219 protein-coding genes, 5 tRNA genes and 3 pseudogenes (1 of these 227 running past the window's edge) are annotated in these 210,685 nt (G+C 48.9%); 164 read left to right on the forward strand and 63 right to left on the reverse strand.

Annotated features, from left to right (window positions below):
* Positions 1 to 216: the 5' portion of an ATP-dependent chaperone ClpB gene (gene clpB, locus RDU59_03745; GenBank protein MDQ7837588.1), read on the reverse strand. It extends 2,379 nt beyond the left edge of the window; the window shows 216 of its 2,595 coding nt (coding positions 1-216); its start codon is at positions 214 to 216; the stop codon falls past the left edge of the window.
* A gap of 198 nt (positions 217 to 414) precedes the next feature.
* Entirely contained in the window at positions 415 to 1,188 is a 774-nt protein-coding gene (gene surE / locus RDU59_03750; protein ID MDQ7837589.1) for a 5'/3'-nucleotidase SurE, read from the reverse strand.
* A gap of 384 nt (positions 1,189 to 1,572) precedes the next feature.
* Here surE and RDU59_03755 point away from each other — a divergent pair, with 384 nt between their 5' ends.
* The 6 genes from RDU59_03755 (at position 1,573) to RDU59_03780 (ending at position 8,067) form a co-directional block, all read left to right on the forward strand.
* The gene (locus RDU59_03755; GenBank protein ID MDQ7837590.1) at positions 1,573 to 2,628 is read left to right on the forward strand and encodes a hypothetical protein; all 1,056 of its coding nucleotides are present in this window, start codon (positions 1,573 to 1,575) and stop codon (positions 2,626 to 2,628) included.
* A complete protein-coding gene (cysS, locus tag RDU59_03760; protein ID MDQ7837591.1) occupies positions 2,615 to 4,966 on the forward strand; it encodes a cysteine--tRNA ligase in 2,352 nt (783 codons plus the stop codon). The genes RDU59_03755 and cysS overlap by 14 nt, the downstream gene beginning before the upstream one ends.
* 184 nt (positions 4,967 to 5,150) lie before the next feature.
* Positions 5,151 to 5,522 carry a GxxExxY protein gene (locus RDU59_03765; protein MDQ7837592.1) on the forward strand — a complete coding sequence of 124 codons (372 nt, stop codon included), beginning with the start codon at positions 5,151 to 5,153 and terminating at the stop codon, positions 5,520 to 5,522.
* 143 nt (positions 5,523 to 5,665) lie between these two features.
* Positions 5,666 to 6,331: a nitroreductase gene (locus RDU59_03770; protein MDQ7837593.1), complete on the forward strand. Its 666-nt coding sequence runs from the start codon at positions 5,666 to 5,668 to the stop codon at positions 6,329 to 6,331.
* Between the two features lie 30 nt (positions 6,332 to 6,361).
* Positions 6,362 to 7,162: a DUF169 domain-containing protein gene (locus RDU59_03775; protein MDQ7837594.1), complete on the forward strand. Its 801-nt coding sequence runs from the start codon at positions 6,362 to 6,364 to the stop codon at positions 7,160 to 7,162.
* A gap of 5 nt (positions 7,163 to 7,167) precedes the next feature.
* Positions 7,168 to 8,067 carry a PfkB family carbohydrate kinase gene (locus tag RDU59_03780; GenBank protein MDQ7837595.1) on the forward strand — a complete coding sequence of 300 codons (900 nt, stop codon included), beginning with the start codon at positions 7,168 to 7,170 and terminating at the stop codon, positions 8,065 to 8,067.
* 507 nt (positions 8,068 to 8,574) lie between these two features.
* Here RDU59_03780 and RDU59_03785 read toward each other — a convergent pair.
* Together RDU59_03785 and RDU59_03790 are read right to left on the reverse strand one after the other, a co-directional pair.
* Entirely contained in the window at positions 8,575 to 9,198 is a 624-nt protein-coding gene (locus tag RDU59_03785; protein ID MDQ7837596.1) for a class I SAM-dependent methyltransferase, read from the reverse strand.
* Between the two features lie 508 nt (positions 9,199 to 9,706).
* On the reverse strand, positions 9,707 to 9,970 hold the full coding sequence (locus RDU59_03790) for a hypothetical protein (GenBank protein MDQ7837597.1): 264 nt from the start codon (positions 9,968 to 9,970) through the stop codon (positions 9,707 to 9,709).
* 81 nt (positions 9,971 to 10,051) lie between these two features.
* Here RDU59_03790 and RDU59_03795 point away from each other — a divergent pair, with 81 nt between their 5' ends.
* The 15 genes from RDU59_03795 (at position 10,052) to RDU59_03865 (ending at position 25,268) form a co-directional block, all read left to right on the forward strand.
* On the forward strand, positions 10,052 to 10,636 hold the full coding sequence (locus RDU59_03795) for a YkgJ family cysteine cluster protein (GenBank protein ID MDQ7837598.1): 585 nt from the start codon (positions 10,052 to 10,054) through the stop codon (positions 10,634 to 10,636).
* Positions 10,637 to 10,907: 271 nt separating this feature from the next.
* Positions 10,908 to 11,705: a 2-amino-3,7-dideoxy-D-threo-hept-6-ulosonate synthase gene (locus RDU59_03800; protein ID MDQ7837599.1), complete on the forward strand. Its 798-nt coding sequence runs from the start codon at positions 10,908 to 10,910 to the stop codon at positions 11,703 to 11,705.
* Between the two features lie 162 nt (positions 11,706 to 11,867).
* Positions 11,868 to 12,860: a 3-dehydroquinate synthase II gene (locus RDU59_03805; GenBank protein ID MDQ7837600.1), complete on the forward strand. Its 993-nt coding sequence runs from the start codon at positions 11,868 to 11,870 to the stop codon at positions 12,858 to 12,860.
* Positions 12,857 to 13,531, forward strand: a complete 675-nt coding sequence (aroD, locus tag RDU59_03810) for a type I 3-dehydroquinate dehydratase (protein ID MDQ7837601.1) — start codon at positions 12,857 to 12,859, stop codon at positions 13,529 to 13,531. The genes RDU59_03805 and aroD overlap by 4 nt, the downstream gene beginning before the upstream one ends.
* Positions 13,531 to 14,364 carry a shikimate dehydrogenase gene (locus tag RDU59_03815; GenBank protein MDQ7837602.1) on the forward strand — a complete coding sequence of 278 codons (834 nt, stop codon included), beginning with the start codon at positions 13,531 to 13,533 and terminating at the stop codon, positions 14,362 to 14,364. Before aroD ends, RDU59_03815 begins: the two co-directional genes overlap by 1 nt.
* Entirely contained in the window at positions 14,361 to 15,626 is a 1,266-nt protein-coding gene (aroA, locus tag RDU59_03820) for a 3-phosphoshikimate 1-carboxyvinyltransferase (GenBank protein MDQ7837603.1), read from the forward strand. The genes RDU59_03815 and aroA overlap by 4 nt, the downstream gene beginning before the upstream one ends.
* Positions 15,619 to 16,158 carry a shikimate kinase gene (locus RDU59_03825; protein ID MDQ7837604.1) on the forward strand — a complete coding sequence of 180 codons (540 nt, stop codon included), beginning with the start codon at positions 15,619 to 15,621 and terminating at the stop codon, positions 16,156 to 16,158. Before aroA ends, RDU59_03825 begins: the two co-directional genes overlap by 8 nt.
* Before the next feature lie 18 nt (positions 16,159 to 16,176).
* On the forward strand, positions 16,177 to 17,244 hold the full coding sequence (aroC, locus tag RDU59_03830) for a chorismate synthase (GenBank protein ID MDQ7837605.1): 1,068 nt from the start codon (positions 16,177 to 16,179) through the stop codon (positions 17,242 to 17,244).
* Positions 17,237 to 18,025 carry a prephenate dehydrogenase/arogenate dehydrogenase family protein gene (locus RDU59_03835; protein ID MDQ7837606.1) on the forward strand — a complete coding sequence of 263 codons (789 nt, stop codon included), beginning with the start codon at positions 17,237 to 17,239 and terminating at the stop codon, positions 18,023 to 18,025. The genes aroC and RDU59_03835 overlap by 8 nt, the downstream gene beginning before the upstream one ends.
* Positions 18,026 to 18,398: 373 nt before the next feature.
* Positions 18,399 to 19,742, forward strand: coding sequence for a (Fe-S)-binding protein (locus tag RDU59_03840; protein MDQ7837607.1), 1,344 nt, complete (start codon positions 18,399 to 18,401; stop codon positions 19,740 to 19,742).
* Positions 19,743 to 20,067: 325 nt separating this feature from the next.
* Positions 20,068 to 21,333, forward strand: coding sequence for a WD40 repeat domain-containing protein (locus tag RDU59_03845; GenBank protein ID MDQ7837608.1), 1,266 nt, complete (start codon positions 20,068 to 20,070; stop codon positions 21,331 to 21,333).
* Positions 21,334 to 21,350: 17 nt separating this feature from the next.
* Positions 21,351 to 22,010 (forward strand): nitrate reductase, encoded by a 660-nt coding sequence (locus RDU59_03850; protein MDQ7837609.1) that lies wholly within the window; start codon positions 21,351 to 21,353, stop codon positions 22,008 to 22,010.
* A 44-nt stretch (positions 22,011 to 22,054) separates the two neighbouring features.
* On the forward strand, positions 22,055 to 23,395 hold the full coding sequence (locus RDU59_03855) for a (Fe-S)-binding protein (protein ID MDQ7837610.1): 1,341 nt from the start codon (positions 22,055 to 22,057) through the stop codon (positions 23,393 to 23,395).
* Positions 23,396 to 23,511: 116 nt separating this feature from the next.
* Positions 23,512 to 24,927, forward strand: coding sequence for a sigma 54-interacting transcriptional regulator (locus RDU59_03860; protein ID MDQ7837611.1), 1,416 nt, complete (start codon positions 23,512 to 23,514; stop codon positions 24,925 to 24,927).
* A 5-nt stretch (positions 24,928 to 24,932) separates the two neighbouring features.
* A complete protein-coding gene (locus RDU59_03865; GenBank protein ID MDQ7837612.1) occupies positions 24,933 to 25,268 on the forward strand; it encodes a hypothetical protein in 336 nt (111 codons plus the stop codon).
* Here the strand turns inward: RDU59_03865 and RDU59_03870 are convergent.
* On the reverse strand, positions 25,255 to 25,746 hold the full coding sequence (locus tag RDU59_03870; GenBank protein MDQ7837613.1) for a C-GCAxxG-C-C family protein: 492 nt from the start codon (positions 25,744 to 25,746) through the stop codon (positions 25,255 to 25,257). The two genes, RDU59_03865 and RDU59_03870, sit on opposite strands and share 14 nt — an antisense overlap.
* Before the next feature lie 549 nt (positions 25,747 to 26,295).
* Here RDU59_03870 and RDU59_03875 point away from each other — a divergent pair.
* The 3 genes from RDU59_03875 (at position 26,296) to RDU59_03885 (ending at position 31,422) form a co-directional block, all read left to right on the forward strand.
* Positions 26,296 to 28,758, forward strand: a complete 2,463-nt coding sequence (locus RDU59_03875; protein ID MDQ7837614.1) for a hydrogenase iron-sulfur subunit — start codon at positions 26,296 to 26,298, stop codon at positions 28,756 to 28,758.
* Positions 28,748 to 29,761 carry an oxidoreductase gene (locus RDU59_03880; GenBank protein ID MDQ7837615.1) on the forward strand — a complete coding sequence of 338 codons (1,014 nt, stop codon included), beginning with the start codon at positions 28,748 to 28,750 and terminating at the stop codon, positions 29,759 to 29,761. The genes RDU59_03875 and RDU59_03880 overlap by 11 nt, the downstream gene beginning before the upstream one ends.
* 191 nt (positions 29,762 to 29,952) lie before the next feature.
* Positions 29,953 to 31,422, forward strand: a complete 1,470-nt coding sequence (locus tag RDU59_03885) for a Ni/Fe hydrogenase subunit alpha (protein ID MDQ7837616.1) — start codon at positions 29,953 to 29,955, stop codon at positions 31,420 to 31,422.
* Positions 31,423 to 31,577: 155 nt separating this feature from the next.
* Here RDU59_03885 and RDU59_03890 read toward each other — a convergent pair whose 3' ends face one another.
* Positions 31,578 to 32,075, reverse strand: a complete 498-nt coding sequence (locus tag RDU59_03890; GenBank protein ID MDQ7837617.1) for a PocR ligand-binding domain-containing protein — start codon at positions 32,073 to 32,075, stop codon at positions 31,578 to 31,580.
* A gap of 332 nt (positions 32,076 to 32,407) precedes the next feature.
* Entirely contained in the window at positions 32,408 to 32,839 is a 432-nt protein-coding gene (locus RDU59_03895; GenBank protein MDQ7837618.1) for a secondary thiamine-phosphate synthase enzyme YjbQ, read from the reverse strand.
* A 650-nt stretch (positions 32,840 to 33,489) separates the two neighbouring features.
* Here RDU59_03895 and rho point away from each other — a divergent pair.
* The 61 genes from rho (at position 33,490) to RDU59_04200 (ending at position 91,626) form a co-directional block, all read left to right on the forward strand.
* The gene (rho, locus tag RDU59_03900) at positions 33,490 to 34,743 is read left to right on the forward strand and encodes a transcription termination factor Rho (GenBank protein MDQ7837619.1); all 1,254 of its coding nucleotides are present in this window, start codon (positions 33,490 to 33,492) and stop codon (positions 34,741 to 34,743) included.
* Between the two features lie 293 nt (positions 34,744 to 35,036).
* Positions 35,037 to 35,243 (forward strand): 50S ribosomal protein L31, encoded by a 207-nt coding sequence (gene rpmE, locus RDU59_03905; GenBank protein MDQ7837620.1) that lies wholly within the window; start codon positions 35,037 to 35,039, stop codon positions 35,241 to 35,243.
* Between the two features lie 2 nt (positions 35,244 to 35,245).
* On the forward strand, positions 35,246 to 36,217 hold the full coding sequence (locus RDU59_03910; protein ID MDQ7837621.1) for a DUF1385 domain-containing protein: 972 nt from the start codon (positions 35,246 to 35,248) through the stop codon (positions 36,215 to 36,217).
* Between the two features lie 84 nt (positions 36,218 to 36,301).
* Positions 36,302 to 37,360 carry a peptide chain release factor 1 gene (gene prfA, locus RDU59_03915; GenBank protein MDQ7837622.1) on the forward strand — a complete coding sequence of 353 codons (1,059 nt, stop codon included), beginning with the start codon at positions 36,302 to 36,304 and terminating at the stop codon, positions 37,358 to 37,360.
* A gap of 20 nt (positions 37,361 to 37,380) precedes the next feature.
* Positions 37,381 to 38,331, forward strand: a complete 951-nt coding sequence (prmC, locus tag RDU59_03920) for a peptide chain release factor N(5)-glutamine methyltransferase (GenBank protein MDQ7837623.1) — start codon at positions 37,381 to 37,383, stop codon at positions 38,329 to 38,331.
* Positions 38,332 to 38,439: 108 nt separating this feature from the next.
* The gene (gene murA, locus RDU59_03925; protein MDQ7837624.1) at positions 38,440 to 39,699 is read left to right on the forward strand and encodes a UDP-N-acetylglucosamine 1-carboxyvinyltransferase; all 1,260 of its coding nucleotides are present in this window, start codon (positions 38,440 to 38,442) and stop codon (positions 39,697 to 39,699) included.
* Between the two features lie 411 nt (positions 39,700 to 40,110).
* Positions 40,111 to 41,274, forward strand: a complete 1,164-nt coding sequence (gene sucC / locus RDU59_03930; protein MDQ7837625.1) for an ADP-forming succinate--CoA ligase subunit beta — start codon at positions 40,111 to 40,113, stop codon at positions 41,272 to 41,274.
* 73 nt (positions 41,275 to 41,347) lie between these two features.
* Positions 41,348 to 42,235: a succinate--CoA ligase subunit alpha gene (sucD, locus tag RDU59_03935; GenBank protein ID MDQ7837626.1), complete on the forward strand. Its 888-nt coding sequence runs from the start codon at positions 41,348 to 41,350 to the stop codon at positions 42,233 to 42,235.
* Positions 42,236 to 42,669: 434 nt separating this feature from the next.
* Complete coding sequence (locus RDU59_03940; protein MDQ7837627.1) at positions 42,670 to 43,395, forward strand: PEP-CTERM sorting domain-containing protein; 726 nt, start codon at positions 42,670 to 42,672, stop codon at positions 43,393 to 43,395.
* Between the two features lie 97 nt (positions 43,396 to 43,492).
* A complete protein-coding gene (locus RDU59_03945; GenBank protein MDQ7837628.1) occupies positions 43,493 to 44,245 on the forward strand; it encodes a polysaccharide biosynthesis/export family protein in 753 nt (250 codons plus the stop codon).
* A gap of 69 nt (positions 44,246 to 44,314) precedes the next feature.
* Positions 44,315 to 45,682 carry an outer membrane beta-barrel protein gene (locus RDU59_03950; GenBank protein MDQ7837629.1) on the forward strand — a complete coding sequence of 456 codons (1,368 nt, stop codon included), beginning with the start codon at positions 44,315 to 44,317 and terminating at the stop codon, positions 45,680 to 45,682.
* A gap of 99 nt (positions 45,683 to 45,781) precedes the next feature.
* On the forward strand, positions 45,782 to 47,344 hold the full coding sequence (locus RDU59_03955) for a Wzz/FepE/Etk N-terminal domain-containing protein (protein ID MDQ7837630.1): 1,563 nt from the start codon (positions 45,782 to 45,784) through the stop codon (positions 47,342 to 47,344).
* Positions 47,345 to 47,346: 2 nt separating this feature from the next.
* On the forward strand, positions 47,347 to 48,255 hold the full coding sequence (locus RDU59_03960) for an AAA family ATPase (GenBank protein ID MDQ7837631.1): 909 nt from the start codon (positions 47,347 to 47,349) through the stop codon (positions 48,253 to 48,255).
* Positions 48,256 to 48,426: 171 nt separating this feature from the next.
* Complete coding sequence (locus RDU59_03965; GenBank protein MDQ7837632.1) at positions 48,427 to 49,323, forward strand: polysaccharide biosynthesis tyrosine autokinase; 897 nt, start codon at positions 48,427 to 48,429, stop codon at positions 49,321 to 49,323.
* Positions 49,320 to 50,300: a DUF3473 domain-containing protein gene (locus RDU59_03970; GenBank protein MDQ7837633.1), complete on the forward strand. Its 981-nt coding sequence runs from the start codon at positions 49,320 to 49,322 to the stop codon at positions 50,298 to 50,300. Before RDU59_03965 ends, RDU59_03970 begins: the two co-directional genes overlap by 4 nt.
* 10 nt (positions 50,301 to 50,310) lie before the next feature.
* Positions 50,311 to 50,967 carry an EpsI family protein gene (locus RDU59_03975; protein ID MDQ7837634.1) on the forward strand — a complete coding sequence of 219 codons (657 nt, stop codon included), beginning with the start codon at positions 50,311 to 50,313 and terminating at the stop codon, positions 50,965 to 50,967.
* Between the two features lie 114 nt (positions 50,968 to 51,081).
* Complete coding sequence (locus RDU59_03980) at positions 51,082 to 51,960, forward strand: exosortase/archaeosortase family protein (GenBank protein ID MDQ7837635.1); 879 nt, start codon at positions 51,082 to 51,084, stop codon at positions 51,958 to 51,960.
* Positions 51,961 to 52,497: 537 nt separating this feature from the next.
* Positions 52,498 to 52,992 (forward strand): transcription termination/antitermination NusG family protein, encoded by a 495-nt coding sequence (locus tag RDU59_03985; protein MDQ7837636.1) that lies wholly within the window; start codon positions 52,498 to 52,500, stop codon positions 52,990 to 52,992.
* Positions 52,993 to 53,139: 147 nt separating this feature from the next.
* A complete protein-coding gene (locus tag RDU59_03990; GenBank protein MDQ7837637.1) occupies positions 53,140 to 54,165 on the forward strand; it encodes a FemAB family PEP-CTERM system-associated protein in 1,026 nt (341 codons plus the stop codon).
* 94 nt (positions 54,166 to 54,259) lie between these two features.
* The gene (locus RDU59_03995) at positions 54,260 to 54,622 is read left to right on the forward strand and encodes a four helix bundle protein (GenBank protein ID MDQ7837638.1); all 363 of its coding nucleotides are present in this window, start codon (positions 54,260 to 54,262) and stop codon (positions 54,620 to 54,622) included.
* A gap of 89 nt (positions 54,623 to 54,711) precedes the next feature.
* Positions 54,712 to 55,857 (forward strand): DegT/DnrJ/EryC1/StrS family aminotransferase, encoded by a 1,146-nt coding sequence (locus RDU59_04000; protein ID MDQ7837639.1) that lies wholly within the window; start codon positions 54,712 to 54,714, stop codon positions 55,855 to 55,857.
* Positions 55,858 to 55,870: 13 nt separating this feature from the next.
* Positions 55,871 to 56,695 carry a phosphoadenosine phosphosulfate reductase family protein gene (locus tag RDU59_04005; GenBank protein ID MDQ7837640.1) on the forward strand — a complete coding sequence of 275 codons (825 nt, stop codon included), beginning with the start codon at positions 55,871 to 55,873 and terminating at the stop codon, positions 56,693 to 56,695.
* Between the two features lie 65 nt (positions 56,696 to 56,760).
* Positions 56,761 to 57,126 (forward strand): four helix bundle protein, encoded by a 366-nt coding sequence (locus tag RDU59_04010; GenBank protein MDQ7837641.1) that lies wholly within the window; start codon positions 56,761 to 56,763, stop codon positions 57,124 to 57,126.
* Positions 57,127 to 57,178: 52 nt separating this feature from the next.
* Entirely contained in the window at positions 57,179 to 58,627 is a 1,449-nt protein-coding gene (locus tag RDU59_04015; protein ID MDQ7837642.1) for an alkaline phosphatase family protein, read from the forward strand.
* Between the two features lie 193 nt (positions 58,628 to 58,820).
* Positions 58,821 to 59,099 carry a type II toxin-antitoxin system Phd/YefM family antitoxin gene (locus RDU59_04020; protein ID MDQ7837643.1) on the forward strand — a complete coding sequence of 93 codons (279 nt, stop codon included), beginning with the start codon at positions 58,821 to 58,823 and terminating at the stop codon, positions 59,097 to 59,099.
* Positions 59,096 to 59,500, forward strand: a complete 405-nt coding sequence (locus RDU59_04025) for a type II toxin-antitoxin system VapC family toxin (GenBank protein ID MDQ7837644.1) — start codon at positions 59,096 to 59,098, stop codon at positions 59,498 to 59,500. Before RDU59_04020 ends, RDU59_04025 begins: the two co-directional genes overlap by 4 nt.
* Positions 59,501 to 59,702: 202 nt before the next feature.
* Complete coding sequence (locus RDU59_04030; protein ID MDQ7837645.1) at positions 59,703 to 59,942, forward strand: DUF433 domain-containing protein; 240 nt, start codon at positions 59,703 to 59,705, stop codon at positions 59,940 to 59,942.
* A 5-nt stretch (positions 59,943 to 59,947) separates the two neighbouring features.
* On the forward strand, positions 59,948 to 60,298 hold the full coding sequence (locus RDU59_04035; protein MDQ7837646.1) for a DUF5615 family PIN-like protein: 351 nt from the start codon (positions 59,948 to 59,950) through the stop codon (positions 60,296 to 60,298).
* Positions 60,299 to 60,526: 228 nt separating this feature from the next.
* A complete protein-coding gene (locus RDU59_04040; GenBank protein MDQ7837647.1) occupies positions 60,527 to 60,850 on the forward strand; it encodes a DUF1778 domain-containing protein in 324 nt (107 codons plus the stop codon).
* Positions 60,843 to 61,370, forward strand: coding sequence for a GNAT family N-acetyltransferase (locus tag RDU59_04045; protein MDQ7837648.1), 528 nt, complete (start codon positions 60,843 to 60,845; stop codon positions 61,368 to 61,370). The genes RDU59_04040 and RDU59_04045 overlap by 8 nt, the downstream gene beginning before the upstream one ends.
* Before the next feature lie 158 nt (positions 61,371 to 61,528).
* Positions 61,529 to 61,810, forward strand: a complete 282-nt coding sequence (locus RDU59_04050; protein ID MDQ7837649.1) for a DUF433 domain-containing protein — start codon at positions 61,529 to 61,531, stop codon at positions 61,808 to 61,810.
* 2 nt (positions 61,811 to 61,812) lie between these two features.
* Positions 61,813 to 62,163, forward strand: coding sequence for a DUF5615 family PIN-like protein (locus tag RDU59_04055; GenBank protein MDQ7837650.1), 351 nt, complete (start codon positions 61,813 to 61,815; stop codon positions 62,161 to 62,163).
* Positions 62,164 to 62,345: 182 nt separating this feature from the next.
* A complete protein-coding gene (locus tag RDU59_04060) occupies positions 62,346 to 62,708 on the forward strand; it encodes a VanZ family protein (GenBank protein MDQ7837651.1) in 363 nt (120 codons plus the stop codon).
* A 13-nt stretch (positions 62,709 to 62,721) separates the two neighbouring features.
* Positions 62,722 to 63,849 (forward strand): glycosyltransferase family 2 protein, encoded by a 1,128-nt coding sequence (locus RDU59_04065; protein ID MDQ7837652.1) that lies wholly within the window; start codon positions 62,722 to 62,724, stop codon positions 63,847 to 63,849.
* Between the two features lie 262 nt (positions 63,850 to 64,111).
* A complete protein-coding gene (wecB, locus tag RDU59_04070; GenBank protein ID MDQ7837653.1) occupies positions 64,112 to 65,200 on the forward strand; it encodes a UDP-N-acetylglucosamine 2-epimerase (non-hydrolyzing) in 1,089 nt (362 codons plus the stop codon).
* Positions 65,131 to 66,720, forward strand: a complete 1,590-nt coding sequence (locus tag RDU59_04075) for a lipopolysaccharide biosynthesis protein (GenBank protein ID MDQ7837654.1) — start codon at positions 65,131 to 65,133, stop codon at positions 66,718 to 66,720. The genes wecB and RDU59_04075 overlap by 70 nt, the downstream gene beginning before the upstream one ends.
* A gap of 10 nt (positions 66,721 to 66,730) precedes the next feature.
* On the forward strand, positions 66,731 to 67,813 hold the full coding sequence (locus RDU59_04080) for an alkaline phosphatase family protein (GenBank protein MDQ7837655.1): 1,083 nt from the start codon (positions 66,731 to 66,733) through the stop codon (positions 67,811 to 67,813).
* 112 nt (positions 67,814 to 67,925) lie between these two features.
* The gene (locus RDU59_04085) at positions 67,926 to 68,528 is read left to right on the forward strand and encodes an acyltransferase (GenBank protein ID MDQ7837656.1); all 603 of its coding nucleotides are present in this window, start codon (positions 67,926 to 67,928) and stop codon (positions 68,526 to 68,528) included.
* A gap of 34 nt (positions 68,529 to 68,562) precedes the next feature.
* Entirely contained in the window at positions 68,563 to 69,009 is a 447-nt protein-coding gene (locus RDU59_04090) for a hypothetical protein (protein MDQ7837657.1), read from the forward strand.
* 313 nt (positions 69,010 to 69,322) lie between these two features.
* Positions 69,323 to 69,484, forward strand: coding sequence for a hypothetical protein (locus RDU59_04095; protein ID MDQ7837658.1), 162 nt, complete (start codon positions 69,323 to 69,325; stop codon positions 69,482 to 69,484).
* Between the two features lie 419 nt (positions 69,485 to 69,903).
* Positions 69,904 to 70,701 carry a glycosyltransferase gene (locus RDU59_04100; protein MDQ7837659.1) on the forward strand — a complete coding sequence of 266 codons (798 nt, stop codon included), beginning with the start codon at positions 69,904 to 69,906 and terminating at the stop codon, positions 70,699 to 70,701.
* A 1-nt stretch (position 70,702) separates the two neighbouring features.
* Positions 70,703 to 71,902: a glycosyltransferase gene (locus RDU59_04105; GenBank protein MDQ7837660.1), complete on the forward strand. Its 1,200-nt coding sequence runs from the start codon at positions 70,703 to 70,705 to the stop codon at positions 71,900 to 71,902.
* A 112-nt stretch (positions 71,903 to 72,014) separates the two neighbouring features.
* The gene (locus RDU59_04110; protein ID MDQ7837661.1) at positions 72,015 to 72,209 is read left to right on the forward strand and encodes a hypothetical protein; all 195 of its coding nucleotides are present in this window, start codon (positions 72,015 to 72,017) and stop codon (positions 72,207 to 72,209) included.
* Between the two features lie 26 nt (positions 72,210 to 72,235).
* Complete coding sequence (locus tag RDU59_04115) at positions 72,236 to 73,603, forward strand: glycosyltransferase family 4 protein (GenBank protein MDQ7837662.1); 1,368 nt, start codon at positions 72,236 to 72,238, stop codon at positions 73,601 to 73,603.
* Positions 73,604 to 73,616: 13 nt separating this feature from the next.
* Positions 73,617 to 74,915 carry an O-antigen ligase family protein gene (locus tag RDU59_04120; protein MDQ7837663.1) on the forward strand — a complete coding sequence of 433 codons (1,299 nt, stop codon included), beginning with the start codon at positions 73,617 to 73,619 and terminating at the stop codon, positions 74,913 to 74,915.
* A 52-nt stretch (positions 74,916 to 74,967) separates the two neighbouring features.
* Positions 74,968 to 75,660: a class I SAM-dependent methyltransferase gene (locus RDU59_04125; GenBank protein ID MDQ7837664.1), complete on the forward strand. Its 693-nt coding sequence runs from the start codon at positions 74,968 to 74,970 to the stop codon at positions 75,658 to 75,660.
* 33 nt (positions 75,661 to 75,693) lie between these two features.
* On the forward strand, positions 75,694 to 77,208 hold the full coding sequence (locus tag RDU59_04130; protein MDQ7837665.1) for an alkaline phosphatase family protein: 1,515 nt from the start codon (positions 75,694 to 75,696) through the stop codon (positions 77,206 to 77,208).
* An 18-nt stretch (positions 77,209 to 77,226) separates the two neighbouring features.
* Positions 77,227 to 78,390: a glycosyltransferase gene (locus tag RDU59_04135; protein MDQ7837666.1), complete on the forward strand. Its 1,164-nt coding sequence runs from the start codon at positions 77,227 to 77,229 to the stop codon at positions 78,388 to 78,390.
* A complete protein-coding gene (locus RDU59_04140; protein ID MDQ7837667.1) occupies positions 78,387 to 79,517 on the forward strand; it encodes a glycosyltransferase family 4 protein in 1,131 nt (376 codons plus the stop codon). The genes RDU59_04135 and RDU59_04140 overlap by 4 nt, the downstream gene beginning before the upstream one ends.
* A gap of 9 nt (positions 79,518 to 79,526) precedes the next feature.
* Positions 79,527 to 80,240: an acyltransferase gene (locus RDU59_04145; GenBank protein MDQ7837668.1), complete on the forward strand. Its 714-nt coding sequence runs from the start codon at positions 79,527 to 79,529 to the stop codon at positions 80,238 to 80,240.
* Between the two features lie 181 nt (positions 80,241 to 80,421).
* Positions 80,422 to 81,510, forward strand: coding sequence for a hypothetical protein (locus RDU59_04150; GenBank protein ID MDQ7837669.1), 1,089 nt, complete (start codon positions 80,422 to 80,424; stop codon positions 81,508 to 81,510).
* A gap of 41 nt (positions 81,511 to 81,551) precedes the next feature.
* Positions 81,552 to 81,824 (forward strand): hypothetical protein, encoded by a 273-nt coding sequence (locus tag RDU59_04155; GenBank protein MDQ7837670.1) that lies wholly within the window; start codon positions 81,552 to 81,554, stop codon positions 81,822 to 81,824.
* Between the two features lie 27 nt (positions 81,825 to 81,851).
* Positions 81,852 to 82,433, forward strand: a complete 582-nt coding sequence (locus RDU59_04160; GenBank protein MDQ7837671.1) for an acyltransferase — start codon at positions 81,852 to 81,854, stop codon at positions 82,431 to 82,433.
* Positions 82,430 to 83,542 carry a glycosyltransferase gene (locus tag RDU59_04165; GenBank protein MDQ7837672.1) on the forward strand — a complete coding sequence of 371 codons (1,113 nt, stop codon included), beginning with the start codon at positions 82,430 to 82,432 and terminating at the stop codon, positions 83,540 to 83,542. Before RDU59_04160 ends, RDU59_04165 begins: the two co-directional genes overlap by 4 nt.
* A gap of 4 nt (positions 83,543 to 83,546) precedes the next feature.
* Complete coding sequence (locus RDU59_04170; protein ID MDQ7837673.1) at positions 83,547 to 84,881, forward strand: hypothetical protein; 1,335 nt, start codon at positions 83,547 to 83,549, stop codon at positions 84,879 to 84,881.
* Positions 84,878 to 86,065 (forward strand): polysaccharide deacetylase family protein, encoded by a 1,188-nt coding sequence (locus RDU59_04175; protein MDQ7837674.1) that lies wholly within the window; start codon positions 84,878 to 84,880, stop codon positions 86,063 to 86,065. The genes RDU59_04170 and RDU59_04175 overlap by 4 nt, the downstream gene beginning before the upstream one ends.
* Positions 86,052 to 88,289, forward strand: a complete 2,238-nt coding sequence (locus tag RDU59_04180) for a hypothetical protein (GenBank protein ID MDQ7837675.1) — start codon at positions 86,052 to 86,054, stop codon at positions 88,287 to 88,289. Before RDU59_04175 ends, RDU59_04180 begins: the two co-directional genes overlap by 14 nt.
* 249 nt (positions 88,290 to 88,538) lie before the next feature.
* Complete coding sequence (locus tag RDU59_04185; GenBank protein MDQ7837676.1) at positions 88,539 to 88,895, forward strand: hypothetical protein; 357 nt, start codon at positions 88,539 to 88,541, stop codon at positions 88,893 to 88,895.
* Between the two features lie 190 nt (positions 88,896 to 89,085).
* Positions 89,086 to 89,376, forward strand: a complete 291-nt coding sequence (locus RDU59_04190) for a hypothetical protein (GenBank protein MDQ7837677.1) — start codon at positions 89,086 to 89,088, stop codon at positions 89,374 to 89,376.
* Positions 89,377 to 89,996: 620 nt separating this feature from the next.
* Positions 89,997 to 91,217: a TIGR03790 family protein gene (locus RDU59_04195; protein ID MDQ7837678.1), complete on the forward strand. Its 1,221-nt coding sequence runs from the start codon at positions 89,997 to 89,999 to the stop codon at positions 91,215 to 91,217.
* Positions 91,218 to 91,383: 166 nt separating this feature from the next.
* Positions 91,384 to 91,626: a DUF104 domain-containing protein gene (locus RDU59_04200; protein ID MDQ7837679.1), complete on the forward strand. Its 243-nt coding sequence runs from the start codon at positions 91,384 to 91,386 to the stop codon at positions 91,624 to 91,626.
* Between the two features lie 24 nt (positions 91,627 to 91,650).
* On the opposite strand, the gene RDU59_04205 is transcribed toward RDU59_04200, so the two are convergent.
* Both RDU59_04205 and RDU59_04210 read right to left on the reverse strand, forming a co-directional pair.
* A complete protein-coding gene (locus RDU59_04205) occupies positions 91,651 to 91,911 on the reverse strand; it encodes a CopG family transcriptional regulator (protein MDQ7837680.1) in 261 nt (86 codons plus the stop codon).
* Positions 91,889 to 92,023 carry a BrnT family toxin gene (locus RDU59_04210; protein ID MDQ7837681.1) on the reverse strand — a complete coding sequence of 45 codons (135 nt, stop codon included), beginning with the start codon at positions 92,021 to 92,023 and terminating at the stop codon, positions 91,889 to 91,891. Before RDU59_04210 ends, RDU59_04205 begins: the two co-directional genes overlap by 23 nt.
* Positions 92,024 to 92,286: 263 nt before the next feature.
* On the opposite strand from RDU59_04210, the gene RDU59_04215 reads away from it, so the two are divergent.
* From RDU59_04215 to RDU59_04235, 5 genes are all read left to right on the forward strand, one after another.
* Positions 92,287 to 92,520, forward strand: coding sequence for a hypothetical protein (locus RDU59_04215; protein ID MDQ7837682.1), 234 nt, complete (start codon positions 92,287 to 92,289; stop codon positions 92,518 to 92,520).
* Positions 92,520 to 92,933: a PIN domain-containing protein gene (locus RDU59_04220; protein MDQ7837683.1), complete on the forward strand. Its 414-nt coding sequence runs from the start codon at positions 92,520 to 92,522 to the stop codon at positions 92,931 to 92,933. Before RDU59_04215 ends, RDU59_04220 begins: the two co-directional genes overlap by 1 nt.
* 69 nt (positions 92,934 to 93,002) lie before the next feature.
* On the forward strand, positions 93,003 to 93,251 hold the full coding sequence (locus RDU59_04225) for a DUF4258 domain-containing protein (protein MDQ7837684.1): 249 nt from the start codon (positions 93,003 to 93,005) through the stop codon (positions 93,249 to 93,251).
* Positions 93,252 to 93,272: 21 nt separating this feature from the next.
* Complete coding sequence (locus tag RDU59_04230; protein ID MDQ7837685.1) at positions 93,273 to 93,515, forward strand: DUF2283 domain-containing protein; 243 nt, start codon at positions 93,273 to 93,275, stop codon at positions 93,513 to 93,515.
* A 68-nt stretch (positions 93,516 to 93,583) separates the two neighbouring features.
* On the forward strand, positions 93,584 to 93,781 hold the full coding sequence (locus tag RDU59_04235) for a sulfatase-like hydrolase/transferase (GenBank protein MDQ7837686.1): 198 nt from the start codon (positions 93,584 to 93,586) through the stop codon (positions 93,779 to 93,781).
* Positions 93,782 to 93,889: 108 nt separating this feature from the next.
* Here the strand turns inward: RDU59_04235 and RDU59_04240 are convergent, their stop codons facing one another.
* On the reverse strand, positions 93,890 to 94,300 hold the full coding sequence (locus RDU59_04240; protein ID MDQ7837687.1) for a type II toxin-antitoxin system VapC family toxin: 411 nt from the start codon (positions 94,298 to 94,300) through the stop codon (positions 93,890 to 93,892).
* Positions 94,300 to 94,572 carry a hypothetical protein gene (locus RDU59_04245; GenBank protein MDQ7837688.1) on the reverse strand — a complete coding sequence of 91 codons (273 nt, stop codon included), beginning with the start codon at positions 94,570 to 94,572 and terminating at the stop codon, positions 94,300 to 94,302. The genes RDU59_04240 and RDU59_04245 overlap by 1 nt, the downstream gene beginning before the upstream one ends.
* 269 nt (positions 94,573 to 94,841) lie before the next feature.
* Between RDU59_04245 and RDU59_04250 the strand changes: the two genes are divergently transcribed.
* The 8 genes from RDU59_04250 (at position 94,842) to cysC (ending at position 100,008) form a co-directional block, all read left to right on the forward strand.
* Positions 94,842 to 95,111: a CopG family ribbon-helix-helix protein gene (locus tag RDU59_04250; protein MDQ7837689.1), complete on the forward strand. Its 270-nt coding sequence runs from the start codon at positions 94,842 to 94,844 to the stop codon at positions 95,109 to 95,111.
* Positions 95,102 to 95,386 (forward strand): type II toxin-antitoxin system RelE/ParE family toxin, encoded by a 285-nt coding sequence (locus RDU59_04255; GenBank protein MDQ7837690.1) that lies wholly within the window; start codon positions 95,102 to 95,104, stop codon positions 95,384 to 95,386. The genes RDU59_04250 and RDU59_04255 overlap by 10 nt, the downstream gene beginning before the upstream one ends.
* Positions 95,387 to 95,807: 421 nt before the next feature.
* Positions 95,808 to 96,131 carry a hypothetical protein gene (locus RDU59_04260; protein ID MDQ7837691.1) on the forward strand — a complete coding sequence of 108 codons (324 nt, stop codon included), beginning with the start codon at positions 95,808 to 95,810 and terminating at the stop codon, positions 96,129 to 96,131.
* Positions 96,132 to 96,281: 150 nt separating this feature from the next.
* Entirely contained in the window at positions 96,282 to 96,512 is a 231-nt protein-coding gene (locus RDU59_04265) for a DUF433 domain-containing protein (GenBank protein MDQ7837692.1), read from the forward strand.
* Complete coding sequence (locus RDU59_04270; GenBank protein ID MDQ7837693.1) at positions 96,505 to 96,876, forward strand: DUF5615 family PIN-like protein; 372 nt, start codon at positions 96,505 to 96,507, stop codon at positions 96,874 to 96,876. Before RDU59_04265 ends, RDU59_04270 begins: the two co-directional genes overlap by 8 nt.
* Positions 96,877 to 97,100: 224 nt before the next feature.
* A complete protein-coding gene (locus RDU59_04275) occupies positions 97,101 to 98,156 on the forward strand; it encodes a GDP-L-fucose synthase (protein MDQ7837694.1) in 1,056 nt (351 codons plus the stop codon).
* Positions 98,157 to 98,344: 188 nt separating this feature from the next.
* Positions 98,345 to 99,391: a GDP-mannose 4,6-dehydratase gene (gene gmd / locus RDU59_04280; protein MDQ7837695.1), complete on the forward strand. Its 1,047-nt coding sequence runs from the start codon at positions 98,345 to 98,347 to the stop codon at positions 99,389 to 99,391.
* 17 nt (positions 99,392 to 99,408) lie between these two features.
* Positions 99,409 to 100,008: an adenylyl-sulfate kinase gene (gene cysC, locus RDU59_04285; GenBank protein ID MDQ7837696.1), complete on the forward strand. Its 600-nt coding sequence runs from the start codon at positions 99,409 to 99,411 to the stop codon at positions 100,006 to 100,008.
* A 112-nt stretch (positions 100,009 to 100,120) separates the two neighbouring features.
* Here cysC and RDU59_04290 read toward each other — a convergent pair whose 3' ends face one another.
* Both RDU59_04290 and RDU59_04295 read right to left on the reverse strand, forming a co-directional pair.
* Positions 100,121 to 100,276, reverse strand: a complete 156-nt coding sequence (locus tag RDU59_04290) for a hypothetical protein (GenBank protein ID MDQ7837697.1) — start codon at positions 100,274 to 100,276, stop codon at positions 100,121 to 100,123.
* A gap of 6 nt (positions 100,277 to 100,282) precedes the next feature.
* Positions 100,283 to 100,591, reverse strand: coding sequence for an Ada metal-binding domain-containing protein (locus RDU59_04295; protein ID MDQ7837698.1), 309 nt, complete (start codon positions 100,589 to 100,591; stop codon positions 100,283 to 100,285).
* A gap of 511 nt (positions 100,592 to 101,102) precedes the next feature.
* Between RDU59_04295 and RDU59_04300 the strand changes: the two genes are divergently transcribed.
* A complete protein-coding gene (locus RDU59_04300) occupies positions 101,103 to 102,485 on the forward strand; it encodes a phosphomannomutase/phosphoglucomutase (GenBank protein MDQ7837699.1) in 1,383 nt (460 codons plus the stop codon).
* 56 nt (positions 102,486 to 102,541) lie between these two features.
* Positions 102,542 to 102,889 (forward strand): DUF721 domain-containing protein, encoded by a 348-nt coding sequence (locus tag RDU59_04305; protein ID MDQ7837700.1) that lies wholly within the window; start codon positions 102,542 to 102,544, stop codon positions 102,887 to 102,889.
* On the opposite strand, the gene RDU59_04310 is transcribed toward RDU59_04305, so the two are convergent.
* Complete coding sequence (locus tag RDU59_04310; GenBank protein MDQ7837701.1) at positions 102,816 to 103,610, reverse strand: tRNA1(Val) (adenine(37)-N6)-methyltransferase; 795 nt, start codon at positions 103,608 to 103,610, stop codon at positions 102,816 to 102,818. The genes RDU59_04305 and RDU59_04310 overlap by 74 nt on opposite strands.
* A gap of 5 nt (positions 103,611 to 103,615) precedes the next feature.
* The gene (locus RDU59_04315; protein MDQ7837702.1) at positions 103,616 to 104,971 is read right to left on the reverse strand and encodes a DUF1015 domain-containing protein; all 1,356 of its coding nucleotides are present in this window, start codon (positions 104,969 to 104,971) and stop codon (positions 103,616 to 103,618) included.
* 245 nt (positions 104,972 to 105,216) lie between these two features.
* Between RDU59_04315 and RDU59_04320 the strand changes: the two genes are divergently transcribed.
* From RDU59_04320 to RDU59_04420, 21 genes are all read left to right on the forward strand, one after another.
* Complete coding sequence (locus RDU59_04320) at positions 105,217 to 105,663, forward strand: Hsp20/alpha crystallin family protein (GenBank protein MDQ7837703.1); 447 nt, start codon at positions 105,217 to 105,219, stop codon at positions 105,661 to 105,663.
* A 283-nt stretch (positions 105,664 to 105,946) separates the two neighbouring features.
* Entirely contained in the window at positions 105,947 to 106,555 is a 609-nt protein-coding gene (locus RDU59_04325; protein ID MDQ7837704.1) for a CDP-alcohol phosphatidyltransferase family protein, read from the forward strand.
* 262 nt (positions 106,556 to 106,817) lie between these two features.
* Entirely contained in the window at positions 106,818 to 107,429 is a 612-nt protein-coding gene (locus tag RDU59_04330) for a CBS and ACT domain-containing protein (GenBank protein MDQ7837705.1), read from the forward strand.
* 26 nt (positions 107,430 to 107,455) lie between these two features.
* Positions 107,456 to 109,396, forward strand: a complete 1,941-nt coding sequence (acs, locus tag RDU59_04335) for an acetate--CoA ligase (protein ID MDQ7837706.1) — start codon at positions 107,456 to 107,458, stop codon at positions 109,394 to 109,396.
* A gap of 24 nt (positions 109,397 to 109,420) precedes the next feature.
* On the forward strand, positions 109,421 to 110,599 hold the full coding sequence (locus RDU59_04340) for a homocysteine biosynthesis protein (protein ID MDQ7837707.1): 1,179 nt from the start codon (positions 109,421 to 109,423) through the stop codon (positions 110,597 to 110,599).
* Entirely contained in the window at positions 110,589 to 111,383 is a 795-nt protein-coding gene (larE, locus tag RDU59_04345; GenBank protein ID MDQ7837708.1) for an ATP-dependent sacrificial sulfur transferase LarE, read from the forward strand. Before RDU59_04340 ends, larE begins: the two co-directional genes overlap by 11 nt.
* A gap of 26 nt (positions 111,384 to 111,409) precedes the next feature.
* Positions 111,410 to 111,486, forward strand: a tRNA-Pro gene (locus RDU59_04350).
* A 296-nt stretch (positions 111,487 to 111,782) separates the two neighbouring features.
* Complete coding sequence (locus tag RDU59_04355; GenBank protein ID MDQ7837709.1) at positions 111,783 to 112,601, forward strand: hypothetical protein; 819 nt, start codon at positions 111,783 to 111,785, stop codon at positions 112,599 to 112,601.
* A 105-nt stretch (positions 112,602 to 112,706) separates the two neighbouring features.
* On the forward strand, positions 112,707 to 113,684 hold the full coding sequence (locus tag RDU59_04360) for a hypothetical protein (GenBank protein ID MDQ7837710.1): 978 nt from the start codon (positions 112,707 to 112,709) through the stop codon (positions 113,682 to 113,684).
* A 281-nt stretch (positions 113,685 to 113,965) separates the two neighbouring features.
* The gene (locus RDU59_04365; protein MDQ7837711.1) at positions 113,966 to 114,244 is read left to right on the forward strand and encodes a type II toxin-antitoxin system RelE/ParE family toxin; all 279 of its coding nucleotides are present in this window, start codon (positions 113,966 to 113,968) and stop codon (positions 114,242 to 114,244) included.
* Between the two features lie 9 nt (positions 114,245 to 114,253).
* Entirely contained in the window at positions 114,254 to 114,583 is a 330-nt protein-coding gene (locus tag RDU59_04370; GenBank protein ID MDQ7837712.1) for a HigA family addiction module antitoxin, read from the forward strand.
* A 170-nt stretch (positions 114,584 to 114,753) separates the two neighbouring features.
* Positions 114,754 to 115,575 carry a zinc dependent phospholipase C family protein gene (locus RDU59_04375; protein MDQ7837713.1) on the forward strand — a complete coding sequence of 274 codons (822 nt, stop codon included), beginning with the start codon at positions 114,754 to 114,756 and terminating at the stop codon, positions 115,573 to 115,575.
* Positions 115,559 to 116,614, forward strand: a complete 1,056-nt coding sequence (gene queA / locus RDU59_04380) for a tRNA preQ1(34) S-adenosylmethionine ribosyltransferase-isomerase QueA (GenBank protein MDQ7837714.1) — start codon at positions 115,559 to 115,561, stop codon at positions 116,612 to 116,614. The genes RDU59_04375 and queA overlap by 17 nt, the downstream gene beginning before the upstream one ends.
* A 92-nt stretch (positions 116,615 to 116,706) precedes the next feature.
* Positions 116,707 to 117,825, forward strand: coding sequence for a tRNA guanosine(34) transglycosylase Tgt (gene tgt, locus RDU59_04385; protein ID MDQ7837715.1), 1,119 nt, complete (start codon positions 116,707 to 116,709; stop codon positions 117,823 to 117,825).
* Positions 117,822 to 118,166 (forward strand): preprotein translocase subunit YajC, encoded by a 345-nt coding sequence (yajC, locus tag RDU59_04390; GenBank protein MDQ7837716.1) that lies wholly within the window; start codon positions 117,822 to 117,824, stop codon positions 118,164 to 118,166. Before tgt ends, yajC begins: the two co-directional genes overlap by 4 nt.
* 176 nt (positions 118,167 to 118,342) lie before the next feature.
* On the forward strand, positions 118,343 to 119,332 hold the full coding sequence (locus tag RDU59_04395) for a LysM peptidoglycan-binding domain-containing protein (protein MDQ7837717.1): 990 nt from the start codon (positions 118,343 to 118,345) through the stop codon (positions 119,330 to 119,332).
* 123 nt (positions 119,333 to 119,455) lie between these two features.
* Positions 119,456 to 119,884, forward strand: coding sequence for a 50S ribosomal protein L13 (rplM, locus tag RDU59_04400; protein MDQ7837718.1), 429 nt, complete (start codon positions 119,456 to 119,458; stop codon positions 119,882 to 119,884).
* A gap of 13 nt (positions 119,885 to 119,897) precedes the next feature.
* Complete coding sequence (gene rpsI / locus RDU59_04405; GenBank protein ID MDQ7837719.1) at positions 119,898 to 120,290, forward strand: 30S ribosomal protein S9; 393 nt, start codon at positions 119,898 to 119,900, stop codon at positions 120,288 to 120,290.
* A 375-nt stretch (positions 120,291 to 120,665) separates the two neighbouring features.
* The gene (gene argC, locus RDU59_04410) at positions 120,666 to 121,703 is read left to right on the forward strand and encodes an N-acetyl-gamma-glutamyl-phosphate reductase (GenBank protein MDQ7837720.1); all 1,038 of its coding nucleotides are present in this window, start codon (positions 120,666 to 120,668) and stop codon (positions 121,701 to 121,703) included.
* A gap of 10 nt (positions 121,704 to 121,713) precedes the next feature.
* Entirely contained in the window at positions 121,714 to 122,448 is a 735-nt protein-coding gene (truA, locus tag RDU59_04415) for a tRNA pseudouridine(38-40) synthase TruA (GenBank protein ID MDQ7837721.1), read from the forward strand.
* 252 nt (positions 122,449 to 122,700) lie between these two features.
* Positions 122,701 to 123,903: a pyridoxal phosphate-dependent aminotransferase gene (locus tag RDU59_04420; GenBank protein MDQ7837722.1), complete on the forward strand. Its 1,203-nt coding sequence runs from the start codon at positions 122,701 to 122,703 to the stop codon at positions 123,901 to 123,903.
* Between the two features lie 347 nt (positions 123,904 to 124,250).
* Here RDU59_04420 and RDU59_04425 read toward each other — a convergent pair whose 3' ends face one another.
* On the reverse strand, positions 124,251 to 124,535 hold the full coding sequence (locus RDU59_04425) for a PxxKW family cysteine-rich protein (protein MDQ7837723.1): 285 nt from the start codon (positions 124,533 to 124,535) through the stop codon (positions 124,251 to 124,253).
* A gap of 371 nt (positions 124,536 to 124,906) precedes the next feature.
* Between RDU59_04425 and dtd the strand changes: the two genes are divergently transcribed.
* The 3 genes from dtd (at position 124,907) to RDU59_04440 (ending at position 128,610) form a co-directional block, all read left to right on the forward strand.
* Positions 124,907 to 125,362: a D-aminoacyl-tRNA deacylase gene (gene dtd, locus RDU59_04430; GenBank protein ID MDQ7837724.1), complete on the forward strand. Its 456-nt coding sequence runs from the start codon at positions 124,907 to 124,909 to the stop codon at positions 125,360 to 125,362.
* A 366-nt stretch (positions 125,363 to 125,728) separates the two neighbouring features.
* Entirely contained in the window at positions 125,729 to 127,168 is a 1,440-nt protein-coding gene (locus tag RDU59_04435) for a glucose-6-phosphate isomerase (protein ID MDQ7837725.1), read from the forward strand.
* Positions 127,169 to 127,176: 8 nt separating this feature from the next.
* Positions 127,177 to 128,610, forward strand: a complete 1,434-nt coding sequence (locus RDU59_04440; protein MDQ7837726.1) for an ATP-binding protein — start codon at positions 127,177 to 127,179, stop codon at positions 128,608 to 128,610.
* 32 nt (positions 128,611 to 128,642) lie between these two features.
* Here the strand turns inward: RDU59_04440 and RDU59_04445 are convergent, their stop codons facing one another.
* On the reverse strand, positions 128,643 to 128,993 hold the full coding sequence (locus RDU59_04445; GenBank protein ID MDQ7837727.1) for a flagellar basal body rod C-terminal domain-containing protein: 351 nt from the start codon (positions 128,991 to 128,993) through the stop codon (positions 128,643 to 128,645).
* Positions 128,994 to 129,193: 200 nt separating this feature from the next.
* Here RDU59_04445 and RDU59_04450 point away from each other — a divergent pair, with 200 nt between their 5' ends.
* Positions 129,194 to 130,441, forward strand: a complete 1,248-nt coding sequence (locus RDU59_04450; GenBank protein ID MDQ7837728.1) for a glycosyl transferase — start codon at positions 129,194 to 129,196, stop codon at positions 130,439 to 130,441.
* 652 nt (positions 130,442 to 131,093) lie between these two features.
* Positions 131,094 to 131,861 (forward strand): hypothetical protein, encoded by a 768-nt coding sequence (locus RDU59_04455; protein ID MDQ7837729.1) that lies wholly within the window; start codon positions 131,094 to 131,096, stop codon positions 131,859 to 131,861.
* Between the two features lie 95 nt (positions 131,862 to 131,956).
* On the opposite strand, the gene RDU59_04460 is transcribed toward RDU59_04455, so the two are convergent.
* The 19 genes and pseudogenes from RDU59_04460 to RDU59_04550 all read right to left on the reverse strand — a co-directional run bounded on the left by RDU59_04460 (position 131,957) and on the right by RDU59_04550 (position 147,058).
* Positions 131,957 to 132,277 carry a TusE/DsrC/DsvC family sulfur relay protein gene (locus RDU59_04460; protein ID MDQ7837730.1) on the reverse strand — a complete coding sequence of 107 codons (321 nt, stop codon included), beginning with the start codon at positions 132,275 to 132,277 and terminating at the stop codon, positions 131,957 to 131,959.
* A gap of 204 nt (positions 132,278 to 132,481) precedes the next feature.
* Complete coding sequence (locus tag RDU59_04465; GenBank protein ID MDQ7837731.1) at positions 132,482 to 133,777, reverse strand: replication-associated recombination protein A; 1,296 nt, start codon at positions 133,775 to 133,777, stop codon at positions 132,482 to 132,484.
* Between the two features lie 62 nt (positions 133,778 to 133,839).
* A complete protein-coding gene (locus tag RDU59_04470; protein MDQ7837732.1) occupies positions 133,840 to 134,556 on the reverse strand; it encodes an ABC transporter ATP-binding protein in 717 nt (238 codons plus the stop codon).
* On the reverse strand, positions 134,549 to 135,319 hold the full coding sequence (locus RDU59_04475) for an ABC transporter ATP-binding protein (protein MDQ7837733.1): 771 nt from the start codon (positions 135,317 to 135,319) through the stop codon (positions 134,549 to 134,551). The genes RDU59_04470 and RDU59_04475 overlap by 8 nt, the downstream gene beginning before the upstream one ends.
* Positions 135,320 to 135,325: 6 nt before the next feature.
* Complete coding sequence (locus RDU59_04480; GenBank protein MDQ7837734.1) at positions 135,326 to 136,384, reverse strand: branched-chain amino acid ABC transporter permease; 1,059 nt, start codon at positions 136,382 to 136,384, stop codon at positions 135,326 to 135,328.
* 5 nt (positions 136,385 to 136,389) lie between these two features.
* Complete coding sequence (locus RDU59_04485) at positions 136,390 to 137,277, reverse strand: branched-chain amino acid ABC transporter permease (protein ID MDQ7837735.1); 888 nt, start codon at positions 137,275 to 137,277, stop codon at positions 136,390 to 136,392.
* A gap of 17 nt (positions 137,278 to 137,294) precedes the next feature.
* Positions 137,295 to 138,437 carry an ABC transporter substrate-binding protein gene (locus RDU59_04490; protein ID MDQ7837736.1) on the reverse strand — a complete coding sequence of 381 codons (1,143 nt, stop codon included), beginning with the start codon at positions 138,435 to 138,437 and terminating at the stop codon, positions 137,295 to 137,297.
* A 141-nt stretch (positions 138,438 to 138,578) separates the two neighbouring features.
* Positions 138,579 to 138,713, reverse strand: a complete 135-nt coding sequence (locus RDU59_04495) for a hypothetical protein (GenBank protein ID MDQ7837737.1) — start codon at positions 138,711 to 138,713, stop codon at positions 138,579 to 138,581.
* 273 nt (positions 138,714 to 138,986) lie between these two features.
* Complete coding sequence (locus RDU59_04500; GenBank protein MDQ7837738.1) at positions 138,987 to 139,343, reverse strand: MerR family transcriptional regulator; 357 nt, start codon at positions 139,341 to 139,343, stop codon at positions 138,987 to 138,989.
* A 30-nt stretch (positions 139,344 to 139,373) separates the two neighbouring features.
* The gene (locus RDU59_04505) at positions 139,374 to 139,661 is read right to left on the reverse strand and encodes an integration host factor subunit alpha (protein MDQ7837739.1); all 288 of its coding nucleotides are present in this window, start codon (positions 139,659 to 139,661) and stop codon (positions 139,374 to 139,376) included.
* Positions 139,658 to 142,102 carry a phenylalanine--tRNA ligase subunit beta gene (gene pheT / locus RDU59_04510; protein ID MDQ7837740.1) on the reverse strand — a complete coding sequence of 815 codons (2,445 nt, stop codon included), beginning with the start codon at positions 142,100 to 142,102 and terminating at the stop codon, positions 139,658 to 139,660. The genes RDU59_04505 and pheT overlap by 4 nt, the downstream gene beginning before the upstream one ends.
* Positions 142,103 to 142,125: 23 nt before the next feature.
* On the reverse strand, positions 142,126 to 143,139 hold the full coding sequence (pheS, locus tag RDU59_04515; protein MDQ7837741.1) for a phenylalanine--tRNA ligase subunit alpha: 1,014 nt from the start codon (positions 143,137 to 143,139) through the stop codon (positions 142,126 to 142,128).
* Positions 143,140 to 143,185: 46 nt separating this feature from the next.
* On the reverse strand, positions 143,186 to 143,530 hold the full coding sequence (gene rplT / locus RDU59_04520) for a 50S ribosomal protein L20 (protein MDQ7837742.1): 345 nt from the start codon (positions 143,528 to 143,530) through the stop codon (positions 143,186 to 143,188).
* 300 nt (positions 143,531 to 143,830) lie between these two features.
* On the reverse strand, positions 143,831 to 144,028 hold the full coding sequence (rpmI, locus tag RDU59_04525) for a 50S ribosomal protein L35 (GenBank protein ID MDQ7837743.1): 198 nt from the start codon (positions 144,026 to 144,028) through the stop codon (positions 143,831 to 143,833).
* A 44-nt stretch (positions 144,029 to 144,072) separates the two neighbouring features.
* Positions 144,073 to 144,582, reverse strand: coding sequence for a translation initiation factor IF-3 (gene infC / locus RDU59_04530; protein MDQ7837744.1), 510 nt, complete (start codon positions 144,580 to 144,582; stop codon positions 144,073 to 144,075).
* A 53-nt stretch (positions 144,583 to 144,635) separates the two neighbouring features.
* Positions 144,636 to 146,423 (reverse strand): annotated as a pseudogene (gene thrS, locus RDU59_04535) (threonine--tRNA ligase).
* A gap of 124 nt (positions 146,424 to 146,547) precedes the next feature.
* A tRNA-Val gene (locus RDU59_04540) sits at positions 146,548 to 146,622 on the reverse strand.
* Positions 146,623 to 146,863: 241 nt separating this feature from the next.
* Positions 146,864 to 146,939, reverse strand: a tRNA-Lys gene (locus RDU59_04545).
* Positions 146,940 to 146,981: 42 nt separating this feature from the next.
* Positions 146,982 to 147,058 (reverse strand) — tRNA-Arg (locus RDU59_04550).
* A gap of 373 nt (positions 147,059 to 147,431) precedes the next feature.
* Here RDU59_04550 and RDU59_04555 point away from each other — a divergent pair.
* Entirely contained in the window at positions 147,432 to 147,749 is a 318-nt protein-coding gene (locus tag RDU59_04555; protein ID MDQ7837745.1) for a TusE/DsrC/DsvC family sulfur relay protein, read from the forward strand.
* Positions 147,750 to 147,829: 80 nt separating this feature from the next.
* On the opposite strand, the gene RDU59_04560 is transcribed toward RDU59_04555, so the two are convergent.
* Both RDU59_04560 and RDU59_04565 read right to left on the reverse strand, forming a co-directional pair.
* Positions 147,830 to 150,205, reverse strand: a complete 2,376-nt coding sequence (locus tag RDU59_04560; GenBank protein ID MDQ7837746.1) for a radical SAM protein — start codon at positions 150,203 to 150,205, stop codon at positions 147,830 to 147,832.
* 194 nt (positions 150,206 to 150,399) lie between these two features.
* Positions 150,400 to 152,136: a YcaO-like family protein gene (locus tag RDU59_04565; protein ID MDQ7837747.1), complete on the reverse strand. Its 1,737-nt coding sequence runs from the start codon at positions 152,134 to 152,136 to the stop codon at positions 150,400 to 150,402.
* Between the two features lie 628 nt (positions 152,137 to 152,764).
* Here RDU59_04565 and RDU59_04570 point away from each other — a divergent pair.
* Positions 152,765 to 153,250, forward strand: a complete 486-nt coding sequence (locus RDU59_04570; GenBank protein MDQ7837748.1) for a metallophosphoesterase family protein — start codon at positions 152,765 to 152,767, stop codon at positions 153,248 to 153,250.
* Positions 153,251 to 153,417: 167 nt separating this feature from the next.
* On the opposite strand, the gene RDU59_04575 is transcribed toward RDU59_04570, so the two are convergent.
* Positions 153,418 to 153,654 carry an addiction module protein gene (locus RDU59_04575; protein MDQ7837749.1) on the reverse strand — a complete coding sequence of 79 codons (237 nt, stop codon included), beginning with the start codon at positions 153,652 to 153,654 and terminating at the stop codon, positions 153,418 to 153,420.
* Here RDU59_04575 and RDU59_04580 point away from each other — a divergent pair.
* Together RDU59_04580 and RDU59_04585 are read left to right on the forward strand one after the other, a co-directional pair.
* Positions 153,553 to 153,969: pseudogene (locus tag RDU59_04580) on the forward strand (integrase core domain-containing protein). The gene RDU59_04575 and the pseudogene RDU59_04580 sit on opposite strands and share 102 nt — an antisense overlap.
* 129 nt (positions 153,970 to 154,098) lie before the next feature.
* Positions 154,099 to 154,668, forward strand: coding sequence for a hypothetical protein (locus RDU59_04585; protein MDQ7837750.1), 570 nt, complete (start codon positions 154,099 to 154,101; stop codon positions 154,666 to 154,668).
* Positions 154,669 to 154,989: 321 nt separating this feature from the next.
* Here the strand turns inward: RDU59_04585 and RDU59_04590 are convergent, their stop codons facing one another.
* The 5 genes from RDU59_04590 to RDU59_04610 form a co-directional block, all read right to left on the reverse strand.
* Positions 154,990 to 156,399, reverse strand: coding sequence for an efflux transporter outer membrane subunit (locus RDU59_04590; GenBank protein MDQ7837751.1), 1,410 nt, complete (start codon positions 156,397 to 156,399; stop codon positions 154,990 to 154,992).
* 1 nt (position 156,400) lies between these two features.
* Positions 156,401 to 159,580, reverse strand: a complete 3,180-nt coding sequence (locus tag RDU59_04595; GenBank protein MDQ7837752.1) for an efflux RND transporter permease subunit — start codon at positions 159,578 to 159,580, stop codon at positions 156,401 to 156,403.
* A gap of 12 nt (positions 159,581 to 159,592) precedes the next feature.
* On the reverse strand, positions 159,593 to 160,804 hold the full coding sequence (locus tag RDU59_04600; GenBank protein ID MDQ7837753.1) for an efflux RND transporter periplasmic adaptor subunit: 1,212 nt from the start codon (positions 160,802 to 160,804) through the stop codon (positions 159,593 to 159,595).
* A 178-nt stretch (positions 160,805 to 160,982) separates the two neighbouring features.
* Complete coding sequence (locus RDU59_04605; protein ID MDQ7837754.1) at positions 160,983 to 162,323, reverse strand: TolC family protein; 1,341 nt, start codon at positions 162,321 to 162,323, stop codon at positions 160,983 to 160,985.
* Positions 162,320 to 162,898, reverse strand: a complete 579-nt coding sequence (locus tag RDU59_04610; protein ID MDQ7837755.1) for a TetR/AcrR family transcriptional regulator — start codon at positions 162,896 to 162,898, stop codon at positions 162,320 to 162,322. Before RDU59_04610 ends, RDU59_04605 begins: the two co-directional genes overlap by 4 nt.
* A 244-nt stretch (positions 162,899 to 163,142) precedes the next feature.
* On the opposite strand from RDU59_04610, the gene RDU59_04615 reads away from it, so the two are divergent.
* Positions 163,143 to 164,321 (forward strand): cytochrome c3 family protein, encoded by a 1,179-nt coding sequence (locus RDU59_04615; protein ID MDQ7837756.1) that lies wholly within the window; start codon positions 163,143 to 163,145, stop codon positions 164,319 to 164,321.
* 15 nt (positions 164,322 to 164,336) lie between these two features.
* Here RDU59_04615 and RDU59_04620 read toward each other — a convergent pair whose 3' ends face one another.
* The gene (locus tag RDU59_04620) at positions 164,337 to 164,576 is read right to left on the reverse strand and encodes a hypothetical protein (GenBank protein MDQ7837757.1); all 240 of its coding nucleotides are present in this window, start codon (positions 164,574 to 164,576) and stop codon (positions 164,337 to 164,339) included.
* A gap of 64 nt (positions 164,577 to 164,640) precedes the next feature.
* Positions 164,641 to 165,240 carry a VOC family protein gene (locus RDU59_04625; GenBank protein ID MDQ7837758.1) on the reverse strand — a complete coding sequence of 200 codons (600 nt, stop codon included), beginning with the start codon at positions 165,238 to 165,240 and terminating at the stop codon, positions 164,641 to 164,643.
* Positions 165,241 to 165,489: 249 nt separating this feature from the next.
* Here RDU59_04625 and RDU59_04630 point away from each other — a divergent pair, with 249 nt between their 5' ends.
* The 4 genes from RDU59_04630 to thiD all read left to right on the forward strand — a co-directional run bounded on the left by RDU59_04630 (position 165,490) and on the right by thiD (position 169,148).
* Positions 165,490 to 165,711 carry a cytoplasmic protein gene (locus RDU59_04630; GenBank protein ID MDQ7837759.1) on the forward strand — a complete coding sequence of 74 codons (222 nt, stop codon included), beginning with the start codon at positions 165,490 to 165,492 and terminating at the stop codon, positions 165,709 to 165,711.
* A gap of 44 nt (positions 165,712 to 165,755) precedes the next feature.
* Entirely contained in the window at positions 165,756 to 166,328 is a 573-nt protein-coding gene (locus tag RDU59_04635) for a class I SAM-dependent methyltransferase (GenBank protein ID MDQ7837760.1), read from the forward strand.
* A gap of 115 nt (positions 166,329 to 166,443) precedes the next feature.
* On the forward strand, positions 166,444 to 167,742 hold the full coding sequence (thiC, locus tag RDU59_04640; GenBank protein MDQ7837761.1) for a phosphomethylpyrimidine synthase ThiC: 1,299 nt from the start codon (positions 166,444 to 166,446) through the stop codon (positions 167,740 to 167,742).
* On the forward strand, positions 167,739 to 169,148 hold the full coding sequence (gene thiD / locus RDU59_04645) for a bifunctional hydroxymethylpyrimidine kinase/phosphomethylpyrimidine kinase (protein MDQ7837762.1): 1,410 nt from the start codon (positions 167,739 to 167,741) through the stop codon (positions 169,146 to 169,148). Before thiC ends, thiD begins: the two co-directional genes overlap by 4 nt.
* On the opposite strand, the gene RDU59_04650 is transcribed toward thiD, so the two are convergent.
* From RDU59_04650 to ftsE, 6 genes are all read right to left on the reverse strand, one after another.
* Positions 169,140 to 170,168, reverse strand: a complete 1,029-nt coding sequence (locus RDU59_04650) for a GHMP kinase (protein MDQ7837763.1) — start codon at positions 170,166 to 170,168, stop codon at positions 169,140 to 169,142. The genes thiD and RDU59_04650 overlap by 9 nt on opposite strands.
* Positions 170,169 to 170,180: 12 nt before the next feature.
* On the reverse strand, positions 170,181 to 171,107 hold the full coding sequence (locus RDU59_04655; protein ID MDQ7837764.1) for a divergent polysaccharide deacetylase family protein: 927 nt from the start codon (positions 171,105 to 171,107) through the stop codon (positions 170,181 to 170,183).
* Positions 171,108 to 171,122: 15 nt separating this feature from the next.
* Entirely contained in the window at positions 171,123 to 172,487 is a 1,365-nt protein-coding gene (locus RDU59_04660; GenBank protein MDQ7837765.1) for a S41 family peptidase, read from the reverse strand.
* 141 nt (positions 172,488 to 172,628) lie between these two features.
* Positions 172,629 to 173,825: a peptidoglycan DD-metalloendopeptidase family protein gene (locus RDU59_04665; GenBank protein ID MDQ7837766.1), complete on the reverse strand. Its 1,197-nt coding sequence runs from the start codon at positions 173,823 to 173,825 to the stop codon at positions 172,629 to 172,631.
* Positions 173,822 to 174,709 carry a permease-like cell division protein FtsX gene (locus RDU59_04670; protein ID MDQ7837767.1) on the reverse strand — a complete coding sequence of 296 codons (888 nt, stop codon included), beginning with the start codon at positions 174,707 to 174,709 and terminating at the stop codon, positions 173,822 to 173,824. The genes RDU59_04665 and RDU59_04670 overlap by 4 nt, the downstream gene beginning before the upstream one ends.
* The gene (ftsE, locus tag RDU59_04675; protein MDQ7837768.1) at positions 174,706 to 175,371 is read right to left on the reverse strand and encodes a cell division ATP-binding protein FtsE; all 666 of its coding nucleotides are present in this window, start codon (positions 175,369 to 175,371) and stop codon (positions 174,706 to 174,708) included. Before ftsE ends, RDU59_04670 begins: the two co-directional genes overlap by 4 nt.
* Positions 175,372 to 175,775: 404 nt before the next feature.
* On the opposite strand from ftsE, the gene RDU59_04680 reads away from it, so the two are divergent.
* From RDU59_04680 to RDU59_04690, 3 genes are all read left to right on the forward strand, one after another.
* Complete coding sequence (locus RDU59_04680; protein MDQ7837769.1) at positions 175,776 to 176,744, forward strand: PfkB family carbohydrate kinase; 969 nt, start codon at positions 175,776 to 175,778, stop codon at positions 176,742 to 176,744.
* A 217-nt stretch (positions 176,745 to 176,961) separates the two neighbouring features.
* Positions 176,962 to 177,756, forward strand: a complete 795-nt coding sequence (locus RDU59_04685; protein MDQ7837770.1) for a formyltransferase family protein — start codon at positions 176,962 to 176,964, stop codon at positions 177,754 to 177,756.
* Positions 177,757 to 178,179: 423 nt separating this feature from the next.
* On the forward strand, positions 178,180 to 179,262 hold the full coding sequence (locus tag RDU59_04690) for a hypothetical protein (GenBank protein MDQ7837771.1): 1,083 nt from the start codon (positions 178,180 to 178,182) through the stop codon (positions 179,260 to 179,262).
* Positions 179,263 to 179,295: 33 nt separating this feature from the next.
* Here the strand turns inward: RDU59_04690 and trxB are convergent, their stop codons facing one another.
* The 5 genes and pseudogenes from trxB to RDU59_04715 all read right to left on the reverse strand — a co-directional run bounded on the left by trxB (position 179,296) and on the right by RDU59_04715 (position 182,871).
* On the reverse strand, positions 179,296 to 180,315 hold the full coding sequence (trxB, locus tag RDU59_04695; protein ID MDQ7837772.1) for a thioredoxin-disulfide reductase: 1,020 nt from the start codon (positions 180,313 to 180,315) through the stop codon (positions 179,296 to 179,298).
* A pseudogene (locus tag RDU59_04700) lies at positions 180,292 to 180,471 on the reverse strand (thioredoxin family protein). Before RDU59_04700 ends, trxB begins: the two are co-directional and overlap by 24 nt.
* 12 nt (positions 180,472 to 180,483) lie before the next feature.
* Positions 180,484 to 180,924, reverse strand: a complete 441-nt coding sequence (locus tag RDU59_04705) for a hypothetical protein (GenBank protein ID MDQ7837773.1) — start codon at positions 180,922 to 180,924, stop codon at positions 180,484 to 180,486.
* A gap of 98 nt (positions 180,925 to 181,022) precedes the next feature.
* Positions 181,023 to 181,370: a cytoplasmic protein gene (locus tag RDU59_04710; protein MDQ7837774.1), complete on the reverse strand. Its 348-nt coding sequence runs from the start codon at positions 181,368 to 181,370 to the stop codon at positions 181,023 to 181,025.
* Positions 181,371 to 181,815: 445 nt separating this feature from the next.
* A complete protein-coding gene (locus RDU59_04715) occupies positions 181,816 to 182,871 on the reverse strand; it encodes a histone deacetylase (protein MDQ7837775.1) in 1,056 nt (351 codons plus the stop codon).
* Between the two features lie 190 nt (positions 182,872 to 183,061).
* Here RDU59_04715 and RDU59_04720 point away from each other — a divergent pair, with 190 nt between their 5' ends.
* Both RDU59_04720 and RDU59_04725 read left to right on the forward strand, forming a co-directional pair.
* Positions 183,062 to 183,556 (forward strand): NUDIX hydrolase, encoded by a 495-nt coding sequence (locus RDU59_04720; GenBank protein ID MDQ7837776.1) that lies wholly within the window; start codon positions 183,062 to 183,064, stop codon positions 183,554 to 183,556.
* 141 nt (positions 183,557 to 183,697) lie between these two features.
* The gene (locus RDU59_04725) at positions 183,698 to 184,219 is read left to right on the forward strand and encodes an RHS repeat-associated core domain-containing protein (protein MDQ7837777.1); all 522 of its coding nucleotides are present in this window, start codon (positions 183,698 to 183,700) and stop codon (positions 184,217 to 184,219) included.
* A 600-nt stretch (positions 184,220 to 184,819) separates the two neighbouring features.
* Here the strand turns inward: RDU59_04725 and RDU59_04730 are convergent.
* Both RDU59_04730 and RDU59_04735 read right to left on the reverse strand, forming a co-directional pair.
* Complete coding sequence (locus tag RDU59_04730) at positions 184,820 to 185,098, reverse strand: hypothetical protein (protein MDQ7837778.1); 279 nt, start codon at positions 185,096 to 185,098, stop codon at positions 184,820 to 184,822.
* On the reverse strand, positions 185,079 to 185,321 hold the full coding sequence (locus RDU59_04735) for a DUF2281 domain-containing protein (protein MDQ7837779.1): 243 nt from the start codon (positions 185,319 to 185,321) through the stop codon (positions 185,079 to 185,081). The genes RDU59_04730 and RDU59_04735 overlap by 20 nt, the downstream gene beginning before the upstream one ends.
* Positions 185,322 to 185,383: 62 nt before the next feature.
* Between RDU59_04735 and RDU59_04740 the strand changes: the two genes are divergently transcribed.
* From RDU59_04740 to RDU59_04755, 4 genes are all read left to right on the forward strand, one after another.
* Positions 185,384 to 186,202: an RHS repeat-associated core domain-containing protein gene (locus RDU59_04740; GenBank protein MDQ7837780.1), complete on the forward strand. Its 819-nt coding sequence runs from the start codon at positions 185,384 to 185,386 to the stop codon at positions 186,200 to 186,202.
* Between the two features lie 72 nt (positions 186,203 to 186,274).
* A complete protein-coding gene (locus RDU59_04745) occupies positions 186,275 to 186,499 on the forward strand; it encodes a hypothetical protein (protein ID MDQ7837781.1) in 225 nt (74 codons plus the stop codon).
* A 93-nt stretch (positions 186,500 to 186,592) separates the two neighbouring features.
* Positions 186,593 to 186,946 carry an RHS repeat domain-containing protein gene (locus RDU59_04750; GenBank protein MDQ7837782.1) on the forward strand — a complete coding sequence of 118 codons (354 nt, stop codon included), beginning with the start codon at positions 186,593 to 186,595 and terminating at the stop codon, positions 186,944 to 186,946.
* A 255-nt stretch (positions 186,947 to 187,201) separates the two neighbouring features.
* A complete protein-coding gene (locus RDU59_04755; protein MDQ7837783.1) occupies positions 187,202 to 188,521 on the forward strand; it encodes an ATP-binding protein in 1,320 nt (439 codons plus the stop codon).
* A 132-nt stretch (positions 188,522 to 188,653) separates the two neighbouring features.
* On the opposite strand, the gene RDU59_04760 is transcribed toward RDU59_04755, so the two are convergent.
* The 4 genes from RDU59_04760 to RDU59_04775 all read right to left on the reverse strand — a co-directional run bounded on the left by RDU59_04760 (position 188,654) and on the right by RDU59_04775 (position 190,131).
* Complete coding sequence (locus tag RDU59_04760) at positions 188,654 to 188,875, reverse strand: type II toxin-antitoxin system HicA family toxin (GenBank protein MDQ7837784.1); 222 nt, start codon at positions 188,873 to 188,875, stop codon at positions 188,654 to 188,656.
* Positions 188,875 to 189,075 carry a type II toxin-antitoxin system HicB family antitoxin gene (locus RDU59_04765; GenBank protein ID MDQ7837785.1) on the reverse strand — a complete coding sequence of 67 codons (201 nt, stop codon included), beginning with the start codon at positions 189,073 to 189,075 and terminating at the stop codon, positions 188,875 to 188,877. Before RDU59_04765 ends, RDU59_04760 begins: the two co-directional genes overlap by 1 nt.
* Before the next feature lie 508 nt (positions 189,076 to 189,583).
* Entirely contained in the window at positions 189,584 to 189,919 is a 336-nt protein-coding gene (locus RDU59_04770) for a type II toxin-antitoxin system PemK/MazF family toxin (protein MDQ7837786.1), read from the reverse strand.
* A complete protein-coding gene (locus RDU59_04775) occupies positions 189,907 to 190,131 on the reverse strand; it encodes an antitoxin MazE family protein (GenBank protein MDQ7837787.1) in 225 nt (74 codons plus the stop codon). The genes RDU59_04770 and RDU59_04775 overlap by 13 nt, the downstream gene beginning before the upstream one ends.
* A 457-nt stretch (positions 190,132 to 190,588) precedes the next feature.
* Here RDU59_04775 and RDU59_04780 point away from each other — a divergent pair, with 457 nt between their 5' ends.
* From RDU59_04780 to RDU59_04875, 20 genes are all read left to right on the forward strand, one after another.
* Positions 190,589 to 190,852: a type II toxin-antitoxin system Phd/YefM family antitoxin gene (locus RDU59_04780; GenBank protein ID MDQ7837788.1), complete on the forward strand. Its 264-nt coding sequence runs from the start codon at positions 190,589 to 190,591 to the stop codon at positions 190,850 to 190,852.
* A 43-nt stretch (positions 190,853 to 190,895) separates the two neighbouring features.
* Complete coding sequence (locus RDU59_04785) at positions 190,896 to 191,141, forward strand: type II toxin-antitoxin system RelE/ParE family toxin (GenBank protein ID MDQ7837789.1); 246 nt, start codon at positions 190,896 to 190,898, stop codon at positions 191,139 to 191,141.
* A gap of 91 nt (positions 191,142 to 191,232) precedes the next feature.
* Positions 191,233 to 191,308, forward strand: a tRNA-Gly gene (locus tag RDU59_04790).
* Between the two features lie 170 nt (positions 191,309 to 191,478).
* A complete protein-coding gene (gene rimP, locus RDU59_04795; protein MDQ7837790.1) occupies positions 191,479 to 191,955 on the forward strand; it encodes a ribosome maturation factor RimP in 477 nt (158 codons plus the stop codon).
* Positions 191,956 to 191,971: 16 nt separating this feature from the next.
* Positions 191,972 to 193,252 carry a transcription termination factor NusA gene (nusA, locus tag RDU59_04800; GenBank protein ID MDQ7837791.1) on the forward strand — a complete coding sequence of 427 codons (1,281 nt, stop codon included), beginning with the start codon at positions 191,972 to 191,974 and terminating at the stop codon, positions 193,250 to 193,252.
* A gap of 269 nt (positions 193,253 to 193,521) precedes the next feature.
* Positions 193,522 to 196,080, forward strand: a complete 2,559-nt coding sequence (infB, locus tag RDU59_04805; protein ID MDQ7837792.1) for a translation initiation factor IF-2 — start codon at positions 193,522 to 193,524, stop codon at positions 196,078 to 196,080.
* Positions 196,077 to 196,394: a DUF503 domain-containing protein gene (locus RDU59_04810; GenBank protein ID MDQ7837793.1), complete on the forward strand. Its 318-nt coding sequence runs from the start codon at positions 196,077 to 196,079 to the stop codon at positions 196,392 to 196,394. Before infB ends, RDU59_04810 begins: the two co-directional genes overlap by 4 nt.
* Positions 196,395 to 196,446: 52 nt before the next feature.
* Positions 196,447 to 196,809 (forward strand): 30S ribosome-binding factor RbfA, encoded by a 363-nt coding sequence (gene rbfA, locus RDU59_04815; GenBank protein ID MDQ7837794.1) that lies wholly within the window; start codon positions 196,447 to 196,449, stop codon positions 196,807 to 196,809.
* Positions 196,796 to 197,776 carry a bifunctional oligoribonuclease/PAP phosphatase NrnA gene (locus tag RDU59_04820; protein ID MDQ7837795.1) on the forward strand — a complete coding sequence of 327 codons (981 nt, stop codon included), beginning with the start codon at positions 196,796 to 196,798 and terminating at the stop codon, positions 197,774 to 197,776. The genes rbfA and RDU59_04820 overlap by 14 nt, the downstream gene beginning before the upstream one ends.
* A complete protein-coding gene (gene truB, locus RDU59_04825; protein ID MDQ7837796.1) occupies positions 197,776 to 198,666 on the forward strand; it encodes a tRNA pseudouridine(55) synthase TruB in 891 nt (296 codons plus the stop codon). The genes RDU59_04820 and truB overlap by 1 nt, the downstream gene beginning before the upstream one ends.
* 46 nt (positions 198,667 to 198,712) lie before the next feature.
* Positions 198,713 to 198,979 (forward strand): 30S ribosomal protein S15, encoded by a 267-nt coding sequence (rpsO, locus tag RDU59_04830; GenBank protein MDQ7837797.1) that lies wholly within the window; start codon positions 198,713 to 198,715, stop codon positions 198,977 to 198,979.
* A 32-nt stretch (positions 198,980 to 199,011) separates the two neighbouring features.
* Positions 199,012 to 201,111 carry a polyribonucleotide nucleotidyltransferase gene (pnp, locus tag RDU59_04835; protein ID MDQ7837798.1) on the forward strand — a complete coding sequence of 700 codons (2,100 nt, stop codon included), beginning with the start codon at positions 199,012 to 199,014 and terminating at the stop codon, positions 201,109 to 201,111.
* A gap of 25 nt (positions 201,112 to 201,136) precedes the next feature.
* Positions 201,137 to 202,393, forward strand: a complete 1,257-nt coding sequence (locus RDU59_04840) for a pitrilysin family protein (GenBank protein ID MDQ7837799.1) — start codon at positions 201,137 to 201,139, stop codon at positions 202,391 to 202,393.
* A gap of 253 nt (positions 202,394 to 202,646) precedes the next feature.
* On the forward strand, positions 202,647 to 203,105 hold the full coding sequence (dut, locus tag RDU59_04845) for a dUTP diphosphatase (GenBank protein ID MDQ7837800.1): 459 nt from the start codon (positions 202,647 to 202,649) through the stop codon (positions 203,103 to 203,105).
* A 1,029-nt stretch (positions 203,106 to 204,134) separates the two neighbouring features.
* On the forward strand, positions 204,135 to 204,644 hold the full coding sequence (locus tag RDU59_04850) for an ORF6N domain-containing protein (GenBank protein MDQ7837801.1): 510 nt from the start codon (positions 204,135 to 204,137) through the stop codon (positions 204,642 to 204,644).
* A 77-nt stretch (positions 204,645 to 204,721) separates the two neighbouring features.
* Positions 204,722 to 206,863, forward strand: coding sequence for a class I SAM-dependent DNA methyltransferase (locus RDU59_04855; GenBank protein ID MDQ7837802.1), 2,142 nt, complete (start codon positions 204,722 to 204,724; stop codon positions 206,861 to 206,863).
* Positions 206,860 to 208,272 carry a restriction endonuclease subunit S gene (locus RDU59_04860; protein ID MDQ7837803.1) on the forward strand — a complete coding sequence of 471 codons (1,413 nt, stop codon included), beginning with the start codon at positions 206,860 to 206,862 and terminating at the stop codon, positions 208,270 to 208,272. Before RDU59_04855 ends, RDU59_04860 begins: the two co-directional genes overlap by 4 nt.
* Positions 208,269 to 208,919, forward strand: coding sequence for a DUF4433 domain-containing protein (locus tag RDU59_04865; protein MDQ7837804.1), 651 nt, complete (start codon positions 208,269 to 208,271; stop codon positions 208,917 to 208,919). The genes RDU59_04860 and RDU59_04865 overlap by 4 nt, the downstream gene beginning before the upstream one ends.
* Before the next feature lie 18 nt (positions 208,920 to 208,937).
* Positions 208,938 to 209,996 (forward strand): macro domain-containing protein, encoded by a 1,059-nt coding sequence (locus RDU59_04870; protein ID MDQ7837805.1) that lies wholly within the window; start codon positions 208,938 to 208,940, stop codon positions 209,994 to 209,996.
* Positions 209,997 to 210,207: 211 nt separating this feature from the next.
* The gene (locus RDU59_04875; protein MDQ7837806.1) at positions 210,208 to 210,666 is read left to right on the forward strand and encodes a hypothetical protein; all 459 of its coding nucleotides are present in this window, start codon (positions 210,208 to 210,210) and stop codon (positions 210,664 to 210,666) included.
* The last annotated feature ends 19 nt before the right edge of the window (positions 210,667 to 210,685 follow it).

Genomic DNA, 210,685 nt, shown 5'->3' on the forward strand with positions numbered 1-210,685 from the left:
GGAGAGACTTTCCAACCGTTGCTCCACCCCGGCCATAACCGCTTTCGGATCGACGCCTGTTTTTTTCAAGATAGCGGGGACAAGACCTTCCGGTTGTTCCAGAAGCGCGGCCATCAGATGTTCCGGCTCTATCTGCTGATGCCCCTTGCTTTCCGCAAGTTGCTGGGCGCTTTGTATGGCTTCCTGGGATTTTATGGTTAATTTTTCGAATCGCATAATTCCTCCACGTAACCGTTCACTATGTTTATACTCACCGCTGAGAACGCGGAGATCGCAGAGTATAAAACACAATATTCTTAAAACTTATACTATCCCTGCGTTCTCTGCGCCCTCTGCGGTAAATTATTATACGTCCCAAAAGGAATTTTCTATGCCACCAAGTTAAGCATCCGGTAAGGGCCTGTCAAGCTAGGGTCAGGACTTCAATATATCCTTTAGAATCTTTGCCTGGCGCATGCGGTTCAGTTCAGCATGGTTGGTGAGGTCGAAGTGCAGGGGCGTAATGGATATCAGGTTGCGGGAGAGGGCCCAGGTATCTATGTCTTTTCCCTCCCGGATGAAATGGGTTTCTCCTGCCTGCCAGTAATAAACATTATCTCTGGGATCCATACGTTTGTCAAAACGTTCCACGAAGCGGGAAATTCCCTGACGGGTTAATGCGATGCCGCGGATATCCTCCGCCGGGACGGCCGGTATGTTGACGTTAAGTAAGGTGGCCGAGTTCAACTCCAGTTCAGTTACGCGCCTGATGAGCTTGCGGATAAAATGAGCGGCAAAGGAAAAGTCGGGGTCTTTAAAGGTATTTAAAGATACGGCTATAGAGGGGATGCCTAATATGGCCCCTTCGGTGGCCGCAGAGACCGTACCGGAATAAAGGACATTTATCCCCACGTTAGCCCCGAGGTTAATGCCGGAAAGCACGATATCCGGAGGCGTATCCAGGATTTCATTGATGGCGATCTTTACGCAATCGGCCGGTGTTCCTGAAACAGCCAGGCCGAGGAAATTTTTATTAAGACGTATTTCACGGACGCGGAGGGGATTTAGGAGTGTGATAGCGTGTCCAACCGCACTTTGCTCACTTTCCGGGGCGACCACGGAGACCTTGTAGTGCGGAGCCAGGACGTCATAAAGGGCATGGAGTCCCTTAGCGTGTATCCCGTCATCATTGGTCAAAAGAATGTGCAAGGTAATATCCTCCAGGATTTGTGTATAATTTTAAATTCCAAAATTCAAAGTTCAAATAAAATCCAAATGACTAAATATCGTAACACGTTAGGTGTTTGAAACAGTCCTGCACTTAGAAAAGGCTGATAATCTGGAACTCAGGAACTCATAAAAAGAAAATACGAAAATCTCACCTTAATCAGGGACTCACGAATTCATGAAAGAACAGAGCAGCCAGAAGCCGAACTGCTGAAAATCAATTTCTCAATAATACTTTCCTGATTTCCTGAGTTCCAGCTTCGAACTTGGCTAAATAATAGGTGTTGAAAAAGAATCTTGTCAATGGTTATCTTTCTTGCTAAGAACTATAAGACAATTTCTTTATAGCAGGTGGTTTCTAAAAGTATGGAGAAGCAGAAAGTTAAAGGAGAACCTCTTTCCGCACTCTACTTTCCGTTTACGTATATCCGGGAAGGACTGCTTAAGAGCGTCCTCTTCTTTTTTGATAGCCTGGTCCTTTATCAGCCATCCGAATGGCAGTCATCGCCGCTTTATCCGGAGCTGGTAAGGTCCGGCCTTCTCCGTCTGGAAGTCCCCCTTCCGGCCGGTTCTGAGCTGCCGGCCCTGAAGCGAAGAGTGCGGGAGATCCTGTCCTGGGGCGATTTTGTCTTCAACTCCGGCCAGCTTGGCTATTTGAAGCATATCAAGGAGTCAGGGACTGGTGTGGAGGGGTATGGAGAGATAATGGCCGCACTCAGGGGTGAAGAGTCTATGCCGCCGGCCTTTGACGAACTTTCCGCAATCCAGCTCTTCCTGCACCTGGCGCAGGAACACGACCAGCGGGAAGACGAGACGGCGCGATTAGACTTCAAGGTCAGCATGCAGGAGAGTAAGCTGTGGTCGGAGCTTTTGATAGATGAAGAAAGGCCTTCTCGGGCCGCGCCCGCCTCCATACCCGATAGGGAGGATACCATCTCCATTGCCACCCGGCTTAAGGCCTGGTCACGTCTCTTTGAGAAAGGCTTTCATGGGGCCGGGATACCGTTCACAGACAGGTACACGGCGCTGGAGTTGTTACCGCCCAATAAACTCATTTTGACGATTCCACTCCCTGATCTGAGCGGCCGGGACTTTCCTGAGGCCTTAGAAGTCCGTGAGCAAGGCAGGGCGTTAGAGGCTGTAACTTTGATTAAGGCTTATGTAAGGCAGGCAGTTAAACGCCTTGCTACGTCTTCCCGGGCAGGGGGGGATATTAAAGACCTGGATGATGCCCATTTAAAGGGCGCGCTCCAGACACTGGGCGAAGAGAGTTCCCGCCTGAGCAACTTACCCCCGTATAACCTTTCTCTTTATATTTTCCCCGGTACCCCTACAGCAGGTCTGTTTTCAAAAGGTGTCTCTGACGAACGGAATGGGTTCATTTTCCTGCTGACGAAAGGCAGCGCTCATGAAGCCATCTAACAGGCTGGAGATCGGAAAATACGGGAATATCCTCGACCGTATCGGGCGCACCCCTCTTGCACCCATCATACGCATAAATCCTTACCGGAACGTTACCATCCTGGCCAAACTGGAGATGTTCAATCCGGGCGGGTCGATCAAGGACCGTGTGGCCCTGGCCATGATCGAGGCTGCGGAAGAGACCGGGGGGCTGAAAAAGGGGATGACCGTGCTCGAGGCCACGAGCGGCAATACCGGTATCGGCCTGGCCCTGGTAAGCGCGGTCAAGGGCTACCGTTGTATGCTGGTCATGTCTGAATCCGCCAGTATAGAAAGACGCAGGATTTTGGAGGCCTTTGGGACGGAGATAATCCTCACCCCGGCCAACCTGGGCACGGATGGGGCCATTGAGGAGGCCTATGCCCTGGCCCGCGAATATCCGGAGCGTTATTTTATGACCGACCAGTTTAATAATGAAAATAACTGGAAGGCCCATTATACAGGCACCGGGCCGGAGATCTGGGAACAGACCGGGGGGCAGGTCAGCGCCATTGTCATGGGTCTCGGGACGACCGGGACGGCTATGGGTGTTTCCCGTTATATCAAAGAGCAAAATCCGGCCGTGAAAATTATAGGCGTCGAGCCTTACTTAAAGCACAAGATTCAGGGCCTGAAGAACATGAAGGAGTCTTACAGGCCCGGCATCTTCGATAAAAACAGGCTGGATGAGATCATAAACATCCATGACGAAGAGGCCTTTGCCATGGCCCGCCGCCTGGCCAAAGAAGAGGGGCTTTTTGTCGGGATGAGTTCCGGAGCGGCTATGGCCGCGGCCCTGGAAGTCGCCCGGCGCATGGAAAAGGGGATTATTGTCACGATCTTCCCCGATGGCGGTGACCGGTATCTGAGCACCGATCTCTTTGCCAAAGAGATCAAAGTACCCTCTAAGGAGACCGCCTCCCAACTGAAGTTTTACAATACCCTGACCCGGAAAAAAGAGGTCTTTGAATCGATCATGCCGGGTAAGACAGGCATGTACTCGTGCGGCCCGACCGCGCATGAGCTCGCGCACCTGGGGATTTGCCGGCGCTTTATAGCCGCAGATTTAATCAGACGCTATCTGGAGTTCAAGGGTTACGCGGTTACCCATATCATGAACATCACGGATATAGATGACAAGACCATCCAGGGTTCCGAGCAGGCCGGACAGTCCTTAAAAGAGTTTACGGAAAGGTATATCCGGGAATTCATGCAGGATATAGACACGCTCGGCGTCTTGCGGGCCACGGTCTATCCGCGTGCTACCGAGCACGTGGAGGACATGCTGGCCATGACCAGGACCCTTCTCGAAAAGGGTTATGCCTACGAAAAACACCACTCCATTTATTACGACCTTTCCAAGTTTCCGCACTATGGACGCCTGTCGCGCATAAAGCTGGATAAGATAAGGGTCGGGACTACGGTTGACCTTGATGAGTATGAGAAAGACAACCCCATGGATTTTACCCTCCTGAAACGTTCCAGCCTGTCTGAATTGAAAAAGGGTGTTTTTTACAAGACTGAATGGGGAAATCTCAGGCCGGGCTGGCATATTGAATGCGCCGCCATGTCCCTCAAGTATCTCGGGCCGACCTTTGATGTCCATACCAGCGGGAGTGACCTGATCTTCCCGCATCATGAAAATGAGATCGCCATAGCCGAGGCCTTTACCGGCAAGGCTATGGCCAGATACTGGCTGCACAGCGCCCTGGTCATGGTAAACGGCAAGAAGATGTCCCGTTCAGCCGGTAATTTTATTACCTTGCGGGACCTGCTGGAAAAAGGATGTACCGGCCGGGAAGTTCGTTTCCTTCTTATTTCTACGCACTATCGGAAACCCCTGCGTTTTTCCTACCGGACCCTGGATGCCGCGCAGAGTTCCCTTAGGCGGCTGGATGATCTTATCCACCATCTGAATGTGCTTGTCCCCGGAGAACCGCATCCGGAGGCAGCCACGTATGTATCGACCATGGAGCAGGAATTCATCGTGGCCATGGATGACGACCTGAACGTGGCCGGGGCCCTGGCCGCTCTTTTCAACTTCATCAAAAAGATAAACCCGATTATAGATGCCCGTAACCTGGATCGTGACCAGATCGCCTACACCCTGGCTGTCCTGAAAAAGCTGGATACTGTGCTCGGAATCATGGATTTCAAGGAAGAGACACTCGATCCGGAGATTGCGGCCTTGATTGAGAAAAGAGAAGAGGCCCGCGAGAGAAAAGATTGGGTCCTGGCCGATCAGATGCGCGAACAACTCTCCGCTCATGGTATAATGGTTATCGACACGCCGCGCGGCCCCATCTGGCGGAAGAAATAGGGGGAAAGAGTTGTTCACCACAGAGGCACAGAGGGCACCGAGAGTAAGAGCATTTTAATTTGCCTGGAGATATCCGCAGATCAAATTCCGTAATAAAGGCAGATTGAAGCTCCCCGCAGCAAGCTGCGGGGAATCTCCGTATGCAAGGTAAAATGCATCGTATTCGCTCGCTATGCATGTTCAAATGGATATAAACGATCTTACCGGTGAAGTCATCAGCGCAGCTATTGAGGTTCATAAGATCCTTGGACCTGGCCTATTGGAATCTGCTTATGAGGAATGCTTGTGTCGTGAGCTTGAATTAAGACAAATTCTTTACGACAGGCAAAAGGAGCTTCCTATAGAGTACAAGGGCATCAAATTAGATTGCGGCTATCGCTTGGATGTGCTCGTGGAAAACAGGTTAGTTCTTGAATTAAAAGCCTGTGATGCTCTGCAGCCGATACACAAGGCCCAGCTTCTGACCTATCTAAAATTGACCGGTATCAAAGTAGGTCTCCTAATTAACTTTAATGTGCCTATCTTAAAGCAAGGGATAAAGCGGATGGTCAAGTGAGAGAGGAATGAAGATTTATTCACCACTGAGGCATTGAGGTCACAGTGGTTTTTTCTTTCTCCCCATGGGCAAAAACAATATCTCTGTGTTCTCTGTGACTCTGTGGTAAGAAAAAACTCTTTGCGGTAGAAAAGGAGGGACTCATGGATATAGCAGAAGCCATTCATAACCGCAGGAGCACCCGGGCTTTCCTGCCCAAACCGGTTCCAAAGACCGTGATTGAAAATATCTTGGATGCCGCCCGGTGGGCCCCCTCCTGGGGCAACACCCAGCCCTGGGAATTTCTGGTCGTGGGCGGAGAGGCCTTAGGGAAGATCGGTAAGGATTTTTGCTGCCGCCTGGCAGAGGGCGCAAAGGACAATCCCGATATTTCCATGCCGGCGGAGTGGGATGAGCCTTATAAGGGCCGCTATCAGCAGGTGGGTAGAGGGCTTTTTGATACGCTGGGTGTAGCCCGTGACGATAAGGCGGCCCGAAATGCGCACTATCAGAAGATGTATGCCTTTTTCGGCGCTCCCGCAGTCATCTTTATCCTCATGGGAGAAAATCTTGGCCACTATTCACTCTTTGACTGCGGGAGCGTCACCCAGACTATCTGCCTCCTGGCCAAGAGGGAAGGGCTGGGCACCTGCATCCTGGCCGCTGCCGTCCGCCACCCGGATATCATCCGGGCACACCTATCCGTGCCCCCCGGCAAGAAGTTCGTTATCGGCATAGCCATCGGCTATCCAGACCCGGATTTGCCGTACGACAAATTCCGGAGCAGCCGCGTGCTGCTGGGGGAGATTGTAAGTTGGGTGGACCTATAAAAGACGACGGAGTTTTTTGAGGATTGCGTTATGGCGAGAACAGATGACCTTTTTGCCCTGGCTGAAAAAGACAAACTCTCATATCAGGAAATATCAGATATATTTGAGAGACTCCTTAAGCTCGATTTCCCGCCGGTCGCGGTGAAGTTTTTCTTTGATGAAGAGGAGATGGGGCAATACAAACCGGACAGGATTCCGCTGCACCCCATAACCTTCTGTGCCTTCATCGCCGCGTCAAGGGCTTCCGGGTACGTACTGGTGGGCGGGGAAGAAAAACTCCTGTGTGCCAGCGCAAAATATGTTTTTGGCTGGAGACCGTGCGATGATAAGGAAATAGCAAGGCATATGAAGTATGCCAAAGATCGCGGGCAGGCGGAAAAATTTGCCAAGGCTAGGCCCAGGCTCCCCGAAGGGAAATTAAAAGGCTTCTTGACCTCTCCACTGGAAAAGACCCCGGTTGCCCCGGATGTTGTTCACGTTACCTGCACCCCCTTTCAGGCCTATCATATTCTAAACGATTACATGGCGGCGATGGATGTGCATCTTTTGCCTGTTACCCAGATGGTAGGCTCTGCAGTCTGCGGCGGCGATGTGATAGCCTATCAAACCGGCAGGGCCAACATGACTACCATGTGCAGCGGGAGTTACACATCGGGGAAGACGGAACGGGGAGAGGTGAATGTGGCTGTTCCCGGGGATCAGATAGAGGCGGTAGCGAAGAGGATGCTGGAAAGGACCGTTCGCAACAGGGGAGTCTCGTTCCTGCGCAAAAGGGAACCCTATCCCGGATTTGATGTCTGCGGAGGGTGTCCGATGTTGGTGTTCAAGTAACCCGAATGCGCTCCTTTCAGGTTTTTGGTCTGGGGCAGTGCTGCCTGGATTATATCGGGAAAGTGGACGCCTATCCTCCGCCGGATGTGAAGTGCGAGTTCTCCGATATGGTCGTGCAGGGCGGCGGGCCGGTGGCTACGGCCCTGGTCGCCCTGGCCCGCTGGGGCGTTTCGTGTACCTTTGCCGGTGTGGTGGGGGATGATGTATTCGGCGGCAGCATCAAGGCCTCACTGGATGCTGAAGGCGTAGATACCGGTGGTATCCTGGTCAGGAAGGGGTTTGCCTCTCAGTTCGCCTTTATTGTAGCTGAACCCGGAGTAGGGAGGCGCACGATCTTCTGGCGAAGGCCCACCGGCCCTCCTCCAAACCCTGAAGAGATCGACTACAGTCTTATCCGCAAGGCCAAAGTACTCCACACCGACGGCCTTTTTATCGAGGCCTCCCTTGCCGCTTGTAAGGCCGCCAGGGAGGCGGGAGTCCAGGTCGTCGTGGACGCCGGCTCCCTCCGCGAGGGCATGCTGGATCTCGCCCGGTTGAGCGATTATTTTCTGGCCTCTGAAACCTTTGCGAGGGCTTTGGTGGGCGCGGACAAACCGCTGGAGGCCTGCTACAGGCTGGCCGGGCTTGGCCCCCGCGTTGCCGGCGTAACCCTGGGGCCGAGAGGCTATGTGGCCCTGGCCGAGGGCGCGATCATTGAGCGGCCTGCCTATCCGGTGGAGGCCGTGGATACCACGGGCTGCGGCGATGTCTTTCACGCAGGCTTTATTTACGGCCTGATACAGGGATGGGATGTCCACAAAAGTCTTGATTTTGCCGCATGGGCCGCGGCCATGGTCAGCCTCAAACCAGGGGGAAGAGCCGGCATCCCGTCTCGAGAACAACTCAGGGAAAAAGGTTACACCTAACCCAGTAGGGTGGGCTTTGCCCACCGTCTTTGCCACACCGTACCTTCTCTATGCTTCTTTCGAGACGGGGTTGGATTCGGGGTGTCCAGCCAACATCGGGCCTTCTTGGTAAATTCAGTCTTTATCAGCGCCCAACGCAACGAATAATCAATTTCTCCATCCGGTAAACGCCAAATGCAGTGCATATGATCCGGCAGCAAGACCCAGGCTTCAATGATGAAAGGATGCGAATTGCGCACCCTTGCGGTGATTTCACGTAACAGTGCTCTCGATTCCTCCAGACAAAGAGTCGGCTGCCGTTGGTACGTAACCACCGTGAAAAAATATGTATTTCCCTTCCGTGCCCTTCGATAATTCGGCATTTAAAATATGACCCGTATCCACAACATATTGTCAGCGGTTTTGGTGGGCAAAGCCCACCCTACATGGCTGTCCCCCCCGTCCCCCTAGGTGGTGTGGGGACCGGGGGAGAGAAGCCCCCGGTTACCCGATTGTGTGATTCATTCTCTATTTTATCGCAGATACTATGATTGTACGTCCCAAAAGAATAGGCAATGAATTTAATTTCCTGACTATTTCTCTGTTGGAATCATCGATGGTTTTATATTTTTTCACCTCTCGCCGCCAAATTTTTGAACCGACTAACCTTATGGGGAGCCAAAGAATTATTGCCTTGCCAATTCCTGAGCGTTGGTATTTATCAACTACGAAATCAATTTGTTTGAAATTTAATTCGTGCAAAGCATGCATTAGATAAAAAATGGATATAGGGTTAATATGACCCGCACATGATTCTATCTTCCTGTTCTGGATGGGAAGAGGTCCCATTAGCTCGGCGAAGCCAAACCATAAATTTCGTAGCCGTGAATTTAAGTTGAGAATATTAGGTGTACTCAACACGCAAATCCCGCCTGGTTTTAGCACACGATATATTTCACGCAGAATTGCACGAAAATCCTCTAAATGCTCAATAACTTCTGTCGCTGTCACAATGTCGAACGTACTGTCTTGATATTGAAGTTCTTTTTTAGTATTTAAATCAACAAGATCTACCTTCTGACCAGGTAATTGCATGAGTTTATCAGTGTAGTCACAACATGATGCTTTTGTATTCTTCAAATGTTTTTTCAACAATTTTACCAAGTCACCAGAGCCAGAACCAATATCTAGATGCAGAAGTTCTCTCTCTCTCTCTCTCTCTCTCTCTCTCTAAAATGATTCATTATTTGATTTATTGTTGCATTGTAAATTTTTTCGGTACTCATAGTTTCCTCAATTTTTCGTTTTATTTGGTCACACAACAAATTGAACTCAGCCGCGCCGCCTGGGCGTTGCGGGAAAATCGACATCATTGCCCGGCGTTGGCTGTAGTGACGGGTGTACGCCCGGCATGGGCGTGAACTTATGGGGTGCAAATCCCCTGTACGTGAACCCTGTCCACGTGGTGATACGTTAGCAGAAGTACTAGCCGAAGGCAAGGGTGGAATCGTAAGAGACCGGCTGAAGGAAGCTGAACATCCATTATCCGGCTACGGCCCAATAGGCTTTATGAACCGCCTAGTGCGGACCCGCAGGCCAGGTGGTGTGGGGGCTGGGGGAGAGAAGCCACCGGTTACCCAATTATATGTCAGAGCAATTATTATTTTGTATGAGCAGGTGTTCGCTTCTTAGAAGGAATAATCGCAATCAATGACCGGAGCGCTTTGTTGACTGATTCCGAGTCTGAAAAATACTTTCTAACATCCGGCTCCAACATAACTGCTCCGTCTTCAAGCTTAAAATATTGGACTGAGGTAGTACCGTCCTCGTTATGAATGACTACCTTATGACCAGCACGATATGCTTTATAATATTTCCCCCGCACCGCACCTTTCATGCTTAAAAAATCGTATTCCGATTTCATATAAGTCCCTCTAACATATTTATATTCTATTTAAAATATCCTTGACAAGCTTTTTCTAGGCGTTTACTTCTTTTTGGTGAAATGATGGACATAGAGGAAAAGAAAAAGCAACTCCGGGCGTTATACGACGAGTATGAGGAAGGTGTGGCTGAGTTTAAGAAAGCAGCGGCGTGTGAGGCGGGGTGTGCGGACTGCTGCATAGGTGTGGGCGATATCGACATTACTACCTTGGAAGGGGTCATCATCCGGGAGCGGATGGATACGTTTGACAAGACGCTCCAGGCCGAAATAAAGGCCGGGCTGGCGCAGAACAAGGCGGAAAGGGAACAGAAAAAACTCTCCCGTTGCGCCTTTCTCAGGGCGGACAATACCTGTGTGATCTATGATATTCGTCCTTTCAGTTGCCGTCAGCTTTATTCGGTCAAAAGGTGCAACGGTGCACCGCCCACCATTCACCGTCAGGCGGTGAATCTGGCCAGGCAGACTGTAGATAAAATACAGCGGCTTGACTTTGGCGGGTATTCCGGGCATATCAGTTACATCCTCTATTTACTGGCTAAAGAAGACTTCAGAAAGAGGTATCTGCACGGTAAATCTGATCCCCGGAAGATAGTGGATTTTGGGCGAAGCCACGGAATAGTCATTAATCGTTTTGTCTCCGGCTGAGGCCATTTTTTTCTTGACAAAGAACGGCCCCTTAGCTATGGTCGGCTTTGTATATAAAGGGGAACCGGACGATGGGAGAAAAGGGCTGCTGTGGTGGGAGATTTTATTACTTTTGCTACTATTATACCATGGTCTGCCCATCGTCTTTGGGATAACCCTTGCAAAATCTCAAGGTCGTGGGCAGGCAAAAAGCTCACGGCCTTTTTATTTAAAGGAAAAGGCCGTGACAGAGGAATTCTTCACGGCCTTTTCTATTAAAGGAGGATAAGAGATGACTGGAAAACAGATTCGTATGGAGCGCATCTTCAACCGTAATACTAAAAAGACGGTTATTGTCCCCATGGACCATGGAGTGACGGTGGGTCCTATCGAAGGGCTTATTGACATGAAGAAGACCGTTAATGCGGTAGCCTCGGGCGGCGCCAATGCCATAGTCGTGCATAAAGGCATCGTAAGGGCCGGCCACCGTGGGGGGGGAAAAGATGTGGGTTTGATTATCCACCTCTCGGGCAGCACCACTATATCGCCGTATCCCAATGCCAAGACCATGATCTGCACTGTGGAAGAGGCCATAAAGATAGGCGCGGATGCGGTCTCCATCCAGGTCAATGTGGGGAACGGCAATGATAGTGAGATGTTGAGGGACCTCGGGCAGACGGCCCGGATCGCCAGCGAGTGGGGGATACCGCTCCTGGCCATGATGTACCCGCGGGGCGAGAAGATTAAAAATGAATATGATCCGGAGATAATCAGGCATGTGGCCAGGCTGGGAGCAGAACTGGGAGCGGATATCGTCAAATGTTCTTATACGGGCGACCCGGAGTCCTTCCGGCGGGTGGTAGAGGGGTGTCCGGTTCCCGTGGTTATTGCCGGAGGTCCAAAGATGTCTTCGGATCGGGATTTACTGACGATGGTCAGGGATGCTATAGACGCCGGGGCATCCGGTCTATCCATCGGACGCAATATCTTCCAGCATAAGAATCCGCAACACATGACGGCTACGTTGAGCCGTATGGTGCATCGCCGGTATTCAGTAGAAGAGGCCCTGGAATATTTGAGCAAGGAATAGGATTAATATTCAAGCCACAGAATCCACCGGGAAAAGACGGTTTCAACGTTTGAACGGTTTAAGCTGCTTGAACTGTTATTAGCGGGCAATTTCTCAGGCATTTCGAGGCAAACGAGGCGGTTAACTTTTGATAATACTGTCTTCGTAGGAAGGAAATCATATATGAAACAGATATGGGTGAAGGTTATCCCCTGGAAGAAGAAGCTGGTAACCACTGCCCTGGAAAATGGGGCAGATGCCCTGGTACTGGCAGAGGGTGATTCAGAGAAGGCCAAAAAACTCGGTCGTATTCCTACGGTGGCGCCGGATGGGGATCTCAAGTGGGGGGAAGATGTGGTGGAGGTGACTATCCGGGGATCGGAGGATGAAAAAGAGGTTGTCCGATTGGCCCAGACCAGGAAGGTCGTGGCCACGACCACGGACTGGACGGTTATTCCGCTTGAAAATATCGTCGCTCAAACCAATAATGTCCTCGTGGAGACGTCAAACCTGGAAGACGCCAGGACGGCCCTGGGGGTCCTGGAAAAAGGGGTAGATGGGGTGGTAATCAACGTCTCGGAACCGGCGGAGCTTAAGAAGATACTGACCTCTTTGCGGGAAACAGGCGGAGAGGCCCCGCTTACTATAGGCGAGGTGGTTTCCATAAAGACCCTGGGCATGGGAGACCGTGTGTGCATCGATACCTGCACGCAGATGGGGAAGGGTGAGGGCATGCTTATCGGCAATACCAGCCAGGCCCTCTTTCTGGTACATGCGGAGAGCGTAGAAAATCCGTATGTAGCTACCCGGCCCTTCCGAGTCAACGCCGGGCCGGTTCACGCCTACGTGCGCGTGCCCGGCGGCAAGACGCGCTACCTTTCCGAACTCAAGAGCGGCGATGAGGTGCTCATGGTCAACAGCCAGGGCAAGAGCGGACCGGTGGTGGTCGGCCGGGTTAAGATCGAGAAACGTCCCCTGGTTCTCATTGAAGCCCGGGCCGAAGGCAAGGTATTTTCCACTATCTTGCAAAATGCCGAGACTATACGGCTCACCAGACCGGATGGGGAGCCGGTATCCATCGTTTCCCTTAAGGAGGGAGACCAGGTCTTGATGTCTGTTGAGGCCGGCGGCCGCCATTTCGGCTATCATATAGAGGAGACGATTACCGAGAAGTGATCTGCGTTGCTGTTTCCGCACCCACCATGTCCGGTATGCTGGCCGCAATCAAAAAGGGACAGAAGGCGGCTGATGCCATAGAGCTGCGGCTGGACGGGCTTAAAGATCCAGACTTGGCTTCTCTTATTAAGGCAGCCCGGCCCAGGAAGGTCGTGGTAACCAACCGTTCGTCCAGGGAAGGCGGGATGTTTACCGGAAAAGAGGCGGATAGAATTAGTTCTCTTGCTGAGGCCATGGCCCTGGGGGCCGACTACATTGACCTTGAGTGGCGGACGGCGGCGCCGATAAAGGAAAGGCTGCTGGCAAATAAAAGGAAGACAAAGGTCATCTTTTCTTATCATGACTTCACCCATACGCCTTCCAGAAGGTCCCTGCTTAATGTATTGAAATCCATGCGTGCGGCCGGGGCCGATGTCGGTAAGATTGTGACCATGGCTACCTCGCCGGATGACAATATTACGCTTCTCTCTCTCCTTAGTTGGGCCCGTCAGCAGAAATTTCCTTTGATTGCCTTCTGTATGGGCGAGATGGGGAAGATCAGTCGTCTGGCCACCCTGCCCCTGGGAGGCTATATGACCTATGCCTCTCCCGGCCGCGGCCGGGAGACAGCGCCGGGACAGATCAGCGCCTTTACGCTCAGGCAGATCATGGACCAGATGGACCTTTCCTGATGTACCTGATTGATAGCGAAACACGCCTTTATTGTCTGATAGGTAATCCTGTAGCCAAGAGTCTCAGCCCGATCCTGCACAATGCGGCGTTCCGGGCCTTGGGCATTAATGCGGTATATCTCGCCTTTTGCGTGAGCGATCCGGCGGCGGCAGTGCAGGGTATAAGGTCTTTACCCATACACGGGGTGAGCGTCACCATCCCTCACAAAACGGCCATCTTGCCGTATGTGGATGACCTGGAGCCGCTGGCCCAGGCGATGGGGGCGGTAAATACCCTTTATTGGCAGGAAGAAAGGCTTATCGGGGCAAATACCGACGGCCTGGGGGCTGTTCTGGCCCTCAAGGAGAAGACGGAACTCTATGGCCGGAGATGTCTGATCCTTGGAGCAGGCGGCGCGGCCCGGTCTATCGCCTTTGCCCTTAAGACAGAGGGATGTCATGTAGTCCTTACCAATCGAACCGGAGAGAAGGGGAGGAGTCTGGCCGAAGAGATCGGTGTGGATTGGGTTCCTTTCGGAGAGTTTACACGGGATAAGGCAGATATGCTTATCCAGGCCACAAGCGTGGGCATGTACCCTAAAGCGGAAGAAAGTCTTGTGCCCCGCCAGTCCCTCGCGTCTTTCCCGGTGGTTATGGACATTGTCTATAAACCCCTTGAGACCAGATTGCTGAGAGAGGCCAGGCAAGAGGGCTGTCTTGCCATTGATGGACTCAATATGCTCATTTATCAGGCCGCGGCCCAATTCAGGTTGTGGACGGGGAAAGAGGCCCCGATTTCCGTGATGCGGCGTGAGGCCGATGACTACCTATCAGGGAAAGGAGTTTCTCGTTGATTACTGTAAGGCCGCAACGTTCTATAAAAGCAACCATTACTGTCCCCGGCTCAAAGAGTCTGACCCAACGGGCCCTGGTGACCTCCGCCCTGGCGGACGGCGAGAGCATTATCCGCGGGGCCTTGATCAGTGAAGATACGAACCTCCTGATAGAGGCGTTAAGGAGTCTCGGCGCTGAGATCGCGGTGGAAGCGGAAGATGTGGTAATAAACGGTACCGGCGGCCTTATAAAGATACCCAAAAAACCGCTTTACATGGGAAATAACGGGACCGGCATACGTTTTTTGACTGCGCTCAGCGCACTGGGAGGGGGCCGCATAGTGCTTACCGGCAGTCAGCGCATGGAAGAGCGCCCTATTCAGGACCTTCTGGATGTCCTGAACAAACTTGGCGCCGAGGCCATAAGTATAAACGGCACGGGTTGTCCGCCGGTAAAGGTGATGTCTCCATCCGGCACACTCCCGGGCGGTCCGGTTGGTATAGCAGGTCGTTCCAGCAGCCAGTTTATATCCGCCATTCTCCTGGTGGCCCCGTATGCCCGGAGAAAGGTCATTCTGGAGATTGAGGGAGAGATGGTCTCCACTCCCTATGTCTTCATGACCTTAAAGGTGATGAATGATTTTGGCATTTCTGTGCCCTGCAATGACTATCGTATTTTCGATATTCCCCAGGGGAGATACATCTCGCGGGTTTATACGGTAGAAGGAGATGCCTCCAATGCCTCCTATTTCTGGGCGGCGGCCGCGGTGACCGGCGGCCGGGTATGTGTGGAGAATGTATTTGCCGATACGATACAGGGCGATGCCGCCTTTTTAAATATTTTGGAGAAAATGGGTTGCCGGGTGGAAAAAGGCGACGACGGCATTACGGTCTTTGGCCCGGAGAGACTGCAAGGCGTAACGGTGGATATGAACAAATGGCCGGATATCGTGCCCACCCTGGCCGTCGTAGCGGCTCAGGCCGAAACCGAGACCGTTATCAGGAACGTAGCCCATCTGCGCATAAAGGAGACAGACCGCCTCCGTGCCGTGGCTACCGAATTGAGAAAGATCGGCGCTCAGGTGGAGGAATTGCCGGATGGCCTGGTTATCCGCAAGGGGGGGCCATGCGGCGGAGTTATCGAAACTTATAACGATCACCGTATAGCCATGAGCTTCGCCGTGGCCGGCCTGGTAACGCCGGATATTTCCATTGCAGGAGAAGAGTGCGTGGCTAAATCATTCCCGAATTTTTGGGAGACATTTGATCAACTCTATGCCTAAAAAACCTCTGGCAAAGATCGTTCTTATTGGTTATCGTGGTTCCGGGAAGACCACGGTAGGCCGGAGGTTAGCGGAGAGATTGTCGGTGCTATTTACTGACACCGATATCCTGATCGAAGAGAAGGCCGGTATAACCATCAAAGAAATGGTGGAGAAAAAGGGATGGGCTTATTTCCGGGTAGTGGAAAAAGACGTCATTCGCGGTCTGGCCGGGGATAAAGCCATGGTAGTAGCGGCCGGCGGAGGCGCTGTCCTTGACCCGGAAAACCAGGCGCGCCTGAGAGAAGACAGTTTGGTTTTTTATCTGGCGGCGGATGAGGCCACGCTGGCCGGGCGTATTGCTAAAGATACCAGGACAGGTGACCAGCGGCCGTCTCTTACCGGGGAGACGGTAACGGCGGAAATCAGGGCGGTTTTGGAAGAGCGGGAGCCTGTTTATCGTAAGGCGGCCGACTATGTGATAAATACAGAAGGCCGGACGGCGGATGATATTGTTGAGAAAATAATAGGTATTATTGAGAATAGAAACTAAGACATAAAAGAGAGAGATATGGCTGGGAATACATTCGGTAAGGTATTTCGGGTTACCACGTGGGGGGAGTCCCATGGCCGGGCCCTGGGGGTAGTCATAGACGGCTGTCCTCCACTCATCCCTCTGAGCGAGGCGGATATACAGATTGATCTGGAGCAGCGTCGGCCGGGAAAGGCCGGGGTGGTTGCGACTACCAGGCGTAAGGAACCGGACGTGGTAGAGATTCTATCCGGTGTCTTTGCCGGGAAGACCACCGGCACGCCGATCTCGCTTATTATCTTTAACCGTGATGTGGACACCTCGGCCTATGAGCCTATCAAAGACCTCTTTCGTCCGGGGCATGGAGATTATACATACCTTAAGAAATATGGTATTCGCGATAACCGGGGGGGAGGCCGGGCCTCCGGACGGGAGACCGTGAGCAGAGTGGCGGCCGGCGCCGTAGCGCGTAAGCTTCTGGAGCGGGAGGGGGTACGGGTCATAGCCTATACCCTGGAACTGGGCGGCGTGCGTGCGGAAAAGATCGATTTGGCCGCGGCCGGGGAGAACTCCCTCTTTTGTCCGGATCCGGAGGCGGCGCTGCGGATGGAGGAAAGGATTAATGAGGTGCGTGCGCAGGGAGATAGCCTGGGCGGCATAGTGGAGACAGTGGCCAGGGGTTGCCCGGTTGGTCTTGGCGAACCGGTCTTTGACAAACTGGACGGTGATCTGGCCAGGGCTATGATGAGTATCGGGGCTGTCAAGGGCGTGGAGATCGGCTCTGGTTTTGAGGCCGCACGCCGTCCCGGCTCACAGAATAACGACTCTATTCTGCCGCACGGTTTTGCTACCAATAATGCCGGGGGCATATTGGCCGGTATCTCAAATGGGGATGACATAGTCGTGCGGGTGGCGGTAAAACCCATCCCATCCATTGCCAGGCCCCAGCAGACCGTAAATATTAACATGGAACCACGGGAAATAACGGTCGGCGGCCGGCATGATATCTCGGCCATCCCAAGGATCGTTCCGGTTTGTGCGGCCATGATGCGGCTCACCCTGGCGGATCATCTCCTGCGGCAGAGGGCTATCAAATTTCATGGATAAGAAGTCCATTACCATCGGCCTTGTCGGCGGCAGCGGAAGGATGGGGCAATGGTTTAGGCGTTTTTTTACGGCGGCCGGCTACAGTGTGGAGATAGCCGGTCGAAAGACCGCTATGACCCCGGTTGAACTGGCCAGGAAGAGCCGGGTTCTTATTGTTACTGTGCCTATTGATGTGACCTGCGCTACTATCAAAGAATTGGGGCCATATCTGGCGAAAGACGCCCTGTTCATGGATCTTACCTCCCTCAAGAAGGAACCGGTGGAGGCCATGCTTAAGTATTCTAAGGCCGAGGTTATCGGCGCCCACCCTTTATTCGGGCCGCGGGAAAGGTCGCTGAAAGGCAAAAATATTGTACTCTGTCCGGCACGGGGCAAGAAATGGCTGCCCTGGTTAAAAGACCTCTTTGGGTCTTACGGCGGACATTTAGAAATAATGTCCCCGGATGAGCATGACCGGGCCATGGCCATTGTGCAAGGACTTGTTCATGCGGCGCACATGGCTGTGGGTATGACCGTTGCCGGGAGCAAATTCCCTCTTTCTACCTTTGATAGTATATCTACACCCAACTTCAAAAAAAAGTTGCAACAAGTACGACGTCTGTTTAGCCAGGATCCTACCCTCTATGCCCAGATGCTTTTTTGCAATCCCTACGTCCTGCCGATCCTTGAGTCCTATATGGACAATCTGCACTATTTGGTTTCGGCTGTCCGAGGGAAAGAATCCGCGGCTATCGAGAAGGTCTTTGCCGGGGTTCGTCTCTATATCAAAAGCGGAAATTAGCAAACCATCCTTTAATTGATGGTTTCGTAAAAAAGGCTTTTCACCGCAGAGCACGCAGAGTCCGCAGAGAGAAACTGCAGACCATTCACTATGTTATCTCAGCGTTCTCGGCGACCTCTGCGGTGATTTTTAGTTTTTTGCGAAATCATCTTAATTGCCGTTACCTATCTGGTGCAAAAAAGCAACTCAACGTCGTCCAAAATTGCACTATTGCAACCCTATCATATCCCCGGCCCATCCTATAAATCCAGCAATTAAGGGATGTTAGGTAATTTTTTGTGCGAAAATATATTGGCACGTTTTATGCTTTACAGATATGTTTAACTTGCTAATTAGTCATCTCTTAGACGGTCTTTATGAGGAGGATATACTTATGGCAGTACCTGCAACTAAATTAAAAAAATGGGGAGAGATTATTGATGAGGGATTGGAACAAGGGGCAGCCAGGCTTACCTATGAGAAGATAGAGCAGGTCATCAACCAAGTATTAAGGGGGGAGACCGGGGCGCGGATGAAGGTCTATGTGGATACCTGCATCCACTGTGGGTTATGTTCCACCGCCTGTCATCAGTATCTTTCTAATAATGGCGATCCCGAATTTTCTCCGGTAGCAAAGGTCAAACGGACCATGTGGGAGATGCTCGATAAAAAAGGAAAGGTCAGCCCGGCGTTTATAAAAAAGGCTTCCGAGATTGCCTCTACAGAATGCAACATGTGCCGCCGCTGCAGTATGTTTTGTCCGTATGGGATTGATATAGCTTATATTATGTCTGTAGTTCGGAGAATTTGTCACTTGCTGGGGGTTACGCCCCTCTATATTCAGGATACAGCTCATAGCCACGCCGTTACCATGAATCAGATGTGGGTGAAAGAGGATGAGTGGGCAGATACCTTGCAGTGGCAGGAGGGGGAGGCCCAGGGGGAAGTGCCGAGTGTCCGTATTCCCCTTGATAAAGAGGGGGCAGATATCATGTATTCGGTCATCGGTCCGGAACCGAAGTTTTTGGCCCACCTTCTCTACAACGCGGCCGTTATTATGACCGTAGCCGGCGAAAATTGGACCATGTCTTCTTTGCCTGGCTGGGACAACAGCGATATGGCCATGTACACCGGTGATAACGAGGTGATGGGACGGGTTAAAAGGGCCCATTTTGAAAAAGCCGCCGAGTTGAGAGTAAAGAAGATTGTTATGGGCGAATGTGGTCATGCCTTTCGTTCCGTCTATGACGTGGGCAACCGGTGGCTGGGCTGGAAGATGCCGCCTATCCCGATTGTTCATGCTATCGAGTGGTATTATAACCTGATTAAAGACGGCCGGCTAAAGATAGCCAGAAAATTCGAGGAGCCGGTTACCCTGCACGATCCCTGTAACGTCATACGAGGGCGGGGATTACACGAGAAGGCAAGGTATGTTATCAAGGCCATCTGTAAAAATTTCATAGAGATGTATCCCAACCGGGAACACAACTATTGTTGCAATGCCGGGGGTGGAGTTATCAACTGTGGCCCCCCCTGGAAAACGAAACGGGTAGTGTCCAATAAAATAAAGGCCGAACAACTTGCTGCCACCGGCGCAAAGGTTTTAATTTCTCCCTGCCACAACTGTCACTCCGGACTGGAAGATATCGTTAGTTATTATAAATTAGGGATGCACGTCGTTTTTATCAGCGAGATTTTGATGAAAACCATAGAAATCCCGGATTCATTGCGAGCCTAAGGCGTTTTTGGCTCAAGTAAATATGAATTAGACAACGGCTCATTAGAGATAATGGGCCGTTGTTGTTTGAACCCAAAGCCAGGATACCGTTTTATTGGCCTGCCATAAAAAAAGAACTTGACCACAGCAATTAAGACATGCTAGATAGATATGAATCCTTATTCATCTTGTTATGTTTTTTGATGAAGGGTCGACCTTTGTCATGGATGGGTGAGTGATTACTTTTTAGCATTAAGACCGGCAGTCTGAGTGAATATGAATAACATGAGACCAGCCGTCTCATGCAATAAGGTTAGCTCTAGATGTTTGAAAAGGAGGCGGTACAATGTCCGAATCAAAAAAGTGGGATTGGGATACGAGCGAAGAATTAATCGCGACTACCAGTGAATGGAAGACTAAATTTACCCGGGTGCAAGAGCCGTATGTCAGCCCTGACGGTAAAAAAGTCGCAGCCATAGTAAGAAATGAGGATGGAACTTATACGGCCTGCGTAAATGGAGAGGCCTGGGAGAACACCTATGAAAACATGTGGAACCTGAGATTTGGTCCTGATGGCCGGTTGACGGCTATAGTTTCAGAGGCAGGTGAGTGGACGTTAGCTGTAGATGGTGTGCCCTGGGAGAATAAATTTGCCTATGTATGGGACACCAAGTTCAACGAAGATGGTCAGACCATAGCGGTTAAGATTCAGCAGGACACGCGGTATGGATTGGCGGTTAATGACCAGCCGTGGGAGAATTTATTTGAGCATATCGGCAAGTACGTCATGACGCCGGACGGGCAGCATATGGCCGCGGCAGTACAGGCAGTGCCGCTGGGCCAGGCCGAGGTTTTTAAGTTCAAGGATGAAGGTACCTGGACGGTAGCCGTGAACGGCAATGCCTGGGAGAAGATTTTTACCAATGTCTGGGGACTGGATATAACACCTGATGGGAAGCACGTGGCCGCCGAGGTCAGGATGGGTCTTTACGATTACACCATCGCCATGGACGGAGAGACTTGGGCCGAGAAATTCAGTTGCGCCTGGGAGCCTATATTCCGGCCTAAAATAAGCGATGCCTTGGCCATTGCGCCGGTGCGGGCGGCCGGCAAATGGACGTTGGCATCCAATGGCAAGCCGGTCTGGGACAGTAAATTCGTGCAGTGCTGGCATCAGACGTACAGCCCGGACGGCAGAAAACTGGCGGCCATTGTAGCCCCGTCTTTTGGACAATGGACGGTAGCTATTGACGGCAAACCGTGGGCAACCACATTTAATGAATTGGTTACGGATCTCACCTTCAGCCCGGACGGCAATCGTTTGGCAGCCATTGCCAAGGACGACGGTCACTGGAAGATAGTGGTGGATGGTACGCCCTGGCCGGCGATGTACGATATGGTATGGCCGCCGGTATTCAGTCCCGATGGTAGTAAGGTGGCGTCCAAGGTAGAGAAAGGCGGCAAATATACGATTGCGTTGAATGGAAAGCCCTGGCGTGAATGCGAGGCCCTCTGGAGTCCGGTCTTCAGCCCGGACGGAAAGAAGGTCTTGGTTCGATGCATAGAGGATGGCAAATACTATCGCCGTATCGTGCCGATATCAGAATTTTAGGTAAGGGGGGAAATATAATGCAGGGTATTTATGAGTTTGTGCGGGGTCCGCTACTGTGGTTAACCTTTATCGTTTTCATCGGAGGCAGCCTGTATAAGCTGATTCCAATGTATTATTTACTCAAAAAGAAAGAGGCCTTTGTCCTGAGCTATATGAGTCTCAAATATAGCCTGCGCTCCATCCTGCACTGGATCATACCTTTTGCCAGCGCAAATATGAGGCAGCGACCGATAATGACCGTTATGTCTTTTGTCTTTCATATCTGTCTCCTGGTGACACCTATTTTACTCCTTTCACATATTGTCCTCTGGGACGAATCGTGGAACCTAAGCTGGTGGGCGCTGCCGGATTGGATTGCCGACATCATGACCCTTGTGGTCATTGGCGCCTGCGTTTTCTTTGCTTTCCGGAGACAGATACTTCCCGAGGTGAAATATGTAACTTCTGCCGCGGATTACGTGATACTGGCCGTTACCGCCGCTCCGTTTATCACCGGCTTCCTGGCTTACCATCAGTGGATCGAGTACAGGACTATGCTTATTCTGCATATTCTGTCCGGGGAGATTATGTTGATGGCCATCCCCTTCACCCGGTTGGTCCATATGTTCTACTTCTGGTTTACCAGGGCCTATACGGGTTCTGAGTTTGGCGGCGTACGGCACGCCAGAGATTGGTAATTCGCGCTTCTACTTTGCGGAGGTCTTAAAAGGAGGATATACTCATGGCAGTACCTGCAACCAAGTTAAAGGAACAAAAAGAGATAATAGATGTAGGCCTGGAGGAAGGGGCGGCCAGGCTTACGTATGAAAGGATAGAACAGGTCATAAACCGCGTGATTACGGGTGAGATGGCGGCGCGTATGAAGGTCTATGTGGATACCTGTATCCACTGTGGTATGTGCTCCACGGCCTGTCATTATTACCTTTCCCATGGGACTCCCGAATGGGCGCCGGTAGGTAAGGTCAAACAGACCATGTGGGAGATACTGGAGAAGAAGGGCAGGGTAAGCCCGGAATTTATAAAGAGGGCCTCGATAATCGCCTCTACAGAATGTAATGTATGCCGGCGCTGCAGTATGTATTGTCCCTATGGTATTGATATAGCCTATATCATGGCCACCGTTCGGCGCATCTGTCATCTCTTGGGGGTAACTCCCCAATATATTCAGGATACGGCCCACAGCCACTCCGCGACCATGAACCAGATGTGGGTGAAAGAGGATGAGTGGATAGACACCCTCCAGTGGCAGGAAGGAGAGGCCCAGGCCGAGATACCCAGTCTACGTATCCCGCTCGACAAAGAGGGGGCGGACATTATGTATTCGGTCATCGGCCCTGAACCCAAATTCCGTGCCCAGCTCATATATCAGGCCGCGATCCTTATGACAGCAGCAGGAGTAAACTGGACTATGCCGTCTGGTCCCGGCTGGGATAACAGTGATATGGCCATGTTTACCGGCGACTTTGAGACGATGGGGCGCGTGAAGAGGACCCATTTTGAGACCGCTGCGAATCTCAGGGTGAAAAAAATCGTCATGGGTGAATGCGGTCATGCCTTTCGTTCTGTCTATGACGTGGGCAACCGGTGGCTGGGTTGGAAGATGCCGCCCATTCCGGTCATCCATGCCACGCAGTTCTATTATGAACTGCTCAAGGAGGGTAAGATCAAGATAGCGAGAAAGTTCAAGGAACCGGTTACCCTGCATGACCCGTGTAATATCGTCCGGGGACGCGGGCTCCATGAGATGATGCGTTATTTAGTCAATGCTACCTGTGAGAATTTTGTAGAGATGTATCCCAACCGGGAACACAACCATTGTTGTTGCGCCGGTGGAGGCGTAATTAACTGTGGACCGCCCTGGAAGACCAAACGTGTAGAGTCCAACAGTACCAAGGCAGAGCAGTTGGCGGCTACCGGGGTGCACATTTGCATTGCGCCCTGCCACAACTGCCACGGAGGGCTCGAAGACATTATTAATTACTATAAACTAAATATGCACGTCATGTTCTTTATCGATATATTGATGAAGACTATGGAGATTCCAGATTCGTTGAAGGCGTAGCGGCCTATTTGCTAAAGTGCAAGCACGAAAATGGCCCATCTTTGGATGGGCCATTTTTTTCTGTAAAATAACAAGCAGGATTTGCAAATCAAGAAAATAAGAGCTAATTTAATATCATGCCGTTCCAAAAACAACCGGATTGCAAACACGAGATTATCTTAGACAGCATAGCGGATGGTGTATTTACCGTAGATCTGGAATGGAAGATTACTTCCTTCAATTGTGCGGCTGAGAAGATTACCGGCATACCAAGAGAAGAGGCCATGGGCCGCTTATGCAGCGATGTCTTTCGGGCCAATATATGCGAGACGGATTGCGCCTTAAAAAAAACTATGCTGACCAAGAGGCAAATCATCAATAAGCCTGTCTATATAATAAACAACCGCGGTAAAAAGATTCCAATAAGCGTCAGCACGGCTGTATTTAAAGATGAACGCGGGAAAATCATAGGCGGTGTGGAGACCTTCCGGGACCTTTCTATGGTTGAGGAACTGCGAAAGGAATTGACCAAACGTCACCGTCTGGACGACATTATCAGCAAAAATCACGAGATGCAGAAGATTTTTGCCATCCTGCCGGAAATAGCCGCCAGTGAAAGCACCGTCCTTATCGAAGGCCCCAGCGGCTCCGGCAAGGAACTCTTTGCCAAGGCCATTCATAATCTAAGTCAGCGCCGCAAAAGGCCGTTTGTTGCGGTAAACTGTGCTGCTATGCCGGATACACTTTTGGAATCGGAGCTTTTTGGTTACGTGGCCGGGGCCTTTACCGATGCCAAGAAGAATAAGCCGGGCAGATTTGCCCTGGCCCAGGGGGGGACCGTCTTCCTGGATGAAATCAGCGACATTTCTCCGGCCCTTCAGATTCGGCTCTTGCGGGTCCTGCAGGAAAAGGAATTTGAACCCCTGGGGGGTACAAGACCAATTAAGGCCGATGTGCGTGTACTGGTCTCCACCAACAAAAGCCTGGAAGTCCTGGTGAAAGAAGGAAGATTTCGGGAGGACCTCTACTACCGCATCAACGTGATGAAGATCATCCTGCCGCCACTTTTGGAACGGAAAGAGGATATACCCCTCTTGATTGACCACATAATCGATCGTTTTAACCGGTTACGAGGAAAGGATATCTCCGGGGTGTCGGAAGAGACACTAGTCATCCTTATGCATCATGATTACCCCGGAAATGTTCGCGAACTGGAAAACATAATTGAACATGCCTTTATACTTTGCAAGTCTGGACTTATTAACCCAAGCCACTTGCCCTCCTGTCTCATACCAAAAGAGTCGGGCCAAATGTTCGCCCAGGTCGAAGATACGCCTGGGCGTGCGAATCTGTCCGCCCCAGCGGATCTGCCTATGGCACGACCGGTAAGGGCCAGTTTAACTGCCATGGAACGCCGGTTTATTTATGAGATCCTTATGAGTAACAATTGGAACCGGTTGGCCACAGCCCGGGAGCTTGGTATCAATAAAACCACATTATGGCGTAAAATGAAGAAGCTGAATATCAGTGCGCCGAAGCTAGGTCAGGGGTGATCGTTATGGAGAGATTCCGTAATTATGTGGGCAAAACTGTTGTTCTGGAGAAGGTTAAAGAAGCAGTGGCGCAAAATGCCTACGGGTTGGCCGGCCGGTACCTGCCCGATCCACCGGAAGATTTTGATGAATTTGAGTTTATCACTGACTGGGATGGAGAAAATAAACTGGCGTTGATGGTGACCGTGGAGATGATGAAGGTTAAAAGAATATTTTTTGGGATATCGTCCCCTGAGAATCCCGATGTGGTTAGAGGCTTATCCGATACAGAGCTGAAAGAACTCCTGGAGAAAAAAGGGGGCGTATTCGTAAGCTTTTTTGATCATATTACTCGAGGCTAGCCCGGCTGCCTGCCAGGATCAGGCTGGATTCCAATTCCTGTTCGTCTCTTATTTGTCTTGTTAGCCCTACGGTTTCCAGTAACTCCAGGGTGATATGAATCGCACCGACAATAAGTGGGTAGCAGACCTCAGTTGGTATTTTTGAGGTATCATGATCCAGGATATCGGCGCACGTATTCCCCGGATATTTGCAGATTAATTCATTAAATCGGGCCTCCATCTCTTCGATCAACAGATAAACGCCTCTATCTATCTTATCCACGGCAGCAAAGGTTAAGAGACAGCCCGCTCCGGTCAGGGCGCCGCAGGTTACCCCTTGAAAGCCCATGGCCCCAACCAGTCCGCCGGCGGCCTTGACCACATCATGGCTGTAGATGCCCAGTTCGCCGAGGCCGATATCAATAACGATCTGGCTACACAGAAGACCCCGTGCTGCCGCCTTTTTTACCTCTTCGTTAATGTATGCACGTGATGGCATAACCGTTTTTCTATCCACTTTTTGTGACGCTCCATTTTGCCGGGATGAATCAACGAGATTAGATGGTCACATATAATGGATGACATTGTTCCGGTCAAGCTTTTTGTTGCACCCTGATCCACCATCAAGGCATCATCTGCGGCGTTGCCTTCGATCGCTCCTCCTTGCGGCGTATTGCTCCATACGCCTCAGTCGTCGCTCCTCGGCGCCTTGCATCTAATATCTTGCTGGTGATCAGGGATACTCCATAACCTGCTGATTTTAATCTTGATAGCCAAATTAGACGGTGGATTTGGGTAAATCTCTTAAGGCTGAACATGCATAGCGAGCGCATACGATGCATTTTACCTTGCATACGGAGATTCCCCGTCCGCCGTAGGCGGACTGCGGGGAGCTTCAATTTATCTAATAGGGGGTTTACTTTTTTTACTAATATGTGATAAAAAAAGACATTCTGCTTTTGAGCAGCGGGGCAATACAGGTGAGGGCGGCTGGCAGGAAGACCTGATGGGTCGCCGGCAAGAGGCCGATTAACCGGAGGCGAAGGGAATGACAGTAGAAAGCACTTCCTCAGCAGTAAATAAACCGCGCATAGGCGTGTGGATATGTGATTGTCAGGGGCGCGTTTCCACGAACGTAGATACCGTGTCCCTTGTTGAGAGGGCGCGAGAGATGGACGCCGTGGTCACGGTGAGGCGCGTGGATGCGCTGTGCAACACAGAGGAACTGGCCCGGCTCCGGGCCGAACTTAAGGAGAACAACATCGATCGGTTCCTTTTTGCCGGGTGCTCCGCGCGCTCGTCGCTCCGTTTCCCCGAACAACAGATCAGCGCCGTGCTGGAAAGCACACAGATAGACAAGGCCATGTTTGAGGTGGCGAACATCCGGGAACAGTGCGCCTGGGTTCATGACGACCGGAAGGCAGCGACGGCCAAGGCCCTTGACGTGCTCCGCATGGCCTATGTCCGGTTGAAATTGGACACTCCGCGGGCGCCGGCGACTAAAATCGTACCCAGGTCCCTGGTTATAGGCGGCGGGCCGGCCGGTTTACAGACCGCCCAGGATCTTGCAGCCCTTGGTCAGCAGGTAACACTGGTAGAACAGGCTTCATACCTGGGGGGACGCATGTGTCAGATTCCCTTTCTCTTCCAGACCGAAAACTGGCCCGGGCGTTGCGTGAGTACGTGCGTAGGTCCGGTTCAGGCCGCAGGCAGCATGTTCCACCCGAATGTGGAATGCCTTACATCTTCGGAGGTTGCTGATATCGAAAGAGTTGATGGGAATTTTCGGGCGCGCCTTCGATTAGGTGCCCGTTTTGTGGATACGGAAAAATGTATTTCCTGTGGGAAGTGTGCCGAAGTATGTCCGGAGGAGATAGCGAGTGAGTTCGATGAAGGGCTGTTTAGCAGAAAGGCCATAGATAAAGATTTTCCGCGCGCAGTGCCGGATGCCTATAATATCCTGGAGCGAGCGTGCACCAGGTGCGGGAAATGCGTCGAGGTATGTCCGGCCGGGGCTATTAATCTTGCGGCGCAGGCGGAAGAAAAAGAAGAGGATTTCGGCGCTGTCTTTCTCTCTACAGGATTTGACACCTACGACCTTAGCCGGAACCGTGAGTTCAACTATGGCCTCCCCGATGTAATGTCGGGCATGGAATTTGAGCGGCTCCTCGACCGCGGAGTTCTACGCCCTTCGAACGGTCAGACTCCCCGACATATTGTCTTTGTGCTCTGCGCCGGATCAAGGGCGACCAGAGAAAAGAGAGGAGAGGGCGTTTCTTACTGCTCGAAGACCTGTTGCGGAATTACCATGAAACAGGTTGAGCGGCTGGGTCTCACCATGAATGAGACGGATATTACCGTGATCTACTACTATGATATAAGGGCCTACGAGAGGACCTTCGAGGCCATGTATGATCACGTGAAAAGGATGGGTATCGAGTTTTTGCAGGGGGAGATTGAAGGGATCACCGCGAGTGACGATGGGGTAAAGATTCGTGTCGCGCGACTGGAAGACGGATCTACTTCCGCCGGCGCTGCGCACACTTTTGATGCCGAAGGTTTTGTCATCCTGGATGCCGATCTGGTTGTCCTGGCCTCTGCCCAGACGCCCCGGAGAGAGGCACAGCCGCTGGTTCGTAAACTCGGCCTCCAGACCGACCAGTTTGGGTTTCCCATGGAAAACCAGCCGCGTATTTTCCGGCCCACAGAGTCCTTCGTGGACCGGGTGTATGTGGTCGGCGCTGCCGCCGGTCCGAAGGTCGTGCAGCAGAGTGTGGAGCAGGGCAGCGCCGCAGCGATGAAGGCCGCTCCCCACCTCATCAAAGGGGAAAAGGATCTCCTGAAGTTTGTGAGCCGCATTGATCCGGCCGCCTGTGTTCGTTGCCGGATCTGTGAGACGGTTTGCCCGCACGGGGCTATTAAGATTACGGAAAAGGGGGCGCTGAGTGATCCGGCATTTTGCCAGGGCTGCGGTTTTTGTATCGCGGCCTGTCCCACGCATGCTGCAGAGCTGATCAACTTCACGGAACAGCAGATTCTCGATCAGATCGATGTTGCCTTTCAGGGCGTACCCCCCGGCGCGCCTAAGATTCTGGCCCTGCTCTGTTACTGGTGTTCTTACTGTGGGGCGGATCTTGCCGGAGCGAGCGGTTTGAAGCTCCCGGTTAATTACCGCAGCATCCGTATTCGGTGTTCTTCGTCGGTGAATTCTGCGCTTGTTATGGAGATGTTCCGGCGCGGGGTGGACGGCATCCTCGTAGGTGGATGTCCGCCCGGGAGTTGTCATCACGTGAACGGAAACTACCTGGCGGACAAGAGGACGTCCCTGATGCAGAAACTGATGGCCCAACTGGGACTGAGTGAGAAGCGGCTGAAGTTTGATTACATAGGGGTGCCGCACTCGCAGAAGTTTGCCGATACCATAACTGCAATGGACCGCGACCTGCGTGAACTTGGTCCCAATCCGGTGGCCGTAAACACCAGGGAGAGGAGTGAGACTCATGGCAGATAAAAAAAAGATTGTGATGAACTGGGCGAGCGCTTGCGGGGGCTGTGACGTCTCCCTCCTTGATATTGAGGAGAAGATATTCAGTGTCCTGGATATCGCGGATATTCTTTACTGGCCGGTTGCTATGGACTTTAAGCGGCAGGATGTGCTGGCCCTGGGCCCGGAAAGTATCGACATCGGCCTTTTCAATGGGGCGGTGCGCACCTCAGAACAATTGGAAGACGCCCTGATGTTGCGTGAGCGCTGTAAGGTTTTGATTGCTTACGGCGCCTGTGCCTGCTTTGGCGGGATTCCGGGCTTGGCGAACCTCTCTGACCGGGCGGGCATTTTTGAGGTAGCCTACCACGAGACGCCATCTACGGTCAATCCAGAGGGCGTGAACCCGCAAACGGTGTGCCGGGTGCCTGAAGGAGAGGTCACTCTCCCCGAGTTTTTTGACACGGTGTACGCCTTAAACCAGGTGGTAAGGGTCGATTACTATCTGCCCGGATGTCCTCCTACCGAAGAGCGCATTCTTGATGCCGTAAACATAATCGCCGCCTATGCCCGTTCCGGAGAGCTTCCGCCTCCCGGGACGGTGGTTGCTTCGCAAAAGGCGCTCTGTGATGAGTGCCCGCGGGTCAGTACGCGAACCGGCGCGAGGATAGCCAGGATTAACCGGCCGCACGAGATAATCGCCGACCCCGGTCTTTGCTTCCTGGAGCAGGGAGTCCTCTGTATGGGGCCGTTTACCCGGGGGGGCTGCGGCGGGAAATGTATTAACGCGAATATGCCCTGTCGCGGCTGTTTCGGACCGACGGAAAGGATGCTGGACCCCGGCGCGGAGGCCCTGTCTGCCTTTGGATCAATCGTTGGCGCGGGAGGCGAGGATGCCCTGACCATACCGGAGATGAAGGCGGCGGTAAACAGCATTAAGGATCCGGTGGGGACTTTTTACCGGTTTACCTTGCCCACCGCCATTATCAACCGGACCCTCAAGGACGGTCGCAATAAGGTAAAAAAGTAGGGTAACAATTTAGCGCTTTTAAAAATGCGCTAAATCTCATTGCAAAATGGAAAATGCAACATGGAAAATGTAAAATTTCGGACAAAAACCATCAACATTTTGAATTTTGCACTTTGAATCTTGCATTTTGAATTGAAGTTTAGCCAGTTTTTCAAAAGGCTAAACTGATACAAAATAGGGAGATTATCAGCATGGCACAGAAGATTACCATCTCTCCGATAACCAGACTGGAAGGACATGGAAAGATCGATATCTTCCTTGATGACCAGGGAAATGTGAGCGATACCTACTTCCAGGTAGTAGAGCTGCGGGGTTTTGAAAAGTTCTGTCAGGGTCGCCCGGTGGAGGAGTTGCCGCGCATCATGCCCAAGATCTGCGGCGTCTGTCCCGGCGCTCACCATATGGCCTCTTCCAAGGCGGCGGATGCGGTTTATAATGTGAAGATTCCAACGGCGGCGCGTAAGTTGCGGGAACTCTTCTATAATGCGCATATCGCCCATAGTCATATCCTTCATTTCTTTGCCTTGGCCGCCCCGGATTTTATCCCCGGGGCTGAGGCCGATCCGGCGAGAAGAAACGTCATCGGCCTGATTGATGTTGTGGGCAAGGATGTCGGAGTCGAGGTGTTGAAGAACCGGGGGTATGCCCAGAAGATACAGGGCATTATTGCCGGCCATCCGATCCATCCTGTGGCCTCCATCCCCGGCGGGATGTCAAAGCCGTTGACCGGGGACGAGAGAAAAGAGATCGAACAAATGGGGAGATCTCTGGTTGCCTTTGCGCAGAAGAGCCTCAAAATCTTTGAAGACCTCGTGCTTGCTAATAAGAAATATGCCGACTTGATCCTGAGCGATATCTATCATCATGAGACGTATTATGCCGGCCTTGTTGATACTAAGGGGCACGTAAACTTTTATGACGGCCGGATACGGGTTGTGGATCCCAGGGGCGAGGAATTTGTCACATTTGATGCGGCAGATTACCTCCAGCACATCGGAGAACGTGTGGAGCCGTGGTCTTACCTGAAATTTCCCTATCTGAAGGCGGTAGGCTGGAAAGGGCTCGTAGATGGACCGGAGAGCGGGGTTTACCGGGTCAATTCCCTGGCCCGTCTGAATGTGGCGGAGGGCATGGCAACGCCCCTTGCACAGGAGGCCTATGAAAAGTTTTTCGCCTTTTTCGGTCGAAAACCCGTTCACAATACCCTGGCCTTCCACTGGGCACGGTTGATAGAAAACCTCTTTGCTTGTGAAGAGGTCCTCCGGCTGTCCCAGGACCCGGAGATTACCGATCCAAAGGTGCGGACCTTGCCCACGGAAAAGCCTACAGAAGGTGTAGGGGTGGTAGAAGCGGCGCGGGGTACGCTTTATCACCACTACATCACCGATGACCAGGGGATCGTCAAAAAGGTGAACCTGATTGTGGCTACCGTACAAAACAATGCCGCTATGGGTATGTCGGTCAAGAAGGCGGCCGGGAAGCTAATCAAAAACGGTGAGGTGGATAGCCGGCTGCTGGATATGGTGGAGATGGCTTTTCGGGCCTATGATCCATGCCTAGCCTGTGCCACCCATTGTCTGCCGGGGCAGATGCCTTTGGAGGTCAGGCTGATCCAACAGGGGAAACCAATCAAAACCCTGGCCAGAAATATGAGTAAATAGCAGGGCAGCGCCAAAGTCGCCAAGGACGCAAAAAGAATAAAATTTGGAACTCAGGAACTCATAAAGAAAAATACCGTTCTATTCCTGATTTCTTGATTTCCAGATTTTCATTTTCCATTCGCGGTCTTTGCGCCCTTGCGTGAGGAATTGACTTTTTACAAAGCTGTCAAGATTTCTTGCAGTCGCCCCTCGACATATTCCATGGCTGCCTGTAAGTCCGATCGCGAAAGTTTCTTGATGCCGGCAGTCCAGGTGTTCACTTCTTCCTCGCTGAGATTAAGTAATTTCGCGACATAAAACGCATCTACCAGGCCATTATCTGCGAGAAAACCACACCCTCCAGCCGTACCCAAAAATTCATCTTTATAAAAAATTGGCGCCACAAATTTGGTAAACCCGGCATCACATTCCCCAACCGCAGGCTTTTTGGTCTCCTGGGCCAGCCCCGCCAAATGCCTGTGGGCAGTCGCACAGACCGCCCGGCTTTGTTCGCCTGCTTTAATGCTTGGACAGATTTTGTTTGCCGGGGCAGGACTGGCAGCAACAAGCAGACCCTGTTTGTCGTTTACACTGCCGTTCATCCCGAATCTTTTATTAATCTCCTCAGCCAATTCTTTCCAGCCTTGCACTGATAAAATATCCGTTAACTCCATTTACGCACCTCGCATAACTTATTAATAACTGATAGGCAACGTTTTAGAATAAAAACCTGCGATAGCAACGTCTGCTTTATCCGTACCCATGTTAATTATGAATAACTCGTAACAATTTAGATTTTTGAAAGCCTGTCGTAAATGCGACGCCCCTTCGAGGCGGGTCTTAGAGTTGTAAAACCTAAAATGTTACCACTTATATGAATGAATCTGGAAATCAAGAAATCAGGAATAGAACAGTATTTTTCTTTATGAGTTCCTGAGTTCCAAATTTAAGAATCTGCATCCATTCAGTTTTCCTGCAGCTTAGGTTTATTACCGGGGGATAGGGTTTATTCACCGATAATTTTTACGAGAACTCTTTTTTTTCGCCTGCCGTCGAATTCTCCGTAAAATATCCTTTCCCAGGTACCTAAGTCCAACCGGCCTTCGGTTATGGCTACTACAACCTCACGCCCCATAATCTGGCGTTTGAGGTGGGCGTCAGCATTGTCTTCACCTGTACGATTATGCTTATATTGGCTGACAGGCTCGTGCGGGGCCAGATGTTCCAGCCATCTTTCATAATCCTGATGCAGGCCGCTTTCATCATCGTTAATAAATACTGAGGCCGTGATATGCATGGCATTTACCAGGCATAGACCCTCTTTAATGCCGCTTTCTCTGACGCAGGCATTAACCTCCTGCGTGATGTTAATAAAGGCCCGGCGTGTTGGCACTTCAAACCAGAGTTCTTTGCGATAGCTTTTCGTGGTTGCCTCCATTTATAGAGCCGCACGCTTATAGGCTATTTACACAGGTTAACTGAGGCTAAGGCTATAACAAGATTAAAAAGGAGTCAATTACTTTGATCGGAAAATCCAGCCCGTATGTTGTAGAAGCCCTTCAGTCCCAGGTGGAATTCTGCAGTTCGTTTGCATTGGTTACAAGATTAGGATTAATTTTAAACCCTGTTGACCCTGATAAATCAGGGTGATAGATAGGTTTGAGCTAACCAGGCATGTAACCGCACCAGTCGCGGCTGGCCTCCAGGTCGGCCGAGGACGGAAGCCGCTCCTACGGGTAGGGGATCGTTCTTTCTGTAAGAGTCCGCCGCTGGCGGACTGCGACACAGAGCGGGTTATTAGGCGGCGGATTTGGGTTTTTATTTTGGCTTGACAAGCAAGAAAAAAATCTTGACTTTTATTTTTTTATTCATTACTGTTACAACAAACGTTATTCCTTCCTGGAAACGGGCAAAAAATCCAAAGACATACTACCATTTGAATTTCTAAAATATTCATCAGAAAACACCCGTGTTGTTTTAAGATATCCATTTGGCCGGTCGATATAATATCGAGGCTTAGCTTTTTTGTATTTTTGCCCTGAATGTGCGCAGTTAGATTCAGGATAGGTAAAGATTAAGGAGTGGTTTATGAATTTGATTGACCTTAAAGAGAAAAAAGTCGGTGAACTTGCCCACATGGCCAAGCAATTCAATATCGAGGGCGTGGCCAATATGCGCAGGCAGGAGCTCATATTTGCCATCTTGCAGGCCCAATCCGACAAGAACGGCGTTATTTATGGCGGCGGCGTATTAGAGATACTGCCTGATGGGTTTGGATTTTTGAGGGCGCCCGACTATAATTATCTGCCCGGGCCGGACGATATATATGTCTCGCCTTCCCAGATACGCCGGTTTAGTCTGCGTACGGGAGATACGGTTACCGGCCAGATTCGTCCTCCCAAAGAAGGCGAACGCTACTTCGCGCTGCTTAAGGTCGAGGCTATCAATTATGAGAATTCCGATCTCGGCAGGGAAAAGATACTCTTTGATAATTTAACGCCGCTCTACCCGATGGAGAGGATCAGACTGGAGTCAGAGACCGAACCAACCAACTATTCTGCGAGAATTATGGATCTTCTGACGCCTATCGGCAAAGGCCAGCGGGGACTTATTGTGGCCTCGCCGCGTACCGGCAAGACTATGCTTCTGCAAAATATAGCCAATAGCATCACCATGAATCACCCGGAGATAATTCTGATTGTGCTGTTGATTGATGAACGGCCTGAAGAAGTCACCGACATGCAACGTTCGGTCAAGGGCGAGGTTATCAGTTCAACTTTTGACGAGCCGGCTCAAAGGCATATTCAGGTGGCAGAGATGGTTATCGAGAAGGCCAAACGGCTTGTGGAACACAAGCGGGATGTGGTAATACTGTTAGACAGCATTACCCGTCTGGCGCGGGCTTATAACACGGTGGTCCCTCCCAGCGGCAAGGTGCTCTCCGGGGGTGTAGATTCTAATGCCCTGCACCGGCCTAAACGCTTTTTTGGGGCGGCCCGCAACATTGAAGAAGGAGGCAGCCTGACTATTATGGCCACTGCGCTTATTGAAACCGGCAGCCGCATGGATGAGGTTATCTTTGAAGAGTTCAAGGGAACCGGCAACATGGAGATACATCTGGATAGAAAACTGAGCGATAAGCGGACATTCCCGGCGATAGACATAAATCGTTCCGGCACCAGAAAAGAAGAGCTTTTAGTGCCGCCGGCCGATCTTAACCGTGTCTGGATCTTGCGCAAGCTTCTTTCTCCGCTTAATCCTGTAGATACCATGGAATTCCTTTTGGAAAAGATGGAGGGCACAAAGAATAACGCCGAGTTTCTGAATTCGATGAATCGATAAATATCTGGGTTTTAATAATCTAACTTGTTTCCATCCGAAAACCCCGGTTTTCTGGATGGAGCGGTCAGCAGTCAGCTATCAGCGTTCAGCTTAAGATGTTGTTTGTCTTATTTTTTTGCTGACGGCTGAAAGCTGATCGCTGAGAGCTTTCGTTCGGAAACGGCAGTTTCCGGATGAAAACTAACTTGCAAAAAAATTATACGATTATTATATAAGAGGATATAAATTCAACTACAGAGAACGCTGGTTTTTCGACTCTCTGTGATCTCTGTGGTTAAGAAAGGGAGATAAAGATGAAAGAGAATATCCACCCCAAGTATCATAAAACTACGGTACGCTGTGCCTGCGGCAATGAAATGGAAACAGGCTCCACTAAAAAGGATATACGTGTGGAAATCTGTTCCAAATGCCATCCCTTTTTCACCGGCAAGCAAAGGCTGGTTGACACAACAGGCCGCGTGGAGCGTTTCTTAAAGAAATACGAAAAGGTACAAAAATAGCGTTGCATATTCTCAACCAGAAAGGTGTCAGAGTCGGTGGGCAGGCAGTCATTGAGGGGGTCATGATGCGCGCCCCCAGGGCTATCGCCATAGCCGTGCGCAAGGCCAATGGCGAAGTGGTGATTAAGGGAGATGTCTGGCGGTCTCTGGCGGAACGATTTTCATTTCTCAACTGGCCAATTTTACGGGGTGTACTGGTGCTGGGCGAGGCCCTGGTCAACGGGATACAGGCCTTAAGTTTTTCGGCGAATCAGGCCATGGAGGAAGAGGAGAGCGGGCGTGCTACCGGGACCGGCTCATGGGCTATTTTCTTCACTATGGTAGTGGCTATGGCCCTGGGTATATTTCTGTTTGTGGTGCTGCCCCATGTAATAAGTCTCTGGATTGCCGAGATTGCCCCGGAGGCCCTGGGCATAGATTCCGTTTACTTTCACCTGATTGACGGACTTTTAAAAATTGCCTTTTTCCTCCTGTATATTTTGGGAATTTCGCAACTAAAAGATATACAGAGGATATTCCAATATCACGGCGCCGAACACAAGTCAATTTATGCCTATGAAGCAGGTGAAGCCCTGACGGTGGAAAATGCCCGGAAATACTCGACGCTCCATCCCCGGTGTGGGACGGCGTTTATCCTGATGGTTTTAATTATCAGCATAGTTATATTTTCCATAGTCTTTGCCTTCATACCGAAACCCGCTGCGTGGCCATTTTGGGTATCCAATGCGGCTTATATCTTTTTAAAGATAGGCCTTATGTTACCGATAGCCGGCTTATCTTATGAACTTACGAGGTGGACGAGCGCCCGACCGGATCATGCCTGGGTGCGTCCGTTCGTTGCGCCCGGTCTCTACCTACAGAGGCTTACCACCCGTGAGCCATCCGATGATCAGATAGAAGTGGCCTTACGCGCCCTGAGCCGTGCCTTATCTTTAAATAGCCAATACAAAATCCCTTCTCAGGCCCCTTCCTAGCTACAAAAAATTCGAAATTCGAGATTCGAAACAAATTCAAATGACCAAGATCCAGAATTCCGGACCATATGTGTTGATAATTTTATGTTCGAAAGATTAGAAGAAGTAGAAGAAAAATACCTCGATTTAGAAAAAATGCTTGGCGATCCGCAGGTGGCAAGCAACCCGGCGCAATATCAGAGGTATGCCAAAGAACATTCGGCCATGGGAAAATTGGTTGAAACCTACCGCCGGTACAGGGAAGTTAAAGAGCAGATCGCCAATAACACGGAATTAATGCACGATGAAGACGAAGAAATACGGGAGATGGCTAAAGAAGAGGTCCAGAAGTTAAGGAAGGAACAGGAAAATCTGGAAGATGAGTTAAAGGTACTTCTGCTTCCTAAAGACCCTAATGATGAAAAAAATACCATTCTGGAGATCCGGGCCGGTACCGGCGGCGAAGAGGCGGCCCTGTTTGTAGCCGACCTGTTTCGCATGTACAGCCGGTTTGCCGAGCGCCGTGCCTGGAAGGTTGAGACCATGAGTTCCAATCCGACCGGCATCGGCGGCTTCAAAGAGATTATCGCCCTTATATCCGGTGAGAATGTTTATAGCCAGCTTAAATATGAAAGCGGCGTCCACCGGGTGCAGAGGGTGCCTGTGACCGAGGCCCAGGGGAGGATTCATACCTCGGCGGTGACCGTCGCCATCCTTCCGGAGGCGGAAGAAGTTGACGTATATATTGACCCGGCCGATATTCGCGTGGATGTCTATCGTTCTTCCGGTCCGGGGGGGCAGAGCGTCAACACTACTGATTCCGCGGTGCGCGTCACGCATATCCCGACCGGCATGGTAGTGACCTGCCAGGACGAAAAGTCACAGCATAAAAACAAGGCCAAGGCCCTGAAGATACTAAGGGCCCGGCTACTTGACAAGACGCAGAATGAGCAGCACGAAAAGATAGCCCGGGAGCGCAAGAGCCAGATTGGCACCGGTGACCGGAGCGAACGTATCCGTACCTATAATTTCCCCCAGGGGAGAATGACCGACCACCGCATTGGTCTCACTCTCTATCGGCTGGATGCGGTTCTGGGGGGTGAATTGGAAGATGTCATCTCTCCGCTTATTACTTACTACCAGGCCGAGGCCCTGAAACATTAAAAAGTGATGAGTGATGCCCAATGACTGGTGAACAGCTTCAAGACATTCCTACATCAATGTCGGGGGCAGAGATAAGCGGATTCTGTAATCTCCCTCAGAATACCGTAAGGGGCGTCCTGAAGCGCGCCCAAGAGACCCTGATTGCTGCCGGCGTCCCGGAGCCTGAGGCCGATGCCCAGGTACTCGTGGCCCATGTCCTCGGGGTAGATCGCCTGAACCTCTTCTTGAATATGGATCGGGTCTTGTCTTCTGCGGAAGAAAAGACGCTGGCCGGTCTTATCCTGGAGAGGACAAAAAGAATGCCTCTCCAACATATCCTGGGCGAGCAGGAATTCTGGTCACTTTCCTTTAAAGTAACCCCTGAGGTCTTGATCCCCAGGCCGGAGACAGAAATCCTGGTTGAGGCGGTTCTGAATACCGTCAAAAAACAGGGCATCCCTCCGGATGATGGCCTTACCATACTTGACCTTTGTACGGGAAGCGGTATCCTGGCCGTTGTATTGGCCAGAGAGCTTCCTGGCGTTGACATATATGCCGTGGATATTTCAAAAGAGGCCCTTTCTGTAGCCATGGAAAATGCCCGGCGGCATAACGTCCTGGATTCCATAACCTTTTTACAGGGCGACCTTTTTGCCCCTCTAGCCGACCAAGGGGTATCTTTTGACCTTATTGTTTCAAATCCCCCTTATATATCGGGAGAGATGTTCCCGGGACTGTTGCCGGAGGTGCGGGATTATGAACCGCGGCTGGCCTTGGATGGCGGTCCGGATGGTCTGGACGTGATCCGAAAGATAATTGGCCAGAGCGTTGCGCACCTCAAGATTGGAGGCTGGCTTTTCCTGGAGATAGGCGATGGACAAGGTAGGGAGGTCTTAAAGGAATTTGAAAGACGCAAGGCCTTTGAGAATGTCTCCATAATACGTGACTATTGTGGTATTGATCGGGTGATTCGGGCACAGAGGATCAACTAATTTCTATTTTGGACGCGGATGAACGCAGATTTTACTTTTTAAAATTAGAATTTCGAATTTTTTGCGCTGCGTATATCAGCGAAAATCTGCGTCCTAACTTAATTTAATATGGATAAAATTGTAATCGAAGGCGGCTATCCCCTTGAGGGCGAAGTGGTAATCAGCGGTGCAAAAAATGCCGCTTTGCCGCTTATCGCCTCTGCTCTACTCGCCGGTGGCGGGCATGTATTTGATAATGTGCCGGACCTGGTGGATATAAGGACCCTTTTAAGATTATTTGATTACATGGGAATTCGGTCTTCCCGGGAAGGTAAGCGATTAGAGATCGATACCCGGGATGTGGATAAGTGCGAAGCCCCTTATGATCTGGTAAGGACGATGCGGGCCTCAGTCCTGGTTTTGGGTCCTCTTTTGGCCCGGTTTGGGCAGGCGCGGGTTTCTCTTCCCGGAGGATGTGCTATAGGGGCCCGTCCGATTAATCTGCACCTTAAGGCCTTTGAAAAGATGGGAGTCAAGATCGACCTGGAGCAGGGATATGTTATAGCCAAGGTGGACGGATTAAAAGGGGCGCCCGTCTATTTTGACGTGGTCAGTGTAACCGGCACAGAGAACGTGATGATGGCGGCGACTCTGGCCCGGGGAACAACGGTGATAAAGAATGCGGCCAGTGAGCCTGAGGTTGTAGCGCTGGCTGACTATCTGGTCAAGATGGGGGCGCGGATAAAAGGGGCGGGCACAGATACCATAGTAATTGAGGGCGTTTCTGAGCTTAGGCCCGGCCGTTGCCATATCATCCCTGACCGCATTGAGGCCGGGACTTATATGATTGCTGCGGGGTTGACCGGTGGAGACCTGTTTTTGCGAAATTGTCAGGCCGGTTATCTTCAGGCGGCTATAGCCAAACTGCGCGAGGCCGGTCTCGTTATTGATGTAGATTCCGACGGCATGCGGGTGCGACGAAACGGGCCGATCCGCAGCGTAGATGTCAAGACGCAGCCTTATCCGGGGTTTCCCACCGATTTACAGGCCCAGATGGTAGTGTTAATGACCATGGGAAACGGCCTGTCGGTGATAACCGAGACTATTTTTGAAAACCGGTTCATGCATGTAAGCGAACTGCAACGTATGGGCGCCGATATTATCATCGAAGGGCGGAGCGCTATTATTAAAGGGGGCGGCAGTCTGCTGGCTGCTCCGGTTATGGCTACCGATCTCAGGGCCAGCGCCTCGCTTATTCTGGCCGGACTCGCAGCCGAAGGCAAGACAGAGGTATCCCGCGTCTATCATCTCGACCGGGGCTACGAGCGGCTTGAGGAAAAACTCTCTTCAGTCGGCGCCCGGATATGGCGGGTTAAAAATAGCGGATAGCGTGTAGCAAATGTAACTGTTCACCGTTGTCTGTTCGCCGTTCACCGAAAAAGACGTTCTCGTACTTTTCACGGACATCGGTGGCCGAATAACGGAAAATACTTTCGCCGTTCACCATGCGGAGTTTTCCACATTTTTTAAGGGGCGACGGTTGCCGGAAAATACGATCACCATTGACTGCCTGCCTGTCGGCAGACAGGCTCACCGAAAAAAAACTTCTCAGGTTCTTACGGACAACGGTGAACTGATAACGGTGAACGGATACTAGCGTATAGGGGTTAGCTGTCAGCAAAAACCCAAGATAAACAACACATTAAGCTGAACGCTGATAGCTGAGTGCTGACTGCTAGTTATCAAAATTCCTTGCCTTTTGCCACAGCTTGGGCTATAAAATTCCACTCGGATATTGCCATGAAATTACATGAATATCAGGCCAAAATCCTTCTAGCGCGAGAAGGCGTTCCTGTGCCACCCGGAGAGATGGCGGCTTCCCCGGAGGAGGCCGGGGCGGTAGCCGATAAGCTGGGGCAGGGGCCGTTTGCGGTTAAGGCCCAGATCCACGCCGGCGGCCGGGGAAAGGGCGGAGGTATAAAGGTCGCTGAGGATAGAAGAGCGGTCGTGGAGACCGCCCAAAAAATCATCGGCATGAATCTGGTTACGTCCCAGACTAGTCCCGAAGGTAAGCTGGTGCGCAAGGTCCTGGTGGAACGCGCCTTTCCCGTCGAAAAAGAGTATTATCTGGCCGTTACTATAGACCGTAGCACGGCGCACCCGGTGATACTGGCCAGCGCGGCCGGCGGTATGGAGATCGAGGAGATTGCCCGGTCCAAACCACACCTTCTGATAAAGGAGGCCATCGACCCGGTGGTCGGTCTGATGCCTTATCAGTCCCGTAATCTTTTCTTCGGGCTGGAGATGGAGCCGGCCCTGGGATCAGCGTTCACTGCACTGTTAGGCAACCTTTATCGCGCCTTTGCCGCTTATGATTGTTCGCTTGCGGAAATAAATCCTCTGGTTGTCACACAGGATAAAGAGATATTCGCCCTCGATGCCAAGCTGGATATTGACGACAATGCCCTGTTCCGGCATAAGGATCTTCTCGAGTGGCGGGAATATGAGAACACCTGGGAGGAAGAAGCGGCTCGATACCGGCTGAATTACATCCGGCTGGACGGCACGGTAGGGATGATGGTCAATGGCGCAGGCATGGCCATGGCCACTATGGACGCTATAGCCTTAGCCGGGGCAAGGCCGGCCAACTTTCTGGATGTCGGCGGCGGGGCTAACGCCGAGGCCGTGGCTAATGGTTTCCGGCTTATACTTTCCGACGAACGGGTTAAATTGGTGCTGATCAATATCTTTGGAGGCATATTGCGCTGCGACGTGCTGGCTGAGGGCGTCATAAATGCGGTCTCCAATCTTGAGGTAAAAGTCCCTATAGTAGTCCGCCTGGAGGGTACAAACAAGGATAGGGGGGCCGAACTTCTGGCTCAATCCGGTTTGAACTTTACCGTGGCCAGGGATATGAATGAGGTGATATCGATAATCAGCTGTCAGCAATCAGCCATCAGCTGACAGCTTTCAGAAAGACTGTTTTTATTATCTTACTGACTGCTGACGGCTGATAGCTGATCGCTAATAACTAAAAATGAGCATCCTTATAGATGAAAATACACAAGTAGTTGTCCAGGGGTTGACCGGTAAGGAAGGGAGTTTCCATGCCCGGCAGTGTACGGCCTATGGGACTAAGGTTGTAGCCGGGGTTACGCCGGGCAAGAAGGGACAGGAGGTTGATGGCGTTCCGGTCTATAATACCGTACGCGAGGCCTGCCGTGCCCATGCCATTAATGCCTCTTTGATATTTGTTCCGGCCTCCTTTGCGGCTGACGCCATCGTTGAGGCGGCTGATGCCGGACTTAAGGTCGTTGTCTGCATTACCGAAGGGATTCCTGTTTTGGATATGGTGCGTGTCCTTCGTTACCTGGACGGCAAGGACTGCCGGCTCATCGGTCCCAACTGCCCGGGACTGATCTCGCCGGGTAAGTGCAAGGTAGGCATCATGCCCGGCCCTATCCACAGGCCGGGCCCTATCGGGGTTGTCTCCCGCAGCGGCACCTTGACCTATGAAGTGGTGGATCAATTGACCAAGGCCGGTCTGGGCCAGTCCACCTGTGTGGGTATCGGCGGCGACCCGCTTATCGGTTCTACTTTTGTTGATATCTTAAAACTATTTGCCGCTGACGATGACACCGGGGCCGTGGTCATGATCGGTGAGATCGGCGGCACGGCAGAGGAAGAGGCCGCGAGGTACATAAAAGAATCCTTCCCCAAGCCGGTTATCAGCTACATTGCCGGCCGCACCGCACCCCCGGGCAAGCGCATGGGCCATGCCGGGGCCATTATATCCGGCGGCCAGGGCACAGCCGCCCAGAAAATGGAAACCCTGCGGCAACACGGCATCCATGTGGTAGAGAACATCGGCGAGATCGGCACGGAGGCCAGAGCCGTTCTTCACCGCAAAGGCGCAAAGAAATAATTTTTAACGGATTTAGGCTTCCTGTAGGAGCAGAGCATCCGTCCTCGGCTGACCTGGGGTTTGTTGCGACGGGTTGGTGGAATTTACTTTCCATTTCTTGAGGAATAATTTTTCTCTCACCTGGTGCATAACAATGTGAAAAACTTTTCCATTCTGTGAATTTTCCTTTTCCATTTTCTATTTTCCGGTAAATTTATATGCTTTTCTTGAGATACACTATCCGCTATCTAGTGGCATATTAATTGCTTATCTAATGGCGATTAGCGATCAGGGATTAGCGCATAGTGAACAAGACCAATTCAAAATGTGCTATAATTGCAATACCCTGAATGCTACCCGCTAGCCGCTAATTTGCTATACGCTGTGACAAGAACATGATATAGTAATGATTAATTTGCTGGTTCGACTAAGCTAATTAAAAAAGAGGAGGGGTTATGATAAGTACCGCTTCATTTAATCGAATTGCCGTAATTCTGCTAATGATAGTTACATTGTCCGGATATGCGAATGCCGAATTGATCGATCGAGGAGGAGGATTGATTTATGATACCTTGTTCGATGTTACCTGGCTACAGGACGCTAACCACGTTAGCACAACCGGTTACGACACTTCACTTTACGGGTCGAATTACTGGGGCCAATTGACTTGGCAGGATGCACAGGACTGGGCAACTTCTTTATCCTATTATGATTCAGTGCGCAATGTAACATGGAACGATTGGCGCTTGCCTAAAATGTTGCCGATTAACTCGCTCACGTATGACCTGGCGTGGAACTATGATGGTACAAGCGATCGCGGATTTAATATCCTTAGTCCCAACAGTGAACTTTCCCATTTGTATTATGTAACTCTTGGAAATCTTGGCGCAATAAGCACAGAGGGAGTTCAACCCCAGCCGGGTTGGGGTCTTCAGAAGACAGGACCTTTTCAGAATATCAAAACATCTTATTGGTCTGGATCTGAGTTCGTAGCAAGCGAAGACATCGGGTATTTCAGTATGTCCAACGGAGAACAGCTCACAGAAAACATTACACTATATGCGGCGTATAAGTACGCATGGGCCGTTCGCGATGGCGATGTTGCAGCGGTTCCTGAACCAAGTACTATATTCATGCTATTACCAGGATTGTTATATGTATTTAGTAGACGAAAAGTATGACCAATAGGTGACCGTCGCCACCGCGTGCACCTGATCACCTAAAAAACGGGCTCCAGGTGACTCAGGCGATATAAAAATGAAAAAAAGAGGGTAGAAGATGAAGAACTTCAGGATTAAGGCCTCAATCAGAATCTTTTTTTTGATTTTAATATTAGCGCTCTTCCCTGCTTACGTCGGCCAGGCACAGGAAGGTGTTTCTGGAAACGCCCCGGTTGAGACGGGAAAGGGGGGGGATACTTTCAGCTCCCCTTCGGAAAAAGGAGAACATCCGTTAAGTACCCCTTTGGAAAAAGACGGCGGCCCATCAACTCCCCCTTTGAAAAAGGGGGATACAGGGGGATTTTCAGGTGAAAAATCAGTAGTTGATGATACATATATTATAGGGCCAAGCGACGTCCTGGAAATCCAGGTCTGGAAGGAACCCGACTTTTCGCGGGTTGTACCGGTAAGGGCTGACGGGATGATAACCTTACCTTTACTTAACGATGTAAAGGCGGCTGGACTAACACCCCTTCAATTAAAAAAAGACTTAGAGGAAAAGATTAAGGATTTTGTAGAACTCCCTGAAGTTTCGGTTATAGTTAAGGAAAGTCTGGGTCGCAGGTTATACATTATAGGCAAGGTGGCAAGGCCGGGAGAATATTTGTTGAGCAAGGATATGACGGTGTTGCAGGCCCTCTCCGTGGCCGGTGGTCTTGCGGAATGGGCGGATTCCGATGACATAATTATAATTCGACGGGTTGGAGATGAAGTTAAGCGCATCTTTTTTGACTACAAGAAGGTGATCTCAGGGCGTAACCCGGAGCAGAACATCTACCTGCAGCCAAATGATACGATTATTATTCCATAACAAGCTATCAGCGGTCGGCACTCAGCTATCAGCCTTAGATTGAACAGATTATTCAGGGGAAATACGGTTATGAGATATCTTAGAGTAATGGTTGTCGTGTGGTTGTTTCTGTCCTGTTTTGCGTGGGTGGTTCCTTCAGTACGGGCCGAATGTCGGTATAAGTTTACTCCGAGCCTCTCTGTTGATGAAAAATATGATGATAACATCTTCCTTAGATCTACGGATGAGACGTCGGACTGGACAAGCACTATCTCGCCGGCGCTTTCCTTGGATGCCCAGTGTCCCACCAGGGGTATCACCCTGAATTACAGCCCGGGATTTGTCTTTTACAAGCGATATACCGAATATAATACCGTGCGCCACAACGGCAACTTAAGCGCCTTTTTGCAGGCCGGTCCCCATACCCGCATCGATTTCAGGGACAGTTTCTACCGGACGGAGGAGCCGAGGGAGCAGATGGAGGCTATGCTCGTTGGGTGGCGTGGCCTTGTCCATAGAGACGAATTCGGTCAGCCCATAGTACTACGCTATGAGTACGATTTGCCCGTATTCGATGTCGACATAGTGCCTGAGATTAGCTACGCTATACGCCGGACCAGAAATACCTATTACCGGAATACCGGTGATATCAAGGTTTCTCATCAATTCGGCCCCAAGGACAATTTTTTTGTGGGTTACAATGACAACCATCTGGAAAACAGCGATCCGGAGATAGAAGACACCAGAATCCAGACCCCTTTTGCGGGGGTCTCTTACTGGTTTGACGTGAAAAACGGTCTGGACTTAAACGTCCGGCACTCCATAAGCGATTATGAGACAAACCCTGATTTTAAGCAATATACGGGCGGCGCACGCCTCGTTCATCTGTTTAGCCAGGACAGCAGTATTTCTCTCGCCTATAACTATACCGACATGAATTATGACCCGGGCGGCACGGATTATGTAATACATGATGGGATGGTTTCATATAGCATAAGCCCGGGACCGCATACTACGCTGAGCGCCGGCGTAGGGTATTTTTTGCGCAATCCCGAAAGGGGCGGGACAAACGATGGATTGAGTTATCAGGCCAGTATCGGACAAAAATTCGAGCGGGGCAGCGTTTTCGTGGGGGGACAGGGCGGCTACCGTCAGGAACTCTCGGATGCGGAAAATCTTGGCTTTGCCAAGTTCTGGTCTGCTAACGGAGGGATTAATTACTTATTATTGCCCGAGTTAACGGCGAGCGGCGGGCTAAGTTATGTGGAAGAAAAGTTTATTGAGCAGGCCGATAGGCGGGATAAACTTTGGTCAGCCACTGCCGGCCTTGCCTATAGTTACAGACGCTGGCTGTCCCTCTCGCTCAGCGGACAGCACACGGAGCGCGATTCGAACGTGGGTCTCAACGACTATGACGATAATCAGATTATGCTAAGGATCACAGCCAGCTATAATTAGCATTCAGCCATCAGCTATCAGCTATCAGCTATCAGCTTCTGATGTCTTTGTTTAAAATCTGAAGGCTGACTGCTGATGGCTGAAAGCTAAGAGGTAATCATGACAGAAAAGGAAAGCAAAATAGACTTCACTTATTACCTGGACATGCTCCGGCGCAGGAAGTGGTATATAATTCCCACTTTTTTTCTCGTCCTCGTCGCAGGGCTGATATATTGCCTCGCTGCCCCGAAGACCTATAAGGCCTCTACTACCATAAGTATCATCAGGCAGAGGGTCCCGGAGGCCTTTGTCCATTCCACGGTCACCGCGGATATAGATGAGCGGCTCCACTCCATCGGCGAGGAGATATTAAGCCGCACCAGACTGGAGGGGGTTATAACCCAGCTTAATCTCTATCCTGAGGAGCGTAAAAAACTCCCTATGGAGAAAATAATAGAAAATATACGGGGGAGGATCAGTCTCGAAATTTCTTCCGCCCAGCGGGCCATGGCAAAACAAGGGGCTACCGCCTTTACCCTTAGTTATGAGGATGAATCACCCCAGACTGCGGCCCTGGTGGCAAGTACACTGGCTTCCATGTTTATGGAAGAACATCTGAAATTGCGGGAAGAGCAGGCCGTGGGCACAAGTGAATTCCTGGCCGAGCAACTACAGCAATTGGAAACACAGCTGAAGGAACGTGAGGCAGCCATTGGCGCTTATAAAATGTCCCATATGGGTGAATTGCCGGAGCAGAGAGAGTCCACCCTGGCTGTGCTGGCCCGGCTTCAGCAGCAACTGGACGCCATCCAGGAGAGTATAAGGCGCGGCCAGGACAGAAAGATACTCCTCCAGCAACAGATCGCTGTTGAAAAGGAGTTTTCACGCACCAGATCAGGATCCGGATCCCCGGGAGAGGCAGGGGTTGACTCTCTTGAACAATTAAAAGAAAACCTTGCCGTCCTGGAGTCGAGGTACAAGCCCAACCACCCGGATGTCCTTAAAACCAAGAAGATGATTGAAAAGTGGGGGAAAACAGAGGGGAAAACCGGTGAGAAGGGAGAAGGCCAGGTGGCGGTTGAAGGCAACCGGGTCATTGCGAATCTCCAGCAGCAGATATATGCCGTTGACATGGAGGTAAAGAACCTTCAAATAGAGTCAGACAAGGTAAAACAAAAGATATATGCCTACCAGGGTAGAGTTGAGAATACGCCACGCCGCGAGCAGGAGCTTCTTGATCTCCAGAGAAATTATGACAACTTGAGCGCGAGCTATCAAGATCTGGATGCCAAAAAGCTGGAGGCGGAACGGGCCGAGAACCTGGAAAGAAGGCAGAAGGGCGAGCAGTTCCGGATACTTGACCCGGCCCGGGTGCCCCAGATGCCGTCCAAACCCGACATTCCCAGGATACTGGCGATGGTCATAATTGCTGCCCTGGGTGGATCTGTCGGGCTGGCCTTTGGCCGTGAATATATTGATAAGTCTTTTTACCGTCTTGACGACATAGAATCATTTCTGAATTTGCCGGTCCTGGCCGGCATCCCTGTGCTGGTCACGGCCGATGATATGAAAGTAAATAAAAAACAAAGGGTTATTGCGATTTCTGTAATAAGCTTTGGAATTGTAGTTACGTCTGTTCTTTTATTCGCCGTAATAAAAAAGTACCCGGGGGCGTTGCTATAGCTATGTACGAGCGTTTTTATTACCTGAATGAAAAGCCTTTTAAGATAACGCCCGATCCCCGTTTTCTTTTTTGGAGCGAAGGCCATAAAGAGGCCCTGGCCCATCTGAGGTATGGGGTGGAGGAGAAGAAAGGGTTTGTAGTTATCACCGGCGATGTAGGCACCGGCAAGACCACATTGTTGCAGGCATTGCTGGCGGGTCTGAAGGATAATATACATTATGCCGCGGTCTCTAACCCCGGCATGAGCATCGATGATTTTTTATATTATATAGGCAATGCCTTCGGGTTTTCGATGGGGACCTTTTCCAAGGCCCAATTCTTGCTGAGATTTTCTGAGTTTCTGCAAGAATCGGCCCGTCAGGGGAAATATGTACTCCTTATTGTTGACGAGGCCCATAAGCTGTCTGTTGAACTTTTAGAGGAAATAAGACTCCTTTCTAACCTGGAAACGGCCGAGGAAAAACTATTAAACATCTTTTTGGTCGGTCAACCGGAATTGAACCCGAAGCTTACGGATCCATCCCTTTTACCCCTAAGACAGCGGATAAGCGCTTCTTACCACCTCCTGCCCCTGAGCAGGGAGGATGTCGGGGAATACCTGAAAAAGCGCCTGCTTGTCGCCGGGGCCAAGTTTAACAATCTTTTTAAACCTGGAGCTATAAAGGCAATCTATAAATATACAAAGGGATACCCCCGGGCCATTAATATCCTGGCCGACCAGGCCCTGTTAACCGGCTATGTAAAAGGAAAGAAGGTGATCGATGCCAAAATCGTCAGAGAGGCGTCAAGAGACCTGACACTTCCCGGTGAAAAGAAAATCAGATTCTTCCCGGTATGGTTGAAGTGGGGAATGGGGGCCGTAGCCGGGGTTATCGCCATTGTATTGTGGGGGATGTATTATTTTTCGTAACTAGTGTTCATCCGGAAACTACCGTTTCCGAATGAAAGCTCTCAGCGATCAGCTTTCAGCCGTCAGCAAAAAATAAGACAAACAGCATCTTAAGCTGATAGCTGAGAGCTGACTGCTGACCGCTCCATCCGGAACTCCTGAATTCCGGATGGAAACTAACGAGGAGAATTTATGGGCAAGATATATGACGCCTTGGAGAAATTTAACCGTGAGAAGGTGAAAAGACCATCTGTACCGGAGGCTTCGCCTGAGGTAAAAACGGCCGGGGAGACGCCTGTCTTGGATGCGCCGGGATGCGATATCAAGATAGAGAGTTTGCCCCTCGCAGATGCTCCGGGGCGCAATATTGAGATCGAAGGGTTTCCGCAGGATCAACATGCGGCTTATGGCCTTGACGAGCGGTTGGTAACCGTGACCGATCCACAGTCCCTGGCCGCCGAACAATTCAAGATGCTGCGTTCCCGCATCCTGTACCCCCGCAATGGCTCCATCCCCAGGACCATAATGGTCGCGAGCGCCATGGAGGAGGAGGGTAAATCACTTATTTCCGCCAATCTGGCTATCAGCATCGCACAGGGAATTCAGGAACATGTATTGCTGGTTGATTGCGATATCCGCAGGCCGGCGCAACACCTTTTATTTAATGTATCCGGTGAGCATGGCCTGAGCGATTATCTTACTTCCGATGTCCCCTTGGAAGATCTTTTTATCAAGACAGACATTGATAAATTGACTCTTCTGCCCGGCGGTATGCCTCCTCCCAATCCGTCCGAGCTCCTTTCCTCAGAGAAAATGGGCCGTTTTATTGAGGAAGTCAAAAATCGTTACCATGACCGGTTTATAGTCTTTGATTGTACTCCGGCCCAGATAACGTCAGAGGTATCTGTCCTGGCCAAAAGTGTAGACGGCATTCTCATGGTTGTGAGGAGAGGAAAGACAGATCGTGATATAATTAAAAGATCGGTCTCAGCGCTGGGCAGAGATAAAATTATAGGTGTGGTATTCAACGGGTTCACTCATTTTTCTCGTGAGTATGAGTATTACCGGAGCTACAAGTATCGTGGATGATGAGTTCAATCGCTAACGCCCTCACCATAGACGTGGAAGACTATTTCCAGGTACACGCCTTCTCAAGTGTGATAAATCCTCCAGACTGGGATAACTACGAGTCACGGGTGGAAGGTAATACCTACAGGATATTAGAGATGTTGAGCAACCCATGCGGTGCTGTTATCCCGGCTCATCACTCGTCACTCATCACTCATCACTCAATAAAGGCCACTTTCTTTATTTTGGGCTGGATAGCTGAAAAATATCCAAAATTAATCCGGGAGATAGCCGGACAAGGGCATGAGATTGCATCACACGGTTATCGCCATGAACTGGTAACCAATCAGTGTCCGGATGAATTTCGAGCGGATGTTGCAAAGACGAAAAAGATACTTGAGGACATCACCGGTGAAGAGGTTGTCGGTTATCGTGCCTCTACCTATTCCATCACCAGAAAGACCTTATGGGCGCTTAAGATTCTGGCGGAAGAAGGATATAAATACGATTCCAGTATCTTTCCCGTGCATCATGATGTCTATGGCTTTCCTGATGCCCCGCGATTCCCGTTCAAGGTTTGTCTGAACGGTAACGTTCAGACAGTTCAATCGTTCGCTGTTAAGAACTCGTTTAAACGCGCGAACGACTCAAACATTTCGAACGCTATTTGGGAATTTCCCATCTCCACTATCCGGCTTCTTAGACAAAATATTCCTATCGCCGGAGGAGGCTATTTTCGCCTATTTCCCTACTGGCTGGTGAAGCGGTTGCTTGGGCACATCAACAGGACTGAACAAAGATCGTTCATATTCTATTTACACCCCTGGGAATTTGATCCGGGACAGCCAAAAATTGACAATGCCCCGTTGAAATCAAGGGTCCGGCATTATTTGAATCTCGATAAGGTTGAAGGACGATTTAAAACGTTGCTAAGTGATTTTAATTTTGTCCCGATCAGGGGTTTGATGGACAAAAAACCCTTTGCGTCTCTGCGGTGAGTATGAGGATATGTTATCAAACACCCGTATAACTATTGTATCTATTCTCCTGGTCGTTGCGGCCATTATTTCCTATTGCTATGTGGGTAACATAATTGAAGTGCCCATAAAAAAACCGCTCAGCACATTTCCCACACAGATCGGCACATGGAGATGGGTTGATCATACACCCATGGGCGACGAGGTGAGAAAGATGTTGGGGGTTGACGACTACATCCAGTATGATTACGTATCCGCAGACGGCATGCCGGTAAATCTCTACGTAAGCTATTTTTCGCGCGTAGGGAGCGGCGGGAAGGGCTATCACTCTCCGAAAAACTGCATGCCCGGAGGCGGCTGGAATATCATACACTCAGAGCCTTTTAAATTGACGGTTAGTCATTCCAGGCCGGTTACCGTTGAGATTAACAAGATGGTAATGCAGAAGGGCGCCGAAAAAGAGGTCGTATTCTATTGGTATCAATGCCGGGGCCGGATAATACACTCTGAATACATGGAAAAGATTTATTTGGTGCTGGACTCCATGTTCAAACGCCGGGCTGACGGCGCCTTCATCCGCATTATGGCGCCGGTACAGGATGGCCAGGAGACGAAGGCAGTCGAATATTTGAAGGATTTTACGAAGCAGGTAATCCCGGCGCTGGAGGAACATCTGCCAGGAGCATGACGGCGATACACCCCTAAATCCCCCCTTACTAGAGGGGACTTCTAATCATCTTCTCTAGCAAAAGGGATGCCTGCGCAGCAGGCGGGGTGTGTAAGAAACTGCGGTGAAAATATAATGGAAGCCATCCTTACTAAACACCGAAACATGACCTACTTGCAGCTTGGCCTGATCCTTGGACTCTTTTTCCTTCTCTATTATCCTGTCATTACAAAAATGGTGTCGGACTGGGGGATCGATGACAATTATTCGCACGGCTACCTGATTCCGGCCATAGCAGGCTATATGATCTGGATTATAAGAAAAGACCTGAAAAAGATTGAGCCCACACCCGGCAACCTTGGCCTTATCCTGTTAATCCCCGGACTATGCCAACTCCTTGTGGCGCGGGTCGGTTCTGAGTATTTTCTCCAGCGGACCTCGATGATATTGGTTTTATTTGGTCTATCATTGTTTTTAATGGGTAAGAAGTTTACTAAGAAAGCTTCCTTTCCTATGGCCTACTTATTTTTCATGATCCCTGTCCCGGCCATTATCTGGGACAAGATTGCCTTTCCCATGAAGCTTTTTGCCTCATATCTGGCGGTTAAAGTAATCGGCTTAATCGGCATACCAATTTTTAGGGAAGGTAATATCCTCCACCTGGCTAACACTACCCTGGAAGTGGCGGATGCCTGTTCCGGACTCCGGTCATTGACTTCACTTCTGGCCCTAAGCGCCGCGCTTGTATTTTTTACCGAACACTCAAGATTTAAGAAGTGGCTTTTATTTCTTTCAGCCGTTCCCATAGCCATCCTGACCAATATTATCAGGCTAACGGTGACCGCCGGTCTGGCCAGCAGGTACGGAGAGAAGGTTGCCCAGGGATTTTTGCATGAGTTTTCGGGTTGGCTGATATTTCTGCTGGGTCTGGCCATGTTGATGGGCGTTAACGCATTGTTATCTCAAAAAATTAAATTCGCAATGCGCAATCCGAAATCCGAAATTGAAAAATAGCGTGGCAAATTCGCAATCCGAAATTCGAAATTCGAACGGAATCCCCTTTCCACTTTTAATAGAAAAATCCTTCCCTGCCGATATCCGCAATATGTGAAAAACTTTTCCACTTTCTCGTTTTCCGTTTTCTATTTTCTAATTAAATGTTAATTTTCATACACTAAATGCTGACTGATATATGCTGATTAATGGCATAAGAGTTGCATTCTCACAGGTAACACATCTGAAAATCCAGGGTAATGTCAAAAATTATATGAAAAATAAGCCACAGAGGACACAGAGCGCACAGAGCAACGTAAAGAAATCAAAAGAAAAAGACAGAGCAGCTAAGAGAAAAGCAGATTTATGGGCACTTCCGTGACCTGTGTACCCTCAAGGGCTGTGATTGAGCCATTTTCTGGGGGACAACAAGAGCATTGGAGAAGCTGGGGAGGGGAGGAACCAAATTGTGCTTTAACCTACTGATACCTCTGTGTTCTCTGTGCTCTCTGTGGCAAAAGTTTTGACAGTACGAATCCAGGTAGAGGCTCTTTTTGCATGAAAAAATGGTATGTGATCCAGACCAAAGTCCGGGAGGAAGGCAGGGCGACCTTTTTCCTCCGCCAACTGGGCATTGAAATCTATTTCCCCAGAATGGAAATCTGTGCTATGACCAGGGCTAAGGCAACCATGACCCGGAAACCTCTATTCCCAAACTATATTTTCGCCCATTTTGATGCCCAAAAAGACCTGTCCAAGGTGAGTTGGACAAAGGGTGTCCAAAAAGTATTGCCTGAGAGTCCTACCCCGGTTCCTCTGGATGAGGAGATAATGGAATCCATAAAAAATCTGGCCAATAACGATGACGTTGTGCGAAAACGAAGATTCAAGAAAAATGAACGGATCCGGGTCATCCGGGGGCCAATGCGAGATATTATGGGTATTTTTGAAGACTGGGTTTCAGACCAGGGCCGGGTCAGGATCTTGCTGGACCTCTTTAGTTATCAGGCCCGGCTGGAATTGCACCATTCGCTGATCGAGAGAACCGGTTGAGTGATTACTAAACCGCTCCTCTGCCCGACCAATTGACCGCATAGCGAAGTTGATTTTATGTAGCAAAATTATACAGTTATCGCAGTGGCCCTGGCGGCCGGACGGGCGGAGCCTGCCCTGAGCCGCCTGCTGAGTGTGTAGGTGCGAATGGAAGTAAAGATATTAAAGAGTGAAAATGACTTGTGGGAGGACTATGTCCAACGGAGTCCTGTAGCCACAAATTACCACCAATCAGGCTGGCGAGGGGTTATAGAAAAAAGCTTCGGGCATGAGACGTATTATCTGATGGCTATAGCCGGGGGGACAGCCAGGGGTATATTACCACTCGCTCATATGCGCAGCCGTTTGTTTGGTAATTTTTTGGTATCCCTTCCATTTTTTAATTACGGGGGGATTATTGCAGATGATTCCGAGACCGTAGAGAAGCTCATATCCAGTGCAGTAGAGATTGCCAAGGAGTTAGGGGCGGATCATATCGAATTCAGACACCTATATAACAAATTGCCCGTCGGCCAGACAAGAGAGCACAAGGTCACTATGATTCTCGATCTCAAGGGCGATATAGATTCTCAATGGAAGGCCTTTAACGCCAAGCTCCGGAATCAGATTAGAAAGGCAGAGAAAAGCGGCCTTCAGATAAAGATCGGCGGATTAGAAGATATCCCTGGATTTTACGAGGTATTTGCCGAAAACATGCGCGACCTGGGGACTCCGGTCTATGGAAGGGCCTTCTTCCAAAACGTGTTTACCTCTTTCCCGGAAAGCGCCAGGGTTTTTAGCGTAATTTTTCAGGACAAAGTTATAGCCTCCGGGATAGCCTCCTGGTTTAAGGATACGTTCGAGGTCCCGTGGGCATCATCAATTCGGGAATACAGGGCCCTTTGTCCCAACAACCTTCTTTACTGGGAAGCGATAAAATTTGCCATTGAAAATGGATTTAAAAAGTTTGATTTTGGCCGCTCGACACCGGGCGAAGGGACGTACAAGTTCAAAGAACAGTGGGGCGCCGGGCCTGTCCAGCTTTACTGGCAGTATTGGATGAAAGACGGTCGGTCATTACCCGAACTGAATCCCAAAAATCCGAGATATCAACTGGCAATTAAGGTATGGCAAAGATTACCGGTGGCGCTGACTAAAATCCTGGGGCCGCGGATTGTAAGGAATATACCGTAGGAGACCACAGACATCAGACACGAGACATGAGACCAGAGACAACAGGCGGGGAGACCTGAAGTCTAAAGTCTCAGGTCTGAAGTCTGATACAACGATGAGTAGAGACTATAGAAAGATAAAAGCATGGCAACTGGCCGATGATATTACAGTTGAGGTTTATAATATTACTCGGTCGTTTCCAAAAGAAGAAATTTATGGACTTACATCCCAGTTACGCAGGGCTATATCCTCTGTTCCTGCTAATATTGTCGAAGGCGCTACACGCAGTCATAAAAAAGAATATGTTCATTTTCTTAACATTGCGCGAGTTTCTTTGGCCGAGGCAGACGATTTCCTTCACCTTGCAAAGAGACTAAATTATTTTGATGAGAAACGATACAACGAAATTTCAAAAAAGATAAACGAACTTGGTGCTACATTATATGGGCTTATGCAAGCAGTTAAAAAAGAGGTCTGAAGCTCTGATGTCTCAGGTCTCATGTCTAAAGTCTGAGGTCTGAGGTCTGATACATGTTTAAATCCCTTCCTCCTTCCGGGGTGCCGATAATGCCCTCTGATATTCTGGCGGGCTTGAAAGAGACCCTTTACGGTAATAAGTGTCTCGAGGGGTTTAAAGAAGATATCCGCCGCTATTTTGGTGTAAGGCACTGTTTCCTCGTCTCTTCAGGACGTGCTGCCCTGACTATGCTTCTAAAGGCCATGAGGCAACTCAGCCCGGATAAAGATGAGGTGGTTCTGCCTGCCTATACATCATTTTCTGTCCCCTCCGCAGTGGTCAAGGCCGGGCTTAAGGTATCGCTTTGTGACATAGACCCCGAGACAATGAGTCCGGATATAGATAGTCTGAAAGAGTCGCTATCTGATAAGACCCTTTGCTTTGTGGTATGTCATTTATATGGCTATCCATGCGATATGGATGCTATTCTAAAGATGGCCGGAGAGTCAGGTGTATTTGTGATAGATGACGCCGCCCAGGCTATGGGCGCTACATATAAAGGCAAGGCCTTGGGCACGTTTGGTGACGCAGGGATTTTCAGTCTGAGTAGGGGCAAGAATATCACTACAATTGACGGCGGCATAATAATTACCGACTCGGAAAAAATAGCCGCGGAACTTTCGAAATTAGAACTTAAGAAGGCAGGTTTCTTAGACCGGCTGAATCTGATTTTTAAAGCGATGATCATGTCTCTGCTGTTAAGGCCACATTTCTATTGGATACCACAGAGACTCCCGTTTTTAAAACTGGGCCTTTCGGTATTCTCTACCGAGTTTGGGCTTAAGGAGTTTACAGGAGTTCAGGCGGGAATCGGCCGGAGGATGTTGAGGAGACTTAAACAGATAAATGAAGGCAGAAAGAAGAAGGCCGGAGGGCTGATGGCTGGTCTCAGCGGCTGTAGTGGCGTTAAATTTCCCCGGCAGATTGCGGGCGCAGAACCCGTATTCTTAAGGCTCCCCGTGAGGCTTAACAGGATAGACGACTGTGGAAAAGCGGGTCTGGGAATCGTCCGGTCATATCCTTATCCGTTGAATGAGATCGATGCGTTACGCCCTCACCTGGTTTCGGATGGAAGAAATTTCCCGGGGGCAAAGGAGTTTTCCAGGCGGGTATGGACGTTGCCCACGCATGGATATGTACAACAAGAAGACATGAAAAATATTTTAGAACATTACAGTCTCAGGTCTCAAGTCTGAAACGGAGGAACTTATGGCACGTGCTGATCAGGATACACTTATGGCATTACCTTTAGACGAGAAAATTGCCTACGCCAAAGGCATTATCAGAGAAGCCCTGGAAAAATTTGGAACGGATAAGCTGCTTATAGCCTGGACGGGCGGTAAGGACAGCACTACTATGCTCTGGCTGTACCGGGAAGTCTGTAAGGAACTGGACATAGAGAAACCACGCTGCATGTTTATCGATGAGGGGCATGTGTTTGAGGAGATACTGGAACTGGTTGGTCAGGTCAAAAAGGCCTGGGATGTAAATGTGATCACCGTCAAGAATATTGATGTAAGCGATAAGGCCGCCAAGGTCGGCGATATGATCAGGGTTGCAGATCTCAATGCGCGCAACCGGCAGGAAGTGGCCAGGCTCGGATATACGGAAGAGACTTTTTCTTTCGACCCTGAGTCTTATGTGGGAAATCACCTTATGAAGACCGTGGCCATGAATATGTTCCTGGAGAGTGACAAGGTAGCGGCCCTTTCCACGGGCATCCGTTGGGACGAACAAGAGGCCAGGCTGGACGAAGACTTCTTCAGCCCTCGCAGCAATCCGGACCATGTTCGGATACATCCCATCCTTCATTTCAAGGAGCGCGATATCTGGGACACCATCCACAAGTATAAGATTCCCTTCTGTTCCCTCTATTATCAGGGCTATCGATCTTTAGGCGCCAAGGGTTCAACGGTAAAGGTTTCCGACATCCCGGCCTGGGAGCAGGACCTGGAGAATACGACCGAACGGGGCGGGAGAAAGCAAGGTAAGGAAGACATCATGGCTAAACTCAGGGACCTGGGGTATATGTAGGCAGGGACGAAAAAAATCGAATTGCGAATTTCGAAATTCGAATTTAAAAGATAATAGAGAGATTGATGGAAAAACAAGAATTAGAAGGACGTACAAAAGAATTTGCTTTGAGCGTTATCAAGTTTGTAAGCAGCCTTCCAAAGAATAAAGTAACCGACGTCGTCGGTCATCAGTTACTTAAAGCTGGGACGTCTATCGGTGCGAACTACAGAGAGGCTAATCGTGCCGTATCACGAGCCGATTTTATTAACAAGGTTGGTATTGTCGAAAAAGAGACTAGCGAATCTCAATACTGGCTGGAACTATGCCAAGAAGCTGCGATCGGTGATCCTGAAGATTTGGAGGGCTTGCTCAGGGAATCCGGGGAATTGCTGGCCATTTTCACCCGCATAGGGAAAACGGCTAAAAGCAACTCGCGAAATCTGAAATAGTAATATGGTAAATTCGCAATTCGCAATCCGAAATTCGAAATTGGAGTAGTATATGTCTGACATCGCATCAAGATTCTCCGGCGTCTGGAATAAATTTAAACGTGGCGAGAAACACGACTCTCTTCGATCTCGTCCCTCGTCTCTTGCCTCTCGTCCCTCCTCCCTCGTCCCTTCGATCTCGTCCCTCGTCTCTCGTCCCTCGAAAGTCTTCGTCCTGGGTATAGACGGGGTGCCGTGCAGTCTGCTCAGGGAATTTATGGGGCAGGGGATAATGCCGAATCTGGCAGAGGTAGTTAAACAGGGGACGCTTAAGCCCATGGATGCCTCGATTCCGGAGGTTTCCTCCACCTCCTGGTCCACTTTCATGACCGGGGTCAATCCCGGCCGGCATAATATATACGGGTTTACGGAGCTGGATCAAAGTTCCTATAAATGGCGCTTCCCGAATTTTAACGACATCAAAAGCCCTACACTCTGGGATATTGCCGGCCGGCAGGGCAAGGCCAGCATAGTGATTAATCTTCCCTCGACCTATCCGGCCCGGCCGTTAAAAGGGATTCTTACGGCCGGATTTGTGGCCCTGGATTTACAGAAGGCGACTTATCCGGAGTCTGCCTATCAGTACCTGAAGGGTATCGACTATAAGATGGATGTGGATACGCAAAAGGCGCAGGTCTCTCCGGCTGCCTTGGCTGAAGATATTATGGCTACCTTCAGAAAGAGGAAGGAGGCCATCCTTGGCCTGATGGAGAAGGAGACCTGGGACCTCTTTATCGGGACTATTACCGAGACTGACCGCCTGCACCACTATCTCTGGTCTGCCCTGGTTGACAAGGCACATCCCCAGCATGGTTTCTTCATAGACTTCTATAGGGAACTGGATGCCGTTATCGGCGAGATTTACGGGCGCCTGGATGACAATATCTCCCTGATTATGCTTTCCGACCATGGATTTACCGAAATAAAAAAAGAGATCTATTTAAATACCTGGCTGAGAGAGAAGGGCTATCTGAAATTTAAAAAAGAACCGCCGGGCTCATTTGAAGACATCCACGGCGAGACCAAGGTCTTTGTCCTTGATCCTTCGCGGTTCTATGTGCATCTCAAAGGTAAATATCCCCTGGGAAGTGTTTCCGGCGGGACTGAATACGAAGACCTGAGGAATAGGTTAAGGGAAGACCTGCTTTCTTTGACCATAGACGGACAGAGGGTGGTCAAGGCGGTCTTCTTTAAGGAGGAGCTGTACAAGGGGCCCTGTTATGATGATGCCCCGGATGTAGTAGCCCTTCCTGTGGATGGATTTGATCTCAAAGGGGCCATAAACAAGGATACCCTGACCGGCCGGAGCCTCCTGACCGGCGGGCATACAAGAAGCGATGCCACATTTTATATCAACCGGCCTATTGAAATGGACGGCATAAATATCATTGATGCCGGGGTAACGGCGCTGAAACAGCTTGGGATTGAAGAGAAAGGACTTGAGGGCAGGGCGCTGGGGTAGGGCTTTCAGCTCAATAATGAAATTGACATACCAACTATTATAGTTCATATTATATCTTAATATTGAAGCTCCCCGCAGCAAGCTGCGGGGGATCTCCGTATGTAAGGTAAAAAGCATAGTATTCGCTCGCTAACCCCGCCGCAAGCAGCGGGGAATGCGCTCGCTATGCATGTTCAACCGGGAGGTTAAGGCAATGAAGACCGTAACGGCTCTTGACTTGAGGAAAAAACTGGGCGGCATCCTGAACGATGTATCAAGGAAAAAAGAACAGGTGATTATATCACGAGCGAATAAACCCCTGGCGGCGCTGATTTCCATCGACGAATACGAAGAAAAAATCCTGAAAAAAGGCAGAGAACAAAAATTGAAGCAGATATTGGCCAGGATGGATGAGTGGAAAAAAAAGCACAGAAAAGAGATCGCCCATGTTGATGCAGTAAAGGCCATAAGGGAGAGCAGGGAAGGCAGATGATAGTTCTCGATGCCTCTGTGATACTTAAATGGATTTTCGGGGATGAGGCGGGAGGAGACAGCGCAATATATTACAGGGACAGGCACGTTTCAGGAGAAGAAACAATCGCTGTTCCCGAATTGTTTTTTTATGAGGCTGCCAACGTCCTGACAACAAAAACAAAATTGAGTGCGGATGCCGCATCCGAGGCCTTTTCCGCGCTATGGAATCTTGATTTTGAGATATTTACCCTTGGGATAGAAGAGTTCTTGGAAGGGATTACCCTGTCCAAACGGTTTAAGATATCTTTATATGACGCCGCATACATCGAGCTGGCCAGAAAACTCAGGTGCGATTTTATAACCGGCGACCGGAAGCTTTATGAAAAGGCTAAAGAAATGAAAGGGATAACGTTGCTGTAGGGTCGGCAGGATCACATCTTCAGAGTATCTTGAGGGCATCAAAGCGGCGAGGGCCGTGAGAATAAAGACTCATGAAGAGGTCTTTGGCCATTGAAATACAGGCTTGTTTATACTGACAGGGCAATCAGAGGCGCCTTTTGCAAAAGTTATTTATCAGTAAAGTTAGTAAGGTTCTTTTTTGTTGAGTTACGGGAGGACAATTATGCAGGATCTATTAAACCGAATCACCTTTGACAAGGATGTTCTTTGTGGAAAACCTATTATCCGCGGCCTGCGAATATCTGTTGAGATGATTTTGGAGTTATTGGCCAAAGGGGCTACAGAAGAAGAAATTCTGGAAGACTATCCCCAACTTGAACCGGATGATCTCCGTGCTGCATTGTTATATGCCCATCACATGGTGGCCAGAGAAACAGTTTTTGATAGGGTCGAATCCAGATAGGCGCTATGAAGTTCTTATTGGATGTCAACGCGAGTGGATCTGTGGCTCATTGGTTGATTCAGTTGGGGCATGACGTGGCCGAAGTCAGCCGGAAAAACCCAAGAATGAGCGACGACGAGATCTTGAGCTGGGCTGTACAGGAACGCCGGATTCTCGTTACGACAGACAACGATTTTGAAGAAATGATCTGGAGACAGGGAAAGCCCCATTGCGGCGTCTTACGCTTGGAAAACCTGCCACGGTCCGAGAGAAAGGCGCTTCTATACGATGTGTTGGGTCGCCATAGCCGGGACTTGGAATCCGGCGCCATCGTTATTGCGTTAAGCACGAAATTCCGTGTCCGCAAGCCTCGGTAAAAAAGGAACCATGAGCCATCTTGGTTAGTGAAATCGGCATGTTTCATCAATGTCCCAAGGGATCGCTTCGGCGCTGAAACAGCTTGGGATTGAAGAGAAAGGACTTGAGGGCAGGGCGCTGGGGTAGATCTTTCCGCTTTTCCTATTGGCGCCTTGCATTTCCCTTGACGCCGGAATAAGATGTGTGTACAATGGCTGTACGTAAAAATGGATTAGAAGGAGTTTTTCATGTCCACATCCGCGACCACCCCGAAAGCATCCTCTCCCCGCAGGAAAACATCTGCCGCACGCTCCGGTAGATTGGGGCTGCGGACGACGCCGATTCAGGCCGCCCTTATTCAACGCGCCGCCGAGGTGACGCAAAAGAGCATTACGGAATTTGTTCTGACCAGCGCCTGTGAGAAGGCGGAGCAAACCCTGTTGGATCAGCGACTATTTCTAATCGACGAGCAGGCCTGGAAGGAATTTCAGGAGGTTCTTGAAAGACCCGCACAGGTCAAAGCGGGTCTGCAGACGCTTATTGAAGAACCGGCGATCTGGGAACATGAGTGAAACTATCCCTTATTTGCCGCCCGTTCTTCTTTCAGGAGATCATGTCTGCGACGGTTTCGATTGCGGAAACATCGTGCTCAATGAGTGGTTGCGGCGGCATGCGTTGCAGAATCAACGGGCTAATGCGGCAAGAACCTTTGTCGTTTGTCAGGGAAGCAAGGTCGTCGGCTATTACAGTTTGGCCGTAGGGGCAGTGGATTACGCCGGCGCATCCGGGCGCGTCCGAAAGGGATTGGCGCGCCGTCCCATTCCAGTGATGGTTCTGGCCCGACTGGCTGTGGACATCCGCCATCAGGGCAAGAAGATCGGCCGGGGATTGCTGAAGGATGCAAGCCTCCGTACGCTTCAGGCGGCTGACATTGCAGGTATCCGGGCGATTTTTGTCCAGGCAAAAGACGAGCGGGCGCGCGCTTTCTATGAGCGTTTTGGATTCGAACCTTCTCCCATCCATCCTCTGCAATTGATGCTGCTGGTCAAGGATATCAAAATAAGCGCCAGGAGCCTGTCGGACTTAGGATGATCTACTTTCACCCTTGCGCTTTGAGCTTTCAGCTCAATATGAACGCCATGCAAACCGTCCACGAACATTAGGATTTCTGGACGAGATTGGGGTTTTATGATAAAGTTCATTTGTGGTATAAATTCAGAATGGGAGCGAGGTATTGCGGGGAGGCGCTTATGGGATTTGCAGCTACAGAATCAGAGAAGCCTACACATATTTTAAAACAACCTGGAATATGTGGAGGCAGGAGCGTGATACTGGGTACCAGGACGCCTGTATGGTCTATTATCAAATGGTATAAACTCGGCATGTCGGTTGAGGACATAATAAGAGAGTTCCCTCATCTGACGCCCTCCCAGGTCCACGCAGCGTTCTTGTATTATTATGATAATCAGGGGGAAGTGGAAAAAGACATAATAGAAAACGAAGATGAGACACGTCTGCGAGACATGGTTTGAACATGCTGAAACTCTTCATCGATGAAGATGTCCCAGAAGCAGTGGCTCTTGCGCTGAGATTAAGAGGATATGATGTAATGACTGCCGGAGAAGCAGGCAGAAAAGGCCTGACCGATTTGGAACAAATTGAATATGCCACTTCTCAAGAGCGGATTTTTCTAACTCACAATATAGTCGACTTTTGCACAATTCATGCCGATTTTTGCCGGAAAGGTCTTCAACATGGCGGGATTATCCTGTCTAAGCAACTTCCCGTAGGAACAATCACAAAGGCGCTGCTGATATTTCTTTCAAATTCAGGCAATCAACCGGTCACCAATAGATTAGTCTGGCTAAGTGACTGGATTGGATAGCTATCTGTCAGAACAAACCGCGAAAATCGTGGTCAATGGCCGGTTGTCATTACGAGAAACTTAAACAAACACGCAACCCGCAACTCGCAACATAACGCCTCCCTTGGTCTTGATGCCGGTTGACAATGAGAAACGGGAGCTTGAGGGCAGGGCGCTGACGTAAGGCGAAAGACGACACTGAGATGCAAAAAAGTATACTACTACCTCTGTTATATATGGCATTCATATTTGCGGCCTCATCAATCCCTGGCGGAAGAGAGACCGGGGGCGTGTTTTTCTTCCTGAGGCCTAAGATTTCTAATCTATTGCACATACCGGCCTATGGCCTGCTTTTCATTTTATGGCACAGATACTTTTCTGCGAAGACGCCAAGGGCTGTTATCTATTCATTTGGAGTGGCTACAGTCTGTGGTATGCTTAATGAATTCTGGCAATTATTTGTACCAAACCGGTATCCATCTATGCTCGATATAATGCTCAATACCCTCGGAGCGAGTTTAGGGTTCATAATGGTCAGAGCCGGTATCCTAAGACCCGCTGAATAATAACGGTCGTCCTATGATAGAAGCCGTATTCTGGTTGTCGATATCCGTTTTGGCATATACGTTTATCGGATATCCTATTATTTTAAAGTGCGTTGCCTTATTGCGAAAGCCGGCGGTTAATACCGCTGAAAATTTTGTGCCTTCGGTGAGTATCCTCCTATCTGTTTACAATGAAGAAAATGTGATCAAAGAAAAAATCCGGAACTTTTTGTCCCTTGATTACCCGCGGGAGCTATTGGAAATGGTAATTGTTTCCGATAAATGTACTGACAAGACAGAAGAGATTATACGTTCCTTTAATTGTGATAGAATAAGATTGCTTGTCCAGGAAAAACGCAGCGGGAAAACTACGGCCTTAAATCGCGCGGTAGTAGAGGCCAAGGGCGACGTTTTAATCTTTACGGATGCCAACTCCATGTTCGATAAAGATGCGGTGAGAAAGTTGGCAAAACATTTTGCTAATCCTGTAATCGGTCTTGTCAGTGGCAGATCCGTTTATTTAAACTCGCTTAATCAGAATGAAGAACTCGGCGGCGCTTATCGCAAATACGAGGAAATGATAAAGGAAGATGAGAGCAGAGTGGCTTCCATAGTAGGGGCGGATGGGGCCATCTATGCGCTGCGGAAGGGGTTATACGATCCTTTGAAACCTGAATATATCAACGACCTTATCCACCCTATTCAAGTCGTGCTTAAGGGTTATAGAGCTATCAGCGGACCACGGGCGGTCTGTAGAGAGGTGGTTGATGAGACACACAGCGGTGAACTGCGGCGGCAGACACGGATCATGGCCCAGTCGTGGCTGATATTTTGTACACAGATCGGGAGACTTCTTCGAAAAATGAAGCTTGTATATGCCTGGGAGCTTGCTTCGCACAAGTTCCTGAGGTGGCTGACCATTCCCGTGATGATAGCACTATTCGTTACGACGGCCTTCATGTTTGAAGAAGGGAAATTTTATCAAATGATGTTCATCAGCCAGCTTATTTTTTTGTCTCTTGCCTTGTTTGGCGGAAGGCTTAAAAGCGGCTTTATGCGAATGCCATATATGTTTACGCTACTGCATGTAGCTTCGGTGTTCGGTTTTTTTAAGTATATGACTGGTAGCATTTATACAACTTGGAATCCGAGAAACAATTGATTATTCCAGTTGTGGTGAAGTCTCAGGTCTCAGGTCTCAGGTCTGAGATCTATTTCAATACCACCTGGAGCCCGAGGGATAATTGACATTGAAGTCTGCGGTCTAAGGTCTAACATCTATACAACATGGAATCGGAGGAATAATTAACTGAATCAACTTAGGGCGAGAGTCTTTATTACGACCTTTCTAACAGGTTATTGTGTGAACCATAAGGAATAACTTCGTGAAAATTCTCAGCGTTGTCGGCGCCAGACCGAACTTTATGAAAATTGCTCCTATTGCAGACGCTATAACTGCACATAATGGAACCAGCTCTCTTAAAATTGAACATCGCATTGTTCATACCGGCCAACATTATGACAAGGAGATGTCTGAACTGTTCTTCAAGGAGTTAGAAATACCTGAGCCAGATATCAATCTTGAGGTAGGCTCAGGTTCTCATGCTTTCCAGACCGCCGAGATCATGAAAAGGTTTGAACCTGTCCTTTTGGAAGAGAAGCCTGATTATGTGCTGGTTGTTGGAGATGTGAACTCCACAATCGCGTGCGCTTTGGTAGCCGCCAAATTTGGAGTTAAGGTTATTCATGTGGAAGCGGGATTGCGAAGCTTTGACCGGTCCATGCCCGAAGAGATTAACCGTGTGCTTACGGATGCCATCTCTGACCTGCTGTTTACCACAGAACGAAGCGCAGAAGAGAACCTGCTACGCGAAGGCATTTCCGGAGAAAAGATACATTTTGTGGGCAATGTCATGATTGACACCTTACTTAGCCATAAGGAAAAGGCCCGGCAATCAAGGATATTGCAGAAATTGGGTTTTCTAAAGGACCCGACTGACCTGGCTAAGCCCTATGCCGTGCTGACGCTCCACAGACCTTCAAACGTTGACGATGGCCATGTTCTGGGCCGGATATTTGATGCACTCAATGAAATATCCCGGTCTTTGCCCATAGTGTTCCCGATACATCCCAGGACCAGAAACAAGCTGGAAGCAGAGGGGATTTCTTTATCGGGCGATATAAAATCAATAGAACCCCTTGGGTACCTTGATTTCCTGAAACTTATGGCACATGCCAAACTCGTGCTGACAGACTCCGGCGGTATCCAGGAAGAGACGACGGTACTCGGGGTCCCCTGTTTAACCTTGCGTGAAAATACCGAGCGTCCCGTCACCATAACCGAAGGGACTAATGTATTGGTCGGCACAGACCGGGACACAATAGTCCATGAATCTCTGGCCGCCCTGAAGAACGGCCGAAAAGAATCCAGGATACCGGAATTGTGGGATGGTTCGGCTGCGAAAAGGATAGTGACGATTTTGGCAGACTATTCAAATCCGGCCTTAATATGACAATGGCATTTTTAACTGACAAGGCAAAGAAGGCAATCCACTTTCTAAACGGCACTGACGGCACTCTACGGAAGAAGACCATCCGTTCCGGCTTCTGGGTGGGAGTTTCCAGTCTTGTTACCAATACGTTGGCATTTGTACGTTCTATTGTGCTGGCCCGCCTCTTGATGCCCGAAATCTTCGGGCTCATGACTATCGCCTCGATAGCCATACGAAGCTTGGAAACATTTACCCAGGCAGGTTTAGAGTCTGCCCTGATCCATCGTCAGAAAAGTTTTGAAGAAGCGAGAGACACTACTTTTACCCTATTGGTCGTCAGGGGCTTTATGCTGGCTCTCATAACTTTTATCGTATCACCACTGGTCGCTATCTATTATGAAAGGCCGGTCTTAGAGACTATAATCAAGATTATCGCCATAACCTTCATCTTAAAGGGCTTTAGAAACATCAACACCATAGCCTGCCGGAAAGAGCTTGACTTCAAGCGTCTGGCCTATTTTGAACAGGCTGCGGCTGTAATAAGTTTTGTGATTGTGGTCACCCTGGCGTATTTTTTGAGGAGTATCTGGGCCCTGGTAATCGCTCAGGTCGCGGGCTCTTTTATGGAAGCAGTCATGTCTTTTGTGATTATTCCCGGCAGGCCTCGCTTCCGGTTTGACAAAAAAATCGCCAAGGAGCTGTTTGGTTATGGAAAATTTGTAACCGGACTGGCTATCGTCGTTTTTATTAGCTCGGAGATAGACAATGCGCTGGTGGGGAAGGTCCTGGGTATGAACGCCCTTGGATACTACGTAATGGCCTATACCCTGGCCAACCTTCCGGCCAGCCATATAACGAACCTGGTATCCAAAATCATGCTCCCTGCGTACAGTAAACTCCAGAGCGATCTTCCGGCACTCAGAAATGCATACCTAAAAGTATTAAGGACCGTGGCGACCCTTGCATTACCGGTTGCCGCGGGGATGTTAATTCTCTCCCACGATGTTGTCCTTGTGGTGTATGGAGAGAAGTGGCTACCGGCCGTGGCCGCCTTGCAGGTACTGGTGATTTACGGTCTGCTTCGCTCTATACAGGCCAACGCCGGGCCGGTATTTTTTGCTCTGGGGAAACCCAATATTCCGTTTTATATTAATATGGTCAGGCTGAGTTTGATAGCGGTCTCGATTTATCCGCTGACAAAGGCATACGGTATCGTTGGCACGGCGATTTCGGTTACGGCAACTATTATACTACTGCAATTCTTGGCCTGGCACTATCTGACTGCCCAATTAAGGTGTTCATTCGCGACAATTTTTAAGGAACTGGCCACGCCCGTTATATCCACGTTAGGCATGTGCGCTACGTTGCTGCTCATAGACACTTATGCATTGTGGAGTGGTTTCCACATTCTGAAATCGGTCGAACTCTTTTTAAACATTTTTGTGGGTTTTATTGCCTATACACTAATATATATAATTGTCAGCTTACATAACGGCGAGGTAGAGTTTTTTAAAAGCTTGTCGAAAATCCCGAAAAGTTGAGGAACCCAATATGAGTGTGAAGTTATTAATAGTCGGTGCGGATGGAATGTCCTCCCGGATTGTATCAAGGGGACGCGATAGATTGCCTTTTCTCCACAAGCTCAAAAGCCGGTCCCAATATGGGACTCTCATGTCGGTCACGGGTAACCAGCCCATACCACTGACAGGACCAGCCTGGTCAAGTATTTACACGGGATGTCAACCTCAGGAACATGGAATTATGGAGGGCGGTTGGCTCATTGAACACAAGAATTTTTCTGACTTAAAGAAAGTAACCTTTTGGGAAATTATACAGGAATACCAAAGTGTGGGCATGCTTACGATGCCCATGACCTTTCCTCCGGCACAAATTAATGGATGGATAGTAAGCGGTTTTCCAGCACCACCGAACCTAACAAAGTGCGTTCATCCGTCGTATATACTGAAACATTTAAACGGTAACTTTAAGATAGATCTTGCCGACGGTGTGACGCCGGGACAGTGGCGTGTAAATTTTGACGCTTCAGGCGCCATCAAATTAGAAAGAGACAAGTTGAGACATTTTAAATCAATATTTGATGCCTATCCTACGGAGGTGGTTGCTTTTGGGACCACATTACTGGATAGGTTCGGGCATATATACTCGCAGTATTCTTCAAAAATTATGTCACTGATTTATCTTGAGTTTTTAGGTAAAAAGCGGCCGAGGGTAAGAAAGATTATAAATCGCTTTTCAGATTTTTTTCTCGATCAAACTTTGGCTTTGAATACCGATCTGTTTCAGGCTTACATTGCATTAGACCAAATTTTGGAAGAACTTTTCAACTATTGCAAGCCTGAATCCATGATCTTGTGCGCGGATCATGGGTTTGATAGGTACGGGACCTTTGGAAATTGTGTCCATGACCTATTTGGTTTCTATTGCTATTACGGCCCCAATGCGATAGCCGGGAAAAAGGAAGATTCTGTTTTAAATATTTCCAGAATGGTTTTGAATGCCTTGCGCATATCGCCTGAAGAGTTAGGTAAGGATATTAAAAGGGAAAAGTATTCTCCAGATGAAGCGGAACGAGCGGAGATTGAAAACCAGTTAAGAACATTAGGATATATATAATGACCCACTCTCCTTGTGACACATAGAATCGAAAAAATTTATTAAAGGTAGTCTGAGGAAGAGACAGAAAACGAGCCGCGTAGATACCGTCATCTCGACGGTGTTTATTCGGGTGGAAAGGCATGTGAATCCGTTGTTACGTTGGTGTATATCAAAATTTTACAAAATATTTTCTCGTTTGCTAGATGAAATAGCAGAGGAACAAAAGGAAGGTCTTAAAAGCAGGTTCAAACGGTGTGGCAAACATGTCCGGTTAAATGGACGTATATGTATATCAGGGCCTGAAGATGTTGAAATCGGGGATAATGTACATATAGGAGACAATGCTTTTATAAGGGCAGAAGGTGGGCTGGTGATTGGTGATAACACCCATATCAGCCGTAATTTAGTGTGTTATACTATTAACCATGATTATACAGGGCAGTGCTTACCGTATGACAATAACATGATTAAGAAGCGAGTCGTCATCGGGAGAAATGTCTGGATTGGCATGAATGTTACAATTATCCCCGGCGTTACGATAGGTGATGGTGCTGTCATAGGCTTGGGAACGAATGTTTCTTCGGATGTTCCACCACTTGCGATCGTTGGTTCAGCAAAACACCGAATCATAAAATACCGTGACAAGGATCACTACGATCGCTTGAATAACGCGCGTAAGTATGGTGGAATCAATGGAAGGCCATTGGATAATGATGATTATGTCGGAGAATGAATAAGTAGTACAAAAATTGTCAAAGGTAATAATTATGTCCGGAGTGCGTGGAACTTCCCTTCGGTTTTCTCTATTGATGCTCAAATCCATAATGAACGTTGTCGGCTTTTGGGCACTCATGTTCGTTCATGCCGCCTGGGGAGAGGTGCTTTTGCATTGTACCTTTGACAACGGGTCTGCCATCAAGGAGCCGGACAGGGTACCCGCAGAGACAGCCGGGAAACCCATGCGCCTGAAGACCTCCGGTTCCGGTGTCATCCTGTTTGAGGCTGGCAAGTTCGGCAAGGCAGTGCGTCTGCACGGGGATTTGAAGAACCATGAGCTTATAGTGATAAATCCCTGTTGCATAGATTTTTCCGGATCAGGCCGGATGGATTTCTGGATTAAATTTAATCTCTATCGGGTTAAATTCCCCGCCGCTTGCGGCGAATCGGCCTTATGTGGTTGGGTGTTTGATACCCCGCTGCTTGCGGCGGGGTAGTTCATCAGGGATCCACACCAGATCAACCGGGAATTTTACATTTTTTGTGATACGAACTGGCCGATAAATTTTCAAATGGAAGTAATTCCTTATGGTGGTGGGCAGTCGAACTTTGCCGTCTGGCTCGGCGCTCTGCAGAGGGGTATTTCGAAGCAACTGTTTGTCTCCTCCGGGGATCGTTATCAGCCCGACGGCCTCTGGTCAAAAATAAGAGACAATGAATGGCGCCGTGTGACGCTGAAGTGGTGGAAGCCATGAGGGAAAAGATGATGAACTGCGCCTCTATATCGACGGGATTGCCGGCGAGGGCTCAATGCGGGATGTGACCGGAAAGCTGCCCGTGAAGGGGAAGTGGCGCGAATTACATATAGGTGGAAACAAATACGGTTCGTTTACCAATGATTTTTCCATGGATGAACTCTGGATATTTAACAGCCCGGACGATTCACCCGAACAGTATGGACTCAGGCCATGACCCATTCTGCCTGTGCCCGTAATACCCTTAAAGACGGTACTAAATATAACCTCATCTGCTTCGGGTTTATGCCGTGGAGCAATATGTGGAAGCGGAATCAGAGCATGATGGCGGAATCGGCGGGATTGGATTTTATAGACAAGGTGATTTTTGTTAATCCCGAGGCCTGGATCAGACAGATAATCAAAGGGAGAAACAAAAATTCCATTGTAACGTCCGGTCTGTTCGGTAAGCTTATTCCGGTAAAAAAGACGTCCCAAATATGGGTATATACACCCCTGCATCTAATCCCTTTTAAAAAGTACTTCCCGGGCCTGCAAAAAGTTGAATCGTTGATAATGCTGACAGTCATAAGGTGCCTCAGCTCCGGCCGGCCCCACATACTTTTTATGAACTGCCCTAATATCCTGTCGCAATATGTGCTCGATAAGTTATTGCCAGATGCCGTGCTTTCTATTTTTGATTTCTCAGATGATTTTGTAGAGCTGGTGCGCAGACAAGAAGATAAAAAGTTTTATTTTCACAACATGACAAAATATGCTCGAGCAGCAGATATTGTTTTGACTGTGAATGAGCACTTAAAAAATAAATATGGCTTTCTGAACAAGAATATCCATGTTCTAAAAAACGCTACAAACTACTCGAATTTTGACCGCACCAAGTTCGCACCGATTACTTTTTTTGAAAACATTAAAGGTAAAGGGCAACCAATTATTGGGTATACCGGCTGGATCAACCGGACCAGGATAGATTTCGGTCTCCTTGATTTTCTTGTCGAAAGGCGGCCGGAATGGCAATTTGTCTTTATCGGGCCTGCCGATGATTTTTTCATCGAAAGGTACTCCCAATATGAAAACATTCATATCATCCCTCCTGTAGATTATAAGGAACTCCCTGATTACATAAATTATTTTGATGTAGCTATAGTTCCTTTTCAAATAAATGAGCACACTAAGGGGAACGACTTATTAAAATTTCATGATTACTTGGCAATGGGAAAACCCATTGTCAGTACGAAAATTGGAGGGGCAGAGGATTTAAAACATGTCATTGGAATTGCTCAAAGACCATCTGAGTTCTTAGAAGAGATAGAGAAGTCTCTGACTAATAAAACATATGCAGATATTTCAAAGCGCAAGAATGTTGCTTTGAAAAATTCATGGCACAATCGTATCAAAGAACTCGAGATATTGATTGAAAATGCCATCGGAAGATAAAATGATCATAGTCTGCGAACCTGTCTGCTACGGTCACGAGCATGTACCTTTTAATGCTGCCCTGCTGGAGACGATATGTAGTGCTTATCCTCATGAAAGAGTAGCCTTTTATGGAGAAGAGTCACATTTGCAGCAGGTTCGTGTCCAGATCGGACAGAGCCTCTCAGCATCTATTTTTTGGACCCCTATAGTCTTGCCTCCAAGACATGCAGAGTTTTTCTCTCGCTTGGGGAGAGATTTCAAATTAGTAGCTCATTTAATAAATGCTACTGATAGGAATAATGGCGGTCTTCTTGTTTTTACGTGCGTGACACCATCAACGATTTTTGTTCTTAATTTCCTGCTGAAATTTGTATACAGACAAGCTAAAGTACAGGCTGTATTGCATGGTATTTTGGGTTCTTTGACTGGTTGGCGATCCCGTAATCCATTTATCCGATTCACTGATTTGCGGAGTGCTTTGTCCTTGGGGAGTTGCGACAGAATTCAGTATATAATTTTAGAAGAGTCTATCAAGAGAAAGCTCCTTTGCGTTATTTCTTTTCTACAAGGAAGCGTTGCTGTGTTGGAGCATCCCATTGCACCCAATGAGCGGTTTGAAAATTCAATAGCGCTTATGCCGCCGATTAAGTTTGGTTTCTTAGGGGCCTCCACGGAGGCCAAGGGGTTTGACAGGTATTTAAAAGTTGCTTCGGAAATCAAAAGCAGGTTTCCTGGTCGAGCAGAGTTCCATGCATATGGCTCCATTTCAGATGGATTATCAAAATTACAAATGTCTGTATTGGATGTCCAGCCCCAACAAACTAAACTTGGCAGGAACCAATATGTTTGCGGTCTTAAGAATCTTCATTTTGTATGCTTTCCGTATAAAAAAGGCCATTATGAACTATCTCCAAGTGGGGCCCTCCTCGACGCGGTTGCCTTTGGAAAACCTATAGTTGCTTCCAGGTTGCCGATTTTCGAGGCACTCTTCGATCGGTATGGCGATATTGGCTATCTGTTCGATACTGAGGGCGAATTTTGTCAGATCATTCAACAGATCGCGCAAGAAGCCGATGATAGGCGTTATGCTAACCAAGTAATAAATATCAAAAGACTGCGAGATGATCGATCATCCAGATTTTTGGCTATCAAGTACCGAAACATTACCTCTGGACTTATTAAATCAGCTCAAATTAGTACTGCACTACCCAGAGGTTAAGGAATAAATTTGCAGCGTGGTCGGCGCCCTCGATTTCCTTAAGCTTATTAGTAACGTGCAACTGGTATTGACAGATTCAGGTGGCATTTAGGAAGAGACAACCGTTCTGGGAATTCCCTGCTTAACGCTACGTGAAAATACCGAAAGGTCTGTTACAATAACCGAAGGAACTAATAAACTGGTTGGTACTGATAAAGGCAAGATTATTGACGAAGCGTTAAAGTCTCAAAAAATGGGGTCAAAAAAACTGTGTGCCGGAACTGTGGGATGGGATGGCGGCTGTCAGAATAATAAACATACTAACTAACAAGGAAGCACGAACAAAGATAAAAAATGGGAAATAAAAAGATATTGATGATAGCCTATCACTTTCCGCCTGACATTGCTGTTGGTGCAATAAGGCCATCCCGTTTCGTAAAATATCTGCCTGATTTTGGATATGAACCATATGTGATTACCGTAAAAGGGAAATATTATGGGAAGAAGAGTACTAATTACGGCAATCCGGATAACGTTTTCAGGACAGCGATGTTTCCGAGTCTCAATAGTATCTATCTGAGAATAAAGAGTCTATGTTATAAAGCTAATAAATCTGAACAGCTTATTGAAACAAAAATAGCACAAGATTTTCTTGAGAAGAAGAATCAAAAGGATGTTGGTTTTGCAAAAATAAAAAGGCTTATAAATTCGTTGTGTTGGCTACCTGATGATAGATTGGGGTGGCTTCCTTTCGGTTTTCTCAAGGCCCTAACTCTTATTGAGAGAGAAAACATTCGCTATGTGATGACTACAAGTCCTCCTCACTCCGTACATCTCATGGGGCTATTATTAAAAAAATATTCAAACATAAAATGGGTTGCTGATTTTAGAGATCCATGGTGTCTGACTTTTCATAAGAAGATGATGTCAGCCAGAAGCCGATTTTCCGAGCGTATGGAAAGAAAAATGGAGAAAATGGTGATTGAGTCTGCGGATAAGGTTGTCTTTGTTACAGAGAGGTTGAGGAGGGGATACGAAGAACTTTATCCCTATGTAGATCGTCAAAAGCTTGAAACGCTGACGAATGGATATGATCCGGAAGATTTCAAAGATATTGTAATTAAAGAAAAATACAAAAAGCTTACGTTTACCTATACTGGAAACCTTTATTACGGGAGGAGTCCCGATAATTTTTTTAAGGCCATGTCAGGGCTAATAAAGGACTCAAAAATCAATAAAGAAGTACTCGAAATCAAACTTGTGGGCAACTGTAAATATGCAGAGGGCATATCGGTAAAGGAAATGGCTAAAAAATATAATATAGACTCTATCGTACGAATACTGGACCCAATCCCATACAAAGAGGCGTTAGAGTTAATGGTATGTTCACATGTCCTCCTGTTGTTTGCTCCAGATCAATATTATCAGATTCCAGCAAAGGCATATGAGTATACAGCTTCTGGCTCTGACATTATCGCATTTACGCCTGATGGTGCAACAAGGGATTTAATAACAAATTACAGCCGAGGAATTATTGTTGCGCCTGATAATATTTTACAGATAAAAGAGGCTATTCTTGGTTGTTACAACAGGTATATCTCTATGAATAATATAACGCCGACAGATCTCGATGAGAATACGTATAACAAAGACGCCTATCTTAAAAAGTTTAGTAGTAAGGAATTGACTGGCAGACTTGTTTCTATACTATCAAACAGTTAACGGTGGGTGAGTCGTGAGCCAGATAGAATCGTCGACAATTTCTGAAATAAACCTATCCGACAATACAGAAATCCCTCCTCTTCCCAATATGTTTCCGCTCACAACAGCCTTTCTTATGGCTTATCTTATCATTACAGGTGGACGTCTTCACGAGCTATTCCCCATACTTCTGCACTCCCCCATCCCTCTTGGCGATCTTACGGGCGGGGGTATGATTATTTGTTTTTTTATCGAGAGCCGTTCCAGGGGATTAGGGAAGATCGCGCTTCTGAAGGAAGAGAAATATGTGCTTGGTCTTTTAATGTTAGGGATCATTACAATACCTACATCTGTATGGCCCGGGCACAGTCTTGATTTTCTTATCGGGTCATATCTCAAGACCTTGGTTTTTTTCTTTCTTATGACGCGTGTATTGAGACAAGTTAAGGATTTGAGGAAGATGGTATGGGCTTTCATGGTTAGTATTTTTCTTATAGGTTTGATGTCAATAAATGCGGAAATTACACACTATCACGCGGTTACGGGCATGTATGATCCCAACGATATAGCGCTTGTAATGGTATGCTCCCTACCATTTGTCATCTATTTTTTTAAGAATACCCATGGATTAGGAAAAATATTTTTGGCGATATGCTTTGTCCTGATAGTGATGACCATTATTATGTCTGCTTCCAGAGGAGGTTTTGTCGGGCTCGTTGCGACAGGAGGGTACTTTTTTCTAAAGTCAAGAAAGAACATGAAGGCACAGTTACTTGTTGTTGCCATTCTAGTATTAATTATGTTTATTCATTTTGCCCCCGACACATACTGGGACCGCATATCAACTATATGGAACCCCCAAACTGAATGTGACGAAACAGGTGGGGGTAGGACAGAGATTTGGAAAAAGGGCCTAAAGATATTCTTGACTCATCCTATCTTAGGGGTGGGCATAGACAATTTTACGACAGCATACGGCATCTCCCTGGGTACCCCGGGCAAGTGGTCAGCAGTCCATAACTCTTTTCTTCAGATTGTGGTTGAGCTTGGCATAGTGGGGCTCATCCTATTTGTATTTCTTACCTTTGGAACTGTATTGAAGATGAGAAGGTTGCAAAAAATATGGAAAGATGAGAAAGGGTTCAAAGATTTCATCTGGTTAAGCCATGCAATTGAGGTAGGTATGTCGGGGTATATCGTCTCGGGATTTTTTCTCTCTCAGGCATATTTTGATTACTTGTACTTTATGTTGGGATTATCAGTTGCTATGCAGAAGGTGGCCATGCATAATATCCTAACCTTAGAAAGAACCCCAGTTCTCACGCACCCATAAAATGGAAGTGATTACAAAAGCCTTGCTCAGATTTTATTGGGCGGCTAAGAGATTGATAGTTCCAACTCTAAAATATTCCCAGACTATCTACGAGGACATGCTGAAGAAATATGTCAATGATAAAACAAAATGGCTCGATTTAGGTTGTGGTCATCAAGTTCTCCCACCTTGGCGACTAGAAGAAGAAAAAAGACTGGTAGCGACTTGTAAACAAGCCGTTGGCATAGACTACGATATGAGGTCCCTAATGCAACATGCAACGTTAAAGAATAGATTGAGAGGAGATATAAGCAATCTCCCGCTTAAGAATGATTGCTTCACCCTGGTGAGCGCCAATATGGTAATGGAACACATCGAAAGTCCTGAAAAACAGTTTAAGGAAATATATAGAGTGTTGAATCCTGGGGGTGTGGTTATCTTCCATACGCCCAGATACTCATGCTCTATTTCCTTGGTACGGATTGTGCCCGATTTTGCGAAGATTAAGCTTATTAAACTTCTACAGGGCAGAGAAGAAGCCGATGTTTTTCCAACCCATTACAGAATAAATACGTTGGACAGAATCGCAGAAGTGGCGAAAAGAACCGGCTTTGAGATAGTAAAGCTAAGAATGATCGAGACAGAATCCACATTTGCGCTTATCCCTCCGCTGGCGATAATTCATCTGCTTTTTATCCGGATGAAATTGCTGAGACCATTTAAGTCATTCAGGAGTAATATTATAACCATACTTCAAAAGCCTTAGTTAAGGCGGATAAAGTCTGTTAAGGATATATAAGTGGCGAAAAATGCTAAAAAAATAGTGATTATTGGTCTCGATGGAGCTACATGGAAAATTATCGAACCGTTGGAGAAGGATGGGAAGCTTCCCAACATCTCTTATCTGATGAAAAACGGTGTATACGGGACGCTGAGATCCTACGAACCGATGTTTTCGCCAAGCGTATGGACGAGCATAGCCTCCGGCGTGACACCGGAAAAACACGGGATTACCAATTTTTTCAATACCGCGCATGACATAAAAACAAAACGCTTATGGAATATCCTTAGTGACCACGGAGAAACAGTAGGCATCGTTGGCTGGCTGATAACTTGGCCGCCTGATGATGTGCACGGATTCCTTATCCCTGATTGGTTGGCCAGAGATACCGAGACCATCCCTAAGGAGTATGCCTTCTTAAAGGAATTGGAACAGGCTGAGCAAGCGAGGCAGGAAAGAACGTGGCAATATTTTTACAAACTGGGGCTGCGGTGTTTGGCCAATGGTATTTCTTTTAAAACGGTTATCCAGTCAGCTTTAGTGGCTGGATATGAAAAAATATGTAAGCCTACCGATAAAGATATTTATTATATAAAAAAAATAATCAGACATCGGCTCTACAGAGATGCATTTATACACCTATATCAGCAGTATCGGCCTGAATTTACTGCTTACGTAATTGTCGAGACAGACGCCCTTTCCCATAATTACTGGAAATATATGGAGCCGGAACATTTTGAGGGAATTCGTAAGCGGGACATTGTGAAGTACCGGAACATAATTAAAGACATGTATATTGAAGCTGATAAGGCTATTGGAAAGATATTAAAATGCCTAGACAGAGATTCTACTGTGGTTATTGTGTCGGATCACGGATTCAAAGCAGATACTAAATGCACACCCGATGCCCACGGCTTGAAGATAGAGGAATTTCTAGGTTTGCTTAAGACCCCTGAAATCGAAAGGGCTAGTTATCTTTCTTATGAGGTTTTTCTACATCTTAAACAAGGCTTATCACCGGATGCCACAGAGGAGATTACACAAGGGCTGCGTGAGATCTGTTTGAAAAAAAACGGGGAGAGATTGTTTACAGTAATTAAGTTTAACGATCAGACACTCAGGTTGATTATTAATAACCTCGGGAATGTGTCACCACAAAGCGAAGTAATCCTCCATGGTTCCCATTGCCACTATTCCGATCTCATTGAGATTAGGAATACCGATGTAAGCGGCACTCATGATCTGGAAGGTGTTATTATTATAAAAGGGCCTGATATAAAAAGGGGGCATGTAATAAATGGCGCCACCGTTCTCGATGTTACGCCAACATTGCTTGCACTGAAGGGTCTTCCTGTGGGAATGGATATGGACGGGAGGGTCCTGGAAGACGTTTTCACAGAGAAATATCTTGCCCATAACTCTATACACTTTATTGAGACATATAATGAAAAATTGGCCAAAGAAGAACGGGCAGATACCGGGCAAGGTGAGGCACTAATCAAAAGTAAGCTAAAAGAGTTGGGATACTTTTAGTCTTTGGTTTATTCTGAGATGATTAAGGATAGAGACTTTATAGTTTTTTCTGATGATTGGGGCAGACATCCATTTAGTTGTCAGCACATTATGAAGCATTTCTTGCCAGATAACAGAATAATCTGGGTAAATACCATCGGCATGAGGAGGCCCCGGTTTACCTTCTACGATGTCAAAAGGGGCGTGGAAAAGATATTGTCATGGATATCTCCAAGGCAAGAGGAACGAAAAGAGGGAAATTTGACCGTGCTCAATCCTTTTATGATTCCCTACAATACCATTTCGCTTATCCGTTCATTCAACAGGTCTTCTGTTATCGGAGCGGTCCGCACGGCAATGAAAAGATTTGAATTCAAAGACCCCATCCTCATCGCAACATTGCCTAACGCGGCTGATTACCTTGGAGCTTTCAGGGAATCCCTGGATGTTTACTACTGCGTTGATGAGTTTTCAGAGTGGCCTGGTGTAGATAAAAATCTGGTCAGAGAAATGGAGAGCATTTTAGTAAAGAACGTCCATTTTATTGTAGCTGTCTCGGATGAACTTCAAAGAAACAAAAAATCACCTCGTGGCCCTACCTATCTTCTTACACACGGGGTTGATCTTGAACATTTCTCAAGTGTCTCTCTCCCTCATAATATCTCCAAAGAAGTAGGCGTAATGGAGGGAATCCCTAAGCCCATAATTGGCTTTTGGGGGTTATTTGATGAACGGTCTGATCAAGAGATACTCGAAAATATTTTAATTAGGCATTCTGAATGGTCACTAGTGATAATCGGTAAGAGTATGGTGAGCATAGAAAGGCTTAAGAAATATAAAAACTTTTATTATATTAATGCCGTTTCTTACTCTGAATTACCAAGATATGCTTCTTATTTTGATACGTGTATTGTCCCATATGTACGCAATACACTGACTGATAACATAAGCCCTCTTAAGCTCAAAGAATACCTTGCGACAGGAAAACCGATTGTATCAACGGCATTGCCTGAAACGATGAAATATAGGCAATGGGTTAATATAGCCAACAACGAGGATGAATTTGTTACAAAAATCGAAGAATCAATCGACAAGAAAGTCGATGTATCCAGTCAAATAGCTGCCGTGAGAAATGAAGATTGGCAAAATAAGGCATTACTTTTTTCTTCATATATCGAGAATGCCTTAGAAACAGTGAAATGAAACCCAAGATTTTTGTCTCCATCGATACTATTAATGTCGGCGGGCCTGGCAAAGGGATATTACAATTTTTGAGGTGCGGGGGGAACGATCTGGCGCAACCTATTATTGTTTCGTTTGATACAGGTTCAATCGAAAAATGGCAGTTTAGGGATGAAGTACAAAAATTGGATGTTCCTTTTTTAGCCTTAAAACAACGAATGACATATGATCCCTTACTGATTCCACAGGCATATCACCTAATCAAAAGACATAAAATACAAATTTTGCAGTCCCATGGCTATAAGGGACATATACTTTGCTTGGCATTGAAAATCATGACGGGACTCCCATGGATTGCTTTTGTTCATGGTTGGACGGCAGAAGACTTCAAAATTAAATTATATTCTAAGCTTGACCGGCTCATTTTAGGATTTGCAGACAGGGTTGTTGTAGTTTCAGAGTCACTCAAAAAGCAACTTAACATGAATTGGATTGATGGGAAAAAAGTAAGAACCATTGTGAATGCAATCGATCCGTCAGAATACAAAGAATTATCTATTAATAAAAGCGTCAGGGATACCCATGGAATTAAGGATGATGAAAAAGCTGTTGGAGTTGTGGGCCGCTTTAGCCCTGAAAAGGGACACAAGTATTTTATAGATGCTTTCAGGCTTGTAAGAGAACATATACAAAATATAAAGGCAATGCTTGTCGGGGAGGGGCAGGATAAAGATTTATTGATGGAAAAAGTCAAAAAATACAAACTGGACGAGCATGTTATCTTTACCGGTTATCAGAAACAAATGGTGCCCTACTACCTGACGTTCGATTTGGTCGTAATTCCTTCCCTTAGCGAAGGTATGCCTAATGTCGCGCTTGAGGCTATGCTATTTGAAAAGCCAGTGGTTGCTACCGATGTCGGCGGGATTCCAGAGGTGGTGATTGATGATGTTACGGGGATGCTTGTTAAGCCTATGAATCCAGAACTATTAGCTGATGCGATAATAAATGTAATATCTAGCCCTGAACTAATGTCGCAGTATGGAAAAGCTGGAAAGGAGAGAATCCTTTCAGAATTTAATCCGAAAACAAGAGTAGACAAAATTATCTCCCTTTATAAGGAACTTCTTTCACATAGGAAAGTTTAAATAAAAGAGATGTTTTTAAGAGATCTTTCATTAAAAATCAGGCGACGGGAAACCCCTTTCTATGACCGCCTGTATCAAATAGCAAAATCTATCCGCTCTATCAATATGCCAGTTATTAAGCCTGTGCATTTCCTGCTCTACTGGGAGAGAGAGTTAAGGTTATCCTCGTGGCATAGCTTGAAGCAGTTCTTATATTATGAGCCCCTGTTTAAAAGCAGGTGTGAAAAAGTAGGAAAGGGGCTGAAATTATTTGTAGGGATCCCACAGATTGTGGGAGACTTGCGACTGATCGTTGGCAATAACGTCACCTTACACGGGGTCTCCACATTCAGCGGTGTTAAGATATTTGATAAGCCGACTCTTACTATTGGGGATAATACTCATTTGGGATACCAGGTAGGGATTACAGTGGGTTGTGATATTCAAATCGGAAGCAATGTCCTGATCGGCAACAGGGTGGGCATTTTCAGTTATGATTTGCATCCTCTTGATCCTGCTGAAAGAATTGCCAATAAGCCTGCCCCCAAAGAGAGTAGCAAGCCCATATTGATTGAAGATAATGTCTGGATTGCTTCTAATAGTGTTATTTTAAAAGGGGTCACCATAGGAAGAGGTTCTGTAGTTGCTAACAGCAGCGTAGTGACAAGAAATGTCCCTCCCCATGTTGTTGTTGCAGGTAATCCTGCTCGGATCGTAAAGGATCTGGATGAAGCGGTTAGCTAAAAAATAGGACAACATATATTTACCCTGCTTAAATTACCCTTTTTAGTTACGGAGCTTGGCGACTTTTGGAAGAGAGAGGGTTATATAGTTCGAGCTAAAAAATAAACCATGGGAGTGTATATACCTGACGCAGATGTTTTTGTAAGCAGGACTTTGGCAGGCAAAGAATAGGAGCAACAGTATGAAGCGATGTAAAAAGTGTATTCTACCAGAAACAATTCCTTTCATAGAATTTGACGATGACGGGGTTTGCAATTACTGCAAATATGAAGCGAATCAACCGGTCTTGCTGCCAGGTAAGGAAAGATTTGACGAGTTTATTGATTACTACCGTCAAGAGAAGAAACGAAGAAATAGCAAGTACCACTGTATCGTGCCGATGAGTGGAGGGCGGGACAGTTCTTATGTGGCATGGAAGATGGTTCGAGAATATGGTCTAGATGTGTTATGCGTCAATTATGCCAACCCCTTTACTTCCGAACAGGCAAAGATTAACATGCGCAAGCTCTCGGAAAAACTGGGCGTTGAGATTGTGCAATATCGATTTCGGCCTGGGCTGCATGAAGCGGGCTTTGCCCGGAATTTAGAAATTTGGCTTCGAAACCCCTCTTTAGCAACAGTAAATATGCTTTGTCTTCCCTGTAAACCGTTCTACTGGGAGATATTCAGAATTGCCAGGAGAAACCGAGTGGGTCTGATTATCGACGGTTCGAATCCATACGAAGTAACGAGCTTCAAGAACGACGCCGTTGGTGGGTTTGCTACTAAAGCACTATATAGCCGGACTGCTATCATGAATTTCATTAAGAACGTTTTAAAGAGGAGTTCTTATATAAATCCTCGGAATATAGAATCCATGTTGAAGGTATTTTTAGTTATGGATGGCAATACGCCCTTCCTTCGTCGGTTTTATTCAGGTACTCGCAAGACGGCCCTGTTTTATTGGATTCCCTATGATGAAAAAGAGATAGAGCGAGTCCTTTACAGCGAACTGGGTTGGGAAAAATCTAAAGACAATGAGTCGCCATGGCGGTTTGATTGCGAGATAGATTCAATAAAAAATTTTTGTTTTAAAAAACTTATCAATGCCACAGAAAAAGATGATCTTTTCAGTAGAAACATCCGCGCCGGTCTTATGGCACGTGATGAGGCGATGAAAAGGATAGAAATGGAAGGAAAAATTAATTTATCCATTGTAGATCGCGTACTAAGCAAGGCTGGCAAGGATCGGTCCATTTTCGGCTTATCTGAGAAAGAATTATATTACTAAAACACAGCATCTTAAGAATCCTAACTGGAGCTTTGGGTACGATGAAACGGTTTAATGTTTCTAATGATTATCACACGGTGATTCCGGGTGGAGACGATAAGAAAATTAGGAGAATCTGCCTTACACTAGCATTCATATTTTTTTCAATGGTATCCTGTGCGGATAGTCAGTCTCTGTCTTCAAGCTTGCCCACGGATTTCGCCAGTGACCTTCCATCTGATGTTAATTCAGGCATAAGACTCGTTGTAGAAGACCACACGGGAATAGACAGGGTAATGGTTTCCTTTGCAAGGGGCATCAATCAACAAAAATAATTTGTACGGTGAGGTAGAATTGGTTTTGTGAAGAATTTAATTAAGAAGATGGTGTTTGGTGTAGGCGTACTTGTTGCGTTCCCTTTCTTTTTATTTCATAAACTAAACTCCTTGTTTTTCCCAAGGGAGATAACTTTCCAGGGAATTTCACAACTCATGAGTTTAGTGCCTGGTGCCATAGGCAATTATATTAGAACGGGATTCTATTGGTTATCATTGAATAAATGTTCTCCAGAATGCATAATCAGTTTTGGTACGCTTTTTTCTACGCCAAATTGTGAAATAGGAAGATACGTTTATATCGGAGCTAATTGCATAATTTCAGACTCCGTAATCGAAAATAATGTCCTAATCGGAAGTAATGTGCATATCTTAAGTGGAAAGTATACGCATAACTTCTCGACGCTGGATGTGCCAATAATGTTACAGAAGGGTTCTCGAGTAACGGTTAGAATAGGTGAAGATACCTGGATAGGCAACGGCGCAATCATTATGGCGAACGTGGGGAAGAAATGCGTAATAGGTGCTGGGAGCATAGTTACAAAAGAAATAGAAGATTATTCAGTGGCGGTGGGCAACCCTGCAAGGGTAATCAAGAAAAGAACATGAAGAAGAAAATTCACATAATGCAAGTAATTTTCACTTTGGATTTCGGTGGGGCAGAGAGGCTTGCGGCTTCAATAAGCAAAAATTTATCCGAGGATGGATTCGAGACGTCTGTTTGCGGTCTGTTTGGGAAAGAAGGCCCGTTGGCAGAGGCGGTAAAGAAGGAAGGAATACCCATTTTTTATTTAAATGCCGGAGAAAAAGGCAAAATGAAACTGTGGAGAGAGATTTACAAGTTGTTAAAAGAGCAATCTGTCAGTATCCTTCAGGTTCATGGAATTTATGTTCTTATGCATGTACTGCTTCCTGCAAGATGGGCAGGGGTGAAGATTGTCTATACAGAACATGCGAAATACTCTATTTCGAAATATAAAAAAATGAGATTTGCGGCCAAAGTTATGTCATATCTTGTTGAAAAGGTCATATGTGTCTCAAAAAATCTAAAGGATTTCTTTGTTGCCGAGCTGAAGGTTCCTCAAGACAAAATTGAGGTTATCTATAACGGTGTTGATGTGGAGAAGTTCAAAGGGAAAAAGCAAGAATTGGGGAAGGGGGTTGGAACTGATAAAAAGTCAGTTATTGGGAATGTAGCACGTTTATCGGATCCGAAAGACCACTTTACCTTATTGACGGCATTTTCACATGTTTTGCATGTTTTGGATGAAAATCATGAAACAATTCTTGTAGTTGTCGGTGATGGAGAATTAAGGCAGGAAATAGAGCAAAGGATCAGTATCCTTGGGCTCTCCGATAATGTGATCTTGCTCGGCAAGAGGGATGATATTCCTGAACTGCTTGCCGGTTTCGATATTTTTGTCCTTTCCTCCAAGAGGGAGGGTTTCCCTATATCGATTCTTGAAGCAATGGCTTGTGGTAAGCCTGTGATTGCGACTAATGTCGGTGGCGTTTCCGAAATACTTACAGATGGAGTCAATGGCCTTGTCGTTCCTTCTGAGAATCCTGACCGGTTGGCAGGGGCTATTCTCCAGTTACTCAAGGATAAAAATCTCTCTGAACGTATAGCAAAAAATGCATTAGAAACTGTTAAGCAATACTTCAGCAAAGAAATCATGATGATGAAGTACCGTAATCTCTTCGCGACGCTAGGATGAGAAAATGTTGAACGTTATCGGTAGAGTACGCTGCTACGTAAAGGGCCTCGAAAGATATAAATATTTTGAAGAATATTCAAAGATTCAATGGTTAACACTTGATGAAGTGAATCAGTTCCAATTCGAAACATTAAAAGACCTGATCAGGCATGCATATACTACGGTGCCTTATTACGCAAAGCTGTTTAATGAGCTGGGCATTACACCAGAAGATATAAGAACCCATTATGATTATTCTCAGTTGCCTGTTCTTACAAGGGAGACAGTGAAACTCAATCTGCCTACCCTTTGCTCGACTAAATATGACATACGTTCTCTTATATTAAATTGTAGCGGCGGGTCAACCGGAGAACCATTGAGCTTCTATCAGGACCAACAATTATTCGAAAAGATGTATGCAAATTGGATGTTGGGACTTTCATGGGCCGGGTGGAATGGTAAGGGTACGGTAATAAGCTTATGGGGAAACCCTAAGGAATTCCAGAAGGCAACATTTTCTTTTCAAAAGATTAAAGAGATATTTTCCAACAATATAATATTGAATGCATATAGCTATGATGCGGAGACAATGAATAGATGGATAAAGACGATAGAATCAAAAAAAGAGGTTTTTGTGTACGGCTATAGTTCTGTTTTGGCGGAACTCGCGCAATTCATACAACATGAAAATATAGCAGTTACCAATGTCAGGGCTGTGTTAACATCAGCGGAGCAACTCTTTGGATGGCAGCGAGAGATGATTGGAAAAAACTTTCAATGTAAAGTTTATGATCAATATGGAAGTAGAGAGGTGCCGGGAATTGCCTCCGAATGTGCAAATGGTAACATGCATATTTTATCCCATTCGGCATACGTTGAATTTGTCAAAGATGATAATAGGCTAGTCAAAAAAATAATCGTAACTTCATTAACAAACTATGCGATGCCACTTATGAGATATGAGATAGGAGATTTTGGACAGCCTAAAGATGATGTATGTGCATGCGGGAGAGGATTCCCTCTCATGCAGATGGGAATAGGCCGCACTTGCGACTGTTTTATTACGCCAGAAAGGAAAACGATATATGGGACCCTTTTTGTAAGACAGATGTATGGGATTAACGGAGTCAAAAACTTCCAGTTTCATCAAACAAATGAACGAAACATTAATTTATATATTGTGAAGTCCCAAATATTTACCCTAGAAGATGAAAAAAAAATTGAAAACATCAAATTGTTCGTGAAAGAACGGGTAAGTAAAGATATGGATGTAGCGGTTCATTTTGTTGATGCTATTCCTAAAACGACTGGTGGAAAACATAGGCATATCATTTCAGAAATGCAGAGAGAAAAAACATGAAGACAGGTATCCCGGTACTCATGTATCATTCTGTGGGAGTGCCGAACCCTAATTGGATATGGTCTTTTCTGACAGTTCCATATACAACCTTTGAGAGTCAAATTCAATTCTTGAAACGCAGAGGTTTTAATAGTATCGGGTTACAAGACCTGTATGAATGTCTGAAATCTGGGAAACCAAAACCTAAAAATTCCTTTGTGTTAACCTTTGACGATGGCTATCTCGACAACTGGGTTTACGCATATCCCATCTTGGAAAAATATGGTTTTAAAGGAACAATCTTTGTAAATCCTGAATTTGTTGATCCTTCACCGCATTGCCGTTCTACATTGCGAGATGTGTGGAAAAGAGAAATTGGTCCGGATGACCTCAGCTCATTTGGGTTTTTATCATGGGCTGAAATAAAAAAGATGGAGCAGGATGGCGTCATGGACATCCAATCGCATGCCATGACGCATACATGGTACTTTAGCGGTCCCCAAATAATAGATTTCAGACATCCTGGTGATAAATACATATGGATGGACTGGAATGAGGCTCCGGATATGAAATGGCAGTATCTCTTCGAAGATCGTTCCAATAAAAAGCCCTATGGAATGCCAGTTTATGAGTATGGGAAATCACTGGAAGCCAGACGCTTTTATCCCGATCCCGAACTCAGCGAATATCTTGTTGATTATGTGTCATCGAAGGGAGACAAATTCTTCCGTAATTTCGCTTGGAGAGAGACGCTAGTATCGGTAGTCGAAAATTATAACCAAAAGAATCAACTTCAAGAAACCTATGAATCAGATGACGAATACTTGAAACGCCTAGACTGGGAGTTGTCAGAATCTAAGCGGATAATTGAGGCAAATCTAAATAAAAAGGTCGACTTTTTATGTTGGCCCGGCGGGGGATACAACCAAGACGCCATCAATATTTCAAAGAAATATTACTTGGCCACGACTCTTTCTTCAGGAGATAGGCAAGAAAGAAGAAACGTCTTTGGCGAAGATTATACAAGAATTAAACGTATTGGCGTACCGCATATCGAACAAAGAGGAAAGATTATTTATCCGGGGGGGAGATATCTGTATTACTTCATAAAGGAGCACCAGGGCGCATGGCATAATAGGTTCTTAAGAAGAATGTTAAAACTGTTTAAATTAATGGATCTGAGGGGGCGGTATGAACATACATAAACCTGTCCCTAAGAGAATCATAATCGCCTTTCTTTTATTGAGTCTGATCATTTCAGTGGAAAACAGTAATTCAGAAGATAACGCAACATTATTCAAAAAGGGCATAGTGCCTTATGGAGCAAATTATTTACCAGAGCCGCTCAAATCTAGGGTAGTAAGATGGATAGCCGAACATTTTGATTGGTCAGTGGGCGGGCCAGATGTAACCGGTTACAATTCCAACGTCGTATGGACTACATACCAGACAATAATTGGAACATATTCAAACGAGATACCGCGTATCAAAGATTATGCCGAAGCCCATGGGTGGAGTTTTGAAGATATGTTATTACATATGAAGATCAATTTTCAGGCAAAGAAGCCATGGAATATGATGGATAAGTTTGGCTGCCTTGAAGGTAAAAACGGCGTATTGGTAAAATACAGGGGATTGTTAGGTGACAGAATAGTTGATAGGACAAAAGAAGCTTATGACATCAATCTTGGTAATGTTGAGTTCGGAAATGAGCTTTACATTGGATACGAAGAGCCTTTTGACGAGATAAATTTTCTTTTGTCAACTGAGGGAAAAGATGTAGAGGCGAGATGGGAATATTGGAATGGGACAAGTTGGAGCAATTTGGACGTAGACGATGGGACAAAAGTGTTTAAAAAGAACGGAACGGTTAGATTTATTCCTCCGGCAGATTGGGAAAGGACAGTGATAAACAACAGTCGTAATAAGTGGTGGGTGAGATTGTGCATTCAAGGCGCGGGAACGTATCCTGTCGCCTCAAGAATATTTGGTGACGATTGGCATGCCAGTTCAACCAATAACCTATTGTGTAAAGGATGGGATCCTAATTCGCCGAATATTATCAATAGAGGCACGCCAGTGGAATATAATCCTAATCCTCCAGAAAATGCCGGTGCTCGATTCCGGTATCAGTCAAGAGCGACTGGATATTGGGGGCCGAACTATATCTTCTATAATCCAGCGAATATTCAGGGTGGCATTAGAACTGTTGCTAAGTATGTTGCCGATAAAGCAATCCCCGCAATTAAAAAAAGTAATGCAAAGGCTTTAATGTTTGATACTGCTGACGGCACTCTTTCGGTGGGAATCACCACCCCATCTCAGGCAGCAAAAAACAGCGATTTTGTAGATCAAACCTCAGATACTTGGAAGTCCGTATCAAAAGCAAGATACAGTGATGTGCACAAATTTATAAAAGAAGCGTTGCCCAATACCCTCATTGGGGCAAATGCCTCTCCTTATCTTAAGGACTTTGTTAGTCTTGGAGACTGGGTACTCTATGAGTACCACACCTTTGTAAGGCAGTCTAGTTCTCCACGAAGAATTCTACTGGAAGATGGGGCCAAAGAAAGTTTTGCTTCTTACGATCACTTTTTGAAGGAAAATAATCCAAGGGGGATAAAGGGCTTCTTTATTTACAATGATACTGTCGACTATGATACTAAAAGGAACTTTCATTGGGACCGTTCGAATAGAGGTCCAATGGTTGCTCTGACCAAACACTATATTGGCATGAATGAAAATACTTATTTTGTTTATTACACACAGGGCGGGTATATATATGCTTTTTCGGACGAGGTTTTTTATTACAAGGCAGAAGCTGTTTTGCAAAGACCTTTAAAGATATATCTTCCTAATAATCTTAAATACATATATGGGGATGATTTTTCTCAGTTAGTATCCATACCGTATTTTGGCATGAGGGTGAAAATAGGGGATGATATTCTGTATGTGAAGAAAGTAGATAATAAAACCTTAACGACAGAGAGTCCAATTAGAAAGGATTATGGTATCGGAGAAAAAATCAAAGTTATAGGTATGATACATCAGTCAGTTGATCCGTTACCACCACTTTCAGATATTTATAAGTGGAGTTATTATTTTCCAGCTATGGATGTAGATATTGGTATGCCAGATGTCAGCGGCCATAATAAGGGTAAATATGACCTTATGTGGGTAAAAGGGAAAGACATTGGAGGTGGACCAGATGTCTGGAAAAGAGATTTTATAAATGCAATCGTATTGCACAGGACGGCATTTCACGGTACACCAGCAATTTATTATGAAACATATTCGACTCCTATTAAGCTCAATAAAGTTTATTTTCCGCTTATGGCCGATGGAACCACAGCACCAGGTATTGAGGAAGTTTGTCTCAGGGCAGGAGAAGGCGTGATTTTGATGAAGTACCCTGTTGAGGGAAAATAATTGAGGTTGTCAAGTTTTTGGTTGAAATATTTTATGGCTCCCATTTCATTATCTCCCAGAGTAACATTATTGGAATCTTGCAAAAAGCTAAGGGGTAGTATTCGACCTGGGATAAGGATATGGAAATTGAAGCTCCCCGCAGCAAGCTGCAGGGAATCTCCGTATGCAAGGTAAAATGCATCGTATTCGCTCGCTGACCCCGCCGCAAACAGCGGGGAATGCGCTCGCTATGCATGTTCCAGAGAGCAAATGTACAGTATTCTTATGAGCGGGTTCCATGCGGTGAGGGAGATTTTGTCGGAGGCAAGGTATCAATTCTATAGTCTTTCCGGTATCGAGGTCTATGGGATCCAGATCGATATCTTTTTGCATTTTCTGGTTGGGGGAATAATATTTTACCTATGCCAAAGAAGGTATTCGTTTATCAAATCCCTGGCCATTTTGACCGCCCTCATCCTATCCAAGGAAGTCATAGATGTCTTTGCCCATGCGGAGTTAAGGTATATCCAGAATCCCAGAATGGATACCTTCTGGGATGTTGTCACCAGTTATGCCGGGGCCGCGGCTGTCTATTTAGTTTCCATCCGAAAACCCAAAGCCTGTTAGCCGCAGACCCACGCAGACGAGCACAGACGGGAAGAATGGAATGATGGGATGGCATGGGGTAAGACGGAAGAGCGTTAGAGCGGGAGGGCATCCTGCCCGGCCGGGCTGCTAATGATGAGACACGCAAAAAACTCGATCTCCTTCCTGGGCGATGGTATCCTTAAAAAATAGTAAAAGGAGGTGCTGTAAAATGGTAAAAATTACGGTCGAACCTGAGGACGCCCAAAACGTAAAATCCTTGGTTAGGATAGCCTTACAAAATGAGCTAAAGGCGTTTAAGGCGGGGATCGCGAGGACTCAAAAAAAACTCGAAGAATTAGAGACAAAGCATCACATGAGCACTGAACAGTTCTATGCCAGGTTCAATAGAGGTGAAATGGGCGATGATTTCCAATATATTCGGTGGGCGGGAGAATATGAAACTTTGCAGCAACTAAGGCGTGACCACGACGATCTCTCAAGGACCGAATTGTGCTCGTAGAGGAGTATTTTCGAGAAATCGAGGGATGGATTACGGATTGTCCCTATGTGGTCGAATCTTGTATTGAGAAAGATAAGCGTTCTTTTCATGTTGGAATCATCGAAGGTAGAATTAAATTTACAGATGGTTCGCTTCTCCATTTTCTAGAATTTGTCAGTGCGACATAATTCTTTGCGAGTATACGAGTATAAGTGTTTCCTGTCATTCCGGGCTTGATCCCGTATCAAGTACGGGGCAGGCTCCGGGATCCAGTCTTTTGGCCCTTCTGGATTTCTGCTTCCGCAGGAATGACGATTTAGCGAGTATCGGGGTCACATCTTCACGGGCTGTTGCCCAAAGCAATTTTATGGTATTCCGCTACCATATCGCATCATAGTGAAAACTTAACTTCTTGATTTTGTTGAATGCAGGTCTTGACTGGATTGTTAATTTTCACCAAATTTGAATTTGGGCAACAGCCCGTTCATATGTCATTAGCAAGGAATAATGAAGAAAGGGGACGTAATTCCGATAATTCCGTTCCAACGCAGGGTCTTCTTTTGGTTACATGGAAGCTTAAAGACAACGAATTGAAATCTTTGCTTTTATCTGTATTGCTACGGTTTCTGATTCAGACGGTTATGCTTATAATATCGCCTGCAGTTTGCGGTGCCCTTACCCCCGAAGAAGTGCTAGTTGTAGCCAATAAAATGGCCTGGCACAGTTGTGACCTGGCCAAGTACTATATAAAAAGGCGCGGGATTCCGGCAGAGAACCTGATCGAACTAAAAGCGCCTGTTACAGAACACTGCAGCAGAGATGACTATGAAGCGCACATCGCATCCCCTATAAGGGCTTTCCTTAAGAAAAACGACCCCGAAGGTAGCCGGTTTCGATGTCTGGTAACTATGTATGGTATCCCGTTGCGTGTGCATCCGCCGAAACTTACATCTGATGACGAAAAAAACTCATCAGAACTGCAAAAACAAAAGAGTTCTATTCGGGACCAGATAAAGAAGGCTGAGCAAGAGCAGAATAACAAGGAACTGGCAGCGCTGAAGAACGCAGAGGCACAAATTAAGAGGGAAATCGATCAGGTACGGAAAGTTTCCCAAGGAGCTGCAGTGGATTCGGAACTGGCTTTAGTCAGAGAAGAATCTTATCCGCTGGGTTACTGGGTTCCCAATAAATATTTCGTGGGGTACCGCGGACAGAAAATCGAGAATATGCCACAAAATGTGATCGTGGTGAGCCGATTGGATGGACCTTCAGAAGAGATTGTCCTCCGCATTATTGACGATAGTCTTGAAACGGAAAGAGAGGGGCTGCGTGGCACAGCATACTTTGATGCCCGGTGGCCGGATCCGGGCGATAAAAAACTAGCCGGCTATGCATTTTATGATCGTGCCATTCACAATACGGCCCATGTAGTGGAAAAGAGTAAGCGGATGAGGGCGGTAGCGGATTCTCAGGAAAGACTTTTTCAGCCGGGCCAGTGTCCGGATGCGGCTTTTTACTGTGGATGGTACAGCCTGGCGCACTACGTGGATGCCTTTACCTGGGCCCGAGGCGCGGTCGGGTTTCATATCGCCAGTTCGGAATGTACAACGCTGAAGAATAAAGGCAGCCAGGTCTGGTGCAAGGTTATGCTCGAAAAAGGGATAGCGGCCACTATCGGACCGGTGGCTGAGCCGTATGTGCAGGCCTTTCCGCCGCCCGATCTTTTTTTCGCCCTGTTGATCGATGGGCGTCTGACTTTGGCCGAGTGCTACGCCCTGTCAAACCCTTTCTGGTCATGGCAAATGGTTTTGATAGGGGACCCTTTATATCGTCCATTCAAAATGGACGTAAGCGCCAATTGAACTATCAAAAAACAAGGCATAACATTCTCGACCTGGGATAAGGATATGGAAATTGAAGCTCCCCGCAGCAAGCTGCAGGGAATCTTCGTATGCAAGGTAAAATGCATCGTATTCGCTCGCTGACCCCGCCGCAAACAGCGGGGAATGCGCTCGCTATGCATGTTCAATGACCATTATTGTAAAAAGTAAAATTGAGAGGGGATCTATTCGGCTTCCCAAAAAGGTTCGTTTGCCGGAAGGCACGCGGGTGATGGTAAGAATTGAGCCGATTCTTAAGATCAGAGAAAAAAGAGAGATCGTTTTAGAATTATGTGGAGCCTGGTCTGATGATCCCAGCATCCTGCCTATTTTCAAAGAGATAGAAGGGGAGCTGCACCGGTATTTCGGTCGAGAGGTCAACTTGGGATGATCTTGCTGCCACTGTGGCATAATTTTACGCAGTTGTTGCCTTCTCTTGTTTCACCCTTTCGTGTAACCAAATCTTAATTAAAGCGCCTCGGTCTACGCCGATATTTTCCCTGATGCGATCGATCTCGTTGACCAATTCTTCCGCTACATCAAGCGTGATACGAACTTTCTTCCCGTGGCGAATAATCCTGGCCTTAGACATGTCAATAAGATGATGAATATCCTCGCCCTCATCAAAGCGACGGTCAAATTCTTCTACGCTGCTAGCTGGTTTCTTTTTCACCATACAATTCAGCCTCCTTCTTTCTGGTGCGTCTTACTGATATGATTCGAATGGAGTCGCTCCTTCGAGTGAAAACCGCGGTCCACAGCTTTTTGTCGATTGTTCCGATTAAAATGCTTCTGTTTTCAAGTGGATAAGAAGTGAGAACGCATAGTTTATCTTATACATATTTTGTGCAAAATTACAACATAAACCATAACCCATGAGGGCCATCAGGGTCACATCTTCATATGTCATTAGTAAGTAAATATCAGGGGCGGTACCGTCCAATTTTTGTTGACAGAAATGCTCCATTAAATTATACATTATACAGCACAATGTATATGTTAGGTATGACCTGAAGAAAATATGAAAATTGCCGGACAAGGAGGATTGACCGTGCATAGGACGCAGATTTACCTGGATGAGACCAGGTATCAATATGTTATGAATTTAGCCAAACGGCAAAAAAAAAGCATGGCTCAGATTATCAGGGAGCTTGTCGATGAGCATATACAGAAGAGGGCAGGACAAAAACAGGAAGACCCCTTTTTCCAGGTTATCGGAACGGCGGCAGGAACCGGTGAGTCAATCGCGGAAAGATATGAAGATGTGCTTTACGGAGCGGACTGATGACTAAAGAGGTTTTTGTAGATACAAGCGCCTTTTATGCCCTGATAGATGCTAAGGACCCTGCCCATCGAGCGGCAAAAAAATATGTTGTGCATTGCAACTATCCGATGGTGACCACGGAGTTCATATTTGCCGAGTCTTTATCTTTGATAACCAAAAGACTGGGTAAGAACGTGGCTATACGTTTTGGGGAGGCATTACGAGCCAGCAGATTAATCCGAATGTCACATTCATCTGAGGAGCTGATAGATAAGGCATGGGAAGAGTTCGTAAAATTTTCGGATAAGGGCTTTGATTTAATTGATTGCATCAGTTTTGTTACTATGGAAAACCTTGGTATTAACGCTGCCCTTTCTTTTGATAAGCACTTCACCCAAAGGGGCTTTGATGTGGTGCCGTCTAAACGTTTTTAATGCTGCTGAGATAAGGATGACCACAGAGAATTCGCTACACCATGGGTGCAGGGAGTTGATTAGCGAGTAATGGTAAGATTTCATATTCATGCTCAAGAGCGGTTATTGGAACGGGGTACGACTGAAGAAGAGGTCGTCGCAACTGTGGAGAAAGGCGAGGCTTTCCCTGCAAAATTCGGGCGTACCGGCTTTAGACGTAATTTCTTTTTTAATGACATGCGGCGCGGTAGGCATTATACAACCAAACAGGTTGAGGCGTATGCTGTACAAGATGGGAATGACTGGTTGGTTATTACTGTAATAACGCGCTACTTTTAGATGAGAGGAGGCAAGAAATTAATGAAATTAACGTATGATCCCAAATACAACATAGCCTATATACGCTTACATGAAAAAAGCGCTGAGGTGGAGACGATAAAAATATCTGATGAACTTAATGTAGACATAGCTCCTGATGGAACGATTTATGGCATTGAGTTATTAAATGCTAACAAGCAGTTACGAGGGGAAGAAGAAGGGAAATTGCTCATTTTCAATGAAGCCACGGGAGAAAGGGCTGAGATTATACTGTCAGGGGAATAGAATTTTCTATATTCTATTTTCAATTACAGACTATCCGCAACACCCTATCCCCTAACCGCTACCTAATTATGAACAATTCAAAACAACCTAATATTATTGTTCTTATATTAGACGCCTTAAGGGCCGACCATGTGTCATGTTACGGCTATCACAGGAATACTACGCCAAACATAGACCGGATCAGCGCGCAGGGAACAATATTTTTAGAAACGATTGCTACGGCCCCTTGCGTGATCGATGGGGACGTTGTTTCTCACGTTGCTTAACCCACGCAGACGAGCACAGACGGGAAGAATGGGTTGCCCGGAATGCTGAAATACTGGAATAATGGAACGATGGGACGGCAAAGCGGGAGTCGCGAGATATTGCCGCTGCTAACTTTTGGAGGATATTATCGTCCAATTTTGAATTTTTAAGCCTTCAATCCGCTCGAAATGTCTTGAGTTATTGGTTACTAATATCAAATTGTGCGCCAAAGCACAGGACGCAAGGACTAAGTCAAAATCATCCAATGGAGTGCCGGATGCTTCCATGTTTGCCTTGAGCATACCAAAAATGTCAACGGACTCTTTGCCTAACGTAACGACTTCCAACGAATTTTCGAGGGTTTTTATTTTTGCCAGATTGCTGGTCGTCTTTTTCGATTTGTATGCCCCGTAATACAGCTCCATCAGGGTAATTACGCTTATTTTGAGCGGATCATTGTAATGCCGGCGCAAATTTTCCTGCACGACAGGATGTGCTTTGAGGCTATAAATGACGATGTCCGTGTCTAGAAGATACATCAGAATCCCTCCGACAGCTTTCGAGAATTTTTGCGGGCGCTTCTGATTTCAGCCACAATCTCTTCGGCGGTCTTGTCATCTTCCCAGGAGCCCGCAAGTTCCAGTAAGACTTGCGCGGGCGTTTTAAGGTTGCCTATACGTCCTTTTCTAGACAGATATTCCTTTACGAGGAAAAGCATTTCCTGGCCGACAGACCTGTTTTCGGCCGCTGCCAGTCTCTTTATTTCTTCATAAAGGTCTTCCTTAACACCTTTGATTTGCAAATTTGCCATAAAGCCCTCCCTAAGTTATCTTTCATGAAATAGTATGCTGTATTCATGAAAAAGTCAAGAGATAGTTAGCGGGACCACATTTTTACCGGAAGATGATTAGCCACGAATTGCACGAATAAACACGAATTAGTTTTTAGCCGCAGACGAGCGCAGACGGAAAAAATGGGTTGTCGGAACGACGGAATAATGATGAGAATGGATTTTATGCACGAATCATTTGCAATATGTAATACAAGGTGTTATTGTGTATTACAAGGAGGTGGATACAAATGGGCGCCACTTTAACAATAAGGATAGACGATCAGATAAAGAAAAGGCTTGAACATCTTGCGAGGGCCACTGCACGATCGAAATCCTATCTTGTGAACAGCGCGATCAAGGAGTTCATCGCGGCTAATGAATGGCAGGTGCAAGAGATAGAAAATGCGGTCAAAAAGGCCGATCAACCGGATGCGAAATTTATAGACCATGAAGAGGTCTCGGCATGGCTTGATACCTGGGGCTCTAATAAAGAGAAGGATCCCCCAAAATGCGAATAAAATGGCTGGGCGATGCTGTTAGTGATCTCGTTGAGATTCGAAAATACATTGCAACCGACAATCCCGGCGCTGCCCGCAATGTGGCGGAGCGGATCAAGAAAGAAATCGCTCATCTTAAAGAATATTCAGGCCTGGGAAGGCCGGGAAGAGTAGAGGGGACTCGTGAGCTTATCATTTCAGGTTTTCCTTACATCATCCCTTACCGGGTAAAGAATGATGTGGTTGAAATTCTTAGTGTACTGCATGGGGCAAGAAAATGGCCGGAAGAATTGTAGGGACCCATTGTTGTTGGGACGTCGTTCGGTATTGCCTTGGATTATGAAACCAAACGTCCGAAATCAACAAGGGGTATTGAAGCTCCCCGCAGCCTGCTGCGGGGAGTCTCCGTATGTAAGGTAAAAAGCATAGTATTCGCTCGCTAACCCCGCCGCAAGCAGCGGGGAATGCGCTCGCTATGCATGTTCAATATGTTGTGGATGCCGGATCAAGTCCGGCATGACGATTTCAGGACTTCCAACGAACTCATGAAGTTCGTTGCTCATAGGATGCCGCGCGCGGCATAAGTCAGCTTTTTACGAATTCATCAATATAGTTATTGCCTTCTTTTTTTGTCATTCCCGCAACGCTTTTGGTAAGGTTACCGGGGTCACATCTTCATATGTCATTAGTTACTTATAACGTAAGTAGTTGACAGATATGTCGGTATTAACTACGATACACATACACATAAAGCATACACAAGGAAGTGCGGAGTATGGCCGCCAGGGTACAATTCTAAAAGAGGAATATCTGGCTAAGTTTAAGCAACAAGCCAGGAAGCATTCTAAATCGTTGAGCGCCTGGATGAGGGAGGCAGCTTATAAGATGCTACAGGAGGAGGGAGAAAAAAACCTGACCGAACCCCGGGCCCTAAAAAAGTTTTTCCTGGAGTGTAAACGTCGCGAGTCCGGCAAGGAGCCTGACTGGAATGAGCAGAAGAGGTTAATTTTGAAAGGCTATCAGCAAAGGATTACCTCGTGATCTTTGTGGATAACAATGTTTTTATGTATGCAGAGGGAACTCTCTCGAAACACTCCGTTGCATAGAACTCAAGGGTAGTTCGAGCGTTGTTATTATCTTGGAAGAAACATATAATGGGGTTGGACTACATAAGCATAGGAGAGACTAAACATGATTAGATTCGATCGAATCGAACTTGATCCAAAGGTGTGCAACGGGAAACCGGTGATCAGAGGGACACGTATACCTGTTTCCGTGATTTTGGAGCAAATAGCGGAAGGGGAGCCATGGGATATGATATTGGCCGGTTATCCCGAGCTCAAAAGAGAAGATATTCAGGCAGCACTGCTTTACGCCAGGGCTTCCATAGAGCATGCGGAAATTAGAGTGGCCAATGTCTGAACCGTTACGAATCTATCTCGATCAAATGTTCCGCCTGGAAGTAGCTGAAGCTCTCCGTGCGGAAGGGCACGATGTTGTTCGGGCTTCTGAAGTTGGCCAGGCCAGAGCGGATGACCAACGGATATTAAAGACGGCTATCTCAGAAAATCGGATTCTCGTTACGCTGGATGAGCATTTTGGCGATTGGGTAATCTTGCCGCTTAGGCAACATCCAGGTGTGTTAAGACTGAAAGTCAATCCCACTACCTCTAAGAATGTAATAAGTCTTCTACTGCCGTTCTTACGGCTCCACTCTTCAGACGAATTGAAGAATCATCTCGTGATCCTTTCTTCCACCAGATCAAAATGGGTATACACGGCATAGGACAGCACCGGGGTCACATCTTCATATGTCATTAGCGAGGAAGTATTAGAATATCAGGGTCATAAAGTAAAGAACTCCGTGTTCCCGCACAGGGTATCCAGGGGATTTGATTGTTATTTAAATGCGTTGGACAACAATGTTTGCAAATAATTATGTGGCTCTGTATAAATAGGATGCCGCTAGCGGTATAAGTTAGTTTTTTACGAGGTCATATTTCTTAACCAATGGAAAAGGATTCTAAGATATATATAGCCGGCTATCGCGGCCTGGTGGGATCGGCCATCGCCCGCAGTCTTAAGGCCCTGGGCTATACCAACCTGATCCTGCTAACCAGCCAGGAACTGGACTTAAAGAGACAGTCCGAAGTCGAGGCCTTCTTTGCCCGGGAAAGGCCGGAATATGTCTTTATGGCCGCAGCCAGAGTAGGCGGGATTCTGGCCAACAACACCTATCCCGCTGACTTCATTTACGACAATATCGCCATCCAGACGAACCTGATCCACGCTTCCTATATGAACGATGTCAAAAAGCTGCTGTTTTTAGGCAGCTCCTGCATTTATCCGAGGCATTGCCCCCAGCCCATGAAAGAGGAATATCTTCTAACCGGCCCGCTCGAGCCTACCAATGAGCCCTACGCGGTGGCCAAGATCGCCGGTATAAAGATGTGCCAGTCCTATAACCGTCAATACGGGACCAACTTTATGAGCGTCATGCCTACCAATCTTTACGGGCCAAATGATAATTTCGACCTGGAGACATCGCATGTGCTCCCGGCCTTAATCCGCAAGTTCTATCTCGCCCAATTGACCCTGGAGAAGGATCGGGAAGGCCTTGCCCGCGATGAGGCGCAATATGGGTCTATTCCCGGGGATGTTAAGGCTGCGCTTGGCATAGCGCCTTACCCCTCACGCCTTACCCCTCACGTAACCGTCTGGGGTAGCGGAAGGCCCCGTCGTGAGTTTCTGCACGTAGATGACCTCGCGGATGCCTGCATCTTTATTATGCGGCATGTTAATGCCACAGCCGCTGCCGCGGTCGATTCAGACATTATAAACATCGGCTGCGGCCAGGACCTTGCCATCAAAGAATTGGCTGAATTGACAAGAGAAGTGGTCGGTTTGGAGGGTGAGCTTATATTCGATACTACCAAACCCGATGGTATGCCTCGAAAACTTCTTGACGTCAGCAAATTAAAAGGACTTGGCTGGGAGCCCAGAATCGGCCTGAGAGACGGCATCCGGCGGACGTACGAGTGGTACCGCCAATCAGGGAAAAGATAGTTAGTTTTCGTCCGGAAACCAAAAAATTCCAGACGAGCTTACAGCACTCAGCTATCAGCGTTCAGCTTAATATGTTGTTTATCTTGGGTTTTTGCTGACGGCTGAAAGCTGATCGCTGTAAGCGTGAATCCGGAAACGGCAGTTTCCGGATGGGAACTATTTACCAGAAAAGAGAGGACAGAGTACTAATGAAAAGAGCAATCATCACCGGTATCACAGGACAGGACGGATCATATCTGGCTGAACTCCTGCTTTCCAAGGATTATGAAGTGCATGGTATTATCCGCCGTTCTTCTTCATTTAACACGGATAGAATAGACCATATCTATCAGGACCCCCATAAGCCGGGTTGCCGCCTTTTTCTCCACTACGGCGACCTGTCCGACGGCACAGGACTCCGGAGAATCCTGGAAAAGATACGGCCGGAAGAGGTCTATAACCTTGGCGCCCAGTCGCATGTCCGGGTATCCTTTGATGAACCGGAATATACGGCCGATGTCGTGGCCCTGGGGACACTGAGATTATTGGAGGCCGTGCGTGACTTTCAGGACAGGCCAGGGATGCGGGTAAAGTTCTATCAGGCCTGTTCTTCCGAGATGTTTGGCAAGGTCCTGGAAATTCCTCAAAAAGAGACCACACCCTTTTATCCGCGCAGTCCCTATGCCGCGGCCAAGGTCTATGCCTACTGGCAGACCGTGAATTACCGGGAGGCATACGGTCTTTTTGCCTGTAACGGCATACTTTTCAATCACGAGTCGCCGAGACGCGGAGAGACATTCGTTACCCGTAAGATCACCCGGGCGGCCACCCGGATTAAACTGGGGCTTCAGGAAAAATTGTACCTCGGCAATCTGAACGCCAAGCGCGACTGGGGATTTGCCGGCGACTATGTGGAAGCCATGTGGCTGATGCTCCAGCAGGAAGAACCGGATGATTATATCATTGCCACCGGCAAGAATTATTCGGTCAAGGAATTCCTGGAAAAAGTATTTTCGAAGCTGGGGCTGGAATGGGAAAGATATGTAGAGACCGATCCGCGCTACTTCAGGCCGACTGAGGTGGATGCCTTGCTGGGCGACGCTACCAAGGCCAGACAGAAACTCGGCTGGAATCCAAGGGTTGAGATCGATCAACTGGTAGATATGATGGTTGAGCACGACCTGGAGATGGCCAGACAGGAAAAAACCCTGAGAGACGCGGGACACAAGGTATCGATCAGGCAGAATTGTGAATAGATAGGTGGGCTGGAGTAATGCAAAATCACGTCATCTGGCATAAAGGATACGTAAACAGGTCGGACAGAAACCGTCTGAATAACCACAGAAGCGGGCTGGTATGGTTCACCGGTCTTTCGGCCTCCGGCAAGTCCACCATTGCCCATCATGTGGAGAAGGAATTATTCAACAGAGGAATTCGCGTCTATGTCCTGGATGGCGACAATATCCGCCACGGGCTGAACAGTAATCTTGGCTTTAGTCCTGGAGACCGGAAAGAGAACCTTCGCAGGATAGTTGAGTTGTCAAAACTCGTTGCGGATGCCGGAATACTTGTCCTCGCGGCCTTCATCTCTCCTTTCCGGACAGACCGGGAATACATAAGAAGCCGGTTTGAGGGGGATAACTTCCTGGAGATATACGTAAAGTGCCCGGTTGAAGAGTGTGAAAGACGCGACCCAAAAGGGCAGTACCGGAAGGCCCGGGCCGGGATTATCAAAGAATATACAGGGGTTTCTTCTCCTTATGAGGAACCGCTGAACCCCGACCTGGTGATAGAGACAGAAAATTTAAGCCTTGGAGATGCCGTGCAGAAGGTGCTGAAATTTCTGGATGATAAAAAATTTGTAACAATTTAGCGCTGTTAAAAATGCGCTAAATCTCATTGCAAAATGGAAAATGCAACATGGAAAATGTAAAATTTCGGACAAAAACCATCAACATTTTGAATTTTGTACTTTGAATCTTGCATTAATTTATATCGTACTGAAGGGCCTGGTCTGTCTCTTTCAGCTCATTCCAGGACAGTTCGCCCAACATTCTTCTTCCCAGTCCAGGCCTATAATCCGTAACCGCAATGTATAAAGGGGCAACCGCCAAAGGCGGATGCCCCTTTATCAGGTTCATAAGAGGTTATTTCTGTGTCTTGGCAGCTGGTTTTATATCTGATTTTGCAGCCGCTGGGGCCGGGATACAGGTCTTGCAAGGTTCATATCCCTTTTTTTCAGCTTCTGCTACATCCTTAAAAGTAACCATGTTTTCCTGTTTGATTTTTTTGGCCAGTTTGCAGGAGGGCAGGTGGTACTTGCCTCCTTTAGCTGAGCCTACAAAAGCCGGTTCTTCTTTTGTAGCCGTCTTCTCGACAGCTTGCACAGAGAATGCGACCAGAGTAAACGCGAACATCAAGACTAGAATTAACGAGACGTACCTTCTAACTGGCATAAATTTTTTTTCCTCCTTGAACTAGATATTTTTTAGCCTTTTATTCTCCCCGGCCCGTGGCCGGCCTATGGCCGGAGAGTCTGATTTCTCTTCTCGGTATCGGCCGGGAAAACTTTAAATTATGTGCATTTTTTTTAAGATCGGGAGCAGAGAGTTCTGTAAGGAGCATATCCGGTGCAGTTATGAGATGTGATATTAGTTTTTTCGCAAACCTTTCCGGGGTTATGCAAAAATAGACAATTTTGGAGAAAAATGTTATAGCCGAAAGGCCCCATAGCTGTTTCAGGCGGGCAAGTTTTAAACCCAGTCATAATATTCGGAAACCGAAGGGTGCCGAATGAGCTGTCAGCACTCAGCTATCGGCATGAAGCCGGTCCACCGTTCACTGTTGACCGTTTACCGAAAGAAAATGTCGGACAACGGATAACGGATAACAAACATGCAGACAGCTAATCGCTGATCGCTGAAAGCGTGAAGCCGGAAACGGTGGTTTCCGGATGAGCATTAACTGATGACATATGAAGATGTGACCCCGGCGGAGGACCCTGTGAACCCGGCTATTTTCAGAGAGTACGACATCAGAGGCATTGTAGATAAAGACCTGAGCGAAGAGGTGGTACGCGACATCGGCCGCGCCTATGGAACCGTTATCTGCAAAAATGGCTTAAGAAATGTCACCGTGGGCCGGGACGGGCGGCTGAGTTCGGAACGTTTTCAGAAGGCCCTGATCGAAGGCATCCTGGAGACAGGTTGCAACGTTACAGACGTGGGCCTCTGCCCCACGCCGCTCCTTTACTTCTCCATCTTCCATCTTCAGAAGGACGGCGGGGTCCAGGTGACCGGCAGCCACAACCCCCCGGAGTTCAACGGCTTCAAGCTCTGTGTAGGAAAAGAGACCATACACGGGGAGGCCATCCAGGGGCTGAAAAAGATCATCGAGGCCAGGGATTTTACTTCAGGGACCGGCTCCTTATTCTCATTTCCCATAATTCCCGCCTATCTGCATTACATAAAACAAAACATCTCTCTTAAGCGGCCATTAAAAGTAGTTATAGATGCCGGAAATGGCACGGGAGGGCTGGTGGCGCCCGATCTCTTCCGGTATTTTGGCTGCGAGGTTACAGAGCTTTACTGCGAAGTGGACGGGAGATTCCCCAATCACTTTCCCGATCCTACTATTCCCGAAAACCTGGGCGATCTTATAAAACTGGTGACCTCGAAGAGGGCTGATTTCGGTGTCGGCTACGACGGCGATGCCGACCGCCTGGGTGTCGTGGACGAAAAGGGCAACATCCTTTTCGGCGACCGGCTTCTCATCCTATTCGCACGTCAGATATTAAAGGCCAACCCTGCTGCGGCCGTCATCGGAGAAGTCAAATGTTCCCAGACCCTTTATGATGATATAGCCAAAAACGGTGGCAGGCCCATCATGTGGAAGGCCGGGCATTCCCTCATAAAGAGCAAGTTAAGGGAGGAAAAGGCCCTTTTGGCCGGCGAGATGAGCGGACATATCTTCTTTGCCGATCGTTATCTCGGCTTTGATGACGCTATCTATAGTTCCCTCCGTCTGGCCGAAATTGTCGCCCAGTCCGAACGGCCGTTGAGCGAACTCCTCTCTGACGTGCCGAAGACCTTTTCTACTCCGGAAATCAGGGTCCCCTGTCCCGATGAATCCAAGTTTGCCGTGGTGGAAAGGGTCAAGGAATACTTTCAAGCCCGCTATAAGACCATCGACATAGACGGCGTGCGCATTGTATTTGATGACGGCTGGGGGCTTATCCGGGCCTCGAATACCCAGCCGGTGCTTGTCCTCCGTTTCGAGGCCCTGAGCGCTGAAAGGCTGGACGAGATCCGGAACCTCGTGGAAGGTAAATTAAAAGAACTGACCGGTTAGTTTTCGCCCGGAAACCACCGTTTCCGGATGAACACTAGTTGATTTTAGGGATACCCATGACGCTGACTTCCATCGGCAGCATCCTGAAGAAGATAGCCTCTGAGAGGAACTGGGAGGAACGTTTCAGGGTCTATAGTGTCTGGGATTGCTGGGACGAGGCAGTAGGTAGTGTGGCAGCCCGGCAGGCCCAGCCTAAGAGTTTCAAGCAGGGATGTCTCTGGGTCGGCGTCTCGGACCCCATGTGGATGCATCACCTGCAGATGTCCAAGGAAACAATGCGCGACAACCTTAACGCCAGGCTTGGCTCGCCGCTAATCAAGGATATCCGGTTTACCCTTTCGCCGCCCGGTCCTTATAAAGACGCTGCATCTCAGGAGAATAGCGCCGGGCCTGATCGTAGATAAAAAACGGCGGCAGAATCTTTAGCTCTTCGCCGCCATCTTTGACGGCCTCCACCAGGACAAATCTTCCTTCATCCCCCGGATAAGAATACACCACCTGTAAGCGCTTTGGCTCCAGCCCTGTCTCCCGCATAGCGCTTATGAGGCCGGCAGCGCGCCGGGCCGGATATATAATGGCTGCCCGGCCGCGCGGTCTCAGGAAATAACGCGCCGCCCTGAGGACATCCAAAAGTGAGGCGGCTATTTCATGCCGGGCCAGGGCCTTCTCTTCTTTTGGGTTCAAACGGCCGGATGATGACCGGCCATAAGGGGGATTGCTGACCACCCAGTCCGCATACGCGGCCGGTCGTGCCATAGGCAGATTCGCCGGGGCGAAGAATATCCCTTCCGGATTCTTTAAATCGCCCTGCTGTATGGTGATGCGATCTTCAAGGCCGTTTGCGATTACATTCCGCCTGGCCAGGTCAAAGAGATCCTCCTGCAGCTCCAGACCAAAAAGGCGAACCTGCGGCCTGCGGTAGGCAATAATAAGCGGGATAACCCCGCAGCCACAACCAATATCTACAACAATATCTTTTTCTTTGAAGTTTGGAAAATGGGCGAGGATTACGGCATCAATGGAAAACCGGTAACCGGATTTTTTTTGGATGACACCGATCTTCCCATGAAAGAGGGTATCCAGGGTCTCTTCGGAGGCACAGAAGGCCTCTCTATCTGCGGGTATAAACCTTACACCTCCTCATCCGGGACGATTTTATTGATGACCAGGCCGGTCAGGGCCTTTGGATAGAAATAAGTTGACTTATGAGGCATAACCAGGCCGGCCGTGGCCACATTTCTTACCTGGTCAATAGGGGTAGGATTAAGCAGGAAGGCCCAGGCCTTATCGTCCCTGGCCGCTTTTTCCATTATTTCGCGGGCGTTATGATAGTAACTCACCCTGTCTCCAGAGTCGTTGCCTTTATTTGTGTTTGTCAATCCCAGTACCCGGCCCAGAACAAGCTCGGTCAATACAAATACATCCAGTTCCTGGAGCGGGGCAGGCACCTCTCTGCCAAAGACCTCCTGCCTCGTCTCCTTCTTTAAACTTAGGAGATAAAAATAGTCATGGGAACCGGTATAAAGGCCCATAGTCTGCCGCCTGTCCATGCCGGCCTTCTCCAGGGCACGGCAGACCTCCCCGGCCCGGCCCACATAATCCCGGCTATTAAGAGGAAATTTCTCTATGTCAAAATAGCCTGCGGCCTTGTTCTTGAAATCCTGCCATGAAAGGCCTTTCTTGCGAGTGACCAGGCGGTGGGTCGGGAGTATCACAAGCCCTTTATCTTCCATACTGCAGAGGTACATCATGATATGGTTAAATGCCTGCTGCTCTCCGTAATCCGGGTATCTCTCCTGCATTATCCGGCGATAATCAAGGGCCGTGGTATAGCGGTGATGCCCGTCGGCGATGAAAAGAGGCTCTTTATCTAAGATTTTTTGGACCCTGGTTATAGCCTTGGGGTCCGTAACGGCCCACATCTCATGCTTTAGCCCTGCCCAGTCATAAAAAGAGGCAAGAGGAGGCTCTTCTTTATGCCTCTCAAGTATCTCCGTGACGGTATTCTCAGTATCCGGGTAAAGGGAAAATACCGGGCTGAAATTGGCCGAGCAGTGCTCCATCAGCTTAAGACGGTCGGAAGTAACCTTAGGAAAGGTCTTTTCATGGGGCCTGACTATACCGGCTGAAAAATCCTCCAGTCTTACCAGACAGAGGAACCCCTTACGGGTAAAGACACGGCTATCATCCAGGGTGTAGGTAACATGGTACAAATAGATAGCCGGCCGCTCGTCACGGACGAGCGCAGCCGCCTTCTGCCAGGCCTTAAAGTCTTGAGCGGCCCGGGTATAGCGATTATGCTTCTCATCATCGTCTTCTAAATTCTTTCCGAAGTCCAGGCGCACTACGTTATAAGGGCTCTTGTCGTAGAAGGCCTCCTGCTGCTCAGGCGATATGACATCATAAGGCGGTGTCACTGCCTTTTCCATATCATCAATTTTTTTAGGGTCGTATCTGAGCCCACGGAAGGGCTTTATGCGGGCCACCGGTGTTCCTCCTTATAAAAAACATGAACCGGGAACCGCCCCATGCGGGACCGGTCTATATCCAAAAGCCAAAAACTGACGGCCAATAGTTAACATGCCCCTCCTATGTCGTCAAGGCTTTTCCCCGGCTTTTGTCAACTCTTAGAAACCAGTTGACTGCGAATCTGCGAGACCTTAATATATTATCAATATGATATTTTTCTCTGGGAAGGGGAGAAAACGACAAATGGACAGGAGGTGTATATATGTTTGAATTGACCCCTTGGAAGCCATTTAAAGAATTGGGTGACCTACGAAGAGAAATGGATCGCATGTGGGATACCTTTTTCTTACGGGGACCCGAACTCGAACCCATATCGAGGGAATGGAGTCCTTCACTCGACGTCTCTGAAACGAAAGATAATATTACCGTCAAGGCTGAAGTTCCGGGGATGGACGCCAAAGATATTGACATCTCGTTGTCAGGTGATGTCCTTACTATTAAGGGAGAAAAGAAACAAGAAAAGGAAGAAAAAGGAGAAAACTTCCACCGTATCGAATCTTGTTACGGGGCATTTTCCCGCTCTATACGGCTCCCTGTTCCAGTTAAAAGCGAAGAGATCAAGGCCAGCTATAAAAAAGGAGTTCTCCGGATTACATTGCCCAAGAAGGAAGAGGTAAAACCCAAACAGATTACTGTAAAGGCAGAATAATATCGTGTTTTTTGTCCTTCTCCTTCCCGGAGAGATATTAGTGCTCATTCGGAAACTGCCGTTTCCGAATGAAAGCTCTCAGCGATCAGCTGTCAGCCATCAGCAAAAGGATAAGAGAAACATTATGTTAAGCTGAATGCTGACCGCTTCATCCGGCCTTAGCCGACCGTAGGCCGTACCTCTTGACTTTCAGCCTTTTTCTGCTAACCTATCTCGCACAATCAAAAATCACCTGTCAGACGGACGGGCAATTCTTCCGCACAGAATGTGAGCGCCGGATCGCATGCTCAGCCATAGTCTTGATCACAGACTCGATCGGTTACTAAGCGGCCTTTTATCTCGCATCCACTGCCTGGGCATCAGTCCCAATTTTCTGACCATAACCAGTGTGGTAGTGGCCATACCAGCTACGATTCTTTTTGGCCTGGGCCAGGGCCTGTGGGGCGGACTGATACTGCTCATCTCCGGTCTTTTTGACATACTCGATGGCGCCCTGGCCAGGACGCAAGGTAAGGTCACTCGCTTTGGCGGTTTTCTGGATTCGGTATTAGACCGGTACGTGGATCTGGGTATCCTGGCCGGCATCGCTTACTACTATGGGAGCAGCGGACAAAAGACGCTCCTTCTCTGGACGCTTATGGCCATGTCTGGAACGGCCCTTATTCCTTACGTTCGGGCCAGGGCGGAGTTAATCATCCCGCGCTGCTCGATTGGTATAGCGGAAAGGCCGGAACGGATAATTATGCTGGCTGCCGGAGGCATCTTTAATCTTTTACCATACGCTATCTTTGTCCTGGCCTTACTTACCCATGTTACAACACTACAGAGGATTATTTTTACCAGAAGACAGGATTCAGAATTCAGAAGTCAGAAGAATAGTAACGGGCGATGAGTGATGGGTCGGGAGGAAGGTATTTACTTCGCTCCTTCTTATATGTTAGTATCGATGCAAACTAAGTAAGTTCCATCCGGAACCTCCGGTTTTCTGGATGGAGCGGTCAGCAGTCAGCTATCAGCGTTCAGCTTAAGATGAGGTTGTTTGTCTTATGTTTTTTGCTGACGGCTGAAAGCTGATCGCTGACTGCTTTCATTCGGAAACGGCAGTTTCCGGATGAACACTAAGTAGTCGGCCAACAGCAAAAAGGGGTACAATAGTGAAAGTCAAAAATTGGATGATCAAAAAGGTTATCACTATAGGTAAAGGGGCTACGGTTCAGGATGCCCTGAAGCTTATGAAAAAACATTCTATCCGCCACCTGCCCGTCGTAGAAGAAAACGATAAAAGTTCCATAGTGGGCCTGGTCACGGAAGGTGGCCTGCGTCAGTTCTTTTTCTTGTCGATGGTAGAAAATATCTCGGTTCAGGATGCCATGGTTATCAACCCGATAACCATAGAACCCCATGCCAATGTTGAATTGGCGGCCGGCCTGATACATCGCCATAAAATCGGCTGCCTGCCTGTAGTTGAAAAGAAAAAACTGGTCGGCATAATAACCACTACCGACATCCTCGCCGCCTTTATCGAAATGATGGGGCTTTTAAAGGCCAGTTCCCGGATAGACCTGGAATTAAAAGGTGAGGAAGGGTCCATAGAAGAAATCTCACGCATAGTCAAGGAAAATGACAGCGAAATCATAAGCATAGGCATAGTGAACCAATCTCCCCGGAAAAAGTTGCAATATATTCGTCTTCAGAAGTGCGACCCGGAACCGATTGTTAAGTCACTGGAGAGGCACGGTTATAAGGTTGTTTCAGTCATGCGTTAATGATGACGACACTCGCCGACCCCGTTATGAAGCAAGAAAAGATTTTTGCCCCCCCGGTTGAATTCAGGCAAAAGGCGCGCCTAAGGAGTCTGGAAGACTACAAAGAGATGTACGGGCGTTCCCTGCGCGACCCGGAAGGCTTCTGGAGCGAGATGGCAGAAGATCTTGCCTGGTTCAGAAAGTGGGACAAGGCCTTTGAGGCCGATTTTAACGAACCCAGGGTAAGCTGGTTTATCGGCGGCAAGCTGAATGCCTCCTATAACTGCCTGGACCGGCACTTAAACTCATCCCGAAGAAATAAGGCGGCCCTCATCTATGAAGGAGAACGGGGACGGGAGCAGACCCTTACTTACCAGCATCTTCATTACCTGGTCTGTAAGTTTGCCAATGTCCTGAAAAAGAAAGGCATCAAAAAGGGTGACCGCATTGCCATCTACCTGCCCATGATACCGGAACTGCCCATCAGTATGCTGGCCGCCAGCCGCATTGGCGCTATCCATACGGTCATCTTTGCCGGATTTAGCGCCGAATCCTTACGCGACCGCATCAATGACGAACAGGCTAAGCTGCTCATTACGGCAGACGGCTCTTTCCGGGGAGAAAAGGTAATAGGACTAAAAAAGAATGCAGACGCGGCCTTGGCCGAATGTCCTGAGGTAGAATCCTGTATTGTCTGCAGGAGGGCGGGCATCCCCATAGACATGGTTCCAGGCCGGGATAGTCTATGGGATGACGAGATGACAGCGCCGGATATTTCTCCTGTATGCAAACCCGAGATAATGGATGCAGAGGACCCGCTTTTCATACTTTACACATCAGGGAGCACCGGTAAACCTAAGGGGGTGCTGCATACTACAGGCGGCTATCTGCTTTATGCGCTTGAGACCTTGAAGTGGATTTTTGATGTTCGTGAAGAAGATACCTTCTGGTGTACAGCGGATATCGGATGGATCACCGGCCATAGTTATATCGTTTATGGACCTCTGGCTGCCGGGGCCACCAGTGTTTTATTCGAAGGGACACCTGTCTATCCGGCCCCCGATCGCCTGTGGGGGGTAGTGGAAAAATATAAAGTCAGTATTTTCTATACCGCGCCCACGGTTATCCGGGCCCTGGCCAGAGAGGGAGAATCATGGCCTGAGCAGCATGATCTAAGCAGTCTGCGTCTCCTGGGGAGTGTAGGCGAGGTTATCAATCCGGAAGCCTGGCTCTGGTACCATCGGGTCATCGGCCAGGGGCGCTGCCCCATAGTGGACACCTGGTGGCAAACCGAGACCGGCGGGGCCTTGATCTCGCCTTTCCCCGGGGCTACGCCTCTTAAGCCCGGATCAGCCGTCTTTCCCTTTTTTGGGGTGGATGCCGCGGTAATTGATACGGACGGCCGGGAATGTCCGGCAAACAAAGACGGGTTCCTCGTTATCAAAAAAAGCTGGCCGGGTATGATGCACACCGTCTATGGCCACCCGGAGCGATTCAAGGAGACATATTTTTCCCAGTTTCCGGGCGTATATTTCACCGGCGATGGGGCCAGACGGGACGAAGACGGATATTTCTGGATTACCGGCCGCATCGATGATGTCATTAATGTCTCCGGCCACAGGCTGGGCACTGCCGAGATTGAAAGCGCCTTAGTCTCTTGCCCGGATGTGGCGGAGGCAGCGGTGGTGGGATACCCGCATGAGATAAAAGGTCAGGCTATATATGCCTTTGTCATCTTAAAAAAAGGAATAACCCGGAGAGAAAATCTCCAAAGCGAGCTGATAAAACACGTGCGTAAAAAGATCGGCCCGATAGCCGCTCCAGAAAAAATACGGTTTGTCGATGCGCTGCCCAAGACCCGGAGCGGGAAAATTATGCGCCGGATTTTAAAAAATATTGCCCAGGGCAAATTCGACCAATTGGGAGACACCAGCACCCTGGCCGATCCATCGGCTATTGAAGAACTTATTAAAAACCCGGCCGGATAGAATTCGTTATATCAAGGATCTAATATGAGCAAATACCAGGTAACCAAGACCATCCAGGAAATAAACGCTAAGATCAAGCAGGGCAAAGCGGTAATTCTGACCGCAGAAGAGATGATCCCTCTGGTCAAAAAGAAGGGGCCGGTGGCCGCGGCTAAAAAGGTGGATGTAGTGACCACCGGAACATTCTCGCCGATGTGCTCTTCTGGCGCCTTCCTCAACTTTGGCCAGAGCGTTCCCACTATAAAAGCCTCCAGGGTCTGGCTGAATAGCGTCCCGGCCTATGGCGGCCTGGCGGCGGTAGATATCTATATCGGGGCTACAGAGCCGGCCGAAGACGATCCCTTAAATAAGGTCTATCCGGGTGAATTCAGGTATGGAGGCGGCCATGTAATCCAGGACTTGGTAGCCGGCCGGAAAGTACAGTTGCGGGCCCAGGCCTATGGTACAGATTGCTATCCCTCCAGGAAGCTGGAAAAAGAGGTTACGCTTCGCGACTTACCAAATGCCATTCTCGTCAGTCCGCGAAACTGTTATCAGAACTATAATTGCGCCGTTAACCTATCCGATCGGACTATCTATACCTATATGGGCACTCTTCGGCCACGGGCCGGGAATGCCAATTACGCCACGGCCGGCCAGTTAAGTCCGCTAATGAACGACCCGTATTATAAGACTATCGGCCTGGGGACCAGGATATTTATAGGCGGCGCACAGGGTTACATCATTGGCCCGGGGACTCAGCATAACCCGGATGTGCCCCGCACGCCGGGCGGTGTTCCCAAAAAGGCCGCGGGAACGCTTATGGTCATGGGCGACTTAAAGGAGATGAACCCGCGCTGGCTGGTCGGGGTCAGCATACAGGGTTATGGCTGCTCCTTAGCCGTAGGCATTGGCGTGCCGGTTCCCATACTAAACGAAGAGATAGCAAATTATACCGGCGTTTCGGATGAGGAAATTTTTACTCAAGTTGTCGATTATGGATATGACTACCCAAACGGCATTTCAAAGACCTATGGTGAGGTCAGTTATGCCCAGCTTAAAAGCGGCTCGATTGTTGTAAACGGAAAGGAAGTGCCTGCCGCCCCGTTGTCGAGTTATCCACGGGCCAGGGAGATTGCCGAGACACTCAAGCGCTGGATAGAAGAAGGAAAATTTTTACTTGGAGAGCCGCAAAACCCCATCCCCGGTGTGCATGGAAAATAAGCTCAGATGCCTGCGGGATATATTGAGTAAAATGGGGAGGGTGGCTATTGCCCTTTCCGGGGGTATCGACAGCGCCTTTCTGCTCCGGGTGGCGGCCGAAGTAATCCCCGGCCGGATACTGGCCTTGACGTCCGTATCCATATTCCTGCCCGAAGATGACCTGGAAGATGCCAAAAAGATCGCCCGGCAGACCCAAACGGCGCAGCACCTTATCGACTTTGATCCCCTTGAAATCCCCTGCTTTGCCGAAAACCCGTCGGAACGGTGTTACTACTGCAAAAAGGCGCTTTGCCGCCTGTTTTTGAACCACGCCGGAGACCAAGGTATAACCAGCCTTATAGACGGAACCAACGCCGATGACTTACAGGACTCCCGGCCCGGTCTGAAGGCCGCGGCTGAACTCTCTGTACGCAGCCCGTTAAGTGAGGCTGATCTCACCAAGGCCGAGATACGGGCGTTAAGCCAACAACTGGGCATACCCTTTTGGGATAAGCCCTCCTCACCCTGCCTGGCCACGCGCTTTCCCTATGGCCAGCCGATTGTGGCTGAGGCCGTGGAGCGCGTAAAAAGGGCCGAAGCGTACCTGAAAAACCTGGGTTATAATCCGGTTCGGGTGCGGTCTTATGGGGACACGGCGCGTATTGAGACCGAAGCCGGGCAGGTCGGACTCTTTATGGAACAGGATCGCGCCGAGCACATTACGGAGCGCCTGCAGGAGTTGGGATTTACCTATGTCACGCTGGATATGGAAGGATATAAGTCAAAGAGTCCTTGCAAATCCTGAGACAACGTAGTATAAAATAACGGTGTCGGGACGTGGCTCAGCCTGGTAGAGCACAGCGTTCGGGACGCTGGGGTCGGAGGTTCAAATCCTCTCGTCCCGACCATAAAATGAAAAAAAGAGGGGTTGGAACCGATTCCAGCCCCTCTTTTTTGTGCCTTATTAACCTGCCAATCACTCACAAAGATTAAACTCTAACACGTCCCTGTCATTGCGAGGAGTCCGCCTAGGCGGACGACGTGGCAATCTCATTCCTATCTTTCTAATATTTAAACACATTTTATCTTATTGTCTTATACGGCAAATTCTTATATGATTACCCCAAAATGCAGATCTCGACGAAAAAATTCGAGTCGATATAATTTATAATGTTAAACATAAATGTCCCATTTGGGAGGTTACATGCCAAGAGTCGTTCCAAGCCAGGTTGTGGAAGTAATAGATCAAGTCTTTCCTGCTGTAAGAGATCAAAAAGATTCTCAGCAAGGTCGTTTTTCGGTTGATAGAACATATCAAAATGAAGTGGCAGCGATAGTTGAACTTGTATATCAGATTCCTGCAGAGCTATTAATACTTGACCCGAAAGATTACACAGCGCTCCAACTGGCTGTCACTGCCCTAAAGAACACCATATCTACATGGAAGCTTCGTGATTATGGCTTGGATCACATACACGGTCATGGGAACCTCAATCCTGTTACCATAATCAGAAATGCTCTTTCAAAATGTCCTGATGAAGGTGTATCAAAATCAACATCTGATCTAACCTTCATATCTATTCAAGAGTTGAGAGATAGTCTTCGAATTGATATTAGCTCAGCTAATCAAGCAGTTCAAAATGGTGAATGGAAAGCCGCGACAGTACTTGCTGGAGCAACAATTGAGGCCGTTTTGCTTTACGTGCTGCATTCGGTGCAAGATGCCGATCCATCCAAAATATCGACATCTATAAACGCCCTTGTTTCAAATGGTACATTTAGTAAGTCCCCCGGAAATAATCTTGATAAATGGTCGCTCCATTCATTAACAGAAGTCGCTGCCGATCTCAGCTTGATTAAAGAGGAAACTGCAACCCAGATAAGGATAGCACGTGACTTTAGAAATTTAATTCATCCCGGAGTTTCTGTACGAAAAAACATATTTTGCAATAGAGGAACTGCACTTTCTGCATTAGCAGGACTGGAACATACTATAAATGATCTGAGTGCAAATTCACCCTAACTTGAATTGAACCAATGTGTAACATCGGGTTTGATGAGGATGCGCGAAAAAAGCGCTCGCGCACCTATCAACCCGAGCGTTAGCCGCAAACGAAAGTAAATCACAATGAGGGACACAATCAAGCCGATATCCCTAAATCAGTTTAAGGCTATGGTGCACAGCCCGGTCTTGCATCCAATAGAAGGAGATAACCGATTCTATAATCTCGCATCTGGATTCTGGGTCTACGACGAACTACTATCTGATTTGCGGCGAACAGGTTGGATTAGGTTCGCTCCTGGTTTTAAAGCTGGGCTCTACGGGCATCCACATAGTGACTTGTGCATCAAGATGCTTGGGATGGGCGTAGGAGACGATCCCTTGTATTTCTGCGAGCGCGGTTACTACCTAACTCATGAACGGGCCATGCTGGAAGATTTTAGGGCTCAAGGTTTCGACTTTGTTCCCCAACCCCTTTCGCACGAGGAATCGATACGATTTTTGGTCGACCGATGTAAGGTTAGCCCACTGCAGGCGGAAATGCGTGTTCTCAGAGACGACGTTCTGATTATGGAATTTATCTCTGGTGTTCCCTTCGCAACCCAGACCGGCTGCTTCTTGAACTACGACATTAACATAGTGGCGTTCGAGAACGACGTTCTGAAAGCAATGTTGGCGGCTATGCATGAGCTAAGGAGTGAATTGGAAAAGGCAAATAGCCAACAACTTCTCCATAACGATCCGATGCCGCCAAACATCATTTTTACGATCGGCAAGGACGATGATATTCGTGCTCGACTTGTAGATTTCGAGCTTGCACAGAACCTAAAGAAGCCTTCGCCGGAGTACGTTAGCAACAGCATTACCGAGCTCTACTTGGAACGCGATGTTCCGAGAAATCTTAACACAAACAAGTATAAGAAAAATTTGGATCAACATTTGATGCATGAATCAATTAGCATGGCCGAAGAAATCGTGAAAGCTGGCCCACAGATAAGGGCACTGGCAGACGCACTCGATACCGTTTCCATTAGCATTCCTTTCCTCGGAGGAATAAGCATTAATCTGGGTCGAGCTTACAGGTTCTTAAAGGGCAAGGGCTAACAAACGCTTGCAGGAGGATTGGCCTTCCGCTCCGCTCCAGGCCAACCGCTGGAGCGTATCGTTGAATCTGTAGAAAAAGTCCGTTGAGAACTTCAAAGATGAGTCCTGAAGAAAATCGGCTTCACAGAATGCCCCGGGATCGACGATCTCCCTATCGGTAGGGGTTTTGCACCCCCTAATTTCACCCCTCAAACAATTCCGAGGGGTTTTTCTATAGACTCGTTATGCTTGCGATAGGAATGCCGGTTGACATATTACGTATCGCGTAATATATTTCAGATGTGATTAAAGCATTTGCCTGCCGAGATACTGAAAAACTATTTAATGATCAACGGGTACGCCGTTTCCAAGCCTTTGAAAGGCAGGCAAGAAAACGGCTCCTGGTTTTACATGCTGCTCCCAGCATAGAGGCGTTGATGCTTAACCCAGGAAATAAATTTCACGCTCTTTCCGGGAGTCGAAAAGGTCAATATGCTATCAGTATCAATAAGCAGTGGCGCGTATGTTTCGAATGGCAGGACGGCAATGCGTACCATGTTGAAATTACTGATTATCACTGAGGTGTTCCTATGAGAAAAAACAATATTCTAGAGCCAATAAATCCAGGTGAGATTCTCCGCGAGGATTTTCTAGAGCCCTTGGGTATTAGCATAAACCAGCTTTCGCGTGATCTTTCGGTCCCCCCCAATAGGATAAGTGAAATTGTGAATGGAAAAAGGGCCATCACAGCTGACACAGCGTTGAGACTACAGCGGTATTTTGGGGTTGAAGCTCAGTTTTGGCTAAATCTGCAAACCGAATATGATTTGAGAATGATGAAGCGTAAAATTTGGGCCGATATTGAACAGAGGATTATCCCTGCTAAACATATTGGCGAAAGCATAGAACAAGGGGCCTGAGCATAACAACGTAATTGAGGCGGATGTAAAGGAGCGCGGGGCTTTCGCTTTTGCGTATCTTCGCTGTTTCCTTGGCTATTTCAGGATGCCGTTGAGATTTTTGGTCTTGCGGAAATAAGAAAAATGGTGGAGAATAGCCTCGGCGTCGTTCGGGACGCGGAGATCGGAATATGAAGATATACTTAGCCAGAATAACCTATTTACTATTTGCATTTGTGTTCCTGTGCCCAGGCTTGGCCCTGGCCTGGGGGCCGGCCATGCATCTTTATCTTGGTAACACATTGTTATCCGGGGCGGCCATCCTTCTGCCATCCGTGTGCTCCTTGCTGAAGAGGTTTTCTCAGCAGTTTCTCTATGGATCAATAAGCGCTGATTTTTTCGTAGGAAAAGGCTATAGAGCCAATGGCGGAAAATACCACAACTGGGAAACCGGTATGCTCATCCGGGATGGGGCAGAGACAGATGAGGAGCGCGCCTTTGCGGCCGGATTTTTTGCCCACTTAGCTGCCGACACCGTGGCGCACGGGTATTTCATCCCCCATCTCGCGGGATGCACTCCCTTGCCGACCAGAGTAAACCATCTTTACTGGGAATGGTTGGCTGACTGCTCTATTAGTTGCCGGAAATATAATTTATTTATTAAATCTGCGTGCCAATACCGGAGAAAAGGGCAGTCTGCCTTTACTAAGATGGATGATTATCTTTGCAGTGTCCTGGACCTGGACAGGGGCCTATATCTTTCCCGAAAATCTTTGTACCTTTATCCGATCCGGCTTATGACTAAGTCATCACCTTTAAACACCCTGTCCGGAAGACATAAGGCGCTGCTTGATGATACAGTTCCGTCCTATGCGTTGAGTTCGTTAAAGGTCATGGCCGATGTACTCACCTGCCATGAGGATTCTCCGGTTCTCTCCATGTCCCCGAATTGTAAGCATTCAACAGGAAGTTATCTGCCTAAGGGCCGTAAAAATAGTGTTCAAGTTAGCTGATTATGATTATGAGCTTCCTGAATCCCTCATTGCCCAGCATCCAGCGCCACAAAGAGATGCCTCACGGCTTCTGGTCCTTGATCGCCTAAATAACCGGATAGAGCATCGCCTTTTTCGGGATATTGCATCTTACCTTAAGGAGGGAGACCTCCTGGTAATCAATGATACCAAGGTCTTCCCGGCCCGCCTGCAGGGAAGGGCCACAAACGATAAGACAGTCGAGATACTCCTTCTAAGCCCTCCGCAACCGGAAAATGGGTGTCCCGGCCAGGCCAAGGTAATGTGCCTGGCAAAGAAGAGCAAGACACTCAGGCCCGGCCATGAGATCCATTTTGGCAAATCTTTACATGGTGTGGTATTAGAATCGGCCGGGGCCGGTCAGATCAGGATGGCCCTTTTCTGGGAAGGGAATATCGGGGATATCCTGGCAGAACTCGGTAGAACGCCTCTTCCGCCCTACATTAAGAGGGATGGCCATCCCTCCCCGGAGGACGTCCGGCGTTATCAGACTATATTCGCCCGGAAGACAGGAGCTGTGGCTGCCCCTACGGCCGGCCTTCATTTTACGGAGAAGGTACTGGGGGAAATAAAGGAAAGGGGTGTCAACATAACCGCTATAACCCTGCACGTCGGCTATGGCACCTTCGCGCCGGTGCGGGTAAGCAATATCCGCCAACATAAGATGCATGCCGAATATTATGAGATCAGTGATGAATCAGCCCGCATTATTCATGAGACCAGGGCCGGGGGGAATTCTGTGGTGGCCGTCGGTACGACCACTACCAGGGCGCTGGAATCGGCCTCGGATGAGAACGGCCGGATACAAAACCCTCAGGGTCTAACCGATATTTTTATCTATCCCGGATACAAATTTAAGGCCATAGACCATCTCCTTACCAATTTCCATTTACCCCGCTCCACCTTACTCATGCTTGTGTCCGCCCTGGCCGGCCGTGAAAAAATATTGCGTGCTTACCAGGAAGCTGTTAAAAAGCAATATCGTTTCTTTAGTTATGGCGATGCCATGTTGATATTTTAGGGTTGGGTGATGTGCTCAATCGGAGGTCAGAAGTCAGAAGAAAGTAGTACAACAAAGATATTCCAGATTCTGATTTCTAAACATAATGACCAATGACTAATAACTGTTTTACCCTTAAATACAAAGATAAGGCATCTTCTGCCCGGCAGGGAGAAGTAGCCACCCCTCACGGTGCCTTTCAGACGCCGGCATTCATGCCTGTGGGCACACAGGCCACGGTAAAGGCGTTAACCCCCGAAGAGCTGCAATCCGTCGGTTCAGAGATCGTTTTAGCCAACACGTATCATCTTTACCTGCGTCCAGGCCATGAGACTATTGAAAAACTGGGCGGCTTGCATAAATTCATGAACTGGGAAGGACCTATACTCACAGATAGCGGTGGATTCCAGATATACAGCCTGAGCAAACTTTGCAAGACCTCTGAAGAAGGGGTGAATTTCAGATCACACCTTAGCGGTTCCCCTATTTTTCTTTCGCCGGAAGAGGCCATAGCCATACAGAAGGCGCTGGGAACGGATATAATAATGTGCCTGGACACCTGTATCCCGTATCCCTGCCCTTACCAGGAGACCCGGGAGGCCACCAGGCTTACCTCACGCTGGGCCGGACGCTGCAAGGAGGCCAAAGAGACCAACCACCAGCTCCTCTTCGGGATTATACAGGGGGGCATGTACGGCGACCTGCGCATGATGAGCGCGGAAGAAATCCTGGAGATTGGTTTTGACGGCTATGCCCTGGGAGGATTGAGCGTAGGTGAACCCAAGGATTTGATGCTCCAGATGGCAGAAAAAACCATACCGCTTATCCCGGAAAATTATCCCCGTTACATCATGGGCGTGGGGACACCGGAAGATATCATAGAATGTGTGTGGCGCGGAGTGGACATGTTCGATTGTGTTCTGCCGACACGCAATGCGCGAAACGGCATGTTGTTTACCTCGTCCGGGCCCGTCGTCATAAAGAATAGCCGGTATAAGGATGACGAGGCCCCTCTTGATGAAAATTGCGGTTGTTATACCTGCCGCCACTACTCACGCGCCTATTTGCGGCATTTATATGTGTCCCGGGAATTGCTTTCTTACCGTTTGAACACCATACATAATCTCCATTATTTTCTGAAACTTATGGCCGGGATACGTGAGGCTATACAGAAAGGTGAATTCGCTGAATATCGCCGGAAATTCTATAAACAAAAGGAGGAAAATGAATGATTGACACAGCGTATGCCATGGGAACTGCACCGGGAGGAGCCGGCGCTCAAGGGGGAGGATTTGCCGCCTTTATCCCCCTTATTATCATCTTTGTTATCTTTTACTTTCTACTTATCAGGCCACAACAAAAAAAGGCCAAAGAGCATAGAAAGTTTTTAGATAATCTTAAAATGGGTGACAACGTCCTGACCGTAGGCGGCCTGCATGGGACCGTAACCGGCTTGACGGACCAGGTGATAACCCTGGAGATTGCAGATAAAGTAAGGGTTAAGGTCGCCCGGTCTTATATCGCCGGGGCCTCTCCAACCCAGAGAGAAGGCGCCGAAAAGGAATCTAAATAGTGTTTAGAGCGCTTAGCTATCAGAATACAGAAGTCAGGAGTCAGAATACTGAAAGCTGATAGCCGGCCGTTTAAAAACCCTTAAAGCTCTTTTCTATTATACCGATAACTATACGAGACTGAATAAATTCAGTCTCGTATAGTAAATTCTCATATCGAGATTCTGAGGGGATAGAAGTGAAAAGAGTATCCATAAGGTCTTTAATCCTGTTTTGCGCGTTATCTTTAGTAGCCGCCTCTACAGTTGGCGCAGAAACGCCTAGTTACACGGTTCAGCCGGGCGATACCCTCTGGGATATCACCAGCCGGTTCTTCCATGACCCCTGGCTCTGGCCCAACCTATGGAAAAACAACCCCCACATTACCAATCCACATCTAGTCTTCCCGGGTTGTCGGCTGCGACTCTCTATAGAGAAAGAGGCCCCCAAACAAGAGTTCGAGTCTTCCGTACCGCCACCCTCTATACCCCATATAGAGACCAGATCCGCGGAATCGCCCGAAAAGTCACCGGTCAAGACCTTTACCTATTTAGGAATGAATACCGTGGGTTTTATCTCAAAAGCGAAGCTGGAAGAAAAAGGGACCATCCGGGATCTGCCCTTGTTCAAAGAGTTGCTGAACCAGGGTGACGTGGTATATCTCACCAATGACGGGGATCTGCTCCAGAAAGGAAGCACCTGGACTGTATATCGTGCCCCGGATATGGTGTACCGCCCTTTGACCCGGGAAAGAATAGGCTATTACTATCTGCCGCTAGGAAAGCTAGAAATCATTAAGGCCGGTAATCCGGCCACGGGTCAAATTATATCCTCGCATCAGGCCATCTCTGTTGATGACCAGATTATGTCTTCAGAAGAGATGCCCACCCAGATACCGTTAAAATGTCCCTCCGGCCCCATAGCCGCAACCATCATTAAGTCCGAGCCGCTGGCGGAAAGAATAGCCCAGGACCATATAGTTTATCTGGATAAGGGAAAGAAAGACGGTCTGGAGGCCGGGGTTTGTCTTGAGGTCTTCAAGACAAAAGAGGTCGCAGGCACCCAGCAAATTCTCTCCCTGGGAAATATCCTGGTGCTCCAAACGCAGGAAGAAACATCTGCCGCTCTGGTTATAAGATCGAAAGAGCCATTTTCGATCGGGGAAAAGGTTAGGACTGAAAATCCTTAAAGTTGCGCCCGCTTCAGAAAGACACCGAACAAGTTGACCGCAAAGAACAATTTTGTCTTGACAAAGCCATGTATATCGATTAATTATTCCCGTCTATTCTTTATGTTAAGAGTGGAGAGCGTAATGAAAACTTATTCGGCGAAGGCCAGGGACATAAAAAGGAAGTGGTGTGTAGTTGACGCTACTGATAAGATTCTAGGCCGTTTGGCCAGTAACATAGCGGCCAGACTCCGCGGCAAACACAAGCCGATTTTCACGTCACATGTGGATACGGGTGATTTTATTATTGTTGTCAATGCCGACAAGGTGAGATTGACCGGTAAAAAATGGTCTGATAAGTTGTATCATCATCATACCGGTTATATAGGTGGATTGAAGACCGCCAGCGCCGAGGAACTATTAAGTAAAAAACCGCAAGAACTAATCCGGCATGCGGTTAGAGGTATGTTGCCCAAAAACAGCCTGGGTCGCACTATGCTCAGTAAGCTGAAGGTTTATACGGGGGCGGACCATCCTCATCAGGCGCAGCAGCCGGAAGAATTATCTATTTAAGCAGGAGTCTTGCATGGCAGAAAAACTGTATTACGCAACAGGCAAACGAAAGACGGCCATAGCCAGGGTGTGGATGCGTCCCGGCAAGGGGAATATGGTTATTAACGACAGCGCCCCGGAAGAATATTTTGACGGGGAAGTGCCTGTACTCATCCTTAAAAAGCCGCTTATGCTTACGGAAACCATGGGTAATCTCGACATCTCGGTTAATGTCGCCGGTGGGGGGAAAATAGCGCAGGCTGGGGCTGTTCGGCATGGTATTGCCAAGGCGCTTCTGGAAATTAACCCTGAATACCGGGCGACGCTGAAAAAGGCCGGTTTGCTGACCAGGGATCCACGGGCTAAAGAGCGCAAAAAATATGGACAAAAGGGCGCCCGGGCGCGCTTCCAATATTCAAAGAGATGATTTGGTCTGAGTAACAGGGTATCTTCTAAAAGAGGGTTTGCCTTTTGGGGCAAGCCCTCTTTTTTTACCAGCGCGGTAATGTCAAAAGTTTAATGAAAAATAAGCCACAGAGGACACAGAGCGCACAGAGCAACGTAAAGAAATCAAAAGAAAAAGACAGAGCAGTTAAGAAAGAAACTGTTTTATTGGTACCTCCGGGACCTATGCACTCTCCAAGGCTGTGATTAAGCTATTTTCTGGGGACAAACAAGAACATTGGAGAAGCCGGGGAGGAAAGGAACCAAATTCTGCCTTAACCTACTGATATCTCTGTGTTCTCTGTGCCCTCTGTGGCAAGATTCTTGACATCATGACCGGCGCAGTGAGGAGGTTATTATGATCCGTGCCGCTATAATCGGAGCTACCGGCTATACCGGACTGGAACTGGTAAGAATATTATCCGCACATCCCGGGGTTACTATTGCTGTGGCTACTTCCCGCCAATATGAGGGACAGCCCCTGCACAAGGTCTTTCCGTCGCTCTCAGGTAGTGTGGATATCGTGTGTCAGTCCCCTTCGCCTGAAAGGGTTATCGGGGCGGCCGACGTCGTTTTTTTGGCGGTTCCACATCAGACGGCCATGACCCATGTCCCGGTTTTTCTGCAGGCCGACAAAAAGGTAATTGATTTAAGCGCTGATTTCCGTCTGAAAGATGTCAGAGTATATGAAAAGTGGTATCAATCCCATAGCGCCCCGGAATATCTGGCCGAGGCGGCCTATGGACTGCCTGAATTACATGCGGCGGCGATAAGGAAGGCACGACTAGTAGCCAACCCGGGTTGTTACCCTACCACCGTAATCCTGGGCCTGGCCCCGCTCCTGAAGAAGGGCCTTATCGACAACAAAAGCATTGTGGTGGACTCAAAGACCGGGGTAAGTGGCGCGGGCCGCTCCGCCGTGTTAAGCAGCCTTTTCTGCGAGGTGCATGAAGACGTTAAGGCTTACAAAGTAGCTGCCCACCGCCATACACCGGAGATGGAGCAGGAACTCAGCCTGCTGGCCGGGGAAGAAATAGCCATAACCTTTACACCCCACTTGGCGCCCATGGGCCGGGGGATGCTGAGCACCATCTATGCCGATCTAAAGGGACGGCAGACCACAGGGGATTTGATCTCGGAGTACGAAGAATTTTATAACCAGGCCCCTTTTGTAAAGATCTGCGCGGAAGGCGCCTACCCGCAACCCGCCCATGTCAAAGGGTCTAATTATTGTTTCATCGGTCTGAAGGTGGACGAACGCACCGGTCGTGTGATTATACTCTCGGCTATAGATAATCTGACCAAGGGGGCATCCGGCCAAGCGGTACAAAATATGAATCTTATGTTCGGCCTGGCGGAGACTACAGGGTTGACAGGGATACCGCTCTTTCCGTAAGAGTCGGCCCATGCGGAACATCAAACTAATATTGGAGTATGATGGTACGGCCTATTGCGGCTGGCAGAGGCAGGTAAACGGCCTGAGCATCCAGGAGGTCCTGGAAGAAAAAATTGGCGTCATGACCGGCGAGGCGGCCAAGGTAATCGGATCCGGACGTACGGACGCCGGGGTGCATGCCATGAACCAGGCAGCAAACTTTAAGATCGCCTCTAAAATCCCGGTAGATGGGTTTTTACGAGGGCTAAACAGCCTCCTCCCTCAAGGCATCGCGGTAAAAGAGGTATGCGAAGTCCCCGGTGGTTTCCACGCCCGCTACTCGGCCTTGGAGAAAGTATATCTATATCACATATTGAATGAGCGGATAAGGTCTCCACTCCACCACCTCTATACCTGGTTTGTTCCCCATGACCTGGACTTTGCGGCCATGGAAAAATGCCTCCCGGTTTTGCAGGGAGTCCATGATTTTGCCGCCTTTATGGCCAGCGGGAGCTCCGTCAAGAGCACAACCCGCATAGTGAGCGGTTTAAAATTGACCAGGAAAGATAAAATAATCGAATTTGAGATAAGGGCCAACGGGTTCCTGCGCCACATGGTGCGCAATATTGTAGGTACGCTGGTTGAAGTGGGAGAGAGACGGGTAACGCCGGAAAGGTTTACGGACATCCTCCAGGCCGGAGATCGAAATATGGCCGGGATGACCGCGCCGCCTCAGGGGCTATTCTTAAAGGAAGTGATTTATTGATTTTTGCTGGACAATCGCCCCACTTTATCCTAAAAGATTATAAAATTTTTCCGGTCCAGACCGACTGAGGCTGTAATTTGTGTTTAGCTTTCATTCGGAAACCCAAGATTTCCGGATAGAGCAGTCAGCGTTCAGCTTAAGTGATGTTTGCTTTACTCTTTTTCTGACGGCTGATGGCTGATAGCTGAAAGCCTGCATCTGGAAACGGTAGTTGCCGGATGCAAACTATTTAGAGAAAGGGGTTTTGCCGCCATGTCTAAAGGAGCTTTATCCAGAAGGGCCCGCAAGATTAAGCCTTCCCCCACCCTGTCTATCGATGCCAAGGCCAAGGCCATGAAGGGTGCGGGCGTGGATATTGTCAACTTCGGGGTGGGCGAGCCGGACTTTGATACCCCCGGCTATATCAAAGAGGCCGCCATAAAGGCCATCCAGGATGGTTTTACCAAATATACCCCGGTCGGTGGTATCATAGAGCTAAAAGACGCCGTTATCAAACGTCTGAAAGATGACCATGGGTTGTCTTATTCCCGTCAAGAGATAGTAATCTCCTGCGGGGGTAAACACGCCCTTTACAACTTGGCACAGGCCCTTTTTGACAAGGGCGACGAGGTCATCATCCCGGCTCCCTACTGGGTATCCTACCCCCCTATTGTCGAGCTGGCCGGGGCCAAACCGGTTATTATTGAGACCAGGGAAGAAGATGGCTTTGATCTCGATGTCTCCGCACTGGAAAAGATGATAACTCCGAGAACAAAGGGTATAATCCTTAATAGCCCATCAAATCCAACGGGTTCTGTCTTCAGCGCCAGGACCCTCAGACAAATGGGGGACCTGGTGCAAGATCACAACTGTTACGTTATCTCTGACGATATCTATGAAAAGATACGCTTTGACGGAAAAAAGCCGGGTAATCTGCTCTCCCTCAATCCCAAACTTAGGGAGAAGGTATTCATTCTAAATGGCGTATCCAAGACCTATGCCATGACCGGCTGGCGGATTGGTTATCTGGCCGGGCCTGCCGATATAATCTCGGCCGTAACCAACATCCAGAGTCAGAGCACTTCCAATCCTACCTCCATATCCCAAAAGGCCGCGGTCGCCGCCCTGAACGGCCCGGATTCTTTCATTACCAAGATGGTATCTGTCTTCAAAGAACGCAGGGACTATATCGTTAAGCGACTTAAAGCCATACCGGGTGTAACGTGTGTCAAACCACAAGGGGCATTTTATGCCTTTCCAAACGTCTCTGCGTATTACTCCCGTGGGTATAAGGGGCGGAAGATAACAAATTCAATGGCCCTCTGTGATTACCTGCTGGAGGAGGCCCGTTTAGCCGTTGTTCCGGGGGTAGCCTTCGGTGATGACCGGTACATCAGATTTTCCTTTGCCACGTCTATGGAAAATATCGCTAAAGGTATGGATCGATTTAAAGAGGCGCTAAAGAGACTGTCCTGAACATGCATAGCGAGCGCATTCCCCGCTGCTTGCAACGGGGTTAGCGAGCGAATACGATGCATTTTACCTTGCATACGGAGATTCCTCGCAGCTTGCTGCGGGGAGCTTCAATTTAAAAGAGACGGCTTCGTAACAAAGCTTTTTCACCGCTGAGCACGCAGAGTCCGCAGAAAAAAACTGTAAATCATTCAATATGTTATCTCAGCGTTCTCTGCGGTAAAATTTTACTTTTTGCGAGTTAATCAAGAGAGGAACACCGGATACAATAACCTTTGGCGAGAGCAACACAGGCGTGCTGCTCTCTATGAGCCAAGGTTGCATAAATAGGGCCCGCGGCCGGATTAACATTAGCGGCCGGCAGCGCCTCGCTTGGAAGCCTTAAGCGGGTTGATTTTAGCGGCAGCTTTGGGCGCCTCTGTCTTGAGATGGGTGGCCAGGTTACAGTTGCCCTTTTTCCACTTTGAGGCGGGATCAGGATAGCTGCTGCAGTATTTACCTGTGGGAAATTCTATGATACGGTTGCAACCCTCACACTTATCAATAACCTGATGACAGGCTCCACCGTTAAAAGAACAACCTTTTTTGCTCATAAAGACGCAGCTAATCCCTGGTTTTAACGTTGTACAGTCCATGGGAATCACCCCCTTTACAAAGATTTTACAAAATCGTTTTTTACAAAACGACGCTTTATAATCGATGGGTTAGATTTTGTCAATAGAAAACAGGTAGAAAAATGGAAGCCATCATTCCTTCGCTTCACGGCTTGCGCGAGTGACCCTTTCGGGGTTCGCAGGCGAGGAATGCTTGCCCCTTCCAGCCTCTAACGGGCTGGCTTTCCCCTTCCTGCTCGCCCTCGAAGGGTGCCCCGCTGCTCCAGCAAGTTACGCTCAGGAACAATGGCTTCCATAAAAATGTGAGGAAACTCCACCGAATAGACCTCTCAATTCTAAAAGATTTCTCCCTCTGATGGTGAAGGTTAGGGTAGCGTCAATTTGGAGGAAGAATGCGCGCCGTACTGCAGCGGGTTAAAGAAGCCCGTGTTACTGTTGATGGAAAAAAGGCAGGAGAGATAGGGCCTGGACTCTTGATATTTCTGGGAGTAGAAAAGGACGATACTCCGTCTGATGCCGCTTATATGGCGTCAAAAATAGTATCTTTACGCATATTCGCCGATGGGTCCGACAAATTTAACCTTTCCCTCCTGGATGTGGGTGGTGGATGCCTTATCGTGTCCCAGTTTACCCTCCTTGGAGACTGCCGTAAAGGGAAAAGGCCATCCTTCGATCAGGCCGCACCGCCTGCCCTGGCCCGGCAGCTATATGAGCTTTTCGTCACTGAAGTGCGCCGGCTGTGTGTACCGGTAGCTACGGGAGAATTTCAGGCCAGGATGGAGGTCTCGTTAGTAAACGATGGCCCGGTTACCATCCTTCTGGGCAGTAAGAAACAGAACCGCTCCTAATGTTTCTCAAATCCCGCCATTCTTCAGGGTTTTTTTCTTGCCTTCCATCTGATGTTATGTATAAAAGATGAGGGTTGTTAGCTCATAGTAACTAAGAGCCATTGTAACCGTTCACCGTTCACCGAAAAAGGTGTTTTCGTGCTTTTCACGGACAACGGTGGCCGAATAACGGAAAATACCTTCATCGTTTACCATGCGGAGTTTTTCACGTTTTTTAATGGGTGATGGTTGCGGAAAATACGATTACCATTGACTGTTCACCGAAAAAAGCTTTTCAGGTTCTTACTGACAACGGTGAACGGATACGAGCCATTATCTCTATGGTTAATCTTTCGACAATATTTGATACCGGAGAAGGAGGTCTTGATGAAGAAATGGGAAGATAAAAAATGGGTGTCAGCTCAACGGATTCGGGTAGATTTTAACTATGACATGGCCGAGTTCGTGGGCGGGGATAACGGCGTAAGCAATAAAGAGATAAGGGAGCTTGAACCCAAGGCCAAGACCGTCCATAACCAGCTTTTAAAGAAGAGGAGTCAGGGGGCGCTGGCCTTTTACGATCTTCCTTATGAAGAAAAAGAGGCCGCCCGTCTTGTTACAGCCGGGCGTAAGATTGGCCGGGCCTGCCGCAACTTTGTAGTGCTTGGTATAGGCGGATCAGCCCTGGGTGGAATAGCCCTGCAGCGAGCCCTGAATCATCCTCATTATAACCTGTTATCTGATGCCGAACGCAAGCACCGGCCACGTCTTTTCTTTGCCGATAATATTGACCCGGATGGATTCCAGGCGCTTCTAGATATCCTGGGCCCGAGCGAAACGGTCTTTAATGTCATAAGCAAATCCGGCGGTACGGCCGAGACCATGAGCCAGTTTATTTATGTGCGGGACAGATTGATTAAAAAATTGGGAAAGGAAGGGCATCGCTCACACATCGTGGTAACCACAGACCCTGAGAAGGGCAGGCTGAGGGAGATCGCCGAAAGGGAAAATTACCTGACCTTTCCCGTGCCGGCCGGGGTTGGCGGCCGTTTTTCGGTCCTCACTCCGGTGGGACTTCTGCCCGCTGCGGTTGCTGGCATTGATATCTCTATGCTCCTGGCCGGTGCCCGGGATATGGACGGGCGGTGCCGCATTTCGAATCTGTGGAAAAATCCGGCCTATCTGAATGCTGTACTGTATTACCTGGCGGATACTAAAAAGGGTAAGCCCATTGCGGTCATGATGCCGTATGCCGATGCCCTTTATGGAGTAGCGGACTGGTTCAGGCAGCTATGGGCAGAAAGTCTGGGGAAGAGGACAGACCTGGATGGCAATATTGTTTCTACCGGTCAGACCCCGGTCAGGGCCCTTGGGGCTACTGACCAGCATTCGCAGTTACAGCTTTACATGGAGGGCCCAAACAACAAGCTTATTACCTTTTTAGTGGTAGAAAGGTTACGTAAAAGAATACTTCTCCCCAGATCTTTTGCTGATATGGAGGGGGTAAGTTATCTGGGAGGGCATTCCTTGAATGAATTGATTGCTGTGGAACAGAAGACCACGGAACTGGCCTTGACGCGCAATAAGCGTCCCAATCTAAGTATAATTGTCCCGGAGGTGAACGCCTTCACCTTGGGCCAGCTTTTATTCATGTTAGAGGTACAGACGGTTTTTGCCGGCGGGTTATGCCATATCAATCCCCTGGATCAGCCTGGAGTGGAAGAGGGAAAACAATTTGCCTATGGCCTTATGGGCCGAAAGGGATTTGAGCACAAGGCCAAAGAATTCGCCGAAAGGCCAGAGAAGAGCGAAAAATATATAATATAGGAGCAACCTTGCCTCTGACACCGGAAAAGTTGGAATCCGTCAGGCCCTTTAAATTAGTCAAATTTTTTTCATTCAGCAGCTTGGCGGTCATCTTTATTTTTACTTTCGCCCTTACCTACATAATATCCGACCGGGCACGTACGGTCTTGCTCAAGAAGAGCGAGGAGTATGCCCTGCTGCTCGCTGAGAATCTGAATCACCAGGTATATCTGCAATTTGTGGTCCCTACCGCTATCGCCTATGGTTCGATAAGTCTGCGTGATCCGGAGCAGTTTTCCCTTATAGATAGGGTGGTGCGCAATACTATCCACAGTTTTCGCATTGACAGCGTTAATATCTATGACGCCGGCGAAAACATTATCGTGTACAGCACCGATCCATCCATGGTAGGCAAAAGGAACCTGGGGGGGATGGAGTATAAGCTCGCCTTGCGCGGGCAGCATTCTTCACATCTCGTTTCCCGGGGAAGTAGCTGGTTCTTCTGGGCCGGAGGCGGCGGCGGAGAGAAAAAATTAAAGACATATATACCATTTCGGCATGAAAAAGTCCTTACCTGGAAGACGGGGCCGATAATGGGTGTCTTTGAGATAACCCAGGACCTTTCCCTGGATTATGAGACCATTCAAAGATTTCTGATTATGGTGGTTATAACCTCTACGGCTATTATGATGATCCTTTTCGTGGTCTTGAGACTTATTGTGGCCCGGGCCGACCGGATTATCTACAAACGAGTCCTTGAGCAGCGCAAGCTGGAAGAACAGCTCCATCAGGCCGAAAAACTGGCCAGTTTAGGAAAGATGGTGGCGGCTGTATCCCATGAGATAAAGAGCCCCCTGGGAATTATCCGGAGCACGGCAGAAATACTGGAAAATAAGGTTAAGGCCTTTGACCCCCAGAATCGCCTGGCATCAATAGTTGTGGCTGAGTCCAATCGCTTAAACCGCATTGTAACCGAATTTCTGGATTTTGCCCGCCCCCAGATCCCGCATTTTGTCAGATGTAATGTAATAGAGATTATAGAAAAAAATCTTAATTTTCTTGATCCGGAATTGAACAAAAGCGGTATTCGTGTGGAGAAAAATCTTGCATCTGGCGAGGTCATTATTGATGGCGATCCAGACCTTCTTTACCGGGTGCTCTTAAACATATTTGTCAATGCCATTCAGGCCATGCCGGACGGCGGAGATTTGATGGTTGGCTTAACCGTCGCCGGTAAGCCGGAGCGCCTGGAAATATCAGTAAGAGATACAGGGACAGGGATTTCGCCGGAGGATATATCCAGGGTATTTGAGCCGTTCTTCACCACAAAGCACAAGGGAAGCGGTCTTGGACTGGCTATAGTGAAAAATATCGTTGAGGGACACGGTGGAACAATAAGAATCGAAAATGAAGCGGGGAAGGGCGCTATGTTTATTATAGACCTTCCGGTCAGGCATGCATGATGGCGAGGAGCTTAATTTATCGCCGGAAGCGGTCAGGCTAACACATCGAATAGCTTTCCCAGGAGCTCATCTTCAGCCCTTATAGCCTTGAGATTAGCGGTGTAGGCCCGTTGTACGGTCATAAGACCGGTCATCTCTTCCTCCAGGGCTACATTGGATGATTCCTGAGTTTCAGCAGTCCCATCTTCAGCCGGCAAGGGAACGCCGGGCGTATTAATCTTGTTTATCGATACGGTAACGCCGGACGGATCGGCTTCCTGGAGAACTGCCCGACTTTTTTTAAACCCATTTGTGTTCACATTGGCGACATTATTAGCCGTGACCCCAAGCTTCTGTCCCAGTGCTTGAAAGGCAGATAAGGCCGGATATGCAGCATTCAACATCGACATACACCTCCTTTTTAGAAAACCTTTCTACCCGATTATTCTTATCGGCATACTTTAGAAAGGACTTAAAATATGGGCCTTGGTTACTGCCCGGTAACGGTCTTGATATATTGATTTTTATACACTAACAGGCATGTTATTGCCTGTTTTGTTTTTTTCATGTTATAAGTTAAAGACATTAGGACTGGATTGTTGCTATGACGAAAGAAAAGATACCAGAGCCCTTGACTTTTTTGGGGCTGGAGAATCCGGATGACCTTAAAAAGGCTGAAATAGTAGTAGGGATTCCTTCATATAACGAGGCCGAAGGTATTGCCCTGCCTACGGCTATGGCCGACGAAGGATTGCATGCCTATTTTAAGACTAAACAAGCGGCCATTATAAATTGCGACGCCTGTTCCACGGACAACACAAAAGAGGTATTCTTAGGCGTAAAGACCGCTACACCGAAAATCTACCTTTCTACCCCTCCAGGTGTCACCGGCAAAGGAAATAACATAAGAAATCTCTTTATCATGGCCCGAAGGCTTGGGGCCAGGGCCATTATTATGGTTGATGCCGACCTTAAGAGTATTACGCCGAAATGGATAAAGATGCTCGGGGAGCCGATTTTCAGCGGCTTTGGATATGTGGCCCCACTTTACGTAAGGCATAAATATAACAGCACCATAACGAACAATATTGCTTACCCCTTTAGCCGTATGCTTTACGGCCGGCGGGTGCGTCAACCTATCGGCGGCGATTTTGGTTTTTCCGGACGGCTATTGCCATGTTATCTTAACCTGCCGCTGTGGAGCGAGGATGTCTCGCAATTTGGCATCGATATCTGGATGACCACCATAGCCATGATGCAAAAGATGCCGATTTGTCAGTCTTTTATGGGACGGCCGAAGATACACCGGGCAAAAGATCCCGGGGCACAGTTGGGGCCTATGTTTAAGCAGGTCATCGGGACTATCTTTGCCATGATGGGTCAGTTTTCTAATTACTGGTCCCACGTTAAGTGGAGTAAGCCTACGTCTATCTTTGGTTTCGGCTTGGGGGACATAGAGGAACCTCCACCGTTGGAGGTGAACGAGGATAATCTCTATCAGAAATTTCTGGACGGTTTTACAAATTACTCCAGTGTATGGGAACAGGTCCTGCAAAGAGAAACTTATAAGAAACTGGTCGAAATAAAAGGGCTGTCTCCGGGTTTATTTAACGTCCCTCCTCTGGTCTGGGCCTTGATCCTTTTTGATTTTGCGGTTGCGTATCACAAGGCGAAGATCGACCGAAGCACGTTATTAGAGGCGCTTATGCCCCTTTACTTCGGCAAGACGCTGTCTTTTGTTAAAAAGGCCGGGCAGATGTCCATTCAGGAGGCAGAAGAGCAGATCGAAAGCGAGAGCATGGTCTTTGAAGAGGCCAAACCCTATCTGGTAAGACGCTGGAGTATTTTGTAGAATAAGCCTTCAGCTATCAGCGACCGGCAAAATGAGCAAAATAACCTATGGACAGCGCTTCATCCGGTAATTATGCGTCGGTTCATTCCTATTAAGGTTCAAGGCGCTATAGCGGAGAAAGAACAGGGGCTTCTTTTTAAATAAGGTTTGTTTTTTAGATAAGTTAAAGTATATTGCTTGGGAAAATTATACTGACAGGTCTTGACCAATGCGAACCAGTACTAAAAAAGCCGCAATAAAACTTTCAACTAAAATAAGAATAGTATGTCCTACTTGTGGCAATGATACAGATTTCTATGAGGTTGCCGAAGGAGTGATCCTTACCACACGCTACACACAAAATGAGGACGGTAGTTTTACGCCCATAAGTGATGATTCACAGGTATTTGGTGAGATTAAATTCTATTGTGGCGAATGTGATGAGGATTTAACCCAATTTCACAAGCATTTTCTGGAAATGCTCTTTTAATGGCTTCATAAAAAGTAAACTTTTACCGCAGAAGTCACTGAGAACGCTGAGATAACCTATTGAATAGTTTATATTTTTTCTCTGCGGGCTCTGTGTACTCAGCGGTGACAGAAAACAGCCTTTTCAGGCTTTTTACGAGACCATTATTCTTTAATCCTTGTTCACAAAGCGAGAAAGACAGGAATGCGCCCCCGAACGGTTATCACCGACATGAAAACCTTCTCCGAGAAATATTATACCTTAACTAGGGGCGATATAGTGGTTGGACTCCTCAATCTTAAAAAAAATGAGGAGGCAAAATTTCTCCATATGGTTGAAAATGGGATCAAGTTGTTCCCGCCGGCCCTCGCTCAGGCTACCAGCCGTTCAAAGGCCGCACAAGTCTATATCTTGGGCAACTTTATGGTAGGGCATACCTTTGTAGCCAGGGATAAACGAGATTTAATTGAGCAGATTACCAACTATAATGCCCATAAAATTAAGGAGGTGGTTACCAAACAAGATCGACTCAACTGCGGCCTGGGCATTAACGTCTGGCCGTCTATTGAGGCGGTTTACAATCATGCGTCATTAGGCCTGATGGAATTTCCCTTTGTTGTCCAGCCGTTTGTTAAAAATGTCAGAGACATAAGGGTAATAATTATCGGTGATTATGTGGAGGCCTATGAGAGGATCAACCCATACAATTTCCGCCACAACCTCTACTTTGGAGGAGAAAGTCGCCCCTACACCTTAAGTAAAAAAGAACGGGCTTTTTGCCTCAGAGTAATGAGAAAGTCGCATTTTCCATATGCCCATATCGACCTTATGCTAATAAACGACAACGCGCTATACTTATCTGAGATAAACCTTCGGGGCGGGCTAAAGGGGTCTCAGATTAGACCTGATAAGTACATACCATTAATCAACAAAGTCCATCAGGATTTTATTAAAAGACACCTGAGTCCCTGATCTAACAGCGTCTCCACAACAAAAAAAGGCATAAGCCCGCTTTCCGGCAGACGTATGCCTTTTTTGTCTCTCTTTCCTACAGAAGATAACGGTGGTTATACGCAGCCGGTCGGCTTCGGAAGGCCAGCCATCTTACAGGCTCCCTTACCCGGTCCGGAGGGGAAAAGCTCATAGATCTTCTTAAGTGGATAGCCCGTTACCTTAGAAAATATCCTTACCATTGGGGCAATGCCGTTTTTCTTGTAATAGTCCTGCAAGAAATTGACACACTTCCAATGTTCATCGCCTACCACAGGGATACCTTCTACGTCCTTTACATAATCTACCCAGTTTTCATCCCATGCACTGAGCCCCGCGGCCAAGAAACCGTCTTCATCTACCTCGTAGGTTTTTCCTTTGTGATCAACCGTTGCCATTTATACTCCTCCTTTTTATCTTTTAGCTTTTAGATGTTATCTCGAATAAAGAATGAACTGTACTTCATTTACTGAAAGTCTCATTACTATAGCCAGAAAACTTTGTCAAGAGTTAAAAGAGAGAAAATTTACTTCCAGTTGGAACTTTATGTAATTACGTAATTTTTATGGGATATGAATTGTCACCCCTATCTCCCTTTAAGCTTATGTTTTGCCACCTCTACTATCGGGCTGAAATGAGGCCAGATATTCGCGCCACTTTTTTAAGCGCTCACCGATAATCTTCTCCATACCTCGCTTAGTCGGACGGTAATAAATACGCCCTCTTATTTCCGGCGGCAGGTGTTCTTGTGCTACCAGGGCCTCGGGAAAGTCATGGGCATACTTATAGCCGCGTCCGTACCCCAGATCCTTCATCAGTCCGGTCGGGGCATTACGGATATGTAGGGGGACAGGCAGGCTTCCGGTTCTGGACACGTCCTTTTGCCCTTCCAGAAAGGCTATATATACGGCATTGCTCTTCGGAGCCGTGGCTAAATATAGAGCGGCCTGGGCCAGGACCAGTTCTCCTTCCGGGCTGCCCAGGGCCTGGTAGGCCTGCAAGGCGGCCATGGCTACCTGCAGGGCCTGGGGATCGGCGTTACCCACATCTTCGGATGCAAATCTTATCATCCGGCGGGCTATGTACAGCGGCTCTTCTCCGGCGGCCAGCATCCTGAGCAGCCAGTAGAGGGCGGCATCCGGGTCGCTTCCCCGGAGGCTTTTGTGGAAGGCGGAGATGATATTGTAATGTTCTTCCCCGTCCTTGTCATAAGCGAGCGCTTTTTTCTGTACCGCCTCTTCCGCCAGCTTAAGATCGATATGGCGAACCCCTTTCTCATCCGGCGAGGCCAGCAAGACAGCTACCTCCAGGCTGTTTAGGGCAAAGCGGGCATCGCCCTGGGCGGCGGAGATGATGAGCTCAAGGGCCTCTCCGGATAAATTAACACAAATATCTCCCAGGCCCCTTTCTTTATCCGTAAGGGCCTGTTTAAGCACTTCTTTAAGATCGTCTTCAGTAAGTGTTTTTAAAACAATTAACCGGGAACGGGACAAAAGCGGGTTTATTATCTCAAAAGAGGGATTTTCCGTGGTAGCCCCGATGAGTGTGATTAATCCGCTCTCTACGTGCGGCAGGAAGGCATCCTGTTGGGCCTTGTTGAACCGGTGAATCTCATCGACAAAGAGGATGGTCTTTCTCCCGCCGGCTTTTCTTTGGGACTCGGCCTCAGCCACTACCGCCCTGATGTCCTTTACCCCGGACAGTACAGCCGAAAAGCTGACAAAATAGGCCTCGACGGCCCGGGCCAGGATATAGGCCAGGGTGGTCTTGCCGGATCCGGGCGGCCCCCAGAAAATAAGAGAAGGTATCTCTTTGGCCCTGAGCAGGCGGGGGATTAATTTCCCCTCTGCAAGCACATGCCTCTGCCCAATGACCTCGTCTATAGTCCGGGGTCGCATGCGGTCAGCCAGAGGAGCTGATTTACCTGCGCTATACATAACTTAAAGAATGGATAACCGGCCTACATTAATGTAATCTTACCCAGATATGCCTCTTGAACACCGGGATCGGCCAAAAGTTTCTCTCCGCTTCCTTCCATTACGATCCGGCCGGTCTCCAGGACATAGGCATGATGGGCCAGGCGTAAGGCGGCATTGGCATTTTGTTCCACCAGGAGGATGGTTGTCCCACGCGCATGGATTTGCCGCATAACCGCGAATACCTCACTCACCAGTCGCGGAGAAAGCCCCAGAGACGGTTCATCCAACATAAGAAGTCTCGGTCTGCCCATCAGAGCGCGACCCAGGGCCAGCATCTGTTGCTCGCCCCCGGAAAGCGTCCCGGCCTGTTGATACAGGCGTTCCTTCAACCGGGGGAAGGCAGAAAAAATCCATTCCATATCTTCTTCTACTCCCTCCCGGTCCCGGCGGAAATAGGCCCCCAGCTTCAGATTCTCCGAGATGCTGAGATTGGCAAAGACCCTCCGTCCCTCCGGCACCAGGGTGATACCACACCTGGAGACCCAGTGCGGGGCAAGGCCCTTAATCTCCCTTCCCTCAAACCGGATGGATCCTTTCTGAGGCTTAACCAGGCCACAAATAGTCTTCAAAATACTGCTTTTGCCTGCGCCGTTGGCCCCGATAAGGGTAACTATCCGGCCGGCCTTAACCCTGAAACTTATACCCTTGAGGGCCTGGATGCCGCCATAGCTTACATGAATATCACCGACCTCAAGCACCTTCCGGTTCTCCTAGGTAGGCCTCTATGACCTGGGGATTATTTTGTATCTCTGCGGGAGTCCCTGTGGCGATGGTCACTCCATGATCGAGGACGATGAGATGCTCACATAAGCCCATCACAAAACGCATATCGTGCTCGATAAGGATAATAGCCAGGCCGTAAGCTTCGCGGATGGAGTTTATAAAGTCCATCATATCACCTGTTTCCCGTGGGTTCATCCCGGCTACCGGCTCATCTAAAAGGAGCAGTCCGGGATTAGTAGCCAAGGCCCGGGCTATCTCCAGCTTGCGTTGCTGTCCATAGGCCAATGTCCCGGCCTTCTCAGCGGCCACATTATCGAGATTGACTTCGGCCAGGAGTTCTCCGGCCATACTCAGCATCTTCTTTTCTTCAGACTTGTAGCGCGGCAGACGAAAAATCGCTTCCCAGAGACTGGAACGAAGACGTCCATGGTAACCGATCATTGTATTTTCCAGGACGGTTAGGTCATTAAAAAGACGAATATTCTGGAAGGTGCGGGCAATGCCTCCGGCGTTTATGATATGGCTTTGCGTCCCGGTTATGTCTTTACCCCTGAGATAAATTTTCCCTTCAGTAGGTAACAGGCGCCCCGTAATCATGTTAAAAGCCGTAGTTTTTCCGGCGCCGTTCGGGCCGATAAGACCGATTAGATCCCCTTCTTTCGCCGTTAGGGAAAAATCGCTAACGGCCACAAGTCCCCCAAATTTCATGGTCAGATGTTCGGCCTTAAAGAAGGACACGCGCTCTTACCCTCTTCTTTTCCCTATCTTTAAAAACCCGCAGAACCATTCCCAGGAGAACTCACGGCGGCCCATGAGTCCCTGCCGGGCAAAGATCATAACCAGGATAAGCATTATAGAAAAAACAACCATACGCATTCCCGGTATGCCCGGGATATTAAGGGGCCCGATAGCCATTGGTTCTTCTACGGCCCTGAGCCATTCTCCGGCATAGGTAATAATTACAGCCGCGATAATAGAACCGGTCATACTTCCCAGCCCGCCGATGACGATTATGACCAGGAGATTAAACGTCAGAAAAAAACTAAAAAGGGTTGGAGAAATGGTGGTGATCAGATGGGCCATAAGTCCACCGGCCATACCGGCGAAAAAGGCGTGAACTACAAAGGCCAGCATCTTGTGCCGGAATACATTGATCCCCATAGCCGCGGCGGCCACTTCATCCTCCCGAATAGCCTGCATAGCCCGTCCAAAGCTGCTTTTGACCAGGCGGGTGACACAAAAAACAGTGAAGACAGCTACCCCACAGGACCACCACAAATTCGTATATTCGGGCAGGCCCTTAAGTCCAAGGGGGCCGTTGGTTATACTCTGGGCATTATTGGCTACTACTCTGACCACCTCACCAAAGCCCAGAGTAACTATAGCCAGATAGTCTCCGCGCACCCTGAATACCGGAAAGGCCATAACAAATCCCAGGAGAGCAGCAAAAACGCCGCCTATCAAGAGGGAAGGCAGGAAGGGCAGATGCAGGACAGAAATCGGCCATATAATGGGTTCGATGATAAAAGACAGTTCCTTTTCAGCCGGGCTGATAGTCAAAAGGGCCGTAGTATAGGCGCCCACAGCCATAAAGGCATTCGGTCCTAAAGAAAACTGACCGGCCACCCCATTTATAAGATTATAGCTGACTGCTAATGTTACAAAGATGGCAGAGACATTTAAGATGCGGATCTGATACTCATCGGCCTGGTTTTGAACCTGAAGTAAAAAAGCAAACAGGCCTGCCAGCGCGCCATAGGTACACAGTTTGTATATCCATTCCCGCCGATGTTGGTCGGACATGGCTTCTAACCTATCGTATCCTTTCCTGCCAGACCAGTAGGTTTAAAGAGTAAAATGAGTATCAAAAGAATAAAGGCAAACGCATCCCGATACCCGGCCAGAGACGGCAAAAAAGCCACCAGAAGGATCTCCGTTATTCCTAATAATAATCCGCCCAAGACCGCCCCGTGGATATTTCCTATACCCCCGATAACTGCGGCCACAAAGGCCTTAAGTCCGGGAATAATGCCCATGAGCGGATTTATCTGGGGATATTTCATGGCCCACATGATTCCTCCTGCCGCAGCCAGGGCCGAACCCACGGCAAAAGTCAGGCTGATAACGCGATTTACGTCAATGCCCATGAGCTGAACCATCTCCATGTCTTTGGCCACAGCACGCATGGCCGCCCCCACCCTGGTTCTATAGAGTAGTAAAAAAACCAGCGCCAGAAGGAGGGCGGTGACTACCGGCACCCATATACTGAGACTAAAGATATGCACTCCAACCAACTCATAGGTCTTATTCAGAAAATCCGGGCGGTAAAAGGCCCTGGGCCGGCCGCCAAAAACCACAAGCCCCAGGTTTTCGAGAAGAAAGGAGACACCGATAGCGGTAATTAAAGCCGAGATGCGGGGCGCATGGCGCACTGGCCGGTAGGCCCCAAGGTCAATAAGGATGCCTAATAACGCCGTAAGCAAGATGGCTACAACAACCGAAAGCCACCAGGGGAGGGCATAGACGGATATGCCGAAATAGGCAAAGTACGTGGATACCATGAGGATATCGCCATGGGCAAAATTAATAAGGCGGATTATCCCATAAACCATGGTATAACCTATGGCTATAAGGGCGTATAGGCTTCCCAGGGAGATGCCATTTAACAGCTGCTGTAGAAATAAAGGAAGGTCCATGTGAGTAATTGATGCGCTTACCAGGGCTTAACCATCGTAAGATATCTGAATTGTCCGCCGCTCACCTGCAAGATAACCGCACTTTTTACTGCATTGCCGTCCGGCCCAATTTTTATTACCCCCGATACACCGCCAAATCCCCTGGTTGAGGCCAGAGCGGTCCGGATGGCGTCGCCATCGGTGCGGCCAGCCCTTTTTATAGCATCCAGAAGGACAAAGTAGGCATCGGCGCCCAGTGCGTGGAATCCGCTCGTCTCCTCGTGCCTGGTTTTTTTGAAGAACTTCATAAATTCTTTGGCCAGGGGTGTCGCGGCCCCTTCCGGTGCAAAATGGGCCAGGAGATAAAGCCCTTCTACGGCCTTTCCGCCTATTTTTATCAACTCCGGGGCCTGTGCCCCATCTGCGGATAATATGGGTATGTTGAGGCCGAGTTCCTGCGCCTGGCGGGCAATAAGGGCGTCCTCAGCATAATAATTAGGTAAATAAAGGAGACCTGATTGTGACGCCGGGATACTTGTCAGTTGAGCCGAAAAATCCTGGTCTCCGGTCTGGCAATAAGTTATCGATACTACCTTGCCACCCAGACGAGTAAAGGCCTTTTTGAAATAACTGGCCAGTCCAACACAGTAATCCTGGGCCCGATCCACGATTACAGCCACCCTCCGGGCCTTAAGATTCCGGTAGGCAAACATGGCTGCCGCCTCACCCTGAAAAGAGTCAATAAAGCAGACACGAAACACATACTTCTTATTCTGGGTCACCAGCGGCAGTGTAGCCGTCGGGCTGACCATCGGAATTTTAGCCTTCTCGCTCAGGGCGGCTCCGGCCATAGTATTTGAACTGGTGGCCGAGCCAATAATGGCCTTGACTTTTTCTTTCCTGAGAAGCCGGCTTACGGCATTGGCCGCCTCTATCCGGTCGCTTTTTTCATCCACTAAAACGAGTTCTACCTGGCGGCCCAGAACTGTAGGATGCATTTGATGAGCTGCCTGGATGCCAGCCCACTCCATTTGACCAAAGGCCGCCACCGGACCGGTCATGGGAAGATAGACACCGATACGAATCGGCTCACCGGCCAGGCTTAAAAATGGCAAACAGAATAGGAGATAAATACAAGATAAAACCGAAACCGCAACTAAATAGATTGCCTTTTGTTGCAAGTTGTCACCCCTTTCATAGCACTTAGCACTCAGCTATCAGCGTTCAGCCTAACATATTGTTTAGCTTGGTTTTAGCTGAGAGCCGATGGCTGAGTGCTGACCGCACCATCCGGAAAGCCAAGCTTTCCGGATGGAAACTAATTAAAACGGCACGTTCAGCTTAAGAAAAAAAGACTTTACCCTGTCTATAACCCCGGTAGATTGTTCCGATTCTTCTTCCGTTTTTTTGTTGATACTAGATATATCCTCCAGGGATTGCTCCCCTTCACCTGCCACAGATTTCTCTTGCCCGCTTTCCACTGAAACGGCAATCCCCGAAGAAGCGCTGTCTCTACGTTCAGGGACAGTTGTACAGGCTGCGCCCCCTATAAGTAGAACCAGGACTAAAACACATATACAGTTACGGGCGATCATAGAAAATTATAAATGTACCAATCTCAACTAAAACCAAGATAAACAATATGTTAGGCTGAACGTTGATAGCTGAGTGCTGACAGCTCATTCGGAATTTTCGAGTTTTCGGATGGACACAAGTTATATCTACCCCCGTTACTTACAAAACATCCGCTGCAGATATAACAGCTCTTTTTTTAACTCTGTCAGCAAGGCTCTGGTCTTACTATCTTCACTATCAAGAAAACCTATCTCCAGTTGGCCCCCCTTGCCCTGGGCCAGGGCCTTGCGCGCCCCGGCTATGGTAAAGCCTTCTTCATAGAGCAGCCTCTTTATCTCCATTACCAATTCTAAATCTGACTTCCTGTAGAGTCTCTGGCCGGAGGGCGGGCGATATGGCTTGATTTCACTAAACTCTGACTCCCAGTAGCGAAGCACATGCGGTTCTACCCCCGCAATCTGACTAACCTCGCCGATCTTAAAGTAACGTTTGTCCGGGATAGAGTTATTCATGGATTAGTTCATGGATTATTCAGCGATGACTCATAATTTCTTATTAAGGGCGTCTCGCAGCTTTCTACTGGCCTTGAAGGTAACTACAGATCGGGGTGATATCTCTACTGTTTCTCCGGTACGCATGTTCCGTCCCGGCCTTGCTCTTTTCGCCCGAACCTTCAAGATGCCAAAATTCGCAATCTTGACACTATCTCCCTTTAACAGCTCCTCTTTAAAGGCATCAAATATTGATGTAACCAGCTCAGTAGTCGCCTGTCGGGGGAAGCCGATCTTGTTATGAATATGCTCTACAATGTCTTTTTTGGTCAGTGTCATTTTAGCCCTTCCTGCAACTCCGTTATTTTTTGTTCCCTTAATCTTCCATTAAACCTGGATAATATATCACTTACTATTTGTTGGTGGACAGCATTTACTTCTTCATCCTCCAGTGTCTTCTCTGAAGAACGGTAAATCACCCGCAAGGCCAGGCTCTTATATCCTCGCTCAATTTGCCTGCCCTGATAGACATCAAATATAAAAACATTTTCCATTATATTCCCACCCTGCTCATTAATCACGCGCAAAATCCGGCCGGCAGGAACATCTTCGGGAACGATAATAGCCATATCCCGCATCACAGCAGGATAGCGGGGGAGCGGCTTAAAGACCTTTAGGCCTTTATAGGCTTCGACTAAATCGTCAAATGATAACTCAAACATAAATACCTTTTCTTTTACGTCAAAGCCTTCACAGACAGAGGGATCCATCTCACCCACAAAACCCAGCGTCTTTGGGCCAAGTACGATACGGGCAGACGCCTCTCTCCTGAGATAAGGGGCAGATTCCACCGCCTGGTCCAGCCTATAACCGGAGATGCCCAGGGCCTGAAAAACGGCCTCCATACCGCCTGTTATATCAAAAAAATCGACTCCATCCCCGGGAAAATGCACCCCCTCCGGATAGCGCAGACCGGTACACATACCGGCTAAATAGGTCTTTTCTACTGGCTGCCGGCCTTCCCCTTGGTCAATAAAAATTTTGCCTATCTCAAAGAGGCGCAGGTTGCTATTCCACTTGTTAAGGTTACTGCATACGGTAGAAAGGAGATTGGGGAGAAGAGAAGTCCTTAGCACCGACTGTTCTTCGGTCAACGGGTTTAAAAGGTGTACGTGTCTATTTCGCTCGTCTGTCCCGGAGATTTTCAAGAGCCTCGTCGCCCGCTCATCCATAAAGCTGTAGTTAATCACCTCGTAAAATCCGAGGCCGTTGAGGACAGAATGGCAGATATTGGCAACGGTATGACTCTTTATCCGGGCCGGGGTCGTCAACGAAACAACGGGGAGTTTTACCGGTATTTTTTCGTAACCATTAAGGCGCGCCACTTCCTCTATGAAATCGACTTCCCGGCTGAGGTCGCCACGGAAAGATGGGGATGTCGCCAGAAGGGTGTCTTTTCCTGCCTCGCGTATTTTGATGCCGATGCTCTCCAGTAACCGGCGTATCTCGCCTTTTTTCAGGTCGCTCCCCAAAAGGCGGTTAACCTGACCTACACGTATGGGGATAGGTTTTCTTTCCTCCGGCCTGGAATAGACATCGATACGGCCTTTTAGAATTTTTTCCCCGCCCGCTTTTGCCATGAGAGAGACAGCGCGATCCAGGGCTGCCCCCACTCCCTCCATATCTATGCCCCGTTCAAAGCGGTATGAAGATTCGGTGCTCAAATTTAGCCGGCGGCTGGTGCGGCGGACAGAAATAGGGTCAAAATAGGCGCTCTCAATAAAAACTGACCGGGTTTCCGGGGTTATTTCAGAATTTATACCCCCCATAATTCCGGCCAGGGCGACGTTTTTCTCCCCATCCGCAATCATGAGCATATTTTCGGAAAGAGTCCTTACCACCCCATCCAGGGTGGTGAATGTCTCATCATTTCGGGCTTGATCGACTATAATACGCCTTCCGGCCAGGCGTTCCAGATCAAAGGCATGTAAGGGCTGGCCATATTCCATGAGCACGTAATTGGTAACATCGACTATGTTATTGACCGGGCGGATACCTACCGCCAGGAGGCGCTTACGGAGCCAGAGAGGCGACCCGGCGACCGTCACACCCCTTATGATCCGGCCGGCATAGCGGGGGCATAGATCAACGGCCCGGACCTCCACTGATACTGCCTGGTGGATGTCTTCGCCCTTTTCTGAAATATTTATTCTGGGATAACGAACCTTCTTATGTATGATGGCCGCCGCCTCACGCGCAATTCCCAAAACACTCAGACAATCAGCGCGGTTAGGGGTCAGCCCTATTTCCAGCACATAGTCTTCCAGCTCCAAGGCCTGGGCCAGGGGAAGTCCGGATTCCATGTCAGCGGATAAGATATAGACTCCGCCCTTATCCTCACCCAGACCAAGTTCGGCTGCCGAGCAGAGCATGCCCTCAGAATACTCGCCCTTTATACTGGTCCCGGAGATTCTTAATGGCCCGGGCAGGACGGCCCCCTCTAAAGCCAGCGGCGACTTATCTCCGATGCGGATATTTTTCGCCCCGCAGACCACACGGTATGTATTTTTGCCGGACACAACCCGGCACAGAGAAAGGTTTTCAGCATGGGGATGCGGGAGAATATCTGTAATGTGGCCGACCACTACCTGACCCAGGCCTGCATCATAGTGCGTCAGGTTTTCCACCTCCAACCCGACCATGGTCAGGCGTTCGGCCAGGTCTTCCACAGGGATGTCAATGTCCACAAATTCTTTAAGCCAGTTCAGCGTAACCCGCATAGTATTACAGCCTGATTTTAAGTCTAAAATTGATTGAGAAAACGGAGATTATTCTCGTAGAAAAGACGGATATCGTCAATGCCGTACTTCAGCATGGCTATACGCTCTATGCCCATGCCAAAGGCCAGGCCGGTAATTTCCTCCGGGTCATAACCGACCATGCGAAAGACTTCCGGGTCAACCATGCCGGCCCCCATGACCTCCAGCCAGCCGGTTTGAGAACAAACCCGGCAACCTGAGCCACGACAAATCACACAAAGGATATCTATCTCCGCGCTGGGTTCGGTAAAAGGGAAAAAGCTGGGACGGAAGCGGAGGGAGGTCTGTTCATCGAAAATCTGATGGATAAATATGGTCAATATCCCTTTAAGGTCAGCAAATGAGACGCCTTTATCGACCATAAACCCTTCCACCTGATGGAACATAGGGGTATGGGTGATATCCGAGTCACAGCGATAGACCTTGCCCGGCGCAATAATCCGCACCGGCGGCCGTTGCCTTTCCATGGTGCGCACCTGTATCGGAGAGGTATGGGTGCGCAGAAGGACGTTTTCAGAGATATAAAAAGTATCCTGCATGTCCCGCGCCGGGTGATCGCGCGGGATATTCAACGCCTCAAAATTATAATAATCAAGCTCCACATCCGGCCCTTCGGCCATAGCAAAACCCAGTCTCTCAAATATATCGCATACCTCGCCGGTGATCTGGGTTATAGGATGGAGCTTACCCGGGGATATAAACCGGCCGGGTAACGTAATGTCTGTCTTTGGACCTGTTGGACCTGCCTGCCCCTCAGAGGAAACCCTTGCCTGCCAGGTATTAAGGGCGGCCTCTATGTCCTTTTTGACGGCATTGGCCAACTGCCCGATACGCGGCTTGAGCTCTGCCGGCAGGCCGCCCATCTGTTTTAACAGCTCAGGCAGGATTCCTTTACGGCCCAGGTACTTAATGCGAAGCGCTTCCCATTCCTCCCGGCTCTTGACCTCCGGGATGGTCTTAAGCGCCTCGTCCCTTATTTTTTGCAGCCTTTCTTCCATCAGATAAGGATCAATTTCAGATTTCAAATTTGAAATCTGAAATTGATTATTGCGCCGTCCTGGCAATTTTTGCAAAGCAGGCCGGATCGCTTATAGCCAGATCAGAAAGGATCTTACGATCCAATTCTATCCCCGTCTTTTTTAATCCACCCATCAACCTGCTGTAAGAGAGGCCGTTCAGCCTGGCCGCCGCATTGATACGTGCAATCCAGAGGGCCCTGAATTCCCGCTTCCGCACCCTGCGATCACGATAAGCATAGGTCATGGCGCGCTCTACCGCCTCTTTGGCCGTGCGGAAGATTTTGCTCCTTCGTCCCCAATATCCTTTGGCCAAAGCCAGTACCTTATTTCTCCGTCTCCTGGCCTTAAAACCCCTTTTCGCTCTTGGCATAACAGTACCCTTTCTTTAAACTCGTTTTGTTAAATAAATAGTTTCCATCCGGAAACCCAAAGATTCCGGATGCAGCAATCAGCACTCAGCTATCAGCGTTCAGCTTAATGTATTGTTTGTCTTAGATTTTTGCCGACAGCTAATTGCTGATCGCTGAAAGCGTGAAGCCGGAAACCGAAGTTTCCGGATGAACACTTAACCACACAAATAAAGTGCGGCATAGCCGCAGCGTTAAAGCTTATTGTCCGTTGCCTCCAAGATAACACTCTTCAGGCCGAACTTCCAGAACCCGTCCAGATATCAAAGATAGGGTATTATCTGTCGGATATTTTTGGCATTGGACTCATCAAGCACGCTCGAACCGCGCAGGCCTCTCTTTCGTTTGCGTGTCTTTGAGGTCAATATATGGCTGCCATAGGCCTTAAACCCTAAAATTTTGCCTGTACCGGTTACCTTAAAGCGCTTGGCAGCGCCCCGATTAGTTTTAATCTTTGGCATCTCTTCCCCCTAATCTGCAATAATAATCTCAAATTTCAAAGGCACTACGTCTTGGGGGCAACTATCATCACCATGTCCCGGCCTTCCATCTTTGGTTCGTATTCGATTTTTCCAATATCCTCTATCTCGGTGCGAATACGATTTAATATAGTTACGGCCTGGCCGGAAAAGGCGATCTCACGCCCCCGGAAACGAACGGATACCTTAACTTTGTCTTTATCTTCCAAAAACCGGCGAATATGGCGCAACTTAAACTGGTAATCATGCTCATCGGTCTTGGGCCGGAACTTGACCTCTTTTACCTGTATAACTACCTGTTTTTTCTTGGCCAACTGGATTTTTTTGCTCTGTTCGTACTTAAATTTGCCGTAGTCCATAACCCGGCAGACCGGCGGTTGAGCTGTAGGAGCTATTTCCACCAGATCAAGCCCTTCTGCCTCCGCCAACTTCAGGGCTTCCTCAAGGGGCTTAATCCCCAGTTGCGTCCCGTCTGCGCCGATTAACCGTACTTCCTTGGCACGTATCTGCCAATTAATTCTAACCTTTTTCTCTATACTATCCACCTCCCCTTATGATGCAAATAAAAGTTCTCGGCAACATATCTATGTTACTGATAATTTCTGCATTTATCCTGAACCATGGCCACAAACTGATTTACCGGCATGGCCGAAAGATTTTCCCCGTTCCTGAGGCGAACCGTCACACTGTGCGAAGCGACCTCCTTGTCCCCGATAACAAGCATATATGGAATCTTCTGCATCTGCGCTTCTCTGATCTTTAAGCTCAGTTTTTCGTTGCGGAAATCTCCTTCCGCCCTGAGGCCTGCATCCATCATCTCCGCCAGGACGCCCTGGCCATAGTCAATCTGTCTGTCCGTAACCGTCATGATTACAGCCTGCACCGGTGCCAGCCAGGCGGGAAAAGCGCCGCCGTAGTGCTCTATCAAAACGCCGATAAACCGCTCCAGCGCCCCCAATATGACCCTGTGGAGCATCACCGGCCTATGCCTTTCACCATCTGCCCCTACATAAACCAGGTCAAACCGTTCCGGCAGGGTAAAGTCGCACTGGATAGTGGCGCACTGCCAGCGCCGATCCAGGGCATCCTTAAGCTTTATGTCGATTTTGGGTCCATAAAACGCGCCTTCGCCCTCATGGACGGCAAACGGAATATCTTTGTCACGCAGGGCGCCCGTAAGGGCTGCGGTGGCCCGCTCCCAGTCTTCATCGCTACCGATGGACTTTTCCGGCCTGGTGCTGATTTCTACCTCATAATCAAAACCGAAGATGCCCATGACATAGGTGACAAAATCGATCACGCCTTTTATCTCATCATTTAACTGCTCCGGCATACAAATAATGTGCGCGTCATCTTGAGTAAACTGGCGAACCCTTAAAAGGCCGTGCAAAACGCCTGACTTCTCATGCCTGTGCACTGTGCCCAGTTCAAAGAACCGCAGCGGCAGGTCCCGGTAGCTCCTTACCCTGGATTTGTAAATGAGCATGTGGGCCAGGCAGTTCATGGGCTTGATGCCATACTGCTGACCATCTATCTCCGTAAAATACATATTCTCGCGATAGTTATCAAAATGACCGGAACGCTTCCAGAGATCAAGTTTCAATATCTGCGGCCCTATCACTAACTGGTACCCGCGTTTCAGGTGCTCTCGCTTTTCAAAATCCTCAATAATAAATCGTAGCATGGCCCCGCGCGGATGATAAATTATCAGCCCTGCCCCTGCCTCATCGCTTACGCTGAATAGGTCCAGCTCCTTGCCTAGGCGGCGGTGGTCACGCCTCTTGGCCTCTTCAAGCTTCTCAAGATAATCATCGAGGACTTTACGATCAAAGAAGGCCGTCCCGTAGATGCGTTGCAGCATCTTATTGCGCTCATCTCCCCGCCAATAAGCGCCGGCCACGCCGGTCAACTTAAAGGCCTTGACCAATCCGGTAGAGGCAATATGCGGCCCGCGGCAAAGGTCAATAAAGTCACCCTGCCGGTAAATGGAAACGACCTCTTCGGGTATATCCCGAAGAAGCTCGACCTTATATGGTTCATCCAGCCGCGTAAACAATTCAATCGCGGCTTCCTTAACCAACTCTTCCCGCTGGAATTGCCTGTTTTCAGCGATAATCTCCCGCATCCGCCCCTCAATGCGCTCCAGATCCGCGGGCGTGAAGGTCCCTTCATAATCAAAATCATAATAGAACCCGTGCGCTATAGCCGGGCCGATGGCCATCTTAACCGACGGGAATAAGTCTTTTACCGCCTCGGCCATGATATGCGCGGTGCTGTGCCTCAAGATAGACAGTTCCTCTCCCGTGGTCGTATCTCGAGGAATAGCCATCTCTCTGCCATCGGAGCTGGTTATGGAAATAAGATTTTCCCCCATCTTTTCAGTTAAAAGGGCATCTTACTGTCTGATGACAACAAAGATGCCCTCTAATCCGCCCGTAAATTTAAAACATATAATTGCTTAGAGGTTGCTCCCGGCTATTGCTCGCGGATGTTTATTTAAATGGTAGGCACGGGCGGTTTCGAACCGCCGACCTCTACCGTGTCAGGGTAGCGCTCTCCCCCTGAGCTACGTGCCTGCATTAAAAACAAAACCAGGATATAAAAACCATCATTTGGTAACAATATTTATGCGGTATGTCAAGGAAAATGTCAAATAATGTTAATGCAATATCCTATATAGTTATAGACATGGCCGGCAATTAAGTGGCAGAGTGGAGAGGGCGAAGGGAAGGGGGGCTGTTGTAATCTGAATTTTTGGTCCAGGTATCAAAATTAAAAATGGCTATAAGCCAGTTACTTATAGCCATTAAATCTTACTGGTGGGCCGTGCTGGAGTCGAACCAGCGACCTACTGATTAAGAGTCAGTTGCTCTGCCAATTGAGCTAACGGCCCGAGTTGAACCATGAAATTTAATAAAAGTAGCAGACTAAGATTTGGCACGCCCGGCCCGACTCGAACGGGCGACCTACGGATTCGAAGTCCGGCGCTCTGTCCAACTGAGCTACGGGCGCCAAGCATAACATTGCCAAGGTGGTGGTTTTTTTAACACCTTTGTTTTGATAAGTCAACCCTTAGTGCCTCTGATCTGGGTTTGGTTGCAAGAAAACATTTAATATCTTAGACTAAGTTAATTGGGTTAGACTAGTTTCCATCCGGAAACCCAAGGATTCCGGATGGAGCAGTCAGCACTCAGCCATCAGCGTTCAGCTTAATGTGTTGTTTGTCTTAGATTTTTGCTGACAGCTAATCGCTGATCGCTGAAAGCGTGAAGCCGGAAACAGTAGTTTCCGGATGAACACCAGACTAAAATTTTACTGGAAAACTTAGCACGATATATGCTAAAAATAGTTGCAACAATATAATCACATCGGAGAGGGATTACTTATGCCGAGCGTATCTTATAAAGACAAGCGATTCGAGGTCAACATAGAAGGCTATTTGAAGACTTTCGATAGCTGGACTGCGGAATTCTCCCAGGCCATCGCCAAACAAGAAGGGATAGAAGATTTAACCGATGAACACTGGCTAATAATTGAATACGTGCGTAACTACTATGCCAAACGTGGCATTGCTCCTATGATTTTAAAATTGCAACGAGACCTCAAAATTTCCATTTGGCGAATACATGAACTTTTTCCTACCACGTCTGAGAGGGCTATATGCAAGATTGCCGGACTGCCCAAGCCCACCGGTTGTATCTAAGCATTAATCGCTGGACTGCCCGGCCCCAAAAAATGTCAAACCGTCCTGCCTGTGCGTTGCCTGACTGCGAGCGTTCTCGCTCAGGCAGGCACGCAGACAGGGCCGGCCATTTTAATTCTCTGCTCTTCCCTTAAGAGAGAATACCTGATCTGGCCGGCCAGAAATTTTTCTTTTAATTCTTCTATTACCTCCATGGCTTCGCCTTTCTTCTGGTAGATATCCAGAAGGCAATAAAGGACTCGCAGGTCTCGCTCATTATATATCCTTTTTAAGATCTCCAGCGCCCGATCATAGTCTTTAAGACTCAAATAACAACGAATCTGCTGAATCAGGCCCTCGTGGTCCTGCCATCCAGCCTTATTTATAAGTTCTAGAGCAAATTCAAATAGTCCGCCCTCCATGAGGACGCGGATAACTTTTAGCCCCAGGCCGTCCCTCGTAAAAATTTTCTCCGCGACGGTCATGGCCTCGGTAAACCTTCCCAGACAGAGATATTTACTAATAAGGTCCAGACCCCGCTGGGGGCTTTGCATCAATTCTTCGGGGTTAAGCGATCGTAACCAGATGTAGTATAAGGCCTCCTGGGTCTTTCTGAGAGAATCGAGATCGCCCGGTTGGTATGTGTTGCAGATGCCGAGAGAAGGAATGTCTTCAACCCCCTGGACAAACACAGGTTCCATGACCTTATGTACCCTTATCATGAAGGTGGCATCTTGTCCGGCCAGCTCCCGGTCAGGATATTCATGAGGAAATCTGACCTGAAACCGCCTCTCTTCTCCGGCCTTAAGTCCCGCCAGGTTGCTCTCGAATTCAGGCAGAAAGCGGCCCTCACCGATCACGAGCGGCCAGTATCGTCCGCTCGCACTGGGAATGGGTCTTTCCCCAAGGTATCCGGCAATATCTAAAATTATCTTCATCCCGGATCTTGCCGCAGAGCTTGAGTCCCGGTAGAAAGGCACGCGCCTGATCCATTCCTTAAGCCACGACTGTCCGGCGGCCCTGTCCGTGCTCAAATACCGGTAGAGCAACTCAAATTCCTCAACCTCACATAATAACCCTGTAAGATAAAGATAGAATTCCGGCTCTTCGTCCAGATAATGGGCTTGGTGAACAAGATACGAGAGGAGAGGGAAGATATCGGTCCTTGCCTCGAACTTCTCCTGGAAGAAGACGTTGTTAATAAACCAGATGGCCTTCAGCCGCTTTATCTCTTTGGAGGTCAGCTTCTCGGTCTCAAAATCATCTCCGATGGATAAGTATCGGGGCTTGTATTGCGGGTGAGGTATGATCCCGAATTTCTTATAGTCTCTCTGGATCTCCGTGCCGAAATAGACCTGAAGCTGCTGCGAACAGGAATTACCCTCGATGCGAACCCCGTGGTTCTTCACAAAACGCACGGTTTCATAGGCATCGGCAAAGGTCTCACCCGGCAGCCCGTAAAGGGTAAACAACTCCACGTTGACGCCAAAGGACTGGGCCAATTTGATGGCCTTAGACAGTCTGTCCAGATCCAATTTTTTTCTGATGGTATCGAGAACCCTGGGGCTGCCTGATTCCATGCCATAGGCAATGGTAGCGGCCCCGGCCCGTTTTAGCTTCATAAGAAGGGAGGCATCTACCAGGTCGTAACGCGTTTGACACCAGAACCGGATATCAAGGTCCTGTTCTATAATTTTATCTAAAAGGCATTCCAGCCGCTCGCGGGAAAAACTGAAGTTCGGATCGGCAAACCAGAACTGTCTAACGCCCCCTTTTACACAATGCCTGATTTCTTCCAGCACCCGTTCGATGGAGTGAATTTTTACCTTATGATGGAACGCCCTGGGCGTATAGCAGAATACGCAGGGATAGACACAGCCTCTGGAGGTAAGCAAGATGGCCGTATCCTTGTGTGATAGATCCAGGATATTTGTCAGATACGGTGACGGATAGGTATCCAAATCATCTCCGGTTTCTTCGGCCATCGGATTATCATACAGGCGATTTTCTACCCTATAGGATATCCCACGGACAGTGGACAAGGGCCGATTCTCCCGCAGCGCACAGGCGAGATCCCGCGCCACTATTTCGCCGTCACCCCGGGAAATGACATCCATATGGCGAAGGTCAAGGAGGGCCTCGGTAGGCATGAAGGTCGCTTGCGGCCCGCCAATGACAACGGGTATCCGGGGATCCAGTTCCTTTATGAATTTAGCCATAAGGCGGATACTTTCCATGTTTTCCATGTAAGCAGAAAAAGCTACATATAAAGGACGCCGGTTAAGGATGAACTCCCTGATTTTTAACAGCGACAAAGGCCTGTCTTTGAGATCATCCCACAGGGCGATCTCAAACCCATTATCCCTGAGAAAGGCGCCTATATATCCTAGTGAGATCGGGATGGTATCTGATGAAGAGACCGGAGAGGTTCGATTACTGTTGATGAGTAAGACAGGGGGATCGCTTATTGAATGCATTCATTGTTTCCTTATGTTGACGGCTTCGTAAAAAAGCCTTTTCACCGCTGAGTACGCAGAGCCCGCAGAGAAAAACCTTAAACCGTTCAATATGTTATCTCGGCGTCCTGCGGTAAAATTTTACTTTTTGCGAGTTCATCAATTTTGAGTTTTTTCGTTGGTCATTGCCTTCATCTATGAGCCATGACCCATCCCTAAGACAATGCCTGCCTGCTTAGCTTCTCGATATTTTCACGGGCAAAATCTATAGAGGGGTCGATATCCAGGGCGAACTGATAGTATCGGATGGCCTCGGCTATATGGCCCATTTCCCGAAGGTTGGAACCGATGTTGGCATAATCTATGGCCGAAGACGGGTCCAGATCTATGGCCTTTTCAAAGCAGGCTATGGATTGCACATGATCTTTGAGCTTAAAATGACAAAAGCCCATCAGGTTATGTATTTCCTTGAGTTCTGCATTACACTCCCGTGCCTTTTCAAGCTCCGCCAAGGCCTGCCTTATATCCCCCAACTCCTTGTAGCACACACCCCGCTGGCAATAAAGACTGGCCCTCTCCTTGCCTGTCGTGTCAAGGGCTAATGCGCGTTCATAGCAGGCCAGGGCCTCATCGTAGCGGCCTTCCCGCTCATAGGTGTAGCCCAGGAAGAAATGGACCTCGTAATGGTCAGGATAGATCGTCTTCATTTGCTCAAGCTCATAGACAGCCCTTTGGCTGTCGGGAAATTGTGAGACCAGCTTGGCGGCGTGCAGACAGAAACTGTTATCCCTGGTGCGTTCGCGGAAATGAGCCCCTGGAACGATCATATATACGGCCGGAATGCGGAGTACAGGATGGGTAATATCCACGGCATAAACGGTAAACCCCTTTTCAGCCAGGGCATGGACACACTGTTCCAGTTCCACCCGCTGGTTGGAATGCGAGACATCGGGCATATCTCCGATGCAAGCATTATTCCCGGCTTCCGTCACATAACGGGCGTCTTCCAGTCCGGAAAATTTGGGCAGGCCGCTTTCAGCATATCTGCCTTCGGTGTCAAAGTCCCCGGCAAGCTGAGCTACTTCCGTCAAGGCCCGGATAAGGGCCTTCTCCGGGTGTGTAGCTGTCCCCGCGGTATAGACAATCTCACTTTTTTCCGGGAAAGTGGCGGGGTCCATAGCCAGGGCCGCTACTGTGGGTATCCCCATCTCGAGGGTAATATCTTTTACGTAAAGGTTGATCCCTTTTGAGTCATATTTTGTGATCAACTCTCTCGCCATGGGATCTTTTACCGAGGAAAGATCAATGGCCGGGGTAGGAAGATTTTCGTTTGTAACGACCGAGGATACGTGCCTTTCCACCACCTCACATAATCCCTGAAGGGCGGCCTCGGTCAGGGTATTTCCGGCTGAGGAGCCGTTATACTCATTTAACATATAAAACCACTGAAAGGGGAGCCAGACCTCTTTATTATGCGTGAGATCATAGGCCCGGGTCCAGTAAAAGGGGAGGGTGGACCAGAGCCCCCCGGCTTTTTCCAATTCATGGGCATTACCCGGATCATCATGCACGGACTGCATAAGCGCCTCAGGGGGCACCACGTCTCCTTGAAGCGCTCCGGCCTCGGAACAGACAAAAGATCCATTCATAAAACTAAAAAGAGAGTACCGTTCCATGAGTTCCATAAGGGCGCTCGCCTCTGCCTGTTCAGGAGTCCCTCCCTTACCCATCTGTTTGATGGTGCCGACGACCTCTCTGGCCTCTGCGCCACAGATGCTCATATAGACCGGGATTCCCAGCCTGCCCTTGTCTATTCGGACCACGTCCCTCAGAATCTCGCCCTTGACCTGTTTTAGACGGTCCCTGACCCTGGCCACGGTCTCTTGTGGCGAAACGGCCTTGTCCTGATCAATCGTATAGGTCTTAATTGAGTCGGCAAAAACGAGTGACATAGAGGATCTCCCATATTTTTTTGATAGGCGTGTACGGAGATTGCTTATCGTCTCCGCATATTACCGGAAGTTTTTTATATATCAAGGATTTCTTATGAAATCAATAAGGGGAGTTCTGAGACAGGGGCCCCGTCAAAGTCAGAGTCAGCTTGTATATAAAATCCCCCTAGATCCCCCTTTTCCAAAGGGGGAGCAGCCGTTCCTCCCTTTGGAAAAGGGAGGTTAGGAGGGATTTTTGGATTGCGGAAGTTACCTCATTATATCAGTAAAATGAGCACCACTTTGACGTCACCGTAGGTCCGGAGAGGCAGTCGAGAAGAAAGTTAATATTGACGGCTTCGCAAAAAAGTTTTTTCACCGCTGAGCACGTATTGTCCGTTGCAACTGACTACTGACCACTGACTATTGACTACTGCATGTTATCTCAGCGTTCTCGGCGACCTCTGCGGTAAAATTTGGTTTTTTACGAATTCATCAATATTGGCGTCATAAAAATTATACGGATTATACCGGCATTTCCGGAAAATAGTCACGGAGTAAAGAGTTTTTATGGTAAGGTAATAACCAGAGATTATTCGCCAAAGGCGCATCTGGCTGTGCGGAAAAGAAGGGATATACGAGGAGGGTAATGTCCACAGAGCTGAAAAGCCACAATAGCCATCTCGTCGGTGTCATTTCCGATACCCATGGTCTCCTTCGGCCCGGGGTGCTCAAGGCTTTTGAAGGTATCGATCTGATCGTTCATGCCGGAGATATCGGCCCGGAGGAAGTACTGAAGGCGCTTCAAGGAGTTGCCCCGGTTGTTGCCGTGCGCGGCAATATGGACAGGTTCGGCTGGGCAGGAAAACTTTCTAAAACAGAAATAGTTGCAGTCGGAGAGGCCTTATTATATGTGCTCCATGATGTAGATGAGCTTGATCTGGACCCGGCTGCGGCTGGTTTCAGCGCGGTGATAAGCGGTCATTCCCATCGGCCATGTATAGAAAAGCAAAATGGCGTACTTTTTTTAAATCCAGGTAGTGCGGGACCGTGTCGGTCCGCGTTACCGGCTTCAGTGGTCTTGCTTCGTGTAGAGGGGAACTCATTGGGTGCGCAGTTGATAACATTGAGATGAGATTTTCTTCAGGCTATAACCTGGAACCGCTGCTGATAAAGTCCCCAGAGGGCGAAGCTATGAGCCGACCTGTCTGCGTGCAACGCACAGGCAGGCGAACAAAAACCCGCCTACAGCGGACTGAAGGAACAGGGCTAGTCTCAGAGTCAAGGAACTGCGGGTGAACTTCATTCCTCAAAGATCTCTTCCATAGGTATGCCTTCTAGTCTGCCTTCTCTATAAGCTTTGAGTCTCCGCTCAGCTTCATCAGTCCAGATATCATCGAGTTGGGCTATACTGACATCTATGGACAGAGTTGCTTGAGTATGGCAGAAACGGTTGCTTTCCTGCTTGCTGATCTGGGGATTACCAAAAGCCTTTCCCGGCCTTATGTGAGCAATGACAACCCCTATTCGGAAGCCCAGTTCAAGACCCTGAAATACCGGCCGGAGTTTCCGGAGCGCTTCGGGTGTGCCGAGGACAGCAGGTCCTTCTGCCAGGGATTTTTCGGTTGGTACAATACCGGGCATTACCATTCCGGGATCGGATTCCTCACCCCGGAAAATGTCCATTACGGACAGACTGAACAAATTATCAGGGAGCGTCAAGTAGTTCTAAATGATGCTTTTGCAAAACATCCGGAGCGATTCAAGGGGAAGATGCCAAAACCGATGGCCTTGCCCGAGGCGGTCTGGATCAATAAACCGGTACCAGAAAATAGTGATCCATTGCGACACTAAATTCTTTACGGAGGTGTCTCATTTTCATTGACAAGTTCCGCTTTCCCCTCACTCGGCTTTGATTGCGATAATGGAGGTGAGTTCCTCAACTATCACCTCCAAAGACACTTTACCGAAAGAAAACAACCCGTGCACTTCACCAGAAGCAGGGCCTATCACAAAGATGATAACGCCCACATCGAACAGAAAAACTGGACGCATGTGAGACAATGGCTCGGCTACGAAAGATTAGATAATCCCCATGTCGTACCTCTCCTTAACGACCTCTATGCCAAAGAATGGAGACTCTTCCATAACTTCTTCTGTCCCTCGGTAAAACTCATCGCTAAAGAAAGAATCGCCTCTAAAACCATTAAACGCCATGACTCCCCTAAAACACCTTACCAGAGAATCATGGAATCACCTCATATCCAAAAATCCGTAAAAAGTCCCCTCTCCAAACAACTTGAAAAACTGAATCCTTTTCTGCTAAGAAAAAATATGGATAAAAAACTGAAAAAATCTTTGCCATCATCAACTACCTTGGGTAACATCTTTTATGAGTCAATGTTAATCCCACATATAACCCCTTCGGTAACATTTAATTATGAGGCAACTGGGGGGTGTGAACTATTGGGAGTCGTCTCCCCTGACTTGTTAGCTAATTCAGTATTTTTTTATCCGTATCTTGGCTCTTGGATGCAGAACGGATCCAGATAATACCCCACACGACAAGTAGAGGCAGCAGAGCGCCGATAATAAGCACAAGAAAGAAATCATCGAAATGAAAGTATCGTCCTTTTTCAGTAGTCTCAATAGCGATTATGAGAACAAGAGTGGACCAAATAGCACTCAAAACTACTGTAATTCGGATCTTCTTGCTGATTGTCATTATCTTCCTTTCCTTAGCTGAACTAAGTTATATATTATGTAGACTCAGCTTTGTCCGGTTAGGTTTTTGCATATGGGGAGGCGTAAATCGGGGGCAATCCATAAAATTATAAATTCTCTCCATTGTCTCAGGCCGCCTTGTGGCATGGCTTAGTTGCTGCCTCCGCCAAGCACCGCGTAAAGCCGCACCTGATTGGCGAGCCTGGCCAGGCGGAGCGAGATAAGCCTCTGTTGTGCGGCATAAAGGGATCGCTGCGCATCAAGAACGCCCAGGTAGCTGTCAACTCCCTTTGAATAGCGTTTTTCCGAGAGGCGATAGGTATCTGCAACGGCATTTGTCAGGGATTGCTGGGCAAACACCTGCTGGTCCACCGTGCCTTGCACGGCAAGCGCGTCGGCCACTTCCCTGAAGGCGGTCTGAATCGTTTTTTCATACTGAACCAGGGCAATTTCCCGTTCAGCCTTGCTGACTCTGTACGCGGCCCAGGTTCGGGCGTCGAAAATCGGCACGGAAATCTTCGGAGCGAAGTTCCATGTGCCGGACCCGGAGTCGAAAAGACCGGACAGATCGCCGCTGGCCGTCCCGGCTGAGGTGGTCAAGGAAATGCGCGGGAAAAAGGCGGCCCGGGCCGCGCCGATAAAGGCATACGCCCCTTTGAGCCGATGTTCCGCCGCAATGATGTCCGGCCGGTTCAAAAGCGCCTCGGAGGACAGGCCTGCAAAAATTTCCTGGGGCGGATTAACGCTTGCCAGGTCCGCCGGCAAGAGATCTTCCGGCACCGGAGAGCCGGCAAGAAGGTTTAACGCATTTTGATCCTGGGCCGCCATTTGCATGAAGCGGGCTACATCTCCCCGGGCGGTATCCAGCGGGGTTTGCGCCTGACGCAAGTCCAGTTCACTGGCGACGCCGACTTCGCATTGCCGCTGGATTAAATTATAGATTCCCTGCTGAGTTTCAAGGGTGGACCGGGCCAGTTTGAGATTTTCCAGGTCAGCGGCGAGGGTCAGATACACCCTTGCGACCTCGGACACCAGCGCGATCTGCGCGCCGCGGCGGGCCTCATCCGTGGCCAGGTATTCTTCCAACGCCTGGTCTTTCAGGCTGCGGATACGGCCGAAAAAATCTATCTCCCAGGCAGCGATACCCAGATCAACGCTGTATTGTTCGGTTGTCATCGTACCCCCGCCGGGGCTTACAAAATCGGAATAAATGCGTTGCTTGGCTCCCTCTCCCACCGCATTGACCGTTGGGAACAGCTCAGCTTGTTGAATGCCATACAGGGCGCGCACCCTTTCCATATTCAAGGCGGCAAGCCGCAGGTCCCGGTTGTTATTTAGAGCCGTCTCGATAATCTTTTGAAGCTTTGGGTCGGTAAAAAATTCCTGCCACCCCAGCTCCAAGGCGGTCGGAGCGCCGGTCGCAGCTTTGATCTCCTGGTATGCCGCTCCGGTCGGCCATTCAGTCGAAACCGGCGCCTCCGGCCGGGTGTATTTCGGGGCCATAGTGCAGCCGCCGAGGCAGACAAATACACCCAGGATCAATAACGTTTTTCTTGTCATATTAACGCACCTCCTGGGGGCCGGTGGATTCAATCGAGTGTTCAGGGGGTTGCCCCTTTTGTTTCCTTTTGAATATATTGGATATAAGGACAAAGAACATTGGAATAAAAATGAGATCGATGAACGTGGCGGAGAGCATTCCACCACAAACGGCGGTGCCGATGGCGTTCATCGCGCCGGCGCCTGCGCCTGTGGAGATGGCTAGCGGCAGGACCCCGAAAAAGAAGGCCAGGGAGGTCATGATGACGGGCCGGAATCTTGTCTTTACGGCTCCAAGGGTTGCATCGATAAGGCTGTCGCCGCGGCCCATCCGTTCCTTTATAAACTGAATGATCAGGATGGCATTTTTTGTCGAAAGGCCGAGGGTAGTAAGGAATCCGATCTGGAAGTAGACATCGTTGGACAGTCCCCGAAATGAAGTTGCCAGTATCGCGCCTAATACACCCAGCGGCAGCATCAACAGATTGACAAAAGGGATGGTCCAGCTTTCATACAGGGCGGCTACGCAAAGGAAGATTACAAAAATCGAAAAGACGTACAGGATAGGCCCTTGCGCGGTTGCCACCCGCTCCTGGTAGGACAGCCCGGTCCAGTCAAAGCCGATCCCCTGGGGCAGCTTTGCCGCGATCTCTTCCATGGCGGCCATCCCCTCGCCGGTACTGTGACCCGGCGCTGGTTCGCCCCAGATGTTGATGGAAGGAAAGGCGTTGTAGCGCTCCAGCTTGGGAGAACCCTGAGCCCACCTGCAGGAGGCAAAGGAAGAAAAAGGCACCATCTTGCCCACGCTGTTCCGCACATAGAGTTTTTCCAGATCCTTCGGCAGCATGCGATAGGGGGCATCCGCCTGGGCATAGACCTTTTTGACCCGACCGGCCTGGATAAAATCGTTGACATAGGCGCTACCAAAGGCCGCCGCAATGGTGTTGTGAATGGAACTGATGGAAACCCCTAGCGCGCCGGCCTTGTCCCAATCAACGTCGATGTGGTATTCGGCCACATTTTCCATGCCGTTGGGTCGAACTCTGACCAGTCGTGGATCCTGGGCCGCCATGCCGAGGAGCTGGTTGCGGGCCGCCATTAGTTTTTCGTGGCCCAGGCCGCCACGGTCCTGCAACTGAAAATCAAACCCGGTGGCCATCCCCAGTTCGATGACCGGCGGCGGCGGGAAGGCGAACACCATGGCGCCTTTTATCTGTGAAAATGCCCCCATGGCCCTGCCGGCGATGGCCTTGACCTTCAGGTCCGGCCGCCGGCGCAGCTTCCAGTCTTTGAGCTTGACAAATCCCAGGGCCATATTCTGCCCGTTGCCGCCAAAACTGATTCCGGCCACAGCCATGATGGATTCCACCCCGTCTTTCTCATGCTCCAGAAAATGGTACCTTACCCTGTTCATGACTTTTTCAGTCTGCTCAAGGGTGGAACCGGACGGCAGCATGGCCTGGACCATCAGGATGCCCTGGTCCTCATCCGGGATATAGGATGTGGGCATCCGATGGAAGAGGAATCCCACCGCCGTCACAATCAAAAGATATATAATCACGTATCGCGCTGTTCTTGAAAAGGAGCGGCCGACGACTCCCACATAGAGGCCTCTGATACGAGTGAAAACCCGCTCAAACCATCTAAAAAAGGGGCGCAGGAAAAAGACCGCATTATCCGACGGGTTATGCCCGGCCGGTATCGGTTTAAGGAACAACGCACAGAGGACCGGGGTCAGGATCAGGGCCACGACCACCGAAAGGAGCATGGAAGCGATGACGGTCACGGAAAACTGGCGGTAGAGAACCCCGGTGGAGCCCTGAAAGAAGGCCATGGGGCCGAAGACCGCCGAGAGCACCAGGCCGATGCCGATCAGGGCGCTGGTGATCTCGCCCATGGACTTGGCCGTGGCCTCCCTGGGCGAAAGGCCCTCCTCGGCCATGATCCGCTCCACATTCTCCACCACCACGATGGCGTCGTCCACCAATAGCCCGATGGCCAGCACCATGGCGAACATGGTCAGCATGTTGATGGAGAAGCCGAAAGCCCCAAGAACCGCGAAGGTCCCCAACAGCACCACCGGCACGGCGATGGTGGGGATAAGGGTGGCCCGGATATTACCCATGAAAAGATACATGATCACAAATACCAGCAGGATCGCCTCGAACAGGGTCTTGACCACTTCGTCGATGGCCACCTTGGTAAATGGGGTGGTATCGTAGGGATAAATCACCTTCATGCCGGAGGGGAAGTAGCGGCTCATCTCCTCCAGTTTCTGTTTAACGGCTTTGGCCGTATCCAGGGCATTGGCGCCGGCAGCCTGACGGATGGCCATGGCTGCGGAGGGTTTGCCGTTATATTTGGCCACGATATCGGAGCGCTCGGTCCCCAGTTCCGTCCGGCCGATGTCCTTGATCCGGACCACCGAACCGTCCGGATTGGTACGGATGGGGATGGCGGCGAATTCCTCCGGGGTCTGGAGCAGATGCTGAACGATGATGGCGGTGTTCAGGCGTTGCCCCTCCACGGCCGGCGTCCCGCCTAACTGACCGGCGGAGACCTCGACGTTGTAGGCCCTGAGCGCCAGGATGACATCCTCCATGGTCAGGTGGTAGTTGGTCAGCTTGTCGGGGTTGACCCAGACCCGCATGGCATACTGCGATCCGAAATTCTCGACTTCGCCCACCCCCGGCACCCGGGACAGTATCTTTTCCAGATTCGACTGGGCGTAGTCCCGCAGGTCGTCGCCGCTCATGCTGCCGTCTTCCGAAATCAGCCCGACGATCATCAGGTAATTTCTGGTGGATTTGCTGACCTTGACGCCGGAGCGCTGCACCACATCGGGAAGGCTGGCCATGGCGAGCTGCAGCTTGTTTTGCACCTTGGACCAGGCGATATCCGCATCTGTCCCCGGGGCGAAGGTCATCTCGACGCGGGCCGCGCCTGATGAAGAACTGGTGCCGGAGAGGTAAAGCATATCGTCCAGACCGGTCATCTTCTGCTCAATGATCTGGGTCACGGTATTTTCCACCGTCTCCGCCGAGGCCCCTGGGAAAAAGGCATCGATGGCGATGGCCGGCGGAGCGATGGGGGGATACTGAGCGATGGGCATGTTATATATTGCCAGCCCACCGGCAGCCATGATGATGATAGCGATGACCCAGGCGAAGACCGGACGATCCAGAAAGAATTTAGATAACATCACACGTCTCCATCACTTCGATTTTGCGGCCGGTTGGGCCGTACTCGCGGGGGCCGCAGTTTCTTTCCGGCCTGAGTCAAAAGGAACCGCCTTCACAGCAGCGCCGGGCTGCGTTTTTTGCATACCCTCGACGATCACACGCTCGTCGGGTGCAAGCCCTGCTGAGACGAGCCATTGGTCGCCGATGGCTCGGTCGAGAGTAAGCATCCTCTGCCCAACCTTTCCCTCGCCGTCCACGATCAGCGCGAAGGGGTTTCCCTTTGGATCGCGTGACACGGCCTGCTGAGGAATCAGGATGGCCCGTTCATTGACGCCTTCTTTCACCACCGCCCGGACGAACATGCCCGGCAGGAGAATGCCTTTTGGATTGCGAAAGACAACCCGCAGGATGACGGACCCGGTAGTAGGGTCCACCGTGACGTCGCGAAACTGGAGCGCTCCCTCCCATGAATACGCCGTGCCGTCTTCCAGGAGGAGCTTGACCTTGTTCTGGTTCGTTCCGTTTTGATTGAGGCGGCCGTCCTCCAGGCAGCGCCTCAATCGCTGCAGTTCGGTGGTGGATTGGGCCACATCCACGTAAATGGGGTCCAGTTGTTGAATGGTTGCCAGGGCCAGCGGCTGATGCGCCGTCACCAGCGCCCCATCCGTTACGTTGGATCTGCCGATGCGGCCGGAGATGGGGGCGATGACGCGGGTGTAGCCCAGATTGATACGGGCCATCTCTACGTTCGCCTTACCATACTGAATATCAGCCTCGGCCTGCTTCAGGGCAGCCGAGGCGTCGTCGTAGTCCTGCTGGCTTACTGCTTTGTCGGCGAGCAAGTCCCGGTAGCGATCGACTCTCAAACGGATTGAGGGCAGATTGGCCTCGGCCCTGGCGAGGGCGGCCCTGGCATTGTCGAGCGCAGCCTGAAAGGGGGCGGGATCGATTTGATAAAGCACCTGTCCGGCCTTGACATCGGAACCTTCCCGGAACAGGCGTTTCTGGATGAGGCCGCTGATCTGGGGCCGGATTTCCGCGATGAGATAGGCGGATGTGCGGCCCGGTAATTCAGTGGTCAGCACGACCTTTCGCGGCTGGATTGTCACCACGGCTACTTCCGGGACAGAGGGCGGCGGAGATTGCTGCCGGCGGTCGCAGCCGCCCAGGAAAAGGCCGCCTAACAGTGCTGCTAAAAACACACTCCATTTAAGTGGTTCATAAACAGTTCCGTTGAGTTGCATCAGAGATCCTCCAAATATCGATGATAAGCGTATTGAGTCCTCAAGTTTCCATAAATAAATACGGATCAACCAACCCCATGAAAAGCATGTTCAAAATGGTGTCAGGGTCCTCCGGGTAAGGATTTTTGAGGGCCATAAAAAAATCAGCCGCGGGAAACCGGATATCCATATTCGCCGGCTATTGACCACTGACCGCCGACTGCTGGCTATCGACTACGGTCTTTAACAGCGTCCCCGTGGCCCGCTTCAGTCGCAAATCTGCCAACCGATAGTTAAGTCTTGCCTCTGCCAACTGTCTTTCTGAGGTGACCAGCAGGGTGTTGGCATCCATCACATCTATACTATTGGCCAGGCCGAATTCAAACTGCTTGGAGGTGGCATTGTAGTTATCCCCGGCAAAGGCGAGCTGGTCTTCAAGGGATTTTAAGATTTCCCTTTGAGTTATCAGGTCCAGGTAGGCGTTCTCAACCTCTATATTTATGGTCTTCTTTAAATCTTCATAGATGAGTTCAGATTGTCTTTGTCTGGCCTCTGCCTCTTTCACCTCCGCCCTCCTGAGTCCGCCCTCAAAGAAAGGGAAGTTTAATCTGATCCCGCCATAAGTGGTTTCTTCCAATACAAAGGTAGGGGCCGGACTGTCTTCTTTCCGGCTATACACACCCTCGATAGAAACGGTCGGCCAGTAGGTCCCCCGTACATACCGGACCTGGTCTTCTGCCGTTTTCCTTTGGATATCCAGAGACCTTACCTCTGAGCGTTCTATCATAGCCTCTTCTTTTAGTGAGACGAGAGAACGGTCTTTGAAGGTTTCGACTTTGACACCGGACTCTTTAAGTTCGTAGTCTTCGCTTATTCCCACCTGCCGGGCCAGCACTGCCTTGGCCAACTTGAGACCATTTTCTGCCTTCACCAGTTCGGATTGGGCACCGGATAGCTCTGCCTCTGCCCGGAGGAGGGCGGTCTTGGTTACCTCTCCTACCTTGAGCCTTATGTCCGCGGCATCCCTGTGCCCGGTCAACCTCTCCATATTGGCCCTGGCGATCTCCACGGCCTTTTGGGCCTTGAGGACATCGTAATAGGCCGAGGAGACTCCAAAAAGATATTCCTCCCTTACGGCATAAAGGTCGTACCGGCTTTTTTCTATGTTTTCCTTTGATATTTTAAAGGCGGTGACTTCCCGGCCGCTTAAAGACAACGTCTGGTCGAGCTTTAATCCCCATGATGTAGAATCTTCAGGTTGGATAATGAAACCTGACCCCGAGGTCTTGTCGTCGCTATACCGCGTGTAATCCCCAAAGACAGAGAGCCTGGGCAGCAGCACGGCAAGGGCCTTGTCTTTACCTCTTTCTGTGATATAGAGGTCTTCCTCTGATACCTTTATCCTTTCTGCGCGCTCCAGGGCAATGCGGTAAAGGTCGTCGAGTGAATACTCCCGGGCTGCGGCCGGGCTGTTAAATGTCAGAACCGCCACCAGAAGAGTTAATACATACGCCAGGAAAACAAGCCTTAACTTGATCATGCCGCCTTTCTCCTTATCCCGTTTAGTATTAACTGGTAAAGAGACTCCCCGTATTTTTTTAAGTCTCTGATCTGACCGAAGAGATAATCCATAGTGGCTCCCCTCAGGCTGAAAAGTATTACCTCTGCCGTCTTTTCGCAGTTGATATCTTTAAATATTCCTTCCATGACTCCTTTTTTGAGTATGCCCGTGACCAGCCGTTGCTGCGAGTCAAAGAAGGTCTTTTTGAGGGTTTTTTTAAATTCCAGGTCGTACTCTTTGATGTGCATGGAGATCAGGCCGGTATTTTTGATAGCGTAATCCAGGTGGTATTCTATCAAGGCCTTTAGAGCGGCGAGGGGTTCCTTATCCCTGAGCACCTCGGTGTGCTTCCGGAAGATTTCCATGTGGTCACGCGTGAGTTCGAGATAAAGTTCTTCCTTATTCTGAAAATAAATATAGATACCCCCGATACTTATACCGGCCCGCCGGGCGACCTCCCGGATAGTGGTCCCTGAGTAACCCCTTTCTGCGAAGACCTCGCTGGCCGCCTCAAGGATAATCTTTTTCGATTCAGTCGCCTTTCTTCTGTTCATGCTGCTTGCGGACTGCCTCCGCCCCGGTTTTTGACTTTACTTTAGCTATCGGCTTTCAGAGTATCGACCATAGCAATATTCCCATAAGGGTGAACACGTGTTCAGGTGAACATATGTTCACTATATATCGAAACCCAAGGCTATTGTCAAGAGAGATGTAGGCTTTCCCGCAAGCTTATTGACACGATCTGCTTTAAATTGTAATAAGCATGACCATGTTTAAGGGACTGAATGAAGAATATAAATGAAGCATATAGTTGTCTGGGTCTTTATTTTAATATTTTTATCCGGTAACCGCCTTTATGCCGGACCTTATACCAGTTCGGCGCACGGCGATAGCGCCTATGGTGTGAGCAGGAGGAGCGTATCCCAATACGCCGGGGGACATTGCGCGCATTGCCATGAGCAACACGCCAGTATAGACGGGGACGAGCCGGAACCGGCGGATGGTGAACCTTCTAAATGGTGTCTGTTTGCCAATAACTTCAATACGAGCGCCATTTCAAACCCGTACTGGCAGAGGGATAATCTCTGCTTCTTTTGCCATTATTCAGGGGCCGGTTCTTTGCAGAATCAGGCCTTTAATAATTACAGTTACAGCTATACCTTTGGCGGGGCAGTAGGCCTCACAAGCCCTGACAATATCTTCGACGCATTCTATAGCCCTTCTTATCATAATCTGAAGGATATAAATGACTTCATCACCGGCGTCCGCGGCAGCCATATAAATTTCGCCGATTTTCCTGCCGACAGTAACCCATGCTCCGGTTGCCATAATGTCCATATCGCCAGGAGAAACAAAACGTATCCGGGGAATCCTTCATATACAGCCATCTCCCGCCCTTCGCAGCATACCGGTCTCTGGGGTGATGATGATCCTGCCGAGCGCATGAGTTCTTATGGCGCAAATTACCAACCTCCAAAATATTACAATAAAACAGGGGGTGAGTTAGAGCCCGACGGGATCAGTAATGACCGGACGATACAGGCAGGAAAAACCCCTGATTACATAACACTCTGTACCGATTGCCACAACGCCACTAATACAATCGAGAGCACCACCTTAGGAAGAGCGGTGAGAAAGATTGATTGGAGTTCGTCAGGTAATGTGCACGGTCAGCGAAGTAGAGATGGTGACCACTCTATGGACGGAGAGATAATAGTGAAACCGCCTTACGATATAACCGTAAGCTCGAATTATGTCCTATCCTGCACGGACTGCCATGAGCCGCACGGCTCGCCTAATTATGGCTATCTTATACGGGGGGAGGTTAATGGCGGCATTACCGATGTAAGCGCCAACACTAATAGTGATTGGAACACCCTTTGCAATAAGTGCCACACTCATTCACATTCAATGAAACCCTGTATTGACTGTCACTATCATGGCGCTGAACATATGCATGGCAGGCCAATATTTTGAACGACGGTAGAAGGTTTATCTTGAACAAGTTTCTTCAGAAAGCTCGGCCATATGGACACATTTAGGGCACATGATATTTCCTGAGTCGTCATAACCAAAATGGTCTGTCTTAAAAACGAGTTCTCTGCAATGCTGACAGAGGCCGATAATGCTTTTCTTACAATAACCGCAGATTTTGTATTGCTCTCTTGACACCGGATGGACCCAGTCGCTCAGGTCCTCACGGTCGTGGCAGATAATACAAAAATCGTTCATGTTATACTCCCGTGCGGCAATATTTATCCTAATAGTTAGACTAATTTTAGTGACACTACCACCTTTAGCCCATGCTTTCAAGGCTGTTCTTTGTATGCCATAGCTCGCTCCCATAGCCGGGATAGACCCTGCGATCTGCCAGAGGAGTCGGACTTTCTGCCTGTGGCCATTTATCAGGTTGGGGCTCTGCGCCTTCCCGGGTTACAGCAGAGGGAGCGGAATCTGCCATCACCGGATTCTTCCGAATATCTATACCCTCTACGTTATGGCTGAACTCAATGGGGATGCCGTTGGGGTCAAAGGCGTAGATCGAGTGGAAAAAGCCGTGGTCGATTACCTCCGTCACCCAGATATCGGCTGCAGTAAGTCTATCTTTTATTTCCCAGAGGTCTTCCCCGGTTTCTACGCCAAAGGAGATATGGTCAAAGACGACGGGGCCGGTGACCGGCCGGCCGTGATCTTTTTCCTCAATAGGCTTAACCCCGGGCCACTCAAAAAATGCGATCAGATCGTTTCCTGAGATCTGGAAAAAGTAATGCCTGTAGCCGGGTCGCCCCAGCCCGGCCACCAATCTCATGCCCAGTAAATCTCTCCAGAAGCGGATAGTCTTATCCATGTCTCCGGTGACCATCGCCAGGTGATTAATCCCATTGAATTTTATCATTGTATGGCCTCCCTTATGTCCCATTTATTATCTATCCTGTGATTTTAGAAAAAATATCATACAGCCGGGCAACTGATCAAGCTGATTCATTTTGACTATTTGCAAAACGGACCAGGTGTAGCTTGCAATTTTTCAACTGAAACGATTATTGGAATATTTTTATGGCGAAGAGAGCGACCGTAACCTTGACAGATTAGAGAAACGATTTATATATCTTGTCAATGAAAGATAACCCCAGGGAGTCAGGCCGTGAACTCTGATCCGCGTTCTCCGATGCAAGGTAGCAGTTTCGACCAGTTTGAGGCTACAGCGCTTTATTGTCCTAAATGCAAAGAGGCTGTCCCCGTGCGGAAGCGGCTCCTCCTGGTTCTGCCTGAAGGGGATAAGTATGAATATCTGTGCGCTTATTGCGGCGCCTCGGTGGGAGATAAAATAGACAAGACGGCCGGGCGAAATATCCTTCTGGCCTGATAGGCTTTTTCTTGAGGCCGCGAATTATTTTAGGGAGTGAAGAAGTGACTAATAGAAAATTTGATCCCTCTCACATGACAGCGCTGGATAGTGAGAGAAGAAAAGAGATGCTTCCGGTGGAGAAGATTATAGAGGCGGTTGATCTGCCGGAGGGGGCAAACATTGCAGATATCGGCTGCGGCACCGGGTATCTGACTATACCACTGGCCCGGAAGGCGCCGCAGGGCCAGGTTTTTGCGGTGGATATTGAACCCGGAATGCTTTCCGTCCTTGCGGAACGGGCTAAGGGGCTGGACAACATTACTATTGTGCATTCGACTGAAAATGATATCCCTGTTGCAGACAACATACTGGACATCTCCTTTCTCTTAGCCGTACTTCATGAACTCCATAACCCGGAAGATTTTTTAAAGGAAATAAGGCGCATGTCAAGGCTTGAACACTATGTTGCCGTGGTTGACTGGAACGAAAAAAAGACAGATATGGGGCCGCCCATGCATATCCGGATCCCGAAAGATACGGCCATTAGCCTTTTCAGGGCGCACGGCTATGAACTCGCCAAAGAATTTGCCCCCAGCGAATATTTTTACGGGCTGTTATTCCAACGTAAAAAGTAAGGGAATCCCCCTGATTCCTTACCTCCAGATTTCATTTATCATTGACAAGAAAAGGACGAGACGGTTATCATGCACGTCATCTAACTTTATTTCATAACCGGGAGAATTTTTTATTATGTCTATGACTCTCAGAGAAGCGGCGGTCCAGGGGAAGATTACCCCGGCCATGAAAAGGTGCGCCCAGGAGGAAGGCGTTGCTGCTGCGGAAATTTGCAAAGGCATCGCCTCCGGCTGTGTGGCCATACCGGCCAACAAGAATCGCAAGTTGAAGCGATTTGTGGGCATTGGCCAGGGACTTAAGACCAAGATCAATGCCAATATCGGCACTTCTAAAGACCACGTGGATATCGAATATGAATTGAAGAAACTAAAGGTGGCCCTTTCCATGGGGGCCGATGCGGTGATGGATCTGAGCACCGGCGGCCCGATAGAGGAAATCCGGCGGGTGATACTGGAACACTGTCCGGTGCCGCTGGGCACTGTGCCCATCTATCAGGCAGCGGTGGAAACGGTGGAGAAGAGGAAGAAATCCATCGTGGACATGCGGGTGAAGGACATCTTGCAGACGATCGAGCGGCAGGCCGGGGAAGGCGTGGATTTTATGACCGTGCACTGCGGGATTACGCGGGAATCTGCGGCGCGGCTGAAAAAGGCCGGGCGCATCCTGGGTGTAGTGAGCCGGGGTGGGGCGTTTACCCTGGAATGGATGGAGTATAATCAGAAAGAGAATCCGCTTTATGAGCGCTTTGATGAACTTCTGGCCATCGCCAGGGCCTATGATGTAACCCTTAGCCTAGGTGACGGACTGCGACCCGGATGTCTGGCCGACGCTACCGATCCCGGTCAGATACAGGAGCTGGTGATACTGGGAGAATTGACCCGAAGGGCCTGGGATGCCGGCGTCCAGGTTATCATCGAAGGCCCCGGCCACATGCCCATGGACCAGATTGCCGCAAACGTCCTCCTGCAAAAGAAGTTGTGTTCCGGCGCCCCGTTTTATGTCTTGGGGCCTCTGGTTACCGACATTGCCCCCGGCTATGACCATATCACCAGCGCCATCGGAGGCGCCGTTGCGGCGGCGGCCGGGGCCGATTTTCTGTGTTATGTCACGCCTGCCGAGCATCTCAAGCTTCCCTCTCTGGAGGATGTTAAAGAAGGTGTGGTGGCCTCGCGGATTGCCGCCCATGCCGCTGATATTGTCAAGAAGGTCCCGGGGGCGCTGGAGGCTGACGAAAGCATGGCCCGGAGTCGGAGCGCCCTTGATTGGCAAGGGCAGATAAGCCTTTCTATTGATCCGGAGAAAGCCAAGGCCTACCGCGAGGAAGGCGGGGCCTATCACGGCCCGACCTGTACCATGTGCGGCGAGTACTGCGCCATTAAGGTCTATAAGCGAGCCCTCAAGGGAAAAAAATGAAACACACATCCGCCTCCGGCGGACAACGGACGATGAAAGTAATCCCCCCTTTACTAAAGGGGGGTTGGGGGGATTTTAAGGCGACAAAAATTATTACGGTAGCCGGATCCGATCCCGGCGGCGGCGCGGGCATCCAGGCCGATCTGAAGACGATCGCCGTCCTTGGCGGATATGGCTTAAGTGTTATCACCGCCCTGACCGCCCAGAATACGCGAGGGGTACAGGCAGTCCATCCTGTGCCTCCGGCCTTTGTGGCCGCGCAGATGAAGTCTATCCTCTCCGATATCGGCGCAGATGCCGTAAAGACCGGAATGCTGACGAATGCCGGGATTATCTCGGCGGTTGCCGCCCGGCTCAAATCCTGCCGAATAAGAAAAATTGTCGTGGATCCGGTACTCCTGGCCGGGGGCGGTGAGGCGCTGATGGAACCTGCGGCGCTCCCGGCCTTCAAGGCAGAGCTACTCCCACTGGCCTATGTGGTTACGCCTAATCTGGCTGAGGCCGAGGTCTTGAGCGGGCTAAAGGTGAAGAGAGTCGCTGACATGGAGAAGGCCGCTCGTGCCATAGCCGGATTGGGTCCGGTCAATGTCCTCATTAAGGGCGGGCACCTTGCAGACGAGCCGGTCGATGTCCTTTTTGACGGTGAAGGCATTTATCACTTCCGGGCGGAAAGAGTCCCGGGCGAAAATAAACACGGCACCGGCTGCACGTTTTCCGCGGCCCTGGCTACGTTTCTGGCCCAAGGTTATGAATTGGTCGATGCTGTAGCCAGGGCCAAGTCCTTTGTCACCCTGGCCATAAGGTCTTCTTTCCCGATCGGCAGGGGCGCTTGGCCGGCCAATCCTTATGCATGCGTGGATAGAGAGATATCCCGGTATCAGATCATCACCGCCCTGGAGAAGGCGGTGGCAACGCTTAAAGGCCGGCCTGTTCGACATCTCATACCCGAAGTCCAGTCCAACCTCGGCTATGCCCTGCCTTTTGCTGAGGATGAAAGCGACGTTGCCGCTATACCGGGCCGGATTATCGGGATCGGGGATTCTGTGGATACGGTAGCCGCTCCGGGGTTCGGGGCTTCCCATCACATGGCCCGTATCATCCTGGCCGTCATGCGCCATGACCCTGCCTATCGTTCCGCCATGAATATTCGTTTCGGGGAAGACATCATAAAGAAATGCCGTCAATTGAAGTGGCATGTGGCCTCCTTTGACCGGCAGAAAGAGCCCCCCGATGTTAAGTATAAGGAAGGGGCTTCCCTGAGATGGGGAATAGATATAGCCCTGGAGGATGCCAAGAAGATACCGGATATAATTTACGACTGCGGGGATGTGGGTAAAGAGCCTATGATCCGCATCCTGGGCCGCGATCCGGAAGAAGTGGTCAGCAAGGTGCTGATGTTAATCTGATTTATGCGTTTTGGCGGTCCCGGAGACAATTACCCCACGCCTTTCTATCTTAAACGGCAGCACCGGTATGCCCGCCTTTTGTAAATAACGTTCTACCCTGGCTTTCGCTCCCTTTCGGGTAAGGGTAACCATACACCCGCCTCCGCCTGCCCCGCAGAGCTTGCTGGCCAGGGCCCCTTCTTTCTCAATAGCAGCCATAATGTCGTTTATCTGCGGATTGGTCACGCCCGGCGCCAGGTTTTTACGGTCTTGCCATTCTTCACGCAGGAGCTGCGCCAAGGCAGGGAAACTTCCCTGTTCCAATGCCTGTTTCATCTTCAGGGCGGTTTGCTTTATACGGCGCAGGTTGGCTACGGTCTGGCCCTGGTTGTCAATATAGGCCTTCATCATATTCCAATTCGTGGCGCCGGAAAATCTCGGCGCACCTACGAAACTAAGGACCGTGCGTTCTTCCAATCCATGGGTGAAACCTTTTGGGACATCTATGGACGAGCGCTTTACGCCGTCAATGCCGAACCAGATGGCGTTTATCCCGCCGTAAGAGGCCGGGTAGTAATCCTGTTTGCCGGTGGGGACCTTTATGGATTGGGCCTCGATGTTTGCTCCAATGTCGATCACTTCCTCTTTATCCGGCCTTTGGCCGGAGAGACGGATGAGGGCATGGCTTAAGGCCATAAGGAGGGTGGAGGAGGCCCCCAGACCCGATCCTTTGGGTATGTTATTTTCTGTGGTAACAGTCAGCCCGGCATCGGGCCGGTAATATTTTACGGCGCGGGTTATGAGGTCTAATGGCCCTTCGGGCCTCAGTTTGTCCACATTCGGCACAGAGATTTCCATATCCAGGTCTTTAGAATATATGATGATTTTGTGATCATTACGCGTTTCCAGTACCACGCGGCTCCGGATGCCGATGGCCGCATTTACAGTGTAGGCGCCGCCTTCAAAGACATAGAGCGGGTATATGTCCAGGGTGCCGCCGGCCAGATCGACCCGCATAGGCGCAGTTGCAGTAATCTTCATGGCTGTTTTCTCCTATTGTGCCAGCTCGGAGACCGGGACAATTTTCACCTGTTTTTTTAGGGCCGTCAGCTCCTCTTTTAAGACCTGATAGGTCACCGGATGCGGATGCCCGATGCCGATGGCTGATCCATGCGTGCGGGCCTCAGAGATGAGGCGGGCGATCTGTGCACGCACAGCATTCGGCTCCTGCTCGTTATCCAGAAATACATCCCGTTCCGCGCTCCTGACGCCCATTGACCGGGCCACGGACAGACCTCTGGTGAGGGGTGTAGTCCGGCTGTCCAGATAAAATAGGCCCTTTTTCTGTATTTCTCTAAGGACAATCTCCATCTTGCCTGCATCTGCTGTAAACTTTGAACCCATGTGGTTGTTGATTCCCTTTACATAAGGAACGACCTCCATATCAGCCTGTATCTGCGCAGCTATGGCGTCGCCATCCATGTTCAAAAAAAGCGCCCCCGGGCCCACCTTGGATTCCGGAGACGAAGCGGCCTCCATAGGGAGGTGAAGCAGGACGTCTTTTCCGCAGTTATGGGCAAGCGTAGCTGTTTCTTTGGTGTGCGGGCCGAAGGGCAAAAATGAAAAAGAAATAGGCGCATTCAGTTTTATAAAAGCAGCGTCTATACGGGGATTATATCCCAGGTCGTCTATGACGATGGCCACCTGTGGAAGCGAGGGCGTGGAAAGCGGCCTGGCACGGCCTGCTACTTTGATTTTTTCCGGCGGGGCAGGCTCTTCAAAAATGATACCCGGCCTTCCTATGTCTTTTCTATCAGGAGACTGTTCAGGCTCTTCAGTCTTAATTAAATATACAATTCCTGCTGCGACCGCCAGGATGAAAAGGATGCCCAGTAAACGGAAAAGGCCCCCGGACGAAGTCCCCTTTTTCAGGGCCTTACCCGAAGGCCGTTTTCTTCTGTTACCGGAACGTGAAGCCAAATCTGACCGGCGCCTTTATTTCACTTTTACCTTAGAGAATATCTCCCAGCTCTTGAGGATTTGTAATGCCCGGTTGAGTTGTATATCTTCTTCTAAAGTTGCCCCGGCAGCTTTGTCATCTTTTTTGTCCTTATCCGTATCCGGCTTTTCTACCTCTTCCCCGATATCCGGCTGTGTTTCAGGCCCTGCCTCTTCCCGGTCATTCTTTATATGGTGATCTAAGTCCTTCTCACGCAGTATTTTTATTTTTTTCATTTCCTCGCCGTGTAGATTAAATTGGCTGGCCACTATTATATCCGGGGTGATGCCCTTGGCCTGAATGGAGCGGCCGCCTGGGGTGTAATAGCGGGCTGTGGTCAGGCGGAGGCCGGAGCCGTCATCCAACGGGATAACGGTCTGTACTGAGCCCTTGCCAAAGGTCTGTGCCCCTAATATAATAGCCTTTTTATGATCTTGAAGCGCTCCGGCTACAATTTCCGAGGCGCTGGCGCTGCCTTCATTGACGAGAACGATTATAGGATAAGGATGGGGTTTTTCTCCTTCATGGGCGGTAAACCGTACATTTTGACTCTTAATCCGGCCGTCGGTATAGACAACAATCCCTTCCTCTATAAATTCATCGGCCACCTTTACCGCCTGATCAAGGAGCCCGCCCGGATTGTTTCTTAAGTCCAGGATCAATCCCTTAAGAGGCTTATTTTGTTGCTCAAGGTCATCCAGGGCGGACTTCAGGTCCTGGCTGGTTTTGTCCTGGAAATTAATAATGCGCACGTAACCATAACCTTCTTCCAGGGTCTTATGCTTGACGCTGTGGATGGGTATTACGTCACGAACGAGCGCAAAATCTTTAACCTCTGCCCATCCTTCCCTGAGAATAGATATGGTTACTTTTGTCCCCCTGGGCCCGCGCAGTTTTTTAACCGCCTCTGTCAGAGACATATTTTTAGTCGTTTTCCCATCGATTTTCAGGATGCGATCCCCGGCCTTTAACCCTGCCTTGTATGCAGGCGTCCCTTCAATGGGAGATACAACAGTCAGTACGCCATCTTTTAATGTTATCTCGATCCCAATTCCACTAAAAACCCCTTTGGTTTCTACCTGCAATTCCTTAAAGTCATCGGGGGTCATGAAGGAGGAGTGGGGATCGAGGGTCTCCAGCATGCCTTTGATGGATCCATAGATCAGGTCTTCTGTCTTGACCTCTTCTACATAATTTTTTTCGACGATATCCAGTACATCGGAAAACAATTTAAGTTTTTCGTAGGCTTCCCTGGTAGCGGCTGAGGCCATTAACCCATTGTATAAACAGGTAAAAAGCGCAACAATAAGGACGAAGCTTACCCCCATCCAGATTTTTTTTCGCGATAGCTTGATTGACATAGTATCTCCTTCCTTACGGGATAGTTCGTATTGTCAAAAGATTAACCAAAGAAGTTCACAGTTCCGGGTTCCAGGTTCACGGTTTTTTAACCCTGAACCTTGAACTGTGAACTTTGAACTTATTTATACTTTGTTTATCATTTAGTCAAAAACAAGCCTTCTTGCATCTATCCACGACAATGGATTTTCCGGTTTCCCACCGTTTCTTATCTCGAAATATAAGCATTCTCCAAGTAAATATCCTACGGCGCCAACCAACCCGATGGTTTCGCCTTTTTTTACCAGGCCCCCGACCTCTTTAAAGAATTCAGAGGCATGCGCATAAAGGCTGTAGTATTTGTCCCCATGATCTAAAATTGTTATATTACCATATCCTCTTAAGTTGCCAACATAAATGACCCGTCCGGTGTAAATGGAATGTATTTCCGTGCCGGCAGGGGCCTGGATATCGATTCCATTGCGGACGATAGTAGCCCCGGACTTGCTGCGTCTTACCCGGCCAAATAATCCGATTACCTTGCCCTTTACCGGCGGGTCAAGCTTGCCCTTTTGGGCAGCAAATCCCCGCTGTAGTTGTGTATCAGGCTTTTGCCGGACCCCTTCTTCCATCTTACGCTGTAGCGCCCGGATAGTGGCGTTGAGTCTTTCTGCGGATTCTTGCAACTCTGTGATATCCTGGAGACACGCTTTTTTCTTCCGGCAGACCGCGGCCAATAGATTAGCCCTTTCCTGACGCAATTTTTCAAGATGGAGGGCTTCATTTTGTACTTTTTCTTTCATTTGTTGTAATGCCTGGTTAGAAGTCAGTATTTCTTGCCTTATCTGAGACAGCTCATTAAGACTTGCCTGATATGTGAAGATGGCCTCTCCATCTTTGCGTAACATAAATCTGAGGGCTTCCTGACGGGCCAGGAGATCCGGGAAGGAGTCTGAACTAAACACCATATTCATAAGGCCTACCGGGCCGAATTTATAATAAGAGACTACCCTGTGTCTGGCCTGTTCTTTGAGATGGCGGGCCTCCTCTTCAGTTTCCTTAAGGCGCTGTTCCGCCTGCGCGAGATACCCCCTTTTCTGGTTAAGCTTCCAGGTCAAATCTTCCATGCGGGCATTTTGACGGTCTATAGAGTCTTCAAGTCTTCCCAGAGCAGACAGAATCTCCTGTTCCTTTTCTGTAAGGCGGGAGGCCTCCTTTTTTCTCTCCTGTATCTGTGTATGGATATTATCGACGTTCCGGCGTTCCTGTTCATATTTAGTTTTCAGGTTATCCCTGGCTAAGGCCGGAGTTAGCGCACAGAAAACAAAGAGAGGTATGGTTATAAAGGTTATCGCTTTCATACCCGTAAGAACTGACGCAGGGAAAATGCGCTCACCGTTGCGCAGAGAATTATACTGCCCGCTATGATACCGGTTACAACGGGTATAGGTAAAAATATCGGGCTAAAGAATCGTATAAAACCGGGGAAGTTGACCTGTGTCTTTAAAAACTCGAAGAGTGCGAATAAAGCCAGCATAGCCAGCCCTGATCCCACCAGTCCCTGCAGCATACCTTCCAGGACAAAGGGCCCCCGGATGAAGAAGTTGGTAGCGCCGACAAGTCGCATGGTTTCCAGTTCATTACGCCGCAGATAGATGGTCAGCTTGATGGTGTTAGAGACGACAAATATGGTGGTAAGGAGTAATAAGCCCCCGATAGCAAGGGTTGTAAGCCGGGTAAAATCTGCTGCCTGGCGCAATCTTTCCACCCATTCCTTCCCGTAATATACATCTGTTATTCCAGGCAGGGAGGTTAACTCAGAAACTAGCGGACGGATGCGTTCCAGATTATGCATGGTCCCCGTCACCTCAATTTCCAGGGTGGGGGGGAGAAAATCTTCGCCCAGGCCGGCCAGGATATCTTTCTCATCTTGAAATTGTTGCACAAGCCTTTGGTACCCTTCCTGACTGGTAATGTATCGTATTTTGGCCACGCCACGCAGTTTAAGGACTTTCGCCTTGAGATTTTCGATGTCCTCAGGAGGGAGAGCCGGATCGATATAGGTCACGATGCGTATCTCGCGGCTGTAGTTTTCCGCCAGGCGGTGGAGGTTGAAGTAAATCAGGGTTGACAGTCCGAAGATGAGGACGACAAAGGCTATAGTCAGGGCGGTCATTAAGTGGGATAACCAGTTACCCCGCATGTTGGAGAAGGTTCTGGGGATTATATACGGAATGATGCTCAATTTACGATCCTGCCTTGATCCAGAATGATCACTCTTTTGGCCGTAGAACGAATCAATTCCTGGTTGTGCGTAGCAAAGATGACCGTAGTGCCGCGGGCGCTGATTTCATTAAAAAGTGACATGATATCCGCAGCGCGTCCGGCATCCAGGTTCCCGGTCGGTTCATCTGCTAAAAGCACTAAAGGGTCATTTACCACGGACCGGGCAATAGCTACCCGTTGTTGCTCGCCCCCGGAGAGACGGCGTGGATATATGCGTTTTTTGATTTCCAATCCCAGGCTTTTCAAGACCTGATCGACTTTATGCTCTATGACCGATTTTTTTACGCCGCATACTTCCATAGCCAGGGCCACATTTTCAAAAACGGTCAGATTTTCTATCAATTTAAAATCCTGGAAGACCATTCCCATCCGTCGCCTGAGATACGGGATTTTGTAATTGGACAGGCGCCGCAGGTTTATCCCATCTACCCAGACCTCGCCTTTGGTGGAACGTTCGAGGCATAGCATGACCTTGAGCAGTGTCGTCTTTCCCGCCCCGCTCGGTCCGTTGACAAAGAGAAATTCCCCCTTGCCTATACGGAGATTAATGTCTTCAAGGACGGTGAGGTCTTGCTCGTAAGACTTATAGACATGCTTTAATTCAATTAGGGGGGAGTCCATTTTCTTTTTTAAAGTTATCGGCAAAAGTTGTCCTGATTATAATGATGACCGCATTATTGTGCAAGTATTTACTCCCCCCATGTGGGTTTTTTAACTTTTTCACTATCAATCAGAATAGTTGGAAAATAATAAAAGAGTTTGATATAATTCAAATGACAATTCATTATGGTTTAGTTTCCATCCGGAAATCCAGAGATTCCGGATGGAGCAATCAGCGCTCAGCTATTAGCATGAAGCCGGTCCACCGTTCACTGTTGACCGTTTACCGAAAGAAAATGTCGGACAACGGTTAACGGATAACAAACATGCTGACGGCTAATAGCTGACCGCTGATTGCCTGGAGACGGAAACAGCAGTTCCCGGATGCAAACGCTTTAGTACACTCGCAACCATCGGCATCTCATATGTATGACGTGATCGGCTTTGGGGCCTTGAATCTGGATTATATCTATTCCGTAGATAGTCTAAACATCCTTTCACACGAACTTCCTTTGCAGCCCGGACAGGAGATATTTTATAGTGAGCGCCTCTTTCCCAGGGTCAAAGCCCTGATAGAAAAATACGGCAAATTGAAGAGGACCTCCGGCGGCGGTTCGGCCGCCAACACCATTTTTGCCCTGGCCCGGATGGGTTTTAAAACCGGATTTATCGGGAAGGTAGGTCAGGATGAGGCCGGAGCCCTGCTGCTAAAGTCTCTCGGCAAAGTTGACGCCCGTCACATCCGGCGGCAGGGTAAAAGCGGGGCCTGTCTCATCGTTATAGATAAGCGTGAAGATCGATCTATAATAGCCTTTCCCAATACAAATAAGACGGTGACCGCAGGGAAGAAAGACATAACCTCCGCGAATAAGACGAGATTTTTACATTTTTCCTCTTTTGTAGGGCAAAAATCGCTCTCATCCCAGATCAGATTGGCCGAAAATCTCCCTTCACAGGTGAGATTGAGTTTCGATCCGGGAGAGATTTATGCCGGCAAGGGGTTAAAAGAGATATTCCCTATCATCCATAAGAGTTTTGTCCTCTTTTTGACGGATCGAGAGATACAGAAACTGACCGGGAAGCGCTACAAGGCAGGCTGCCGGGAGCTTTTGACCATGGGGCCTTCTATTCTGGTCTGCAAGCGGGGAAGAGAAGGGTCGTATGTCCTCTCTCGCGAAGAGGAATTTAATGTGCCGGCGGAAGAGGTCCCGGTAGTGGACAACACCGGGGCGGGCGACGTATATAATGCCGGTTTTCTGGCCGGACTTCTTATGGAGCAGTCCTTGAGGCCGTGTGGCCTTTTCGCTACCAGAATGGCGGCCAAGAGCGTAACCGGCTATGGGCGGAGCAGGTATCCTACGCGCAAAGACCTGACAATTTTTTTTCAGATTTAACCACAGAGGGCACAGAGAAAGAGATAGCATTAAAAAAGATCTCCCAAAATCCTTGTAACATTTTAGCTGTTTGAAAACATTGGATCACTCCAGCTTTCAAGGGCCTGAAATGCTGCATGATTCTTAAATTTGGAACTCATGAACTCATGAAGAAGAATACTGTTCTATTCCTGATTTCTTGATTTCGAGATTCATTCATATAAAAGGAGAATATCTCGTGTCTTACCTGATAGGCTGGTTTTCTACCGGACGGGATAAGGCGGCCAGGGATTTGCTCAGCACGGCCTATGAGAATATGCGAAGCGGCTTTATCCCTGCCGCCATCGAGTATGTCTTTTGCAATCGCAATATGGGTGAAAGCGCTGAAAGCGACAAGTTTCTGGAACTCACCCGGGATCTTGGTCTTAAGACAATTACCTTCTCATCCAGAGATTTTTTGCCTGAAGAGAAAAGGCAGTCCATGGAAAGATGGCGCGCCCTTTACCACCGGGCGGTTATGGAGCGGATCAGTAACTTCCGGAATAATCTCATCATGCTGGCCGGATACATGCTTATTGTCAGCCCGGAAATGTGCCGGAGACATGCCATAATCAACCTTCATCCTGCGGCCCCTAAGGGACCGGCCGGCACGTGGCAGGAGGTCATCTGGAAGCTCATTAATCAAAAAGCGGGTGAAACCGGGGTAATGATACACGTAGTTACCGAGACCCTTGACGAAGGCCCTCCTATAACGTATTGTACATTTCCGATTTTTGGGGGAGGATTTGATCCTCTTTGGGCTGAGCTACGAAGCAAACTTGGAACTCATACCTTACAGGAACTAATAGCCGCAGAGGGAGAATCCAACAAACTATTTCAACGCATCCGGCAGGAAGGGGTAAGACGGGAGATCCCTTTAATTGTCCTGACCCTGAAGACTCTGGCCGAAGGGAAAGTAGAAATAAGCGGGAAAAACGCCCTTGCCCCGTATTGTTTAAATAAGGAAATCGATGCCTATCTACAAATTAGCTAGTGTTCATCCGGAAACTGCCGTTTCCGAATGAAAGCTCTCAGCGATCAGCTTTCAGCCGTAAGCAAAAAATAAGACAAACAACAGCTTAAGCTGAAAGCGGATAGCTGACTGCTGACCGCTCGGTAATGTCAAAAGTTATATGAAAAACAAGCCACAGAGGACACAGAGCACACAGAGCAACGTAAAGAAATCAAAAGAAAAAGACAGAGCAGCTAAGAAAAAAGCAGATTTATGGGCACTTCCGTGACCTGTGTACCCTCAAGGGCTGTGATTGAGCCATTTTCTGGGGGACAACAAGAGCATTGGAGAAACTGGGGAGGGGAGGAACCAAATTGTGCTTTAACCTACTGATACCTCTGTGTTCTCTGTGCTCTCTGTGGCAAAAGTTTTGACAGTACGGACCGCTCTTCAAGGGAAACAGATATGAAAACCGTCCAACTGAACATCGATTGCGAAGGTCCCATCACCAAAAACGACAATGCCTTTGAGCTATGTCAGGCCTTTGTCCCGAAGGGGGATAACTTCTTCGCTCTCATTAGTAAGTACGATGACTTTCTGGCGGACATCGAGAAGAAGCCGGGCTATCAGGCCGGTGACACCCTTAAGTTAATTCTGCCCTTTCTGAAGGCATTTGGCCTGACTCACCAGCAGATGATAGACTATTCGCGCTCGCACCTCATCCTCCTGCCCGGGGCCAAAGAGACCCTGCAGCAGGTCATGGAGATTATGCCCACATTTATTATAAGCACCAGTTATGAGCCATATCTCGAGGCCCTTTGCCAGGTCACCGGGTTTCCATTCAGCCAGATTTACTGTACTAAAATAGATATGGATCAATATAGCCTGCCTGAAGACGAGCAGGAATATCTGAGAAAGGCGGCTGCCGAGATTGCAGATATGCCCATGCTGGAATGGGAGATTGACGTTGACGGGTCATATGAGCTCTCTCCCCATAGCCAGGATACTATCCAACGTCTCGCGGCAATCTTCTGGGAAGAGATATGCTCTATGGAGGCCGGACGATTACTGGCTGAGACCAAGACCATCGGTGGGAGGGCCAAGGCCCGGGCTGTTTTGGATAGTCTGAAAATAACGAACAATGACCTCTCACGGGTCATGTATCTGGGCGACAGTATCACAGATGTCGAGGCCCTGGACCTGGTCAGGGACGGCGGCGGCCTGAGCGTAAGCTTTAACGGGAATGGATATGCGGTCCGATCGGCTGAAATATGCTGTCTGTCCGGGCAGGCCTCGATTATTTTCCTTCTTGCCGCACTCTTCAAAAAGGGCGGGAAGAACCTGGTCTTGGAGGTAGCTGATAATTGGAGTATCGAGAGATTGAAAGACCTCAAAGAGGCTCAGTATCTGCTGACACCACCGGCAACCGGCCAGACTGGTTTTCCCAGGCTGGAAATCATTAACGAAAAAAACAGGGAAAGACTGGTACAGGAAAGCGAGACCTTTCGTAAGGAAGTCCGCGGTATGGCCATCGGATCCCTTGGCTAGTCCAGACAAACCAGTTTCTATATAACCGGAGAATTAAGTGGCCTCTTTTTCCTTCCAGTACGGATTGGCCAGGTCTTCAAAAGCAGTCATCGCCGCTACCGCCCCTTGGCCGACAGCAGTCACAATCTGCTTGACTCCACCGGTAATGTCACCGACGGCGTAGATGCGCGGCACATTGGTTCTCTGCCGGCGGTCAGCCTTTACGTAACCGGCCTCGTCCAGTTCCACGCCCGTTTTTTTGGCTAATTCATTTACCGGTTCGTAGCCTATGGATATAAAGACGCCATCCACCGGCATTTCTTCCGTCTTTCCAGTTTTTGTATCCTCAATACGCACGCCGGTGACCGTCTTGTCACCCAGTATCTCATGCACCCCTGAGTTCCAGGACACCGGAATCTTCCGGCTGAAAAGACTTTCCTGGAGGCGCAATTCAGCGCGAAGTTTATCCTTGCGATGGACAAGTGTTACACCGACTCCGAGACTATCCAGATAAAGGGCCTCGGTTACAGCGCTGTTTCCGCCGCCGACCATGATGACCTTCTTCCCCTTATAAAAATAGCCGTCGCAGGTAGCGCAGTAACTCACTCCCCGGCCATAAAGGCGTTCCTCACCGGGCACGCCCAGCTTACGGTGTTTGGCCCCGGTGGCCAGGATGACCGCCCGGCATATATATTTGCCCCTGTTTGTGCCGACTTTAATCTGTTCATCCGGTTTTATCTCCAGAACCTCTTCACCTTGATGGATATGGGCATATTGGCGGGCATGCTGGGCCATTAAATCCACCAGAGACTTACCGGCCACACGTGTAAGCCCGGGATAATTTTCGACGACCGGTGTCAGGGCCACCTGTCCGCCCACGACCCCTTTTTCCAGGACCACGCATTTCAGGCCGCTTCTTTCACCATATATCGCGGCAGTCAGCCCTCCGGGACCGGCTCCCACGATAACTATGTCCACATGTACCTCTTCCCCCTCCCGGATAAGCGGAGGCAATCCGGCGGCCGGTTCCTGCAAGGTCAAAACCTTCTCGATAAAGGCATCCTGAGTGTCCACGCCGAGGGAAACCGTCTTCCCGTTAATCACCGTATGGGGGACAGAGGAAACCCCGTACTTGACGGCCAGGTCTTCATTTTCTGAGGCCTCGACTATCTCTGCCGTTATTAAATCCGGCCTTTCCAGGGCGGAGGCAACCGCCACAGCCACCTGCTGTGGGCAGTACGGTCAGGTAGGGGTGACGAAGACCTGTATATGGCGGCTTTCTTTGAGTGCAGCCAGCCGCTCCCGGGCGGAGGAAGAAAGGATCGTCTTTCCCACAGAGGTCATGACGATGGTGTCCAGAAAGGAGCGCATCTCTTCCCCGGCCGGTGAACCGGTATAGCGGATATGATAGGCGGCAGGATCTATAAGGATAGTTGGTGACCGGCTGACATCATATTTTTTCGAGACCTCACCGCCTAATTCATGAAATTCAGGGATAATCTTGGGAGTTAATTTCCCCAGTTCTTTGATCAGCGCCATGGTAAAGCGATTGAAGGGATCGTTTTCTCCTTCCCGGGTGAAGACGTAGACAGGGACTTCCTTTTTCAATATGTCAAACTTCTTTTTTAATATCTCTTCCTTGTCCTGCTGAATCACCTTCGCCTTTTTTTTGCCGCCAAACATTCGTTTCTCCCTTCCCATTGTCAACTATTGTCAAAAGATTAACCACAGAGCACACAGAGAACACAGAGAAAATAAGAATATCAATAAATCAAAAAACGTCAGAACGTCAGAACCGTAAAACCTTCTTCCAGATACCGGGCTATACTGGGATGGCCGTTCATTTCGTCGAGAAGCCTGAGACCCTGCTGCTTGGCCGCCTCCTGTGCGCCGGTCATGGCCGAACAGGCCTTGCACACCCCGTCAATTAGCCCCTCCTCTTTTACTTTCTTAAAAAGGCCGGCAAAGGGTTTCTGCTCATCCATCAGGTCTTTTACAAACCGGGTGGCCTTGGTTTCGATGATTATTTTTGCCTCATGTCCTTGTTTTTTCATGTCTATGGCGTTCATCATGATATGGGCGAACACGCCTAAATCCTCGCTAAAGGCAAACAGGGCTATCTTTTTCATATAATCACCCCCTTTCTTTTAAAGAAGTATTGTCAAAAAATTAACCACAGAGGACACAGAGAAAATAAAAATATCAATAAGTTAGAACAGATTTTGGCTCCTCCCCCTCTGTGATCTCCTAATATTCTCGTCGGTGGTCCCAAAATACCTCCGGAACTGCTCTGGAGAGCATCGAGGTTCAACGAGCACTCAGAGAACTGGTTTTTTAAAACTGCTCTTTCATTTTTTTCTTATTTCTTGAAAATTCTCTCTTTCCTCAGTGTGCTCTGTGGTTTGTTTTTCATAAAACTTTTGACATTACCTTTAAAGAAGTATTATCAAAAATTTTACCGCAGAGGACGCAAAGAACACGGAGATATCATTTAAAGATATGTGGCGTCTGCGTCATCTTAATAAAATTCTGGCATGATTCATTTGGAGAAGGCAAGAGAAATCCCGCCGGGTCTTACCTGAGGCAGGCCCAGTATTTCTTATGCGCCTCCTTGGCCCGCTTGATAATCGCAGGGGCCTTGTCTTCGCCCGGAGGCGAGAAATCCCGGCCCAGGATGCCTGTCCCGGAAAGTTCATCTAACACGGCCCGAACCGATTCCTTCTGACCCATCACGTTATATCCGCCTTCTAAAACCAGGAGCAGACGTCCCTCGCAGCAGGTCCCGGCAATGTCCATGAGTATCCGGGTAAGCCCGGCAAAACCTTTTTCTGTAACCTGCATAGTTCCGAGGGGGTCCTTGTAGTAAATATCAAATCCGGCGGAAACCAGCACTATTTCCGGTTTATATTCCAGGGCCACCGGCCGCAGGATATTTTGGAAGATGGCCATGTACTCACTTTCGTCCTGACCGCCGGGAAGGGGTATGTTCACCGTATAGCCCTCACCCGCGCCTGAACCGGCCTCAGAGAAATCTCCCGTGCCCGGATAGTAAGGAAATTGATGGGTGGAAAAGTAGAGCACGTCCGGGCGGTCATAAAAGGAATGCTGTGTGCCATTACCATGGTGGATATCCCAATCTACAATTAATATCCTCTTTAGCCCATAGCGGTTGATAAGATAATGGGCGCCCAAGGCTATATTGTTAAACAGGCAAAAACCCATGGCCTGGTCTGCCTCGGCATGGTGTCCCGGAGGCCGCACCAGGGCAAAACCATTGGTGATCTTTTTATCAAAAAGGGTATCGATAAGGGAAAAAACGCCCCCCACGGCCAGAAGGGCCACATCATATGATGTCTCAGAGGTACGAGTATCGGGATCAAGGTAGGAAGACGCCTTGCCGGCCGTAGCGGCTATACGTTTGATATGTCCGTTGGTGTGGTTCCAGGAAAGTTCTTCGTGGGTGGCCGGTCGTGGTTCGACCTTAACAAATTTATCTTTAACATACGGTTCTTCAAAGAGTTCATAAATAGCCCGCAGGCGCTCCGGGCTTTCCACGTGATAGGAACCGGGGTCGTGCTCCATGTATCTATTGTCAGCCACAATACCTGTCTTTGTTGAAGGTTCAGGCATATTAGTTCTCCCCCCTATAGAATAGGACGCAGATTTTCGCTGATTTTCAGAGAAAAATAATTTATAAGATATTAATCCGCCCAAGCGGACATTCATTTGCGTATGATATAATTTAAAAAGCCCCGTAGGGTGGGCACAGCATTATCGTGCCCACCAAGACCATTATAATTATACATTATATCAGTTAGCGATGCCGGATCAACATAAAGAATCAAAAAAAGAGACCGTAAAACAGATTTCAGCCGGGGGAGTGATCTTTCGTGAATCCGGCGGACGGGTAGAGATAGCGCTTATCGCTACCAGGGGCGGCAGGGTCTGGGGACTGCCCAAGGGGCTGGTGGAGGAAGGCGAAAACTTGGCCCGCACCGCCCACCGTGAGGTAGAGGAAGAGACCGGTCTTACCGGCGATATAATCAAAAAAATCGACTCCATCCATTATTGGTATTCCCACAAAGAAGAGGGCAGGACCACTCATTATTTTAAAATAGTCTATTTTTTTCTCATGAAGCTGACCGGTGGAGACACAGCCCGGCACGACCACGAAGTAGATGAGGTTCGCTGGTTTCCCATAGAAGAAGCGCTGAAGAAAGCTACCTATCCGGGAGAGCAGGATATTATTCGCAAAGCCGGAGAACTCCTTCAGAAGCGGAAGGAGCCGGAGAAGGAGACGTCCGGCTCATATTAAAACTGGACTTCCCCTGGAAATATTAACGAATTTTACTTAACATATTGATTTTTATTAGGATGCTGTATTTCCGTTTGGCAAGGTCACAAATCAGGAAGAGTCCATCTCCCAGCCCTTCAAGTTTGTGGGCAGTACGGCGTCATGACCGAACCCAACGGCTTCTACTACATGCGGGCCAGGTACTATGATCCCAACGTGGGCCGGTTCATCTCCGAAGACCCGATTGGGTTTGAGGGCGGAGATGTAAATCTGTATGCGTATGTGGGAAATAACCCAATTATGTCTAATGATCCATTGGGATTATGTGCCAATATATCTGCCAATAATAGAAATATACTTCTTGCTTCTAACATTAATCTTCCAGAAGCATATATAAAGGTGGAAGGACCATTTCAACCATATGTTGCGGCAGGAGGATTAATTTCAAGTGGTATTGCGACTACAATGGCTGGGGGTACAACAACTGTTATAGGATATGGAAGTACACCGGTAACCGGGCCTGCTGGATTTGTGGTGGGCACTGCGGGACTAGTTACTACCGCAACTGGAATTGGGCAAGTTGCCGTAGGGCTTGACATTTATGTTGACCAAATAAGACATAATTTTAACCTGCCTAAGTGGTTCGATCTTATACCCCAGTTCGATTTTTTCCAAAAGCACTAGCAAGTGGAGGAATTAAGCAATGAGCAATCGTCCACGGTATTCAATAAAAAAGTACATGTTGTTGCTAACTTTTTCGTCCACTATAGGTCTTATAATCAGTGTAGCTGTCTTTAGTATGGTAGGCTTGGATAGTCGCTCTATTTTAGCAATTATTATTATGGCATTCCCTGTCTTCCTTTTCTGCACTATGTACGGTTTTTATAAGGGCCTGGTTAAGTATTATGGATTTCAGAGCAACGAGAACCTTTTCTTTGGAGGAAACTTTTAAAGCTCCGTAAGTAACGTAGACGTAGGGTGGGCACAGCATTATCGTGCCCACCGAAAGCATTGCACAATGAGATCATAAGAACCAACTTTTACCATACATCGGAGGTAAGATGAAAAGCGCACGCAGTCTTAAGGGATGGGGCATGGCTGTGGTCTTGGGCTTCGGCTTTGTTGTTTAGGAAATCGGGTTGGTGACTTTGATAGAATCGAAAGGTTTAAAGTGTTCGCTGTTGGCAGTATAAATTCCATGGACGCCGTTATCCAGCATAGTGGCTACAAGAAGGTAGTCGAAAATAGACTGCGACTTAGGACCGTGTTTTTCGATGAGCTTGGTTACGGTATCCACAGTTTGAGCCAGGGGACTATGACCCGGATATGACTACTTTTATAAAATTCAATGAGTTGTTTTGCTTTTATCGGGGATAGAGGATGTTCGACCCTTCTTTGATCAGTGATAACGGCGTAGAGTTCTATGAGGTTTTGGACAGAGACAACGGTTTTTATCCTGCCGTTTACAGCTTTTTCAACAAGGGATTTGCAGACAGCATGGAATTTCGAATCCTCGTTGTTGGCGTATACAAGGATGTTTGTATCAATCAATTTTGTGGTCAAGGTATTCCCCGTAAAGTTTATTCCGGTCAAATGCCTGTTTCGCGATATGACCGAGATGAAAGGTCGGAATTGTCAGAGGCGGGGTTTTCTTGCTTAACCCTGGCGGCGCTTTTCTTTTATTTTTCAAAAATTCGGCAAAGTCTATTATCTCGTCAAGTTTTTCAGGGGGTAACCTTTTCAGAATATTTATTATTTTTTTCTGTTTTTCGGCTTGGACAGGCATTGTTCTCACCTTGGTCATTTTTTTGTAAGATTACCAAACTCAAAGGGGTTAGTCAATTAGATATGGCCGGGAACCTTTTGGCCGAGGCGGATGGCGCAAACAACATCACCAGATACTATATCCACGGTCTTGGACTTATGGCTATGGTGACTCCATCAGATGAGGTCTATTGCTACCACTTCAATGCCACAGGCAGCACCGTAGCCATGACCGATTCAAGCCAGACCATGGTGAACAAATATGCCTATGACCCATTTGGGAAGGTCACAAATCAGGAAGAGACCATATCCCAGCCCTTCAAATTTGTGGGGCAGTTCGGCGTCATGACCGAGCCGAACGGCTTCTACTACATGCGGGCCAGGTACTACGATCCCAACGTAGGCCGGTTCATCTCCGAAGACCCGATTGGGTTTGAGGGCGGGGATGTGAATTTGTATGCCTATGTGGGGAATAATCCGGTTGTGTTGATTGATCCGTGGGGGTTGTGTTCAGAACTCACTTTTTCGAGTGCTGCTACGAAAATTGGTAGCGGGATTTTGCAAGCAGGGCAAGGATTGTACAATGCTCTTGGGAGTGAGGAATTGCAAAGAGGGACTGCACAAGGGTTTGCAATGGCGGGAAAAGTGACTGTAGTCACTGGCGCAGCTGTGGCTGCTAAGGCATATATGACTTATGACGTAGTGACGGGAGGCCCGGTTACTACTACTGCCGTAAGTCAGGTTTTATTACATCCTCAAGAGATGCTTGATTTTGTTCTGGGTCTCGTGCCTGCTACTCCACCACCAATGACACGAGGCGGAGTGTTTGGATACGCCACTGGTAGAGTTATAGAAGAGGTGGCAAGTTGGTTTAGACAGGCGACATGTTTTTTCGCCCTATAAGCTGCCATGTTCTAAAGAGCAGGCGTTGTTAGGGTTGCGTGTTTCATTTATTTGCGGTGGGATGGCCAAACAATGAGTAATGATAGACTACATACGGGATATATGGTTGGGGGTGCCCTCATCGCACTCGGCCTCTTAGTGCTCGTCAAAGGCGGATTTTATCAACTAGGTTATTACGTTGACTTTCATGGCTATCACATGCCATTCGGTATCGCCCTTTGTATCATTGGAGTGTTTTTTATCCTTACAGCGTTGCGTAGAAAACCTAAAGATAAGAAAAAAGAGGGGCACCCATAAGCCCCGTAGGGTGGGCACAGCATTATCGTGCCCACCAAAAGCACTGCACAATGAAATCATACGAACCAACTTTTACCATGCATCGGAGGTAAGATGAAAAGCGCACGCAGTCTTAAGGGATGGATCATGTCGGTGGTCTTGGCCTTCAGCTTTTTATTCCTGTTTGCCTCTTTGGCCGGGGCCATCGACTATACCTACGATGATTTGGACCGTCTCCTGCGGGTAGAATATGACGACGGCACGGTGATCGAGTATGTCTATGACGAGGTAGGAAACCGGGTGCAGAGAGTAAGCGGCGTTTCGCTTCCGGCCCAGCCTACCGGCCTCGTTGCGAGTACGGTCTCTGCCGATCAGATAAATCTCACCTGGACGGATAATGCCGATGACGAGACCGGGTTTATGGTAGAGCGCAAGATCGGAGCCGGGGGGACATACGCAGCCCCGTAGGGTGGGCACAGCTTTATCGTGCCCACCGAACCCACCGGACGTATTCGACTTTTCATCGCTATGTTGAGAAAGAAATCTACTCGCCGGATTGGGGTGCGACACCGGTGGAGATTCCGATCGACGTCGGTGGAGAATGAAGGACGACAAAGACGGTGGGCAATGCCCACCCTACGGGACCCGGAGGAATAAACATATTGACACCAGAAATTAACTCGTATTATACTCCGAATAAATAACGATTTATTCGGAGTTGATATGTTTGAAGACGTTATCGTTGATCAAAATCCACACTGGAGCGGTAGTTTCTATGAAGAAGGAATAAAAAGAGACATCCTGGATAAACTTAAAGGCTACATTGACTTACCCCATATCGTCTCCATTGTAGGCGTAAGACGGGGCGGTAAAAGCACACTTCTCAAACAGCTCATAAATCACCTTTTAAAAGACAAGGGCATCAGTCCTAAAAATATCCTTTTTTTAAATCTTGAGACCCCATATTTTAGCCAGTATAAAGACAAGGTAATAAACCTTGAACGGATATATGAGGATTACCTAAAGCTCACATCCCCACAAGGGCAGATTTATTGCTTCCTGGATGAGATTCAGTACTTTAATGAATGGCAAGTGTTTGTGAAGGCGCATTATGAACAGAAAAATATTAAATTCATTATTACCGGTTCAAATTCAAGATTATTATCATCAGAATTGATAACTCTTCTATCCGGCAGGACAATTCCCTTAGAGGTCTATCCGTTTTCTTTCAAGGAATTTCTTCGGGCTAATGGATCGGATATATCGGATAATATCCTATTGCTGCGGAAGCGGCATAAGATAAAAAGTCTTTGGAACGAGTATTTACAATACGGGGGATTCCCTGAAATAGCCTTTGTGGAAGAAAAGGGAGCGGCCAGAGAAATCCTTTCCACATACGCGAGGAACATTCTCTATCAGGATATCGCGCCGAGATTCAAGGTAAAAAAGATAGGCGACCTTGACGCACTCTTTTTTTATCTTATTTCCAATATAGCTGCCCTGTATACGTATAACACCCTTTCAAAACTTTTTGATCTCTCTGATAAAACCATTAAGGAATATCTCAGATACTTTTCTGATGCCTACCTGCTGTTTACTGTAGATGCATTTTCTTTTTCTGTAAAGAAGCAGATTAAGAGCCCTAAAAAGATTTATACCATTGATACCGGCATGGCGTCTTCTGTTTCCTTCAGATTTTCTGAGAAGGTGGGCCAACTTCTTGAAAATATGGTTTTTCTGGAATTAATGAGGCAGGGGCAAGATGTTTTTTATTACCAGACAGAGAACAGGTTGGAAGTAGATTTTATCTGTCGGGAGGGGAAGAAAACGACCGGATTGATTCAGGTTACAAAGGAAACAGGAGAAGACAGGGTAAGAAATCGTGAGGTGAGGGCGCTACAGAGGGCAATGGAAGAAACGAATATAAAGAATGGGTTGATCGTTACGTATGAAGATGAGGGAGAGATAAAAAACGGGGCCTCTGTTATTCACATAGTTCCTGCATACAAGTTTTTTGCTGACATCCGCTCATGGATTAAATGAAATCAGTAAGGTAGGGTGGGCACAGCTTTATCGTGCCCACCGAAAGCACCGCACAATGAAATCATAATAACCAACCGTTACCATACATCGGAGGTAAGATGAAAAGCGCACGCAGTCTTAAGGGATGGATCGTTATATTTCATTGAATTCTTCTATTGTAAGACCTGCCTGGCGGATCAATTTACGAAGCAAGCCAGGGCCAAGTTCACTGTGTTGAGGTATGGATAATGTCCACTGATAGCCGGGCCTTGTCATCATTACATGCGAGCCTTTTTGACGGACGGCAGACCAGCCTGTTTTTTGAAACTTTCGGACTGCTTCGGCGCCCGAACAGAGTTTTAAATCTGTGCCCATTAAACGGCGACTTCCACAAGCCTGGCAGAGTCAAACGAATGTTTGGATTCCATCACTTCAAGCCACCCTTCAATGGCTTCTTTAATATTGGCAATGGCTTCTTCATAAGTCTTTCCCTGGGAAAGACATCCTGGAAGTGCAGGGACTTCGGCTACATAGTAACCGGCTTCATCCTTTTCAATTATCACATGCAGTTTCATATGATCACCTTATTGAGATTTGGAATTGATTTTAAAAAAAGTATCATAAAATCCTGTTGATGTCAAAATCTGATAGTTAACAGCTGAAATTCTGCCATAAGGGAAATGGAGAAGCGTAGTTAGGTTTCATCCGAAAAGTCCCCCTCCCTTGACGGGAGGGGGTCAGGGGGAGGGTGAACTGAAGCAAAATCATCAGGTTATCCCCCTCACCCCAACCCTCTCCCACCAGGGGAGAGGGAAAAATCAGGGTTTCCGGATGAAAACTAGTTAGAAAAGCTAAAGGGGAGCTAAAGGGGGCAGCCCTTGACATTGGACAAAACAGGAAGGATCAGCCCCGTAGGGTGGGCACAGCGTTATCGCGCCCACCGAAACCACTGGGGTGCGACACCGGTGGAGATTCCGATCGACGTCGGTGGAGAATGAAGGACGACAAAGACGGTGGGCGATGTCCACCCTACGGGACTATACATTCGATTATGCGACTTCGTGTCGCGACTTACGATAGGCATCAGCCCAACCCGAGCCAGAAGGCCAGTGACCTGGTGAGTCTGGTCATGGTGTCCTCATCAAGCCGCCCGACCACTTCCTTCACCTTTTCCCTGGGAAGCGTGATGATCTTGTCCACCATGATCTGGCTGGGTTTGGCAAGTCCGTTTTCGCGGTCGGGCTCCACGTCCGGGCGGAAGAGGGGGGCATCCCGCAGGTGGCTGGTGAGAGGGCACACCACAAAGCTCGGATGCGTTTCGTTTGCCAGGTCGGTCTGCACGATCACCGCCGGCCTGGGCTTGCCGTAGCTGCCAGGGGCCACGACCAGCACCACGTCGCCCCGTTTCAGTCGTTCCACTCCCACCCCTCGGTATCGGCGACCTGCTCAATCCACTTACCCGTCTCGGACTCGGTGCGGTGGTCGGCGGCAACGAGCAGCGATTGCCGCCGCACCTCGGCCGCAAGCTTCCCGGACCGCTTATCCGGAACCCAGATCTGCACCGGCCGCAACCCGGCTCCCCGTAGCCTTTCTCTGTACTTCTTCATCTTTTCCGTTGCACTCGGGGCCATACTCTCACCTCATTACTAAACCCTTACCGACAAAATAACATGTTACCAAGGGGCTGTCAAGGTGCGGCTCCTCCTCCAAGAGCAAAAAAAGGGGTCTGACCCTTTTTTTCCTACAATGCAGTTATCATAATGCAAACGTTAAAACAAGGAGTAAATAAAAAAAGCCAGAGGGGTCAGCCCTTGACATTGGACAAAACAGGAAGGACTAGCAGTGGGAAGCCCCGTAGGGTGGGGAGCCCACTAAAACCGTCGCATAAGAGATCACAAAAAGAGTAACGTAGGGTGGGCACAGCATTATCGTGCCAACCGAAACCACTTATCCAACTTTTTCAATAAGTTACGTACGATCTCGTTAAAATTTGCAAACATATATACCTTTATACCTTTATACCTTGACAAGGCGGCACGGTTATCATTATTATGGTTTTAATTCCGGTCAACCACAAAGGAGGTCTTAATGATGAAAATTTTGTCGCTGTCAGAGGTAAAAATGAAATTAAGCGGACTTGTTGAACTGGTGAGTTCCACTGATGAAGAGATAGTGATTACAAAGAATGGCTCTCCGGCCGCTGTTTTGATAAGTCCTGACGAGTTTGAAAACTGGAAAGAAACAATCGCGGTTCGATCTGATACAACATTGATGGATGAAATCAGAAAAGGATTAAAGTCCTTAAAAAGCAGGAAGGCCCGCCTTTACACACTGGATGAACTTGTAAGGTAGCCGTATGAAACAACCAGTGCATAAGCTCCGGGTGCCGGATGATGTGGCAGAACTTGTTCGAAAAATGCACCCTTATCTTAAGAAAAAAATCAAATCGTCTTTGCAAATAATCTTATCAGATCCCGGTTCAGGAAAGGCGTTAAAGGATGAACTTGCCGGATTAAGGAGCTTTCGTGTGAGCCGATTTAGAATAATTTACAGGGGCTTGCCTAAAAAACATATTGAAATTATTGCTATTGGCCCGCGTGAACGTATATATGAGGAAACCTTCCAGATACTTAACACCTGAATTTTGCGTCAACCCTCTCATATTTAGTCTTGACACCAAATATTAAAACCCTTGACAGATGGCCACTTATGCCTTATTAATGCATGGCAAAGCGGGCATAGCTCAGTTGGTAGAGTACAAGCTTCCCAAGCTTGGTGTCGCGGGTTCGAATCCCGTTGCCCGCTCCATCCCTTATTGAGGTTGCTTTAACCCTGAGTAATAAGGGTTGAGTGCCTACTTCGATTAGTGGATTTGAATTGATATTTTTTACCGACAATTTTTAGTAAGAAAATCAGTTTAAAGTCACTGGGTGAAAGAGCGAAGTGGGCTATATGCCCGCTTTTTTTATTTTTGAGCCATGATTATATCGCCACAGGAAGTAAAGAGGATTATAGAGGAGGTTGCGGCCATAGCCGAACCCCTTATTGATGCGGAAGGCATGGAATTAGTGGATATTGAGTATCGCAAGGAACAGGTGGGTTGGGTCTTGAGGCTGTTTGTAGACAAGGAGCAGGGGATTACCCTGGATGACTGTACCGCCGTAAGTCGTGAATTGGGAAATCTGCTGGACGTAAAAGACCCGGTGCCCCATTCTTATCATTTGGAGATTTCGTCTCCAGGCCTGAACAGGCCTCTTAAGAAAGAAAAAGATCTTCTGCGGTTCAGGGGGAAAAAAGTTAGAATAAAAACCGTCCACCCGATCGGTAATCGCAAGAATTTTGTCGGTATCTTGTCGGATTATAAGGATGGCACTATTTATGTGCGCATAGACCAGGAGTCGTTTGCCATACCTTATAAAGAAGTAGCAAGGGCGAATTTAGAGTGGGAATTCTGATTAGGAGCACATGGGTATGATTTCCGAGCTGAAACATGTTATTGACCAGATAAGTAAAGACAAAGGCATTGATCGGGCCATACTTATCGAAGCCCTGGAAGAGGCTATCAAGTCTGCGGCCAAGAAAAAGTACGGTCAACGCCGTGACCTGGAGGTCAGTTTCAATGAAGAACTGGGCGAGATGGAGGTTTTTCAATTCCGTGAGGTGGTGGAGAAGTTAACGGACGAACAGACCCAGATATCTCTTGAGGAAGGACGAAAGCTGGACGCGGGGTGTCAAATCGGCGACAGCCTGGGGACGAAGATGGACACCAGCGGGTTTGGCCGTATAGCCGCTCAGGCTGCCAAGCAGGTGATTATTCAGAGGATGAAAGACGCCGAGCAGGATGTTATTTATGACGATTTCAGAAACCGCAAGGGTGAGATAGTGAACGGAATTGTACAACGTTTTGAGAAAGGAAACGTCATTATCAATCTTGGCCGTACAGACGCCGTATTGCCGGTTGAAGAACAGATAAGCCGCGAGAATTATCGCCGTGGCGATCGCGTAAGGACCGTAATAATAGATGTTCGCAAACATAGCGCCAAGGAGCCGCAGGTTGTTCTTTCGCGCACCCATCCTTTATTTTTGTCCAGACTTTTTGAGATGGAAGTCCCTGAGATCAGCGAGTCTATAGTGCAGATTATGGGTGTGGCCCGTGAGCCGGGCAGCAGATCAAAGATCGCCGTGGTTTCTAATGATTCCGACGTTGATCCGGTAGGGGCATGCGTTGGTATGAGGGGTTCGCGGGTACAGAATGTGGTGCAGGAGTTGAAGGGGGAACGGATTGATATTGTTTCATGGAATGCAGACATAGCAAAATATGTATGTAATGCCCTGTCGCCGGCCGAGGTTACGCGTGTGATTATGGATGAGAGCAACAAATCCATGGAGGTTGTTGTCGCAGATGATCAGCTTTCACTGGCTATCGGTAAGCAGGGGCAGAACGTACGCCTGGCCGCCCGCCTGGTAGGGTGGAAAATTGATGTAAAAGGCGAGAGCAAGTACGCAAAGATGATGCACGAAGGATATCAGTCATTAATTAAGATTCAAGGGGTAGGAGAAGGCATCGCTGACGCCCTCTTTGAAAGGGGCGTTACCTCAGTCGATGAACTTTCAAATGTCACTGTAGAAGAGCTTCTTCAACTGGAAAGCATGACCGAACAACAGGCGCAGGAAATCATCCGGGCCGCCCGGGAATATGCTTCGGCGCATCCTGCCGAAGAGGCTGTTTTAAACGAGGAAGAGGGGGAGTAATAATTATTGTCTGCTCATTGTATACGAACGTGCATAGGATGCCGCATCAAGAAAAATAAACGTCTGATGCGGCGAATAGTTCTCGACGATAAAGGGGTATTTCTTTTTGATGAAAAACAACGCCTGCCCGGCAGAGGGGGCTATGTTTGTTTTAATGACCAGTGTATGGCCCTGGCGTTGAAGAGGAGAGACCTTTCCAGGATTTTTAAAAATCCGGTTAAGGGCGTTAATTCGGGGAGTTTATGCGCTCGTGTGGAGGTGATGACCGCATGTCAAAAATAAGAATTTACGAGTTGGCCAAGGAACTGCAAATGGATAACAAGCAACTCCTGGCACAAGTTAAAGAGATGGGATATGACGTCAAAAGCCATATGAGCGTTTTAGAAGAGGGCGATGTCCAAAGGATAAAAGATATAATTACAGGAGTTCGGGCGGAGGTAGTGGTAGATGAGCGCGTACGGCCGAATGTTATTCGTAGGCGCACCAAAGTGGTACAGACTGAACCTGAGCCGGAACAAAAGACAGCGGCCGAGGCGCCGCCGGAAGCGGCAGATGAAACCTTGCCCCGGTCTCCTGTAGAAAAGGTTGAGGCAGAGGAACAAGAAGCTGCCGGGGAAGAAGAGCCGCCGCCAGTCTCTGCCGGGCCTGTTCAGGAGGCGCCTGCGCCGACGCAGAGACCAAAAAAAGAGTATGCGCGGATCATTCACAGGCCGGATGTAGTAAAACCAGCCAAACCCGAAGAACAAAGAAAAAGGGAACCGATCCGGGAAACAGCTAAGCCTGCTCCGGTTGTGAAAAAGCCCCCGGTCAAACCGGTTGCCGGGGCGGTTACTGAAGCGGAAAGGCCGGAACCGGCGTCGAAAGAAGTCGCAAGAAAGAAACAGGGCAAAAAACTGGTTGAAGTTGTGCCGGAAAATATTGAACAGCGTAAAAAAACCGTGTTGCGGCGCCGGGAAATCATCGAGAAAAGCCAGCTTTATGACCGCGCAGGCGGCGAAGGGAGGCTGCGGCCCAGGAAATCGGAGAGATTTGCCGCAAAGAAGAAACAGACGACCGAAGTCACCATTCCCAAGGCCATCAAACGGCGTATTAAGGTTGATGATACCATCCTGGTCGGTGAGCTGGCCAAGCGGATGGGTATTAAAGGGAATGAGGTTATTAAGAAGCTCATGCAGCTCGGCGTCATGGTAACCATCAATCAGGTCATCGACTTTGACGCCGCGGCGCTGGTGGGCGCTGAATTCGGCTATGAAATAGAGAAGGCCTCGTTTGAAGAGACTGATTTGCTGCAAATCAAGGAAGTATCAGAAGGCGATCTCGCGGCCAGGCCTCCGGTGGTCACCATCATGGGCCATGTCGATCATGGTAAAACCTCTCTGCTCGATGCCATCCGCCATACAAATGTTACGGCCGGTGAGGCCGGGGGTATAACGCAACATATCGGCGCCTATCACGTCAACATCGACGGCCGGGATATTGTTTTTCTGGATACACCGGGGCATGAGGCGTTTACCGCTATGCGCGCGCGGGGCGCCAAGGTCACAGATGTGGTGGTTTTAGTAGTGGCGGCGGATGACGGCGTTATGGAGCAGACGAAAGAAGCTGTAAACCATGCCCGGGCGGCTGAAGTTCCTATAATAGTGGCTATAAACAAGATTGATAAGCCTGAGGCCAATCCCGACCGGGTAAAACGTGAACTGGCTGAGTTGGGCCTGCTTCCCGAGGATTGGGGGGGACAGGCTATATTTGCTGAAGTCTCGGCCAAACAGAAAAAAGGGATAAAGGAATTATTGGAGTTAATTCTGCTGCAGGCAGAGATATTGGAGTTGAAGGCCGCTCCTAAAAGATCGGCCAGAGGCAGGATTATAGAGGCCAAGATCGATAAGGGGCGCGGCCCGGTAGCCACAGTCCTGATACAGAAAGGAACGCTGAAGCAGGGCGATCCATTTGTCTGCGGGCAGTTTTTCGGCAAGGTCCGGGCCATGTTTGATGACAATGGAATCCGGGTGGTTGCGGCCGGCCCGTCCATGCCTATTCTGGTGCAAGGTTTATCCGGAATCCCTATGGCGGGAGACGAATTTATCGTGGTGGAAGATGAGAAAAAGGCCAAACAGGTAAGCGCCTTTCGGCGACAAAAGCTGAGAGAGGTAGAGCTGAGCCAGGTAACCAAGATATCGCTGGAAAAATTGTTCGAAAAGATGAAAGAGGGCGAGGTTAAGGAATTAAAGCTCGTCCTTAAGGCCGATGTGCAGGGTTCTCTCGAGGCATTGAGCGATGCGCTCACAAAATTGAGCACCCCGGCGATCAGGGTTAATGTTATCCATGGTTCTACCGGCGCTATAACCGAAAGCGACGTACTCCTGGCCTCGGCATCTGATGCTATCGTCATTGGGTTCAATGTCCGCCCCCATTCCAGGGTGCAGGAACTGGCCGAGCAGGAAAAAGTGGATATGCGCACCTACGACGTTATTTATCAGATTATAGACGATGTCCGCAACGCCATGAGCGGCCTCCTTGAACCTATTTATGAAGAGAAGGTGCTGGGGCGGGCTGAGGTTAGACAAATATTCGCTGTTTCCAAAATAGGCACAATATGCGGCAGCTTTATTACAGAGGGCAAGATCGAGAGAGGAGCCAAGGCCCGGCTTGTTCGGGATGGCGTGGTTACCTACAACGGGCGCTTCGCTTCTCTGCGGCGGTTCAAAGAGGATGTAAAGGAAGTCCAGTCCGGTTATGAGTGCGGCATCGGTCTGGAAAACTACAACGACGTTAAGGTCGGCGACGTGATAGAAGCCTATGTACTCAAAGAGGTAAGGCCGACTCTTTGATTTCGGAGCGGCAGCGGCACACGGGGATGGTAATCGGTATCTGTCGGCTGGATATGCACTTGCCGGAGAACGGCTCTTTAAAGGGCAAACGGAAGGTAATTAAGAGCATTATAGCCCGGGTGCGCGACAAGTTTAACGTCTCCATCGGTGAAGTGGACGGCCATGATTTATGGCAGAGGGCGCAATTGGGGATAGCGGCCGTGGGCAATGATCGCAGAGTGGTCAACAGCGCCTTAGATAAGATAGCGGGTTTTGTTGAGTCCCTGGGCTTGGCCGAGGTACTGGAGATAAAGATAGAGATTATAAATCTTTAGTCTTTTTTCTTTCTTCGCGTTCTTTGCGGCTTTGCGGTGAGGGTATTTTCAGGTGAAACTTTCATATAAAAGAGCGGATAGACTCGGCGAGTTTATTCAGACAGAGGTATCTGATATTATTTTAAGAAAGATTAAAGATCCGCGCATTAGCCTGGTAACAATTACCGGGGTAGATGTAAGCGACGATCTTAGTATGGCCAGGATCTATTTCAGCGTCATGGGAGATGAGAAACAACGCCAAAAGGCTATGGACGGATTGAAAAGCGCCACGGGATTTATTAAAAAATCCCTCGGTTCCCGGCTTGAGCTTCGCCATGTCCCGGACATAGAATTCCATTACGACCGTTCCTTTGAATATGGCGAGCGTATTGATAAATTACTCGGAGAGATAAAAGAAGACCATGGCGATAGTTGAGGATATAGAGCGTGAGATAACCGCTCGTCATCGTTTCCTTTTGACCACGCACATTCATCCTGACGGCGACGCTGTCGGCTCGCTTTTAGCTATGGGCTTTTTGTTAGAGCATCTGGGAAAAGAGCCGGTTCTTTTTACTGAAGATCCCATCCCGCCCCAGTATCATTTCCTGCCCGGGGTAGAAAAGATTACACATGAGCTTCCGGATTTATCAACCATTGATGCCTGTCTGGTGCTGGATTGCGGCGACAGCAAGCGGATCGGCCGTGCAGCTCCCCGGCTTTTAGAAATAAGGCCTGTTATAGTTATAGATCATCATCTGGGGTGTGATGCCTTCGGGGATATATGCTGGATAGACCCGAAAAGCGCTGCCGTCGGCGAGCTGGTCTATCATTTGATAAAGGCCACGGGTGCGGATATCTCATATAATATGGCGATAAATATCTATGTGGCCATCCTTACAGATACCGGCTCCTTCCGTTATGCATCGACCAGTTCTCAAACCATGCGTATTGCCGCAGAGATGATAGATTTAGGCGTCAAGCCCGCATGGGTATTGGCCATGGTTTATGAAAATTATTCGGCTAATCGTTTACGTTTGCTGAGCGCCGCCCTTTCCACCCTAAAGACTTACTATGAAGGACGGGTAGGCATTATCTCGGTCTCCGGAGATATGCTCAGGGCTACCCGCACCTCAATTGAGGACGCAGAAGACTTTGTCAATTACCCGCGATCTATAGCCGGAGTTCAATTGGCCGCTATTATTAAAGAGATAGAAGACGGCCGCTTCAGCGTCAGTCTGCGTTCACGCGATGGTATTAATGCCGCCCGCCTGGCTGAGAGGTTCGGTGGAGGCGGTCATTTCAATGCCGCGGGTTTCAAGGGAAGCGGCGACCAGGAGACTATCAAGCAGGAGTTGTTATCAGAGATAGGCAATCTTATGGAGAAGAGGGCCGTTGGATTCTAATGGATCGCTCAGGGATAATAGTAATCGACAAACCGGCCGGCTGCAGTTCTTTTAGAGTGGTACAGACCGTAAAGAAGGCCCTGGGGGTTAAACGGGCCGGGCACACCGGGACTCTGGATCCCTTTGCTACCGGTGTCTTGCCTGTTTGCGTAAATGAGGCCACTAAGGCTATCCAGTTTCTGTCTGAAGATGAAAAGGAATATGGGGGTGTGCTGGTTTTAGGGACAGCTACCGATACATTTGATGTAACCGGTAAGATCGTGGCCGTTTCAGATGTGCCCGATATAACCTTTAATGAACTGCAACAGGTGGTTGCTGAGTTTACCGGGGTCATAAAACAGGTTCCCCCGCCTTTTTCGGCGGTAAAATTCAAGGGGAGACCTCTTTATCACTGGGCCAGACGGGGAGTTTTCATAGAGAAAGAGGCGCGCGAGGTTACCATCAAAGAACTGACGGTAGAGAAGGCCGCTTCTCCTGAGGTATCTTTTAAAGTGGTTTGTTCTAAAGGGACCTATGTGCGGAGCTTGGTCCATGATATAGGCCAAAGAATCGGTTGCGGCGCATACTTAAAGGAGTTACGGAGGCTGCGCAGCGGCCCTTTCACCATCGAACAGGCCGTCGCTGTTGAAGCCGTTGAGGATAAATATCTGCTCCCGGTTTCGGACGTCCTCGGCTATTTGCCCGGGGTGGAGGTAGATGAACCCCAGGCCAGGGAGGTACAACAGGGGCGGGAATTATTCCTGAAAAAGACAGAAGTCGCATCCGGATGCAGAAAAGCAGGCCGGCCGTGGGTCAGGATTCTCTCCAGGTATGGCGACCTCCTGGCTATATATACATGGCGTGATAACAGCGGGGATTTAAAGCCTGTTCGTGTTTTTAAAGGATTATAGTAACTACATCTAACCTTATTATTTTACAGGGAAGGGGGTACAGACGTTGATTGGGATCGAACAAAAAAAAGGGATCATTGAGCGGTTCAAGCTCCATGGTACGGATACGGGCTCACCAGAGGTGCAAATCGCCCTCTTGAGCGAACGCATCGGCTACCTGACCGAACACTTTAAGGTCCATAAAAAGGACCACGCCTCTCGCCGCGGGTTGCTCAAACTGGTGGGCCAGAGAAGACGCTTGCTCAATTATCTTAGAAAGATAAATGTTGAGCGATACCGCGATGTAATAGCTAAGCTGGGCATCCGCAAGTAGCTTAGAAATAAATGATTTGGAGATAAGAGAAGATGATGAAACGCTTTTCAACCGAGCTCTCAGGGAGAGTTCTTACTATTGAAGCCGGTAAGGTGGCCAAGCAGGCCGGCGGCGCGGTTACTGTATCCTATGGGGATACGGTGGTGCTGGTAACGGCCGTGGGTTCCGACCTGGCGCGGGAGGGTATAGATTTTTTACCCCTCACTGTGGACTACCATGAGATGCTGTATGCTGCGGGCAGGATTCCCGGGAGTTTTTTCCGCCGGGAGATCGGCCGTCCCAGCGAGAAGGAGACGCTTACTTCAAGGCTCATTGACCGGCCCTTAAGGCCCCTTTTTCCGAAGGGGTATCGCTATGAAACCCAGATCATTGCTACCGTGCTTTCGGTGGATCAAGAAAATGAGCCGGATATACTGGCTCTGATCGGGGCTTCGGCAGCCCTGGAAATGTCCGGTATCCCTTTTGCCGGCCCTATAGCCGGTGTGCGGGTTGGGCGGATTAATGGGCAACTGGTGCTTAATCCTACCTCCGCCCAACTGGCGGATTCAGATATCAACATTGTGGTAGCGGGAAGTAAGGATGCCATTGTTATGGTCGAAGGCGGCGGCCAGATCGTCCCTGAAGAGGTAATGATGGAGGCCATATTTTTCGCGCATGAGGGGTTGCAGCCTATCCTGCAGTTGCAGGCCGAGCTCAGGGAGGCCGTCGGCAAACCCAAGAGGGTGGTTCCTGAGGTAGTGGAGGATGAGGCCCTTAAGGCCCGTGTTATGGAGATAGCCGGAGACGATCTTCTCCAGGCTATTACTATTGGCGCTAAAATGGAACGCGGAGAGCGGCTACGGGCCATTGAGCAAAGGGTCGTGTCAGCGCTTCTGCCGGATCACGAGGGGCGGGAAGGAGAGATCAAAAAACTCTTTTATGCCCTGGAGAAAGAGACCGTCCGGGCCATGATCGTGAAAGAAAAAAGGCGTATCGATGGCCGCGGATTTAAAGATATCCGGCCTATATCCTGTGAAGTCGGCGTGCTGCCGAGGACGCATGGTTCAGCCCTCTTTACCCGCGGCGAGACCCAGATTATGGCGGTTACTACCCTGGGAACGTCTGAAGACGAACAGCGGATTGAATCATTGAACGGGACAACCTTTAGGCGGTTCATGCTGCACTACAATTTCCCGCCCTTTTGTGTGGGCGAAGTGCGTATGATGCGGGGGCCCGGGCGACGGGACATAGGTCATGGGGCGCTGGCGGAAAGGGCCATCACAGTAGTTTTACCCACTCAAGAGGAATTCCCTTATACCATCCGCCTGGTGTCTGATGTGCTGGAATCAAATGGTTCTTCCTCTATGGCCACGATTTGCGGCGGGTCTTTATCTCTTATGGATGCGGGTGTGCCCATAAAGACCATGGTGGCCGGGATTGCCATGGGGTTGATAAAGGAGGGAGAAGAGATTATCGTCCTGACGGATATCCTTGGAGACGAGGACCACCTTGGAGATATGGACTTCAAGGTAGCCGGCACCGACCAGGGGATTACCGCCCTTCAGATGGATATCAAAATCAAGGGCCTGACCAGGGAGATCATGAAGACAGCCCTGGAACAGGCCAGGGAAGCGCGGCTTTTCATCCTCGGAAAGATGTGTGAGGTAATCCGGCAGCCACGCGAGGCCCTGTCCATATATGCCCCGAAGATCGTCACCATCCATATCAACCAGGATAAAATAAGGGACATCATCGGCCCGGGTGGAAAGGTGATCAGGCAGATTACCGGTGAAACCGGGGCTAAAATCGAAGTGGAGGACGACGGCAGTGTCCGGATCATTTCTCCTAATGATGAAGTTCTGGAACGCGCCCTTGCATGGATTAAGGATATCGTTCGTGAACCGGAGGTCGGGGAGTTATACCTGGGCAAGGTCAAAAAGATCATGGATTTTGGCGCTTTTGTGGAGATATTGCCCGGGCTTGACGGCCTCGTACATATCTCGCAACTTGACACACAGCGTGTAAATAAAGTCACCGATATCCTCCACGAAGGCGACGAGGTCATGGTGAAGGTCATAGAAATCGACAATCAGGGCAAGGTCAAGCTGAGCCGCAAGGCCGCCCTGGGACAGACCGCTAAACCAGTTGTTTAAAATGGAACGCAAGGCCTGAACTGACGTGTATCGCAAGACTATCCTCGACAATGGAATCAGGGTGGTTACGGAACATATTCCGTATGTGCGCTCTGTTTCCATGGGTATCTGGGTAACCGTGGGGTCACGCGATGAAGCGAAAGAAAATAACGGCATTTCTCATTTCATCGAACACATGATCTTCAAGGGGACGGCCAAGAGGTCAGCCCTCCAGATAGCCAAGGAGTTGGATGCCGTCGGCGGTATGTCCAATGCCTTCACCTCCCGTGAGAACACCTGCTTTCACGCCCGGGTCTTAGACACCCACGTGGATGTCATTATCGATCTCCTCTCAGATATTTTTTTGAACTCTCTGTTTGATCCGGCGGAAACAGAGAAGGAGCGACAGGTCATACTACAGGAAATCAGCATGGTAGAGGACACGCCGGACGACTATATCCATGACCTTTTCAGCAGCCTTTTTTGGGGTGACAACCCTCTTGGTTTTTCTGTGCTGGGGACCGCCCAGAACGTCACGCAGATAGATTCCCAGACCATACATAAGTACTTGCACAAGACATATTTGCCGGACAAGATCGTCGTTGCGGCTGCCGGCAACCTGGAACATGATGCCTTTCTGGAACAGGTGAGGCGGGCGTTTTCCATTGTGCCCGGCCGGAACGGTGTGCCTAAACGTGTGACCCCCGCCGTAACATCCCGTCTGGCGGTCCATCCCAAAAAATGTGAACAGGTTAATCTGATTTTAGGGACAAAAAGCTGTTCGGCAACAGATAGCCGCCGATACGCCTGTATGCTTCTAAATATTATACTGGGCGGCAGTATGAGCTCCCGGCTCTTTCAGGAAATCAGAGAACGCCGGGGACTGGCTTATACCATTTACTCCTTTATCTCCTCGTATATGGACACGGGTCTTTCGGGTATCTATGCCGGGGTAAGCAGGAAAAATGCCGTCCAGACTATAGAACTGATTCTGCGTGAGATACGAAATATCAAGAAAAACTCTGTTGATGAGGCGGAACTGGCCAGCGCCAAAGAGCATTTAAAGGGCGGCCTGCTATTGGCCGCGGAAAGTTCTGATAACCGTATGACCAGGCTGGCCAAGAACGAAATACATTTCGGCCATTTTATAACCTATGATGATCTGATAACAGAGATAGATGCCGTAACCAGAGAAGACATCGCCATGCTTGCCCAGGAGTATCTTTCATCAGAGACATTGACTCTGACGGTCCTGGGGCCTGTTTCTGAAAAAGATATTCCAGAAGATATCCTTTCCTTGTAACCTCCGGTCGCACACGCCTAGGATGTAAGAAGTCGCTGAGGACGCGGTAATACAATGGGCGATAGTCAATAGTCGGCAGTCGATAGCTGAAAGCTCAAAGCCGAAGGCTGAAAGCCTTAAAACCAGATAAACCAGACAAACCACGGACCACGGACAACGGACAACGGACAACGGACTACGAACCACGGACAATACGTACTCAGCGGTGAAAAGGTTTTTTACGAATTGGTCGAGTAAGGTTCAGAGGAAAAATATGGATGACACCATCCGAATAAAAGTAAGACGCGTAAGACCGGGAAAAGACGCCGATATACCGTTGCCCCGTTACATGACGGAGCATGCCTCAGGTATGGATGTTCACGCCGCAGTGGATAGCGAGGTATCCATTTCACCTGGAGAGGTTTGTCTTGTCCCAACCGGCCTGTCTGTGTCCATTCCCCCTGGTTTTGAATTCCAGGTTCGCCCCCGGAGCGGTTTGGCGGTCAAACACGGGATCGGAATCATAAATGCCCCGGGGACTATTGATGCGGACTACAGGGGCGAAGTCTGCGTGGCCTTGATTAATTTCGGCAAAAGGCCGTTTGTCATTAAACGCGGAGAGCGCATCGCCCAGATGGTTTTAGGCCGGGTCCACCGGGCCGATCTGGAGCTGGTAGATGAGCTTGACCCCAGCGCCCGCAACACCGGCGGTTTTGGACATACCGGCCGATAAATACCAACCCATTCTCTAATATCCCCGCCTGCCATTCTCCTTCTACGCCTACTCCCTCCCCTTGATGTCGTCTACCTGTGCGCCGTGCCTGCCGGCAGGCAGGACCGGTCATGATTTGCCCTTGATCTTTAATATAATTCCCATATATCAGGCTGAATGCTGATTGCTGAGCGCTGACTGCCTCATCCTGAACACAAGGTTTCCGGATGGGAACTATATAATGACAATCCGGCGAAATTTGTGCTATAAGGACCTAATTTAGTTCTCATATGGCGAGTCTCTGTCTTTGCTGGTAGCAAGGTAACGTTGAAGGTGGTGGAGGTTAGTGTTTAAGGCATGATTTGATGGAAGCATTTCCGGAGTTGGATTCTGCTGCTATCTCTAATATTTTACAAGAGCTTAAACGTCAAGGGAAAATCAAATTTTCAGGACCTTCAAAATCCGGATATTGGGAACTTACTAAGTAATTAAATCTATTTTTACGTTAGTTGTCGGCGTATTTTTGAATTACTGTTTAAATTCAGGCAGTTATAATTCATGAAATTAAATCTATTTTAAATCTAAAATACATTGAGAAGGGTTATGGATCTCCATCCAAAATTTGTGTTTATAAGAGCAAGATTAAAGACCTGACTCCTTATTTTGGCGCAAAAATTACATTTAATTTAACATATGTAATTTTTTTGAGATAAACTTACATATAAAACTCTGTAGGTAACAAAAACAACATGGCAAAGGCTTTTTTAAGTCAGGACTTAGGCATCTTAAAGGAACTGACCGGATTCAAAAGGAATAGGCTTTTTATGTTTCATGAGTATCTGGAGCTGTTTGAGAAATAAGGATAAACGATACGAAAGGAAACCTAAAAACAAAACGGGTAATCTCCATGTCGTGTAAGAGGTCGAAAAATGTAACCGAGCCATCCGGATTGCTAGGGTGTGATGCCAGGAGAAAGAATATTTATTTCTCTTTATTTCTATAGTGGTTAGTGTCGACTGATTCTCGCCTGATGGGCTTTTAGAGGGGCAAATGACGACCGAAGAAAAGGCGCCGGTTTCTATTGAAGTGGTTCAGCGGCAGATAATCGTTATTCGTGGCGAAAAAGTTATGCTGGACCGGGACCTGGCTGAACTGTATGGAGTGGAAACGAAGCAGTTGAAGCGCGCCGTTCGAAGGAACATAGACCGATTTCCGCCGGACTTTATGTTTGAACTCACCAAAGAAGAGTACGATGCTTTAAGGCGCCAATTTGGCGCCTTAAAAAGGGGCGAACACGCAAAATATCTGCCGATAGCCTTCACCGAACAAGGCGTGGCCATGTTATCATCCGTGCTCAATAGTAAACGGGCCATTGAGGTAAACATATTAATCATGCGGGCCTTCGTGCAGCTTCGTCAGATGATATCTTCGCATAAAGATTTGCTGCGTAAGGTGGAAGAAATAGAAAAGAAATATGACGAGCAATTTCAGGTGGTATTTGAGGCCATCAAGCAATTGATGATTCCAACTGAGAAGCCGAAGAGGAGGATCGGGTTTTAAATAGAGAGGGCTCGTTCCTTAAAGTTATAATTTTAGGCCGTTCCCCTTCACTTTTCCGAGGAACCAAGGACCACTGCATGAGCAACAACAACCTGAACTGGATTGCCAACTTTATCTGGGGCATCGCGGACGACGTCCTGAGAGACGTCTATGTTCGCGGGAAGTATCGGGACGTCATCCTGCCCATGGTCGTCATTCGTCGGCTTGACGCCGTGCTGGAACCGACGAAGCAGGCCGTGCTGGGTATGAAGAAGACACTCGATGACGCCGGCATTACCAACCAGGACGCTGCCCTGCGGCAGGCATCGGGCCAAGCTTTTTACAACGCATCCGCTTTCACGTTACGGGACTTGCGAGGCCGCGCCAAGGCGCAGCAGCTCAAGGCTGACTTTGAGGCCTACCTCGATGGCTTCTCGCCCAACGTCCAGGAGATACTCGACAAGTTCAAGTTCCGCAACCAGATTCCCACGCTGGTTGATGCCGACATTCTCGGCAGCCTGATCGAGAAGTTCCTCGACCATTCGATCAATCTCGGCCCCCTGCCCGTGCTGAATACTGATGGTACAGAGCGCCTCTCGGCGCTTGATAACCACGGAATGGGCACGATCTTTGAGGAATTGATCCGCCGCTTCAACGAGGAGAATAATGAAGAGGCCGGCGAGCATTTTACTCCACGCGACGTGGTGAGGCTGATGGCGGATCTCATCTTCCTGCCCATCGCCGATCAGATTGAGTCCGGCACCTACCTGGTGTATGACGGCGCCTGCGGCACGGGTGGCATGCTGACCGTGGCCGAGGAGCGGCTCGGCGAATTGGCCGGCGAGCACGGCAAGGAAGTCTCCATCCACCTCTTCGGCCAGGAGGTGAACCCCGAGACATACGCCATTACCAAAGCCGATTTGCTGCTCAAGGGCGAAGGCGAAGAGGCCGAGAACTTTCGCCTCGGTTCGACGTTGTCGCAAGACGGCTTTCCCGCCCGCGAGTTTGACTTCATGCTCTCCAATCCGCCCTACGGCAAGAGCTGGAAGACCGACCTCGAACGTATGGGTGGCAAGGCGGAAATGCGTGACCCGCGCTACATAATCGAGCACGCAGGCGATCCGGAGTTCAGCCTCATCACCCGCTCCAGCGACGGTCAACTGATGTTCCTGGTGAACAAGCTGGCCAAGATGAAGCACAAGACGCCGCTCGGCAGCCGAATCGCCGAGGTACACAACGGCTCATCGCTCTTCACCGGCGACGCTGGCCAGGGCGAGAGCAACATCCGCCGCTGGATCATCGAAAACGACTGGCTGGAAGCGATCATCGCCCTGCCACTCAACATGTTCTACAACACTGGCATCGCCACTTACGTTTGGGTGCTGACGAACCGCAAGCCGGAGCACCGCCGGGGCAAGGTGCAGCTCATCGACGCCACGCAGTGGTTTAAACCGCTTCGCAAGAACCTTGGGAAGAAGAACTGCGAGCTTTCGGGTGACGACATCCAGCGCATCACAAGATCCTTCATGGCATTCGAAGAGACTGAGCAGTCAAAAATCTTCCCCAATGCTGCCTTCGGCTACTCAAAGATCACGGTGGAATGGCCGCTTCGCTTGAAGGTCGAGTTTTCTGCCGCCACCATCGCCCGCTTCAAAAAGGCCTGTGCTGAGGCGAATGAAAGACCTTTTGCCGACTTTGGCGATCATTTGTCCGATACCTTGGGCGCTGGCCCTCATACCGACTTCAACTCCTTCATGATCTTGGTTGAGCAGGAGGCCGAAAGGCGCGGTGTCAAGCTTACCGCCAAACGGCAGAAACTGCTGCAATCCGCACTGGCTGAGAAGGATGAAAATGCCGCGCCGGTCATCAAGAAAGTACACAAGCCCGGCAAGGTCAAGGACGACCCGCTGCACGGTCGCTATGCCGTTATGCTCCGCGGAAAGCCGGCTGTGGTCGAATACGAACCCGACAGCGATCTCCGCGACACCGAGCAGGTGCCGCTGCTGGAAGAGGGTGGCATCGAAGCCTTCTTTCGTCGTGAGGTACTGCCCCATGTCGCCGATGCGTGGATTGATGAAGCGGCCACGAAAGTCGGCTACGAGATCTCCTTCACCCGCTACTTCTATAAGCCGCAGCCGATGCGCACTCTGGAAGAGATTAAAGCCGACATCCTCGCGCTGGAAAATGAGACCGAAGGCCTGCTAGGGCAGATCCTGGTAGAGACGCAGGGCCGACGATGACTATTCGGCTTGTCCCCTACCCCGAATACAAAGATTCCGGCCTGCCGTGGTTGGGAGAGATCCCCAATCATTGGGAGGTGCGTCGGGGTAAATCCGTTTTCAAGTGCATTGATGTGCGCTCACGGAGCGGCGATGAAGAACTACTGACCGTGTCGGCGAAAGATGGCGTCGTGCCTCGTCGTGAGAAAAAGGTCACCATGTTCATGGCGGAGTCATATGCGGGTTACAAACTCTGTTGGCCAGGCGACCTCGTTATAAACAGCCTATGGGCCTGGGCAGGAGGACTTGGCTTCTCCCGTCACCACGGCATCATTAGCTCGGCGTACGGTGTCTATCGCCCTCGGCCCGAGTTCGCTAGTTTCTGGCCCTACTTTGACTATCTCTTCCGCTCCAAGGTATACGATTGGGAGCTTCACGTTCGTTCAAAGGGTATCTGGGTCTCAAGGCTCCAACTGACGGACGAATCGTTTCTTGACATGCCGATAGTCCTGCCTCCAAACGATGAGGCAGAGAGGCTTGCGCGGTTTCTGACCGGGGCCAGTGCTCACATCAACCGCCTCATCCGCGCCAAGCGGCGACTAATCGATTTGCTGAATGAGCAGAAGCAGGCCATCATCCACCGCGCCATCACCCGCGGTCTCGACCCCAATGTCCGTCTCAAGCCCTCCGGCATCGACTGGCTCGGCCATGTGCCGGAAGACTGGGAGATTAAGAAACTCAAGTACAAAGTAAGGTTTTATGGCGGCGGAACACCGTTAAAGGCTGTCGCTGAATACTGGAACGGCGACATTCCTTGGGTGTCTCCCAAGGATATGAAGACGGAGTTGGTTGAGGATGCTGAGGACCACATTACTCAAGAGGCTGTTGAGCAAAGCAGCACGCATCTGATTGAGGCCGGTGCCGTCCTTGTAGTTGTGCGTTCAGGCATTTTGCGTCGGACTATTCCAGTGGCGATCAACCAGAAGAGCGTGGCCTTAAATCAAGACATGAAAGCTCTCGTAACAAAGCCAGGTCTAAAAGCCTGTTACCTGGCTGCTCTCATTCGGGGCAATCAACATGTTTTTCTGACTGAGTGGACGAAGCAGGGTGCCACGGTAGAGAGCATTGAACACGCACTTCTTGCAAACACTCGCATACCTGTTCCCCCTATTCCTAAACAAGAGGCCATTATTGCTTTTCTCGACAAAGAACTGAGTACTGTCAATCAGCCAATAGAACGGGCTCGCCGCGAAATCGACCTCCTCCGCGAGTACCGCACCCGCCTGATCGCCGATGTGGTCACCGGCAAGCTGGATGTGCGCGGCGTGGAACTGCCCGTGCTAACCGAGGCTGAGATGATGGAAGACTTGGACATCCCTGAAGACGCCGAAAAGGAAGAGATGGGCGACATCCAGGAGAAAGAAATATGAGTATGCCTCCAGCCAACCAACAAATCTATCACATCACTCATGTGGACAACTTGTCCTCCATTGTGACCACCGGCATGATCGAATCGGACGCCAGGCGCATCACGGAAGGGGTGACCAACACCAGTATCGGCATGACCGAGATCAAGCGAAGGCGGCTCCAGGAATTGGAAGTTCATTGCCACCCGGGAACCATGGTTGGTCAGTATGTGCCGTTCTACTTCTGCCCGCGGTCGATTATGCTATATATCCTCTACATGGGCAACCATCCGGACCTGAACTACCGGGAAGGCCAGCAGCCGGTTATCCATTTGCAGGCCGATCTCGCGGCAACAGTCCAGTGGGCCCAATCGAATGGGGTACTGTGGGCCTTTTCAGACCGGAATGCCGGTGCCTATTTCGCTGAATTCTACAACACACTGGATGACCTGGACAAAGTCAATTGGGACGCCGTGGCGGCTACGGACTTCCGGGACATGGTTGTCAAGGAAGGCAAGCAGGCCGAATTTTTGGTGTACGAGTCGTTCCCATGGAAACTCGTGAACAAGATAGGCGTGTTCGATACGACGGTTGAGGAGCAGGTCAAAACGGTCCTGCGGGGCGCGAACTACACGCCGCTTGTGCGCATAGAGCGGGGATGGTATTATTAATTTTCGAGGAGCAAACCAATGATTGAGCTGAAGCAAGGCGATATCCTGCAGGCGGATACCGAGGCGATAGTCAATACCGTCAACTGTGTGGGCGTTATGGGACGGGGGATCGCGCTGCAGTTCCGCAAGGCTTACCCTGAGAACTATCAAGCTTACAAAGAAGTCTGCGACCGGAAGCAGCTTCATCCGGGCATGATGCTCGTCTTCAATCTGGATCGACTTCATAATCCCAAATATATTATCAACTTTCCCACCAAGCGCCACTGGAAGGGTAAGAGCCGGATGGAGGACATTGAAGCAGGTCTCAAGGCATTGGTGGAAGAAGTTCAAAAGAGGGACATCCATTCGATAGCGATTCCTCCACTTGGCTGTGGCTTGGGCGGCTTAAGATGGGAGGAGGTTCGTCCGAAAATCGAAGCAGCCTTTCGTATGCTGCCTGATCTTCGGGTCATGCTGTATGAGCCGAAGGGTCCGCCATCTGCGGAGGAGATGGCCAAAACAAAGAAAGTCCCGAAAATGACCGCCGGAAGGGCGGCATTGCTGGGCTTGATGAGACGATACCTGGCCGCGGCCATGGACCCTTATGTTACGCTGCTGGAGATACATAAACTCATGTACTTTATGCAGGAGTCAGGTGAACAGCTTAATCTCCGATATACGCAGGGCCTCTATGGTCCGTATGCTGAGAACCTGCGCCATGTCCTTAGCCAAATTGAAGGTCATTTTATCACGGGCTATGGTGATGCCGAAGACCGGCCGAACAAGCAAATCGAACTGAGGGTCGGAGCGATCGAGAAGGCGAAGGATTTCCTAAGTGACTACCCCGGCACGCTGGCCCGACTTGAACTCGTTGCAGAGCTGATCGAGGGTTTCGAGACACCATTTGGGATGGAATTGTTGTCGACAGTTCATTGGGTGGCCAAACATGAGGGCGGGAAAACTGTCGATGATGCCGTTCAAAAAACGTATGCATGGAACAGTCGAAAACGGATGTTTCGGGAAAAGCACATACAAATCGCATGGGAAATCCTTGACCGCAAAGGCTGGTTAGCGGATTCGCGACCCGGTAATTCTTAAGAGGGCGAGAGATAGTCCTAATGATTTGGTTGCCGGGTATTTGATGGAACACGGTGCGGATGCAATGGGCCGCTGTCACGTCTGAGTTATAAGTTCCTTGCTTTCAATGCGTTAGGCGCTACTTTGTTTATTTGACGGTTATTTGATGGGGAAAGGTCTGGGTAGGCAGGGAGACTGGAAAGCGGAGCGAGCGTAGAAGAAGGGGTGAACCATGGTAACCGATATCAGCGAAAAAGGGCTCGAGAGCCTTATTATTACGGCGCTCACCAGGTTGTCCCCAAGTGTTGCGAAGACTGGCGACGTTGTTGCCGCTGTCGACCCTGCCATACCTTACGGAGGCGCAGACTACGTGCAGGGCGATCCCAGGGACTACGATCCCGACCATGCCGTGGACCTCGTCAAGTTACTTGCCTTTGTGAAGGCCACCCAGCCGAAGGCCTTCGCACAACTGGAACTTGGCGCCGACGGCCCGCCCAGACTGAAGTTCCTGGCGCGGCTCCAGGGCGAGATCGCCAAGCGCGGCGTGGTGGATGTGCTGCGCAAGGGCATCCAGCATCATTCGGCCACCGTGGATCTCTTCTACGGCACGCCTTCGCCAGGTAATGCCAAGGCGGCCGAGCGTTTTGCCGCAAACTGGGCTATACTGACATCTATGGACAGAGTTGCTTGAGTATGGCAGAAATGAAGAG

It is taken from the genome of Thermodesulfobacteriota bacterium (assembly GCA_031082315.1).
Lineage (GTDB): Bacteria > Desulfobacterota > QYQD01 > QYQD01 > QYQD01 > QYQD01.

Bases quoted from the DNA above. Each gene is read 5' to 3' on its own strand.
- RDU59_03755 (MDQ7837590.1), top strand. From the start codon at position 1,573: ATGGAGAAGCAGAAAGTTAAAGGAGAACCTCTTTCCGCACTCTACTTT.
- cysS (MDQ7837591.1), top strand. From the start codon at position 2,615: ATGAAGCCATCTAACAGGCTGGAGATCGGAAAATACGGGAATATCCTC.
- RDU59_03765 (MDQ7837592.1), top strand. From the start codon at position 5,151: ATGGATATAAACGATCTTACCGGTGAAGTCATCAGCGCAGCTATTGAG.
- RDU59_03770 (MDQ7837593.1), top strand. From the start codon at position 5,666: ATGGATATAGCAGAAGCCATTCATAACCGCAGGAGCACCCGGGCTTTC.
- RDU59_03775 (MDQ7837594.1), top strand. From the start codon at position 6,362: ATGGCGAGAACAGATGACCTTTTTGCCCTGGCTGAAAAAGACAAACTC.
- RDU59_03780 (MDQ7837595.1), top strand. From the start codon at position 7,168: ATGCGCTCCTTTCAGGTTTTTGGTCTGGGGCAGTGCTGCCTGGATTAT.
- RDU59_03790 (MDQ7837597.1), bottom strand. From the start codon at position 9,970: ATGAAATCGGAATACGATTTTTTAAGCATGAAAGGTGCGGTGCGGGGG.
- RDU59_03795 (MDQ7837598.1), top strand. From the start codon at position 10,052: ATGATGGACATAGAGGAAAAGAAAAAGCAACTCCGGGCGTTATACGAC.
- RDU59_03800 (MDQ7837599.1), top strand. From the start codon at position 10,908: ATGACTGGAAAACAGATTCGTATGGAGCGCATCTTCAACCGTAATACT.
- RDU59_03805 (MDQ7837600.1), top strand. From the start codon at position 11,868: ATGAAACAGATATGGGTGAAGGTTATCCCCTGGAAGAAGAAGCTGGTA.
- RDU59_03815 (MDQ7837602.1), top strand. From the start codon at position 13,531: ATGTACCTGATTGATAGCGAAACACGCCTTTATTGTCTGATAGGTAAT.
- RDU59_03825 (MDQ7837604.1), top strand. From the start codon at position 15,619: ATGCCTAAAAAACCTCTGGCAAAGATCGTTCTTATTGGTTATCGTGGT.
- aroC (MDQ7837605.1), top strand. From the start codon at position 16,177: ATGGCTGGGAATACATTCGGTAAGGTATTTCGGGTTACCACGTGGGGG.
- RDU59_03835 (MDQ7837606.1), top strand. From the start codon at position 17,237: ATGGATAAGAAGTCCATTACCATCGGCCTTGTCGGCGGCAGCGGAAGG.
- RDU59_03840 (MDQ7837607.1), top strand. From the start codon at position 18,399: ATGGCAGTACCTGCAACTAAATTAAAAAAATGGGGAGAGATTATTGAT.
- RDU59_03845 (MDQ7837608.1), top strand. From the start codon at position 20,068: ATGTCCGAATCAAAAAAGTGGGATTGGGATACGAGCGAAGAATTAATC.
- RDU59_03850 (MDQ7837609.1), top strand. From the start codon at position 21,351: ATGCAGGGTATTTATGAGTTTGTGCGGGGTCCGCTACTGTGGTTAACC.
- RDU59_03855 (MDQ7837610.1), top strand. From the start codon at position 22,055: ATGGCAGTACCTGCAACCAAGTTAAAGGAACAAAAAGAGATAATAGAT.
- RDU59_03860 (MDQ7837611.1), top strand. From the start codon at position 23,512: ATGCCGTTCCAAAAACAACCGGATTGCAAACACGAGATTATCTTAGAC.
- RDU59_03865 (MDQ7837612.1), top strand. From the start codon at position 24,933: ATGGAGAGATTCCGTAATTATGTGGGCAAAACTGTTGTTCTGGAGAAG.
- RDU59_03870 (MDQ7837613.1), bottom strand. From the start codon at position 25,746: ATGCCATCACGTGCATACATTAACGAAGAGGTAAAAAAGGCGGCAGCA.
- RDU59_03875 (MDQ7837614.1), top strand. From the start codon at position 26,296: ATGACAGTAGAAAGCACTTCCTCAGCAGTAAATAAACCGCGCATAGGC.
- RDU59_03880 (MDQ7837615.1), top strand. From the start codon at position 28,748: ATGGCAGATAAAAAAAAGATTGTGATGAACTGGGCGAGCGCTTGCGGG.
- RDU59_03885 (MDQ7837616.1), top strand. From the start codon at position 29,953: ATGGCACAGAAGATTACCATCTCTCCGATAACCAGACTGGAAGGACAT.
- RDU59_03890 (MDQ7837617.1), bottom strand. From the start codon at position 32,075: ATGGAGTTAACGGATATTTTATCAGTGCAAGGCTGGAAAGAATTGGCT.
- RDU59_03895 (MDQ7837618.1), bottom strand. From the start codon at position 32,839: ATGGAGGCAACCACGAAAAGCTATCGCAAAGAACTCTGGTTTGAAGTG.
- rho (MDQ7837619.1), top strand. From the start codon at position 33,490: ATGAATTTGATTGACCTTAAAGAGAAAAAAGTCGGTGAACTTGCCCAC.
- rpmE (MDQ7837620.1), top strand. From the start codon at position 35,037: ATGAAAGAGAATATCCACCCCAAGTATCATAAAACTACGGTACGCTGT.
- prfA (MDQ7837622.1), top strand. From the start codon at position 36,302: ATGTTCGAAAGATTAGAAGAAGTAGAAGAAAAATACCTCGATTTAGAA.
- prmC (MDQ7837623.1), top strand. From the start codon at position 37,381: ATGACTGGTGAACAGCTTCAAGACATTCCTACATCAATGTCGGGGGCA.
- murA (MDQ7837624.1), top strand. From the start codon at position 38,440: ATGGATAAAATTGTAATCGAAGGCGGCTATCCCCTTGAGGGCGAAGTG.
- sucC (MDQ7837625.1), top strand. From the start codon at position 40,111: ATGAAATTACATGAATATCAGGCCAAAATCCTTCTAGCGCGAGAAGGC.
- sucD (MDQ7837626.1), top strand. From the start codon at position 41,348: ATGAGCATCCTTATAGATGAAAATACACAAGTAGTTGTCCAGGGGTTG.
- RDU59_03940 (MDQ7837627.1), top strand. From the start codon at position 42,670: ATGATAAGTACCGCTTCATTTAATCGAATTGCCGTAATTCTGCTAATG.
- RDU59_03945 (MDQ7837628.1), top strand. From the start codon at position 43,493: ATGAAGAACTTCAGGATTAAGGCCTCAATCAGAATCTTTTTTTTGATT.
- RDU59_03950 (MDQ7837629.1), top strand. From the start codon at position 44,315: ATGAGATATCTTAGAGTAATGGTTGTCGTGTGGTTGTTTCTGTCCTGT.
- RDU59_03955 (MDQ7837630.1), top strand. From the start codon at position 45,782: ATGACAGAAAAGGAAAGCAAAATAGACTTCACTTATTACCTGGACATG.
- RDU59_03960 (MDQ7837631.1), top strand. From the start codon at position 47,347: ATGTACGAGCGTTTTTATTACCTGAATGAAAAGCCTTTTAAGATAACG.
- RDU59_03965 (MDQ7837632.1), top strand. From the start codon at position 48,427: ATGGGCAAGATATATGACGCCTTGGAGAAATTTAACCGTGAGAAGGTG.
- RDU59_03970 (MDQ7837633.1), top strand. From the start codon at position 49,320: ATGATGAGTTCAATCGCTAACGCCCTCACCATAGACGTGGAAGACTAT.
- RDU59_03975 (MDQ7837634.1), top strand. From the start codon at position 50,311: ATGTTATCAAACACCCGTATAACTATTGTATCTATTCTCCTGGTCGTT.
- RDU59_03980 (MDQ7837635.1), top strand. From the start codon at position 51,082: ATGGAAGCCATCCTTACTAAACACCGAAACATGACCTACTTGCAGCTT.
- RDU59_03985 (MDQ7837636.1), top strand. From the start codon at position 52,498: ATGAAAAAATGGTATGTGATCCAGACCAAAGTCCGGGAGGAAGGCAGG.
- RDU59_03990 (MDQ7837637.1), top strand. From the start codon at position 53,140: ATGGAAGTAAAGATATTAAAGAGTGAAAATGACTTGTGGGAGGACTAT.
- RDU59_03995 (MDQ7837638.1), top strand. From the start codon at position 54,260: ATGAGTAGAGACTATAGAAAGATAAAAGCATGGCAACTGGCCGATGAT.
- RDU59_04000 (MDQ7837639.1), top strand. From the start codon at position 54,712: ATGCCCTCTGATATTCTGGCGGGCTTGAAAGAGACCCTTTACGGTAAT.
- RDU59_04005 (MDQ7837640.1), top strand. From the start codon at position 55,871: ATGGCACGTGCTGATCAGGATACACTTATGGCATTACCTTTAGACGAG.
- RDU59_04010 (MDQ7837641.1), top strand. From the start codon at position 56,761: ATGGAAAAACAAGAATTAGAAGGACGTACAAAAGAATTTGCTTTGAGC.
- RDU59_04015 (MDQ7837642.1), top strand. From the start codon at position 57,179: ATGTCTGACATCGCATCAAGATTCTCCGGCGTCTGGAATAAATTTAAA.
- RDU59_04020 (MDQ7837643.1), top strand. From the start codon at position 58,821: ATGAAGACCGTAACGGCTCTTGACTTGAGGAAAAAACTGGGCGGCATC.
- RDU59_04025 (MDQ7837644.1), top strand. From the start codon at position 59,096: ATGATAGTTCTCGATGCCTCTGTGATACTTAAATGGATTTTCGGGGAT.
- RDU59_04030 (MDQ7837645.1), top strand. From the start codon at position 59,703: ATGCAGGATCTATTAAACCGAATCACCTTTGACAAGGATGTTCTTTGT.
- RDU59_04035 (MDQ7837646.1), top strand. From the start codon at position 59,948: ATGAAGTTCTTATTGGATGTCAACGCGAGTGGATCTGTGGCTCATTGG.
- RDU59_04040 (MDQ7837647.1), top strand. From the start codon at position 60,527: ATGTCCACATCCGCGACCACCCCGAAAGCATCCTCTCCCCGCAGGAAA.
- RDU59_04045 (MDQ7837648.1), top strand. From the start codon at position 60,843: ATGAGTGAAACTATCCCTTATTTGCCGCCCGTTCTTCTTTCAGGAGAT.
- RDU59_04050 (MDQ7837649.1), top strand. From the start codon at position 61,529: ATGGGATTTGCAGCTACAGAATCAGAGAAGCCTACACATATTTTAAAA.
- RDU59_04055 (MDQ7837650.1), top strand. From the start codon at position 61,813: ATGCTGAAACTCTTCATCGATGAAGATGTCCCAGAAGCAGTGGCTCTT.
- RDU59_04060 (MDQ7837651.1), top strand. From the start codon at position 62,346: ATGCAAAAAAGTATACTACTACCTCTGTTATATATGGCATTCATATTT.
- RDU59_04065 (MDQ7837652.1), top strand. From the start codon at position 62,722: ATGATAGAAGCCGTATTCTGGTTGTCGATATCCGTTTTGGCATATACG.
- wecB (MDQ7837653.1), top strand. From the start codon at position 64,112: ATGAAAATTGCTCCTATTGCAGACGCTATAACTGCACATAATGGAACC.
- RDU59_04080 (MDQ7837655.1), top strand. From the start codon at position 66,731: ATGAGTGTGAAGTTATTAATAGTCGGTGCGGATGGAATGTCCTCCCGG.
- RDU59_04090 (MDQ7837657.1), top strand. From the start codon at position 68,563: ATGTCCGGAGTGCGTGGAACTTCCCTTCGGTTTTCTCTATTGATGCTC.
- RDU59_04095 (MDQ7837658.1), top strand. From the start codon at position 69,323: ATGCGGGATGTGACCGGAAAGCTGCCCGTGAAGGGGAAGTGGCGCGAA.
- RDU59_04105 (MDQ7837660.1), top strand. From the start codon at position 70,703: ATGATCATAGTCTGCGAACCTGTCTGCTACGGTCACGAGCATGTACCT.
- RDU59_04115 (MDQ7837662.1), top strand. From the start codon at position 72,236: ATGGGAAATAAAAAGATATTGATGATAGCCTATCACTTTCCGCCTGAC.
- RDU59_04135 (MDQ7837666.1), top strand. From the start codon at position 77,227: ATGATTAAGGATAGAGACTTTATAGTTTTTTCTGATGATTGGGGCAGA.
- RDU59_04140 (MDQ7837667.1), top strand. From the start codon at position 78,387: ATGAAACCCAAGATTTTTGTCTCCATCGATACTATTAATGTCGGCGGG.
- RDU59_04145 (MDQ7837668.1), top strand. From the start codon at position 79,527: ATGTTTTTAAGAGATCTTTCATTAAAAATCAGGCGACGGGAAACCCCT.
- RDU59_04150 (MDQ7837669.1), top strand. From the start codon at position 80,422: ATGAAGCGATGTAAAAAGTGTATTCTACCAGAAACAATTCCTTTCATA.
- RDU59_04155 (MDQ7837670.1), top strand. From the start codon at position 81,552: ATGAAACGGTTTAATGTTTCTAATGATTATCACACGGTGATTCCGGGT.
- RDU59_04165 (MDQ7837672.1), top strand. From the start codon at position 82,430: ATGAAGAAGAAAATTCACATAATGCAAGTAATTTTCACTTTGGATTTC.
- RDU59_04170 (MDQ7837673.1), top strand. From the start codon at position 83,547: ATGTTGAACGTTATCGGTAGAGTACGCTGCTACGTAAAGGGCCTCGAA.
- RDU59_04175 (MDQ7837674.1), top strand. From the start codon at position 84,878: ATGAAGACAGGTATCCCGGTACTCATGTATCATTCTGTGGGAGTGCCG.
- RDU59_04180 (MDQ7837675.1), top strand. From the start codon at position 86,052: ATGAACATACATAAACCTGTCCCTAAGAGAATCATAATCGCCTTTCTT.
- RDU59_04185 (MDQ7837676.1), top strand. From the start codon at position 88,539: ATGTACAGTATTCTTATGAGCGGGTTCCATGCGGTGAGGGAGATTTTG.
- RDU59_04190 (MDQ7837677.1), top strand. From the start codon at position 89,086: ATGGTAAAAATTACGGTCGAACCTGAGGACGCCCAAAACGTAAAATCC.
- RDU59_04195 (MDQ7837678.1), top strand. From the start codon at position 89,997: ATGCTTATAATATCGCCTGCAGTTTGCGGTGCCCTTACCCCCGAAGAA.
- RDU59_04200 (MDQ7837679.1), top strand. From the start codon at position 91,384: ATGACCATTATTGTAAAAAGTAAAATTGAGAGGGGATCTATTCGGCTT.
- RDU59_04205 (MDQ7837680.1), bottom strand. From the start codon at position 91,911: ATGGTGAAAAAGAAACCAGCTAGCAGCGTAGAAGAATTTGACCGTCGC.
- RDU59_04220 (MDQ7837683.1), top strand. From the start codon at position 92,520: ATGACTAAAGAGGTTTTTGTAGATACAAGCGCCTTTTATGCCCTGATA.
- RDU59_04225 (MDQ7837684.1), top strand. From the start codon at position 93,003: ATGGTAAGATTTCATATTCATGCTCAAGAGCGGTTATTGGAACGGGGT.
- RDU59_04230 (MDQ7837685.1), top strand. From the start codon at position 93,273: ATGAAATTAACGTATGATCCCAAATACAACATAGCCTATATACGCTTA.
- RDU59_04235 (MDQ7837686.1), top strand. From the start codon at position 93,584: ATGAACAATTCAAAACAACCTAATATTATTGTTCTTATATTAGACGCC.
- RDU59_04240 (MDQ7837687.1), bottom strand. From the start codon at position 94,300: ATGTATCTTCTAGACACGGACATCGTCATTTATAGCCTCAAAGCACAT.
- RDU59_04245 (MDQ7837688.1), bottom strand. From the start codon at position 94,572: ATGGCAAATTTGCAAATCAAAGGTGTTAAGGAAGACCTTTATGAAGAA.
- RDU59_04250 (MDQ7837689.1), top strand. From the start codon at position 94,842: ATGGGCGCCACTTTAACAATAAGGATAGACGATCAGATAAAGAAAAGG.
- RDU59_04255 (MDQ7837690.1), top strand. From the start codon at position 95,102: ATGCGAATAAAATGGCTGGGCGATGCTGTTAGTGATCTCGTTGAGATT.
- RDU59_04260 (MDQ7837691.1), top strand. From the start codon at position 95,808: ATGTCGGTATTAACTACGATACACATACACATAAAGCATACACAAGGA.
- RDU59_04265 (MDQ7837692.1), top strand. From the start codon at position 96,282: ATGATTAGATTCGATCGAATCGAACTTGATCCAAAGGTGTGCAACGGG.
- RDU59_04270 (MDQ7837693.1), top strand. From the start codon at position 96,505: ATGTCTGAACCGTTACGAATCTATCTCGATCAAATGTTCCGCCTGGAA.
- RDU59_04275 (MDQ7837694.1), top strand. From the start codon at position 97,101: ATGGAAAAGGATTCTAAGATATATATAGCCGGCTATCGCGGCCTGGTG.
- gmd (MDQ7837695.1), top strand. From the start codon at position 98,345: ATGAAAAGAGCAATCATCACCGGTATCACAGGACAGGACGGATCATAT.
- cysC (MDQ7837696.1), top strand. From the start codon at position 99,409: ATGCAAAATCACGTCATCTGGCATAAAGGATACGTAAACAGGTCGGAC.
- RDU59_04290 (MDQ7837697.1), bottom strand. From the start codon at position 100,276: ATGAACCTGATAAAGGGGCATCCGCCTTTGGCGGTTGCCCCTTTATAC.
- RDU59_04295 (MDQ7837698.1), bottom strand. From the start codon at position 100,591: ATGCCAGTTAGAAGGTACGTCTCGTTAATTCTAGTCTTGATGTTCGCG.
- RDU59_04300 (MDQ7837699.1), top strand. From the start codon at position 101,103: ATGACATATGAAGATGTGACCCCGGCGGAGGACCCTGTGAACCCGGCT.
- RDU59_04305 (MDQ7837700.1), top strand. From the start codon at position 102,542: ATGACGCTGACTTCCATCGGCAGCATCCTGAAGAAGATAGCCTCTGAG.
- RDU59_04320 (MDQ7837703.1), top strand. From the start codon at position 105,217: ATGTTTGAATTGACCCCTTGGAAGCCATTTAAAGAATTGGGTGACCTA.
- RDU59_04325 (MDQ7837704.1), top strand. From the start codon at position 105,947: ATGCTCAGCCATAGTCTTGATCACAGACTCGATCGGTTACTAAGCGGC.
- acs (MDQ7837706.1), top strand. From the start codon at position 107,456: ATGAAGCAAGAAAAGATTTTTGCCCCCCCGGTTGAATTCAGGCAAAAG.
- RDU59_04340 (MDQ7837707.1), top strand. From the start codon at position 109,421: ATGAGCAAATACCAGGTAACCAAGACCATCCAGGAAATAAACGCTAAG.
- larE (MDQ7837708.1), top strand. From the start codon at position 110,589: ATGGAAAATAAGCTCAGATGCCTGCGGGATATATTGAGTAAAATGGGG.
- RDU59_04355 (MDQ7837709.1), top strand. From the start codon at position 111,783: ATGCCAAGAGTCGTTCCAAGCCAGGTTGTGGAAGTAATAGATCAAGTC.
- RDU59_04360 (MDQ7837710.1), top strand. From the start codon at position 112,707: ATGAGGGACACAATCAAGCCGATATCCCTAAATCAGTTTAAGGCTATG.
- RDU59_04370 (MDQ7837712.1), top strand. From the start codon at position 114,254: ATGAGAAAAAACAATATTCTAGAGCCAATAAATCCAGGTGAGATTCTC.
- RDU59_04375 (MDQ7837713.1), top strand. From the start codon at position 114,754: ATGAAGATATACTTAGCCAGAATAACCTATTTACTATTTGCATTTGTG.
- tgt (MDQ7837715.1), top strand. From the start codon at position 116,707: ATGACTAATAACTGTTTTACCCTTAAATACAAAGATAAGGCATCTTCT.
- yajC (MDQ7837716.1), top strand. From the start codon at position 117,822: ATGATTGACACAGCGTATGCCATGGGAACTGCACCGGGAGGAGCCGGC.
- rplM (MDQ7837718.1), top strand. From the start codon at position 119,456: ATGAAAACTTATTCGGCGAAGGCCAGGGACATAAAAAGGAAGTGGTGT.
- rpsI (MDQ7837719.1), top strand. From the start codon at position 119,898: ATGGCAGAAAAACTGTATTACGCAACAGGCAAACGAAAGACGGCCATA.
- argC (MDQ7837720.1), top strand. From the start codon at position 120,666: ATGATCCGTGCCGCTATAATCGGAGCTACCGGCTATACCGGACTGGAA.
- truA (MDQ7837721.1), top strand. From the start codon at position 121,714: ATGCGGAACATCAAACTAATATTGGAGTATGATGGTACGGCCTATTGC.
- RDU59_04420 (MDQ7837722.1), top strand. From the start codon at position 122,701: ATGTCTAAAGGAGCTTTATCCAGAAGGGCCCGCAAGATTAAGCCTTCC.
- RDU59_04425 (MDQ7837723.1), bottom strand. From the start codon at position 124,535: ATGGACTGTACAACGTTAAAACCAGGGATTAGCTGCGTCTTTATGAGC.
- dtd (MDQ7837724.1), top strand. From the start codon at position 124,907: ATGCGCGCCGTACTGCAGCGGGTTAAAGAAGCCCGTGTTACTGTTGAT.
- RDU59_04435 (MDQ7837725.1), top strand. From the start codon at position 125,729: ATGAAGAAATGGGAAGATAAAAAATGGGTGTCAGCTCAACGGATTCGG.
- RDU59_04445 (MDQ7837727.1), bottom strand. From the start codon at position 128,993: ATGTTGAATGCTGCATATCCGGCCTTATCTGCCTTTCAAGCACTGGGA.
- RDU59_04450 (MDQ7837728.1), top strand. From the start codon at position 129,194: ATGACGAAAGAAAAGATACCAGAGCCCTTGACTTTTTTGGGGCTGGAG.
- RDU59_04455 (MDQ7837729.1), top strand. From the start codon at position 131,094: ATGCGCCCCCGAACGGTTATCACCGACATGAAAACCTTCTCCGAGAAA.
- RDU59_04460 (MDQ7837730.1), bottom strand. From the start codon at position 132,277: ATGGCAACGGTTGATCACAAAGGAAAAACCTACGAGGTAGATGAAGAC.
- RDU59_04465 (MDQ7837731.1), bottom strand. From the start codon at position 133,777: ATGCGACCCCGGACTATAGACGAGGTCATTGGGCAGAGGCATGTGCTT.
- RDU59_04480 (MDQ7837734.1), bottom strand. From the start codon at position 136,384: ATGTCCGACCAACATCGGCGGGAATGGATATACAAACTGTGTACCTAT.
- RDU59_04485 (MDQ7837735.1), bottom strand. From the start codon at position 137,277: ATGGACCTTCCTTTATTTCTACAGCAGCTGTTAAATGGCATCTCCCTG.
- RDU59_04500 (MDQ7837738.1), bottom strand. From the start codon at position 139,343: ATGAATAACTCTATCCCGGACAAACGTTACTTTAAGATCGGCGAGGTT.
- RDU59_04505 (MDQ7837739.1), bottom strand. From the start codon at position 139,661: ATGACACTGACCAAAAAAGACATTGTAGAGCATATTCATAACAAGATC.
- pheT (MDQ7837740.1), bottom strand. From the start codon at position 142,102: ATGCGGGTTACGCTGAACTGGCTTAAAGAATTTGTGGACATTGACATC.
- pheS (MDQ7837741.1), bottom strand. From the start codon at position 143,139: ATGGAAGAAAGGCTGCAAAAAATAAGGGACGAGGCGCTTAAGACCATC.
- rplT (MDQ7837742.1), bottom strand. From the start codon at position 143,530: ATGCCAAGAGCGAAAAGGGGTTTTAAGGCCAGGAGACGGAGAAATAAG.
- rpmI (MDQ7837743.1), bottom strand. From the start codon at position 144,028: ATGCCAAAGATTAAAACTAATCGGGGCGCTGCCAAGCGCTTTAAGGTA.
- RDU59_04555 (MDQ7837745.1), top strand. From the start codon at position 147,432: ATGCCGAGCGTATCTTATAAAGACAAGCGATTCGAGGTCAACATAGAA.
- RDU59_04560 (MDQ7837746.1), bottom strand. From the start codon at position 150,205: ATGCATTCAATAAGCGATCCCCCTGTCTTACTCATCAACAGTAATCGA.
- RDU59_04565 (MDQ7837747.1), bottom strand. From the start codon at position 152,136: ATGTCACTCGTTTTTGCCGACTCAATTAAGACCTATACGATTGATCAG.
- RDU59_04570 (MDQ7837748.1), top strand. From the start codon at position 152,765: ATGTCCACAGAGCTGAAAAGCCACAATAGCCATCTCGTCGGTGTCATT.
- RDU59_04590 (MDQ7837751.1), bottom strand. From the start codon at position 156,399: ATGACAAGAAAAACGTTATTGATCCTGGGTGTATTTGTCTGCCTCGGC.
- RDU59_04595 (MDQ7837752.1), bottom strand. From the start codon at position 159,580: ATGTTATCTAAATTCTTTCTGGATCGTCCGGTCTTCGCCTGGGTCATC.
- RDU59_04600 (MDQ7837753.1), bottom strand. From the start codon at position 160,804: ATGCAACTCAACGGAACTGTTTATGAACCACTTAAATGGAGTGTGTTT.
- RDU59_04605 (MDQ7837754.1), bottom strand. From the start codon at position 162,323: ATGATCAAGTTAAGGCTTGTTTTCCTGGCGTATGTATTAACTCTTCTG.
- RDU59_04610 (MDQ7837755.1), bottom strand. From the start codon at position 162,898: ATGAACAGAAGAAAGGCGACTGAATCGAAAAAGATTATCCTTGAGGCG.
- RDU59_04615 (MDQ7837756.1), top strand. From the start codon at position 163,143: ATGAAGCATATAGTTGTCTGGGTCTTTATTTTAATATTTTTATCCGGT.
- RDU59_04620 (MDQ7837757.1), bottom strand. From the start codon at position 164,576: ATGAACGATTTTTGTATTATCTGCCACGACCGTGAGGACCTGAGCGAC.
- RDU59_04625 (MDQ7837758.1), bottom strand. From the start codon at position 165,240: ATGATAAAATTCAATGGGATTAATCACCTGGCGATGGTCACCGGAGAC.
- thiC (MDQ7837761.1), top strand. From the start codon at position 166,444: ATGTCTATGACTCTCAGAGAAGCGGCGGTCCAGGGGAAGATTACCCCG.
- thiD (MDQ7837762.1), top strand. From the start codon at position 167,739: ATGAAACACACATCCGCCTCCGGCGGACAACGGACGATGAAAGTAATC.
- RDU59_04650 (MDQ7837763.1), bottom strand. From the start codon at position 170,168: ATGAAGATTACTGCAACTGCGCCTATGCGGGTCGATCTGGCCGGCGGC.
- RDU59_04660 (MDQ7837765.1), bottom strand. From the start codon at position 172,487: ATGTCAATCAAGCTATCGCGAAAAAAAATCTGGATGGGGGTAAGCTTC.
- RDU59_04665 (MDQ7837766.1), bottom strand. From the start codon at position 173,825: ATGAAAGCGATAACCTTTATAACCATACCTCTCTTTGTTTTCTGTGCG.
- ftsE (MDQ7837768.1), bottom strand. From the start codon at position 175,371: ATGGACTCCCCCCTAATTGAATTAAAGCATGTCTATAAGTCTTACGAG.
- RDU59_04680 (MDQ7837769.1), top strand. From the start codon at position 175,776: ATGTATGACGTGATCGGCTTTGGGGCCTTGAATCTGGATTATATCTAT.
- RDU59_04690 (MDQ7837771.1), top strand. From the start codon at position 178,180: ATGAAAACCGTCCAACTGAACATCGATTGCGAAGGTCCCATCACCAAA.
- RDU59_04705 (MDQ7837773.1), bottom strand. From the start codon at position 180,924: ATGTTTGGCGGCAAAAAAAAGGCGAAGGTGATTCAGCAGGACAAGGAA.
- RDU59_04710 (MDQ7837774.1), bottom strand. From the start codon at position 181,370: ATGAAAAAGATAGCCCTGTTTGCCTTTAGCGAGGATTTAGGCGTGTTC.
- RDU59_04715 (MDQ7837775.1), bottom strand. From the start codon at position 182,871: ATGCCTGAACCTTCAACAAAGACAGGTATTGTGGCTGACAATAGATAC.
- RDU59_04720 (MDQ7837776.1), top strand. From the start codon at position 183,062: ATGCCGGATCAACATAAAGAATCAAAAAAAGAGACCGTAAAACAGATT.
- RDU59_04725 (MDQ7837777.1), top strand. From the start codon at position 183,698: ATGACCGAACCCAACGGCTTCTACTACATGCGGGCCAGGTACTATGAT.
- RDU59_04735 (MDQ7837779.1), bottom strand. From the start codon at position 185,321: ATGCCTGTCCAAGCCGAAAAACAGAAAAAAATAATAAATATTCTGAAA.
- RDU59_04740 (MDQ7837780.1), top strand. From the start codon at position 185,384: ATGGCCGGGAACCTTTTGGCCGAGGCGGATGGCGCAAACAACATCACC.
- RDU59_04745 (MDQ7837781.1), top strand. From the start codon at position 186,275: ATGAGTAATGATAGACTACATACGGGATATATGGTTGGGGGTGCCCTC.
- RDU59_04750 (MDQ7837782.1), top strand. From the start codon at position 186,593: ATGAAAAGCGCACGCAGTCTTAAGGGATGGATCATGTCGGTGGTCTTG.
- RDU59_04755 (MDQ7837783.1), top strand. From the start codon at position 187,202: ATGTTTGAAGACGTTATCGTTGATCAAAATCCACACTGGAGCGGTAGT.
- RDU59_04760 (MDQ7837784.1), bottom strand. From the start codon at position 188,875: ATGGGCACAGATTTAAAACTCTGTTCGGGCGCCGAAGCAGTCCGAAAG.
- RDU59_04765 (MDQ7837785.1), bottom strand. From the start codon at position 189,075: ATGAAACTGCATGTGATAATTGAAAAGGATGAAGCCGGTTACTATGTA.
- RDU59_04775 (MDQ7837787.1), bottom strand. From the start codon at position 190,131: ATGGCCCCGAGTGCAACGGAAAAGATGAAGAAGTACAGAGAAAGGCTA.
- RDU59_04780 (MDQ7837788.1), top strand. From the start codon at position 190,589: ATGATGAAAATTTTGTCGCTGTCAGAGGTAAAAATGAAATTAAGCGGA.
- rimP (MDQ7837790.1), top strand. From the start codon at position 191,479: ATGATTATATCGCCACAGGAAGTAAAGAGGATTATAGAGGAGGTTGCG.
- nusA (MDQ7837791.1), top strand. From the start codon at position 191,972: ATGATTTCCGAGCTGAAACATGTTATTGACCAGATAAGTAAAGACAAA.
- infB (MDQ7837792.1), top strand. From the start codon at position 193,522: ATGTCAAAAATAAGAATTTACGAGTTGGCCAAGGAACTGCAAATGGAT.
- RDU59_04820 (MDQ7837795.1), top strand. From the start codon at position 196,796: ATGGCGATAGTTGAGGATATAGAGCGTGAGATAACCGCTCGTCATCGT.
- truB (MDQ7837796.1), top strand. From the start codon at position 197,776: ATGGATCGCTCAGGGATAATAGTAATCGACAAACCGGCCGGCTGCAGT.
- pnp (MDQ7837798.1), top strand. From the start codon at position 199,012: ATGATGAAACGCTTTTCAACCGAGCTCTCAGGGAGAGTTCTTACTATT.
- dut (MDQ7837800.1), top strand. From the start codon at position 202,647: ATGGATGACACCATCCGAATAAAAGTAAGACGCGTAAGACCGGGAAAA.
- RDU59_04850 (MDQ7837801.1), top strand. From the start codon at position 204,135: ATGACGACCGAAGAAAAGGCGCCGGTTTCTATTGAAGTGGTTCAGCGG.
- RDU59_04855 (MDQ7837802.1), top strand. From the start codon at position 204,722: ATGAGCAACAACAACCTGAACTGGATTGCCAACTTTATCTGGGGCATC.
- RDU59_04860 (MDQ7837803.1), top strand. From the start codon at position 206,860: ATGACTATTCGGCTTGTCCCCTACCCCGAATACAAAGATTCCGGCCTG.
- RDU59_04865 (MDQ7837804.1), top strand. From the start codon at position 208,269: ATGAGTATGCCTCCAGCCAACCAACAAATCTATCACATCACTCATGTG.
- RDU59_04870 (MDQ7837805.1), top strand. From the start codon at position 208,938: ATGATTGAGCTGAAGCAAGGCGATATCCTGCAGGCGGATACCGAGGCG.
- RDU59_04875 (MDQ7837806.1), top strand. From the start codon at position 210,208: ATGGTAACCGATATCAGCGAAAAAGGGCTCGAGAGCCTTATTATTACG.